Raw genomic sequence first — 223,511 nt, forward strand, 5'->3', positions numbered from 1 at the left:
CGCTCAGCCTGGACGAGTCCGCTCCGGGCGGGCGGCTGCCCCGCGAAGCGCTCGAGGCGGCCGCCTCGGAGGCGACCAAGGTGCTTCTCCTCAACTCTCCCCACAACCCGACCGGCACGGTGCTCACCCGCGAGGAGCTCGAGACGGTCGCCGCCTTCGCGCGAGACCACGATCTGACGGTGGTCTCGGACGAGGTCTACGAGCACCTGACCTTCGACGGCACCCCGCACATCCCGATCGCCACGCTCCCCGGCATGCGCGAGCGCACCCTGACCCTGTCGAGCATCGGCAAGTCCTACTCCTTCACCGGCTGGAAGGTCGGCTGGGCGACCGGCCCCGAGCACCTGGTCCAGGCGCTGCTGGGCGCCAAGCAGTGGCTGACGTTCACCTCCGGTGCCCCGCTGCAGCCGGCGGCTGCGTACGCGCTGGAGCATCTCGACCACTGGCCCAAGGAGCTCGCCCTCGATCTGCAGGGGCGGCGCGACCTGCTCTGTGACGGGCTGAAGGGGATCGGCCTGGACGTGACGATCCCGGAGGGCACCTACTTCGCCGTCTCCGACATCACCGACCTCGGGTGGAACGACGGTCTGGAGTTCTGCCGGGCGCTGCCGGAGCGGGCCGGCGTCGTGGCCATCCCGCTGCTGGGGTTCTACGACACCGATGCCGGGAAGCACCTGGTCAGGTGGACCTTCACCAAGCAGCGCGAGGTGATCGAGGAGGCCCTGGAGCGCCTCGCCCGGGGCGATCTGCGTCGCTAGTGGTCGGCCCGGCGGTCCGCGTCCTCGTCCTCGGAGGTGCGCGGCCGGACCGTCATCCCGAGGATGTCCCGGTCGGGGTGACCGTCGTGGTCGAGGTCCGCCGCCAGCCGCGACGCCGTACGCCGCCGGCGCCACCACTCCACCATCGCGGGCGCGAACGCGAGCGCGAAGAGCAGCAGGATCAGGTAGTCGACGTTGTCGGCCAGCCAGGGCCAGCGCGCGCCGACGAAGAACCCGAACAACGTCACCGCGAGCACCCACAGCACGCCACCGACGAAGCTCCAGAAATAGAACCGCCGCCGGTCCATGTGGGTGACCCCGGCGACGACGGTGACATAGGTGCGTACGAAGGCGATGAAACGCCCGATCACCAATGCCTTGTTGCCGTGCTTGTCGAAGAACTCCCGGGTCTGTTCGAGATGTCGCTTCTTGATGAAGCGGCCGTCGCGTTCATAGAGCCGCGGCCCGAGCTTGCGCCCGATCTCATATCCGGTCACGTTGCCCGCGAAAGCGGCGGCGAGGAAGAAGAGCATCGCGATCACGATCTCGAGGCCGGGAGGCCCGGGAAAGATGTCGATCTTGCCGGTCGCGATGAAGATCCCGAGTGCGATCAGCAGGCTGTCGCCGGGTAGGAACGGGAAGAAAAGACCGCATTCGACGAAGATGATGATGAGGCTGATCCAGAAGAGCGGCTCGCCGAAAGTGGCCAGCAGAAAGTCCGGACTCATCCATTCCAAACCGGCCACCATCGGCGCAAAATTCCCCGCACCTGTCACGCGCCCTACGGTACCCATAGGTAACAACTCTTGTTGTCGAATATTCTGACTCGCCGATGAACGAGACACGACCGTCCGAGGACGATTCCCGAGCGCCGTACGACCCGATGCCCCACGGGCAGCCCGAGGTCGGCGTGGGCCCGTGGCAGGGGGAGTGGCCCGAGGGGGACCACTGGGACCCCGAGCTGCTGGCCAACGGCGACCGCCGCAACGTGGTCGACCGTTACCGCTACTGGAGCCTCGAGGCGATCGTCGCCGACCTCGACCAGCGCCGCCACGGCTTCCACGTCGCGATCGAGAACTGGCAGCACGACTTCAACATCGGCACCATCGTCCGCACCGCCAACGCCTTCCTCGCCGCCGAGGTGCACATCGTCGGCAACCGACGCTGGAACCGCCGCGGCGCGATGGTCACCGACCGCTACCAGCACGTCCATCACCACCCCGACGTGCCCGCGCTCGCGGCGTACCTCCACGAACGGGACGTACGCCTCCTCGGCATCGACAACCTGCCCGGCTCGCTCCACCTGGAGACGATGGAGCTGCCCAGGTCGGTCTGCTTCCTCTTCGGGCAGGAGGGGCCGGGCCTCTCCGAACAGGCTCGCGCGAGCGTCGACGGCACCTTCTCGATCGCCCAGTTCGGGTCGACGCGGTCGATCAACGCCTCCGCCGCCGCGGCGATCGCGATGCACTCCTGGGTCGTCCAGCACGCCGACCTGTCCTCCGAGGACGCCTGGCGCGGTTGACCGGAGCCGATCACGTGAAAACGCAGCGATCCCCCGGGGAAGCACCCCGGGGGATCGAGCGTCGTGAACGATCAGCGGATCAGTTGGTGTTCCGCTCGTAGCAGACGACCCAGTGGTCGCCGGTCTGCCACTCGTACTTGCTCGGCTTGCTGTAAGCCCTGGTGCGGCTCGGGCAGTTGTTGCCGACGGCCCGCTCGAACGAGGCCGTGGTCGGGTAGGTCGTGCCGGCCTTCTTGAAGGCGGAGATCGACTTGTAGGTGTGCGAGCTCAGGCAGGAGTACGGCCCGGCGTACGTCGAGCTCAGGCAGCCCCGGGTGCGCTGGGTCAGCGCGACGCCCTCGAGGAACTTCGCGCGGTTGGTCGGCAGGTTCTTGAGGGTTTCCTTGCCCGGGAGCGCGACGTCGCAGCGGAACCAGCGCTGGCCGGCCCTGAACTGCTCGGCGTTGGGCACGAAGAACGCCCACACGTACGCCGACTGGTTCCGCTTCGAGTAGGTGCTGCCCAGCTTGTCCCTGAGCGCACGGATGCACGTCTTGGAGATGTGAGCGGCGCTGGCCGATCGGGTGATGGACTCCTGGGTGCGGGTCGTCCCGGACAGAAGCGTTCCCAGCGCGATGGTCTTCGCGGTGTGGGCGTCGCTGCAGGAGACCTTCTTGCCGGTCTGGGACAGCGCGTTGAAGGCGGTCCAGCCGTAGTTGTAGCAGGTGCCGACCGTGGGCTTGGGCGGCACCGCCGCGTCGGCCTTGGTGGCGGTGAGACCGATGAGGGAGAAGACGCCGACGACGAGCCCAAGGATGAGGGCCGCCATCACGGGCGTCTGCGCAGGCGCGAGCGCGCCGGCACGAAGACGAGACATGATCGTGCTTTCGGATCAAGGGATGGGGCGGGCTGAATCATCGCAGCGCGATGCCGGGCGGGGCATAGTCAATTCGGGTGGTTGTAAAGCGGTTACGCCCCGGTGTCCTCGATGAAAACCTGATCCGCTAAAGTTAACTCCGGGTCGCCCGGATGTGCCCCTTCTTCTAGGGTGCGTGGCCTCGGGGCCGGGCGGCAGCGGGGGACTCCACGACCGCTGCCCGCAATGCGCGGATCGGTCCGCAGGGCGTCACGCCCCATTCATCCGTACGCGGCATGCTGACCGGCATGTGCCAGACGAACCTGTCGCGCCGGACCCTGCTCAGATACTCCGCTCTGGTCGCGGCGACCTTCCCGGCGGCTGCTGCCACGGACGGCTGGGGCCTGGCGGCCCAGGCGGCGGAGTCGGGGCTGGCGGTGCCGATGCACGCCGAGCTGGTGACGGTCACCGACACCAGTGCGGTGATCACCTGGTTCACCGGCGACCCGTTGCGGCGCGACGGCTTCGGCCGCCCAGCGGCGGTGCAGGCGCCCGGCCGGGTCCTGATCGGCACCTCGCTGCTTCCCTCGACCTGGCGCGAGGCCGGCTCGCACGGCCCGACGGCCTACCACCACGTCGAGATCACCGGGCTGCAGCCGGACACCACCTATCACTGGCGCGCGGAGAGCAACGGGATCGTCGCCGTTCCGAGCCCCGTGACACCGTGGGCGGCCCCGTCGACCTTCACCACGCTGAAGCGCCCCGCCGGCCGCGAGCTGGGCCGGGTCGCCTGGCTCAACGACCTGCACTTCGGCGAGCAGATCGCCGGGCTCGCGGTCGGCATCGACGGCTTCCCGGGCGGCGGGCTGCCGCCGGGCATCCCGGTCGACCCGGAGCATCCCTACTGGCGCACCATGGGTGCCGCAGCGGTGGCCGAGTCGCGGGCCCGCGGCTGCAACCTCCTGCTGGCCAACGGCGACCTCTCCAACGAGGCCGAGGCCGAGGCGCTGGCCGAGACCAGGACCGCCCTGGACGGCTTCGGCAGCCTCGGTGGCGTCACCCGTCTCGGCAAGGGCGACGCACCCCGCTACTTCGTCACGCGTGGCAACCACGATCGCGCCCGCACCGGGGCCGTCGAGGGTGAGCTGGTCGACCGGTTCGGTGGGGAGTTCGACGCCGGCTTCGAGCCCGGCACGCAGCACTTCTCGGTCGGCTACGGCACCGGCAGTCAGACGTACCGGTTCGTCGGCCTGGACTCCAACGACGGCGAGACCACGGGTGTCCTCCGCACGAGCGAGCTGGAGTTCCTCGAGGCCGAGCTGGGCCGCGGCGACCTGACGATCCCGCTGTTCCACCACCCCGCCAGCCAGCAGGACAACAAGGTCGACGCCGACGGCGCGCGCCGGTTCCGGACCCTGCTCGCCGGCTACGACAACGCGGTCGGCGTCTATGCCGGCCACACCCACCGCAACCACCTCTCGACCAGCTCCGAGACCGCGACACTTCCCTACTTCGAGGGCGGTGCCGTCAAGGAGTACCCGGGCGGCTACACCGTCGTACGCCTCTTCGAGGGTGGCTTCACGGTCAACTTCTACAAGTCCAGCCATCCGGACGCCCTGGCCTGGTCGGAGGCCTCCCGCGCCGAGTGGTTCGGTCTCGCGCCCGCCTACATGCTCGGTGGCCTCGGCGACCGCAACTGGGCCCACCACCTCGACACCCGGCGTACGCAGACCGCCGGCGTCCTCCGCGACGGCGGCGACGCCCTCACCGCCGAGATCGGTGAGGGCGTGCTCGACGCCATCTGCTGACCGCCTCAGGCCGGCTCGGCGGCCTCCAGCCGCTTCCGCAGCGCCTCCAGTCCCCGCGAGGAGTGGCTCTTGACGGTGCCCTCGCTGATCCGCAGCTCGCGGGCGGTCTCGGCCACCGACAGCTGCAGCCAGTGGCGCAGGACGACCACCTTGCGCTGCATCTCCGGCAGCTCCTGGAGCGCGTCGAAGAGCTCGGACCGCTCCTCGACCTGCTCCGCGGGACCGGACCGCTCGGGCAGGTCTCCCGACCGCTCCCGCTTCCACCACGGCCTCCGGGTCTGGTCGATGTGGGCGCGGACGAGGATCGTCCGGACGTACGCCTCCTCCGCGCCGGACTCGACCCGCCGCCACGCGGCGTACAGCTTGATCAGGGACGTCTGCACCAGGTCGTCCGCCCGGTGCCAGTCGCCGCACAGTGCGTACGCCACGCGCAGCAGGTGCGACCGCCGGGCAGCGACGAACGTGGTGAATGCCTCGTCGTGCGCGCTCATGCCCACGGCCCTCCCTTGGGACCGTTGTTCCGCCTGACGATCGCGGCGAAATCCTCGAGCGAGACCGGGCCCCGGTCCTCGGCGTACGGGGCCGGACGCAGGTGGTAGGCGAAGGCCCACGAGACGTTCTTCGTCCGGGTGGCGCTCTCCTTCTCCTGGACCAAGACGTACTGCTCCTCGCCCTCGACCGTGATCCGGGCGGCAGCGGTCTGCGACGTGTCGGCCGTAAAGGAATCGTTGATGTCCGGGTCGGCGACCTGTTCGAGGATCTTCACTCCGTCCTCGGTGGGGACGAGAGTCGAGCCGCTGAACTCGACCGCATGGGTGATGGCTGGTTCCCCGAGGTTGCGGTCGTTCGGACGGTAGGCCGTGCGATCCGACTTCTCGATACTTGTCAGCCAGTCGTCGATGGTCTGGCCGGGAATGGCATACGTCGAGCCGCCGTCGGGTGCCAGCGACAGGGCTGTCTGGCTCTGTCGGAAGAAGAGCCACTCCTCGAGGCCTTCTCGCTCGATGACCGCTCCGACCGAGTCCCAGGGAGCGTCGTATCCGAACGGGTTGGAGATCTCGCGGACGATCTTCCAGCCGCTCCCGCCGACGGAGAGCCGGCCGCCAGCTTCCCATGTGGTGTCCGGCAGGTGGTCGGGAAGCTCACGTGCCCACGTCCGGAAGTCCTTCGCGGTGCGGGATGCGTCGGTGAAAGAGACGTCGTCCGGTTGCGGGAAGTAGGCATAGATCGTCTTCTCTCCGTCGGTTACCGCGACCGCCAGCGAGTCACTGGTGGTGAGGGCTCCGAGCCGGTCCACCTCGGTCCAGCCCTTCTGGAACCTGGTCTCGCCGGTGTCGAAGTCGTAGGCCACCGGAGCGAGGTCGCTCAGGGGGATGTCGACCTCGGGCGCCTCCTCCTCAGCTGTCGACCGCGTCGCGATCGGGGGCTCGGGGTCGGCGTGGTCGCGCGAGGGGTCGACGACCGCGCCGATCCCGACCACCGCGGCGACCGCAGCGACCGAGCCGGCGACCACGGCGAGCCGCCGGCGACGTACGAGTCTCTTCCCGTCCGCCACGAGCGCGGCGGGGTCGAGTTGTGCGGGCGGGGGGTGGGGGATCGCCCGTTCCAGGGTTTCCTGCCAGTCCATGATGCCTCCAAGGTCAGTCTCACCCGTGGATACGGATCTCGTGGCAGATCGGTTGTCCTGGTTGATCGATCCAACTGCGGGCGTTGGGCGGGCTGGCCCGGGAGCGCATTACGCTGGCCACCAGCGCACCGGTCGACAACGGATCTTCAAGGAGACCCCCAGATGCCCATCGCCACCCCCGAGAAGTACGCCGAGATGCTCGCGACCGCGAAGGAGAAGGGGTTCGCCTTCCCGGCGATCAACGTCTCCTCGTCGCAGACGCTCAACGCGGCACTGGCCGGCTTCGCGGAGGCCGGCTCGGACGGCATCATCCAGATCTCCACGGGTGGCGCGGAGTACCTCTCCGGCCCCACGGTCAAGAACATGGTGACCGGCTCGGTGGCCTTCGCGGCGTACGCGACCGAGGTCGCCAAGTCCTACGACGTCAACATCGCGCTGCACACCGACCACTGCCCCAAGGACAAGCTCGACGGCTTCGTACGTCCCCTGCTCGAGCTCTCCGCCGAGCGCGTCCAGCGCGGTGAGGCGCCGCTGTTCCAGAGCCACATGTGGGACGGCTCCGCGGTGCCGCTGGCCGAGAACCTGCAGATCGCCCAGGAGCTGCTGGCGCTGGCCAAGACCGCTCACATCGTGCTCGAGATCGAGGTCGGCGTGGTCGGTGGCGAGGAGGACGGCATCGTCGGGGCGATCGACGACAAGCTCTACTCGACCCCCGAGGACGCCATCGCGACCGCCGACGCGCTCGGGGTCGAGGGCTACCTGACCGCGCTCACCTTCGGCAACGTGCACGGCGTCTACAAGCCGGGCAACGTGAAGCTCCGTCCCTCCATCCTGCGTGACGCCCAGGACGCGGTCGTCGCCAAGCTCGGCCTGCCCTCCGGGTCGAAGCCGTTCGACCTCGTCTTCCACGGCGGCTCGGGCTCGAGCGCCGAGGAGATCGCCGAGGCCGTCTCCTACGGCGTGGTCAAGATGAACATCGACACCGACACCCAGTACGCCTACACCCGTGCCGTCGCCGGCCACATGCTCGCCAACTACGACGGCGTTCTCAAGGTCGACGGCGAGGTCGGAAACAAGAAGCAGTACGATCCTCGCGTCTGGGGCAAGCTCGCGGAGGCAGGTATGGCCGCTCGGGTCGTCGAGGGTGCCCAGCATCTCGGTTCTGCGGGCAACTCCATCGGCTGAGCGACACGCCGGGGACGGCCAATGGTCCCGATTCGGAAAACGTTTGTGGCACACGGCATAGCAAACACGGGCTTATGTCGTTGTGCCGGTCATTGGTAAAGCGATTCAATGCCCTGGCTGGACGGCGACTCACGGGTAAGACAGTCGAACCGTCCCCTCGGCGTTGATCTTGGGAGGGACATCCTCGGAATGGAAACCACTGCGCGAAACCGCACAATCGGCGGAATCGTCATAGGCGCGATCATCCTGATCCTGCTTCTCGTCTTGTTCTCTTGCACCGTAAACAGCGACCCGGAGAGCTCGCCGAAGAAGGATCCGACAACCGGGGAGTCATCGCTCCCCAGCGATCCTGACACGATTGAGCCCGACGACAAGCCGTCGGAGAAGGACTCCGACGACCCGGAGATCGTCGACGACGACATCGTCCCGGCCGCCAACACCGGCGTGACCTTCATCCCCGCGGGCAACGTCCCCTCGGGCAGCACGCCGACCTGTGAGCTCGACCCGAGCGCCTGTGAGGACACCCGTCCGCCGGGTGCCGGTGTGGACATCTGTGAGATCCGCCCGGATCTGACCCAGTGCCAGGAGCCGGAGCCGCCGACCACCCCGCCGGGTGACGGCGAGCCGACCACGCCGCCGGACGACTGCCTGCTCCCCTTCGACCTGCTCTGCCCGGAGGACCCCGGCCCCGAGGACCCCGGTCCGGAGGACCCCGGCCCCGGCGACCCGGAGGACGACGAGACGGCTCCTGACGCGGTCACGGTCAACCCCTGTGTCGTGAACAGCAACACCTCCGCGACCATCGACTGGTCCGAGGCCAAGGACAAGAGCGGGATCGACCACTACACGGTGACGTCGCGTCCCAACGCCGGCGACCCGGGTGAGACCGACCGGACCTCGGCGACCTTCCCCGATCTTCGGGCAGGGGTGACCTACACGTTCTCGGTCACCGCGACCGACAAGGCCGGAAACGAGTCCGCGGACAGCAACGACGTCGACTGCGTCATGGACGTCACGGCGCCGCAGATTCCTCAGGACCTCACGGTTGAGGAGGGTGACCCGAGCGACAGCACGCTGAACGTGAGCTGGTCCGAGGCCGAGGACAACACCGACGGCGTCGGCGACGTGTCCTACAACCTCTACCGCGACGGTGAGCTCCTCACGGCTCTCAACGACACCTCCTTCGAGGACACCGGCCTGAAGGCCGGCACGGAGTACACCTACTCCGTGCAGGCTGTCGACGGTGCCGGCAACGAGTCCCGTCGCTCCGAGGGCGTCTCGGGCACGACCACGAAGATCGCGCCGACGGTCCCGACCGGTCTCGACGCGACCAACGAGGGCCCGCTCGGCTTCGACCTCGCGTGGAACCCGTCGACGGACGAGGACGGTGTCACGCCTGCTGCGGAGATCGACTACCGGGTCAGCGTCACCGGCGGAATCTGCGTCGGTGGCACGACCACGGGCCAGACCACCTACAGCGTGACCTGCATCCTCCTGTGGGACTCGGTCCGGGTCACGGTGACGGCGATCGACGGTGACGGCAACGAGTCGGCTCCGAGCCGCGCGCTGACGGTGAACTCCGACGGCAGCGAGGCCCAGCCGCTCAAGGGCAACACCGCGCTCCGCTCGAACACCCCGGGCGAGGACAAGTCCGACGCTCCGGGCGACAGCCCGGTTCCGTCCGACGCCCCGGACGTGAAGGCTCCGGACGAGGTGGCTCCGATCGAGAAGCCGACCGAGGAGGACGCGCCGCTGCTGCCGGGTCTGGACGACATCCTGCCGGGCGGCGACGACACCGCCGAGGAGCCTGCTGCCGAGGAGCCGGCCGAGCCGGAGGCGACGCCGAGCGAGTCGGAGAGCCCGGCCGCGCGGCCGACCACCGAGGAGCCTGCTGACGAGGCGACCGAGGAGGCTCCGGCCGAGGAGGACGAGGGTGGCCTGCTGGGCGACATCGTCGACTCGGTGACGAGCGCCGTGGCTGCGGTGTTCTAGCACATACGCACAGAAACAGGGCGGGGAGAGCCGAAAGGTTCTCCCCGCCCTGTCGTATTCAGAGGCAGGTCGTCCCAAAATCAAGGAGTCGGATGCCCAGCGCCCCCCACAAGCCCTGGACATCCGACGATCTTGGGTGACCGACACCAAGTCTGCGTCAGTCGTGGCCACAGAGTAGGCATAGAAACGCCCATGGATCCAGATAGTTAAGACGAAATTCATGAACTTCCTGTGCCCATTCGAACAAAATCGAACAGATCTGAGCGGCCCAATCATCTGGAGCCATACATTAGAATTTGGGTGTGCGTGTGATGACCTCCCGTGCCCGCGCGGCCATCTTCGCCCCCATCGGCGACGAGGGCAGGGCAGCGCGTGTCGAGAACCGTCTCGCCGAGGCGATCCGCTCCGGCGTGCTCGCGCACGGGGAGCGGCTCCCGAGCGAGCCGGAGCTCGCCCAGATGCTCGGCGTCGCCACGGTCACCGCGCGAGAGGCGCTGGTCGCGCTGCGCGCCAAGGGCCTGGTGGTGACGACCAGGGGGCGTGGCGGCGGCTCGTTCGTACGTGCCCCGAAGAGCGCCGACCTCGTCGAGGACCGGCTCGCCGCGATGTCTCGCATCGAGCTGCGTGACCGGGCCACCGTCTATCAGGTGGTGCTCACCGGGTGCGCGGAGATCGCGGCGGAGCGTACGGATCCTGACGAGGTCGAGGACCTGCGTGACCTGCTGATCCCGCTCAACGTCAGCGACGTGGCCCGCTGGCGCAGTGCGGACAGCGAGCTCTACCTGTCGGTGGCCGCCCTGACCCAGTCGGCCAGGATGACGCGCGAGGTGGTGCGCCAGGAGGCCGACTTCGGCGCGCTGCTCCGGATCCCGCTCGAGGAGCCGGGCTTCCGGGAGGCGACGGCGAGCCGCCATCAGGAGCTTGTCGAAGCCCTGGCATCGGGAGATGCTGTCAGGGCCCGGGAGAGCGTACGTGAGCACGTGGCTCACTCCCTTGAACGCTTGGCTGAGATCCATGAGGCGGTGCGACGATGAGCAACACGATGACTCCTCTCGACTGTGTGGCCCAGGTCGAGGATCACTTCGGGCCGATCGTGACCGAGCTCGAGCGCGTACGCAGCGAGGTGGCTGCCCTCTTCGAGGCCGGTCCGGTCAGCAGCGCCTCCCTGCGGGAGCGGCTCGAGCCCGGGTCCCTGGAGTTCCTGCGCAACCCCAACCTCGTCGGTGGCGGCTTCGTGGTGGCCCCGGGAGTCCTCAGCGACCGCCGGCTCTACCTCGTCTGGTGGCAGGGCGAGGAGCGTGACTTCCTCGGCGACGCCGACGCCCCGGCCACGGGCGAGGCGATCGACTACACCCGCCAGCCCTGGTACCGCACCCCGGAGCGCACGGGCGAGCTCACGCTCGTCGGGCCGTACGTCGACTTCGTCTGCACCGACGAGTACGTCATGACCACGACGATGCCGGTCTACGCCGGCGGCCGCATGGTCGGCGTCGCGGGGGCCGACACCCTGGTCGAGACGCTCGAGACGATGCTCCTGCCCGGGCTGCGTGAGGCCGGAGCGACGCTCGTCAACGGCCACGGAAAGGCGATCGTCTCGGCCGACCCGCAGCTGGCCACCGGCGACCCGCTCACCACCGCCCGCGACATGATCCCGTGCCGGGGTCTGCCGCTCTCCGTCGCCCTTTCCTAGTCGCTCTGTCCTAGGCGGGCGGCTTCACCATGTGGCGCGGCGTGGTGAAGAAGAGCACCGCCACGAAGCCGACCGCCAGCGCGACCGCCGGCAGCAGGGTCGCCTCGGCCATCGCCTGGGAGAACCTCTCGGCGACCTCTGCAGGCAGTTGGGCACCGGCGCCACCCGCGGTCTCCGCGCTCGCGTCGAGGCCGTTGGCCCTGATCCGGGCGTCCATGAGCACGGCGATGGCGGCCGAGCCGACCACCGAGCCGACCGTGCGGGTCGCGTTGTAGACACCTGACCCCGCCCCGGCCTGGTGCGGCGGCAGATTGCGCGTGGCGGCCGCTGCCAGCGGCGCCCACACGAACGCCATCCCGAGCCCGAGCAGGCCCATCGGGACGAGGAGCTCCCAGACCGCCGAGCCCGGCGTCATCGGCCCGGCGAGCCAGAAGATGGCCGCGGCGCAGCAGAAGAAGCCGAAGCTGGTGAGCCAGCGGGGGTGGACCTTGTCGTTGATCCGGCCGACCACCGGCGCGAGCACCAGCGAGACCGCGGCCATCGGCACCATCAGCAGCGACGCCTCGAGTGCGTCGTAGCCACGGACGATCTGGGCGTAGAGCATCAGCGGGAAGCCCATCGTCGTGGCCGCCATCCCCATACAGGTGATCGCGATGTTGGCGACGGAGAAGTTGCGGTCGCCGAAGAGACCCAACGGCAGCAGCGGCTCCTGCTTGTTGCGCGCCTCCCACAGCACGAACAGACCCAGCACGGCGACGCCGCCGATCACCAGCGCCCAGATCAGCCCGTCCCAGCCGCGCTGCTCGCCGTCCTGGAGGCCGAAGACCAGGCCGAACATGCCGATCCCGCTCAGCGCGACGCCGAGCCAGTCGAACACGTGCGGGTGGGTCGGCAGCAGCGGGACCAGCCGCCAGTTGAGGACGAGCGCGACCACGCCGACGGGGATGTTGATGAAGAAGATCCACTCCCAGCCACCGAGGTCGACGAGCACGCCGCCGAGGATCGGGCCGACCAGCGTCGCGATGCCCGCGGTCGCGCCCCACAGCGCCATCGCCGCACCGCGCCGGTCGGCCGGGAAGATCCGGGTGATCACCGCCATCGTCTGCGGCGTCATCATCGACGCACCGACGCCCTGCACCGCACGGGCGATGATCAGCATCGTGATGTCGTCGGCGAGCCCGCACCACAGCGACGCGAGGGTGAAGATCGCCAGGCCGCCGAGATAGAGCCACTTCGGCCCGAACCGGTCGCCGAGACGCCCCATGATCAGCACCGGGACGGCGTAGGTGAGCAGGTAGGCGCTGGTCACCCACAGCACGTCGTTGGTGCTCGCCTCGAGGTCCCTCATGATGTCCGGCGTCGCGACGGTCACGATCGTCATGTCGACGAGGATCATGAAGAAGCCGATGCACAGCGCGGCCAGGCTGCGCCAGGGATGTTCCACGGTGGTGCCGGGCGCCTGCGACGCGGTCGTCTCGGTCATGGACACAGTCAACACCCGACCACCGACGGTTTCGGGGGTCGCGGGCACAATGGTTCGCATGACGCACCAGGACCTGATGGCCGGACCGCCGCCGACCCACCTCCCCGCCGACCCCGCGACCGACGAGCTGGCCGCCGGGACGGAGCCCGCCGAGGTCGTACGCCGCCACCCCGCCTCGCCCGCGGCCTGGGCCGCGCTCGCCACGGCCGCCAAGGAGACCGGCGCCGAGGATGTGACCATCTACGCCTACGCCCGCGTCGGCTACCACCGCTCGCTCGACATGCTCCGCCGCAACGGCTGGAAGGGCCACGGGCCGGTGCCGTGGGAGCACGAGCCCAACCGCGGCTTCCTGACCAGCCTCGCCCTCCTCGCCGAGCAGGCCAAGGCGATCGGCGAGACCGACGAGTGGGAGCGTTGCAGCGAGTTCCTCCGCGACAGCAGCCCGACGGCGTACGACACCCTTCTCGGCTGAATTACCGAATCGCGTCGGACCAGCGATTTCGCCTAGCCTTGCCCTGTGACTGAGCAGCCCTCCAACGCACCCGACGCCCCCGAGGTTCAGCAGAGCCTCAACGAGCAGATGCTGGTCCGGCGCGAGAAGCGCGAGCGCCTGCTGGCCGAGGGCAAGAAGGCGTACGCCATCGAGGTCGGCCGCACGCACACGCTCGCCGAGGTGCGCGAGGCCTACGAGGACAAGCTCGAGGCCGGCGAGGAGACCCAGGACGTGGTCACCGTCGCCGGTCGGGTCATGTTCGTCCGCAACACCGGCAAGCTGGCCTTCGCGACCCTCCAGGAGGGTGTCGGCACCCGGCTCCAGGTGATGCTCTCGCTCGCCGAGGTGGGCGAGGAGGCGCTCGCGGAGTGGAAGAGCCTGGTCGACCTCGGCGACCACGTCGCCGTCACCGGCCGGGTGATCTCCTCGCGGCGCGGCGAGCTCTCCATCATGGCCTCGAGCTGGCAGATGGCGGCCAAAGCGCTGCGTCCGCTGCCGGTGCTCCACAAGGAGCTCTCCGAGGAGTCCCGGGTCCGGCAGCGCTACGCCGACCTGATCGTGCGCCAGGAGGCGCGCGACATGGTGCGTACGCGGGCGAAGATCACCCAGGCGATCCGCCGCTGCCTGGAGGACGACGGCTACCTCGAGGTCGAGACCCCGGTCCTGCAGCTCATCCACGGTGGTGCGCACGCGCGGCCGTTCAACACCCACATGAACGCGTTCGACCAGCCGATGACGCTGCGCATCGCGCTCGAGCTCAACCTCAAGAAGGCCGTCGTCGGCGGCATCGACAAGGTCTACGAGATCGGCCGGATCTTCCGCAACGAGGGCGTCGACTCCACCCACAGCCCCGAGTTCACGATGATCGAGGCCTACCAGGCCTACGGCGACCAGTTCACCATCGCCGAGCAGATCCGCCGGATGTACCTCGCCGCGGCCGACGCCGTCGGCTCGCGTCAGATCGAGACCGAGGCCGGTGTCATCGACCTCGACGGCGAGTGGAAGTGGCTGCCGGTCTACGAGGGCGTCTCCGAGGCCGTCGGCGTCGAGGTCACCCCCGACACCGACGTCGAGACGCTCAAGGCGCTGGCCGACAAGCACGACGTCGAGCTCGACCCGGCCTGGAACGCCGACAAGATCGTCATGGAGCTGTGCGGCGAGCTGGTGGAGCCCCACCTGATCCAGCCGACCTTCCTGTGCGACTTTCCGGCGATCGCCCAGCCGCTGGCGCGGATCAACGACGAGGAGCCGGGCAAGGTCCTCGCCTGGGACCTGATCATCGGCGGTGTCGAGCGCGGCACCGGCTTCACCGAGCTGATCGACCCGGTCGTCCAGCGCGAGGTGCTCACCGCCCAGTCCCTGCTGGCCGCCGGCGGTGACCCCGAGGCGATGCAGCTCGACGAGGACTTCCTGCGGGCGCTGGAGTACGGCGCCCCGCCGATGGGCGGCCTCGGGCTCGGCCTGGACCGGGCGATCATGCTCTTCACCGGCGCCGGGATCCGCGAAACGATCCTCTTCCCGCTGCTCAAGCCGGAGGCCTGACACCTATCTGGCATTACAGTGCCAGGTATGGAGAACGGCCGGTCGGAGACGCTGATGACCGCGCTCGGGTTCGACCCGGCCGCGGCGCAGCTCTACAGTCGCCTCCTCCCGCTCACCGGATGGCCCTGCATGGTGGTGGCGGCGACGCTGTCCACCTCCGAGGGCGAGCTGAAGGAGGAGGCCGCGCCCCTGATCGAGAGCGGAGTCATCAGCTGCGGTGAGACGCTGACCGTGCTGAGTCCTCCCGCGGTGGTCGCCCACATGCTGGAGCGGGCCGCGACCAGGGCCCAGGACGCCCACGACCACCTGCTCAAGATCTCCCAGTCGGTGCCGTACGTCGCCGGCACCGCCGCACGGCTCCCGGCCACGATCGGCGAGGAGCACCCGATCGACGGCGAGGTGATCGCGACCGAGTTCACCCCGGAGACCTTCGAGCGGCTGGTCTCGGCCACCTCGGGCGACATGATGTGGCTGCGCCCGGCGGTGACCGTGCATCCCTCGGAGATGCGGTTCATCTCGGTCATCGAGTCCACGATCAAGTCGGGTCGCCGGTGCCGCGGCATCTACCCGGTGGCGGCCCTGAAACACTCGCCCGACGTGCTGCGGATGCGGGTCGAGATCGGGGAGGAGATCCGGATCCTGCCGCGCGTGGCCACCCATCTGATGGTCGTCGGCAGCACCCACGCGATGTTCCCGGACCCGCTCGGCCCGGTGGAGCAGCCGATGATCAACGTACGCCAGCGGGGCATCGTCGAGGTGGTCACCTGCTACTTCGAGGAGCTGTGGCGCCGGGCCCTCCCGGCGGCCGAGCTCGAGGACCTGCCGAACGCCGAACGCCGTCTGCTGCTCGCCGAGCTGGCCAGCGGAGCCCAGGACGAGCAGATCGCCCGGAGGCTCGGGGTCTCGCTGCGTACGGTCCGGCGGCGGGTCGCCGAACTGCTCGAGGACCTCGGCGCGACCTCACGGTTCGAGGCGGGTGTCGAGGCCGCACGGCGAGCCTGGCTGTGACGTACGGGCCGGTATTTGCTAGCGTGTGGTCGCAAGAGCCCTGGTCTTGCCAGGGTTTTTTGCTTTCTGTAGATGGATCGAGCACACACTAGATATTGGTGCGTTGAGCAGCCGGGCACGCCCGGAGGGACTCCGTCCGGAGCGAAGGAGCAACACATGCCCGCGATCACGATCATCGGCGCCCAGTGGGGCGACGAAGGCAAGGGCAAGGCGACCGACCTTCTCGGTGAGCACGTCGACTACGTCGTGAAGTTCAACGGCGGCAACAACGCCGGCCACACGGTGGTCATCGGCAAGGAGAAGTACGCCCTCCACCTGCTGCCCAGCGGCATCCTGACCGCCGGCGTGACGCCGGTGATCGGCAACGGCGTCGTCGTCGACCTCGCGGTCCTCTTCGAGGAGCTGAGCGGCCTGGAGGAGCGCGGCGTCGACATCTCCAAGCTGAAGCTGTCGGCCAGCGCCCACGTCATCGCCGACTACAACCGCCAGCTCGACAAGGTCACCGAGCGGTTCCTCGGCTCGCGCAAGATCGGCACCACCGGCCGCGGGATCGGGCCGACCTACGCCGACAAGGTCAACCGCATCGGCATCCGCGTCCAGGACCTCTTCGACGAGTCGATCCTGCGCGGCAAGGTCGAGGGTGCGCTGGAGCTGAAGAACCAGCTGCTCTCGAAGGTCTACAACCGGCGCGGCTTCACCGTCGAGGCGGTCGTCGAGGACCTGCTGTCCTACGCCGACCCGATCGCGCCGATGGTCTGCGACACCGGCCTGCTGCTCAACCAGGCGCTCGACAAGGGCGAGACCGTGCTGCTCGAGGGCGGCCAGGCGACGCTGCTCGACGTCGACCACGGCACCTACCCGTTCGTGACCTCCTCCAACGCCACCTCCGGCGGCGCCTGCACCGGGTCCGGCATCCCGCCGACCCGGATCGACCGGGTCGTCGCGATCGTGAAGGCCTACACCACGCGGGTGGGCGAGGGGCCGTTCCCGACCGAGCTCTTCGACTCCTCCGGCGACTACCTGCGCGACAACGGCCATGAGTTCGGCACCACCACCGGCCGCCCGCGCCGCTGCGGCTGGTACGACGCCGTCATCGCCCGCTACGCCGCCCGCGTCAACGGCGTCACCGACTTCGTCCTCACCAAGCTCGACGTGCTCGGCGGTCTCGACGAGATCCCGGTGTGCGTGGCCTACGACGTCGACGGCGTCCGCCACGACGAGATGCCCGTCAACCAGTCCGACTTCCACCACGCCAAGCCCATCTTCGAGATGCTGCCCGGCTGGAAGGAGGACATCTCCGGGGCGCGGTCGTTCAGCGACCTCCCGGCCAACGCCCAGGCGTACGTGAAGTACGTCGAGGAGATCTCCGGCGCTCCGATGTCGGTCATCGGCGTCGGCCCGGCGCGCGACGAGACGGTCATCATCAACTCCCTCACCTGAGGTCGTGAAGCTTGGGAGTGGCCTCGTGGCCACTCCCAAGCTTCACAGGTGCGCGCTCGGACGACGGATGATGACCCGCCCGGCCTTCAGATCGACCCCGTGAGGCGGGTCGTCACCGTCGGGCGAAGGGATCACGTGACCGACGTTGTCCTGCTCCTTGAGCTCGCGCGCGGCGCGCGCGTTGCCGGGGTCGAAGACGTCGATGAAGCTGCCGAGGCCGTCGCCGAGGCCGGAGGAGACGCCGCGCCGCGAGGAGCGCAGGGCTTTGTTGCAGGCCGCGATCATCAGGCCGAGCACGACAACGACGGCGACGCCGAACACGACCCAGGTCATGTCCGGCAGGCTACGCCGATGCTCAAAGCAGCGAGGCACCCTCGACGACGCCGAGCGGCTCGGCCGCGATGTCGGAGCGTCGCTGGAGACCGTCGAAGGTGATCAGGTCGGCGGCGGCGTACGCCCGCGAGCGCGCGTCGTCGATGTCGTAGCCCTTCGCACGCACCGCCAGCACACGGCCGCCGGCGGTGACCAGGTGGCGGTGGTCGGGCTCCTCCGGCGTGGAGGCGTCGACGATCGCGGTGCCGGCGTGGATCACGTCCACGTCGTTGATCGAGTTGGCGTTGCCGACGCCGGTGATGACGTCGCCCTTCGAGGAGGACTCCGGGTAGCCGGCCGAGGCCAGCACGACGGTTACCGAGGCACCGTCGGAGAAGGCCGGCGCCTCGACGGTGTCCAGCGCGCCGGTGGCAGCCGCGAGCAACAGGTCGCCGAGCGAGGACTCCAGGAGCGCGAGCACGGGCTGCGAGTCGGGGTCGCCGAAGCGGCAGTTGAACTCGATCACCTTCGGGCCCTTGGCGGTCAGCGAGAGCCCGACGTAGAGGCACCCGACGAACGGGGCGCCACGCTTCTCCATCTCGGCCAGCGTCGGCTCCACGACGGTCGCCAGCACCACGTCGGCCAGGTCGGGCTGCGCCCACGGCAGCGGCGAGTAGGCACCCATGCCGCCGGTGTTGCCGCCCTTGCCGCCGTCGAAGATCCGCTTGAAGTCCTGAGCCGGCTGCAGCGCGTAGGCCCGGGTGCCGTCGCAGATCGCGAACAGCGAGACCTCGGGGCCGTCGAGGAACTCCTCGATGACGACCCGCTCGCAGGCGGCGGCGTGAGCCAGCGCCTCCGCGCGGTCGCGGGTCACGACGACGCCCTTGCCCGCGGCGAGCGCGTCGTCCTTAACAACGTATGGAGCGCCGAACTCGTCGAGCGCGGCGGCCGCCTCCTCGGGCGTGGTCGCCACGCGCGAGCCCGCGGTCGGGACGCCGGCCGCGGACATCACGTCCTTGGAGAACGCCTTCGACCCCTCGAGCTGCGCGGCGGCCTGCGACGGCCCGAAGACCGCGATCCCGGCCTCGCGGACCGCGTCGGCGACGCCGGCCACCAGCGGGGCCTCGGGGCCGACGACGACCAGGTCGACGCTCAGCTCGACGGCCAGGGCCGCGATCGCGGGACCGGACATGATGTCCACGTCCCGGAGCGTGGCGAACTCCGCGATCCCGGGGTTGCCGGGTGCGGCGTACACCTCGTTCCCCTCCTGGGAGAGCTTCAGAGCGAGCGCGTGCTCACGACCACCGGTGCCAACGACAAGGATCCTCACGGGCCCACCTTATGCTGCGACGAGGTGGTGAACCCGAGCGTGGTCCCTGGTCACTCTCGGCTTCGCAGCCAGCGGTCAGTCCTCCGGCGGTGGGGTGACCGCCTCGTCGGGGCGGTGCTGGATGACGTCCTCGTAGTAGGACTCGGCCGCGTTGATGAGCTTGACCCACTCGCCGGCGAACTGGGAGAGCACCCAACGGTGCTCGAGGATCTCGTGGAACATCTGCGCCGGGGTGAGCTTGGCGGCGGCGCCGGGCGGGCGCATGGCGACGATGGGCTCGTAGATCTCGCGCAACCAGCGATTGGCCGCGACCTCGATCGGCAGGTCGCCGAGCTCGCGAGTGGCGCGGTAGGCGGAGATGTCGTTCAGGATCCGCCGGGCCTGGGCGTCCTGGACGTCGAGTCCGGTCAGCGTACGCAGCTCGCGGCGGTGGTGGCCCAGCTCGACCACCCGCGGCCGCAACGCCACCGTGTCGCCGTCCTCGCTGGTGGTGATGTCGAGCTCCTCGACGTCGAAGCCGAGGTCGTGGAGGCGCTCGATGCGCTGCTCGATGTGCCACATCTCCGCGGCGGAGAAGACCTGCTCCTCGGTGAGCTCGCGCCACAGCGCGTCGTAGCGGCTCTGCAGCCGCTCGACGATCGCGTCGATCGGGAAGGCCTCCGGCAGCGACTCGCTCGCCTGCAGGTCGAGCAGCTCCCCGTAGATGTTCTGGTAGGCGACGTCGAGGTCGTACTCCCGGAGCCGGTCGGAGAGCTCGGCCTTCAGCTCCCCGGTCTCGGCGTCGACCAGGTAGGCGGCGAACCCGTTCGCGTCGCGGACGAAGAGGACGTTCGACAAGGAGACGTCGCCCCAGTAGAAGCCGGCCAGGTGGAGTCGTACGAGCAGGACGACGAGGGCGTCGATCAGGCTGGGGAGTCGGTCGGCTGCCAGACCCCGCTCGAACAGCGCGCGGTAGGGGAGCGAGTAGGTGAGGTGGTCGGTCATCAGCGCGGCGTTCAGATCGTTGCCGTCGCGGTCCTTGCGGCCGGTCACGACGCTCTTCGCGACCACCGTCGGCAGGCCGAGGCGCTGCAGCTCGCGGAGCATGTTGTACTCGCGGCGGGCGATGTCGGCCTGGGTCTCCTTGACGGCGTAGACGTTGCCGCGCACGCGCACGATCCGGACGACATGGCGGCTCAGGCCGCGCGCCAACGGCACCACGACGTCGTCGGGCCACTCCTCCAGAGGGAGCGACCAGGGCAGGGTGTAGAGGGCCGGATCGGGCCGGCTGGCGAGCATCCGCAGGGCCATACCGCCACGTTAGTGGGGTGGGGCACCGGACATGGGAGAATGTCCACCGTGACTGTGGTGCCCAACGTCCTTGCCAACCGCTATGCCGCTGCCGACCTCGCCGGGATCTGGAGTCCCGAGCACAAGATCGTCCTCGAGCGCCAGCTCTGGATCGCGGTGCTCAAGGCCCAGAAGGATCTCGGCATCGACGTCCCCGACGGGGTCGTGGAGGCGTACGAGAAGGTCGTGGACGACGTCGCCCTCGACTCGATCGCGGCCCGTGAGCGGGTGACCCGCCACGACGTGAAGGCGCGGATCGAGGAGTTCGCCGCGCTGGCCGGCCACGAGCACATCCACAAGGGCATGACCTCGCGGGACCTGACCGAGAACGTCGAGCAGCTCCAGGTGCTCTCCTCGCTGAAGGTGATCCGCGACCGTGCCGTCGCGACGCTGGCGCGCCTCGCCCGGCTCGCGACCGAGCACGAGACCACCGTCATGGCCGGCCGTTCGCACAACGTGGCGGCTCAGGCGACCACCCTCGGCAAGCGGTTCGCGACCGTCGCCGACGAGATGCTCGTCGGGCTCCAGCGGGTCGAGGAGCTCATCGCCCGCTACCCGCTGCGCGGGATCAAGGGCCCGATGGGCACCGCTCAGGACATGCTCGACCTGCTCGACGGTGACGCGAGCAAGCTCGCCGCCCTCGAGGAGCGGGTCGCGGCCCACCTCGGCTTCGAGAACGTCTTCACCAGTGTCGGCCAGGTCTACCCGCGCTCGCTCGACTTCGACGCGGTCTCGGCGCTGGTCCAGCTGGTCTCCGGCCCCTCCAACCTGTCGACCACGATCCGGCTGATGGCCGGCAACGAGCTGGTCACCGAGGGCTTCAAGGAGGGCCAGGTCGGCTCCAGTGCGATGCCCCACAAGATGAACTCGCGCTCCACCGAGCGGGTCAACGGCCTCTCGGTCGTGCTGCGCGGCTACCTCTCGATGATCTCCGAGCTGGCCGGCGACCAGTGGAACGAGGGTGACGTCTCCGACTCGGTCGTGCGTCGCGTCGCGCTCCCGGACGCGTTCTTCGCCGCCGACGGCCTCTTCCAGACCTTCCTGACCGTGCTCGACGAGTTCGGGGCCTTCCCCGCGGTGATCCAGCGCGAGCTCGACCGCTACCTGCCGTTCCTGGCCACCACCAAGGTCCTGATGGCCGCCGTCCGCAACGGCGTCGGTCGCGAGGAGGCCCACGAGGCGATCAAGGAGGCCGCCGTCGGCACCGCGCTCTCGATGCGCAAGGGCCAGGCCGAGAACGACGTCTTCGCCAAGCTCGGCGCCGACTCCCGCCTCGGCCTGACCGAGGACCAGATCCAGTCGCTCGTCGCCGAGCCGATCGAGTTCACCGGAGCCGCCGTCGCGCAGGTCCAGGAGGTCGTACGCCGCGTGGAGGCCGTCACCGCCGCGCACCCCGAGGCCGCCGCCTACGTGCCGGGCGAGATCCTCTGAGCTCGTTCGCCGGCCCCGTCATCACCGTCGCGGCAGTCGTCTTCCGGGACGACAAAGGCCGGATGCTGACCGTCCGCAAGAACGGCACCGCGAGCTTCATGCTGCCCGGCGGGAAGCTGGAGCCGGGGGAGTCGGCCGTCGAAGCCGCCGTGCGCGAGGTCGCGGAGGAGCTCGGCGTACGTCTCCGGGTCGAGGAGCTCACGCTGCTCGGTGAGTTCGAGGCGGATGCGGCCAACGAGCCGGGCCACCTGGTGCGCTCGACGGTCTTCACCTGGGCCGGCGCGGTGACGCCGGACGCGGCCGCCGAGATCGCGGAGCTGCGCTGGGCGACGCTCGCCGAGATCACCGACGGAGCGGACTTCGCCCCGCTGACCCGGGAGTACGTCGTCCCGGCCCTCCAGCCCGCCTGAACCCCGACGGCGGGCAACCGCGCGGTGGCAGACTGTCGACATGTCCGGGTACTTCGCCGCCGACTCGATGGTCGTGCGTGCGATGCGTCAGCGGGTGGTCGGCCTCACCTGGGGACAGCGGGCGCTGATCATCGGCGGTCTGCACCCGCGGCTCTTCGTCGGCACCGCCCAGCACACGGCTCATCGGGCGACGCCGTACACCCGGCTCGCGCTGACCGCCCGGCTGATGGAGACGGTCTTCCTCGGGACGAAGGACCAGGCCGACAGGGCGCTCGCGTTCACGGCGAAGAGACACGTGCCCGTCGACGGGACGATGGAGGTCGACGGAGGCCCCGCCCACCCCGCCGGATCGCACTACTCGGCCACCGACCCCGGGCTGATGTGGTGGACGGCGGCGTTCGCGCTCGACTCGGTCGAGTTCATGTACGACGCTCTGGTCCGCCCCCTCCGTCCGCACGAGCGCGAGGAGCTCTTCGACGGCTTCGTGACCTGGGCCGTTCTCTTCGGCATGCCGCCCGAAGCCGCGCCGGCGTCCTATCCCGACTTCCGGCGCCGCTTCGACGCCTGGCTCTCCTCGGACGACCCCTACCTCGTCGACGAGGCCCGCCTGGTCGGGCGCCACATCGCCGGGAGCGCCGGCTACCACCTCCCCGGTGGAGCTCCGACCTCCGAGACGCTCCGGACCGTCGTCCAGGGCAGCCTCCCGCCGGTCGTCCGGGAGCACTACGGCATCCCGTGGTCGGCCGCGGCCGAGACGAGATGGTGGGCCGTACGCACCGCCAGCCGCCTCGCCCACGGCCGCCTCTCGCTCCTCGGGCCCACGCCGTTGCTGCGGGGGAGGAGCGAGCACTTCTACAAGGTCGTGCAGCGCGGTGAGCAGTCCTTGGTGCGCCGGGGCGGGGTCAGCATCCCCGGCGTCTCCGACGTCACGCCGGCTTGACGTCCAGCACGACCTCGAACTCCAGCAGGTCGGCGCCGGTCGAGACCGGCTTGCGCGGTGCCTCGCCCGGCGGGGTCGCGTGGGCGGCTCGGGCGTCCCCGTCGCGCCAGGCCGCGAAGGACTCCTCGGAGTCCCAGTGGGTGACGACGAAGTAGCGGTCGTCGCCGGCCACCGGGCGCAGCAGCTGGAAGCCGAGGAAGCCCGGCGACTTCTCGACGGCGCCCGCGCGGGCCGCGAACCGCTTCTCGAGCTCGGCGCCCGCACCCTCCGGCACCTGGATTGCATTGATCTTCACCACAGACATGCCGCAAACCTATGCGAGGGCTGGGGACGCGGCGTACGTGCCTGCGACGATGGACGGCATGTCCGAGCCGGTAACCGTGACCATCGCCCGTCGAGTCTCCGTGGAGCGCCGCGACGAGATGGTCGCCTGGATGCAGGCGGGGATCCGGCTGGCCAGCGAGTTCCCCGGCTTCCTCGGCGCGGGCTGGGTGCGGCCGTCTCCGGACTCCGACCAGTGGCATCTGCTCTATCGGTTCGACTCCCACGAGACCCTGGGGCGCTGGGACAACAGCCGCCAGCGCGGCTGGTGGCTGGGCGCGGGCGAGCCGTTCGTGGAGGAGACCCGGATCGAGCGGCGCACCGGGATCGAGGGCTGGTTCGACCCGCCCAGCACCTACGACGTCGAGCAGGTCTCCGGTGTCGCGTCGCCTCCGCCGCGGTGGAAGCAGACGATCACGATCTTCCTGATGTTCTACCCGGTCAGCCTGCTCGCCAACTGGCTGATCGGACCACTCGTGGCCGAGTGGACGCTGCCGCTGAAGGTGCTCGGCGTGATGGTCGTGACGCTGCCGTTCATGACCTACTTCGGGCTGCCATGGATCACCCGCAACATGGAGTGGTTCCTGCACGGGCGCCCGGCGCCCTGGCGCCGCTAGGCCTTCGGCTTGCTGTCCTCCGCGGAGAGGACGGCGTCGAGGAGCCCCGGGAACCGCGCGTCGAGGTCCTCACGACGCAGCGAGAGGCGCCGCGCGCGGCCGTTGGCCTCGTTGCGGACGACCCCGGCCGTACGCAGCACCTTCATCAGGTGCGACTTGGTCGACTTCGGCACGTCCGGGTTGCTCAGGTGACATTCGGCCATGTCGAGGGGGCCGTCGACCAGCTGACGGGCGATCGCCAGGCGCTCTGGGTCGCTGAGCGCGAAGAGCACGGTCGTCAGGGAGAGCTCCGACCGCTCGGGATGCGGAAGGTCCGGGGAAGAACTCATGGTTCGATAATAGTTGCACAGTCGTCGGAAGGCACGTACTCTCCTAAAAGGTTCGAAAAAATTCGAACGATGGATGGAGTGGTGATGTCGGCAGAGGTAATGAGCGCGACGACGACGGACGTCGTCGCAGGGCGGCGGCTCGGCGCCGGGATGGCCCTCGGGGCCGTGGTGCTGATGATGGCCGGGGCCAGCGCGCCCTCGCCCTTCTATCCCGACCTCCAGGTCGGGCTCGGCCTGCAGCCCTGGGTGATGACGGCGGTCTTCGCCGTCTACGCCGTGGCGCTGCTGGGCACGCTGCTCGTGTTCGGCTCGGTCTCCGACCATGTCGGCCGGCGGCCCGTGGTGACGGTCGGGTTCCTCCTGCTGGCGGGCAGCTTCGCGCTCTTCCGGGGAGCCGATACGGCGGCCTTCCTCTTCGAGGCGCGGATCCTGCAGGGGGTCGCGAGCGGCCTGCTGCTCTCGACGCTGTCGGCCACGGTGGCCGACTTCGAACGACCGTCGCGACCCGGTTCGGCCGCGGTGGTCAACGCCGTCGCGCCGATGGTCGGGCTGGCGCTCGGCGCCGTCGTCGCCGGCGTGGTCCTCCAGGTGAGCGGTGACGCGCGGCTCCTCGTCTTCGACGCCCTCGTCGTCCTGTCCCTCGTCCTGGCGGCAGCTGTCTGGCTCGCGCCCGAGACCGCGCCCCGCCACGAGGGTCTGCTCGCCTCGCTGCGGCCGCGGGTCGCCGTGCCGCCGGGGATCAGGGGCCTGCTCGCCCGCAGCGCCCCGGCGATCTTCGCCGGCTGGGCCACCGGTGGGCTCTTCCTCTCCCTCGGGGCCGCGATCGTACGCAGCGAGCTGGGCGCCACCAGCCACATCCTCCAGGGGCTGGCGATCGGAGCCCTCGCCGGAGCGGGGGCGGTGGCGGCGTACGTCTTCCGCAACCGGTCGGCCCGCGCGACCACGCTCTACGGCACGGCCGCGCTGGCCGGCGGCACCGTGCTCAGCCTGCTCGCCCTGCTGACCGGCTCGACGGCGGCGTACCTCGTCGCCGTGGTCGTCGCCGGCACCGGCTTCGGCACCGCCTTCTTCGGCATCCTGCGCACGATCATGCCGCTCCTGCCCGCCCACGAGCGGGCCGAGGTCTTCGCGGTGATCTTCATCGTGTCCTACCTGGCCTTCGGCATCCCTGCCGTCGTCGCCGGGCTGCTGACGCCGGAGATCGGGCTCGCCACCACCACCTACGGCTACGGCGCCGTCGTCGTGGTGCTCTCCTCCGTGGCCGGGCTGCTGCGCTGGCGCAGCAACGACTGACCGTCCCGGCGGCCGGTCAGCGCCGTCAGGGGTGGGCGATCGCCCCGCTGCCCTTCCGCTCCTGGTACGTCGCTGAGAGCTCGTCGTAGGTCCGGCTGATCCGGGCGAGCTGCTCGGGATCGGCGAGCGGGGCGAGGGCGGTGCTGGTGAAGTAGTCGTTGGTGCGGTTGTAGAGGTCGCGTCCCGGGTCGACCTCGTCGCGGTCGGGGTCGGGGACGGCGTAGACGCCCTTCAGGATCGCCAGGTCGTAGGGGATCGCGAAGGAGTCGGCCGAGTCCTGGTGGCTGAAGAGATAGGCGAACTCGGGGATCCCGGACCAGGCCACGCCCGAGAGGCACAGCGAGCACGGCTCGTGGGTCGCCAGCAGCAGGGAGTCGCCCGGCGCCGGCCGGTCATCGGCCGGCAGCTCGAAGAAGCGCTTGATGGCATGGATCTCCCCGTGCCACAGCGGGTTCTCGGTCTCGTTGTTGGTCTCGGCGACCACCACCGACAGGTCCGTCCGCCGCAGGATCGCGGCACCGAAGATCTTGTTGCCCTCGGCCACACCGGCACGGGTCAGCGGGACGATCTCCTGCTCGATGACGTCCAGCAGGCGGCGTACGTCTGCCTCGTCGAACCGGACCTCCGGCGACATCAGATCAGGGCCTCGCCGCCGTGGGTGGCGAGCTTGCGGGCGACCTCGGCGAGGTCGGCGCGCCAGATCTCGGCGGGGCCGGGCGGGAGGATGTCGTCCCAGTCGGGCGAGAAGCTGCCGCGTACGGAGAGCAGGTCCTGCGGACGGGCCAGGAACCACATGTGCAGGTGCTCGGCGCCGTCCCCGATGCGCATCGCATGGCAGCGGGCGATGTTGGGCAGGCTCTCGATGATCCGGACGAGCCGCACGGTGAGGACGCCGAACTCGGCCGCCTGGTGCTCGTCGAGATCGGGCAGGTCGTAGTGCTCGAGCGGCTCGAGGATCAGCACCAGCGGGAGGCCGGACTGCTTCAGGTGCTTCACCCGCCAGCTCTCGTCCTGCCAGATCACGCCGGGCAGATCGGTGCCGCACAGGTTGCAGTCGACGCCGTCCTCGCCCGAGCGCGGCTCCTCGGGAGCCGGGGGAGCGAGCGGCTTCGGGGCGATCTCGCCGTCGCGGACGACCCACGGGAAGACGTCCCACTCGGTGACGCTCGGGGCGGGCAGGTCGCCGCCGGCCTGGACGCGGGCGTAGATCTGATCTGCTGTCTCGGCCATGGCTCGAAACCATGCCATATCCGGCGCCACCACGCGGCGTGGTTTCTTAGTCGAGTGAGTGACTTGACTAAGATGCCTCCATGACCACCGGTTTGCTTCCGTCCCTCCCGTCCTACGACGGTGCCGAGCTCGTCATCCCGGCGCCGGGCGAGGGCCCGGGCAACTGGGCCGGCGCCGCGAGCGCCGTCCTGGTCGACGGCGTCTTCTGGCTGACCTGGCGCAACCGGCGCCCGCTCTCCGACGGTCGTGGCGTGACGGTCAGCGTCGCCCGGTCGACCGACGGGGTGCGGTTCGAGACGGTGACCGAGGTCCACCGCGACCAGTTCGGCTGCGAGTCGCTGGAGCGGCCGGTGCTGGTCGCGCTGCCCGAGGGCGGCTGGCGGCTCTACCTCTCCTGCGCCACCTGGGACTCCAAGCACTGGTGGGTCGACAGCCTCACCGCCGACACCGTCGAGGGTCTCCCCGGCGGCGACCGCCGGGTCGTCCACCCCGGCAGCGACACGGTCGCGGTCAAGGACCCCGTGATCGCGATCGACCCGGTGACCCAGACCTGGCAGATGTGGCTGTGCTGCCACCCGCTCACCGAGCCGGGCCACGAGGATCGGATGACGACCCGCTACCTGACGAGCACCGACGGCCTGGAGTGGCACGACGACGGCGAGGTCCTCGCCGGCCGTCCGGGCCGGTGGGACGCCCGCGGTGCGCGGGTGACCACGGTCGTCTCGCACGACCCGCTCGTCGTCCTCTACGACGGCCGTGCCGACGCCGCGTCCAACTGGTACGAGACCACCGGCATCGCCCGCTGGGACGGCACCCGTCTGGTCGCCGACCCCGAGACGGCCCCCATCGCCAGCCCGCACTCCGACGGCGCGTTCCGCTACGCCAGCGCCGTGCCGCTGCCCGACGGCCGGATCCGCTACTACGTGGAGGCCGCCCGCGAGGACGGCGCCCACGACCTGATCACGCTGGTTCGCTGAGCGGCCGAGCCCGCTCCTGGAACGACCCGCGGCTCGCGGTGGAGAGCCAGTCGGAGAAGTCCTGGCCGCTCACCTTGGTGAGCAGCTCGATGTCCTCGGCGAAGGCGGGCAGGAGCTGCTCGCGCTGCTCCGGCGTCAGCCGGGGACGGTGGTGGTCGCCCGGTCCGGCGAGCTGACGCAGCAGCGGCGGGTAGGTCCTGCGCCAGACCTCCGGCGGCGCGAACTGGGCGAGCCAGGCACCGCCCCTGACCACCGGACCGAGCACCTTCGGGCGCCAGCCGGGTTCGACGTACGTCCTGCTGTTGTCCCTCGGGATGTGGTCGACGTGACCCTGCTCGATGCCGAGGAAGCGGCAGGCGCGGTCGACGGTCGCGGCCGGCTCGTCGACGATGTCGCGATAGCGCACGACCAGGACCCGGTCCTCGCCGACCAGGTCGTAGAGGTGGTCGAGCTGCCGGCCGTAGAGCCCGAGCTCGCGGTAGCGCCAGAACGGCGCCCAGCCGTCGTGGGCCCGCTTGTCCTGGAGCCGGAACGCCGTGGGGAAGTCGGCGACGGGCTCCAGGCCGTCGCACCACAGGTGCATCCAGTTGGAGTAGGCGCGGTCGATCGGGTCCCGCACGACCGCGATCAGCTTCACCCCCGGAAGCTCCCTCGCGATCCGTCGCTGCGCGCTGGTGGACCAGAGGTAGAACGGCGTGCTCTCGCCCCGCACCGCGTGCTCGGGGGCGGCGGCGAAGAGGCGGTCGTAGTCCTGCCGCCGCCAGACCCACTCCTGCTGGGAGTGCTTGTCGCCCGGGCCGCGCCAGTGCGGCGGGGGAGCGTCGTCGCAGAGCCAGTACTTCGGCTCCTTCGGCGTCGTCGCGAACACCTGCGGGTGCGTCGCGAGCGCCGAGTGCAGCGCCGTGGTCCCGGCCTTCGGCGCCCCGATGATCAAGAAGTCTGGCTGTGGTCGTCGTTCCATGGGCGGCCCTCCCGCTTAAATTGCTCGAAACAGTCTACTTAAGCGAGAAACGGTTCTGGAAGTCCATCTCTTAGGCTGATCCCGTGGCTGAACTCAACATCCCTCCGGCGCCGGCGATCCCGGGCGCGAAGCACCTCCACTCCGGAAAGGTGCGCGACCTCTACGAGCTGGAGGAGGGTCCGTACGCGGGCCAGCTCCTGATGGTCGCCAGCGACCGCATCTCGGCCTTCGACCACGTCTTCGACACGGTCATCCCTGACAAGGGCGAGATCCTCACCAAGCTGTCGCTGTGGTGGTTCGAGCAGTTCGAGGACCTGGTGCCGACCCATGTCCTCTCGACCGACGTGCCCGCGGCCGTCGAAGGCCGGGCGGTGGTCGCTCAAAAGCTCCACATGCTGCCGGTCGAGTGCGTCGCGCGTGGCTACCTGACCGGCTCGGGTCTGCGTGAGTACGAGGTCACCGGAGAGGTCTGCGGCATCCGTCTCCCCGCGGGCCTGGTCGACGGCTCCCGGCTGACCCCGCCGATCTTCACCCCGGCGACGAAGGCCGAGCTCGGCGACCACGACGAGAACGTCACCTACGAGTACATCTCCCGGCTGATCGGCGAGGACGACGCCGCCGCGGTGCGCCGGCTGACCCTGGCCGTCTACCAGCGCGCCGACGAGATCGCCCGCGGCTGCGGCCTGATCCTGGCGGACACCAAGTTCGAGTTCGGCGTACGCCAGGACGACCTCGGCATCCGCACCATCGTGCTCGCCGACGAGGTGCTCACCCCGGACTCCTCCCGCTACTGGGACGCGAGCCAGTGGCACCCCGGCAGCGCGATCCCCAGCTTCGACAAGGACGTCATCCGGCGCTGGCTGCTCTCGCCAGAGTCCGGCTGGGACCGGGCCGCCGGTGGTCCGCCGCCCGAGCTGCCCGAGGAGATCGTCGCGCGCACGCGGGCGAAGTACGTCGAGGCGTACGAGAAGCTCACCGGCCACCGCTTCTGACGAACGCCAGGCAAAGTTTCAGGGACACGTGTCGCACTAAAGTTGAGACCATGTTCCCTGAGAACCTACGCACGGGTAGGTTGTGACGCGTAACACGCACACCACTGGAGGCCATGTGTCCACGTACAACCTCGCTTCGCTGCTCGAAGACTCCGCGGCGAACTACCCCGAGCGCACCGCGATCGTGCTGGGTGACATCCGTCTGAACTACGCCCAGGTCAACGGAGCCGCCAACCAGGTCGCGAACCTGCTGGCGAGCAAGGGCATCGGCGCGGGCGACCGGGTCGCCCTGATGAGCCCGAACCTGCCCTACTTCACGATGGTCTACTTCGGCATCCTCAAGGCCGGGGCCACGGTCGTGCCGCTCAACGTGCTGCTCAAGGGGCGCGAGGTGGCCTACCACCTCCAGGACTCCGACGCGAAGGCCCTCTTCGCCTTCGAGGGCACGCCGGAGCTGGCCATCGGCGCCGAGGCGCACGCGGGCGCGCAGGAGGCCGGTGTCGAGAACTTCTTCCTGATCACCGCCGACCCGACGGCCGCCTCGCCGATCGAGGGCGTCACCACCCTCGGCCAGGGCATCGGCACCCACCCGCCGACCTTCGACACCGTGGCCACCGACGAGGACGACACCGCGGTCATCCTCTACACCTCCGGCACCACCGGGCAGCCCAAGGGCGCCGAGCTGCGTCACCGCAACATGCGCGACAACGCCCTGGCCGGCACCGAGCTCTTCGGTGCCTCCGCCGACCGGCCCGACACCTACCTGGCCGTGCTGCCGCTCTTCCACGCCTTCGGCCAGACGGTCGTGCAGAACGGCGCGATCGCCTTCGGTGGCACCGTCGTGTTGCTGCCCCGCTTCGACGCGGCGGCCGCACTGGCGACGATGCTCAAGGAGAGCGTGAGCTTCTTCGCCGGTGTCCCGACGATGTACTGGGGCCTCCTCGGCGCCCTGTCGGAGGACACCGACGTGGCCACCCTCGCCAAGAACCTGCGCGTCGCCGCCGCCGGTGGCTCGGCCCTCCCGGTCGAGATCCACAAGGAGTTCGAGAAGCGCTTCGGCGTGACCATTCTCGAGGGCTACGGCCTCTCCGAGACCTCCCCGGTGGCCTCGTTCTCGCTCTACGGCCAGCCGGTGCGCCCGGGCTCGATCGGTGTGCCGATCCCCGGCGTCGAGATGCGCCTGATCGACCCGGCGTCGTGGGACGACATCGAGTGGACCCCCGACGCGATCGGCGAGATCGCGATCAAGGGTCACAACATCTTCAAGGGCTACTTCAACCGCCCCGAGGCGACCGCCGAGGTGCTCACCGAGGACGGTTGGTTCCGCTCCGGCGACCTCGCCAAGCGCGACGAGGACGGGTGGTACTACATCGTCGACCGTGCCAAGGAGCTCATCATCCGCGGTGGCTTCAACGTCTACCCGCGCGAGATCGAAGAGGTCCTGCTCACCCACCCGGCGGTCTCGCTGGCCGCCGTCATCGGCGTCCCGCACGACTCCCACGGTGAGGAGATCAAGGCCGTCCTCGTCCTCAAGCCCGGTGCCTCCGCGACCCCCGAGGAGATCGTGGCCTGGTCGAAGGAGCAGATGGCGGCCTACAAGTACCCGCGCATCGTCGAGATCGTCGACGCCCTGCCGATGACCGCCACCGGCAAGATCCTCAAGCGCGAGCTCAAGTAGCACAGCTCGTACGCCGGCAGCAGCCGTAGCTCGAAGGTCGCAGTCACTCGGTGGCTGCGACCTTCGGCATGTATCACCGATGAGCCTCGGGGACACCGTCAGCTGGCTCGACTGCACGCTGAGGCCCACGGGCAAGGACATAGACGAACAGGATGGCCATCACTGCGGCTCCGGCCCACATCGCGTTCTGCCACCCCGCGACGAATGACTCCTGTGCGGCACGGACCACGGCTGGGGCTTGGTCGCCGGCGCCACCGGCGGCGGCGATGGCGTTCGCGACGCCCTCGCGGGCGGTGTCCGCGACGTCGTTCGGAATCCCGTCGAGGTGATCGTCGATCGCGCCCTTGTAGCCGGCGGACAGGACGGCTCCGAGGAGGGCGATGCCCAGCGCGGTGCCGAGCTCGCGAGTCACGTCGTTGAGGGCGGACGCGACGCCTTGACGTTCGCGGGGCAGTGATCCGGTGATCGCCTCGGTGGACGGCGTCATGGACAGGCCCATGCCGAGGCCCATGGCGAGCATGCCGGGCAGGACCGCGAGGTAGCCACCTTCGACGGAGACCAGGCTGGCCATGAGGGCGAGCCCGGTGCCGACAAGGAGGATGCCGGTAGCCATGGTGGCCCGTGCTCCGATGCGGGCGGCGACCTGCGGGGCGAGGCCGGAGGCGAGCATCATCAGCAACGCCATCGGCATCATCGCCAACGTGGCGAGCAGTGCTGACCACCCGAGCACTGCCTGGAGGAACGGGAACAGCACCACGAAGATCCCGGCCTGCACGCCGAAAACCACCAGCAGCGCGACCGACCCGCTGGCCAGACTCCGCTCGCCGAAGAGCCGGACGTCGAGCAGGGGTGCCATCTGGCGCAGTTCCCAGGCGACGAATGCGACGGCGGCGATGATGCCACCGATGAGGCCGATCATGGTCGCAGGTTCGGTCCAGCCGTGCACCGGACCCTCGTGGAGGGCGAAGATCAGCCCGAGTACGGCGAGGGCGGAGGTGGCCGACCCCACGGTGTCGAACGCGTGCTCGGTGCGCTCGCGCGAGTTGGGCACCGACCGCACGATCATCGCGACCGCAACCAGAACAAGCGCGACCGGCAGGGCGAAGAGCCAGCGCCAGGTGGCGACGTCGACGAGCAGCGTGGAGAGGTACATGCCGAGGATTCCGCCACCGCCGGCGACGCCGGTCCACACGCCGATTCCCTTGGCGCGCTCCTCCTCGGGGAAGGTCGAGGTGATCACTGCGAGCGTGACCGGCATGATCATGGCTGCGCCCACCCCGGAGAGGAATCGTGAGGCGAGCATCATCTCCGAGGAGGTGGCCAACCCGGCTGCCAGGTTTGCGGTACCGAAGACCAGGAGACCGACGAGCAACACCGGTTTGCGGCCGACCCGGTCCCCGAGGGCACCCAGCGGCAGCAGCAGCGCGGCGAGGCTGATCGTGTAGAGGTTGATGAACCACAGCACGGTGCTCTGCGAGGCGTCGAACTCGACGGCCAGATCGGGCTGTGCCACGTTGAGGCCCGTCACCGAGGCGATGACTGCCATCAGCGCGATGCAGACCGCGATCAGGATCGCGCGGCGCTGCCGCGCGTCATGAATGGTCGGGTCACCTTCCGCGACTGGGTCGCCTGGACTGGTGCTGACGATCGGTGGATTGGTGCTCAATGGACTTCCTTTCAGATCCTGCTTGTCGCTGGATTCGATGGTCGGGAGTCCGGTGCGGATTAGCAAACGTTGTTGCCGAATGGCAATCTGGGAGCATGGACGACTCGACCGATCGCACTCTCGACGCGGTGGGGCCGCGATTGAAGCAGCTGCGCCAACGTCGCGACATCACCCTCAGCCACTTGGCTGAAGAGACCGGAATCTCGACCAGCACGCTGTCCCGGCTCGAGGCTGGCCTGCGCCGACCCACCCTGGAACAGCTGCTCCCTCTGGCGCGGGCCTATGGCGTCACCCTCGACGACCTTGTCGATGCACCACCAACCGGCAACCCGCGCATCAACCTGCGACCCATCCCCTGCGCGGACGGCTCCATGATCCTGCCTCTGACCCGGAGACCGGGAGGCATTCAGGCCTACAAGTTCGTCCTTCCCACCGGTCGCGACGATGCCCACCCGGACCTGCGTACCCACGAGGGATACGACTGGGTGTACGTCCTCAACGGCAGGCTCCGGCTTGTCCTGGGCGAGCACGACCTGATCCTCGAGCCCGGCGAGGCAGCGGAGTTCGACACCCGCACGCCGCACTGGTTCGCAGCCACCAGTTCGGGGCCGGTGGAGTACCTCAGCTTGATCGGCAAACAAGGAGAACGCGCTCACGTCCGGGCCGCGCCCAAAGCTCGTCAAGGCGCGGCGGGCGTCGACAATCAGCCGGCCCGCGACGCCTAGCTCGTCCGGAAGGCGAGCATCGGCCGGGAGGTGGCGCCGACGGCGGCCAGGGCGAGCAGGCAGGTGAGGCCACCGCTGACCAGGGCGAACGGGCCCGAGGTGAGCTGGGCGACGGCGCCGCCGCGGAGGTTGCCGACCTCCGGCCCGCCGGCCCCGACGATCATCTCGATCGCGGCGGTCCGGCCGCGCAGGTCGTCGGGCACCGCGAGCTGGATCAGGGTGCCGCGGGTGACCACGCTGACCGAGTCGGCCGCGCCCGCGACGGCGAGCAGGGCGAGGCACAGCCACGGTGAGGTGACCAGTCCGACGGCGCCGAGGCTGAGGCCCCACACGGCGGCGGCGCCGATGGTGATCACGCCCGGCCGGCTGCGCCGTGTGAACGAGCCGGAGACGAGGGACGCCGCGACCCCGCCGACCGCGATCGCGGTCAGGAACAGCCCGAGCGTACGTGGGTCGCCGCCGAACCGGGCCTCGTTGACCAGCGGGAACAGGCTCACCGGCATGGCCAGGACGGTGGCCGCCAGGTCGACGAGCAGCACGCCGCGTACGACCGGCTGGGTCGCCGCGAAGCGCAGTCCTTCGATGACTCCGCCACCACTCGTCCTGGCGGGGGGAGCGAGGGCCGGGAGGCCGAGGACCCCGAGGAAGCCGGCGGCGAAGGAGGCGGCGTCGACGGCGTACGCGATCTCGAGACCCGCGTAGCCGATGATCAGGCCGCCCAGTGCCGGGCCCAGGAGCATCGATCCCTGGAAGCTCAGCCGGTTGAGGGCGAGACCGGCGGCGACCTGATCGGCCGGGAGCAGACGCGGGATCACGCCCATGCCCGCGGGGGCGGCGACCGCGCCGGTGGCGGCGATCAGCGCGACCAGCGCGAGGACGGGCCCGAGCGATGCGGGGGAGGTGCCGAGCCAGCTGGCCTGGGCGACCAGGAGCAGGCCCAGCATCAGCTGGACGACGGTCGTGACCATCAGGATCGAACGCCGGTCGGCACGGTCCGCGACGGAGCCGCCCCAGAGCCCGACGGTCAGCATCGGGACCAGCTGGACGAGGGCGACGATGCCGGACCAGAACGGGCTGTGGGTCGACTCCCAGACCTGGTACATGACCGCGACGACCGAGATCTGACCACCGAGCCCCGAGACCGCCCGCCCGATGAAGAAACGGCGGAAAGCGGGTGACGTACGCAACGGCGTGATGTCGATCAGCAGATGGCGCACGAGGACCGACGGTAAAGCCCGTGATGGCCGGAGGCCAACGGTTTAGGTGAGCGGCGTATGGCCCACCTAGACTGCAGCCATGCCTCGCGTTGTCGTCGACGTCATGCCCAAGCCCGAGATTCTCGACCCGCAGGGGAAGGCCGTACTCGGCGCCCTGCCGCGGCTCGGGTTCACCGGGGTCACCGAGGTCCGTCAGGGCAAGCGGTTCGAGCTGGAGATCCCCGAGGTCACCGACGAGGCTCTCGCCCAGATCGAGAAGCTGGCCGAGACCTTCCTCGCCAACACGGTGATCGAGAACTACGTCGTCCGCGTGGAAGAGCCGGCCAAGTGAAGATCGGCGTCATCACCTTCCCGGGCACGCTCGACGACGTCGACGCGCAGCGCGCCGTCCGCATCGGTGGCAACGAGGCTGTCGCGCTCTGGCACGGCGACCACGACCTCCAGGGCGTCGACGCGGTGATCCTGCCGGGCGGCTTCTCCTACGGTGACTACCTGCGCTGCGGTGCCATCTCCCGCTTCGCCCCGATCATGACCGAGGTCATCGAGGGTGCCCAGAAGGGCCTCCCGGTCCTCGGCATCTGCAACGGCTTCCAGATGCTGGTGGAGTCCCACCTGCTCCCCGGCGTCCTGCTGCGCAACGACCACCTCAAGTTCATCTGCCGCGACCAGAAGCTGCGCATCGAGAACACCTCGACCGCCTGGACCTCCGCGTTCACCCAGGACCAGGAGATCGTGGTCCCGCTGAAGAACGGCGAGGGGCAGTACGTCGCCGACGCCGACACCGTCAAGCGGCTCGAGGACGAGGGCCGCGTCGTCGCGCGCTACCTCGACGTCAACCCCAACGGCTCGGTCAACGACATCGCCGGCATCACCAACGAGGCCGGCAACGTCGTCGGCCTGATGCCCCACCCCGAGCACGCGGTCGAGACCCTCACCGGCTCCGGCGTCGACGGGCTCGGTTTCTTCACCTCGCTGGTCGAGAAGACCTTCGCCTGACCTCTCGCCTCAGCGACCCCGAGACAGGTCGTACCAGGTGATGTCGGTCGCCATGCCGTTGGTCGTGCGCCCGAGGCGCCGCTGGTAGGCGACCAGGCCGACGTGGGTGCTCCAGTCGAGGACGCCCGTGACCTTGACCCGCTCCTCGGTGCGGGTGGTCGAGTTGAGCGCGCGCTGGAGGTCGCGGACCTGGTCCCCGGCGGAGCCGCGCTTGAGGATCGGATGCCGGTTGGCGGCCCACAGCGTCTTCCAGGCACCTCGGGTCCACAGGTCGCGAACGGCGAGGCCGTGGCTGCGCTGCCAGTCGTGAACCGCGGCGCGCAGCGCCGAGCCGTAGTAGCCGCTCATCACGCCGTCGAAGGTGCCGCGGGTGCCGAGCATGCACTTGAGCGCCTTCACGTACGCCGCGGGCGGGGTGTAGGTCGACGTCGCCGGCGCGAGGTCGGGGTAGTAGTCGAAGTCGACGCGTACGCCGCCGCACCGGACCACGGGCGGGGCGTAGGAGCCGCGGCCGACGTCGAGATAGTCGGAGTCGATGTTGATCGTGACGCCGCCGTGGGTCTCGTCGTGGCCACCGCGATACTGCTTGACCCGGTCGTGGTCGCTCCACACGGTGTCGGGGATGTAGGTCGTCGAGGTGTTCGCCTTGCCGTCCCAGTCGGCGATCCACAGGTCCGAGGGGAAGGTGAACCCGCTCGGCTGGGCGCGCCAGACGTCATAGATCGCCTTGATCCCCGACGCCGCGCTGGAGTACATCGCCGAGCGGTAGCCCAGCACCTTGATCCGGTAGCTCCACGCCGAGATGAACCACATCGCCGACTCGCGACAGGTCCGGTTGGCGATGTCGAAGGCCTCGAGGTCGTAGAACATGGTGCTGCCGGCAGCGATCCCGTACGCCTGGGCCGCGGCCACGGCCGCGTTGGCCTCGGCGATCGCCTGACGCCTCGCCGCCGCGTAGCCGTCGGCCGGGTCGGGGTTGATCTTCGGGTCGTCGCCGTAGCGGGGATAGCGCGGGTTGCACGAGGCCTGCGGGCCGAGCGTGATCGGCAGCAGCCGCCAGCCGCGGGCCTGCTGGGTGCGCACCCAGGTCGCCGAGAGGTACGTCTGGACCCGGCAGGCGCGTGACCTGCCGGCGATGTAGATGCCCACGCCGGTGAAGTTCGAGTGCTTCCACCACTGGTCCATCGCGGTCTGCGACGGGGCCTGGCACTGGTCGAACCCGAAGCCGGTGAAGTTGCCCGGGGTGACCGGGTTCGCGGCCGTCGCGGGACCGGCAGAAGCCAGTCCCGCGACGACCATCATGCCTGCGATGACGCCGGCGCCGAGTGCGCGCCGGGCGCGCCTGATACTGATACCCCCCATGGTTCACGGGATAGCACCAGGCGGCACCCTGCGCCATAGCCCGGGCTAGTCATACCGCGGGCCCACCTGAGCGCGACGGCTCAGTCGACCTCGACCGCCGCCCGCCCGGCGACGTACGAGTGCGCTCCGGAGGGGCGCCGGAGCACGACGCTCAGCGAGGCGATGATCCCGAGCGCGCCGAGAGCGGCGGCGGCGTAGAAGGCCTCGCGCATCCCCGGCACGACCTCGCCGGGAGTGCCGTTGGCGACGTAGACCGAGGCGATCACGGCCAGGCCGATCGACCCGCCGAGCTGCTGCATGGTCTGCACCAGGCCCGAGGCCGAGCCGGCGTGGGCGGCGTCGACACCCTCCAGGCCCAGAGCCGTGGTGGAGGTGAAGACGAGCGAGGCGAAGGCACCGTTGAGGAGGAACGGAGCCAGGACGGCGCCGGCGTATGTGCTCGTCTCCGACAGCGTGCTCAGCCACAGGAACGACACCGTGAGACCGGTGGCGCCCAGGACCAGCACCCGCGGCATCCCGATCCGGGCCGCGATGCGAGGCGCGATCCGGGACATGCCGAAGATCATCAGGGTGAGCGGCAGGAACGCCAGCCCGGAGGCGAGCGGCCCCATGCCGAGCACGCCCTGCAGGTAGATCACGGTCAGGTAGAACGTCGCGAACTGTGCGCCGACCAGCCCGACCGCGGCGATGAACGCGGCGACACGACGGTGGCTGTTGAAGAGGTGGAGCTGCAGCAGCGGGTGCGCCACCCGGCGCTCGGTGAGCACGAGGGCGACCAGCAGGAGCAGGCCGACGGCGATGCCGCCGATGGTGCGTACGGAGGTCCAGCCGTGCTCGGGGGCGCCGATCAGCGACCAGACGATCGCGGCCGCACCACCGGTGGCGGTCACGGCCCCCACCATGTCGAAGCGTCCCGGTCGCCGGGCGGTCTCGGAGACGAGGCGGCCGACGAGGGCGAGCACGACGAGCCCGATGGGTACGTTGATGAACAGCGTCCAGCGCCACGACGCGATGTCGGTGAGGATGCCGCCGAGGATCAGGCCGATCGAGGCGCCGCTGGAGGAGACCGCCGCGAAGAGCGCGATCGCCCGGGCCCGGCCGGCCTCGTCCTTGGCCGAGGTGGTCAGCAGCGCGAGCACCTGAGGTGCGGCGATCGCGGCGCCGAAGCCCTGAAGCGCCCGGGCGATGACGAGCAGATCGTCGGTCGGGGCGAGCCCGCCGGCCAGGGAGAAGAGGGTGAAGACGGACAGGCCGGCGACGAACATGCGCCGCCTGCCGAAGACGTCGCCCAGGCGACCGCCGAGCAGCAGCAGGCCGCCGAAGGCGAGGGTGTAGCCGTTGAGGACCCAGGTGAGGGCCGCAGGGGTGAACGCGAGGTCGTCGGCGATCCGGGGGAGCGCGACGTTCACGACCGCCGAGTCGAGCACGATCATCAGCTGGGCGACCAGGACCAGGGCGATCCCGGCGCCGGCGGCCTTGGTGGCCGCGGGTGGCGTGGGTGGTGCCACGGTGGTTGTCATTCGAGAGCTCCTGTTGGAGACGGAAAAGGAGTACAGTGAAGCGGAGGAAGTCTCCGCTTGCATGGAACACTACCGGAGGGTGTCTCCGTTTAGCAACGCGTTTATCCGTGCCGGTGGTGACTGCTGTTAACGTGAGGCCCCGCAGAGCGGCGGGAGCCACTGAGGAGGTCCGGATGAGAGCCGACGCGCAGCGCAACCGCGAGCGGCTGATCGAGGTCGCCCATGCGGTCTTCAAGGAGCGCGGTCTCGACGCGCCTCTCGACGAGGTCGCCCGGCGCGCGGGCGTCGGTCCCGGCACCCTCTACCGGCACTTCCCCACGCGTGAGGCGCTCCACGAGGCGATCATGGCGACCTGGATCGAGGAGGTCTCCGCCCACGTCGAGAAGGCGATGGCGACCGAGGGCGGGTGCCGCGAGAAGCTGCTCGCCTGGTTCGAGGAGTACGTCGCGCTGCTGACCCGCCACCAGGGCGCCGCTGCCAAGATCACGGCCTCCCTGGGCTGCCAGGACTCCCCGCTGCGCACCAAGTGCCAGACCTACGCCGACGCCAACCAGAGCGTCCTGGCGGAGATGGCCGAGCACGGCGTGCTGCGGGAGGGCGTCGACAACCTCGACGTGTGCCGTCTCCTCGGCGGTGTCGCGACCATGGCCGACCAGTCGTCGCTCGACCCCCAGGACGTACGTCCCATGCTCGACGTCATTGCGAACGGCGTCCTCAAATCCTGACCTGCCCTGGGGCAGACTGGGGGTATGTCCTTCACCTCGCCGGTCGGCGGCCCGCAGAGCCCGCTGAAGCTGGAGTTTCCTCAGTCGCTCGCGACCTATGACGACTACGCGGCCGCGCAGAAGTCGGTCGACTTCCTCTCCGACAAGGAGTTCCCGGTCGAGAACTGCATGATCGTCGGCACCGAGCTGAAGCAGATCGAGCGGATCACCGGACGCCTCACCTGGAGCAAGGTCGCGCTCGCCGGCGTCCTCTCCGGCGCCTGGCTCGGTGTCTTCGTCGGCCTGATCATGTCGCTCTTCGGCGGTGAGAACTTCCTGTTCATCCTGCTCTCGACGGTGCTGCTCGGCGTCGTCTTCGGCCTGATCTGGTCGCTGATCGGCTACGCCGCGACCAAGGGCACCCGCGACTTCTCGAGCGTCAAGATGATCGTCCCGACCAAGTACGAGGTCCTGGTCGAGCACAAGGTCGCCGCCCGTGCCCGCGAGCTCCTCGCCGACCTGCCCGGCGCCCTTCCCAACCCCTTCTCCTGAGCGCCTACCGCCGCACACGTCTCGGATGATGAGACGTGTGCGGCGTTCGTGTGTAGCCACGCGTGTTCCGGGGAAGAACTCCGTTGAAGAGGGAGGCCCCGATGTCATCTCAGATCAACGTACGTCCCGGCGAGCTGGTCAAGCTCGCCGACCGCTGCATCGACTGGGCGATGGACCTGACCGCTGCGACCACGGACAACGCCGGCGCGCTCCACGTCGCCCAGCGCGATGCCGGTAACACCCAGGGCGGCTACGACACGACGGCTGCCCATGGGCCGTTGGTCGAGGCCGCGTCGAGCGCACTCGAGTCGTTCGCGGCGGTCTTCGAGGCCGACGCCGACGCCCTGATGCTGTGTGCGTTCGACCTCTCCGCGACCGATGAGGAGACGGCACGAGCCGCCCAGTCGAGCAACTCGCTGCCTCCGGGGCCGTTGCCGCGACCGCCGGAGCCGACCCCGGGTCCGAAGCCGCCGTCGCCCACGCCGAGCCCGTCGCCGGGCCCCACCCCGACCCCGCGCTGAGGAGCACGAGATGTCCGAAGGCACCTGGAAGCTGTGGGACGACGCGGCCTCGATCGACGAGGCGTCGCGAGGCTGGGCCTCGGTCGCGAAGGCGCTCGACGGCGTCACCGAGTCGTTCATCAGCGGCTCCAAGGACGTGGTCGCCGACTGGGAGGGCCGGACGGCCGAGTCCTACGAGGCGCACCGCAAGACGCTGCTGACCGACCTCGACAAGGCGCGCGAGCTCGCCGACAAGGGGTCCGCGGCGATGGCCCGGATCGCCGGCACCGTACGCATCGCCCAAGGTCACCTCGACCAGTCCTGGGCGACCGTCGCCCACATTCCGCACCAGGGCAGCCCGTCGGGCGACATCCGGTTCCAGCCCGAGACCCCCGAGGACAGCAAGCTCGTCACCGACGCCATCGCGCGCGCCTACGAGATCCGCACCGGCCTCGATCGCGACCTCGACGCCGACCGGCAGGTGCTCGTCGACACCACCGCCGCCTGGCAGGCTCTGTCGACGAGCATGGCGGCCATCGCCGAGTCCGGACAGGACCCGTTCCACGTCCCGGCCGACGTCGACTCGGTCGGCATGATCAACGTCGACGGCAAGACCTACATCAACACCGGCAGCGGCGACGACGTGGTCACGGTCGGGATCAATCCGCTGACCGGGAAACAGGTCGTCACCGTCAACGGCCAGATGTACGAGGTGCCGCCCGGCAACGAGATCGTCATCCGCGCCGGCGAGGGCAACGACGAGATCAACGTCCCGCAGGGCACCAACGTCAACCTCTCCCTGCTCGGTGGCAGGGGTGACGACCGGCTCAACGGCGGCAGCGGGAGCGACCGCATCCTCGGTGGCCAGGGCCGCGACCACGTCTTCGCCGGCGACGGTGACGACCGGGTCTCGGGAGGCACGGATCGCGACTACATCGACGCCCAGGGCGGCAACGACCTCGCCACCGGAGCGGGCGGGGACGACACCGTCTACGGCATGGCCGGAAACGACCGGATCAGCGGTGGTCGCGGCCAGGACTACCTCGAAGGTGCCGACGGCGACGACGTGCTCGTCGGTGGCGACGGCAACGACATCGCCTCCGGCGGCGACGACAACGACCGGATCCACGGTGGCGCCGGAGACGACGTGAGCTACGCCGGGCGGGGGACCGACACCACCTATGGCGGCTCGGGTGACGACAAGGCCCACAGCGAGTCCGGTGACACCGATGAGGACGTCGAGAAGCACGTGACGGTCCAGATCACCGAGGTCCCGGAGTGGATCAAGATCGAGGGGTCACCGGAGTTCGTCGCCCGGACCCGTGCCGACCTCGAGATGCTGGCCGCGTCGCCGACCGGGCAGCAGATGCTCGCCGCGCTGGACCGCAGACACGACGACTCGGGTGTGTTCGGGATCGGGCAGGAGAACCTGACCATCCGGGAGTACGTCGGTGACACGCCGAACAGCTCGGCGTCCGACGGGCCGATGGGCGGCAACGAGATCAAGTACATGCCGGACATCGACACCATGAACACCGGCAACCGTGCTCCCCAGACGCCTGTCGACGGCCCGCCGGTCGCGGTGCTCTACCACGAGATGGCGCACGTCTACGACTACATGCACGACACGCTCGAGCCCGGCGAGTATCACGGTGACGACCCCGAGAACCAAGGGACCAACAACCGTGAGCGCGAGGCTGCCGGTCTGCCCGTCGACCAAGACAACGACCCGAGCACGCCGGAGCAGATCGACCCGGACCATCCCTACGTCTACACCGAGAACGGGCTCCGCGACGAGATGGGGGCACCGCACCGTGACCACTACTAGGTTGATGATGCTCGCATCGCTGCTGACGGCGGGAGGTCTGGTGATGAGCGGCTGCGCGAAGGCTCCCGAGGGGGAGCGGGAGATCGAAGGCGTCCGGTTCGAGTCGGAGATCGCCACGGCCGGCGATTCGCTCGAGGTCAGCTATCGCGTGGTCAACGACGCGGAGATCGACGTCTACGTCGTCGACTCGGTGCCGACGTACGCCAACGGAGCGCTGCAGCCGGCTTCGGCGGACACCGTCTACGTCCTGGGCAGCGGCGGGAGCCGGGCGGAGGTGAGCAAGCGCGTCTTCCCCGTGCCGGACGACACGTCGTTCGCCCAGATGCCGGCGGTCGGCTGGGTCAGGCTCGCGGCGGGCGAGGAGATGGAGCGAGACGTACGTGTGTCGTTGCCGCTCGAGGCCTATCGCCCGTTCGACGACGACTCGGCACCGGACCTCCCGGACCCGGTCGACGAGGTCATCTTCTGTGTCGGTGTCCTCGACCTCCGTGATCTCTATCCCGACGGCGTGCCGGCCGAGGTCACCGGCCTCGCCCATTCCGACTCGGCCGCGGCGTCCCAGCAGATCTTCTGCTCCGATCCGGCATCCGTGGACTGATGAAGCGGGTCGGCGTGCTCGTGGTGGCGCTGCTGATGCCGCTCAGCGGGTGCGCCGAGGATTCGCCCTACGGCGAGTTCGGCCCGTCGGGATCGGCGCCGGCGCCAGTGGCTACCTTCGATGCCGAGGTGACGGTCGCCGACGCCGAGGTCCAGGTGAGCTACCGGTTCGCCAACGAGGGTGATGAGCCCCTGCTGCTCATCAACCGGCCCGCGGTTCCTGCCGGTGCCGGCGTCCGTTACCGGACGGACGCGGCGTACGTCACCGAGGACGCCGACGGTGGGGCGCTGTTGTCGCAGGCGCTCTTCGGCTTCCCTGACACCGACCAGACCTGGGCGTCGATCCCGAGGGTAGGGGTCACGGAGGTGGCGCCGGGCGAGGCCGTCGAGGTCGAGGTGACGTCGGCATTGCCGTTGACCTGGTTCCACCCGTTCGGGACCGACCTCGGAACGGGATCGATGTCGCTGCCGAGCGATGTCGCCCGGGTCAGGTTTTGCCTCGGCGTGGTCGGCCCGCGGCGCCCCGAGTCGATGACGCCTCGGACCGAGGAGGACGGGACGCGGACCGTCGGCCACGCGAGTGCCGCGCAGCACCTGTTCTGCTCAGAGCCCGAGGAGCTGTGAAGCCGAGCATGGTCCGTGGGCCACGCTCGGCTTCACGACCTCGGACTCAGCGGCCGTGGGCCAGGTCGTACCAGGTCACCTCGGTGGCCATCCCGTTCGCGGTGCGGCCGAGACGCTTCTGGTAGGCGACGAGGGCGACCTGGGTGTTCCAGTCCAGGACGCCGGTGATCTTCGGACGCTCGGGTGCGGAGGTGGCGCTGAGGGCGCGCTGGAGGTCGCGGACGCTCTCGCCGGCGGAGCCGCGCTTGAGGAGCGGGCGGCTGTTGGCCGCCCACAGCGTCTTCCAGGCCGCCTGGGTCCAGGTCGTGCCCACCGCCAGACCGTGCGAGCGCTGCCAGGCGTTGATCGAGCTCACCAGCCCCCGGTCGTACGTCCCGTCGATGGCGCCGCCGAAGTTCCCGCGCTCGCGGAGCATGCACTCGAGCGCCTTGGTGTAGATCGGCGAGGGGGTGTAGGAGCTGGTGCGCGGCTTCAGGGCGGGGTAGCTGGTGAAGCTGACCGGCACGCCGCCGCAATGGGTCACCGGACGCGCGTAGGAGCCTCGGCCGAGGTCGACGAAGTTGGAGTCGATCTCGATGGTGGTGCCGCCGTGGGTCTCCTTGTGCGGCCCGCGGTACTGCTTGACGCGCTTGTGGGGGTTCCAGGGGGTGTCGGGGATGTAGCGGGTCGAGGTGTTGGCGCGGCCGTCCCAGTCGGCGATCCACAGATCGGCGGGGTAGACGAAGCCGCGCGGCTGGGCGTGCCAGACGGCGTACATCGCCTTGATGCCGGACGACGCGCTCGAGTACATGCCCGGTCGGTAGCCGAGCGCCTTGACGCGGTGGCTCCAGGCCGAGACGAACCACATCGCCGACTCGCGGCAGCGCTCGTTGCCGACGTCGAAGCCCTCGAGGTCGTAGAACATCGTGCTTCCGGCGGCGATGCCGTAGCGCTTGGCGGCCTCGACGGTGGCGTTGGCCTGGCTGATGCCCTGGCGCTTGGCCTTGGCGTACTGGTCGGCCGGGTTGGCGCTGATCCGCGGGTCGTCGCGGTAGCGCGGGAAGTGCGGGTTGCAGGATGCCTGCGGCCCGAGCGTGATCGGGAGCAGCCGCCACCCGCGCGCGAGCTGGTTGCTCACCCACGTCGCGCTGAGGTTGGTCTGGTTACGGCAGCCGCGGGAGTTGCCGGCGATGTAGATGCCGACGGCGCCGAAGTTGGAGTGCCTCCACCACCGGTCCATGGCCGTCTGCGACGGCGCCTGGCACTGGTCGAAGCCGTAGCCGGTGAAGTTGCCCGGTGTGACCCGGTTCGCGGCCGCCGCGGGGCTGGGTGCTGCCAGCCCCGCGACGCCGACGACGCCCGAGATCAAGCTCGCGCCGAGCGCCCGTCTGACGTGCCTGAGCCTGGTGAAGTCCCCCATATTTCGTCACGGTAGTCACAACCGTCACTCAGTTACCAGGAGACGCGCGCAGGCGACGCCGTTTGGTTGACCTGACATCAGGACGGGACGGGCGTACGTCAGGAGTACGGCAGCAGCGTCTCGTCGATCTTCTCCCAGGCCGCCCGCAGCTCCGCCAGGTCCTCAGGTCGCTTCCGGGCGAGATCGGCCTGCTCGCGTACGTCCTCGCTCAGGTCGTAGAGGTGGTCGGTGCCGTCGAGCTGCAGGTACTTGAGGGGGCCGCGGCGCAGCGCCCGCTGCCCGCGCATGCGCCAGAAGAGGTCCTGGGTCTCGCGCGGCCGGCCGCCGAAGAGGAGCGGGACCAGGCTGGCGCCGTCCAGCGGGTAGTCCTCGGCCGGCGTCGCCCCGGCGAGCTCCAGGAACGTCGCGGTCCAGTCGGTCGTGACCACCGGCTCGTCGCTGACCTGGCGACCGCGCAGGGTGCCGGGCCAGCTCAGGATCGTGGGCACCCGGATGCCGCCCTCGTTGAGCCCCGACTTGGCGCCGGTGAACGGCCACACGTTGGAGAACCGCTCGCCGCCGTTGTCGCTGGCGAAGAAGACGACGGTGTCGCGGAGCTGCCCGGTGCGCTCGAGGGCCTTGATGACCTGGCCGATCGACTGGTCGAGGTCTTCGACCATGGTCTTGTACGTCGCCAGCGAGCCGCCGTCGGTGTGGAAGAGCACGCCCTTCTCGCCACCCTCGATCCGGGCGGTCAGCTCATCGCTCACCGCCTTGTCCTCGGGTCCCTCCCAGGGCCAGTGCGGCGTGGTGAAGTTGAGGTTCAGGAGCCATGGGGTGTCGTGGTCGCGCTCGATGAAGCTGACGGCCCGCTCGGTGACGATCTCGGTGTAGTAGCGAAGGTCCTCGACCTCCACCTCGTCCTCGTAGAGGTCGTGGGCGCCGTTGTGGTTGATCTTCGAGAAGTAGTCGAGGCCGCCGGAGAAGTTGCCGAAGAACTCGTCCCACCCGACCCGGGTCGGGCTGTACCAGGGCAGGTAGCCGCAGTGCCACTTGCCGAACAGGGCCGTCGCGTAGCCCTGCTCCTTGAGCAACGAGGCCAGTGTCGGGTGGTCGAGCGGGATGCCGTGCAGCTTGTTCGGCGCCGAGATGGGTTCCGGCAGGCCGCCTGCGAGGCGGCCGGGGTAGCGCCCGGTGTAGAGCCCGAAGCGGGTCGGGGAGCAGACCGAGGAGGCGGAGTACGCATCGGTGAACCGCACGCCCGAGGCCGCCAGCCTGTCCAGGTGGGGCGTCTTGATGTCGGGGGAGCCGTAGGCGGACAGGTCGGCCCAGCCGAGGTCGTCGCCCAGGATGACCAGGAGGTTGGGCTTGCGCCGGGGCCGGTTGACCTTGCGGGCCTGGAACGGCTCTTCGTCGGCGGCGTTGGCGGGGGCGGCGAGGCCGGTGGCGGCGATCGCGCCGGCCCCGGTGGCCAGGAGGCTGCGTCGGCTGAGCGTGCTGGGGGAGGACACCGTATGGCCTTTCTTTAGTGAATAACTACGAATAGAAGACTAGGCGGCGCCCCCTCCGGCGGGCCGGGGTCTCGGTCGGCGGACGTGGTCAGGACGTTCGTCCTGGCTGATTTGCCCTAACCAAAGCCGCTCCGCGGCGTTAACTTGGTAAAGAAACGGACCGCAAAGGGGGTTGGGGCCGGTGCAGAGACGACGTGATCGGGTGACACCGGTCCTCTTCGCGATCACTGTTCTGCTCGCGCTGGCGGTCGCCGGGATCATCCACGTCGCGCACGGCGGCGAGGTGGCCGGACCGTTCGTGGCCGCCGACCAGGTGAGCTCGACCACGAAGCGGGTCAACACGCCCTACGTCTGCTGGGACGGCAACGGCTCCGGCTCGCTGACCCGGTGCCCGGACCCGCGTGGCGAGGACGGCATGCGGTGGGTCTTCCCCGGCTATGCCGACGTCGCTCGCAGCGGCGAGTGCACCCGGGGCGCGACCGGCCCGCGAGATCTCTTCGTGGAGTGCTCGCTCTCCTGGCGCGGCAGCCCGATCCATCTCCACTACGCCTACCGGAGCGACTGGCAGGACGGCCGGCAGAAGTTCGACGCCACCGGCTCGACACCGATGATCGAGCAGCGCCCCGACGGCGCGATGTCGCTCTCCTGGCGTCCGCGCCGGCTGGCCACCCCGCACGGCGAGGCCTCCTGGATCACCGCCGAGATGGTGGAGGGTCACGGCTGGAGCGTCGCCGCCTACGCCGGGGACGGCGAGGTCGCCCGGCAGGCGCTCGAGGAGTTCGGTGAGATCCGCGACCTGCGGGAGTGGCGCGGGCTGCCCAGATGATCGGCGCCCGGTGACGACTCGGGGGATTGGGCACTTCTGACGTAGATTTCTGCCCGTGACCGAGACTTCGTCCGCTGCCGTTGCGTCCGATCTTCCGCTCCTGGACACCGTGCACCACGCTGCCGGTGATCCCGACCGCGAGCAGCCCTGGGCCGAGCTCGGCCTGAAGGAGGACGAGTACGCCGAGATCAAGCGCATCCTCGGCCGCCGGCCGACCGGCGCGGAGCTGGCGATGTACTCGGTGATGTGGTCGGAGCACTGCTCCTACAAGTCCTCCAAGGTTCACCTGAAGCAGTTCGGCGAGATCCCGCAGGAGACCCCGGCCGGCAAGATGCTCGCCGGTATCGGTGAGAACGCCGGCGTGCTCGACGTCGGTCAGGGCTACGCGGTCACCTTCAAGGTCGAGTCCCACAACCACCCCTCCTACGTGGAGCCCCACCAGGGCGCCGCGACCGGCGTCGGCGGCATCGTCCGCGACATCCTCGCGATGGGTGCCCGGCCGGTCGCCGTGATGGACCCGCTCCGGTTCGGCCCGCTGTCCGAGGAGGACACCCACCGGGTGCTTCCCGGGATCGTGTCCGGCATCGGCCACTACGGCAACTGCCTGGGCCTGCCCAACATCGGTGGCGAGGCGGTCTTCGACGCCTCCTACCTCGGCAACCCCCTGGTCAACGCGCTCTGCGTCGGCGTGCTCCGCCACGAGGACCTCCACCTGGCCAAGGCCTCCGGCGCCGGCAACCTGGTGATCATGTACGGCGCGCGCACCGGTGGCGACGGCATCGGCGGCGCCTCCATCCTGGCGAGCGTCGAGTTCGACGAGGACGGTCCCGCCAAGCGGCCGAGCGTCCAGGTCGGCGACCCCTTCATGGAGAAGCTGCTGATCGAGTGCACCCTCGAGCTCTTCTCGGCCGGCATCGTCCGCGGCATCCAGGACTTCGGCGCGGCCGGCATCTCGTGTGCCACCTCCGAGCTCGCCGCAGCCGGCGACGGCGGCATGCACGTACACCTCGAGCGGGTGCCGCTGCGCGACTCGACGCTCGCTCCGGAGGAGATCCTGATGAGCGAGTCGCAGGAGCGGATGATGGCGGTCATCGCGCCCGAGGACGAGGCGACCTTCATGGACATCTGCGCCAAGTGGGACGTCGAGGCGGCCGTGATCGGCACCGTCACCGGCGAGGGCCGGCTGCGCGTCGACTGGCACGGCGAGACCATCGTCGACGTCGACCCGACCACCGTGGCCCACGACGGCCCGGTCTACGAGCGCCCCTACGCCCGCCCGTCCTGGCAGGACGCGCTGCAGGCCGACGTGGCCGAGAAGCTGCCGCGCGCGGCCTCCGCCGAGGAGCTGCGTGAGACCATCCTGACGCTGGTCGCCTCGGAGAACCTGTGCGACAAGTCCTGGATCACCGAGCAGTACGACCGCTACGTCCGCGGCAACACGGTCCTCTCCCAGCCCTCCGACGGCGGCATGATCCGCGTCGACGAGTCGACCAACCTCGGTGTCGCGCTCGCGACCGATGCCAACGGCCGCTTCGCCAAGCTGGACCCCTACGCCGGTGCCCAGCTGGCGCTGTCGGAGTCCTACCGCAACGTCGCCTCCGTCGGCGCCAAGCCGCTGGCCATCTCCGACTGCCTCAACTTCGGCTCCCCCGAGGACCCTGACGTGATGTGGCAGTTCGCCGAGGCCACCCGCGGTCTGAAGGACGCCTGCCTCGAGCTCGGCATCCCGGTCACCGGTGGCAACGTCTCCCTCTACAACCAGACCGGTGAGGTCGCCATCCACCCCACGCCGGTGGTCGCGACGCTCGGTGTGATCGAGGACGTCACCACGCGTACGCCGTCGGACTTCCAGGCCGCCGACGAGGTCGTCGTGCTCCTCGGTGAGACCCACGAGGAGCTCTCCGGCTCGGAGTGGGCCCACGTCGTGCACGGTCACCTCGGCGGGCTGCCCCCGAAGGTGAACCTGGGGGCCGAGAAGGCGCTGGCCGAGCTGCTCGGCGAGGCCCGCTTCATCACCTCCGCCCACGACCTCTCCGACGGTGGCCTGATGCAGGCGCTGGCCGAGCCGGCGATGTCCTCCGGCATCGGCGTCTCGGTCACCCTCGCCGGCGACCCGTTCGTGGCGCTCTTCTCCGAGTCGGTCGCCCGTGCGGTCGTCACCGTCAAGGCCGACGACGTCGAGCGGCTCACCTCGCTGGCCGAGCGTCACGGGGTCGCGGCGACGAAGCTCGGTGTGACCGGCGGCGCCACCTACGCGATCTCCTACGACGGCGGCGCCGTCGAGATCCCGCTGGAGGAGCTCACCGGCGTCTGGCGCTCGACGCTGCGCGACGCGCTGGCCTGACGGTTCGGCCGCCGCCGCGGCCTGCGGTGGATGATCCACTCGGCGATCAGCAGGTTCACGACCCAGCTGACCCACGCCGAGGCCGCGGCGGCTCCGGCGAGCGTGGGGTCCTCGGTGCCGATGTCGGCGCCGGTCATGACCTCGGGCACGAAGATCATGATCAGCACCATGCCCCAGAAGCGGTTGGCGACGATCGAGAACGCCATCGCGTAGCTGCGGTACATCCACTCGCGGTGGTCCTTGAACCGCCGCTGCCGGGCGGCGCGGTAGCCGAGCACGGTGAACAGCAGGAACAGCAGCGCCAGGAGCGTGTTGCCGACCTGCTGGGAGGGGCCGGCCACGGGGAACTGGCTGGTGACCAGCGCCGCCACACCCGTCGGGATCGCGGTGACGACGTAGGTGCGGCCGGTCCAGCGGTGCACCGTCGGATGGTTGGTGCGCAGCCACGGCCACAGCTGGAGCACTCCGCAGCAGAGCATCACCGAGCCGAAGAAGATGTGCGTCACCAGCGCCGGGTAGAAGGCCGGCCCGCGGTCGGTCTCGACGAGCGACTGCGACGGGTCCAGCCCGACATACCGCGGCAGTGCCGTCATCAGGAAGATCACCGTCACCGCGGCCAGCGGGAAGACCCACCATTGGCGCGCCAGAGGTCGTGGAGGTGTGCTCATGGGCCGTCCGATCTAATAGCGTATGGCATTAACTGTTTATAGAGTACGCAGATCCGATGGGCGGTCAACCGGTTTCGGGAAGGAGCAGGGCATGATGGACGCGATGAGCTCTGACCTGATCCCTCGTCTGTGGGGCAAGCCTCCGGCCGGCCGACGCGGCCCCAAGCCGGCGCTGAGTGTCGCCCAGATCGTCGAGGCCGCCTACGTCATCGCTGATGAGCAGGGCCTTGCGGCCGTCTCGATGGCCCGGGTGGCCGAGGCGGTGGGCTGCTCGCCGATGGCGCTCTACCGGCACGTGAAGAACAAGGATGAGCTGCTCATCCTGCTCGCCGACCGCCTCAGCGCGGAGCTCCCCGCGCCGTCGCGTGACCTGGGGTGGCGAGAGGGCCTGGCGGCCTGGATGCGCGCGCAGGTCGACCTGGCGCTCAGTAAGCCGTGGTTCCTCGATCTGCCGCTCGGCGCGTCGCTGCCCGGGCCCAACCGGCTCGCCTGGCTCGACCTGGGGTTCTACTACCTGCGCGAGGTGGCGCTGCCCGCCGAGGAGAAGCTGGCGATCCTGGGGATCATCGCGCAGTACGGCCTGGGTGAGGCGAGGATCGAGGTCGAGGCCGCTCGGCTCGCGGAGAACCCCTATGCCTCGTTCGAGCAGATGCTCGTGACGTACGCGGATCCGGAGCGCTTCCCGAACCTGATGGAGTCGATGGCCACCTGGCGGCCTGCCGGGCCTGGTGAGGGATCCGATTCCGACGACCCGTCCGCGTTCGGGCAGAGCCTGCTCATGGCCGGGATCGCCGCCCACATCGAGCGCCACATCGAGCGCAGCGCCCCAGAGTAAAGGCCGATACCCTGGCGGGGATGTCCCCCCACCTGCATCGCCCCGTGTCCTCTGTCCTCGTCCTGCTGCTGGCGGCCGCCGCGCTGCTCGTCGGCGCTGGTCCGGCTTCCGCGGGGGAGGGTGGCACGATCAAGCGCCTGGCCAACGCCGCGCGGGCCGACGCCGGTCTCGACCCCCTCATCCGCGACTCCGCTCTCGACGGGCTGGCGCGGAAGTGGGCCTACAAGATCGCCGCCGACGGGGAGCTCTCGCACAACCCCGACCTCGCCGAGCAGGTGCCGGAGGGGTGGCAGGGCGTCGGGGAGAACGTCGCGATGGGCTACCCGACCGGCGCCGAGATGCACCGGGGCTGGATGGGCTCCGACGGGCACCGCGCCAACATCCTGGGCGACTACACCCACATCGGGATCGCGTTCGTGGAGGTCGACAACACCACCTGGGGCGTCCAGGTCTTCGCGAAGTACCCGCCGGGGGTGCGGCCGACCGAGAAGCCGAAGACCGCCGCACCGGCACCGACCGCGCCGGCGACGACCGAGGCGCCGAACCCTCGCCAGGCCGCGAAGCCCAAGAAGTCGGCGACCTCGTCGCCGACCCCGTCGCGTACGCCGTCGGTCTCCGCATCGCCGTCGGAGTCGCCCTCGGCCTCGCCGTCGGAGTCGGAGTCGCCTTCGGCCCTGGCCGGGAGCGACTCGGAGACGGCGGGCCCGGTGACCTTCACCGACGCCTCGGACGGACCGAATCCTTCCTCGAGCGGGCTGTTCGGGATCGGCTACGTCGAGATCGCCGTCGCGGTGCTCGGGCTCTCCGCGCTGGGGCTGCTCATCGCGTTCCTGCTGGCGTGGCGCCGGGGCCGCGAACGGCGCCGGCGCGACCTCGAGGCCACGCGGTCGATGCGGCCGGCCGGACCCTACCCCGGCGGACCGGTCCATCGGGGTCCGGTCCCTCCCGCCCGCCCCGGCTTCCCCGCCGGCCCCGGCTACCCCGGCCGCCCCGTCCCGGGTCCTCCCGTCCCGGGTCACCCCAACCCGTACCCGGGCGGCCACCGCCGGTGGTAGGCGCCTAGTCGGTGACCGCCGCGGTCACCGGCTGAAGGCTGTCGGCCGGAGCCGGCCGAGCCGAAGGCGTACGCCGGAAGACGACGAACGCGATGACCGCCGAGACCGCCATCATCGTGACCGGCAGCCAGAACGCGACCTGAAGAGCCTCGGCGGCCAGGGGAGCGACGGCCACGCGCTCGGCGGGTGACACGGTGCTGAGCGCGCCGACACCGTCGCCGCCCAGCCCCGGCAGGCGCGCGGAGAGCGCGGCGGCCAGGAGCACCGAGACGCCGGCGGTGCACAGGGCGGTGGCGACCTGGTTCATCACGTTGATCATCGTCGATCCGGCCGGGATAGCGCTGTCCTCGAGGTAGCGGGTGGCGATGGTCATCGTCGGCAGCATCACGAACCCGGCACCCGCGGTGGCGATCGCGTGGGTGGTGGCCAGGAGCGGCATCGGCGCGTCGGCGCTCAGCTGGAGCGCCAGGGCGCCGAAGCCCAGGGTGGCGACCACGATGCCGGAGCCGATCACCGGCAGCGGCGGGAAGCGGTCGATGAGGCGGCCGGAGATCTGGATCATGATCCCGGCCGCGATCCCGGCAGGAGCCATCAGCAGCCCTGCGGTGGTAGCGGACTCGCCACGTACGACCTGCCAGTAGAGGGGCACCAGGATCATCGAGCCGAAGTAGCCGCCGGCGAAGCAGACCAGCAGCGCGGCGCTGCCGCCGGTCAGGCGACGGCCGAGGAGCCGGATGTCCAGGAGCGGGGCCGCGGCGCGGAGCGCGTGCCGGACGAAGAGCGCCACCAGGACGATCCCGGCCCCGATCGGCACCAGCACCTGAGCGTCGAGGAGCGTGCCCTCGGCGAAGGAGGTGCCCAGGACGAGGAGCGCCATCGCGGGAGGGAGCAGAAGCAGGCCGCGTACGTCCAGGCGGGCGCTCGGCCCGCGGTCCAGGCGCGGGAGGTTGCGCAGGCCGAGGATCACGCCGAGCACACCGAGCGGCAGGTTGATCAGGAACATCCACCGCCACGACATGGTGTCGAGCAGCCAGCCGCCGAGCACCGGTCCGAAGACGGGGCCGACCAGCACCGGCAGGCCCATCAGCGCCATCAGCCGGCCGCGCTCCTCGGGCGGCGCCGAGCGCAGCGTCAGGGTCATCGCGGCCGGCATCACGAAGCCGCCGCCGAGCCCCTGCAGCACCCGGAACGCGATCAGCGACTCGACGTTCCAGGAGGCCGCGACCAGGCCGGAGCCGACGGTGAAGACACCGATCGCGGTCAGGAAGACCTGACGGGCGCCGAACCGGCTGATCGCCCACGCGGCGGCCGGGATGACCGTCGCCAGGGCGAGCGTGTAGCCGGTGGCGACCCATTGGATCACGGGTAGCGAAGCGCCCGTCTCCTGGGAGAGACGGGCGATCGCTACCGCGACGATCGTGATGTCGATCGGGATCATCACCGTGCCGGCGATGACGGTGAGCACGATCGTTGTCGGGCTCGGAGCGGTTCGGGGTCGGGGTGTCATGCGTCCAGTCTGGAAGCTAAAGTGAACTTGAGGTCAAGGGGTTTCGGCCCGACCGTTCAGCTCGACCGCTCCATGGTCCGTACGCCGACCAGCACTCCCACCACCGCGACGGCCGCGCCCGCGACGAAACCGCTGGCGACGACGTCGAGGGGGAACTCACCGGCGAAGAGCGCCCGCTCCGCCTCCACGACGTACGTCATCGGGTTGATGTCGCTGAGGAACGTCAGCCAGCCGGGTGCGCCGTCGAGCGGGAGCAGGACACCGGAGAGGAGCAGCAGTGGGAAGATCAGCATCTGCTGCACCGTCCAGAAGATCCAGTCCTGCTCCTTGGCGGCGGTGGCCAGGGCGAAGCTGAACGCGCCCAGCCCGATCGCGAAGAGCGAGACGATGACGGCACCGACCAGGACCCCGCCGAGATGGAGGTCGAAGCTGAACGGGGTCACCACGGCGAGGATGACCGCGGCCTGGAACAGGACCGGCACGACCTCCTTCAGGGCCCGCCCGACCAGGAGAGACGGCCGGGAGAGGGGCGAGACCAGGAGCCGCTCGTGGGAGCCGGAGCGGATCTCCGCGGTCAGGTCGGCGCCGGTCATCGAGGCGCCCATCAGCGCGGTCATCACGACGATGCCCGGCACGAACCACTGCAGCGCGCTGCCGTTCTCGACGGCGGGCAGGAGCGGTGCGAAGAGGCCGAGGAAGACCAGCGGCTGCACCATCGCGAAGAGCATGGAGGCGGGCTGGCGCAGCTTGGGCGTGAGCTCGCGGACCAGCACGGTCCAGGTGTCGGTGAGGAACCCGGTCGGCCTGCTCAGCGGCTGGGTCGTACGTCGGATCTGGGTGGCGGGGACGGTGAGGGTGGTCATGCTGCTGCTCCTTCGGTCTGGGTGGTGGTGGAGTCGGCCGACTCGCGCAGGCTGCGGCCGGTGAGGTCGAGGAAGACGTCGTCGAGGGTGGGGGCGTGGACCTCCATCCGGATCGCCGGCGTGCCGTGCGCGGCCAGGTCGATGGCCATTGCCGGGGCGCTGTCGGCACCGCGCGGGGTACGGATCGAGACCTGCGTACCGGCGCGCTCGATGAGCGTCGGACCGGTCAGCACCGACTCGGCGCGGGTGGCGGCGGCGGTGGCGTCGGCCTCGTTGCCGAAGCCGAGGAGCACGAGGTCGCCGAGCCGCTCCTTGAGCCGGGTGGCGGTGTCGTCGGCGATCACCACGCCGTGGTCGACGACGATGACCCGCCCGGCGAGCGCGTCCGCCTCCTCCAGGTAGTGGGTGGTGAGCACGATCGTGGTGCCGTCCTCGTGGAGCCGGCGGATCTGCTCCTGCAGGTTGGCGCGGTTCTGCGGATCGAGCCCGGTCGAGGGCTCGTCGAGGAACAGCACCTCGGGGTGGTTGAGCAGCCCGATCGCGATGTCGAGACGCCGCCGCTGGCCTCCGCTGAGCGTCTGGACCGGACGGTCGGCGTGCTCCTGGAGGTCGAAGGCGGCGAGCAGCTCGTCGATGCGCGCCTTCGCGGCGGCCCGCGGGATGCCGTGGGCGCGGGCCTGGGACATCAGCTCGTCGCGGCCGCGCTGGACGAAGGCCGCGGCGTTGCCCTGGCCGACGTAGCCGATCGAGCGGCGGACCGCCGCGCGGGAGCGTACGACGTCGTGGCCGGCGACCTCGGCGGTGCCGGAGGTGGGCGGGATGAGCGTGGTCAGCATCCGCAGGGTGGTCGACTTGCCGGCTCCGTTGGGGCCGAGGAAGGCGACGAGCTCGCCCTGGTGGATCTCGAGGTCGAGCCCGCGTACGGCCTCGACGGTCTTCTTTCCGCGGGTGAAGTGCCGGGTCAGAGCCTCGGTGCGGATCACCGGCCGCTGGTTGGTGTGGTTCGTCATGTCTCCAGCCTCGGAGGTCATCCGGCCAGTTTCTGTCCGCTTTTGAAAATTTTTTGCGAGATCCGGTTTAGAAGTCCGGTGAGTGGGTAAGAGGGAGATAGCGCGACGACGGTCGGCTCGAGGAGGGGGCGAGCCGACCGTCGCGCGATCTCGGGCTGGTCTTCGCGAATCAGGTCACGACCTGGCCGCAATGGCGCTTAAGGTCGTGGCATGAGTACGAGCGCCCGGATGCTGCAGCTCCTCTCCCTGCTGCAGACCCACCGTTTCTGGCCCGGCACGGAGCTGTCCGTACGCCTCGAGGTCAGCGAGCGCACGCTGCGCCGTGACATCGAGCGGCTGCGCGATCTCGGCTACGACGTCGATGCCACCCGCGGGGTGGCCGGCGGCTACCAGCTTCGCGCCGGCAACGCGCTGCCGCCGTTGCTGCTCGACGACGAGGAGGCGGTGGCGATCGCGGTCGGGCTGCGCACGGCCGCGGCCGGCCTGGTCGCCGGGATGGGCGACACCTCCGCCCAGGCGCTGGGGAAGGTCGTCGCGCTGATGCCGCCCCGGCTGCGCCGGCGGATGGACGCGGTGACCTCGCAGACCGACTCCCTCCCGTGGGGCGGCCGGGTGCCGCTGGACGCCGGTGTGCTCGGCGTCCTGGCGCAGGCCTGTCGCGACGACGAGGCGCTCACGTTCACCTATCAGGCGCCCGAGGCCGAGCCGACCCAGCGCCGCGTCGAGCCGCACCGGCTGGTCACGCTCGGCAACCGCTGGTATCTCCTCGCCTACGACCGGGTCCGCCACGACTGGCGCTCCTTCCGGGTCGACCGGATCAGCGACCCGACGACCACCGGCCAGACCTTCCGTCCGCGGGAGATCCCCGGAGGCGACGCGGCCTCCTACGTGCAGGCGGGGATCCGCTCCCGGGCCGCGACCTACGACATCTGTGTCCTGATCCACGTCGAGCCCGACGTGGTCGCGCGGCGGGTGGGGCGCTGGGGCGAGGTCGAGGCAGCCGAGGGCGGCTGCCGGCTGCGGATGCAGGCCGACGACCTGGGCTGGCCGATGATGATCCTCGCCGGGGTCGAGGCCGAGTTCACGGTCGAGCAGCCGGCCGAGCTGGCCGAGCTGGTCAGGCAGGCGGGAGAGCGGTTCGTCCGTTCAGGCGTTTCGGGTTAGCCACTCCTCGCGCAGGAGCCCGTAGACCACCAGGTCCCGGCGTTCGCCCGGGTAGGCCTGCGCGCCGCGCATGGTGCCCTCGTGGGTGAACCCGAGCCGCTCGGCGACCGCACGGCTGCGCTTGTTGTGGACCGAGGTGTCGATGATCGCCCGGGCGATGTCGTACTCGTTGAAGAGCGTGTCGAGCAGCGCCGAGACGGCCCGGGTGACCAGGCCGCGGCCCTCGTAGGCCTCGCCCAGCCAGTAGCCGATCGTGGCCGACTTCTCGTAGAGGTTGATCCGCGCGGTCGTGGCGCCGGCCACCTGACCGTCCTGGCGGATGACGCACGGGATCGCCTCGCCCTTGACCCACTGGGTCAGCAGGTAGGTGCCGAAGCTGGAGATGCTGATCATCGACTGGTCGGCGTGCGCCCACGGCTCCCACTCGCGCAGGTGGTCGAGGTTGGCGTTGATGAGCTTGTGGACGGCGAAGTCGGTCGATCGGTCGCGCAGGACCATCTCCGCGCCGTTCCCGAGGTCGATGCTGAACAAGGTGTTCTCCTACTGAGCCGGACCGGAATCTGGATGGTAGCCGTCCTGCAACGCATCCAGGAGCAGCGTGCCGTAGGCGCGCATCTGACCAAGCACCGGGACGACCTCGCCCTCGAAACGGCAGATGACCGCGTACGCCGCCCGCCGGCCGGCCACGTCGAGCAGCCCGACCTCGGCGCGGACGCCGTCGTCGGTGCCGGTCTTGCTCCACACCTGGAGGCCGTTGTCGGGGTTGGTGTGGGCCAGCGGGTCCAGGCCGAAGGCGGAGGAGACCATCGACAGGTCGGCGGACGGCGCCAGCCAGGACAGGACGGTGGGGTGCGGCGTACGGAAGTAGGAGACCCAGTCGGCGGCGCAGCCGACCGAGAGCGTCGGCGGGTCGTCCGGCGTCCGTACGTCCCGGACCGAGTCGTTCAGCATCGACCCGCCCGGGGCGAGCCGCGAGGCGACCGCCTGGACCGGGGCGAGACCGACGTGGCCGAGGAGCACGTTGGTGGCCAGGTTGTCCGAGACCGCGCCGACCAGCCGGGCGCAGTCGGTCAGGGTCAGCGCGGGCGCGTCGAGGTGCTGCCACAGCCCGCTGTCGGCCACCGGGTCGACGCTGTCCTTGCGCAGCATCAGCTGACCGAGGGACGGGTCCGCGTCGAGCAGCTCCGCGAGGTGGTGCAGCAGGAAGAGCTTGCCGACGCTGGCGGTCGGCAGCAGCAGATCCGGGTCGGACTCGATGAGCACCTCCCCGGAGCCCGCCTCGACCGCGAGGATCGACCAGTCCGTCCGTGAGCTCATGGACCCGAGACTAGGCAGAGGTCGACGACTGCTCCTCGCGCAGCTCGCCCACGACCTGGATCTTCTGCCAGATCTTGCGGGAGAGGTCGACGGTGAGGCCCTCGACGGTGCTGACGGTGTCGAGCACGACGTTGTCCTGGGAGTCCTCGGCGCACAGCGCGGCGGTCTTGCCGACGAGGCTGAGCAGCTCGGAGCAGTACTCCAGGTAGTGGATCAGCTCGTCGGCGTCGAGGGTGAGCTTGACGCTGGCCGAGGTCTCCTTGAACCCCGTACGCAGCCGCTCGGGGTCCTTGGTGAGCTGGTGCATGTCGATGATGTGGGCCAGCGAGCGCAGCCGGTGGAGCAGCTTCAGCGCTCGCGACCGCAGCAGCCGCTCCGGGATCGTGTAGAGGAAGAAGATCGCGACCGCGGCGAAGATGAGGTCGTTGACCGTGCTCTCCATCAGCGGCAGCCACTGGACGCCGGTGAGCGTCTCGTCGGCGAACGCCGTCGCGAGGGCCCAGACGATGGCGACCAGGGTCAGCGCGAGGACGGCCACGATCAGCGTACGAGAGACAACGCGGGTCCAGCCGAGCCGCCGCCGGAGCCGGTCCCCGACGCCGGAGGACTCCCGGATCAGGCCGGCCAGCTCCTCGGCGACCTTCACCAGACCACGGTCGGGGAAGCGCGCCGCGATCCGCCCGCGCAGGGTCTCGACGGTCGTCAACACCATCGCCGACTCGAGTCTCTCCAGTCCCACGTCACGGAGCGTAGTGGTCACGCGCCGCCGCCGCGGGCAACCGCCACAGAAAGGGGAACCTCTAGGCTGTCGGCGTGCCAGCCCGACTCAAGCCCGCGGCCGCCGCCGACGTGGCCGATGCTCTCGGTCGCGTACGCGCCGGGGAGTCCGCCAAGGCCGATCTACGGCTCCTCACCAAGCACTTCCTCGCCGTGCTCGAGCAGCGTGCTCCGGGCAGGAGCGTCGAGGTGCGCGTCCCGCCGTACGCCGCGGTGCAGTGCGTCGAAGGCGTCCGCCACACCCGGGGCACCCCGCCGGCGGTGATCGAGACCGATGCGCTCACCTGGATCGCCCTCGCCACCGGGCAGATGACCTGGTCCGAGGCCGTCGACCAGGCCCATGTCAGGGCCTCGGGCGAACGCACCGACCTGTCGCCCTACCTGCCCCTGTAGGCCGTCGCCACTGAGGTTCGGCCCCGGCGACGCCCCGGCACGCACCCGGCGGCGTTGTCGTCGGTAGACGGCCAACACCGGGCCGCCTCCCTCCTCCGCCTTGCCGGCTACGCACCGGAACGCCACCGGACCGCGAACCTGAGCGGCGACGGCCTACTTGTAATCTCACCCTATGACCCTCTCCACCGAAGACATCAAGACCCGTGTAGACGAGCTCTTCCCCGGGATCCGCAAGGACCTCGAGGACCTGGTGCGGATCGAGTCCGTGAGCGCCGATCCGGAGCGCCTGAGCGAGGTCGAGAAGAGCGCGGAGAAGACGCGGGACCTCTTCGCGGCCGAGGGCTTCGAGGTGGAGATCGTGCGCGCCTTCGACGGCGCCCCGCCGGCGATCGTCGGTGAGAAGAAGGGTCCCGAGGGCGCCCCGACGGTGCTGCTCTACGCCCACCACGACGTCCAGCCCGAGAACGACCACGCCGACTGGGACACCCCGCCGTTCGAGCCGACCGAGGTCGGCGACCGCCTCTACGGGCGCGGTGCGGCCGACGACAAGGCGGGCATCGCTGCCCACATCGGCGCGATCCGCGCCCTCGGCGACGAACTGCCCGTCACCGTCCGCCTCTTCATCGAGGGCGAGGAGGAGGTCGCCTCCGCGACCCTGCCCGAGCTGCTCGGGAAGTACCAGGACAAGCTGAAGGCCGACGTCATCGTCATCGCCGACTCCGGCAACTGGGACATCGGCGTCCCGGCGCTGACCACGTCGCTGCGCGGTCTCATCCGCGTCGACGTCGAGCTCCGCACCCTGGGCCACGCGGTCCACTCCGGCATGTGGGGCGGTCTGGCTCCCGACGCGATCATGGCTCTCGTACGCCTCCTCAACACCCTCTGGGACGAGGATGGCGCTCCCGCGGTCGAGGGGCTCGTCTCCGGCCCGGCGGCCGACGTCGACTACCCCGAGGAGCGGCTCCGTGCCGAGTCCGGGGCCATCGCCGGCCTGCAGTGGGTCGGCAAGGGCAGCGCCGTCGAGCGGATGTGGACGCAGCCGGCGATCACCATCACCGGCCTGGACGCCCCCAAGGTCGACGGCGCCTCCAACACGCTGTCCCCGAGCGCGCGCGCCAAGGTCACCATCCGGATCGCCCCCGGCGACTCCGGCGAGAACGCCGTCGCCGCGCTCACCCAGCACCTGGAGAAGCACGTCCCGTGGGGCGCCGAGCTGACCACCAAGGTCGTCGACACCGGCGAGCCGATCGCCCTGGACGCCACCGGTCCGGCCTACGACGCGGCCCGCGCCGCCTTCACCGAGGCCTGGGACGGCACCGCTCCGATCGACATGGGTGTGGGCGGCTCGATCCCGTTCATCGCCGAGTTCCTCGAGGCGTTCCCGCAGGCCAGCGTGCTGGTCACGGGCGTCGAGGACCCGGACACCCGGGCCCACGGTGCCAACGAGGGTCTGCACCTCGCCGAGTTCAAGAAGGTCGTCGTCGCCGAGGCGCTGCTGCTCCAGAAGCTGGGCGTCTAGACGCCGAACAGCGTCACTGCCACCTGGGTGCCCGCACCTGGGGGTGAGGCGATCTCGAGCGCCCCGTGGTGGCGGGTGACGATCTGGTCGACCAGGGTCAGTCCGAGCCCAGCTCCGCGCGAACCACCGAGCGCCGAGTTGGTGCCTCGGAAGAACGGCTTGTAGACCTCGGACAGCTCCTCGGCGGCGATGCCGACTCCGGTGTCGGCGACGATGATCGTGACCTCGTTGCCGGCGCTGTAGAGCATCACCTGCACCCGTGAGCCCCGGTAGCTGTAGGTCAGGGCGTTCTTCACCAGGTGGAGGAAGGCTGCCCGCAGCTCGCGCGGGTCACCGACGACGTACGCAGGACCGGTCGGTGTCGTCAGGACACACTCGATGTCCTTCTGCGCGGCCTCGGGATCGAGCTCGTCGAGCACGTCGTCGAGCATCTCGGAGACCTCGATCGTGGTCTCGCCGGGCGCGTTCGCTGGGTCGCGGATCCGGGAGAGCAGCAGGAGGTCGCTGACGATGCCCTCGATCTGGGCGCTGCGTACGGTGAGCGTCTCGACCTGGACGATCCACGGCAGCGTGTTCGGCTGCTCGGCGCTCAGCGCGTTGAGCGACGTGCCCAGCGCGTTGACCGGGATCCGGAGCTCACGGGCGACGGCCTCGATCAGCTGGTTGCGCTCGCGGTCGGCGTCGGCGAGCTGGCGGGCGAGGTCTCGCTCCTGGGTGTAGGCGTTGGCGGTGAGCACGATGCGCCCGAAGTCACGGCCCAGCTCCATCGCCAGCCGGCCCTCGGCGTCGGTCCAGATGGGCCGCCCGGGCGAGCGGAGCAGGACGATGTGGCCCAGCCATTCGTGGTCGGCGCCGACCGGCACCACCAGAGCGCTCTCCGCCCCCAGGGTCTCGAAGAACTTGTCGGCCACCGCGGCCTGCTCGTTCCACTCCGCGGAGTTGTTGATCCGATCGCGGCACATGATCGAGTAGGTGCCCTCCGCCCAGTAGCGGGAGGTGTTGCGCGAGGTGAGCGCGGCCAGGCCGGGATCCGGGTCCCAGTTGAGGCCCGGGGTGGCGTGCACGATCATCTCCCGGTGGGGGCCCTTGGTCGCCATCCAGATGCCGTCGGCACCCAGGCCGCGGATCAGCGCGTCGTGGCTGGTGTCGAGCACGTCGGCGAGGCTGAGCTTGGAGCTGGCGTCGCGCAGGAACTCCTTCGCGGTCTCCAGGTTCGCGGCGCGCTCGTAGAGCCGCTCGCGCTCGAGGTAGCCGAGCACCACCCGCCGGGCGCGCTTCGCGAACCGGTTGAGCACCCGGCGCTGCGTGAAGTCGGGCCGGCGACCACTGACCGGCATGTCGATCGAGAGGCAACCCTGGAGGGAGCCGTCGTCGCCGTAGATCGGTGCGAGCAGCATGTCGTGGGGGTGCCAGGCGTCGGGGGCGTCGATCATGTTGGTGGTGGAGACCCAGCTGCCCTCGTGAAGGTTCACCCGGTCATGGGGAATGAACCGCCAGGCGCCCCAGTTCTCGCCGCGGGAGAGGTTGACCTCCACCTCCGAGAGCGGCCATCGGGCACCGAGGACCTCCTCAGCGGTCTCCCGCCGCCCGTGTGCTGCGTTGAGGCCGCTGGTGAAGCCGTGGATGGCGACCATCTCGACCTGGTCGCCGCGGACCACGTTGATCGCGGCGATGCCGAAGCCGAGCAGCTCGCAGATGCCCTCGGCGATCATCTGGAGAGCAGGGTCGACCACCGGCAGCGACGTCTTGCCCGGCGTGCTCGATGGCACGTCGAGGGCATCGACTGACTGTGGTGGGGGCATCCTTGCTCTCAGGTAGGTCGGTCAGGGCGGATGTTGCAACGGCGTGGCAGTCCTGAGGACCTGGGCACCACGGAGTGTTGCACGAAACGCACGCCTTGTGCAGGCGTAGACGGCCGTCTCGACCCAAATTGTGACGTTCGGTTAACCGAACGAGGTCGCGCCGTTGGCCAACGGAAGGACCAGCGACACGCGGGTGCCGGTGCCGGGCTCCGAGCGCAGCGTGACCCGGCCGTCGTGGCGGCGCGCGACCCGGTCGACGATGCTGAGCCCGAGCCCGACGCCCTTCCGGCCGCCGATCGCCTGGCTGGTCCCGCGGTAGAACTCGGTGAAGACCTGCAGCTGCTCGGCCGCGGGGATGCCGACGCCGTTGTCGGTCACCGAGATCGCCGCCTCGCTCGCGCTCTCCACGATGTAGAGGCGTACGTGGCCGCCACGGTGCGTGTAGACCAGGGCGTTGTCGACCAGGCGCAGGACCGCCGCCTTGATCTCGCTGCGGTCGCACAGCACCTCGACGCTGTGGGAGGGCACATCGAGGCTCACCTCGATGCCACGCTTCTCCGACTCGTACGTCCTCTGCTCGAAGATCTCGCGCAGCAGAGGTGCCAGATCGACGTAGGTCAGGGTCGGCCGCGAGGCGGGGTCGGAGAAGCGGGAGAACAGGAGCAGGTCGTCGACCATCGCGACCAGCTGGTCGGACCGGCTGATCAGGTTGCCGACCTGCTGGAACCAGGTGGTCGAGCCGCGGTCCTCGTGGCGCAGGGCGTCGATGCCCGTGGTGAGGGCGGTGAGCGGGTTGTGCAGCTCCTGCGCGACGGACTCGATGAGCCGGCTGTGCACCTTGTCGGCCGTGGCGAGCCGCTGGGCGAGGTCGCGCTCCTGGGTGTAGGCGTTGGAGGTCAGCACGATGCGACCGAAGTCGCGTCCGAACTCCATCGCGAGGCGTCCCTCGGCGTCGGTCCAGAGGGGGCGGCCGGCGCCGCGCACCAGCACGAGGTGACCCAGCGCCGTCGTCTCCACGCCGATCGGCACGACCAGGAGCGAGTCGGCCCCGACCGCGTCGAGGAACTCGATGCCGATCCGGGCGAACTTCCTCCGCTCGGCATCACCGTGGTGCTGAGCATGGAGAAGCAGGTCGCGGTTGACGATGGCGTGCTGGCCCTCGTTCCACAGCCGGGTGGCCTGGTGGGCCTGGTAGGCCTGCCCGGCGGCGACGTTGTTGCTGTCGCCGGCGTTCCAGCCGAGCCCGGGGGAGGAGTAGACCACGGACCCGCCCTCCCCGTCCTGGGCCTGCACGTAGAGACCGTCGGCGTCGAGACCTCGGCTCATCGCCTCCTGGGTGGCCTCGAGCACCCCGGTGAGACCGAGCTGGGAGTTGGCCTCGCGCAGGAAGCTCTGGGCCTCGAGCAGGTTGTTGGCCCGCTCCTCGAGGTATTCGCGCTGCAGCGTCAGCAGCACCGCCCGCCGGGCCTGGCGGGCGAACCGGTTGAGGATCCGCTGCTGCCGCCGGCCGGGCCTGCGGCCGTTGGTCGGGCGGTCGATCGAGAGTACGCCGACGAGCTCGCCGTTCTCGTCGTAGAACGGAGCCAGGAGCTCGTCGAGCTGGTGCCAGTCCTGCGGGTCCTTCAGGATGTCCTCGTCGGTGTCGGGGACCCAGTAGCCCTCCGCCTCGCCGATGGTGTTCTTCTCATGCGGGACGAACTTGATGTCGCCCCAGTCCTCGGACATGTCCAGCAGGTCGGTGACGACCGAGACCGGAAACCTGGTGCCGAGCATCTCGGCGACGGTCATCTCGCCCTCGACCGTGTGGCCGGTCTCGTCACCGTACGCGGCGACTATCTCGAACTCGTCACCTCGCCGGATGTTGATGACCGCGGCGCCGAAGCCGACGAGCTCGGTGACGCCCTCCGCGATCAGCTGCAGACCGGGGTCCGGGGTCGGGTACGCCTCGGAGGCGCCGTCTGGCACGTCCGGACCCTCTGAGGGCGTACTGGTCATGAGTTCTCCGCCGAGATGAAAATGCAACCCGTTCCCGGGGCGTAAGGTTAAACAATGGGCAGCGTCACACGGAATGTGCTTCCCACGCCAGGGGTGGAGTCGACCGATATCAGTCCGCCACGACGGCTGACGATCCGCGACACGATGGTCAGACCGAGGCCGGTGCCGGGCTGTTTGAGCGCTGTCGGGTTCGTCGAACGGAAGAACTCGGTGAAGAGGCGGTCCTGGTCCTCCGGGGAGATCCCGAGGCCGTGGTCGGTCACCCGGAGCTCGAACCAGCCGGGGCTGGTGCGCGTGCTCACGATGACCTGACCGCCCTCGGGGCTGTATTTGATCGCGTTGGTCACCAGGTTGATCACCACCCGGTCCAGATCGCCCGGAGCCAGGCTCACATGGACGTCGTCGGGGGGCATCTCGAAGACGAGCTCGTGGGCGTCGCTGGTGGGCATCTCGGCGCTGAGCTGGCTGTAGATCTCCTCGAGCACGCGCGCGACCTGGATCGGCACCGTCGCCGGAAGGTGGTCGGGGTCGGAGACCTTCGACAGCATCGCAAGGTCGGCCACGATCTTCTCGGTGCGGTCGCGGTTGCGCGTGAGCGCGGTCAGCACCTCGGCGTACTCCTCCTCGGACTCCGCGTAGGGCAGCGACTCGATGTTCCACCGGAACGCGGACAGAGGGTTCTTCAGCTCGTGGGCGACCGTCGCGATCAGCCGGCTCTTGTGGGCCTCGAGCTCACGCAGGGAGTCGACCGCCGCCTTCTGACGCAGGTAGGCCCGGGAGTTGTGGACCACACGGCCGAAGTCGCGGCCTAGGTCGGCAGCGGTGATCAGCTCGAGCTCGCTCCAGTGCGGCTTGTCGGGACCACGGCCGAGGAGCATCGCGCCGTACCACGTCTGGCCGGAGCCGATCGGGACCCCGACGATCGAGCCGACCTTGTAGTGACGTATCCACTCGGTGATCCGCTGCTGCGCCTCCGGGTCGGGGTGGGGCAGTCGCTCGGCGCCATCAGGGGTCTGGACGGTGATGCTGCGCTGGTCCCACAGGTATTGCCCGTAGTCGACCATGAACGGGCTGGTCAGGTCGCCGATCGGGAGCTTGAAGTCCTCGCGGTAGACCTTGGTGCGGATGCCCCGGCCACCTGGCTTGGACATGTGGAGCCAGAAGTCGGTCAGGTCGAGGACGTCGACCAGCCCGGTGCTCAGCGAGTTGAGGATCTCGTCGGGGTCGAGCTCGCGCCCGGCGCGGCGGATCACGTCGCGGGCGGCCTCCGCGAGGCGTACCTGCTCGGAGAGCTCCTCGCGCTCCAGGGCGAGCAGGATCGCGCGCTGCGCCTGCACCGCGTGGCGACCGAGCACGGCGCGCTTCTCCCGGTTGGGGCGCAGCCCGTCGGTCGGTACGTCGACGATCAGGGTCCCGCGGAGCTTGCCGGCGTCATCGCGCAGCGGTGCGACCAGCAGGTCGAGCGGGTTCCAGGCGCCGGCAGCGTTGATCGGCTTCATCGACGGGATCCAGCCGTAGACGTCCGCGGTCGGGTCTAGCCGCTCCGCGGGCACGAACTTGAAGATGCCCCAGTCGTCGGCGCGGGCGAGCTCGGCCTCGAGCCGCTCGATCGGGGTGACGGTGCCCAGCAGGTCGGCGCGCGCGGACTCCTGTCCGGAGACCACCACCATGTGGAGGTGGCCATCGGCACGGGCGACGCTGATGGTGGCCATCTCGAAGCCCGCCAGCGCGGTCAGGCTGTCGGCGATCAGCTGAAGGTCGGAGAGATCCTCACCAGGGGTGAGCAGCCCCCCGAGCTCGGCGAGATCGGTGGTGATCGTCGTCATCGTCGTGGTGAGGTCGCTCCTGGCGCGTTTCCCGCCCAACGGTGGTGGGGCGAAGCCCGGTGGCACCGTCAGTCGGTGACCACCGGCGGGCGGGGGCGCTGAAGAAGTCATCGGGGCGATTATCCGGGAAGACCGTCCCGGGCGGTAGGGCAGACGTGGAGAGTTCTTTGCAATCATGATCCCGAGACGTTCATGTGACCACTCTTACAGGACGGTCAAGGGTTCGTTGATCCCCAGAGTGCGGCCTTACACTCGATGCCGTGGTCAACCTCACCAGCTCAGGTAGGCACGTGTCCCGACGCAAGGGTGGCGACGGCCGGCTCACCGCCGCCCTCGACCCCCACGACCAGGGTCCTCAGGACCACTGCGGGGTCTTCGGTGTGTGGGCGCCGGGCGAGGACGTCGCGAAGCTGACGTACTTCGGCCTGTACGCGCTGCAGCACCGTGGCCAGGAGTCGGCGGGCATCGCGGTCAGCAACGGACGCCAGATCCTCGTCTACAAGGACATGGGCCTGGTCTCGCAGGTCTTCGACGAGCCGACCCTCGAGTCGCTCAAGGGCCACGTCGCCATCGGCCACGCCCGCTACTCCACCACCGGTGCCTCGGTGTGGGAGAACGCGCAGCCGATCTTCAAGCCCACGCCGGACGGCTCCGTCGCGCTGGGCCACAACGGCAACCTGATCAACGTCGCCGAGATGCGTACGGCCGTCGAGGCGCTGCCCGAGCACTCCGAGGGCCGCCACGCCCCGGTCTCGACCAACGACACCTCGCTGCTGACCGAGCTGCTCGCCTACCACCCCGACTCCTCGCTGGAGGCGCGCGCGCTGGAGGTGCTGCCGACGATCCGCGGCGCCTTCTCGCTGGTGTGGATGAACGAGGACACCCTCTTCGCCGCGCGTGACCCGCAGGGGATCCGCCCGCTGGTGCTGGGCCGTCTCGACCGCGGCTGGGTGATCGCGTCCGAGGACGCCGCCCTGGCCACCGTCGGCGCGAGCGTGGTCCGTGAGGTCGAGCCCGGCGAGATGATCATCATCGACGAGTCCGGTCTCCGCTCGGTGCGGTTCGCCGAGACCGACCGCAAGGGCTGCGTCTTCGAGTACGTCTACCTGGCCCGCCCCGACGCCAACATCGCCGGCCGCAACGTCCACGAGTCCCGCGTCGAGATGGGCCGTGAGCTGGCCCGGGAGTTCCCGGTCGACGCCGACCTGGTCATCCCGGTGCCCGAGTCCGGCATCCCGGCCGCGACCGGCTACGCCCTGGAGAGCGGCCTGCCGTTCGGGCAGGCGTTCGTGAAGAACGGCTACGTGGGGCGCACCTTCATCCAGCCCTCCCAGACCCTGCGCCAGCTCGGCATCCGGCTCAAGCTGAACGTCCTTGAGCACATGGTGCGCGGCAAGAAGGTCGTCGTGGTCGACGACTCGATCGTCCGCGGCAACACCCAGCGTGCCCAGGTGCGGATGCTGCGCGAGGCCGGCGCCCTGGAGGTCCACGTGCGGATCTCGAGCCCGCCCGTGAAGTGGCCGTGCTTCTACGGCATCGACTTCGCCACCCGCGCCGAGCTGATCGCCAACGGCCTCTCCGTCGACGAGATCGCCGCCTCGGTCGGCGCGGACTCGCTCGGATACATCTCCCTCGACGGGATGATCTCGGCGACCCGGCAGGAGCGCAGCGCGCTCTGCACGGCCTGTTTCACCGGCGAATACCCCGTAGAGCTGCCCGACGAGAGCATGCTCGGCAAGCACCTCCTCGAGGTCTCGCTGCAGTCCCCGACCGAGGGCAAGGCCCTGCCGGTCCTGAACAACCCGTGATCGGAGATCTTGACGTGACCCAGAGCCAGAACGCGTACGCCGCAGCAGGTGTCGACATCCATGCCGGTGACCGCGCCGTGGATCTGATGAAGGTCTGGATCGAGAAGTCCCGTCGGCCCGAGGTGCTCGGCGGGGTCGGCGGCTTCGCCGGTCTCTTCGACGCCTCCGCCCTCAAGGGTTACGAGCGCCCGCTGCTGGCCACCTCCACCGACGGCGTCGGCACCAAGGTCGCGATCGCGCAGGCGCTGGACAAGCACGACACGATCGGCTTCGACCTGGTCGGCATGGTCGTCGACGACCTCGTCGTCTGCGGCGCCGAGCCGCTGTTCATGACCGACTACATCGCCACCGGGAAGGTCATCCCGGAGCGGGTCGCCGCGATCGTCAAGGGCATCGCGGAGGCCTGTGTCGAGGCCGGCTGCGCGCTGGTCGGCGGCGAGACCGCCGAGCACCCGGGGCTGCTGGCCGCCGACGAGTACGACGTGGCCGGCGCGGCCACGGGCGTCGTCGAGGCCGACAACCTGCTCGGTGCGAACCGGGTGAAGGCGGGCGACGTCGTCCTCGCGATGGAGGCCTCCGGCCTGCACTCCAACGGCTACTCCCTCGTACGCCACGTGCTGCTCAACTCCGGCGCCTACACGCTCGACGCGCAGGTCTCCGAGTTCGGCCGCACGCTCGGTGAGGAGCTCCTCACCCCGACCCGCGTCTACGCCAAGGCCTGCCTCGAGCTGGCCCGTGGCACCCGGACCCACGCCATGTCCCACGTCACCGGCGGCGGCCTCGCCGCCAACCTGGAGCGGGTCATGCCCGCGGAGCTCTCCGCGCGCATCGACCGCACCACCTGGACCCCGGCACCGGTCTTCGACCTCGTCCGCCGCACCGGCGACGTCGCCCTGGAGGACCTGGAGATGACCCTCAACTGCGGCGTCGGCATGGTCGCGCTGATCGATCCCGAGGACGTCGACGAGGCCGTCCGCATCCTCGCCGGCTACGACATCCGCGCCTGGGCCGCCGGTGAGGTCACCGCGAGTCCCGGCGGCAAGGTCCAGCTCACCGGGGCGTACGCGGGCTGGTGACCAGCCTCGCTGGTCGAGCCCGGCGAGCGCCAGCGAGCCGGTGTCGAGACCAACGCAGTTCGTATGCGACTGTGTTGGTCTCGACACGCCTTCGCCTAACGGCTCCGGCGGCTCGACCGGCGGACTACTTCTTGCGCACCTGCACCACGGACGGCCGCGGGCCGGCGAACTCGCCCTCACCGGCAGTGCCCTCGACGTAGTCGGGGAAGCGGGAGTTCGGAGCCTCCCAGGTCCCCTCCTCGCCCGGGTGCTGGACGGCGACGAACACCGAGCCGTCGCGGTCGTGGATGACCGGGCCGCAGGTCTCGGCGTCGCGGGGGACGGCGAGGAACTGCTGGACGTGGCCGCGCTCGGGGCCCTCGAGCGGGACCTTGAACAGCCCGTCGTTCTTCTGGATCGAGCTCGGCTGGCCGTCGGTGGAGATCCACAGGTTGCCCTGGGAGTCGAAGGCCAGGTTGTCCGGGCAGGAGATCGGCGAGACCTTGTCCTTCGGGTAGCCCGCGAAGTACGTGGACGCGTTGGTCGCCGGGTCACCGGCGACGATCACGAGGTTCCACCGGAAGACGCGCGAGGTGTGGTCGCCGTCGTCCTCGGTGATCTCGATGACGTGACCGTCGCGGTTGGTGTTGCGCGGGTTGGGCTCGTCGGCCGGGGCCTTGCCCGTGGTGCCGCGCTGGGAGTTGTTGGTGCAGGCGACGTACACCTTGCCGGTCTTCGGCGAGGGCTGGACGTCCTCGCAGCGGTCCATCTTGGTGGCGCCGGCCTTGTCGGCGGCCAGACGCGTGTAGACGAGGACCTCCTCGACGCTCATCCCGGAGACCTTGCTGCGGCCGTTGACCACGAGCGGGATCCACTGGCCGTAGCCGTCGAACTTCCCGTCGCTCGGCAGCGTCCCGGTGCCGTCGATCTCGGCCGCGGGGGAGTCGCCGTGGAAGCGGGCGACGTAGAGGCTTCCCTCGGTCAGCAGCTGGAGGTTCTTGGCCCGGTTGCTGGGGCTGTACGTCCCCTTGGAGACGAACTTGTAGAGGTAGTCGAAGCGCTCGTCGTCGCCGGTGTAGGCCACGACCTTGCCGTTCTTGGCGATGACGACGTTCGCGCCCTCGTGCTTGAGGCGGCCGAGCATGGTGTGCTTGCGCGGCGTCGAGGTCGGGTCGGTCGGGTCGATCTCGACGATGTAGCCGAACCGGTTCGGCTCGTTGGCGTAGTCGGCCGAGCGCGCGTCGAAGCGCGGCTCGATGGCCTCCCAGCCGTAGGTCGAGGCCTTGTCGGCCAGGCCGTAGCGCTTCTCCTGGTCCGAGGTGCCGGTGGCGCGGAAGTAGCCGTTGAAGTTCTCCTCGCCCGACAGGATCGTGCCCCACGGCGTGGTGCCACCAGAGCAGTTTCCGATGGTGCCGAGCGCCACCGTGCCGGTCGGGTCAGCAGCGGTCTTGAGCAGGTCGCTGCCGGCTGCGGGCCCGGTGATCTTGAACGGCGTGGAGGCGGTGATGCGCCGGTTCTTCGGAGCGGAGGGGACGTACGTCCACTTCTCGCCCGGCGCGGAGCGCTCGAGCTCGACGATCCCGAAGCCGTGGGCGGCCATCGCGATCTTGAGCTGCTCGGTGGCGTCGAGGCCCGGCGGGAACATGATGTTGGCGTTGACGTACTCGTTGTTGCAGCACAGCAGGGCCTTGGTGCCGGCCTTGTTGGTCACGATGACGTCGGTGTAGTCGTTGTTGTAGCCCCAGGCGAGCGCCTGCTTCTCGGCGGTCTGGTTGTTGACGTCGAACGGGACGCCGCCGGGCAGGATCGGGTCGCCCCAGCGGATGATCGGCTCCCAGGTGTAGCCCTGCGGCACCACGAAGGTGTCCTCGGTGGCCGCGACCGGGGTGATCGGCTTGAACGGGAGGTTCGTACGCCCGCCGTGGCCTCGTCCCGCGAGAGCCGCCTCGAGGGGGCTGGCAGCGGCGGCCAGGCCGCTGCTGCCGACCGCGAGGGCGACGGCGCCCGCGCCGGCGAGACCGAGCGCGTGACGGCGGCTGAGGGCCTTGCCGGCGATGTCACGGAAGTAGCCGTTGTCGGAGGTGTTCGGCGCCGGCTTGGCACAAGCGCTGTCGCACTTGAGGGCACAGGTCACGGCGCTGCGCTTGCCGCGCGTGTGGCCGGCCATAGGAAGCAGGGACAGCATGGTGCGGCGGCCGTTCGTGACGGCGGGCGCACCGTGGTCGCTGCACGAAGGACAGGCGGTGTCGGTCTGGATGTCGCTCAGTTCGGTCACTGCATTTCCGTTCAAGACGCGTTTTTGTCAGGTCTCCCAAGAATCGGAAGGGAGGCTATGTGCGGCGGGACAACCGTCCGGCCCCTCAATCTGTCCCCGAGGTGAACGCGGGATGACGAGTCACCAGGCCCGGAATCGTGTGACCTCGGTAACATTCGCTCCCAGCGAACGGATTTTCGACACCCCGGCGTGCGGATTCTTGGGATGAACCGGTAGCGTTGTCTCTACGAGAAACCTGTGAACAGCCCGGGACTATCCCGGCCAAGTGCGACGAGGGGGCTGGACCCTATGGGGCGCGGCCGAGCGAAAGCCAAGCAGACGAAGGTCGCACGCGACCTGAAGTACCGGACCTATGAGACGGACTTCGGGGCCCTTGCGCGCGAACTTCACGGTGATGACGACACCAGTCAGAAGTCCGATCAGCAGCCGGACGACTACGACGACTGGTCGGACTACGACGCGGGATCCTCGCGCGACTAGGGTCGGTCGGCCAAAGCGGTGACGCCTTGGCCGACGCCACCCTCAGACCGATCGACCCGGTGTCGATCGGCTCAGGACAACCTCCCCGTGAGTGCCGTAGCCGGTTAGCCGGCCGCCGTGAGGCGTGCCGTCGAAGGCGACGTGCAACCACTCCTCCCCGAGCGGGATCAGGGTGGGCCACGGAAGGTTGGAGACGTACGCCGAGCGGAGCTCTGCGACCTCGTTGAGGTCCAGGTCGAAGATCGGGTAGCGAGCACGGACGCGACGCGGGTTGTCGCGTCCGTCGCTGGCGCCGACGACGACTGTGCCGCCCAGCGGGACAAGCGTGGTGCCTTCGGTGGCCGTGCGGTCGGTCCGTGCTGCCCGCAGGCTGAGCGCGTCCAGGCTCGGCCCGCTGGCGAGCATGGGATGGAAGTCGAAGTACTTCTTCGCGCTCACGTAGCCGACCAGCCACTCGCCGTCACGGCGGACGAGGTGCGGGTCCCAGACCCCGACCCCGTCGGTGGGCAGCGCGAGCGGCGTGGCGTCGAGGACGTGCTCGCCACGGGTCAGGTCCTCGCGGGAGCGTGCGACGGTGACCCCGACCGGGCTCCACGGCTTGCTCGGGTCCGTCTTGTCAGGTGCCTTGAAGCCTGCCCAGGTGCTCGTCGCGACCAGCCATTCGTCCCCCTCGCGCACGAGGTGGGTCGCATGGTCGCCGTAGACCAGCCCGTCCCGGCGGAAGTAGAGCGCGCCCCGATGGACGAGGTCGTACGTCACCGGGTCCAGCGCCCACACCGAGGTGTGCGCCGTGGGGAAGAAGCCCGGTCCGGCACTCGTGGCGGTGAGCAGGACGCTGCCGTCGACCTCGTGGAACGGCGAGCCGTCGGCGTACGTCACGACCCGGATGTCGCGCAGGCCGAGCTGCCCGAAGGCGCCGGTGCGCACGTCCTCGGCAGCACCCTCGTGACCGGCGGTCAGGCCGGCGAGCCAGGACTCGTCCCGTGGCTCGATCCCGACCTCGGAGAGGTCGACCCGTGCCCTCGCCACCCAGGTGCCGTCCGCACAGGTCAGCGCGGTCAGCATCGTCCCGGTCAGGGTCAGTGCGAACCGGTCGACCCCGCGGCCGGCCCGGCCGTGGCGCCGGCTCGCGTGGGACGTACGCCGCGACCCGGTCGTCACCTCCAAGGAGACCCGCCGCCCGTCGTAGCTCCCGGTGAGCACGTCCCCACCCGAGGTGAAGCTCAGCGAGACCGGGCCGTCACAGGCCGCCTCGATCGCGGCGTTGGCCGCGGGCCGGGATGAGCTGGTGGACGCGACCGCGATCGTGACGGGGCGCTGGCGACGTACGATCTTGAATTCGGGGAACATCGGCTCCAGTCTTCCGGGCGCGCGAGCACCGGCCAAGGGCGGGGGCCGCCCTAACGCAGCCCCCGGACGTAGGCGGTGGCCCGCCGCAGGTCGTGGAGTCGCGCCTCCCAGGTGATGCCGAGGAAGAGCAGCAGGAGCCCGGCCGCGCCGAGCACCCACCACTGCTGCAGCGACTCCGCCGACGGCATCTGCGCCAGGGCCAGGACGGAGGCGACCAGGGCACCACCGATCAGTGGTGCGGCCCAGCGCAGCCACGCGCCACCGATGATGAAGGCCAGGCACGCGATGCCGAGCACCGCGGTCCGCATCGAGACCGGGTCCTGGAGAGCCGCCGGGACGGACGGGACCAGCGCCAGGAAGACACCGGGTCCGAGGACCGGCAGCGAGGCGACCTCCCGGTCGAGGCGCAGCCTGACGACCCCGAAGACGATCAGCGCGATCGCGGGCGGCAGGGTGTAGGACTCCCAGGTCCCGACCGAGGTGTCGACCAGCCGGATCCACAGCGCGATGGTGGCCAGCGAGAGGCCGACCCAGCCGAGCCAACGGCGCTCGGCACGGGCGATCGCGTGCGCCGAGACGCCGGCAGCGGCCAGGACGAGCAGGATGCTCAGCCAGGGGAGGTCGACACCACGCGACCCGACCGCGACCGGCCCGTCCGGGGTCAGCACGATCGTCGGACCGAGGCTGACCGTGCCGACGACGATCGTGACGACCGCGGCCACCGCGGCGGCGATCTCGACCGAGGGCAGCACCCGGAAGATCGTGACGACGGTCAGGATGACGATGATCCCCGCGGCGGCGTGCGGCTTCGCGATGTCGTTGAGGTCGGCGAACATCCAGCAGAACGCGGTCAGCGTGATGACCCAGTAGGGAGCGGTGACCGCCTTGGTCTGGTGCTCCGGGGAGAGACGGTCGACCGCGATCGCCGCGGCGGTGAGCACCCCGGCCACGATCAGCGCGAGCAGCTCGTTGCCGAAGGCGGCGCCGAGCGAGCCCAGGCCGAGCAGGCCGGCGATCGTCAGCCGCGGTCCGGACTGCTGCGGGTCGTGACGCAGGATGGTCGCGATGCACATGACCCCGGCGATCAGCAGCAGGATCGCCAGCCAGTCGGTGTCCACCCTCCAGCCGTCGGCGACGGCACCCAGGCCGATCGACACGGCGGCCCCGGCGGCGGCCGCGGCCTCGATGGCCGGGCTGCGGCGGATCAGCACGATGACGCCCATCGCGACGACGACCACCACCGCGGTGTAGGGGCGGTCGACGTCGGCCAGCCGGGCCGCCTGCCAGACGGCTGCGGTCAGGGCGAGGATCCAGTAGGCGGTCGCGACCTCCCTGGTCGTGCCGGACTGCATCCGGTCGACGAGCACGGCGAGGGCGGTGAGGATGACGGTCACGACCAGAGCCGGCACGTCTCCGGAGAGGACCGCGGCCGTGGCCGCCCCGATGCCGACGGTGCCCGCGACGGCCAGCGCGGGAGGCTGGCAGTGGTGCAGGCCGATCGCCGCGGCGAGGATGGTGGCGAGGGTCAGCATGACCGCTGCCCAGGTGACGTCGACGGCGCCGATCCCGATCGAGATCGCGGCACCCGCCACGGCCGCCCACCAGCCCGAGCCGCGGAAGCGGAAGAGCGTGATCAGCCCGAGGACCGTGACGATCGCGCAGGCGGCCCACTGCCGCTCCACGTCGATCAGCGGCGCGAGCGACCACAGGCCGAGGGTGAGCGTCGCGACCGAGTAGCTGGCGGTGACCTCGCGGTCGGGGCCGACCAGACCCTGACCCGCGTACGCAGCCACCCCTGCCAGAGCGAGCGCGACGACCACGGTCAGCAGGTCGCTGGGCAGCGCGGTGGCCAGCGCGACCAGGCCGAAGATGCCGGCGGCGAGGAGCCGTGGCCAGCGCTCCGCCCACCAGGCCAGCGCGACCGCGACACCGAGCAGCAGCAGGGCCGGGACGAGCAGCGGCGCCGCGTAGCAGGCGGCCGTGATCGCGAACCCGGTGACGCCGCCGGAGAAGATGAACCAGCCGACCGTGTCCCGGTAGCTCCGGAAGGCAGGCGGGTTGGACCGGTAGAACCAGGCGGTGCCGAGGGCGAGGATCGCGAGCATCGCCGGCAGCGTCAGCCAACCGGGCAGCAACGGCTTCGGACCGGTGACCGGCGAGAACGCCGACTCGGTCCAGGGCACCGCCGCGAGCCGGACGGCGGCGGAGGTCGCCAGGACGAGGACGGTGAGGCCCAGGCCGACGGCGTACGGCGTCAACGCGGCGGCCGACCAGCGCCACGGGCGGGGGAGCGTCATGAGCGCCCCGGCGGCGATCAGCGTGACCACCACGGCCACGACGGTCAGGGTCACCGCGCCGTCGTCGAGCGCGGGCTGGGTGAAGGTGTAGGCCGCGATCAGGAGCGATACCCCGACCATCGCGACCTTGGCGTCCTTGGGCAGCGGGAACAGCAGCGCCACGATCGTCAGCACCGCGGCCGCGCCGAGCAGCAGCGGCAGGGTGCCGCCGCGCAGCAGCTCGGATCCGGTCAGCGCCGGGTCGGCCAGACCGCGGACCATCAGCATCAGCCAGAAGCCCGCCATCACGACCATCGCACCGATCGTCAGCGCCTGCAGGTCGGTCTTGCTCGCCACGATCACCACGACGAGGGCGATCACGGCTGCGACCAGCGGGAACCAGATGAGGTCGGAGATGAGCTCGAGACCGATGAGGGCGGTGAGTACGCCGGCGGCGGCCGCCACCTGTGGTCCGATCACCGAGTCGAGCTTCTCGGTGCGCGCGCCGACCAGGGACATCGCGGTGCCCGCGAGGAAGACGGCTATCCCGACGATGACCAGGAAGCCACGGTCCCAGTCGACTCCACCGAGCCAGCCGGCGTACTTCATCCCGGCTATGTCGAGGGCGATCAGTCCCAGTGCCAGCGTCCAGACGCCTTCGGTGCCGGCTCTCAGCTCGAGATGCAGCAGCAGTGCGCCCCCGATCGTGAACAGCGCGGTGAAGACGAGCAGCATCGTGGTGCGCCCGCCGACGCCCATCGCGGCCCACGCGACGGCGAGGAAGACGACCCCCGCGACCAGCAGGAACAGCACGCCGACACCGACCAGGATCAGCGGCACCGTGATCGGCGCACGCCGTGCGACCGGAGCACCGGGGAACGCCGCCGCCCCGGCGACGGCGCTCGCGGCCGGGTCGGCGAGCGGCACGGCGACGGGCTCGGGCTGGATCTGCGGAGGTGCCGAGGGCGGCGGCGCGAGCGGCATCGGGGCGGGTGTGGGCGGAACGGTCTGCCGCGCGGCCCGGCTCGCCTCCTCGCGGATGGAGCGCAGCCGGGTCATGAGTACGTCGGCTCGCAGCAGCGTCCCGTAGAGCTCTTGGGCGACGGCGTTCTCCAGCGGCAGCCCGCAGTGCGGGCAGGGGCTGGTGCCGGGCTCGAAGGCCTCCCGGCAGTCGGGGCAGCGACCAGGATCGGCGTACTTCACAGCCAACCATCCTTGCGTAGTTCCGCCGATGAGCGTGCGGGAAACGCAGAGCAACGAGACAGCGCGGCGAAATGACAACCGGCTCCGACCGATAACTGCTGGTCGGAGCCGGTTGTTGCTTGTGGGCAGGGGCGGGGTCGAACCGCCGACCTATCACTTTTCAGGCGATCGCTCGTACCAACTGAGCTACCTGCCCAAGCGAGGTGAAACATTACCGGAAACGACCGCGACGTTCCGAATCGGGACCCGCGGACGGACGTACGGCCTCGCTTTGGCGGCCCCGGACGCAGGCCTCTAGGATGTCCCGGCAGGCCCCCTTCGTCTAGCGGCCCAGGACCCCGCCCTTTCACGGCGGTAGCGCCGGTTCGAATCCGGTAGGGGGTACACAGTCTTTCCACGGTTCGAGTCTGGATCTCGCGCCGCACCGCCGGCATCCGCACGGATACTCATATCGAAGGCGTACGCCGCGAGGTTGGTGCCACACTTCGGACTGTGAGTGCGTGGACGTCGCCGGCGGCGATCGAGGTCGAGAGCAGGCTCTTCCGGGCTCTCGCGGTGCTGCGCGTGGTCGTGCTCGTCAACGCCGTCGGGCTGACGATCTACCGGGCCGGCAACTTCGTCTCGCCCGTGGCCGCGCTGGTCTGCGCGCTCGTGATGATCGGCTGGACCGCCTTCGTCGTCTGGGCGTACGCAGCACCGAGCCGCCGCACGGCGGTGCTCGTCGGCGCCGACCTGGCGATCGCGCTCGGGCTCCTGCTCGTGACCCCGCTGGTGAAGAGCCCGGGGTTCCAGGCGAGCGTGCCGGGGTTCTGGGTGAGCGGCGCGCTGCTCGCGTGCGCGATCCACTATCGCTGGATCGGCGGTCTGCTGGCCGGCGTCGCGCTGGCGGCCGTCGACCTCGGCCTCCGTCAGGAGATCGACCAGTCGATCTACGGCAACGCGTTCCTGCTGGTCATCGGCGGCCCGGTGGTCGGCTACATGTGCGAGTCGGTGCAGCGGATGGCGCGCGAGCGCGACGAGGCGCAGCGCGCGGCGGCGCGGGCGGAGGAGCGGGCGCGGCTCGCCCGGGCGGTCCACGACGGGGTGCTCCAGGTCCTCGCCCTCGTCCAGCGTCGCGGTGGCGAGCTGGGCGGTGATGCCGCCGAGCTGGGCAGGCTGGCGGGGGAGCAGGAGCGAGAGCTCCGAACGCTGATCCGCGGTGAGCAGCCCGGCCGCGGGCCGGCGGTCGGGATGACCGATCTGGCAGCTGCTCTGGCGGAGCTCGAGACCGGCACCGTGACCGTGTCCGGACCCGCGACCGCCGTCGAGATGCCCGCCCATCCTGCCGAGGAGATCGTCGCCGCGACCCGTGCGGCCCTGGACAACGTACGCCGTCATGTCGGGGAGGACGCCCGTGCCTGGGTGCTCCTGCAGGCCTTTCCCGACCATGTCGAGGTCTCGGTGCGCGACGAGGGGCCGGGAATCCCCGACGGTCGTGTCGCGGAGGCGGAGCAGGACGGAAGGCTCGGCATCGTCGGTTCGATCCGTGGCCGGATCCTCGATCTCGGGGGCACGGCCGAACTCATCACTGGAAGGACGGGAACGGAATGGGAACTGACAGTGCCGCGAGGGTGATGGTCGTCGACGACCACCCGATGTGGCGTGACGCGGTCGAGCGCGACCTGGCCACCGCCGGGTTCGAGGTCGTCGCCACCGCCAGCACCGGCCGTGAGGCGATCACCCGGTTCGCCGCGACCCGGCCGGAGGTCGTGGTGCTCGACCTGCAGATCCCCGAGCCCGACGGCGTCCAGGTCACCACCGAGGTGATCGCGCTCCATCCGGCGACCAAGGTCCTCATCCTCTCCGCCTCGGGCGAGCAGAACGACGTCCTCGCCGCGGTCAAGGCCGGCGCGACGGGCTATCTGGTCAAGTCGGCCTCGCGCGAGGAGCTCCTGGATGCGGTGGAGCGCGTCGCCGCCGGCGACCCGGTCTTCACCCCCGGCCTCGCCGGGCTGGTCCTGGGCGAGTTCCAGCACAGCGCCGCCACCGAGGTGCGCGGCGACAAGCCGACCCTCACCGACCGCGAGACCGAGATCCTCAAGCTCGTCGCCAAGGGCCTGAGCTATCGCCAGATCGCCGACCGGCTCGTCCTCTCCCACCGCACGGTCCAGAACCACGTACAGAACACCCTGCGCAAGCTGCAGATGCACAACCGGGTCGAGCTCACCCGCTACGCGATCGAGCAGGGCCTCGACGGCGACGACTGACGTGTCCGCCGCCCGGCATGGGGGAGAATCCAGGAGTGGTCTCGCTTCTCTATCTTCACGGTGTCGGCAACGGTGACCCGCGCGACGCCTGGCGCCGGGCGCTGGACAAGGCGCTCCAGGACGTCGGCTACCCCGGGCTCGACGGGGTCGAGGTCATCGCGCCGAAGTATCCCGACGTGCTCCGCACCGACGACGGCGACCGGACCATCAAGCTCCCGCCCATCACGGCCCCGAGGCTGAGCGCCGAGGAGCAGCGGATCGTACGCCGCCGGGTCGAGCGCGCGACCGCCGAGCTCGAGACGATCCTCGGCGAGCCGGTGCCCGCCTCGCCGGTCGGGGTCACCGACTCGTTCGCGCCGATCGTGCTGCGGGTGCTCCGCCAGGCCCACAACTACGTGACCAAGCCCGGGATCCGGGCCCGTACACTGCGGATGGTCCTCGACGAGCTTCCCGAGCAGGGGGAGATCGTCATCGTCGGGCACAGCCTCGGCTCGATCATCGCCATCGACCTGCTCCGCCGGCTCCCGCCGAAGCTGACGGTCACCGGCCTGGTGACGATCGGCAGCCCGGCCGCCCACCCCAACCTCCACGAGGACTCCGACCGGCTGGAGATGAAGGCGCCGGTCGACCACGTCGGCTGGTGGGTCAACGTGTGGAGCAACGGCGACGCGGTCACCGGCCTGCGCGGCATCTGGCGCCACTTTCCGTGGGCGCTCGACCTCCAGGTCGGCCTCGGCCTCGACCACCGCACCACGACCTACCTCCGCTCCAAGCCGGTCGCCACCGCGATCGGCCGCGGCCTGTTCGGCTCCCTGGGCAAGGAGATCGCCGTCGTCGAGGGCACCCCCGACGTCGCCCTGAACTCCCTCGAGGTGCGCCTGGCGCTGTGGCTCGCCTACGCCCAGTTCGTCCGCGACCACCTCAAGGGCGCCACCCAGGAGCGCTTCGGCGCTGCCCTCCGCGTCGTCCAGCACGAGGTGCTCGAGCGCCTCATCGAGAACTACCGGACCGATGACGTACGCATCCCGCAGCAGCTCCTCGACCTGCGCGTCTCGCCGGACGCTCCCAGTGACCAGAGTCTGCCCCGGCCCAAGCCGCTGACCCAGCTCTCCAAGGAGGAGGCCGTCCTCGCCCTGGTGGCGCTGGCGACCGCCAACCCGGTGCGGCCCTACGAGATCGACGTCCCCGACGACGTACGTCGCCAGGCGTTCCACGACCTGACGGTCTGGATGGGGCTCGGCGGCGGGCTCGGCGAGAACCTGCACATCGCCATGCAGTCGGCGTCCAAGGCCGTCTACCCGGTCGATCAGTGGAAGCTGTGGGTCGGCATCGGGATCGGTGCGGCCGTGCTGGTCGCCGGACCGATCGGGCTCGCCCTGGCCGCACCCGCCGGGCTGGCCGGGGGAGCGGCGATCGTCGGTGCGCTCTCCGCCTTCGGGCCCGGCGGGATGGTCGGCGGGCTCGTCACCGCCGGTGCGATCACCACCACCGGTGCCGGCACCATCGCCGCGACCCTCGTCTCCAGCTCGTCCACCGCCGAGGACGTCGAGGTCACCGTCATCCAGCTCCTCACCGCGGCGATCCTGCGTTCCCGCGAAGGCCTCGAGCAGGACCTCGGCGTGTGGCTCGCCATGTCGGAGATCCAGCGCCAGACCGGGCGCGAGGTCGCCCGGCTCGCGGCCTACAGCGACGAGAAGGCCCCCGGGGTCGAGGCCCTCCGACGCAAGGCCCGCGCGGCCGAACGGGCGATGGCGTACATGGTCAAGAACCGTCTCGTGGAGGGCCTCACCGACGAGGAACCGAAGGGCGAGGAGCCCTTCGAGGAGTAGGACGCGTCCCCGATTGTGAATCCCCCGCACCCATGGGCTATGTTTTTCCCGTTGCCGCAGAGAGCGGAAACAACAAGGCCCTGTAGCGCAGTTGGTTAGCGCGCCGCCCTGTCACGGCGGAGGTCGCGAGTTCAAGTCTCGTCAGGGTCGCAAGAGTCGAAGGCGGCGTGTGACTTCCAAAGGGAAGTCCACGTCGCCTCTTGCATTTCATGGCGGCCTCCGGCCGCGGCGGGGGATATCCCCCGCACCCCCTTAGTTGCTCGGGGTCGGTCGTTCGCCAGCTGGTCGAGCCGCCGGAGCCGCTAGGCGGAGGCGTGTCGAGACCAACACGGTTGCCGGGAGCTCGATCGGCTGTGGGTGTTTTGTTCCTCTGGGTGTGGCTGGAGGGTCTTGTTTCGGTTGCTGTGACTTGTGAGTCGGGTGTTGTTCCCGGACGGCATGACACGCCGGGCTGTGGCGAGCGCGAGGGGCCTCGAGCGTGGGAGGGTGGTCGTCCTGCTTCGGTAGGAGTCTCGGGCCAGAGATCCCCCGATCTCACCCCCCCGGCTCGGGCCGTTCGACCCTGTGGGATATAAGCCGATTTAGCGGTAACGTGCGGGCTGCTGTCCTCTCGTGAGAGGATTCTGCCGCTTGTGTCGACGTCGCAGCTCGGCATGGCACGGGGGAACGACTAAGACGTTCGGTATTCAGGAGGCAACACCACCATGTCGTCGTACTACCCGCATCGGCCGCCCCATGCGGCGAGTGCGGACGAGCTTGCGTCACGGATGCAGACGAACGGTGCCTACCGCACCCCCGCCGCGCCGCAGCAGCAGCCCTCCGCCCTCGGGTGGGACCAGCGTCCGCAGCAGTCTCAGGCCCAGCCCCAGTACCAGGAGCCGGCGATCCAGCAGCCGGCCGTGATGGCGCAGACCACCGGTACCCACTGGCCGCAGTTCGTCAACAACAACCGCCTCGTCGGTGCCCTCGTCGCCGGCTTCGGCGCCACCCAGCTGGCCACGATGTTCGGCTACTGGATCTACGGCCTCGGCATCATGGAGGGCCCGCTGGACTTCGCGTTCTTCAACGGCGTCATCCTGACCCCGAACGCGACCGCCAACGAGGCCGGCTTCGCCGTCTCGCAGTGGTTCGCCGGTATGGGCTTCCACTACTTCAACGGCATGGTCTTCGCGCTCGCCTACGCGCTGGTGATCTTCCCGTGGCTCGGCAAGACCCACACCACCTCGAGCAACCTCGCGCGTTCGCTCGGCATGGGCATGTTCCTCGCCACCGCGTCCTGCGGCTGGTGGATCCCCGCCCTGCACCCGGAGGACGTCATCGGCATCGACCCGGGCTTCTTCTCGATCAACCTCGGATGGGGCACCGTCCTGGGTGTCTACCTGTGGCACGTCGTCTGGGCCGTCGCCCTCGGCCTGTTCTTCAACCCGCAGGACTGATCCACGACCAACAAGAGAGCCCCAGCCGAAAGGCTGGGGCTCTCGCCATGTGCGACCGCTACATCCAACCAGCGCTGGAGCGCCCCTCGTCTGGACGCAGCGCAGTGAGGAGCGAAGCGACGAACGGAGCGGAGGAAGACGAGGGTCAAGCGGAAGCGCTGCGCGAATTGCGAAGCAATCGCAGACTATTCAGGCCAGGCGTCGAAGACTTGGCCACCGTTGGTGGTGAGGTGGTTGTGCAGCTGCTCGCCGGCGGCGGCGTCACGGAGCGTACGCAGCACGAGGCGGCGCCGGTCGGACGGGTTCGCCGTCGGCGGTCCGGGAGTCAGCGCCATGGTCTCGGTGACCCGCTCGGCGAGCAGGCGCAGGTGGCTGCGCTCACCGCCGGCGTAGATGACGTGGGTGTGCTCGAGCGGGGAGGCCCAGAGGATGTTGCCCTCGACGACGATCAGGCGCGACTCGGTGGCCATCACCTTCATCTCGACGTCGGTCATGTTCTGGATCATGTCGGCCCCGGCGAGGATCGACTCGCCCTCGTGCAGGAAGGCGGGGAGCGCGTGGGCGAGGTTGGCCTCGACCAGCGCGGCCTCCTCGCGGGCACGCTGCTGGGCTCCCTGCTGACCGCCGTAGGCACTGCCGACGGCGCGTTGGGCGCCCGTGTTCGGTGCCTGGCCGTAGGCACCGGTGTTGGTGCCGTACGGGCCCTGGTTGGGGTAGTAGGAGCCGGTGTTCGGGTAGGCAGAGCCCGGGGGCGGGTAGGACCCCGGAGCCGGAGCCACGCCGTAGCTGTTGGGGGCGGGCTGGCCGTAGGCGTTGGGGGTGCCGTACTCGCCACCCCAGCTGGCGTCGACGTTCAGCTGCGCGCCGGCGGCCCGGGCGGCGTAGTCGAGGGTCGGGAAGAAGTCGTGGAAGGCGTCCTTGTCCCGGATCTTCATCGTCGTGGAGTAGGACGAGCCGGGCACGAGAGCCTCGATGATGAAGTCGCCCAAGCTGGGCGGCGGCGGGACACCGATGAAGGTGACCACGGCCAGGTTGACCGAGAAGACGCGCTCGTGGAACTCGAACATCACCCGGCGGTCGGTCAGGAACGCGTGACCCGAGGCATTTCCCTCATGAGGGAACTTGACCGCGACCCGCACCCACTGGACCTCGCCCGGCTGGAGAAGGGACTTCACCAGCAGCCAGTCGCGGGTCTCCGAGGCGATGGCTCGGCTGTTGGGATCATGCGCCATCCGTCGGTGGAAGTCCTCCACGGGTCGGTGGCCCACGGTGATGGACGCCGAGGCCCTTCTCATTGAGCGCATGGTCGCAAACCCTAGCCCTTCCTCCCTCTAGTGTGGACAGTTTGTACCAGCAGGGTCGCGATGTTGTGGAATCCCCTGATGTAGATGACACCTCAACTCTGCGTGACCGACCCAAGCACCTACCTATTGACAGAAAACTGACAGGCCATCCGACCACCCTCTTTGGTGGGCATCCCTGACGACGGGGATCAGCGAGGGGATGGGACTGAGATGACTGTTTCGCCTGTGGCAACGGCAAGAGAGACGACCGGTGTGCACTGGAGCGAGCTGCCGTGTGCGATCGAGGACGGCGACCTGTGGTTCGCCGCGACCAGCGCCGACGCCGACCGGGCCAAGGAGCTGTGTCGTACGTGTCCGCTGCAGCGTTCCTGCCTGCAGGGTGCGATCGCCCGGCAGGAGCCGCACGGGGTGTGGGGCGGCGAGGTCTTCTACGAGGGGATCGTGGTCGCCCGCAAGCGCACCCGTGGCCGTCCGCGCAACGGAGAGCTCCACCAGCGGGACCTGGAGCGCCAGGCTCGTGCAAACCTTCGGAAAAATACTCCGGAAGCAGTTGCGTAGCCGTATCTGTCACCCGGCAGAATAGCTTCTGTGGGGATTGAGATAAGCCCAGAGCGCTTCGACGCACTCGTGGACCAGGCGCTCGACGCCATCCCGGACGAGCTGGCCGCCCAGGTGCACAACCTCGTCGTGCTCGTCGAGGAGTGGCCGCCCGAGAGCGAGCCGCAGGACACCCTCGGGCTCTACGATGGAGTGGCACTGACCGATCGCAACGACCTCTACGGTCTCACCCTGCCCGACCGCATCTTCATCTTCCGTCAGCCGCTCCAGCAGATGTGCGTCGACGAGGCCGACCTGGCCGCCGAGATCCGCATCACCGTGATCCACGAGATCGCCCACCACTTCGGCATCGACGACGAGAAGCTCCACCAATTGGGCTGGGCTTAGATCGCCGACCCGGCCACCCAGCCGAGGCTGACAGCAGCGGTCCCGACCGCGAGGGAGACCAGGACGTTCAGGGCGGCTGATCGCCACTGTCCGTTCTCGGCCAGGCGGACGGTCTCGTAGGAGAAGGTCGAGAACGTGGTCAGCGCCCCGCAGAACCCGGTGCCGGCCAGGGTGAGCACCCACGCAGGGAGTACGCCGCCCGCGGCTGCCCCGGCCAGCAGGCCGAGCACGAAGGAGCCGACAGCGTTGACCGCCATCGTCCCCCACGGGAAGTCCGACCCGGTCCACCGGCGGACGTAGAGGTCGGTCAGATAGCGGGCCGGTGCCCCGATCGCGCCCCCGAGCAGGACGAGCACCGCGCTCATCGGCCCTCCCTGCGCGCGGGGTCGGGGTCGAGGTCGGGGTCGACGCCTCCGGCCACGACCTCGCCACCGCTGTCGAGCACGACGACCCGGCCGAGCGTCAGCCCGAGCCAGGCGGCGCCGATCCCGGCGACCACCGAGACGAGCAGGTAGAGCATCGCGAGCGCGGGCGCATGCCCGCCCAGGACGTACGTCTCCAGCTCGTAGGTCGAGAACGTGGTGTAGCCGCCGAGGACGCCGACGCCGAGGAACGGGCGCAGGTGGCGGGTGTGAGACCACGGGCCCAGGACGAACGCCATCAGCGCGCCCAGCAGCAGACAGCCGGACACGTTCGCGAGGAGGGTCGCCCACGGCCAGCCGTGGTCACCGTGGGGGAGGGCGGTCGCGAGCCCCCAGCGGGCCAGCGAGCCGAGCGCTCCGCCGGCGGCGATGGGGGCGAGCAGGTCGCCATGCTCACGCAGCACGCGGACAGCGTACGGGTTCTAGAACCGGGGACCGGCCATCTGAGCCGCGCTCCACCGGGTGGGGCGGCCGCCGGCGGCCTGGGTGAGGTATTCGCCGAGGAACCAGCGCTGGAAGGCGACCTGCTCGGGGGAGCGGGCCAGGACGAGCAGCCGCTCCTGGCGGCAGAACTCGTCGATGAGGTCGAGCATGTCGAGGAAGCGGCGCATCGTCTCGGCGGCGGACCGCGGCATGCGTACGTGCAGGTCGGCCGTCTCCCGATGGCTGCCCGACTCCTGTCCGATCACCCCGGAGAGCTGGCCGTGGCCGAGGCCGTCGAGGAGCTGGCGCTCCAGCGAGCCGAACAGGGCCGAGAGGCTGGCGGCGAGCGGGTAGTCGTTGGCGTGGGCGAGCGAGAGGAGGCGTACCTCGCGGCGCAGCTCGCGGAAGTGGTGCTGGAAGCCCCGGTAGAGGGCGAGAGGTACGCCGAGGATGCTGACCTGGACGGTCTCGGAGCCGAGGCGCTCGGGCTTCGGCGGTGCGCCGGCGGGGCCGGTGATCACGCCTTCGACCCCGTCGCCCTCGCTGATCTCGGTCGCCGGGGTGAACCAGACGGTCTTGCCGGCGGCATCGATGTCGGCGCCCCAGGCGTCGGAGACGCTGGCCACGATGGAGAGGCCGCGGCCGACCGTCAGCAGCACCTCGTCCTCGTCGTCGAGGGCGAGCGGGACCGGGAGCAGCGGTGGCTCGGTGGAGGCGTCGCGGATCTCCACCCGGGGGTGGTCGACCGTGCCGCGCATCCGGATCGTGACCGGCGCGGTGCCGTGGAAGAGCGCGTTGGAGACCAGCTCGGAGACACCGAACTCGGCGCAGTCGACGAGGTCGGTGCGCTCGATCTCCTCACAGGCCGCCCGGACCCAGGCGCGGGCGTCCTGAACGGCACGGGAACCGGGGCGGAGCAGGAGAGCTGGCCGGCTCAACGGCATGTTCTCCTCCTCCGATCTCGCGGGTCGGCATACCACGATGGCGTTGTGTGCGGTTCGTTGCAAGAATTTTCCGCACTTGAAGGTGTCTGATCCGGGCCATGGACGACTAGGGCACAAGGTCCCGGTCATCCTCACAGATTAAAGTCGGCGGGTTTCGAGTCGGTAACGGACACGCGGCGGGAATGCATGCTCATCGGCCGTCTGGCAACTGTGACGAAGTAGTCGTGCCCGGGAATGAACAGATCCGCCGCGATGGTTCAGAATATGGGTGGAACGTTCAAAAGGTCTCGTTTGAGGTAGGGGATTAGGCAATGTCAGCGGACCAGGCAAAGCACCGGGTCGTCATCATCGGTTCAGGCTTCGGGGGACTCTTCTCCGCGAAGGCGTTCAAGGGCCGCGACGACGTCGAGGTGACCTTGATCGCGAAGACGACCCATCACCTGTTCCAGCCGCTGCTCTACCAGGTGGCGACCGGGATCCTGTCGCAGGGCGAGATCGCTCCGCCGACCCGCGACATCCTGCACCGGCAGAAGAACGCCCGTGTGCTGCTGGGTGAGGTCAGCGAGATCGACACCGAGGGCAAGACGGTCAAGGCGAGCATCCTCAACCAGGAGATCGACGTTCCCTACGACTCGCTGATCGTCGCCGCCGGCGCCGGCCAGTCCTACTTCGGCAACGACCACTTCGCCGAGTTCGCGCCCGGCATGAAGTCGATCGACGACGCGCTCGAGCTGCGTGGCCGCATCTTCGGTGCCTTCGAGATCGCCGAGCTGACCGCCTCGCGCGGCGAGCCGATCGGCGACCTGCTCACCTTCGTCGTCGTGGGCGCCGGTCCGACCGGTGTGGAGATGGCCGGCCAGATCGCCGAGCTGTCCCGCCGGGTGCTGAAGAAGGACTTCACCCACATCCAGTCCGAGAAGGCCCGGGTGGTCCTGGTCGACGCCGCGCCGCAGGTGCTCCCGCCGTTCGGCGAGAAGCTGGGTGCCAAGGCCGAGAAGGCCCTGGAGAAGGCCGGTGTCGAGGTCGTCCTCGGCGCGATGGTCACCCACGTCGACGAGTTCGGCATCGAGATGAAGTTCAAGGACGGCCGCACCGAGCGGATCGGGTCGATCGCGAAGATCTGGGCCGCCGGCGTGCAGGCCTCCCCGCTGGGCAAGACGCTCTCCGAGCAGACCGGTGCTGAGCTCGACCGTGCCGGCCGGATCGCGGTCAACCCCGACCTGACCCTGCCGGGCCACCCCGAGATCTTCGTGGTCGGCGACATGATCAGCCTCGACCACCTGCCCGGTGTCGCGCAGGTTGCGATCCAGGGTGGCAAGCACTCCGCCAAGACCATCAAGGCCCGCCTGAAGAACAAGCCGGAGCCCGGCAACTTCAAGTACTTCGACAAGGGCTCGATGGCCACCATCTCCCGCTTCAACGCGGTCCTGATGATGGGCAGCTTCAAGCTCTCCGGCGTCCTGGCCTGGTTCGGCTGGCTGCTGGTCCACCTGGCCTACATGACCGGGTTCCGCAACCGGCTCACCGCGACCCTGCACTGGATGATGTCGTTCATCGGCAAGGACCGCTCCGAGCGCACCACCACCATGCAGCAGATCTTCGCCCGCGAGGCGCTCGAACGCGTCCCGGGCGGCATGGCCGCGCTCATCGACGACCCGGCCGAGGTCGCTCTGCAGGTCGAGCGTCGCCGCAAGGAGCTCGAGGACCACGCTGCCGAGGAGTCGCGTCTCGCCGACTCCCACAGCGCCTCGTAGGTTCACCTGCTTCCTGACCGGCCCGCCGCAGACGATGTCTGCGGCGGGCCGGTGTCATTTCCGCGATCCAAGATCCCTGCTTGCTATTGTTTGCGGACACGGTGTCTCATTAATCTGTTGATGACACCCAACGGAGGAGGACGACGTGGCCGAGACGACCAAACGGCTGGTGGAGACCACCGACGGGCTGACGCTCGCGGTCTACGAGCGGGGGCCGGCCGATGCCGAGACCGTGGTGCTCGTCCACGGCTACCCCGACAACCACTCCGTCTGGGACGGGGTCGCGGAGGTGCTCGCCGAGCGCTTCCACGTCGTCGCCTATGACGTACGCGGCACGGGGGAGTCGGGGGTTCCCGACTCGACCGCCGGCTACCGCCTGGCGCAGCTCTCCGCCGACTTCAAGGCGGTCATCGACGCCGTCTCGCCCGATCGGCCGGTGCACGTCGCCGCGCATGACTGGGGCTCGATCCAGACCTGGGAGTCGGTGACCGACCCGGCCCTGAGCAGCCGGATCGCGACGTACGTCTCGATCTCGGGGCCCGACCTCGGGATGGCGACGACGTGGTTGCGCGAGCGGACCCATCTGGGGAGCTCGGTGCGGCAGCTCGCCCACTCCTGGTACGTCTTCGTCTTCCAGCTGCCGCTGCTCCCCGAGGCGATGGTGCGCTCGGGGCTGCTCGCCCGGTTCGTCGGTGGCGGGTCGCGACCGACCAAGGACCAGATCAACGGGGTCGAGCTCTACCGGGCCAACTTCGTGCGCAAGCTGCTCCGCCCGGAGCCGCGGCCGACCGACGTGCCGGTGCTGGTGATCGCCCCGCGCGGCGACGACTACGTGACGGTGCCGCTGCAGACCGAGGCGCCCCGGGCGTACGTGTCGTCCCTGGTCACACAGGTCATCGAGGGCGGACACTGGGTGGTGGCGACAGAACCCGAGCTGGTCGCGGGCGAGATCGTGGCCTTCATCGAGAAGGAGGACCGATGAGCAAGCAGACGAAGGAAGCCAAGCGCGGGCACGAGCCTGCCAAGGTGGCCCTCCACCCGCGGAACGTGAAGTTCGACTGGAGCCGGCTGCCCCTGGTCTGGATCCCGGGCGAGGCCTTCGCCTCCCACTACATCAGCGTGCTGCACCTGCTCCTGCCCGAGGGCGAGCGGTGGTTCGTGAAGGTGTTCTCCGAGATCCTGCCGCTGATCGAGGACGACCAGTTGCGCGAGGACGTGATCGGCTTCATCGGCCAGGAGGGCGTGCACGCCGCCGCCCACCAGGAGGTGCAGGACTACTTCAACGACAACGGGCTCGACGTACGTCCGTTCGCGGCCGAGATCGAGGCGCTGTTCCGCAAGATCCTGGGCGACCGCGACCTGACCGGCCGGGCCAAGGAGGAGTGGCTGATCGAGCGCGCCGCGATCATCGCCGGCCTCGAGCACCTCACCGCCGTGCTCGGCAACTGGGTGCTCAACTCGCCCGCCCTCGACGAGGCCGGTGCCGACGAGACGATGCTCGATCTGCTGCGCTGGCACGGCGCCGAGGAGGTCGAGCACCGCAATGTGGCGTACGACGTCTTCCAGCATGTCGACGGGCGCTACCTGCGTCGCGTCCGCTCCTACCTGCTCGGCGGCACCGCGCTGCTCCTGCTGTGGTGGCGCGGCGCGGGATACCTGATGAGGAACGACCCGACCGAGCCCGATCCGGCCGAGCGGCCGAAGGCGAGTCTGCTCAAGCTGATCGACGCCGAGCGTCGCGGGCTGGCGCCCGGGATCGTGCGTATCGGGTGGGCGACCTGGAAGTTCTTCCTGCCCGCCTACGACCCGTCCAAGGAGGGTTCGACCGCTCAGGCGGTGAGCTACCTGGCCAAGTCGCCGGCGGCCCTGCGCGCCGACGCCATCGCGGAGCAGCACAGCGCGGAGGGCAAGTGACCAACCCTGCTCACTACAGCGTCCCGGACATCCCGGACTCGAAGCTCTACCGGGGCTTCGAGGCGATCGTCGGCGGCTACTGGACCAAGGCCGCCTACCGCTCCTGGCGGCGACGTCGGCCGCTCGGGCGGATCGACCGGGATCTGCGTGTACGCATCAGCCGGATCGACGAGGAGGGCCTCGACGTCAAGGCGATCTGGTTCGAGCGGGAGGGCGGCGGCGACCTGCCGGCCTGGGACCCGGGCGCCCACGTCGACGTGGTGCTGCCCAGCGGGCGGCTGCGGCAGTACTCGCTCAACTCCGACCCCGACGACCTCTCCGCCTACCGGATCAGCGTGCGCCGGATCGAGCCGACCGCGGGCGGTGGCGGTGGGTCGGTCGAGGCCCACTTCCTCTCCGTCGGTGACCGGCTCGTCCTGAAGGGGCCGCGCAACGCCTTCCCGTTCGTCGACTCGCCCGCTGGCTACCTCTTCGTCGCCGGCGGTATCGGGATCACCCCGATCCTGCCGATGCTGCGCGACGTGGTCCGGCGGGGCGTGCCGTACGAGTTCGTCTACACCGGGCGCTCGCGCGAGACCATGCCGTTCCTGGAGGAGATCCGGGAGATCGTCGGCGACCACGAGATCCAGCTGTGGCCCGACGACGAGATGGGAGTCCCCGACGCGGCCAAGATCATCTCGATGGCGCCCGAGGGCGCGGCGCTCTACTGCTGCGGGCCGATGCCGATGATCGACGCGATCCGCGCCCAGATCCCCGACCCGCTGATCGACACGCTCCACTACGAGCGGTTCTCGCCGCCGCCGGTGCTCGGCGGCCGCCCGTTCCGGGTACGCCTCGGCGACTCCGACGTCGAGGTGGAGGTGGGCGCCGAGGAGTCGGCGTTGACCGCCGTCCGCCGGGTGCGGCCGGCCCAGGCGTACTCGTGCCAGCAGGGCTTCTGCGGCACCTGCCGGGTCCGGGTCCTGGAGGGCGAGGTCGAGCACCGGGATCATGTGCTGACCGACTACGAGCGTGACGGCCACATGATGCTGTGCGTCTCGCGGGCCAAGGGGACCGTCGTGATCGACGGCTGATCTCCGGCTGCTCGATAACGGTTTGCCCGGCGGGCCGTGGCCCTGATGTCCTGTGCCTCATGACTGCCCTCGCCGTTCCGTCCATCGATCTCTACGACTCGTGGGCGGCGTGCGTCGCCGAGTTCGGCGGGGCTCACATCGACGGCGCCGGCATCCCCGACGAGGAGGCCGCCGACGTGAGCCGGGAGGCGTGCGAGCGGCTGGTCGCGAAGGCCGCGCGGGAGCGCGACCTCACGGTCCCGCCGCTCGCCGGGCGGGTGCACGCCTCGTCGTTCTGGATCACCGAGGGCGCCGAGGTGGTCGGGTTCGTCCAGCTGCGGCACGCGCTCAACGAGTTCCTCGAGAACGTCGGTGGCCACATCGGCTACTCGGTGCGCTCCTCGGCCCGCCGCCGGGGTCACGCCGCGCGGGCCCTCGGGCTGGTCCTCGACGAGGCTCGCCGGCTCGGCCTGGAGCGGGTCCTGCTCACCTGCGACGACGACAACACGGCCTCCGCGCGGACCATCGAGTCCCAGGGCGGGGAGCTCCAGGACGTCATCGACGCGGCTGCATACGGCTACGGGCTCACCCGGCGTTACTGGATCAAGCTGTGAATGAGGAAGGCGTTGCCACCGAGGTCGAGCTCGAGTGGGCGCTGGCCGGTGACTCCGCTGCGCCCGCCGAGCTGGTCGAGGAGGTGCTGAGCGGTCTGCGCACCACGGGGCGTACGCCCGAGGTGGGTGTCGACGTGCTGCGGGCGGCGGCCTTCCGCTTGGTCTCAGAGGACCGGCTCGACGAGGTCGGCCGGGGCTGGCTGGAACTCCTCGACGCGGTCCGGGCGCACCCGGACGCCCGGCTGGCCGACCTGCCTCCGGCGCGCACCGACTGACGTCTCAGCCGGAGCCCGTCAGCTGGACAGGGAGCGGCGGCGGCTGGCCAGGCTGGAGAGTCCCTGGGCGGCGGCGCGGACCAGAGTCACATGGGCCTCGGGCCGGAAGCGGCCCACGGGTCCGGTGATGCTGATCGCCGCCAGGGCCTTGTCGCCACCGTCGGTGAGGACCGGGGCGGCGACACACTGCAGTCCGACGGCCGACTCCTCGCGCTCGAAGGCCACGCCGTTCTCGAGCGCGGCGGTGAGCTGCCGCTCGAGCAGACCGGGGGCGACGATCGTGTGCGGCGTACGCCGCTCGAGGGGGCTGCTGAGGACCTCCTGCTGCACCTCCGGGTCCGAGAAGGCCAGCAGGATCTTGCCGATCGCGGTGCAGTGGACGGGCATCCGCCCGCCCGGCCGGGAGGGGGTCTTGGCCTGGCGGTGGCCGCCGATCTTGGCGACGTAGACGACGTCGTGGCCCTCGCGTACACCCAGGTGGACGGTCTCGTGGGTGCGCTCGTAGAGGTCCTGGAGGAAGGGCATCGCCAGCTCCAGGAGCGAGCGCTCGACCGAGGCACGCATGCCGAGCTCGAAGAGGCCACCGGAGAGGCGGTAGCCGAGGTTGGTGCGGTCCAGAAGCCGGTTGGTGACCAGGTCGCCGGCGACGCGATGGACGGTCGCCTTCGGGAGTCCGGTGCGGCGGACGAGCTCGGCCAGGGAGAGCACCTGGTCGTCGACGGTGAAGGCGCGCAGGATGGTCACCGCCTTGCCGAGCACGGTGTCGAGATCGGCAGGCTCGTGTGGCATGGGATCACCGTACCGGTCAGCGGGACGCCGGGACCGCTGGTTCGGCCCATCTGCTGAGACCGTGGTCGCATGAACGAAGTGACCTCCCCGGCCGATCTTTCCGGTGGCGTCGTCGGCGATGCTGCCGTCGCGGCCGCCGCCGACCGGCTGCTGACCGCGGCCGCCACCGGCACCCCCGTGCCGCCGATGCGGGACCTGCTCGAACCGACCGATCTGGCGGCTGCGTACGCGATCCAGGAGCGGCTCACCGCCGCCCGCGTCGCCGGCGGTGCCACCATCGTGGGCCGCAAGATCGGGCTCACCTCGAAGGCGGTGCAGGAGCAGATCGGCGTGGACACCCCGGACTTCGGTGTGCTCTTCGACGACATGGCGTACGCCGACGGGGACACGCTCCCCGCCGACGCGATCCTGCAGCCGCGGGCCGAGGCCGAGATCGCGTTCGTCCTCGCGGGCGACCTGGCCGACGGCGATCTCTCCTACGACCAGGTCCGGGAGGCCATCGACTACGCCGTCGCGGCCATCGAGATCTGCGGCAGCCGGATCGCGGACTGGAAGATCGCCTTCGGCGACACCGTCGCGGACAACGCCTCCGCCGGCGCCTATGTCCTCGGGAGCGAGCGCCGGCGGCTCGACGAGTTCGAGCCCCGCGAGGTCACCATGTCGATGTCGATCGACGACGAGGAGGTCTCGACCGGCACCGGTGCGGCCTGCCTGGGCGACCCCGTCAACGCGGTCCAGTGGCTGGCCCGCTACGCCCGCGACTTCGGCGAGCCGCTGCGTGCCGGCCAGCTGATCCTCTCCGGCGCGCTCGGCCCGATGCGGCCGATCGCCGCCGGCAACACCGTTCGTTCCACCGTGTCGGGCCTCGGCTCGGTGGCCTTCAGCGTAGGGAAGTGACTCCATGGACAAGGTGGAAGTGGCGATCATCGGGTCGGGCAACATCGGCACCGACCTGATGATCAAGGTGATGCGTACGTCGCAGCACCTGGAGATGGGCGCGATGGTCGGGATCGACCCGGCCTCCGACGGTCTGGCTCGTGCGGCCAAGTTCGGCTTCGCGACGACGTCGGACGGCGTCGAGGGGCTGATCGGGCTGCCGGAGTTCGGCGACATCGACATCGTCTTCGACGCGACCTCGGCCAAGGCGCACGTCGCCAACGCGGCCGCTCTGGAGCCCTACGGCAAGCGGCTGATCGACCTCACGCCCGCGGCGATCGGGCCGTACGTCATCCCGGCCGTCAACATCGACGAGCACATCGACGCCCCGAACGTGAACATGGTGACCTGCGGTGGCCAGGCCACGATCCCGATCGTCGCCGCGGTCGCGCGGGTCGTCCCGGTCGCCTACGGCGAGATCGTCGCCTCGATCTCGTCGCGCTCCGCCGGTCCCGGCACCCGGGCCAACATCGACGAGTTCACCGAGACCACCTCGGGCGCGATCGTGCAGGTCGGCGGTGCCAAGCGCGGCAAGGCGATCATCATCCTCAACCCCGCCGAGCCGCCGCTGATCATGCGCGACACGGTCTATGCGCTGGTCGAGGGCGGGTCCCGGTCGCTGGAGGAGCTCACCGCGGAGATCACCGAGTCGGTGGAGAAGATGGTCGGCGACGTCGCTGCGTACGTCCCCGGCTACCGCCTCAAGCAGAAGGTGCAGGTCCATCCGATTCCTGAGGACCAGCCGGTGGAGACGCTGCTCGCCTCGCCCGACGAGGCCCGGCCCACGCATCAGGTCTCGGTGTTTCTCGAGGTCGAGGGCGCCGCGCACTACCTCCCGGCGTACGCGGGGAACCTCGACATCATGACCTCGGCCGCGCTGCAGATGGCCGACCGGATCGCTTCGTCCAAGGAGGCCGCGCGATGAGCACGCCCATCTATGTCCAAGAGGTCTCGCTGCGCGACGGCATGCACGCCGTACGCCACCGGATCACGCCCGAGGACGTCAAGCGGATCGTCATCGCCGCCGACGAGGCCGGCGTCGACGCCATCGAGGTCGCCCATGGCGACGGCCTGACCGGTGGGTCGGTCAACTACGGTCCCGGCTCCAACTCCGACTGGGAGTGGATCGAGGCGGCCGCCTCGGTCATCAAGAACGCCCGGCTGACCACCCTCTTGCTCCCCGGCGTCGGCACGATCCACGACCTGAAGCGGGCCTATGAGCTGGGCGTGCGGTCGGTGCGGGTCGCGACCCACTGCACCGAGGCCGACGTCTCGGCCCAGCACATCGCCGCCGCCCGCGAGATGGGGATGGACGTCTCCGGCTTCCTGATGCTCTCGCACATGGCCCCGCCCGAGCAGCTCGCCGAGCAGGCCAAGCTGATGGAGTCCTACGGCGCCCACTGCGTCTACATCACCGACTCCGGCGGCCGGCTGACGATGAACGACGTCCGTGACCGCGCCCGTGCCTACCGCGACGTGCTGAACGACGAGACCGAGATCGGCATCCACGCCCACGAGAACCTGTCGCTGTCGGTGGCCAACTCCGTCGTCGCGGTCGAGAACGGCGTCTACCGGGTGGATGCGTCCTTGGCCGGTCACGGTGCCGGCGCCGGCAACTGCCCGATCGAGGCGTTCATCGCGGTCGCCAACCTGTCGGACTTCAAGCACAACTGCGACCTGTTCAAGCTCCAGGACGCCGCCGACGACATCGTCCGCCCGCTCCAGGACCGCCCCGTCCGCGTCGACCGGGAGACCCTCACCATGGGCTACGCCGGCGTCTACTCGTCCTTCCTCCGCCACGCCGAGAACGCCTCCGCCCGCTACGGCGTCGACACCCGCGACATCCTCATGGAGTGCGGCCGTCGCGGTCTCGTGGGTGGCCAGGAGGACATGATCGTCGACATCTGCCTCACCAAGCTCGCCGAGCGCGAGGCCGCCGGCGCCTGACCTGGCTGTTCAACTCGAAGGTCGCAGTCACATGATGGCTGCGACCTTCGGGCTTGTCTTCGGGTCAGGCGGCGGGCACGGCGAGCGCGGAGGCAAGCGCTTCTGTCAGAGACTTGGCGCAATTGGGCGCATACGTTGCTGCCCAACCACCTGCGCGCTCGATGAATTCGGAGAGCCGAACGTCCGCCGCGTCGAGTGCGGCCTTGAGCTCGCGCTCGCTGGTCTGTATCTGAGCGGTGATGTCATCGCCTTCATCACCATCGTCCTGCACAACCGTCGCAACGCCGTGTTCGAGAGTAACCCCAATGCTTGGATCATGACCGAGCCATACCCCGCTATTGGCGGTGAGAGAGTCGCGCAGTTCGTGGCGCTCATCGATGCTCAAGCAACAACCGGGCACGATGGTCGTTGCGCCGTATGTAAATCGCGGACCGCCCCATCCTAGGGGCCGCGTTGGGTCCTGGGGCGAAGGATCGAGAGCACGCTCAAGATAGTCCGTGATGGTCTGCGCAGGTTTGAGGTTCTCGTCGAGGTAGAACCAGTGGAGTACCGCGTGGACTGCCGAGCCGATCTCGCGATCGCTGCACTCGCGGCTGAGGGCGACATGCGTGAACTTGTTGCTTCCAAGGACTGGCCAGAGTGAAAAGCCGATCTCGTCGGCTGTTTCGATCACGATGTCGACTCGCAGGCGTTGTGGAGTCACGACAAGGAGGTTATGACCGCATCGGGGCACGGTCATGCGGTTATCGGGAAATCGCGATACCGTTGCATTATCGGGTTTTCCCGATACGCTCCTCCTATCGGAAAATAGCGATAGGAGGAGCGAGCGAGATGAGTAGTGCGCGACTGCGGGCGCCCGCCGACTTCGGCCTGGCGATTCAGCAGGCAAGGCTGGCCGGCGGCATGACGCAGACGGATCTGGCGGCTGCGGTGGGCGTGCCACAGAGCACGGTCAGCGACGTCGAATCAGGCAAGTCGACGATCTACATGCGCCGTCTCCTCGACATGATGCGCGCAACCGGAGTCGAGCTCACTGCCACGTGGGAGGACGAGCGCGATGCGGCTCGCGGTTGAGCTCTACGGCACGATCGTCGGCGAGCTGATCGGCCAGCCTGCGACGTACGACTTCGTCCCGAGCAATGACGGAGTCGAGCGCTTCGGGGCGAACAGCTCCGTGCTCTCGGTGGCCGTTCCCCTCGTCGCCGTGTCGCGCAAGCATCAGGCCTCGCGGCGCCGCAACTGGTTCGCCGAGCTGCTACCCGAGGGGGACCAGTACGACTACATGCTGCGGCAGGCGGGGCTGCGGCGTGGGGACACCCTGGGGTTCCTCGCTCGCTACGGTCGTGATGTCGCAGGAGCGCTCCAGATCTGGGATCTCGATGACCCGACAGAGCCGAAGACGCCGTCGCTCCGACCTGTCGACGATGCCGGAGTCCGGCAACTGCTCGAGGATCCGGTCGGTGCGCCGCTGGCCAACGAGTCGTTGCTCGGGAAGTCGTCTCTCGCGGGTGTTCAGCCGAAGGTCGTTCTCGTTCGTCAGGACGGCGGGTGGGCGCGGGCACTGGGCGGTCATCCGACGAGCCACATTCTCAAGCCGCAGTTGGAACGGCGTCCGAGTGTGATCTTCGACGAGGAGTACGGCGCCCGGATCTCGCGAGCGCTCGGGCTGGCCAGTCACGACACCTGGATCGACGACTTCGATGGTCTGCCCACACTGGTCATCGAGCGCTTCGATCGCTCGGCCGCCGGACGGATTCACCAGGAGGATTTCAGTCAGGTTCTGGGAGCCTCGGGAGATCAGAAGTATCAGGAGTACGGCGGTCTGGTGAGCCTGCGTCGCATCGCCGATACGCTCCAGCGGACTACGCGCACGGCTGACATTGTGACCCTTGCGCGGATGGTCGTGCTCGCGGTCGCCGTCGGCAACCTCGACATGCACGCGAAGAACCTTGGCATCCTCCATCCGTTCGATGACGAACCCCGCCTCGCGCCCGCATACGACGTCGTACCTCAAGCCCACATCCCCGATATCGACGGGAAGATGGCTCTCGCCGTCAATGGGACATACCGCCACGCCGGTCTCACCACGGCTGATCTGGTCGCCGAGATCACGAAGTGGGGCGTACGTCGTGCCGACTCGATCGTGGCCGACTGCCTTGCGGACATCGCGGAGGTGGTGAGCAAAGAGGATCCGCTGGAGGGCGCCCACCCGAGGCTCCAGCAAGACATCTCGACCTTCGTACGGAATCTCCGCAACGACGACCCCGTTGGTCGACCCGGGAGTTCTGGGGTCTCTGGGTGACTCCACCGCTCCCGCGTTGGGCGAGCGTGACAGAGTCGTCCTGTGCGAACTAACTCTTCTCTCGACCTCCCGCTCGTCGGGCTGGCCGCGCTGTTCCTGGGGTCGGGGACCCTGCATCTGGTGAGACCCCAGGTCTTCGAGCCGATCGTGCCGCCGGCGCTGCCGGAGCCGCGCAAGGTGGTCGAGGTCTCCGGGGTGGCCGAGATCGCGTGCGGGCTGGGGCTGCTGCATCCGAAGACCCGCCGGATCGCGGGGCTGGCCAGCGCCGCGCTGCTGGTCGGGGTGTTCCCTGCCAACGTGCAGATGAGCGTCGATGCGGGGAAGCGGGCCAACCGGAAGCGGACCGCCAAGTCGGCCGGGTTCTTCGCCGGTACGCTGGCACGGCTGCCGCTGCAGTGGCCGATGATCAAGGTGGCGCTGCGCGCCGGAAAGGGGACCGGCGCATGACCTACGTTCCTGCGGAGTCCCGCTACGACGCGATGGAGTACCGGCGGACCGGGCACAGCGGCCTGGACCTGCCCGCGGTCAGCCTCGGGCTGTGGCACAACTTCGGTGACGACCTGCCGTTCGAGCGGCAGCGGGCGATCCTGCGTACGGCCTTCGACGCGGGCATCACCCACTTCGACCTCGCCAACAACTACGGTCCGCCCTACGGCTCGGCCGAGGAGAACTTCGGCCGCCACCTGCGTGGCGACTTCGCCGGGCTGCGGGACGAGCTGGTGATCTCGACCAAGGCGGGCTGGGACATGTGGCCGGGGCCGTACGGGAAGATCGGCGGCTCGCGGAAGTACCTGATCTCCAGCCTCGACCAGTCGCTGAAGCGGATGGGCCTCGACTACGTCGACATCTTCTACCACCACCGCCCCGACCCCAGCACGCCGCTGGAGGAGACGATGGGCGCGCTCGACCAGATCGTCCGGTCCGGGAAGGCGCTCTACGTCGGGCTGAGCTCCTACTCCTCCGCGCTGACCCGCGAGGCGGCGGCGATCCTGCGCGACCTCGGCACCCCGCTGCTGATCCACCAGCCGTCCTACTCGATCCTCAACCGCTGGCTCGAGACCGACGGGCTGCTGGACACGCTCGACGAGGTCGGTGCCGGTGCCATCTCGTTCTCGCCGCTGGCGCAGGGACTGCTGACCGACAAGTATCTCGGTGGCAGCGTCCCCGAGGACTCGCGCGCGGCCAAGGCTCGGTTCCTGACCCCGGAGGCGCTCACCTCCGAGACGCTCGCCGGCATCGAGTCGCTCAACTCCCTCGCCACCGACCGCGGCCAGACTCTGGCCCAGATGGCGCTCGCCTGGGCGCTGCGTGACCCGCGGATGACCTCGGTGGTCATCGGCGCCTCCCGGCCCGAGCAGGTCACCGACTGCCTCGGCGCGCTCTCCGGTCCCGAGCTCACCACCGAGGAGCTGGCCCGGATCGACGAGTACGCCACCGCCACCGGCATCGACCTGTGGAAGCGCGACCGGGTCGAGGGCGACTACCGGGAGATCTTCAACTGAGGGCGGTCAACCGAGGCGTACGCCGTCGCGCTCGTCGTCCCAGGCGGCGGAGCTGATCCGCCAGCCGTCGCCGGTGCGTACGAACGACATCGTCTTCATGCCTCGGCCGGAGTGGAGCTCGCCTCCGGCGCGCCAGCGTTTGCCGTAGGCGCCCCACCAGTGGGCGATGTCGCCGAAGACGTCGATCCGGCCGGGCTCGGGCCACTCCTCGAAGTCGGCGATCTCGCCGCTGGTCAGCAGCGCGAGGCGCGGGGCGATGAAGGACTCGAGGTCGTATACCTCGGCCGGCAGTCCGCAGGTGCGCACCACGGTTGCGCCGGGAAGCATGATCCGCCGCAGATCGTCCAGGCGTGCGGCCGTGTCCGGTCCGGAGGTGAAGGCGGAGAAGAACGCATCCACCAGCGCCTCGATCGCGATCTCGTCCGACGTCGCTGCGGCCTCGCCGCGGGTGGTGACCATGCCCGGAACATAGCCACGCGCTCCGGATGTGGCACGTCATTTCGAGGCGGGGAGGTCGACCCGGGCGCTAGCCTGCGCTCATGCGGGTCGATGAGTATCTGACGTACGACGCCACCGGGCTGGCGCAGCTGGTCGCTGCCAAGGAGGTGACCGCCGCCGAGGCGCTGGCCGCGGCGCGGGAGCGGGCCGAGGCGGTGAACCCGCGGATCAACGCGATCGTCGCGGACATCCCGGAGGCCGACGACCAGGTCGCCGGCGACGGCCCCAGCGGGCCGTTCGCCGGGGTGCCGTTCCTGGTGAAGGACCTGGCCCAGGAGTACCAGGGCCATCCGACGACCTACGGCTCCCGCGCGCTCGTCGACGACGTCGCCGAGGAGCACTCCTACTTCACCCGGAGCGCCCTGGACGCCGGTCTGGTGATCTTCGGCAAGACGAACACCCCGGAGTTCGGGTCGAAGGGGATCACCGAGCCGGAGCTGTTCGGGCCCTCGCGCAACCCGTGGAACACCGACCACACGCCGGGCGGATCCTCCGGCGGGTCCGGGGCCGCGGTGGCGGCCGGGATCGTGCCGGCCGCCGGCGCCAACGACGGCGGCGGGTCGATCCGGATCCCGGCGGCCTGCAACGGCCTGGTCGGGCTGAAGACCACCCGCGGGCTGCTGCCGCTGGGCCCGCAGAGCCTCGACGCCTCCAACGGCTTCGTCGTCCAGGGCGTGGTGACGCGTACGGTGCGCGACGCCGCCGGTCTCTACGACGCGCTCCTCGGCGACCGGTCGCTGGCGATGCTCCACGCCCCGCACCCCGACGGGCCGTTCTCCGAGGCGATCGCGGCCGCCCCGCGCCCGCTTCGGATCGGGTTCACCTCGACGTCGTCGATCACCGAGCCCGACCCGGAGGCGATCGCTGCCGTCGAGGACGCGGCGAAGGCCCTCGAGGCGCTCGGTCACCAGGTCGAGGAGGTCGAGGCGCCCTACGACGCCGCCGAGCTCGGCCGGGACTTCCTCACCATCTGGTTCGCCTCGGCCGCTGCCGAGGTCGCCGAGGCCAAGCTCCGCGTCGGCGCCAAGAACGCAGACTTCGAGGCCGACACCCTCGCCGTGGCCGAGCTCGGCCGGGCCGGGGGAGTGGTCGCCGTCGAGCTCGCGCACATCAACCGCCGCAGCCACGTACGCCGGCTGAGCGAGTTCCACGAGACGTACGACCTGCTGCTCACCCCGACGCTGGCGAAGCCGCCGCTGAAGGTCGGACAGCTCACCACGCCCAAGGCGCTGCAGACCGCGGCGCGGGTGCTCCACAAGGTGCACGGCGGCCGGGTGATGCGCGCGACCGGGATGATCGACCAGCTGGTCGACGAGAACCTCGGCTGGGTGCCCTACACCCAGCTCGCCAACATCACCGGGCGTCCCGCGATCTCGGTGCCGACCTACCGGACCGCGGCCGGGCTGCCGCTGGGCATCCAGCTCTCCGGGCAGCTCGGTGACGACGGACTGCTGCTGCAGGTCGCCGCCCAGCTGGAGGAGTCGAAGCCGTGGGCGGAGCACTGGCCGAAGCTCTGACGGTGTCATGAGGACGTGCCCATGAAAGAAAATTTCCTTTCCCGCACGAAGCCGGTGCTGGAACGGCACTATCGAGGTATGACTCCGTCTCGGGACATGCTCATGACCTCTCGGCGCGCCCTTCTCGGTGGCACTCTCGGTGGAGTCGCGATGACTCTCCTCGGCGGTGCCGCGGTGGCCGCGACGCCGGAGGACCCGACCAGGGCGGTCCGGACGCTCGCGTCGCCGGCGGGCCAACCGCCGACGATCACTCCCGACGAGCTCGCCTTCACCCCGCGCACCGTCCTGCGTCCCGGTCACCCTCGCCAGGTCGGCCTCGACCCGGCACAGATCGCGAAGATCCGCACCGAGCTGACCCGGTTCCTCGAGCCGACCACCGAGAACCCCGCCCACCCCCTGTACGCAGGAGCCACCGCGATCGCGGTCAAGGACGGCGTCGTCGTGGCGCACGAGAGCGTGGGCAAGGCGCTCAGGTACGGGCTCGACGGCACCACCGTCGTGGAGCTCCCGGCCGACCAGCAGGTCGCGGCGACCACGGAGACGATGTGGGACATCGCCTCGATGTCGAAGCTCTTCACCACGACCGCGATCCTCCAGCTGATGGAACAGGGCCGACTCGACCTCGAGGCTCCGGTGGTCACCTACCTGCCCGAGTTCGCGCCGCACGGCAAGGACGCGATCCTCGTGCGCCACCTGCTCACCCACGTCTCCGGACTGCTCGCCGGCCCGTCACCGTCGCTGTGGGCGGGCTACGACACCTACGAGGAGCGGGTCGCGGCGATCATGGACACGACGCCGACGCACGCGCCCGAGCAGATCTACCGCTACTCCGACATCAACCTGATCACCCTCGGGCTGCTGGTCGAGCGGCTGTCGGGGAAGACGCTGGACACCTACGTACACGACCACATCACCGAGCCGCTGGGCATGCGGGACACGATGTACAACCCGCCCGCCGACCGCCTCGACCGGGTCGCCGCCACCGAGTATCAGCCGTGGGCGGGGCGGCCGATGATCCGTGGCGAGGTGCACGACGAGAACGCTTGGGCGCTCGGCGGCGTCGCCGGCCACGCGGGCGTCTTCTCGACCGCCGCCGACATGGCGAGGTTCGGGCAGATGTTCCTCAACGGCGGTGTCTACGACGGCACCAGGATCCTGGAGGAGGACACCGTCAGGCTCTCGCTGCGCGACTACACCGGCGCCAGGTTCACCAGCTCGCGCGGCCTCGGCTGGGAGCTCGCCACGACCTGGTACCACGGCCCGATCTGGTCCCCGGTCTCCTTCGGTCACACCGGCTACACCGGCACCAGCATCGTGATGGACCCGATCGGCCACCAGCTCGTCGTGCTCATGACCAACCGCGTCCACCCGAGCCGCGACTGGGGCAGCAACAACCCCTCCCGCCGTGCCGTCTCCGACGCGCTGGGCATGGCCTCGGCGGTCCGGCCCGCGAGCGGGCGTACGTCGTGGTTCTCGGGGCGCGCGAACGCGAAGAAGGCGACGCTCGACGTGCCGCTCGCCGCAACGGAGAACGCGAAGCTCCGCTTCGACTACTTCTTCGACACCGAGCCGCGCTTCGACTTCGGCCGGCTGCAGTACTCCACCGACGGCACCACCTTCAGCCCGCTGCCGTGGACGCTCGAGGGCGGTGGCTGGAGCTGGGAGACCAGCGAGGCGGTCAACGGCTACGGCGGTCGCCGGTGGCTGCGCGGCCGGGCCGCCCTCCCCGCGGGCACCACCACGGTCAGGTGGACCTACGAGACCGACTCCTCCTCGCAGGGCCGCGGGATCTACGTCGACGGCATCGTGGTCAGCCAGGGGTGGCGTACGTTGTTCGACTCCTCGCGGCCCGCCGACGAGGCACGCATCGTCGCCGACGGCTGGGGTCTCAGCGACAGGTGACACGTCACCGATAGCCTCTGGCGGCATGACGCAGCCGCAGCAGCCGAATCCGTTCCTGGTCAACCAGCTTCGCGACGAGGCGGACGCCAGGGCGCTCGTCACGAAGGCCGTCGAGTCGAGCTCGCCGGGGGCGCCGCGGGGGATCCTGGACGCGATCCGCGACCGGCTCGTGGACCTCGGGCCGGAGCTGGTCGCGGTCTCCCACGACCTCGCCGAGCACCCCGAGACCGGCTTCGAGGAGCACCGCAGCTCGGCCGGGCTGGCGGAGTTCGTCGAGGCTCACGGCATCGAGGTCGCCCGGGGTGCCTACGGCCTCCCGACCGCTCTGTACGCCTCGGCGGGCGGCGCCAAGGACGGTCCGACGATCGCGGTGCTCTCCGAGTACGACGCACTTCCCGGCATCGGCCACGGCTGCGGCCACAACCTGATCGCGACCGTCGGCGTGGGTGCATTCCTGGCCATCGCGAGCGTGATCGACAAGCTCGGCGGCCGGGCGATCTGGCTCGGCACGCCGGCCGAGGAGGGCGGTGGCGGCAAGGAGCTGATGGCGCAGAAGGGCGCCTTCGACGGCGTCGACGCGGCGATCATGATCCACCCGTTCACCTATGACACCTCCGAGCCGGTCTTCCTCGGCCGCAGGCAGCTGAAGGTGACGTACGTCGGGGTGCCGGCGCACGCTTCGATCCAGCCGTTCATGGGGCGCAACGCCCTGGACGCGGCCAACCTGCTCTACACCGGCGTCGCGCTCAACCGGCAGCAGATGCCGCCGACCGACCGGGTGCACGCGATCATCACCGACGGCGGCCTGCGCCCCAACGTGATCCCGGAGCACGCCTCGATCGAGTTCTACGTACGCTCCGCCTATCCCGAGACGCTCAAGGTCCTCTCCCAGCGGCTCGAGGAGATGGCGATGGGAGCGGCCCTGATGACCGGCTGCGGGGTCGAGTTCAGCTGGGACGAGTCGCCGGTCTACCTGCCGATCCGCAACAACAGCGGCCTCGCACAGGCCTGGAACCGCCGCTACCAGGAGCGCAACCACACCGTCCTCGCGCCCGGTGTCGTCCCAGACCTGTTGGCCGGCTCCACCGACTTCGGCAACGTCTCCTTCCGGATCCCCGGACTGCACGCGATGGTCAAGATCGCCGAGCCCGACGTCTCCCTGCACAGCCGTGAGTTCGCCGCTGCCGCGGTCACGCCGTACGCCGACGAGGTGCTCGTCGATGCCGCCTACGGTCTGGCCGCGGTGGCCGCCGACTACCTCTCCGACGCGAAGCTGCGAGAGACGGTCCGCGAGGAGTTCGAGGAGGCCGGTGGAGCGGTGGACGTTACCGAATTTTTCGGCTGATTAACGGTTGATGACGATTCGGCGGCGGTAATCCTGTTACCTCTTCACAATCGGAACCCGAAGGGGCATTGTTCCCTTCGTCGATCACTGAGATGGGGAGCCCCGCAATGCCTCGTAACACCCGAAAGCTTCGCCCCGCCGTGGCCGTTGCCGCCGTCGCTCTCGCGGCCGCCGCAGTCGCCACTCCGGTCGCGACCTCTGCCTCGGCGCAGACCAGCGCCGAGAGTGCTGGGAAGCACCTGGTCGATGTCCAGCTGCTCTCGTTCAACGACTTCCACGGCAACCTCGAGGCGCCGTCGGGTTCGAGCGGGCGGCTGATCACCGGCCACCACATCGACCCCGCCACCGGCAAGCCGGTCGATGACACCGTCAACGTCGGTGGCGTCGAATACCTCGCCTCCCACCTGGCCGAGGCCCGCAAGGGTCACGCCCGCTCCCTGACCGTGGCCGCGGGCGACCTGATCGGCGCCTCGCCGCTGCTCTCCGCCGCGTTCCACGACGAGCCGTCGATCGAGGCGCTCAACAAGCTCGGGCTGGACGTCACCGCGGTCGGCAACCACGAGTTCGACGAGGGCTACAAGGAGCTGCAGCGCATCGACGCCGGTGGCTGCATCGACGACGGCGACGGCAAGGACAACCAGAACTCCTGCGCCGCCCACGAGTACCAGGGCGCCGACTTCGACATCCTCGCCTCCAACGTGATCGAGGACGCCAGCGGCAAGACGATCCTGCCGGCCTACTCCATCAAGGAGGTCGACGGCGTCAAGATCGGCTTCATCGGCATGACCCTCGAGGCCACCCCCGACATCGTCACCGCCGAGGGCGTCAAGGGCCTCACCTTCAAGGACGAGGTCGAGACCGCCAACGCGCTCGTACCCGTGCTGAAGAAGAAGGGCGTCAAGGCGATCGTGACCCTCATCCACGAGGGTGCCAACCTGCCGAAGGAGAAGTGGACCGACCCTGCCACCGGCACGGTCTACGACGTCAACGCCCGCTACGACTACACCTGCGAGGGTGGCGGCGAGCTCGTCGCCGGCTCGCCGATCGTGCCGATCGCGCAGAACCTCGACCCCGAGATCGACATGCTGGTCACCGGCCACACCCACAACCCCTACGTCTGCGACGTACCCGACCCCGAGGGCAAGTCCCGCCTGGTCACCTCGGCCTCGTCCTTCGGACGGCTCTACACCGAGACCAACCTGAAGTACAACCTCAAGTCGCGCGACATCGTCCGCTCCTCGGTCAAGGGCTCGAACCTGCTCGTCACCCGTGACGTCGCCAAGGCTCCGGAGCAGACCACGCTGATCAACACCTACAAGGAGCTGGTCAGGCCGATCGCCTCCCGAGTGCTCGGCTCGATCACGACCGACGTCAAGCGCGACCAGAGCCCTGCCGGTGAGTCGGCGCTCGGTGACCTTATCGCCGACGCCCAGCTCGCCGACCAGTCGACGGTGGTCAACGGGCAGGTGCCGGTGATCGCGTTCATGAACCCGGGTGGCATCCGTGCCGACCTGACCGCGGCCAGCTCGCCCTACGGCGAGGCCGTCGGTGACGTCACCTACGACGAGGCGTTCACGGTCCAGCCGTTCAACAACTACCTGGTCTCGCTGACCATGACCGGCCAGGACATCTACGACCTGCTCACCCAGCAGGTCACCGGCGCCAACGCGGCCTCGCACAAGATCCTGCAGGTCTCGAAGGGCTTCTCCTACCAGATCAGCCCCACGGGTCCGGTCGACGGCTCGGTGATGCTGAACGGTCAGCCCATCGACAAGGCCGCGTCCTACCGGGTCGTGACCAACAACTTCCTGCAGGGCGGCGGCGACGCCTTCGCCGCCTTCACGAAGGGCACCGACCCCTACTACGGCGGCCTCGACATCGACGCCTTCGCCGCCTACCTCGAGGCGAACTCGCCCTACACCCCGGCTGCGCTCGACCGCATCACCGGAACCCACTGAGAAGGGCACTTCCTTCGTACGCAGCGGGCCCGTCCAGCTCTGAGCTGGTCGGGCCCGCTGTGCGTAGTCAGCCATGGGGGCTCGCCGGCAGCCCGGCGACGAGAGCCGCCGCGGTCGAAGCCGCCGAGAGGATGCGGCTCTCGGGGACCCCGCAGGCGCGAAGGCAGGTCGAGGCGATGGCGTCGGCCGTCTCCTCGTCGATCGTCAGGCCGATGCTGCGGAGGCTGGTGGTGACCTCGACGAGGTGGATGAGCATCTCGCCGAGATGACGAGGCTCGGCGGTGTGCGCGGCGCCGGGCTCCGCGAGCTGCGCCGCGATCCGCCCGTAGGCGCCGGCGAGCTCCGCGCGGGCGCTGCGGAAGGCGTCGAACGCCTCGCTGCTGGTCACGTCGGGATGGGTGGCCAGCACGCCGATGTTGTCCGGCGCCTCGGCGAGGGTGTGCAGGTCGACGAGCACCAGCGCGTAGAGCGCGGTCTCGGGACTCTCGGCCGCGGCCTGCTCGATCTGCTCGACCCGGTCGACGGTGGGCCGGACGGATCGCTCCAGGAGCTCGGCGAGGATCTCGTCCTTGCCGGTGAAGTGGTAGTAGAGCGAGGCCTGCCTGATCCCGACCTTCTCCGCGATCTCACGGGTGGAGGTGGCGGCGAAGCCCTGGGTCACGAACAGCTGCGCCGCGGCATGGAGGACCTGCTCACGTGGTGGGCTGGCCGTGGTGGCGGGAATGAGGCGTGGTCGGCCGGGTTGGGTTCGTCGGATGCTCATCGAGGCACTGCCTTCCTGTCGACGTCGACCCCGGGATCAGTAGAGCATAATATTTCGATCCCGCCAACCATGATGTGCATCTGGACGCCGACTATGCACATCAGGCAGGATGGGGTCCATCCGATCCGCCGAAGGAGGCTGCCGTCCGTGCCCCGCTCCAGCCGTCGAGCCCGCGAAGCGCTCACCGAGGCGCTCCGTGACACCCGCCGAGCCGCAGGCCTGACCGGAGCCGGCCTCGCGGACGCCCTGGGGGCGGGCTGGTCGCAGCCGAAGGTGTCGAAGATCGAGTCCGGTCGACAGGCGGTCTCCGAGGCCGAGGTCCGGGCCTGGGCGGCCGCGGTGGGTGCCGACAAGGAGATGCTGCTCGCGCTGCGTACCCGCGCGGACCAGGAGCACGCGGCCTTCCGTGACGCTCGTCCGGCGAGCGGAGGCGCCGAGCGGCGCCAGGACGCCTACGCCGCGACCGAGGTGGCCGCGACGGTCCTGACGAGCTTCCAGCCCCACAGCGTCCCCGAGCTGCTGCAGACCCCCGACTATGCGCGCGCCCTGCTGGCCCTGGCCGGTGGCTCCCGCGACGAGGCTGCGGATCGCGAGGACGTCTCCACCGTGATCGCGGCCCGGCTCAGGCGCTCGGCGATCCTCTACGAGGCCGGCCGGTCGATCACGATCCTGGTCGGCGAGGCGGCCCTCCATCATCTGGTCGGATCTCCCGACGTCATGCGCGCCCAGATCGATCACATCGCCAAGCTGGCGACCACGACCCGGGCGACCATCGGGATCGTCCCCTTCGAGAGCTTCCCCGTTCTGGTCCAGCACGGCTGGGACCAGCGCGACCGGATCGTCACCCTCGAGACCAGCGCCGGCGACCTCGAGATCGCCGACCCGGTCGAGGTCGCTCGCTACGAGCACTGGACCCAGCTCCTACTCGACCATGCGCTGACGGGTGCGGCCGCTGCCGAGCGATGCGCCCGGATCATCAGCGAGCGGGGGAGGGCGCCGGCGGCGCGCGGCGACCACGAATAGGAGACGGCGGCTGCTCCGGTAGACTCCCGGCGGGCCGTTAGCTCAGTTGGTAGAGCAGTGGACTTTTAATCCATGGGTCGTCGGTTCGAGACCGACACGGCCTACAGCGGGCTCGAGCCCCGAGCCGCATCTGCGACTCGGGGCTCGGCCGTGTGACGGGGGTCAGCTGGACTCTTCCTGCGGCAGCGGATGGCTGTTGATCGAGTCGGTGATCGCGCCGGCGGTCTCGACGAACGCCGCCGCCTGCTCCTCGGTCAGGGCGCCTGCCGAGGCTCCCTCCAGGCTCTGCCACAGGGCGGCGATGGGTTCCCGCATCGCCCGGCCCTTGTCCGTGAGATGGACGACCATCACCCGCCGGTCGTGCTCTGCCGGCTCACGGACCAGCAGTCCCGCTTCTTGCATGCGGCGCAGGGACTTGGAGACGGTGGAGTGGTCGAGGCCGACGCTCTCGAGAAGCTCGGACTGGGTCTGGCCCTCGCGGTCCAGCAGCTGCATCAGGAGCAGCTCCTGGCCCGGGTGCAGGTCCATCTTGCGCAGCAGGGCGCCGGCGTAGGCACGGTGGGCCCGGGCGAGCTGGAAGATCGCGTAGCTCATCGGCCCGCCTGCGGCAGTGGTGGGGATCTCGGGCATGGTCTCCGCTTCTTCAGCCTGTGTGGGTGGGGTAGTCGGTGTATCCGACCGCTCCGCCACCGTAGAAGGTCGCCGGGTCGGGAGTGTTCAACTCTGCCCCGACGCGCAGCCGCTCGACCAGGTCGGGGTTGGCAAGCGCCAGTGCGCCAACGGAGATCAGGTCGGCCGTGCCGTTGTCGACGTCCTTGGCTCGAGTGGGGATGTCGGCGCCTGGCCGGTTGAGGATCAGGGTGCCGGGCCACTGTGCGCGGAGCGTGTCGAGCAGCTGCTCGTCGCCCATGTGCATCAGGTGCAGGTAGGCCAGACCCGTCGGGCGCAGTGCTTCCACCAGCGCCGGGTACAGCTCGTGGGTGTCGGACTCGACGATGTCGTTGTAGGGGTTTCCCGGCGAGATACGGATGCCGGTGCGCTCGGGGCCGATCTCCCCGGCCACCGCGGCGACGACCTCCACGGCGAAGCGGATACGGGCCTCGATCGAGCCGCCGTAGCGGTCCGTGCGCTGGTTGGCGTTGCCGGAGAGGAACTGGTGGATCAGGTAGCCGTTGGCGCCGTGGATCTCCACGCCGTCCGCGCCCGCCGCAACCGCCGCAGCAGCCGCGCGCCGGAAGTCGTCGACGGTCTCGGCGACCTCCTGCGTCGAGAGCGCACGGGGCTCCGGCATCTCCTGCGGGCCGGAGGCGGTGAACATCACGCCGGCCGGGCGGATCGCCGAGGGGGCGACGGGCTGGCGGTGGTGGGGAGTGTTGTCGGGGTGGGAGACCCGACCGACGTGCATCAGCTGGATGAACACCCGGCTGCCTGCCGCGTGCACCGCATCGGTGACCGTGCGCCACCCGGCGATCTGCGCCTCGTTGTAGATACCAGGAGTGAGCAGGTAGCCCTGGCCGTCGGCGGAGGGCTGGGTGCCCTCGGTGATGATCAGCGCCTTCGAGGCGCGCTGTGCGTAGTACTCGGCATTCAGCTCCGTCGGCACGCCCTCCGGGGTGGAGCGGTCACGAGTCATGGGGGCCATGACCAGACGGTGTGGCAGAGAGGTGCCGCCGAGGGTGATCGGGGCCCACAGGGATTCCAGCATGACAGTCTCTTTCGGTGAACGCGGTGGCCCGGTCGGCCACCGCAACAGGTGGGTTGGGGCGCTCAGTCGACGGTGAGGACGAGCTTGCCGCGTACGTGTCCCGCGTCGCTGGCCTGCTGGGCGTCGGCCGCCTTGGCCAGCGGGTACGCCGTGACGGTGGTGGTCAGCGTTCCGGCCGCGGCGTCCTGAGCCACGGCGGCCAGGCGCTCGACGGGGTGGTCCCCGCCGCCGGAGGAGAAGGCGACGCCCAGTTCGCCCGCACCGAAGTCGGCGATGGTGACGATGCGCTCGGTACCGCCGCGCAGGGTGATGGAGTCGGGCAGGGCGCCCTTGCCTGCCAGGTCGAGACCGCGTCGACGCCGTCGGGAGCCAGGGCGCGCACCCGCTCGACCAGACCCTCGCCGTAGGTGGTCGGGGTCGCGCCCAGCGAGGTGAGGTAGTCCTGGTTCGAGGTGCCGGCAGTGGCGATCACGCGGGCGCCGCGGGCGATCGCGAGCTGGACGGCCACGGTGCCGACCGCTCCGGAGGCGCCGTGCATCAGCACGGTCTCCCCGGCGGTCACCCCCAGTTCGTCCAGGACCCGTTCGGCGGTCTCGCTGGCGACCGGCAGCGCGGCCGCGACCTCCCAGGAGAGGTTTGCGGGCTTGCGGGCCACGGCGGTGGCCAGCGCGTACTCGGCGTACGAGCCGGTGTCCGCCCAGCCGAGGACCTCGTCCCCGACCTGTACGTCGCTCACGCCCTCGCCGAGCGCGTCGACCACACCTGCGACCTCGGCGCCGGGAATGGCGGGGAACGTCGTCGGGAACACGGCCTCGACCATGCCCGCGCGCTTCTTGCCGTCCAGCGCGTTCAGCCCGGCGGCCTTGACGCGTACTCGGACCTGGCCGGGGCCGGGGTGCGGAATCTCGACGTCCGCCTCGTGCAGGACATCCGGACCGCCGAACTCATCGAAAATGATCGCTTTCATGACACTCCACTTCAGGTCGCGTTGCTCTGGAGAATAAGGTGGCTAGCCACATATTCACCATAACAGCAATCATGTGGCTAGCCAAGTATTTCGCCGGTCGGAAGGGTCGGCGGGACTCCGGTGCCCCGGAAACTGCCTCGGAACCCGTGGTCGTACGTCCCGCTGAGCGGCCGTTTCACGGCTCTGTTGCGCAACCTTCACCGCTTCGCACGTAAAACGATCGGCGAAGGGGGGTTCGCAGCGGCCCACGAGTTGCTAGTGTCACTCCCGCAACAGGAGCAAGTTCCAGAAGGTCTGACGCCTGCGGAGTTTGTGATCCAACGGCGTTTCTGCTCTGTGCTCGCCCGGGCCCCGGTTCGGGAACACAGGTCGGAGCGACGTGTCACCCGCCCCTGATGCGGGGCTACCGAACCTGGTGGCCTCTCGCCCCGACTAAGGAGTAACGAGCAGATGGCTCAGGGCACCGTTAAGTGGTTCAACGCCGAGAAGGGTTTCGGTTTCATTGCGCAGGAGGACGGCGGCGACGACGTCTTCGTGCACTACTCGGCGATCCAGACGCAGGGCTACAAGACCCTCGACGAGAACCAGAAGGTCGAGTTCGACGTCACGCAGGGCCCGAAGGGTCCGCAGGCGGAGAACGTTCGCCCTCTCTGATGAGTAAGACGATCTCGGGTTCGGCGTGAGCCGACACTGATCATCTGCAACGAGGCCCCAGCCGTTCGGCTGGGGCCTCGTGGTCTGATTGGGGCCCTCTCAGGCCCATGTGTCACGCTTGATGTGACAACTTTTGATGGTTCTTGGTGGATCAGCGCGCAGATCCACCGAGACTGGGCGATGATGTGACGACGAGCTTTTCCAAGGTGACGTGAGGAGGCGGCGGGCGTGGCTGATCAGTTCGATGTGACGCTGGAAGATCCTGAGCTGCTCCTCGAGGTGGAGCTCACCACCAACCTCATCGTCGCCGCCAGTGAGTCCGAGGACCACCTCTCCCAGGACGAGATCGACCGCATCCTGGGGATCATCCCCTAGGGCCGCGCGGGCCCTCAGCAGGTCGCGAAGAGCAGCGGCCCGTTCGCCAGGTCGGACAGCACCGCCGTACCGTCCTTGGGCCGCAGCTGCATCGTGACCACCGCGTCGTCGGCCGCGACCTTCCCGAGCTCGAACCGCTCGTCGAACGTGCCGCCCTGGCCCGGTGCCGGTCCGACGGCGAGCTTGGCCCGGGTGTCGGCGTTCGTACGCGCCTGGTCCTCGTCCTCGAACGACATCGCCACACGTACGTCGCCATTGCGTTCGGCCGCCATGGCGAAGCCCGCGATCGGGTTGAGGTCGCCGGCGGCGTCGATGAGGCCGTCGGCCTGGTCCTGGTCAGCGGCCGAGGCACCGGCCAGCCCGATCTCGCTGCACGTGAAGTCGCCGTCGTAGATGAACGCCGAGAGCGGGTCGCCGAGCCGGTCGGCGGCATCCGTCATCGGCTCGTGCAGGTCGCCGTCGCCGAGGCTCTCGATCTGGTCGCTCAGATAGCGGCGGCCGTCCGAGGCCAGGATCAGATCGTGTTCGGGCAGGAAGGCGATGTAGGTGACCTGCGGGGTGATCGTCGAGTCGATGCCGGAGTCGGTGAAGGAGGAGAACGGGACCAGGGTGCCGTCCCAGACGCCGCCGTCGGCCGGATCGTCCTCGGGAGCGGCGAACCCCATCGAGGTGAGCTGGTCGACGAGGTGGTCGACGTCCATGTCCGCGAGGTGCCCGACCATCAGCGCGCCCTCGGTCGACTGCGTGTAGAGCTCCCAGTCGAGGGTCGCCGGCGACCACCCGAAGTGCTGCTGCAGCAGGCCCGAGGCGTCGGGCAGCACCGAGGTCGAGGTCAGGTCCTTCGTATAGGCCTCGTCGATCATCTCGTGGACCTCCTGCGGCGTGGAGTCGGCGTCGAGGTCGGCGCCGACGCTCTCGCGGATGGCCGCCCAGTCGGTGAACGAGACCCGCGTCGCCTCGGCCGGGGCCAGCCGCAGCGCCTCGTCGAGATCGCCCCCGCGGGTCGCCCACGCCCGGGCCAGAAAGATCACGAGCGCGACGACGACAACGCCCACCACGATGGTCAACAGGGGGTGGGCGCGTACGACTCGGGATGACCGACCGGCCCACATCCGGGGACGGTCGAGAAGCTGTGGGGTGCGGAGCATCCCGACGAACCTTAGACGAACCGGTCGCCCATCCGACATACCCTGTGCCCATGCCCGAGATCCCGGCCGCCGGCGTAGTGGTTTTTCGCGAGCACCAAGACCTGCCCGAGGTAGTGCTGGTCCACAGACCCAAGTACGACGACTGGTCCTTCCCCAAGGGCAAGGTCGATCCCGGCGAGACGGTGCCGGTGACCGCGATCCGTGAGGTGCGCGAGGAGACCGGCCTGCAGGTCGCCCTCGGCCGCCCGCTCCGGACGCAGCGCTATCCCGTCGAGGCGGGGCAGAAGGTGGTCCACTACTGGGTGGGCCGCACCGCTGCCGGAGCCGACGACGACGTCGACAGCTACCAGATCAACGACGAGATCGACGAGGTCGAGTGGATGCCGGTGGAGAAGGCCCGCAAGCGGCTCACCTACCCGCACGACCGGGAGACGCTGCAGCAGGCCGAGGACGTACGCCACCCCACCACGCCGCTCGTGATCCTCCGCCACGCCTCGTCCCTCGGTCGTTCGGCCTGGTCCGGCGAGGACTCGGAGCGGCCGCTCGACGACACCGGGCGGGCCCAGGCGGTCACGCTGGCCGGCCTGCTGATGGCCTACGACATCCGCCGGGTGATCACCTCGACGAGCGTCCGCTGCACGCAGTCCGTGGCGCCGTACGCCGGGCTCGCCGGCATCGCGTCCGAACAGATGAGACTGCTCAGTGAGGAGGGCGCCAAGGGAGGTAGCGTGTCGGCCTTGGCTGCGGACATCCTGCGTGACCTGGCCGTTCCGACGGTGATCTGCACGCACCGGCCGGTGCTGCCGTGGGTCTTCGAAGGGCTGGGCGTGCGCGACCCGAAGCTGGCGAAGGGCGAGCTGATGGTCCTGCACGTGCAAGAAGGTGAAGTGCGGGCTGTTGAGGCATTTCAGGCCTAACAGAGGCTTGAGGCCTGCCTGTTCATCTCCTGTGCCCGGAACTGACACTGATTTGCCACCGACTTTGTGTCCCTCGTTAAGCCTGCGTTCACCTTCACCGAGTTTCCCGTCCACCTCGGCTACCTACGGTCATCGCGACAACTCCGAATCGACTGCTTCATCAATCAGGAGACTTGCGTGAACACCACCTCGCTGCGCCGGGCACTCGTCCCGGGCATCACGGCTGCGGCCCTTGCTCTTGCGATCAGCGCCTGTGGCGCCGGCAACGAGCCCACGGGCGGCGGTAGCGAAGAAGGCTCCCTCTCGGGCACCATCAAGGGTGGCGGCGCTACCTCGCAGGAGAAGGGCCAGGCGGCATGGGTCGCCGGCATCCAGGACGCGAACCCGGACCTCAGCGTCGTCTACGAGCCGGTCGGTTCCGGCTCCGGCCGTGAGGGCTTCATCTCCGGCGGTTACCTCTTCGCGGGCACCGACTCCGCCCTCAACGACGAAGAGGGCGAGCTGACCAAGGCCAAGGAGAAGTGCGGCGGCGACCCGATCCAGGTCCCGGCGTACGTCTCGCCGATCGCCGTTGCGTTCAACCTCGAGGGTGTCGACGAGCTGAACCTCGACGCCACGACCCTCGCCGCGATCTTCTCGGGCAAGATCACCAAGTGGAACGACAAGGCGATCACCGCGCTCAACCCGGACGCCGAGCTTCCGGACACCGCGATCACCCCGGTTCACCGCTCCGACGACTCGGGCACCCAGGAGAACTTCACCGACTACCTCTCGCAGGCCGGTGGCTGGGCCGAGGAGCCCGACGGTGAGTGGCCGGCCAGCATCAAGGTCGGCGAGGGCGCGGACGGCACCTCCGGTGTCGTGACCGCCATGCAGGGTGCCGGCTACATCGGCTTCCTCGACGAGTCCGCCGCGCGTGAGAACGACCTCGCCGTCGTCAACGTCAAGGTCGGCGAGGACTTCGTCGAGCCGACCGCCGAGGCCGCCGCCAAGATCCTGGCCGCCTCGAAGTCGGCCGGTCTGAGCGACAACGACATGGCCGTCGAGGTCGCCCGCACCACCACCGAGGCCGGCGTCTACCCGGTCGTGCTGGTCTCCTACCTGCTGGCCTGCCCGACCTACGAGAACGCCGAGGACGCGGCCAACGTCAAGGGCTACCTGGAGTACATCCTCTCCGAGGAGGGCCAGAAGGTCTCCGCCGACGAGGCCGGCTCCGCGCCGCTCGACCGCGAGACCGCCGACAAGGCTCTCGACCTCGTCGGTGCGATCAAGTAAGTGCCGACTAGTCTGACGTGATCGCCGTTCGGGCGGTGGCTGCGGCCGCCGCCCGTACGGCTGTCTTGAGAACCGAAACAAGAAAGTCGAGGAATGCCTTGTGACTGTCGCCGCTGACCCCGGCGCCGACCCTGGCGTTGATCCGAAGTCGGAGCTGTCCGGCCGTGGCTCGGTGGGTGATGTCGTCTTCCGAGGCCTTGCCGTAACCGCCGCCTCCCTGATCCTGGTGGCGCTGGCAGCCGTCTTCATCTTCCTGGGCATCGAGGGCATCCCGGGCTTCAACGTGGACGAGCAGCACTACGCCGGCCAGGGCTCGTTCCTGGGCCTGGTGGTCCCGCTGCTCTTCGCCACCATGTACGCGGCTGTCCTGGCCCTGATCATCGCGGTGCCGTTCTCCGTGGCGATCGCCCTGTTCATCAGCCACTACGCGCCGCGCCGGATCGCTGTCCCCGTGGCGTACGTGATCGACCTGCTCGCCGCCGTCCCGTCGGTCGTCTTCGGCCTGTGGGGTGCGGTGGCGCTCGGCCCCTACCTGGTGCCGGCCCACGCCTGGCTCGCGAACAACCTTGCCTGGCTGCCGTTCTTCGACGGCCAGCCCTCCGGAAACGGTCGTACGCTGTTCACCGCCTCGATCGTGCTGGCCGTGATGATCCTGCCGATCATCACCTCGATCTGCCGCGAGGTCTTCGCGCAGACGCCGCGACTGCACGAGGAGGCGGCCCTGGCGCTCGGCGCCACCCGCTGGGAGATGGTCCGCTACGCGGTCTTCCCCTACGCCCGCTCCGGCATGGTCTCCGCCGTCATGCTCGGCCTCGGCCGGGCACTGGGCGAGACCATGGCGATCGCGATGATCGCGTCGCCGAAGGTCGTCATCTCGCTGTTCATCGTCGGCACCCAGAACCCGCAGACCATCGCGGCGCACATCGCCCAGGGCTACAAGGAGAGCACGCCCGACCGGCTGTCGGTGCTGATCGCGACCGGCCTCGTGCTGTTCGCGTTCACCTTCCTGGTCAACGCCTTCGCCCGCTGGATCGTCGCCCGAGGGAGGGCCAAGTGAGCAACGTCGAGATCTCGAACGAAGAGACGAAGCTGTCCCACGCCACGCTCCCGCGCGGCGCCCAGTGGCTGGTCGGCATCGCCGCGATCGCCCTCGGCGGCCTGGCCCTGGTGCTCGGCGTGAGCATCGTCGGTGCCGTGGTCATCGGCCTGCTCGGGTTCCTCATCGGCTACCCGCTCTGGGCGCTGCTGGTCGAGAACAAGCGCTCGGCGACCGACAAGCTCATCACCGGGCTGGTGTGGACCGCTTTCGGGGTCGCGGTCATCCCGCTGATCTGGCTGGTCTACATGGTCGTCGCCCGCGGCGCCGCCACCATCAACCCGGAGTTCCTCACCTACTCGATGCGCTCGGTCACCGGCGACGAGCAGGGCGGTCTCTACCACGCGCTGACGGGCACCCTGATCGTCACCGGCATCGCCGCGCTGATCTCGATCCCGATCGGCATCATGACCGCGATCTACCTGATCGAGTACGGCAAGGGCAACCGCCTCGCCAAGGCGATCACCTTCCTGGTCGACGTCATGACCGGCATCCCGTCGATCGTCGCGGGTCTGTTCGCGTTCGCGCTCTTCACCCTGATCGTCGGGCCGGGCACGCGCTTCGGCTTCGGCGGCGGTGTCGCGCTCTCGCTGCTGATGATCCCGACGGTCGTCCGTTCCACCGAGGAGATGCTCAAGCTGGTCCCCGACGACCTGCGGGAGGCTGCGTACGCGCTCGGGGTGCCGAAGTGGCGCACCATCACCCGGATGGTGCTCCCCACCGCCATCGGCGGCATCGTCACCGGTGTCGTGCTCGCGATCTCGCGCGTGATCGGCGAGACCGCTCCTCTGCTGGTCGCCTCGGGCTTCAACCCGAACATGAACACCAGCGCTTTCGACGACAGCCCGATGATGACCGTGCCAGTCTTCATCTACACCCAGCTGTCCGAGGCCACGCACAAGGGCGTCGAGTACGCCTGGGGTGGAGCACTGGTGCTCTTCATCCTCGTCATGGTCCTCAACCTCATCGCCCGTATCGTCGGCACGATCTTCGCCCCCAAGACCGGGCGCTAGGAGAAACACATGTCCATTCAAGTCAAGGACGCCAGCATCTTCTACGGCGACTTCAAGGCCGTCGAGGACGTCTCCATGTCCATCAAGCCGAAGTCGGTGACGGCCTTCATCGGGCCGTCCGGCTGCGGCAAGTCGACCTTCCTGCGCACCCTCAACCGGATGCACGAGGTCATCCCCGGTGCGTACGTCGAGGGCAAGATCCAGATCGCCGGCCAGGACATCTACGGTCCGAACGTCGACCCGGTGGCGGTTCGTCGCAAGGTCGGCATGGTCTTCCAGCGGCCGAACCCGTTCCCGACGATGTCGATCTACGACAACGTGCTCGCCGGCAACAAGCTGAACTCCAAGCGGATCAAGAAGGCCGAGGCCGACTCGATCGTGGAGAAGGCGCTGCGCGGCGCCAACCTGTGGAACGAGGTCAAGGATCGTCTCGGTAAGCCCGGCATGGGCCTCTCCGGTGGTCAGCAGCAGCGGCTCTGCATCGCCCGCGCGATCGCGGTCCAGCCCGAGGTGCTGCTCATGGACGAGCCGTGCTCGGCCCTCGACCCGATCTCGACCGCGGCGATCGAGGACCTCATCCACGAGCTGAAGTCCGACTACACGATCGTGATCGTCACCCACAACATGCAGCAGGCCGCCCGTGTCTCCGACGACACCGGCTTCTTCAACCTGAAGGCCGCCGGCCAGCCGGGTCACCTGGTGGAGTTCAACCCCACCAAGCAGATGTTCACCAACCCGGACAACCCGGACACCGAGGCGTACATCTCGGGTCGGTTCGGCTGATCTGGGGCTGAGCACAGAACTGCCGAGTCGGCGCATCCGACCCCTCTCGCTCGCTTCGCTTCGCGAGGCACGGGGTCAGATGCGCCGACTCGGCGTGATTTTGGGTCGGATGCGCCGACTCGGCGCGTTGTCGTCTACGGCAGCTGGAAGACGAAGTGGCAGATCAGGTAGGTCAGCGCCGCGACACCGCCGGCGGCCGGGAAGGTGAAGATCCAGGCAGCGACGATGGACTTCGCGATACCCCAGCGGACCGCGGAGAACCGCTTGGTCGCGCCGACACCCATGATCGCCGAGGTGATCGTGTGGGTGGTCGAGATCGGGGCCTCCCAGACGTACGCCGTCGTGTAGAGCACCGAGGCGGCGACCGACTCGGCGGCGAAGCCGCGGGAGGGGTCGAGGTGGATGATGCGACGGCCGAGGGTGCGCATGATGCGCCAGCCGCCGGACATGGTGCCGAGCGAGATGGCGGTGGCGGCCGCGGCGATCACCCAGAACGGGAGGTCGTCGCCCTCGGAGAGGAAGCCGCCGGTGACCAGGGCGAGGAAGATGACGCCCATCGTCTTCTGGGCGTCCTGGAGACCGTGACCGAGCGCCATCGCGGCGGCCGAGATGGTCTGGGCGATCCGGAAGCCCTTCTGCGCCTTGTGCTGGTTGGCACGGCGGAAGATCCACATGATCGCGAGCATCACGCCGAAGCCGAGGCCGAAGGCGACGAACGGCGAGACGAACATCGGGATGACGACCTTCTCCAGGACCGTCCACCAGTTGACGAACGCGCCGGCGGCGATCGCCGAGCCGGCCAGACCGCCGATGAGCGCGTGCGACGAGGACGAGGGCAGCCCGAAGTACCAGGTGATCATGTTCCAGGCGATGGCGCCGAGCAGGCCGGCCATCACGACTGTCAGACCATGGGCACCCGATGGTGGCGTGATGGTGTCGGAGACGGTGTGGGCGACCTTCTGGCCCAGGAAGGCGCCGACGAAGTTCATCACCGCCGCGAGCAGGAGGGCGATGCGCGGTGTGAGCGCTCGCGTGGACACGGAGGTCGCGATGGCGTTGGCGGCGTCGTGGAAGCCGTTGGTGTAGTCGAAGACCAGGGCGACGACGACCACCGCGATGACAATGGCGAGTTCCATCTGAGCAGGCTCAGGATTCCTTGACGGCGATCTGCTCGACGGTGTTCGCGACCTTCTCGAAACCGTCGATCGCGTCCTCGAGGGACTCCACGATGTCCTTCAGCTTGAGGACCTCGAGTGCCTCGTACTCACCGGAGAAGAGCTTGGCGAGGATGCGGCGGTGGTTCTTGTCGCCCTGGTTCTCGAGACGGTTGATCTCGATCCAGTACTCCGAGAGCTCCTTCATGGAGCGGAGGTTGGGCATCGCCGACGCGGTCAGCTCCGCGCAGCGCTGGAGCACGGTCACCTGGTCGGAGAGCTCCGGGGGCAGGATGTTGACGCCGTAGACGAAGATCTGGTCGACGACCTCGTCCATCGAGTCCATCACGTCGTCGAGACCGGAGCCGAGGGCGTAGATGTCCTCGCGGTCGAACGGCGTGACGAAGGTGGAGTTGACCTTCTTGATCAGCTCGTGGGTGGTCTCGTCGGCGGCATGCTCCGCGTCGCGCATGCGACGCGCGACGTCCTCACGGTCGGCATTGTCGCTGAGCATCTCGGCGAGCAGCGAGACGCCGCCGACGAGGTGGTTGGCGGACTCGGTGAACAGGTCGTAGAACGACGTGTCGACCGGGCGGATTCGGAAACGCACGGGGGGCTCCTGGCTGGATGAGGCAGACCTGCGGGCTCATGTTAGGCGAGTCCGCTTGACACGACGAAAGCCAGGGGCGTGTTCAGCCCGCCGAGGCGCGCCTGCGCTGCCGCTGGCGTGCGATCAACATCGCCTGGAGATGGTCGGGAGCGTGGTTGCGGGTCCACGTTCCGTCCGAGCCGAGGATCCAGGCGTCGGTCGACGGTTCGAATGCCAGGTCGAACAGTGCGCCTACCTCCGCCACGAGCTCCGGGGTGGGGAGACGTACGAGGGCCTCGACCCGGCGGTCGAGGTTGCGGTGCATCATGTCGGCCGAGCCGATCCAGGCGCTCGGGCCGTCCCCGTCGTCGGCGGAGCCGTTCTCGAACCAGAAGATCCGGGAGTGCTCCAGGAACCTGCCCAGGATCGAGCGCACCTCGATGGTCTCGCTGAGCCCCTCCACGCCCGGGCGCAGCGCGCAGATGCCGCGCACCAGCAGCTGGACGGGCACGCCTGCCTGGGAGGCCAGGTAGAGCGCGTCGATGACGGCCTCGTCCACGACGGAGTTGGCCTTGAGGCGGATCCGTGCCGGCCGCCCCGCCAGATGGTGGGCGATCTCGGCGTGGATCTGCTCGATCAGGCCGCTGCGTACGTTTCCGGGCGCGACGAGAAGCTGCTCGTACGTCGCCTCCCGGCTCCAACCGGAGAGGTTGTTGAACAGGTGGGCGACGTCCTCGCCGATGTTCTCGTCGGTGGTGATCAGGCCCATGTCCTCGTAGAGCCGGGAGGTCTTGGGGTTGTAGTTGCCGGTGCCGATGTGGGTGTAGCGGCGGATGGTGCCGTCGGGCTCCTCGCGCACCACCATCGCCAGCTTGCAGTGGGTCTTCAGGCCGACCAGGCCGTAGACCACGTGGCAGCCGGCCTGCTCGAGCTTGCGCGCCCAGCGGATGTTGGCCACCTCGTCGAAGCGCGCCTTGATCTCGACGAGCACCAGGACCTGCTTGCCGGCCTCGGCGGCATCGATCAGGGCGTCGATGATGGGGGAGTCGCCGGAGGTGCGGTAGAGGGTCTGCTTGATCGCGAGCACCCGCGGGTCGGCCGCCGCCTGCTCGATGAAGCGCTGCACGCTGGTCGCGAACGAGTCGTAGGGGTGCTGGAGGAGGATGTCGCCGCGGCGGGCCGCCTTGAAGACGTCGACCGGCGCGGCGCTCTCGACCGGGGCCAGAGCCGGGTGGGTCGTCGGCACGAAGGCCGGATACTTCAGCTGCTCACGGTCGATGTCGGCGATGCCGTGCAGCCCGCGCAGGTCGAGCGGACCGGGCAGCCGGAAGACCTCCTTGTCGGAGATGCCGAGCTCGGAGACCAGCAGGTCGAGGGTCGAGTCGGTCATCGACTCCTGCACCTCGAGGCGTACGGGAGGGCCGAAGCGCCGCCTGAGCAGCTCCTTCTCCAGCGCGGTGAGGAGGTTCTCGGCGTCGTCCTCCTCGACCTCGAGGTCCTCGTTGCGGGTCACCCGGAAGGTGTGCACCTCGAGGATCTCCATGCCCGGGAAGAGCTTGTGGAGCCGCTCCCGCATGATCTCCTCGAGCGGCACGAACCGGTCGTCGCCCAGCGGCACGAAGCGGGTGAAGATCGGCGGCACCTTCACGCGGGCGAAGTGCTTCTTCTTCGTCTTCGGGTCTCGCAGCCGGACCGCGAGGTTGAGCGAGAGGCCGGAGATGTAGGGGAACGGGTGGGCCGGGTCGACCGCCAGCGGCGTCAGCACCGGGTAGACCCGCTCCTTGAACAGCTTCTTGCAGGCCTTGACCTCCTCGGGGGTGAGGTCCTCCCAGTGCAGCAGCTGGATGCCCTCCCCGAGCAGCGCCGGCTTCACCTTGTCGCGGAACACCTCGGCATGCCGCTCGGAGAGCTCCCGGGTCTTCCTCCAGATCAGCTCGAGGACCTCGCGCGGCATCAGCCCCGAGGCTGCCCGCACCGCCACCCCTGCCGCGATCCGCCGCTTCAGCCCGGCGACGCGGACCATGAAGAACTCGTCGAGGTTGGAGGTGAAGATCGCCAGGAAACGTACGCGCTCCAGCAGCGGCAGCGTGTCGTCCTCCGCCAGCTCCAGCACCCGCTCGTTGAACCGCAGCCAGGACAGCTCGCGGTCGAGGAACCGGTCCTCGTACTTCTCGACCTCGGCCAGCGCCTCATGGTCGGGGATGTATTCGGGCTCGACGTCGAACGGCTGGTCGGGAACCGCGGTCAGACTCACGGTGTCCTCGGCCGAGCGGGTGGGGGCCTGCGGGTCGAGACTCATGGGGTCAGTCTTTCATCCGAGGGTGGGTTTGAGACCGGCGATTCCACCGTACGTGCAGACGATCGTCTGGTGAACTACCTGCTACACGATGTCCCTGGTAACCGGTAGTTTGGGCTCATGTCGATTCTTGAGCGTGCGTCGTCCGTGATCGATCCGCTGGTGGCGCCTGTGGTGACCCCGATCAAGGGGCTCGCATTCGCGGCGGCGCTGAACCTGCCGGCCGCGGTGCAGCGGCGAATTGCGGGCAAGCCGGTGACGTACGACGGGCAGACGCTCGCCGTGGACACGCAGATCATGCTCGCGCTGATGAAGGTGTCGGGCGAGCCGGACCCGTCGACGCTGCCGATCCCTAAGGGGCGGGTGGCTCTGCTGCGACAGTCGCAGCTCGGTGGTGGTCGCCAGGAGATCGGGTCGGTGCGCGAGCTGTGGGTCGCAGGCCTGAAGGCGCGGCTCTACGTCCCCGAGGGTGTCTCGGGCAACGCTCCGCTGCTGGTCTTCCTGCACGGCGGCGGCTTCATCTTCGGCGACCTCGACAGCCACGACGCTCCCTGCCGGCTGCTGGCCAGCGAGTCGGGGGTCAAGATCCTCTCGGTCGACTACCGGCTGGCGCCGGAGTCGCCGTTCCCGGCGGCGTACGACGACTCGGTCGCGGCGTTCCGCTGGGCCGTCGAGCACGCGGCCGAGCTCGGCGCGGACCCGGCCCGGATCGGGGTGGGCGGCGACTCCGCCGGCGGCAACCTGGCGGCAGGCGTCGCGCTCGCGGTCGGCGAGGCGTGCGCGTTCCAGTTGCTCATCTACCCGGTGACGCAGTCGGAGGCAGCCACCCGCAGCCGCGAGGATCTCCGCGAGGGCTTCTACCTGACCGCCGACTTCATCGCGGCCGCCACCGACAACTACCTGCCCCAGGGCATCGACCGCCGCGACCCGCGCCATGCTCCGCTGCACGCCGAGATCCCGACGAGCGGGGTCGCCCCGGCCTACGTCGCGACAGCGGGTTTCGACCCGCTGCGCGACGAGGGCGAGGCGTACGCCGTCAAGCTCGAGGAGGCCGGGGTCAAGGTCGCGCACAAGCGCTTCGCCGACCAGATCCACGGGTTCCTGAACGTGGTCGGCGCCGGACGTACCTCACGCGCTGCTGTGCTCGAGATCGCTCGGGTTCTGAAGGACAACTTGTAACGAACTGACGGCGCTCAGCCGGCCATGTCGGGGCGCCAGCGGAGAACCTCGCGCTGGAACGCCTCGGGGTCGACCATCGACTTGTCGACCTGGACCGCACCGGCCTCGTCGGTGTTGAACTCGACGACCCACTCGTCGGTGGCCGGCTCACCCTTGATGGTGATGTCGGTGTGGGTGTCGTAGAGGTCGTAGGTGTGGGTCTGCTCGTCCTTGCGTACGTCGAGCACGCCCTCCTCGGTGACCGTAACGGTGCTCTCGGTCATGAGCGAGCCGTCCTCGGGCTTGAAGGTGCGGACGGTGAGCTTCTTGGTGCCGGACGGCTCGCCCTCCAGGTCGGCGTCGGACGCGTCGTCGGCGGCCTTGGTGGGCTCGGGCACGGTGTCGGCGCCGGGGATCTTGGCGCCGGGGAACCTGCCGGACTCGGCGAGCTTCACCGCTGCCAGCCAACCGCTCGAGCGCTGGGGGAGCGAGTCGCTCGGGGTGTCGGGCAGGTCGGCCTGACCCGCGGCCGCGTCGTTGGACGGCGCCGCCTTCTTGTTGCCCTGCTTCTTGCCGGTCGGGCGCTCGGGCAGGTTCACGGGCGCGGTCGGGGGCCCGGCCGTGGGCGTGGCCGATGAGCCGACCGGCGCGGGAGCGGTGGTCGTGTCGGACGGGACCGGCTCGAGAGGCTCGACCACGAGCGGCTCGGCGGGAGCGTCCGGGATGGGCTGGCTGGCCTCGGGCGGGTTCGGGGTCGCGGCGAGGGTGAGCTCGAGGGCCTGCATCGCCCGCTTGTTGGTGCTGCCGCCCTTGACCGCGAGCATGACGGCCTCGCGCAGGTCGGCGAGCTGCTTGGCGAGCTGGGCGCTGCGGCGCTCGGCGATCTGCCGGTCCACGATGGCCTGCTCGACCAGCTGGGTGTTGTGCAGGATCGAAGCCTCGACGGCCTGACGGTCGATCGCCTTCTGGCCGGCGACCTCCTCGGCCTCGGCACGCAGGCGTACGGCCTCGGCGGCCTGCTCCTGGACCTCGGCGAGACGGTTCATCATCTCCGTCATCCGGCGCTCGGCCTCTTCGCGCTCACGGGCCTGTCCGGTGATGACCTCGGTCATCGACTCGTGGGCGGTACGCAGCGCGGTCTCCGCCGCGCGACGACCCTCGTTGGCCTCGGTGGCAGCGCGCTCGGCGGCACGCCGGCCCTCCAGCGCCTGGACGGCGAGATCGGCGTGCTCGGAGGCGCGCTGGTCGGCCGCCATCCGGGCGATGTTGGCGGCCTCGGCCGCCTGCTCGGCCTGCGAGGCGAGCTCGGTGAGCTGCCGGTAGCGCTCCTCGTTCTCGTTGGCCTCGTGCGCGGCGGCAGCAGCGAACTCGGCGTACTGCTTCGCGCTCTTCTCGGCCTCGAGGCGGGCGTCGTTGGCGGCGTCGGCGGCCTTGAAGGCGCGCAGCGCCGCCTCCTCCGCCTCGGTGCGGGCGGCGAGCGCCTCGGCAGCCACGGCGTACTGGTCGGCAGCGGCGGCCTCGGCCGCGGCCCGGGTCATCGCGTGGTCCTCGGCGTTGGCGTCGGCGGCCTTGCGCTCCTCGAAGGCCTCCCTCGCCGCTTCCTCGGCCTTGGCGCGGGCGGTCGCCGCCTCCTCGGCGGCGGCGTAGGCGGCCTCGGCGGCGGCCTCGGCCTCCTTGCGGGCCTGCTCGGCCCTCTCCGCCTGGGTCGCCATCGCGACCGCGGACTCCTCGGCCGTGATGCGAGCGGCTGCCGCCTTCTCGGCCTCGGTCGCACGGTCGTTCGCGGCCTGCTCGGCGGCCTGGCGCGCGGTGAACGCAGCCAGCGCCTCGTCGGCCCGGCCGGCCGCGGCTGCGTCGGCCTCCTCGCGCATCCGCGCGAGCTCCTCGGAGCGGGCGTCGGCCGCGGTGCGGGCGGTGTAGGCGGCCTCGGCCGCTGCCTCTGCCTCGCTGCGGGCCTCGTAGGCGGCGCGGGCCTCGTCGGCGGCCTTGCGGGCAGCCTTCTCGGCTGCCGCCAGCGCGTCGCGAAGCTCGTCCATCTCCTCGAGGCGGTCCTCGGCGGCCGCCTCGGCGACGCTGCGCGCGGCGTAGGCGGCCTTGGCCAGCTCGGCGTGCTCGGCGGCCTTCGTGTGGGCCTCGGCCGCGGCGGCGGCCGCGGCGGCGGCCTCCTCGGCCTTGGCGCGGGCGGCCTCCTCGGCCTCGCTGCGTGCGCGGGTCTGCTCCTCGGCGGTGCGGGCGGCCTCGAGGAGGCGACGCTCGGCGGCCTCCAGCTCCTTGCCCCTCGCGACCGCGGCCTCCTCGGCCTCGGCGCGCTCCTTGGCACGGGTGTCGGCGAGCTTCTCGGCCTCGACCCGGGCGCGGGCGTACTCCTCGGCAGCCTTCTCCGCGACCTCACGCGCCTGGTGGGCGTCGGCGGCCAGCTCGGCGTGGAGCTTGGCGGTCTCGTCGGCCTTCGCGCGGGCGGTCGCGTGCTGGGCGGCGGACTCCTCGGCCACCAGCCGCTCGGCCGCCTGCTCGGCTGCCGCCTGCTCGGCTGCGATGCGAAGTGACTCGGCCGCGGCGGCCGCGCGGGCCAGCTCCGCAGCGCGCGCCGTCAGGTCCTCGTCGTCACCCGGCTGGGCGGCCGAATCCCGGCTCCACCACTTGCCACTGGGGGTCTGCGTGCTCACGAGGGTGAATGCTAACGGCGAAGTAGGCAGCGTGTGGAGTCTCCGAGAGGATTAACACGCGTGCTACCTGGAACTACATGGGTGTAATTCCGGACGGTGTCGAAATCAGTAGACGAGAGCCTGCACGCCGTCGCGGAGGATCTCCTCGGCGAACACGACCGCACCCTTGATGGTGACGCCCTTGATCAGGTCGTCCTCGGTGAGGTCTCGACGGGAGGCGCACTGGCTGCACACGGTGACCTCGCCGGCCTCGATGACCAGTGCGATGAGCTCCTGCAGCGGCGCCGCGTTCTCCAGCGTGAATTCCTCGGCGCGCCCGGGCACCGCGAACCACGTCGCCTCACCGGTGAGCCACAGCGACACCTTCGCACCGGCGGTCGCGGCCGCCGAGGCGACCGTGAAGGCCTGGTTCGTACGCTCGGGCGCCTCGGCGCCCACGGTCACCTTCACCACGAGTTCTTGCATGCCGAGCACATTAGCGCTTGCGTTTCGGGTCGTAGGCGACGTACGGCCTAAACTCGGGGTGTGGCTTTCGAACTTCCGGAGAACCTTCACCCCGACGCGGGTCCCTGCGCATGGATGCTCGGCACCTGGCAGGGCAACGGGCACGGTGACTATCCGACGATCGACAAGTTCGAGTTCGGTCAGGAGCTGATCTTCACCCACGACGGCCGGCCGTTCTTCCACTACTTCTCGCGCTCGTGGATCATCGACCCCGAGACCGGCGAGAAGGTGCGCGACGCCGCGCTCGAGACCGGCTTCCTGCGCTTCCGCCCCGAGGGCGAGGTCGAGTGGGTGATGACGCACAGCAGCGGCATCGTCGAGATCTGGTACGGCAAGGCCGAGGGCGGCAAGCTCGACATCGTCACCGACGCGGTCGCCCGCACGGAGACGGCCAAGGAGTACACCGCCGGCAAGCGGCTCTACGGCAACGTCGAGGGCGACCTGCTCTATGCGTACGACATGGCCGCGATGGGTCAGGCGCTGCAGCCGCACCTGTGGGCGCGGCTCAAGCGGGTTCCTAAGTAGTCGCGATGACCGAGGCGGCTGAGGACTGGCGCGAGGCCCTTCGGGCGAAGGGCTATCGACTCACGCCCCAGCGCGAGCTGGTCCTCGGAGCCGTCGAGCGACTGCGGCACGCCACCCCCGAGGAGGTGCTCGCGGTCGTGCGCGAGTCCTCCTCCGCGATCAACCTCTCCACCGTCTACCGCAACCTCGAGGTGCTCGAGGAGCTGGGTCTGGTGCGCCACGCCCACCTGGGCGAGCGCGCCTCGACCTACCACTCCGTCTCCGGGCGCCCGCATTTTCATGCCGTGTGCAGGAAGTGTCAGAAGGTCACGAGCGTTGACCCCTCTGTGGCCGACGGAATCTGCGAGCGGCTGCGCGAGGAGTACGCCTTCGAGGCAGATGTCGCTCATCTGACCGTCTTCGGGGCGTGCGTCGACTGTTCTTCAGAGCCCACGTAGGAGCACAGCATGATGACTGCCAGCCCGCTTCTGTCCCTGCCCGGCGCCGTCGCCGGCGACGGTGCCGACGCACCTGTCGCCGCGCACTACGGATCGTTCAACCTGGAGCAGCGGACGTTGGCCTCCGGCGAGGGCTTCGTCGACCTGTCCCACCGTGACGTCGTGCGGATCGCGGGGCCCGACCGGCTGACCTGGCTGCACTCGCTGACCTCGCAGGCGTTCGAGGGTCTGGCCCCAGGCGCCTGGACCTCGGCCCTGATCCTGTCGCCGCAGGGACATGTCGAGCACTTCTTCTCCGGCGTCGACGACGGCACCGCCTTCCTGGCGTGGACCGAGCCGGGCGCCGGTTCGGCGCTGGTCGACTACCTGGAGCGGATGAAGTTCTGGTCCGATGTGACCGTGACGGCGGAGCCGTCGCAGGCCTCCGTCTGGCGTCCCTCGCAGGGCTACTCGTTCGTCCCGCGCGAGTCCTTGGAGAAGTACGCCGCTGCCGCAGGCCCCGCCTGCGGGTTCTGGGCGTTCGAAGCTCTCCGGATCGAGCGTGGTGAGCCGCGGTTCGGCGTGGACACCGATGCGCGCACGATCCCCAACGAGGTCGGCTGGGTGCCGGGTTCGGAGGAGACCGTCGGCCCGGAGTACGCGGTCCACCTCGACAAGGGCTGCTACCGCGGCCAGGAGACCGTCGCTCGCGTGCACACGCTGGGCCGTCCGCCGCGGCGCCTGGTGCTTCTCCACCTCGACGGCTCGGAGAACCGGCTGCCCGCCGCCGGCTCCGAGCTGGTCTTCGGTGAGAAGACGGTCGGCTTCGTCGGCTCGTCCGCTCGCCACCACGAGCTCGGCCCGATCGCGTTGGGGCTGGTCAAGCGCAACGTACCTGTGGATGCGCAGCTCGTCGTGGACGGGATGCCCGTCGCTCAGGAGGTCCTCGTCGACCCCGAGATCGGCCTCCACATCCGCCCGCTCCGGTGATCGGCCGGGTGGAGCCTGTCGGCGGCGAATGAACGTTCGTTCGCCCGACTCAGTCGCTCCGCCGGCACTTGTGAAGGGTTCGGGGAAGCCCAGATAGGGCGTAGGCCGATCTGGGATGCTCCCGCCATGTCTGAGACTGAACTCGGCGCCGCCATGAATCCCGGCGCGGTGCCGAGTCGCTCGGGAGACCCCGGATGGGGCCTCCGAGTGATGGCTGGGATACCGCTCGTGATCGCATGGATCGTTCTCGTACGCGGCCTGTATTTCCTGACACCATCGAGCGACCCCGATGCTGGATCTCGAGGCTGGTCACGGGTTCGCGATGACCGTGGAGGTCTATCTTCCGTCCATGTTTCTCGGGTGTCTCGTGCTTGTCGGGATACCGCTGATGTTCCTCAAAGGCATCGGGACCGTCATGGGCATCATCTCCGCCGTCGGCACGGGCTTGTTCACAGTCTGGGTCGCTCGTTCCGAGCAGCTGCTGGACTACCTGCCCGGGCTGGGTACGGCGCTGCTGATCACCGGAGCTCTCAGCGTGATGGCGTTGTTACTGGTCCTCGGCGCGGCCGGGCTGAGCGCTCAGGAGCCAGCGCGCCCGGCGGCCACGGCGTCGAGGGCGAGGGTGGCGAGGAAGTCGCCGGGGATGCCGGGGTAGCCGTGGCTGAGCTTGCGCCACTCGGCCGGGATGGCGGAGGCGCCCCAGCGGGCGCCGAGGAGGCCACCGGCGATGGCGGCGATGGTGTCGGTGTCGTTGCCGATCCGGATGGCGGTGTTGAGGGCCTCGACATAGTGCTCGGGTCCGGTGGACGGGGTCTGGGCGATCGAGGACCAGGCAGCTTGCAGCGCGGTGACGACCCAGCCGTTGGGGTTGAAGGTCGCAGGCGGCGCAGTCTCCGCCTCGTCGAGCTTCTCGGTCCAGAAGGACGCCTCGGCGGGGGAGAGGAGGGACAGGCCGGAGCGTACGTCGAACTCGCCGTGCGTCACCGCGTGCTCGATCGCCAGGGACCAGAGGACGCAGCCGGACTGGGCGTGCTCGTCCCAGTGCGTCAGCGCGCTCACTGCCGCGGCCGCCTCGGCGACGGCGGGGCGGTCACCGAGATAGGGAAGGGGGACCGGAGCCGTACGCATCAGGGAGCCGTTGCCGCCGGTGTGACCGGTCATCTCGTGCAACTTCTCCGAGACCTGCCGCAGGTCAGCCGCGGTCGGCGCGGGGCCGGCTGTGGTGAGCACGCGTGCGGTCTGGTTGCCGATGTCCTTCGGGTCCGACTCGGCCCAGGTCCGGAAGTTACGGGCGACCGCGGTCAGACCGTCCTCGCTGCGCAGGTCGAGCCCGCCGGCGGCAGCGTCGAGGATGCACCAGGCCATCGTGGTGTCGTCGGTCCACTCCCCGGGCGCGAACGGGCCGAGCCCGCCGCCGAGCATCTGCGCCTTCTCGTCCGCCCCGAGCGGGGGCCGGTCGAACTCGTAGTGAGCCCCGAGCGCATCCGCCACCGCGGTCCCGACGATGGCCCCGGCGGCCCGGTCACTCTGAGACTCGTTCAGCTCCACGCGACCAGACACTAGCTGCGCGTGTACTGGACGTGCGTGTCCGCCGCGGCCCGGGTGAAGCCGAGCCCTTCGTAGAGACGTACGGCCGGGGTGTTGTCGCCCTCGACGTAGAGATGGATCGCATCCACCCCGGCATCTGCCAGGTGACGCAGCCCGAGGAGGGTGACCAGCTTGCCGAGGCCGCGACCCTGGGCGGCGGGGTCGACGCCGACGACATAGACCTCGCCCTCGGTCTCGCTGTGGCGCTTGGTCCAGTGGAACGCGAGGAGCTTCTCGCCCTCCCACGCGGTGACCAGCCCCGATGCGTCGAACCACGGCTCCGACATCCGCTCCCGCAGCCCGGCCTCGTCGAGCGAGCCCTGCTCGGGATGGTGCGCGAAGGCGGCGGCGTTGACCCGGAGCAGCTCGGCCTCGTCACCGGGCTCGAAGCTGCGTACGACGATCCCCTCGGCGGGCTCGGGAGCGGCCGGCAGCCCGGCAGCGGGGCGCCGCATCACCCACAGCTCACGCGTACGCTCCCAGCCCTGCTTCGCGGCCAGCGCAGCTGCGGCCGGGTTGTCACCGTGCGACCACGCCGTCGTCCCGGCTGGAACCGAAGGCGCGCGGAGCAGCAGCTGACGCCCCAGCCCCACGCCGCGATGCTGGGTCAGCACCACCAGCGACAGCTCGGTGCCGATCAACAGCCCGAAGCCACGTACGTCCCCCCAGATCGTGGCGTCCTCCGGACGGTTGCGCAGCGTGAGCAGGGTCGCCTCGTCGAGCGGTGCCACCCCGTCGTACGCCTCGGTCGCCTTCGCGATGTCCAGGACCTGCTCGACGCTGAGTGCCATAGGAGCAGCCTAGGCGTCGGCCCCCAGGCGAGGAGACGGGGCCAGCCGGGCGCCGTCGGCGGCGGCCTCGTTGTTCTTCGAAGGCAGCACGAAGCGGTAGCCGACGTTGCGGACGGTGCCGATGAGGGTCTCGTTCTCGGGGCCGAGCTTGGCGCGGAGGCGACGTACGTGGACGTCGACGGTGCGGGTGCCACCGAAGTAGTCGTAGCCCCACACCTCCTGCAGCAGCTGCTGGCGGGAGAAGACGCGGCCGGGGTGCTGGGCGAGGAACTTCAGGAGCTCGAACTCCTTGAAGGTCAGGTCGAGCGGGCGGCCGCCGATCTTGGCGGTGTAGGTGGCGTCGTCGACCACGACCTCGCCGGACCGGATGACGTGGGCCTCGGGGTCGGAGGCCTCACGGGCAGCCGAGTTGCGGCCGATCGCGAGCTTGATCCGGGCCTCGAGCTCAGCCGGGCCACAGGTGTGCAGCACGACGTCGTCCATGCCCCAGTCGTGCGAGACGACCGCGAGGCCACCCTCGGTGGCGATCAGCAGAACGGGGATGTCGGTGCCGGTCGTGCGGATTAGACGACACAGGTCGCGGGCCTGGGCGAGGTCCTGTCGGCCGTCCACCAGCAGCAGGTCGGAGTCCGGCGCCTCGAGGAGCGCGCTACCTTCAGCAGGAAGGATCTTCACCTGGTGGCCGAGGAGCGAGAGCCCCGGAAGGACGTCTGCCGAAGGCTGGAGCGAACTGGTCAGCAAAAGGAGCGAGCTCATTGGGGGTGCCTCTCGGTCAGAGAAAGAGGAGCACCGAAACGCAACATTGAGCCTCGGTGAGGTGATCGTTGGACCATATTAACGAAACCTCGCGGTGACATAGGAAGGTTGTCCACGAGAAAGTGATGAACGTTATAGAGGTCCGCTACTGGGCGGCAGCCAAGTCGGCGGCCGGAACCGCCTCCGACCAGATCGAGGTCGACGGTCCGTTGACCCTGGCCGAGGTCGTACGCCGTGCCGCGGAGCTGCACGCCGGCACCCGCCTGCCCGAGGTGCTGAAGGTCTGCTCGGCTCTCATCGGTGACCGTCCCGCAGGAACGGCCGACCCCGGTGGGATCGAGGTCCCACCGGGGTCGACGGTCGAATTCCTCCCTCCGTTCGCGGGCGGCTAGGTCACAGGCTGGGGAGCCCGCGCCCGGCGACTCACCTGCGTAAGGGCCTGCCGGGGCGGGCAGGTCCTCAGCGCTCGATCGCGGCGGGCTCCGGCTTGCCGCTCGTGGCGATCTGGATCTTGCGGGGCTTGGCCTTCTCGGCGACCGGGACGACCAGGCGCAGCACGCCGGCGTCGTACGCAGCCTCGATGTGGTCGAGGTCGAGGTTGTCGCCGAGCACGAGCTGACGGCTGAAGGTGCCGCGCACGCGCTCGTTGGCCAGCATCTGCCAGTCGCCGTTCTTGGCGACCCGCTCGGCCTTCACGGTCAGTACGTTGCGCTCGACGTCGAGGTCGATGGTGTCCGGGCTGACGCCGGGAAGGTCGAACTCGATGACGAACCGGTCGCCCTCGCGCCAGGCGTCCATCGGCATCACGGCCGGGCGGTTGGTGGTGCCGCCGCCACCCAGGAGCTGCTGGGTGATGCGATCGAACTCGCGGAACGGATCGGTGCTTCGGATCAGCATGATTCCCCTCCTCACGGGATCTATATCAGCGGATACACCTTTTATATATTCCAACCGCTAGGGAATTTCAAGTCCACATGTCAGAATCGATCCTGTGAAGGAGCGAACCAGGGCCGTCTACGCCATCTCGGTGGCCGCCGAGATGGCCGACATGCAGATCCAGAACCTCCGCGTCTACGAGCGCCGGGGGCTGGTCGACCCCGCGCGCACCGCGGGCGGCACCCGGCTCTACTCCGTCGCCGACGTCGAGCGCCTCATCCGCATCCGTGACCTTCTCGCCGACGGTCTCAACCTCGCCGGGATCGCCCGCGTGCTCGCTCTGGAGGAGGACGTACGCCGCCTGGAAGTCGCCAACGAGAGGCTTCGGCGCGCCTCGGGGGAATGAGCGGCGCGGGTTACCGGTTCAATAGACACATGAGCACCGGATCCTGGATCGCCGTCATCGCGATAGCCGTCGCGCTCGCCTTCGGCGTGTTCCGGCTGCTCACCGACGGCCGCTTCCGAGGCACGAAGGAGCTCCACGTGGCCCACGAGGATCATGCGCCCGAGCCGCACGCCTGGGATGCGGTCACCGACGCGCTGGGTGAGGCCGAGCTCGGTGGCCGGGCGACCCTCGTGCAGTTCTCCAGCGCCTTCTGCGCACCCTGCCGGGCGACCCGGAGGATCCTGGGCGAGGTCGCCGAGATCGTTCCGGGCGTCGTCCACATCGAGATCGACGCCGAGCACCACCTCGACCTGGTCCGCCGCCTCGACATCATGCGGACTCCCACGACGCTGGTGCTGGACGGCGCCGGCAACGAGGTCGCCCGGGCGACCGGCGCGCCTCGCAAGGAGCAGGTGCTGAGCGCGATCCCGGCCTACGATCTCGAATCCTGACACGCTGGTCCGTATACCGAGACATTCGTTTCGTGCCCGTCGAGCATCGCGCTACTGTCATCGCATGTTCTCGACCATGCTGACCAAGCGCCGCGCAGTGGATCACTGCCGCGTGCGCTCGGCGCTGTGTCGTTCCTGCCGCTGATTCCCTGAGATTTGTCGACGCAGTCGACCCCGGGGATCGCTCTCGCCTGTCAGGCTCGTCCTGACGACCTCCCCTTCACTCTCGCAGGAGCACACCCATGTCTGAGACTTCGAGCAAGACGGCGGCACAGACCGGAATCGACCCTCGCGGCCCGCAGTTCACCGCGGCGCTGACCGTTGTCGTGATCCTCCTGGCTCTGCTGCTTCCGCAGCCGTGGGCTCTGGTGGTCACGGCCATCCAGACCGTGCTCTTCGCGATCGGGGCAGGTCTCGGCGTTCAGCGGACCCCTCATGCCTGGCTCTTCAAGAAGTTCGTACGTCCCCGCCTCGGTGCGCCGGACGAGCTCGAGGACCCGGCCCCGCCCCGGTTCGCCCAGGGGGTCGGCCTCGCCTTCCTCGTGGTCGCGCTCGTGGGCTACCTCCTCGGCGCCACCCTCGTGGCGCAGATCGCCCTCGGCCTCGCGCTGGTGGCGGCCGTGCTCAATGCCGTCTTCCGGTTCTGCCTCGGCTGCGAGCTCTACCTGCTGATCAGGCGACTGGGTCCTTCCCCGTCGGCCTGAGCCCTGAACGCAAGAAACACCAACGAAAGGTACCTAGATGACCCGCGAGAACTCCCTCGTCTCCGCCCAGTGGGTGGAGGAGCACCTCGATGACCCGAAGGTGGTGCTGATCGAGGTCGACGAAGACACCACCGCCTACGACAAGGGCCACATCAAGGGTGCCATCAAGCTCGACTGGACCACCGACCTGCAGGACCAGGTCCGTCGCGACTTCGTCAACAAGGACCAGTTCTCCGCTCTGCTCTCCGAGCGCGGCGTCTCCAACGACGACACCGTTGTGCTCTACGGCGGCAACAACAACTGGTTCGCCGCGTACGCGTTCTGGTACTTCAAGCTCTACGGCCACCAGGACGTCAAGCTGCTCGACGGCGGTCGCAAGAAGTGGGAGCTCGACTCCCGCGAGCTGACCGACGAGGCCGTCACCCGCGAGGCGACCACCTACACCGCGCAGGAGCAGGACCACTCGATCCGCGCCTTCCGTGACGAGGTCGTCGAGGCCATCGGCACCCAGAACCTGGTCGACGTGCGGTCGCCCGACGAGTTCGCCGGCCGCCTCCTCGCCCCGGCCCACCTCCCGCAGGAGCAGGCCCAGCGCGCCGGTCACATCCCGACCGCGGCCAACGTCCCGTGGTCCAAGGCGGCCAACGACGACGGCACCTTCCGCTCCGACGAGGAGCTCAAGGAGATCTACACCGAGGCCGGCGTCGACTGGAGCAAGGACACCATCGCCTACTGCCGCATCGGCGAGCGCTCCTCGCACACCTGGTTCGTGCTCAAGGAGCTCCTCGGCCAGGAGAACGTGAAGAACTACGACGGCTCGTGGACCGAGTACGGCTCCCTCGTCGGCGTCCCGGTCGTCACCGGCGACGAGCCCGGGGAGGCCTGAGCATGTGCGGAGCAACTGAGGGCGGGCTCTCGCTCGCCGGCGTCGACGTCGCCAAGGAAGCAGTCATCCAGGGTCAGGTGACCCGTGACGGCGAGCCGGTCCACGGAGCGTACGTCCGGCTGCTCGACCGCACCGGCGAGTTCACCGCCGAGGTGCCGACCTCGGCCACCGGCCACTTTCGGTTCTTCGCCGGCGACGGCGAGTGGACCCTGCGTACGCTCGCGCCGAAGGCGGAGCCCGTGGACAAGAAGGTCCACGCCGCGGTCGGCAACGTCGCCGAGGTGACGATTCCGATCGACTGACGATCCCTGGCGTGGGAGCCCCGGTTTCACTGGCTGACACCGGGGCTCCCGCGTCGTTTTGCCATCATTCGATGGAGATATTGCGGCGGATCGCATGAATGGCGCTAGATTGTCCGGGTGACTGGACTGCTTGTGACCGTGGCGCCGACCGGGGCGGAGACCGCGAAGGAAGACTGCCCGCAGCTGCCGACGACGCTGGAGGAGCTGGTGGTGACGGCCGTCGAGTGTGAGGAGGCGGGGGCGCGGATGATCCACGTCCACATCCGCGACGACGACCACGCGCCGACGCTCGATCTCGGACGGCTCACCGATACGGTCGACGCGCTCCACGAGAAGACCGAGCTGATCGTGCAGCTCTCGACCGGCGGCTCGGTCCACGACCCGCTCGACAAGCGCCTGAAGGTGCTCGACGCCGGGCCGGACTCTTGCTCGCTGACGATGGGCACCACCAACTTCGGCGACGACGTCTTCTCCAACCCGTGGCCGTTCATCACCGAGCTCTACCAGCTCACCCAGGAGCGCGGCGTGGTGCCGGAGTTCGAGCTCTTCGACCTCGGACACGTCGCCGCGCTGCAGCGGCTGCTGGGGAAGTACGGGCTGCCGGCCGGCGGCAAGGTCCACGTCGACTTCGTCATGGGTGTGCCCGGCGGTATGCCCGGCACGTCCGCGGCGCTGGTCGCGGCCGTCGCCGCGCTGCCGGCCGAGGTCACCTCGTGGTCGGCGACCGGCATCGGCCGCTCGACCCTCCCGGTCATGCTCACCTCGCTGGCCATGGGCGGCCACCTGCGGGTCGGGATGGAGGACGTCCTCACCCTCGCGAAGGGTGTCCCCGTCGACGCCAACCGCCAGCTCGTCGAGCGGGCCGTCGAGGCCGCCGCCGTCGCTCAGCGTGAGCCGATGAGCACCGACGAGGCCTGGTCCCTTCTCGGCCTCAAGCGCTGACCACCCGCCGAGCCGGCGCGTCTGTCCCGTTTCAAGTCGCCGAGTCGGCGCATCTGTCCCGCTTCAAGCCGCTGAGTCGGCGCATCTGTCCCGGGCTCCGCTGCGGACGCTCTCCCGGGTGGGACACATGCGCCGACTCGGCGTGCTCCTGCGGGACATTCGCGCCGACTCGGCGGGAGTTTGTGGGGCAGATGCGCCGAGTCGGCTTGTTCTGAGCGGGGTCCGGGCCGAGCCGGCGCGTCATGACGAGCCGGCTCGGCCCGGATCTTGGTCAGTTCGTGCTGACTCGGCGGTGAGGTAGCGGTCGATCGTCGGCGCGACCCACTCGACGATCTCGTCGGTGTCCATGTCGACGATGGGCGGAAGCACGAGTACGTAGCGGCCCAGTGCGATGCCCAGGAGCTGCGAGGCGGCGAGCGCGGCGCGGTGCGGCACCTGGGACGGGTCGGGGCACACGGGGGCCACGGCACGGGCGACCTGTGCGGCGAAGATGCTCCGCATCTGCTCCGCGGCGGCTGGGTCCGAGGCGGCGCGGCGCAGGAGCGCCATCAGGGTGCCGTCGGAGTCCCACGTGCGTACGAAATGGGCGACCAGCGTCCGGCCGACCTCCTCGACGGGGATCTTGGTGAGGTCGGGCAGCGCCAGATCGATCGCTGCGGCGGCGGTGAAGAGCTCCTCCTTGCTGCCGAAGTAGCGCATCACCATCGAGGGGTCGATCCGTGCCTCTGATGCGATCGCGCGGATGGTGGTGCGGTCGTAACCCTGTCGCGCGAAGTGCTCGCGCGCGACGGCGAGGATGCGTTCTCGGCTCTCGGCCCCGGAGCGGCGCGTATCGGTCATGCCAACAATTGTAGGCCAACGCCTGTTGACGTCAATCGCGACGCCGCGCTACCTTGGTCAACATCGGTTGGCCAACACGTGTTGACCATCAACCAGACCAAGGAGAGCATCATGTCCACCATCACCACTGATGTCCTCGTCGCCGGCGCCGGCCCCACCGGGCTGGCGGTGGCGGCCACGCTGGCCGCGGCCGGTATCGACGTCACCGTCATCGACAACCAGGCCGCGGGCGACAACACCTCCCGGGCCGCGGTGGTCCATGCCCGCACGCTGGAGGTCCTCGCCGACCTCGGCGTCTCCGCGCGCCTGGTCGAGGAAGGCATCGAGGCGCCGCGCTTCACCATCCGCGACCGCGACAAGGTCCTGGTCCCGATCCGCTTCGACGACCTGCCCAGCGAGTTCCCCTACGCCCTGATGGTCTCCCAGGCCGTCACCGAGCGCGTCCTGCTGGAGCGCCTCACCGAGCTCGGCGGTCACGTACGCCGGCCGCTCACCCTGGTCGACCTCGTCCAGGACGACACCGGCGTCACCGCCACCACCGAGGACGGCACGGAGATCCGTGCCCTCTACCTCGTCGGCGCCGACGGCATGCACTCCACCGTGCGCGACAGGGCCGGGATCGGCTTCCCGGGAGGGAAGTACGCCGAGTCGTTCAGTCTCGCCGACGTCCGCGTCGAGGGCGACCTGCCGCACGACGAGGTCATCCTCTACTTCTCGCCCGAGGGCACCCTGGTCTCCGCGCCCCTGCCCGACGGCTCGTTCCGGTTCGTCGCTCCGGTCGCCGAGGCCCCGGAGGAGCCCGACGTCGACTACGTCCAGGGCCTCCTCGACCGACGCGGCGGGATCACGAGCCCGGCCACGGTCACCGAGGTGGTGTGGGGCTCTCGGTTCCGGGTCCACCACCGCGTCGCCGACACCTACCGTGCCGGACGGGTGCTGATCGCCGGCGACGCCGCCCACGTGCACAGCCCGGCCGGCGGCCAGGGCATGAACACCGGCCTCCAGGACGCGGTCGTGCTCGGCGACGCTCTCGTCGCCGCGATCACCAAGGGAGACGAGGCCGCGCTCGACGACTACGCGTCCCGTTGCCGGCCGGTCGCCCAGGAGGTCATCGAGCTCTCCGACCGCCTGACCCGGTTCGGCATCGCGCAGGGAGTTCGGCGGAGCGTACGGAACCTGGTGCTGTCCACGCTCGCGCGGCTCCCGCGCTTCCGCCGGATGCTCGCCTGGCGCCTGTCCGGGCTGGTCTACCGCGACCGCTGAGCGAAGGACTCAGGCGAGGTCGAGGTAGCCGGCCTCGCGCAGGCCGGCGATGACGTCCTCCAGGGCCTCGTCGATCGAGCGGCCGGTGGTGTCGACACGTACGTCGGCGTCGGCCGGCTCCTCGTAGGGAGAAGAGATCCCGGTGAACTCCGGGATCTCGCCGCGTCGGGCCTTGGCGTAGAGGCCCTTGCGGTCGCGCCGCTCGCACTCCTCCAGCGGCGTGGCCACGTGCACCAGGAAGAAGGCGCCGCCGGCGTCGGCGACGAAGCCGCGTACGTCCTGGCGGGTCGAGTCGAAGGGCGCGATCGGGGAGCAGACCGCGAGCCCGCCGTGGCGGGAGATCTCGGCGGCCACCCAGCCGATCCGGCGGATGTTGGTCTCCCGGTCCTCCTTGGAGAAGGTCAGCCCGGCGGAGAGGTTGCGGCGCACGACGTCGCCGTCGAGGGAGGTGACCGTGCGGGCGCCCTGCTCGAGGATCCGATCCATCAGCGCACGGGCGAGGGTGGACTTGCCGGAGCCGGACAGGCCGGTGAAGAAGATGACCAGGCCCTGGTCCTCGGGAGCGGGCTGGTCGGCGTCGATGACCGCGGCGATGGCGTCGGGGTAGTCGTCGGACGCCGGAGAAGCGAGCGCGTGCACCCCGTCCCCACCCGCGTACGCAGCCACGACCGCCACGCCGAGGGCATGGTCGGCCTCGGGGTCGTCGTGAGCAGCCAGCGGCACCGCGACGACGGCAGCGTCGGGCAGGGTCTCCGCGGCCAGCAGCGACGCGCGCAGCAGCGCGACGGGGGAGAGCGCGGGGGTGCCGTGCCCGACGAGGGCGAGCAGCAGCACCGGCCCGAGCTCCGCGAGCTCGGCGATCTCGGCGGTGGTCAGTGCGTCGGTGACCGGGACGACCGTCCGCCCGGCGTACGCCTCCCGGGTCTGCTCAGGGGTGAGGTAGAGCCGCCGGAACGGGCCGTAGGCGGGGGAGGAGAGGCCGGTGACCTCGCCGGCGGGCCAGGTCACGCGTGCCAGCGGGAGACCCTCGGGGTCGACGATCTCGACGGAGCCGTCCTCGGCAGCGGCCGACGCGACCGCGGACGGCAGGGCGAGGGTCAGCGGGGACCCGGGGGCGTTCAGCGGACCCGGGAGGGCGCCGGAGACGATCAGCTCGATGTCGTCGAGCTCGCGCGGGGACGGGGAGAACTGCGGCACTGGCACGGGGCAACCTTATGGGGCTCACCACGAGTCGGCGCGTTCGCACCTTGCTTTCTCGCTTCGCTCGAAAGACGGCGATGCAAACGCGCCGACTCGTGTCTCGCTGAACGCTCGCTAGTCGTTGATCATGCCCGCGCCGACGGTGACGCCGGTCGCCTCGTCGATGAGGATGAAGGAGCCGGTGGTGCGGTTCTTCGAGTAGGGGTCGCACAGCAGCGGCTTGGTGGTGCGCAGCTGGACGCGGCCGATCTCGTTGAGGCCGAGCTCCTTGGTCTCCAGGTCACGGTGCAGCGAGTTGACGTCGAGGCGGTACTGGATGTCCTTGACCAGCGCACGCGCCGAGTTGGAGGTGTGCTTGATGGCCAGCTTCTGCCGCGGACGCAGCGGAGCGGTGGTCATCCAGCAGATCATCGCGTCGATGTCCTGGCTCGGCTCCGGGGCGTTCTTGACCCGCGAGATCATGTCGCCACGGCTCACGTCGACGTCGTCCTCGAGGCGGACCGTCACCGACATCGGCGGGAACGCCTCGGGGATCTCCTGGTCGAACAGGTCGATCCCGGCGATCTTCGACGTCATGCCCGAGGGAAGCACCATGACCTCGTCGCCCGGCTTGAGCACGCCACCGGCGACCTGGCCCGCGTAGCCGCGGTAGTCGTGGTGGTCGTCGGACTTCGGCCGGATGACGTACTGCACCGGGAGGCGTACGTCGACCAGGTCGCGGTCGGAGGCGACGTGGACGTGCTCGAGGTGGTGCATGAGCGTGGGCCCGGAGTACCACGACATGTTCTCGGAGCGCTGCACCACGTTGTCACCCTGGAGCGCCGAGATCGGGATGACCTCGAGGTCGGGGATGTTGAGCTTGGTCGCGAACGCGGTGAACTCGGCGGAGATCTTCTTGTAGACCTCCTCGGAGTAGTCCACGAGGTCCATCTTGTTGATGCACAGGACCAGGTGGGGCACGCGCAGCAGCGAGAGCAGCACCGCGTGGCGGCGCGACTGCTCGGTGAGGCCGTGACGGGCGTCGACCAGCACCAGGCCGAGGTCGGCGGTGGAGGCACCGGTGACCATGTTGCGCGTGTACTGCACGTGGCCGGGGGTGTCGGCGATGATGAACTTGCGGTTGGGCGTCGCGAAGTAGCGGTAGGCCACGTCGATGGTGATGCCCTGCTCGCGCTCGGAGCGCAGCCCGTCGGTCAGCAGCGAGAGGTCCACGTAGCCGTGGCCCTTGTCCTGCGAGGTCTTCTCGACCGATTCCAGCTGGTCGGTGAAGATCGACTTCGAGTCGAACAGCAGCCGCCCGATGAGGGTGGACTTGCCGTCGTCGACCGAGCCGGCGGTGGCGAACCGCAGGAGGTCCATGGCCATCAGAAGTAACCTTCCTTCTTGCGGTCCTCCATGGCGGCCTCGGAGAACCGGTCGTCACCGCGGGTCGCACCACGCTCGGTGACCCGGGCGGCGGCGACCTCCTCGATGATCTCGGGGATGGTGGAGGCGGTCGACTCGACGCAGCCGGTCAGGGTCATGTCGCCGCAGGTGCGGTAGCGGACGGTGCGCTCGGTGACGACCTCGCCCTCCCGGAGCGGGTTGAGCGGGGTCTCGGTGAGCAGCATGCCGTCGCGCTCGAAGACCCGGCGCTGGTGGGCGAAGTAGACCGACGGGATCTCGATGCCCTCGCGGCCGATGTAGTCCCAGATGTCCAGCTCGGTCCAGTTGGAGATCGGGAAGACCCGCATGTGCTCGCCCTCGTGGAGGCGGCCGTTGTAGAGCGACCAGAGCTCGGGGCGCTGGTTCTTCGGGTCCCACTGGCCGAACTCGTCGCGGTGGGAGTAGACGCGCTCCTTGGCGCGGGCCTTCTCCTCGTCGCGGCGACCGCCACCGAAGGCGGCGGTGAAGCCGTTCTCCTCGATCGCGTTCAGCAGCGTGGGGGTCTGCAGGCGGTTGCGCGAGGTCTTGCCGTCGTCGACGACGATGCCGCGCGCGATGGCGTCATCGATGCTCGCTATCACCAGGCGTACGCCCAGGCGGCTGACCCAGCGGTCACGGGTCTCGGCGACCTCGGGGAAGTCGAGGCCGTTGTCGATCTGGAGGACCGGGAACGGGATCTTGGCAGGGAAGAAAGCCTTCTCCGCAAGTCGCAGCATCACGATGCTGTCCTTGCCGCCCGAGAACATCAGGACAGGCTTCTCGAACTCTGCCGCGGCCTCGCGGAAGATGTGGATCGACTCGGCTTCCAGCTGGTCGAGCTGGCTGAGCCGGTAGTCGGCGTGTGTTGCAGTCATTACGGAACCAGAGGACCTCTCCGTCAGGTTGAGGCGCCCATGCTAGTGGCGGCTTCCACGGCACGGCGAAATGTCCCATCCCCGCGTGGGCTGGAATCCGAGTGTACGCAGCAGCGGGTGTCCACCAGGGGACACCACCCGCACGGTGAGATGCGTCAGCGCCGCGGCGCCACCGCGACCCGGTCCCCGGCCAGCAGGAAGGCGACCCGGTCGATGTCGTCGACCGGCTCCTGGCTCAGCCCGAGACGGAGGAACAGCTCGCGTACGCCGCCGGGGTCCGGGTCCTCGTCCGGTCGGAGCCCCAGCGCCTGCCGGAGCGTCTCGGCATGGATGCGCCGGCCGCCGAGGCGGTCCCAGCGCTCCGCGACGAGCGCGGGCTGTGCGCCGAAGCTGACCAGCTCGGTGCGGGTGGCGGGGATCCCGGCCGAGCGGGCCCGGGCCAGGTTCTCGATCAGCCCCGTGGCCTCCTCGGGCGTCGTCGGGCGCAGGATGTGCGTCGAGGGATGCTCGTACGTCGGCCAGAACCACTTCCCCGAGGCCCGTCGCAGCGCGAACTTCCCCTGGTGACCACCGAGGGAGAACCGTGGCCGGGCCCGCTGGTCGAGCCACGAGGTGGGCTGGTTGCGCAGCGCCGCGAGCCGGGTCGCGATCTCGGGCAGCGGCGCCTCGACGGGATGCGGCGCCCGGCGCCAGGGCAGGTCCGGGTCGGCCGAGAGGGAGACCGCGCCCGCGAGGTCGTCGCCGTAGGAGGCGAGCAGCGTCATCGGCTCGGTGTCCGGCAGCCCTCGCTCGCGCGCCCATCGGCGGCGTACGTCCTCGTGGGCCGGGAGCAGGTTGTCGAGCCAGGCGCGGGCGGCTCCCGGCGACAGGGCCGGGCCGGTGCGCGGGAGGGAGAGCGAGATGGGCGTCGGGCCGGCGGACTCGGCGTAGGTGAAGTCGATCTGCTCGCCGGTCTGGCGGAAGGTGCCGATCCGGCGGCGGCCGGCGAAGGCGTACAGCTCTCGCATCAGGGGTTCACGAGGCAGTGGGCGAGGACGGCGTCGAGGTCCACGTCCTCCAGCGGCGGGGCGATCGGGGAGAGCTGCGTGGGGGCGAGGTAGACGTCGAGGACCTCCAGCAGCGCGAGGGCCTTGCCGAGCTCGGCGCGCGGGTGGCCGGACTCGACGTCGACCACGAACCGCCGGCCGACGCCGGCGCGGTGGGCCAGGTCTCCCTGGGTGAGGCCCGCGCGGCGCCGGGCTGCGCGCACGGCCGACCCGAAGGCGGCCGGTGAGGTCAGGTACGGCGACGGCACGGTGAACACTTTAGACGATGTTCCCGTACGGGAACATGGATGGCGAAACCAGCTGTGGCCCGCCTCGAACCGATGCTTACAGTCCGAACATGAAGATCACCGTTGTCGGCGTGGGCTACGTCGGGATGTCGCTCGCCGTTCTGCTCGCGCAGAAGCACGAGGTCGTCGTCCTGGACATCTCCCAGGAGCGGGTCGACCTGGTCAACGCGGCCAGGACGCCGATCGAGGACGCCGAGATCACCAGCTTCCTGGCCACCAAGGAGCTCAGCCTGCGCGCGACCCTCGACAAGGAGGACGCCTACGCGGACGCCGCCTACGTCATCGTCGCCACCCCGACGAACTACGACGAGGCCACGAACTACTTCGACACCTCCAGCGTCGACGGCGTGATCGCCGACGCGGTGACCTACGCGCCCGAGGCGGCGATCGTGGTGAAGTCGACCATCCCGGTCGGCTACATCGCGGCCAAGCGCGAGCAGCACCCCGAGGCGACCCTCTTCTTCAGTCCCGAGTTCCTCCGCGAGGGCAAGGCGCTCCACGACAACCTGCACCCCTCCCGCATCGTCGTCGGCGACGACTCCGCGGCCGCGAAGGGCTTCGCCGAGCTGCTGCTCGAGGGCTCGCTCGAGCCCGACGTACCGGTGCTGATGACCGGCGCCACCGAGGCCGAGGCGATCAAGCTCTTCGCCAACACCTACCTGGCGCTGCGGGTCGCCTACTTCAACGAGCTCGACACCTACGCCGCCACCCACGGCCTCAACACGACCCAGATCATCGAGGGCGTCGGCCTGGACCCGCGGATCGGCTCGCACTACAACAACCCGAGCTTCGGCTACGGCGGCTACTGCCTGCCGAAGGACACCAAGCAGCTGCAGGCCAACTACCAGGACGTCCCGCAGAACCTCATCTCGGCGATCGTCGAGGCCAACACCACCCGCAAGGACTTCGTCGCGACCGACATCCTGCGCCGTGAGCCCCAGGTCGTCGGCGTCTACCGGCTGATCATGAAGTCCGGCTCGGACAACTTCCGCGAGTCCTCGATCCAGGGTGTGATGAAGCGGATCAAGGCCAAGGGCGTCGAGGTGGTCATCTACGAGCCCGAGCTCGACGAGCCGGAGTTCTTCCACTCCGAGATCATCAAGGACCTCGACGAGTTCAAGCAGCGCGCCGACGTGATCATCGCCAACCGGCGCACCGACGTGCTCGCCGACGTCGCCGACAAGGTCTACACGCGCGACATCTACGGGCGCGACTGAGCCGCTCCGGCGGCGGAGAACTGCTCCCGTGGGCGACCTGCGGGTAACGGACCGGTGAACATCGGCTCGCAATGAACCGTGCGCGAATGCGTACAGTTATGGTCGCGTCTTCTGCTCAGTGTCTAGGAATGAGGCAACATCATGGCTGGTGACTCCGAGACCCGCCCCTGGGGTTCGTGGCATGTCATCGACATCGGTCCGGGTTACAAGGTGAAGCGGATCGAGGTGCTGCCCAACAGCCGCCTCTCCTACCAGACCCACACCCACCGCTCCGAGCACTGGGTGGTCATCTACGGCAAGGCGACCTGCATCATCGACGGCGTGACCACCATCGCCGGCCCCGGTGAGTCCGTCGACGTCGGCGTCGGCCAGGCCCACCGCATCTGCAACGAGACCGACGAGCCCCTCTCGATCATCGAGGTCCAGCGCGGTGGCTACACCGGCGAGGACGACATCGTCCGGCTCGAGGACGACTTCGGCCGGGCCGAGGCGGAGAAGACCGCGACGGCCTGAGACCACGAAAGACGTACGCGGCGGGGCAGTGCCCCGCCGCGTACGTCTTTTATCTGAGGCGGAGGTCAGGCCAGCAGACCGAGCAGGTACTTCCCGTAGCCGCTCTTCAGCAGCGGCTGGGCGAGCTCGGAGAGCTCCTCGTCGGAGAGCCAGCCCTGGCGCCAGGCGACCTCTTCGGGAGCGCCGATCTTGGTGCCCTGGCGGTGCTCGATGGCGCGGATGAAGTTGGCGGCCTCGTTGAGGTCCTCGAGGGTGCCGGTGTCGAGCCAGGCGGTGCCGCGGGGCAGCACCTCGACCGAGAGGGTGCCGGCCTCCAGGTAGATCCGGTTGAGGTCGGTGATCTCGAGCTCGCCGCGCGCGGACGGCCGCAGGTTGCGGGCGTGCTCGACGACCGAGTTGTCGTAGAAGTAGAGGCCGGGGACGGCGTACGGGCTCTTCGGCTTCTCGGGCTTCTCCTCGAGCGAGACCGCCTTGAAGGACTCGTCGAACTCGACGACGCCGTAGGCCCGCGGGTCGGCGACGCGGTAGCCGAAGACGGCGCCGCCGTGGATGGTCTTGAAGCGGGCCAGCTGGGTGCCGAGGCCGGGGCCGTAGAAGATGTTGTCGCCCAGGACGAGGCCGACGCCGTCCTCGGACTCGTCGAGGAAGCCGACGTCGGCGCCGATCGTGAACGCCTGGGCGAGGCCGTCGGGGGAGGGCTGCTCGGCGTAGCTGATGTTGACGCCGAGGTGGCTGCCGTCACCCAGGAGCCGGTGGAAGCCGGAGGCCTCGTGAGGCGTCGTGATCACCAGGATGTCCCGGATCCCGGCCAGCATCAGCGTGGTCAGCGGGTAGTAGATCATCGGCTTGTCATAGATCGGCATCAGCTGCTTGCTGATCGCAAGAGTGATCGGGTGCAGACGTGAGCCGGTGCCTCCGGCAAGGATGATGCCCTTCATGGTCACTTGATCCTACGGATGTTCACCCCACGTTCTAGGGAACCCACCGGGGCGAGGCGACCACCGGGTGGTTAATTCTGCCTACGATGAACCGGTGAGACGGATTCTTGTGACAGGCGGTGCCGGGTTCATCGGCTCCAACTTCGTGCACCACCTCGTGGCCAACACCGATGCGTACGTGACGGTGCTCGACAAGCTGACCTATGCCTCTTCTGAGGCGTCGCTCGCCGGGCTCCCGGAGGACCGGGTGAAGCTGGTGGTCGGCGACATCGCCGACGCCGCGGTGGTCGAGCCGCTGGTCGCGGAGTCGGACGCGGTGGTGCATTACGCGGCCGAGTCGCACAACGACAACTCGCTCTCCGACCCGGCTCCGTTCGTCCAGACCAACATCGTCGGCACCTTCGTGCTCCTCGAGGCCGTCCGTCGCCACGATGTGCGGTTCCACCACGTCTCCACCGACGAGGTCTACGGCGACCTCGACCTCGACGACCCCAAGCGGTTCACCGAGGACACGCCCTACCAGCCGTCCTCGCCCTACTCGGCCACCAAGGCCGGCTCCGACCACCTCGTCCGCGCCTGGGTGCGCTCCTTCGGCGTGCGCGCGACGATCTCCAACTGCTCCAACAACTACGGCCCCTGGCAGCACGTCGAGAAGTTCATCCCGCGTCAGATCACCGAGGTGATCGAGGGCCGCCGGCCGCGCGTCTACGGCGACGGGCTCAACGTCCGCGACTGGATCCACACCGACGACCACTCCTCGGCCGTCTGGACGATCCTGGAGAAGGGCCGGATCGGGCAGACCTACCTGATCGGCGCCGACGGCGAGAAGTCCAACGTCGACGTCGTCCGCGCCATCTTGCGCCACTTCGGCAAGCCCGAGGACGACATCGAGTGGGTCACCGACCGCGCCGGCCACGACCGTCGCTACGCCATCGAGTCCGGCAAGCTGCGCAGCGAGCTCGGCTGGGAGCCGAAGTACCAGGACTTCGACAAGGGTCTGGCTGCGACGATCGCCTGGTACCAGGAGAACGAGGCCTGGTGGTCGCCGCTCAAGCACGAGACCGAAGCCAAGTACGCCGCGAAGGGGCAGTGAATGTCCGACCTCGCCGTTGAGCAGACGCCGATCCCGGGTCTGCTGGTCGTCCATCTGCCCGTGCACGGAGACGCCCGCGGCTGGTTCAAGGAGAACTGGCAGCGCGAGAAGATGATCGCGCTCGGGCTGCCCGACTTCGGGCCGGTGCAGAACAACATGTCGTTCAACGCCTCCCGCGGTGCGACCCGTGGCATCCACACCGAGCCGTGGGACAAGTTCGTCTCGGTGGCGTGCGGTCGGGTCTTCGCGGCGTGGGTCGACATGCGCGAGGGTTCGTCGTTCGGGACGACCTTCTCGGTCGAGATCGGTCCGGAGACCGCGGTCTTCGTGCCGCGTGGGGTCGGCAACTCCTATCAGGCGCTGGAGGACCGCACCGTCTACTCCTACCTGGTCAACGACCACTGGCGTCCGGGGCACGCCTACCCGGCGCTCCATCTGGGGGACGAGACGGCGGCGATCCGGTGGCCGATCCCGCTGGACTCCGACGAAGCCGAGATCTCCGAGAAGGACCGGGCCAACCCGCGTCTGGCCGAGATCACCCCGATGAAGCCGAAGAAGACACTCGTCATCGGGGCCAACGGCCAGCTCGGCCGCGCGTTGACCGCGGTCTTCCCGGAGGCCGACGCGGTCGACCTCGACGAGCTGGACATCTCCGACGAAAAGGCGGTCGCGGCCTGGCCGTGGGCCGACTACCAGCTCATCCTCAACGCCGCCGCCTACACCGCCGTCGACGTCGCCGAGACCCCCGACGGCCGGCGCACCGCCTGGGCGGCCAACGCGACCGCTCCGGCGCTGCTCGCCCGGGTCGCGACCGAGCACCGGCTGACCCTGGTCCACTACTCGACCGAGTACGTCTTCGACGGCACCGCCACCGAGCACACCGAGGACGAGCCCGTCTCGCCGCTCGGCGTCTACGCCCAGTCCAAGGCGGCCGGCGACATCGCCGTCGCCGGCACCCCGCGCCACTACATCCTGCGTACCTCCTGGGTCGTCGGCGACGGCAAGAACTTCGTACGCACCATGGCGGCTCTCGCCGAGAAGGGCGTCTCGCCCACCGTGGTCGACGACCAGATCGGCCGGCTCACCTTCACCGACACGCTCGCCGCGGCCACCGCTCACCTGCTGCGGTCCGGGGCTGCGTACGGGGTCTACAACTGCACCAACGCCGGCGAGCCGTGCTCGTGGCGCGACATCGCCGCCGAGGTGTTCTCGCTGTCCGGGCGTGACGCGGCCGACGTGGGTGCGACCTCGACCGAGGCCTACTTCGCCGGCAAGGACGGCGTCGCCCCGCGGCCGCTCAACTCGGTGATGTCCCTCGACAAGCTCACCGCCACCGGCTTCGAGCCCGAGGACCACCTCGACGCCCTGCGCCGCTACCTGAAGGCCTGACCGCCGACTCGGCGCATCTGTCCCGTCACAACACGCCGACTCGGCGCATCTGTCCCGACGTGCGAGGCAGACGCGCCGACTCGATGACGTGTGGTGAGACAGACGCGCCGACTCGGCGGGGCTACTTCTCGACGCGCTCCGGGAGCCGCCAGGCGGCGGCGTTGTTGTCGAAGGGCGCCAGGCCGCGCGACTGCCGGATGAAGCCCCACAGGAGCGGGCCGAGGAGCAGCATCGCGCCACCGAGGAGCAGCAGGAAGGTGGCGTCGGCGCCGAGCATCTTGGCGCCGGAGAGCGTCAGCATGATGACGATGCCGCGCCGGATGACCGACTGGGAGACCCAGCGCGCCATCCGGGAGCCGAGGAAGGTGCCGGGGGTGCCGCCGAGGATGAGCGGGATCAGCACCGCCCAGTCGACGCCGTGGTTGATCACCTGGCCGATCGCGGCGGCGAGCACGAGCGGCACCGCCTGGAGCAGGTCGGTGCCGACGAGCTTGACCGCCGAGAGCGTCGGGTAGACCAGCAGCAGCGCGATCATGATGACCGAGCCGGAGCCGACCGAGGTGATGCCGACCAGGAGGCCGCCGAGCGCGCCGATGACGACGGTGAGAAGGGGCTTCAGGCGGGGATCTTCCTCGGGAGCCTCGTTGCCGCCGGTGACCAGACGCAGCTGCAGGTACATCCGGAACATGTAGGACGCCGCCGCGAACAGCAGGGCCCCGCCGAGGACGAGCTTGAGGAAGTGGTCGGTGTCGCCGGGCGCCAGCTTGTGGACGAAGGTGCCCAGGAACGCGCACGGCACCGAGCCGATGATCAGGTAGGTCGCCAGCCGGATGTTGGGCGAGCCGTGGCGCCAGTGCACCGCGGCGCCGACCGACTTGTTGACCGAGGCGGCGACAAGGTCGTTGGCGACCGCGGTCGTCGGGGGCACCCCGAGGAAGATCAGCGCCGGCGTCATCAGGGCGCCACCGCCCATGCCGGTCAGCCCGACGACGATGCCGATGCCGAAGCTGACCACGAGCACGCTGAACGCGTCTTGGGTGAGGAGGTCGGCAAACACGGGGCAACTCTCACATAGTCTCGCCCCCATGCCAGCACCCGTGCCGTTCGCCGAGATCGTCCGCTCCGACTTCGTCGAGGGACACCACTACGGATCCGCCGTCTCCCTGGCGGCCGACGGCAGCGTGGGGTGGTCGATCGGCGACGTCGACTCCCCGATACTCCCGCGCTCCTCGAACAAACCGGTGCAGGCCCTCGCGATGGTGATCCTCGGCCTCGACCTGCCGCCCGACCTGCTCGCCCTCGCCTGCGCCTCCCACTCGGGTGAGGCGTTCCACCAGGAAGGCGTACGCCGCATTCTCGCCACCGTCGGCCTCGACGAGTCCGCGCTCGGCAACATCGAGGACTACCCGTTCGGCGTGGAGGCGCGGGAGGAGGCGCTCCGTCGCGGCGAGGCGAAGAGCCGCCTGGCGATGAACTGCTCCGGCAAGCACGCCGCGATGCTCGCCACCTGCGTCGCCGCCGGCTGGCCGATCGAGGACTACCTGGACCCCAAGCACCCCCTCCAGGAGGGGATCCAGGAGGTGCTCGAGGCGTGCACCGGCGAGGCTGCGTACGTCACGGTCGACGGTTGCGGCGCACCGGCGCTGACGACGTCGCTGACCGGGCTCGCGCGGGCGTTCTCGACCATCGCCTCGGCGGTCGACGGGCCGGGCGCGCGGGTCGCCGAGGCGATGCGGTCCCACCCGGAGTACGTCTCGGGCACCACCCGCGACGAGGTGGCGCTGCACAGGGCCGTACCGGGGCTGATCGGCAAGCTGGGTGCCGAGGCGGTCTATGCGGTCGCGCTGCCCGACGGTCGTGCCTGGGCGCTGAAGGCCGACGACGGTGGCGACCGGGCGCGTGCGGTCGTGATGGCCGCCGCCCTGCTGCGCGACGGGGTCGGTGACCTGGACGGGGTCGACGCCGACGCCCTGCGCGCGACGGGGGTCGCGCCGGTCCTCGGCGGCGGCCGCCCGGTGGGGGAGATCCGGGCGCTGCTGTGAGTTGCTAGCGGCCTGCTAGCGAGGCCGCGGCACATGTTTCCAGCGCGTTTCCGCCGGTTGACGCAGCAACTAGTGGGTGATGTGTGTCACTTCGGTTGCTCAGGGCTTGTGTTTGCTAGCAATTGTTAGCACACTGGAGCCATGGTCAAGAGCAAGGTCACGAGTGCGGTCGGCACGCTCGGCGAGTATCTGAAGGAACAGAGGATCTCTGCCGAGATGTCTCTGCGTCAGCTCGCCGACCAAGCAGGCGTGTCCAACCCCTACCTCAGCCAGATCGAGCGTGGTCTGCGCAAGCCATCGGCTGAGGTCCTCCAGCAGATCGCCAAGGCGCTGCGGATCTCGGCGGAGCAGGTCTACGTCCGTGCCGGGATCCTCAGCCCTGACTCCAACGTCGGAGGGTCCGTGGAGCTCGCGGTCCTCGCCGACCCGAGTCTGACCGAGCGGCAGAAGCACTCGCTGCTCGACGTCTACCACTCGTTCCTTGCTCTCAACAGTCGTGTCACCGACGATGCGCCGGCCGCCGATGAAACCGACGAAGCACCCCATCACGAGGAGAACCCAGATGCCCACGCTGCCCAAGATTGAGACCACCAAGCCGCTCAACGCCGTCGCCGGTGTTGCCGACCTCGCCTACGAGACCGTCAAGGACTTCGCCACCGACCTGCAGAAGAAGGTCGACGGCTACCGCTCCGAGGCGACCACCAAGCTGACCGACGCCCGCGCCAAGGCGACCGAGAAGGCCACCGCCTACCGCACCCAGGCGACCGAGAAGGCGACCGCCGCCAAGTCGACCGTGACCGGCTTCGACCCGAAGACCCTCCCGGCCCTGGCCAAGGAGCAGTACACCGTCCTTCCCGAGAAGCTGAAGACCACCGTCAAGGCCAAGCTCGACGAGACCACCGGCTCCGCCACCGGCACCTACGACAAGCTCGCCACCCGCGGTGAGACCTTCGTCGCGAAGTTCAAGAAGTCCGAGGCCGTCGAGGCCCCGGTGGAGGCCCCCAAGGCCGAGGCACCCGAGGCCGAGGCCCCGAAGGCCGAGGCCGCTCCGGCCGAGAAGCCGGCTCCCGCCAAGAAGGCTCCGGCCAAGAAGACGGCTGCCAAGAAGGCCTGATCCTGGCTCTGAAAGCCCGACGGCTCACCGAGGTGACTCGGTGAGCCGTCGCTGATTTCGTGGAGTTCCGCGAAGGGAGTGGGTGCTGACCGAGTTATCTCGGTGAGCATCCGGCCCGAGGTCAGCTCGGGTAGTCGGCCCCAGCCGCCTGACGGGCCTCCCAGGCCGTGGCGACCATGGAGCGCAGGTCGTGGCGCATCTCCCACTCGAGGTCGCGCCGGGCGAGCTCGCCGGTGGCGACGATGCGGGCGGGGTCGCCGGCACGGCGCGGCTTGATCACCGGCTCGAAGTCGATGCCGGTCACCTCGCGGATGGCGTCCATGATCTGTCGCACCGAGGAGCCGTCGCCGGAGCCCAGGTTGTAGACGGCCTCCAGATCCGCACCCGAGGCGAGCCGCTTGGCGGCCACGACGTGGGAGTGGGCGAGGTCGGCGACGTGCACGTAGTCGCGTACGCAGGTGCCGTCGGGGGTCGGGTAGTCGTCACCGTTGATCTGCGGCGTCTTGCCCTTGGCCAGCGCGTCGAAGACGAGCGGGAAGAGGTTGTGGGGGCTGGTGTCGTAGAGGTCCTTGCTGCCGGAGCCGACGACGTTGAAGTAGCGCAGCGACGTGTGCGCGAGCCCCTCGGCACGCGCCACGTCGGCGATCAACCACTCGCCGATCAGCTTCGACTCGCCGTAGGGGCTCTCCGGGTTGGTCGGCGTGGTCTCGGTGACCAGGTCGACGTCGGGGGTGCCGAAGGTCGCGGCGGAGGAGGAGAAGACCAGCTTGTCGACACCGGTCGCCACCATCGCCTCGAGGAGGTTGGCGGTGCCGGTCACGTTCTGGGCGTACGTGTGCAGCGGCCGCTGCACCGAGACCCCTGCGTACTTGTAGCCGGCGAGGTGGATGACGCCCTCGACCCCGTTGTCGGTGATCGCCTGCTCGATCGCCGCCTTGTCCAGCAGCGTCGCCTCGACGAACGTGACGTTGTCGGGCACGAACTTCGCGAACCCGGAGGACAGGTCGTCGAGGACGACCGGCTCCATGCCTGCGTCGAGCAGCGCCTGCACGACATGCGATCCGATGTAGCCCGCGCCTCCGGTAACCAACCAACTCATGCGAAGAAGATAGCGGCAGGTCCCAGCGCCTAACGTTGGCAGGGTGATCCTGCTGCACGGTGACGGTGACCCGACGACCCCCGAAGGCCTGCGGGCCATCTACACGCCTCCCCGCCTGCCGTGGCTGCGGGTCAACATGGTCAGCTCCCTGGACGGCGCGGCGACCGGCTCCGACGGCCGGTCCGGCACGGTCAACAACGCCGTCGACGTCGACGTCTTCCACGTGCTGCGCGAGCTCGCCGACGTGGTCCTGGTCGGGGCGGGGACAGCCGTCGCCGAGACCTACACGGCCAAGGGCACGCCGATCGTCGTCGTCTCCCGTCGTGGCCGGGTGCCCGACGCCCTCCGCGCATGCGATCCCGGCGCGGTTCGGCTCGCTACGGTCGCGGAGGCACCCGGCCTGGACGCCGCGCGCGACGAGATCGGCGAGGAGAACGTCTACGTCGTCGGCACCTCCGAGGTCGACCTGTCCGCCCTCCGCACCCGCCTGCACGAGGAGGGTCTGAGTCACGTGCTCTGCGAGGGCGGGCCGAGCCTCCTCGGCTCGCTGCTCGAGGCGGGGCTGGTCGACGAGCTCTGCCACACGATCACGCCCAAGCTGCTCGGCGGCGACGGCAGGCGGATCGTGACCGGGCCGCCCACGGACGTACCGGTGTCCCTCGCGTCCCTCATCGAGCAGGACGGCACACTGCTCGGACGCTGGCTGCTCTGACTGCTGAGGTGCCCTACGCTCGGTTCCCGTGAGCGAGGACTTGGTAGTGGAGCGACGCCCCGGCGTCGTGCAGGTGACCTTCAACCGGCCGCAGAAGCACAACGCCTTCACCGCGGAGATGTACGGTGCGCTGCACGAGCTGTGCGACGAGCTCGCGCGGGACGAGTCGGTGAAGGTGCTGGTGCTGACCGGCACGGGTGGGCGGGCGTTCGCCGCCGGCAACGAGATCTCCGACTTCCTCTCCCGCGACGCCGTGGACTACGAGGACTGGATCCGCTCGCTGCTCGAGAAGCTCTTCGCCCTCCCGCAGGTCACCATCGCCGCGGTCGACGGGGTCTGCGTCGGTGGCGGGCTCGCGGTCGCGACCCACTGCGACCTGCGGGTCGCGACGCCACACTCGCGCTTCGGCTACCCGATCGCGAAGACGCTCGGCAACGCGCTCGCGGCCTCCATCGTCTACCGCGCGGCAGCGGTCTTCGGCGAGCCGATCGTGCGGGAGATGCTCCTCGCCGCCCGGCTGATCAACGCCGACCGTGCCTACGCCACCGGGGCGCTCACCGCCGTCACGGACTCGCTGGCCGAGGAGGTCGACGCGATGGTCGAGGGCATCCTGGCGCTCTCCGGCGTCACCGTCCGGGCCACCAAGAGCCAGCTCGCTGCGTACGCCGCCCGCACCGAGGCCTCGCCGGAAGGCGACGAGGACCTGCTGCGCGAGGTCTACACCGGCGCGGACTTCAAGGAGGGCGTGCGCGCGTTCCTGGCCAAGGAGAAGCCAGCTTTCCGCTAGGCCTAACTCCGTTGACGGCTGGGTCGGGGCGGCCGACGATGGCGTATGCCCTCCGAGCAGACGTACGCCGAGACCGACCAGTTCCGCCGAGCGCTGATCACGCAGAGCGATCTCAGTGGTCTGGAGATCCGGGACTGCTGGTTCGAGGAGCGGCTGAAGATCGTCGACTGCTGGGGTCGCGACGTCTATCTCGGCGGCGACTTCGGGCGGGTCGTGGTCAACGACGTCGACGTGACGGCGTACGTCCAGTCCGAGCTCGACCGCGTCCACCCGTCACGCCGGCTCGCGCGCGAGGCGGAGACGGCCGACGAGATCCGCTCGGTCTGGAATCTGCTCGAGACGGAGTGGGCAGCGACGATCGAGCGGGTCCGGGCGATGCCCGAGGACAAGCGGCGCGAGCGCGTCGACGACGAGTGGTCGTTCGTGGAGACGCTGCGACACCTGCTCTTCGCCAGTGACAAGTGGTTCGGCAACTGTGTGCTCGAGGAGGACTCGCCCTACCATCCGCTCGGCTACGGTCCGGCGGGGTCTGACGAAGGCACCGGGATCGACACCAGCGTCGAGGCGGGCTTCGACGAGGTGCTGGCGGCCCGGGCCGCGCGGATGGCGACGATCCGTGGCTACGTCGCGGGTGTCACCGACGAGGATCTCGACCGGCTCTGCCGACGGCGCCCGGTCGGCGGCTACACCGACGCGGAGTTCTCCGTACGTCGCTGCCTCAAGGTCGTCCTGAACGAGGAGGCCGAGCACCACCGCTATGCCGTACGTGACCTGGCGGTTCTCACCTCGCGCGACTGAGGCCGTCGCCCCCGCCGTTGGTGACCGTTTGGTTCGGTGTGCTTAGGCTCGGACCGTGATCGCCGAAGCGCTTGCGCTTGCTGCCGAGGAGCCCGCCGGGCTCCTACCGGCGCGACAGCAGATGGCCTTCTCGCTCGGGTGGCACATCATCCTGGCCTGCTTCGGCGTCGCCTTCCCGAGCATGATCTTCGTCGTCCACCTCCTCGGCCTCCGTGGCAACGAGGTGGCGCTCACCCTGGCGAAACGGTGGGCGAAGGTCTCCGCGGTGCTCTTCGCGATCGGCGCGGTCTCCGGCACCGTGCTCAGCTTCGAGATGGGGCTGCTCTGGCCGGGGCTGATGGAGAAGTTCGGCGACGTCCTCGGGTTGCCGTTCGCGTTCGAGGGGCTCTCGTTCTTCACCGAGGCGATCTTCCTCGGCCTCTACCTCTACGGCTGGGGACGGATGTCGCCGCGCCTGCACCTGCTCTGCCTGCTTCCGATGGCCGCCGCCGGGATCTTCGGCACCTTCTGCGTGATCTCGGTCAACGCCTGGATGAACATGCCCACCGGCTTCCGGATCGACGCCGCGGGCAACGTTGTCGACGTCGAACCGTGGAAGGCGATGTTCAACCAGGGCGCGCTGCTGCAGTTCCTGCACATGTGGCTGGCCGCGTTCATGGTGGCGGGCTTCGTGGTCGCGGCGGTCTACGCCGCCGGTGCCCTGCGCGGACGGCGCGACCGCCATCACCGGCTCGGCTTCACGGTGCCGTTCGTCTTCGCCTCGGTGGCGGCCGTGCTCCAGCCCGTCGTCGGCCACGTCCTCGGCATCCGCCTCGGCGAGACGCAGCCGGCGAAGCTGGCCGCCTTCGAGCTCGCCGAGACCACCGAGCAGCCGGCGCCGCTGCGCCTGGGCGGGCTGATGATCGACGGCGAACCGCGCTACTTCATCGAGATCCCCAACTGGGGCTCCTTCATCGCCCGCGGCAGCTTCGACCTGCCCGTGCGCGGGCTCGACACCTTCCCGGCCTCCGACGTCCCGCCGGTCAACATCACCCATCTCGCGTTCCAGACGATGATCGGCATCGGATCGCTGCTGATGCTGGCCGTCATCGGCTACTGGCTGCTGCGCTGGCGTGGTCGCGACCTGCTCGAGACCCGATGGTTCTGCTGGTTCGCCGTCGCCGCCGGGCCGCTGGCCGTGGTCGCGCTCGAGTCCGGCTGGGTCGCCACCGAGGTCGGGCGCCAGCCGTGGGTCGTCTACGACATCATGCGCACCATCGACGCCGCCGGTGACAACCCGGGTCTGTGGTGGGTCTTCGGCACGATGCTGGTGGTCTACACGTTGTTGACGATCGGTGCCGTCCTGGTGCTGCGCTCGATGGCGCGGCGGTGGCGTGAGGCCGGCGAGGACCTGCCGAGCCCGTACGGCCCGGCGATCTCGGAGGACGGCCGCCGATGAGTCTGGAGGTGGCCGTCGCGGCGGCGCTGTTCGTCGGGGTCCTGGCGTACGCGCTGTTCGGCGGAGCCGACTTCGGGTCCGGCTTCTTCGACCTCACGGCCGGTGGGGCGCGGCGGGGTGCGGAGCTCCGCACGCTGATCGACCACAGCATCGGGCCGGTGTGGGAGGTGAACCACGTGTGGCTGATCTACTGCCTGGTGGTGTGGTGGACCGGGTTCCCGGAGTCGTTCGCCGCAGTGATGACGACCTTGATCGTGCCGTTGCTGCTGGCGCTGCTCGGCATCGTGCTCCGTGGTGCCTCGTTCGCGTTCCGGAAGTACTCCGCGACGCTGTCCCAGGCCCGCACCTTCGGTGTCGTCTTCGCGACCTCCTCGATCATCACGCCGTTCTTCCTGGGGACCGTCGCCGGGGCGATCGCCTCCGGCCGGGTGCCTGCCGACGGCTACGGCGACCGCTGGTCGTCCTGGCTGAACCCGACCTCGGTCTTCGGCGGGATCATCGCGGTCGGCACCTGCGCCTTCCTGGCCGGCGTGTTCCTCTGCGCCGACGCCGTACGTGGCGGAAAGCCCGCCCTGGCCTCGGCTCTCCGGGTGCGGACGCTGGGGGTCGGGCTGGCCACCGGACTGGTCGTCTTCATCGCGCTGATCCCGATCGAGATCGATGCGCCCACGCTGGCCGACGGGCTGGAGCGACAGGCCGCGCCGCTGATCATCTGCTCGTTCCTGGCCGGGGTGGCCACCTTGTGGCTGCTCTGGAAGAGTCGCTTCGCCCTCGCCCGGCTGCCGGCCCTGATCGCGGTCGCCACCGTGATCTCCGGCTGGGGAGTCGGGCAGTATCCGTGGCTCCTGGTCGACGAGGTCCGTCTCGCCGATGCGGGCGGGGCCGAGGCGACCCTGCAGGCGCTGCTGGTCGCCGTCGCGATCGCCGGGATCGTGGTGGTTCCTCCGCTGGCTCTGCTGTTCCGGCTCACTCAGACCGAGCGGTGGAGCAGGTGATCCCCGACGACAATATTCAGGCGCCGTACGCCTGGGCCGACCCTACGATGTCGCCGTGGCGGTCTTCGGTTGGTTCGTTCTGACTCTGGTGTTCATCGACGAGCTGCTGGCGATGGCCGCCTTCGGGGTGTGGGGCTGGCAGCACGAACCGAGGTGGCTGCTGGTCTGGCTGCTGCCGGTGGCGGCCATGGTCGCCTGGGGCCTGTTCGCCTCGCCCAAGGCGACGCGGAGCGGGCCGGTGATCCGGCCGGTGGTGAAGGTGATCGTCTTCGGGCTCGCCTCGCTGGCGCTCCTCGACGCCGGTCATCCGGGATGGGCGCTCGCCCTGCTGGTCTTCTCGGTCGTCGTCAACGGCCTGGCCCAGCTGCCGGCGATCAGCCGGCTGCCCACCGATGGGCCTCGACGAGACTCGGTCCGTACCAGGTGATCAGCCGGCCGCTGACCAGCTCGGTCGGCGTCCGCGTGAAGGCCTCCGGGCCGTCCTCGGCGGTGAAGACGTACGGCTCGTCGGGGAGCAGCACCGCATCGGCTCCGGCGGCGTCGATCTCGGCCAGGTCGAGATGGGGGTAGCGGTCATCGTGCTGACCGAAGACGTTCTCCCACCCCAGCCGCCGCAGCAGGTCGCCGGTGAACGTCCGTGACCCGACGACCATCCACGGGTCGCGCCAGATCGGCACCGCGACCCGGCGGCTGACCCGGGGGAGCGGCCCGCACCACAGCCGGCGGGCCTCCGTGAGCCAGTCCGGGCGGTCCCAGCCGAGCGCGTCGTCGAAGAGCCGCTCGTAGGTCGTCACCGCCGCCGGGACGGTCTCGATCTCGGTGACCTCGACCCGGATGCCGGCCTCGCGGAGGCGGCGGACGTCGAGCTCGCGGTTCTCCTCCTTGTTGGCGATCACCAGGTCCGGCTCGAGGTCACGGATCACGGCGAGGTTCGGGTTCTTGGTGCCGCGGACGCGGGTCACCTCGAGCTCGGCCGGATGGGTGCACCAGTCCGTGGCGCCGACGACCGCGTCGGGGCGTACCGACGCCAGCGCCTCGGTGATCGAAGGGACGAGACTGACGATCCGCACAGGTTCCGACGACTCCCTTCGCATGCCGAGATGCCGAGCGTACGTCATCGCCTGCGGCGGGCTCCGCGCGTCGGGTCCAGGAATGGACGGCCCCCTCCCGTAGTTTCGAATATCAGAGGGATATTCGGATTGTCCGACCCTGAGGAGGAGATCATGTCGACCGTGGCAGAGCAGATCGTGGCCACACTTGCGGCTAGCGGCGTACGCCGCGTCTATGGCGTCCCCGGTGACTCGCTCAACGGGATCACCGACGCCCTGCGCAAGGACGGGCGCATCGCCTGGGTGCACGTCAGGCACGAGGAGGCGGGAGCGTTCGCCGCGGCCGCCGATGCCGCGACGACCGGAGAGCTCGCCGTCGTGGTCGGCAGCGCCGGCCCCGGCAACCTCCACCTGATCAACGGTCTCTACGACGCCAACCGCTCACGCGTGCCCGTGCTCGCGATCGCCGCCCACATCCCCACCGCCGAGATCGGCACCGGCTACTTCCAGGAGACCCACCCGCAGGAGCTCTACCGGGAGTCCTCGGTCTACTCCGAGTATGTCGCGCACCCGAGCCAGATGCCGCACGTCCTCGAGGTCGCCATGCGTACGGCCATCGAGAAGCAGGGCGTCGCGGTGGTCGCGATCCCGGGCGATGTCGCCCTGGCGAAGTCGCCCGTCGAGCGCGCCTCGGTCATCCGCCCGACGACCTCGCACGTGCTTCCCGCGGAGTCCGAGATCAGCCGGGCGGCCGACCTGCTCAACGCCGGGCGGCGAGTCACCATCCTCGCCGGCGCCGGCACCGCCGGCGCGCACGACGAGGTGGTGGCCCTGGCCGACAGGCTGGGCGCCCCGATCGTGCACGCGCTGCGCGGCAAGGAGTTCATCGAGTACGACAACCCGTTCGACGTCGGGATGACCGGGCTGCTCGGCTTCGCCTCGGGCTACCGGGCCATGGAGCGCGCCGACACCCTGCTCATGCTGGGCACCGACTTCCCCTACCGGCAGTTCTATCCCAAGCACGCCACCACCATCCAGGTCGACGTACGCGGCGAGCAGCTCGGGCGCCGCCACCCGGTCGACCTCGGTCTGGTGGGAACGGTGAAGGACACCGCCGAGGCCCTCCTCCCGCTGCTCACGCGCAAGAGCGACCGCCACCACCTAGAGGAGTCGACCGAGCACTACCGCGAGACGCGGACCAAGCTCGACGAGCTCGCGACGCCTTCCAAGCGCAACGCCCCGATCCATCCGCAGTACCTGGCCCGCCTGATCAACGAGGCCGCCGACGACGATGCCATCTTCATCCCCGACGTCGGCTCGCCCGTGGTGTGGGCGGCCCGCTACCTCTCGATGAACGGTCGCCGCCGGCTGATCGGGTCGTTCACCCACGGCTCGATGGCCAACGCGCTCCCGCACGCGATCGGTGCGCAGGCGGCCCACCCGGATCGCCAGGTCGTCGCCCTCGCGGGCGACGGCGGGCTCACCATGCTGATGGGTGAGCTGATCACCCTCACCCAGAACAAGCTGCCGGTGAAGCTGGTGGTGTTCAACAACTCCTCGCTCAACTTCGTGGAGCTGGAGATGAAGGCGGCCGGGTTCGTGAACTACGGCACCGACCTGGTCAACCCCGATTTCGCGCAGGTCGCCCAGGCCATGGGCATCTATGCCCGCCGCGTCGAGCGCTCGGAGGACCTCCCCGAGGCGATCGCGGACATCTTGGCCCACGACGGTCCGGCGCTCCTCGACGTCGTCACCGAGCGGCAGGAGCTGTCGATGCCGCCGACCGTCACCGCGGAGCAGGTCAAGGGCTTCACCCTGTACGCCCTGCGGACCGTCCTGTCCGGACGCGGCGACGAGCTGATCGACCTCGCCAGGGCGAACGCGCGTCAGCTGTTCTGAGCGACGTCCCGCTCGGCGAGGGCCCGCTCGAGGATGTCGGCCGTGTGCCGGTAGTGCTGCGCGAGCGCGCGCACGGCCCGGTCCGCATCCCGGGCGAGGGTCGCCTCCAGGATCTCGCGGTGCTCCCCGGCGACGTCTCGGTCGGGCTCGTGGACCTGTGACCAGCGCCGGTAGAACTCGCCGGCGTCGCGCAGCGTCGTGGCCATGCCCAGCAGCCAGGGATTGCCGGCGCCGTCGAGCAGAGCGCCGTGGAAGCCGCTGTGGGCCACCTCCCACTCGTCGGAGACGCGCGGGGGAGCGTCGGCGGTGAGCATCGGCGTACGTTCCATCCGGTGGTGGGCCGCCACCACCTCGGACTCCCAGTTCATGTCACCGCGCTCGATGGCATAGCGGAGCGCGAGCGACTCGATGTCGATGCGAGCACTGGTCAGGTGGCGCAGGTCCTCGACGCTCACCTGCCGCACCCGGAAGCCGATCCGGGGCTCGGACTCCACCAGTCCCTGCTCGGTGAGCCGGGAGAGGGTCTCGCGGATGACGCTCACGCTGGCGCCGTACGTCTCGCACAGCGGCGTCGACTTCAGCCGCTCCCCAGGCGCATAGACGCCGCCGAGCAGGTCGGCGCGAACGCGGGCGTAGACCTCCTCGGTGCTGGCCCGTGGTCGAGTCGTCATGCGAGCACCCTAGCACAATGCGAATATCCAGAGATTTTCGAATATCTCTTGTTTCCTCGAACATCTGTGGTCAGACTGTGATGACAGTCACCTGTGGCCGAAAGGGGTTTGGACATGGCCGAGGCAATGACGGACGAGGCACGCAGAGCCCTCGCCCTGGAGTACCTGAAGCGGCTCGACCGCGGCGAGGACTTCTTCGAGCTCTTCGATGAGCACATCCAGCTGTACTTCCCGAAGATCGGGATCGTCGACGGGATCGACGCGGTCCGGGAGGCGTTCGCCAAGGTCGGATCGCTGCTCGGTGGGATCAAGCACGACTACGCGTACTTCAACTACGTGGTCGTCGGCGACACCGTCGTCGTCGAGGGCACCTCGGCGGGGACCACCGCCGACGGCACCGCGTTCCGTGCGGGCGTGACGCATGCGGGTCGCTGGTGCGACGTGATGGAGATCCGCGACGGCCGGATCCACCGGCTGTTCGTCTACCTCGATCCGGACTACGCCGGCGCCGATACGGAGCGCTATCCCTGGCTGGTCGAAGCGGAGCCCGAGACGATGGGATCGGTGGCGTCATGACGTACGACATCACCACCGACGTCCTGGTCGTCGGTGCCGGACCTGCGGGCCTGAGCATGGCGGCCCTGCTGGCGGCGTACGGCGTCGATGCGGTCACCGTGACGAAGTACGCCGGCACCGCGCACTCGCCGCGCGCCCACATCACCAACCAGCGCACCATGGAGGTCTTCCGCGACCTCGGCCTGGAGGAGGCGGTCCGCGAGGTCGCCACCCCCAACTCGCTGATGGGCAACAACGTCTGGGCGACCAGCTTCGCCGACCCGGAGATCGCCCGCCTGCTCACCTGGGGCAGCGGGCCCGAGCGCCGCACCGACTACGACCTGGCCAGTCCCAGTGCGATGTGCAACGTTCCCCAGCACATCCTCGAGCCGGTGCTGCGGACCGGTGCCGAGCGGCTCGGCGCCGACCTGCGCTTCTCGACCGAGCTGGTCGAGGTGAGCCAGGACGAGGAGGGCGTGACCGCCGTGGTCCGCCACCGCGAGAGCGGCCGGACGGAGACCATCCGGGCGAAGTACGTGGTCGGTGCCGACGGCGGGCGCTCGACCGTCGCCGAGCAGCTCGGTTTCGTGATGGAGGGCGAGGCCGGGCTGGGTGCGGCCGCCAACGTGTGGCTCGAGGCCGACCTCACCGACTACACCGCCTACCGTCCCGGCACCCTCTACTGGATGTGCCAGCCCGGCAACGACTACTGGGTCGGCTCGGGCACCTGGATCTGCGTGAAGCCGTGGACGGAGTGGGTCCTGCTCTTCATGTACGACCCCGCCGAGGGCGAGCCCGACCTCTCCGAGGAAGCCGTCGTCGCCCGCGCCCGGACCACGATCGGCGACCCCGACGTCGACATCAGGATCAAGGCGACCAGCCTGTGGCAGATCAACCACCTGGTCGCCGAGCGCTACCGGATCGGTCGCGCCTTCCTCGCCGGCGACGCCGCGCACCGTCACCCGCCCGCCAACGGGCTGGGCACCAACACCTCGGTGCAGGACGCGTACAACCTGGCCTGGAAGCTGGCCATGGTGCTCCGCGGCGACGCCGGCGAGGAGCTGCTCACCAGCTATCACGACGAGCGGCAGCCGGTGGGCCGGCAGGTCGTCGACCGCGCGCTCAAGAGCGTGCAGGACATGCTGCCGATCTCGCAGGCGCTCGGCTTCGAGCCGGGCCAGAGCGCCGAGGAGGGCCAGCGGGCGCTGGACGGACTGCGCGCCCCCGGCCCGGTGGGGGAGCAGCGGCGCCGGCAGCTCGCCGATGCCGTACGCCTGCAGAACTATCAGTTCAACGCCCACGGCGTGGAGCTCGACCAGCGGTACGCCTCCGGTGCCGTCCTCGATGACGGCACGCCGTGGCCGGCCCCTGATCGCGACCCCGAGCTCTACCACCACCCGACCACCCACCCGGGGGCTCGGCTGCCGCACGCCTGGGTCGAGAAGGACCGCGTCCTGCTCTCGACCCTCGACCTCGCCGGCCACGGCGAGTTCACGCTGCTCACCGGGGTCGGTGGCGAGCCCTGGGCCGACGCCGCCGGCAAGGTCGCTGCCGACCTCGGCCTCCGGATCAGCGTCAAGCCCATCGGCACCGGCTGCGAGTACGCCGACCCCACCGGGGACTGGGCGGCTCGGCGCGAGGTCGGCGACGCCGGCGCCATCCTGGTCCGCCCCGACCAGCACATCGCCTGGCGGGCCCACGACCTCACCGACGACCCCGCCGCCGATCTCGAACGCGCCCTCCGCACCGTCCTCGACCGCCACTGACCCTCTCCACGAAGGAATCATCATGAAGCTCGCCAACCTGGACGGCCGCGCCGTCCTGATCACCACCGCCGGTCCCGACGATGCCGAGCCGCGAGCCGTCGACGTCCACAAGGCCAGCGACGGCCGGTTCGGCCCGGACCCGGCCGGCCTCTACGCCGACTGGTCGGCCTTCTTCGACTGGGCCCTGAGCGCTCAGACGGACGACGCGGACGACGCCATCGGGTTCGATGTCGCCGAGCTCGGTGCGCCGTCACCGGCGCCGCGCCAGATCTTCGCGGTCGGCCTCAACTACACCGCGCACGCCGCCGAGTCCGGCTTCGAGGCCCCCACCGGGCTTCCGCCGGTCTTCCCGAAGTTCGTCAGCAGCCTGACCGGGCCGGTCACCGAGGTGGTGCTTCCCGAGGGCGGCAACACCGACTGGGAGGTCGAGCTGGTGGCGGTCATCGGGCGCACCGCCACCAACGTGTCCGAGGCCGACGCCTGGGACCACGTCGCCGGCGTCACCGTCGGCCAGGACATCTCCGAGCGGGTCACCCAGCTCCGCGGTCCGGCGCCGCAGTTCGGCCTCGGCAAGTCCTTCCCCGGCTTCTCGCCGACCGGGCCATGGCTCGTCACCGCCGACGAGCTGCCCGACCGGGACGACCTCGAGCTGCGCTGCGACCTGGACGGCGAGAACGTCCAGATCGGCCGCACCGGCAACCTGATCGTGTCGGTCCCACGGCTGATCGCGGAGCTGTCGAAGGTCGTCACGCTCTACCCCGGCGACCTGATCTTCACCGGCACGCCCGACGGCGTCGGCCTCGGGCGTGACCCGCAGCGCTTCATCGAGGCGGGGCAGACCCTGGTGAGTACGATCGAAGGCATCGGCGAGCTGCGTCAGACCTTCGTGGCGGCGCCGAACGGGGGTGAACCGCGATGAGTCTGCACCGCCTCAGCCATGTCACCATAGGCGTCCCCGACGTCGCCGCGACCACGTCCTACTACACCGACTTCGGGCTCCGGGTCAGCGGCGAGGCGACGCTGGCCACCCGGGACGGCGGCGACCAGCTCCAGCTCGTGCGGGCACCGTTCCGCCGGCTCGTCGAGCTGGGGGTCGCCGCCGACGACCCCGACGACCTCGCCCGGATCGCCGCGTCCCTGCAGCGACTCGGCCACCCGGCGTCCCTGGAGGGCGACGCGCTGGTGACCACCGAGCCGGTCAGCGGCTTCGCCGTCCGGGTACGCGTCCTGCCCCGGTTGCGGCAGGAGCCGCAACCGGCCACTCCCTACAACGGGCCCGGCCGGGTCGAGCGGCGCGGGCGGGCGCCCGGGGTGCTGCGTACCGAACCGGTGCGGCCGCGGCGCCTGGGCCACGCGGTGGCCGGCACGACCGACCTCGCCACGACGATGCGGTTCTTCGTCGACGGGCTGGGTTTCAAGGTCTCCGACCACATCGGGGACAAGGGCGCGTTCATGCGCTGCTCGACCGACCATCACAACTTCCTGGCACTGCAGTCGCCGGTCAACTACCTGCACCACACCAGCTGGCAGGTCGACGACATCGACGACGTCGGCCGCGGGGCGCACGCCATGCTCGAGGGCGCTCCCGAGCGCCACGTGTGGGGGCTCGGCCGCCACCACGCCGGCTCGAACTTCTTCTGGTACCTCAAGGACCCGGCCGGCAACTTCTCCGAGTACTTCTCCGACATGGACTGCATCCCCGAGGACGAGATCTGGGCGCCCGAGGTCCTCGAGGGAGCCAAGGGCCTGTTCAGCTGGGGACCACCGCCCCCGCCGTCGTTCCTCGAGCCCGAGGACCTCGCGGCCTTGATGACCGGAGCCCACAGCAAGGGATGACGTACGACGGGGGTGGTTGCCTCAGACGTTGCGCCGGTACTGACCCCCGACCTCGAAGAACGCCTCGGTGACCTGACCGAGCGAGCAGACCCGGGCGGCGTCCATGAGGGCGGCGAAGATGTTCTCGTCGGAGGTCGCGGCCTGCTTGAGCCGGGCGATGGCGGCTTGGGCCTCGGTCGCGTGGGCCGCCTGGAAGGCGTGGACGCGGTCGAGCTGGGACTTCTTCTCGGTCTCGGTGGCGCGGGCGAGCTCGACGGGGCCGGCGGGGGTGCCGTTGGTGTCGCGGACGAAGGTGTTGACCCCGACGATGGGCAGGGTGCCGTCGTGCTTGCGGTGCTCGTAGAGCATGGACTCGTCTTGGATCTTGCCGCGCTGGTAGCCGGTCTCCATGGCGCCGAGGACGCCGCCGCGTTCGGAGATCCGGTCGAACTCCTTCAGGACGGCTTCTTCGACGAGGTCGGTGAGCTCGTCGATGATGAAGGAGCCTTGGAGTGGGTTCTCGTTGAACGCGAGGCCCCATTCGCGGTTGATGATCAGCTGGATCGCCAGTGCGCGGCGGACGGATTCTTCGGAGGGGGTGGTGACGGCTTCGTCGAAGGCGTTGGTGTGTAGTGACTGGGCGTTGTCGTAGATCGCGATCAACGCTTGCAGGGTGGTGCGGATGTCGTTGAAGTCCATCTCCTGGGCGTGCAGGGACCGGCCGCTGGTTTGGATGTGGTACTTCAGCTTCTGGGAGCGCTCGGAGGCGCCGTAGCGTTCCCGCATGGCGATGGCCCAGATCCGGCGGGCGACGCGGCCGATGACGGAGTATTCGGGGTCCATGCCGTTGGAGAAGAAGAAGGACAGGTTGGGGGCGAAGTCGTCGATCGACATGCCGCGGGCGAGGTAGGACTCGACGTAGGTGAACCCGTTGGCGAGGGTGAAGGCGAGCTGGGAGATGGGGTTGGCTCCGGCTTCGGCGATGTGGTAGCCGGAGATCGAGACGGAGTAGAAGTTGCGGACGCTGTTCTGGATGAACCATTCCTGGATGTCGGCCATGCAGCGCAGGGAGAACTCGGTGGAGAACAGGCAGGTGTTCTGGCCCTGGTCCTCCTTGAGGATGTCGGCCTGCACCGTGCCACGCACCGTCTGCAGTGCCTTCGCCGGGTCGACGCCGCGCTCGCGGGCCTGATCGATCACGGTGTTGAGGAAGAACGCCAGGATCGTCGGCGCCGGCCCGTTGATCGTCATCGACACCGAGGTCGTCGGGGCGAGCAGGTCGAAGCCGTCGTAGAGCGCCTTCATGTCGTCGAGCGTCGCGACCGAGACGCCCGAGGTGCCGACCTTGCCGTAGATGTCGGGGCGGAGGTCGGGGTCGCGGCCGTAGAGGGTGACCGAGTCGAACGCGGTGGAGAGCCGGGTGGCGGGCTGGCCCTCGGAGAGCAGCTTGAAGCGACGGTTGGTGCGGAACGGGTCGCCCTCGCCGGCGAACATCCGGGCGGGGTCCTCGTTGGCGCGCTTGTAGGGGAAGACGCCCGCCGTGAACGGGAAGAACCCGGGCAGGTTCTCGTTGCGAAGGAACCGGGTCAGCTCACCGCGGTCGGTGTAGCCCGGGGTGGCCACGCGCGGGATGTAGTTGCCGGCCAGCGAGGTCCGGCCGCTGTCATCGGCGGCGTACGTCTCCTTGGTCTTCTGCCACGAGTCCAGCTGCGTGCGGAGGTCCTCGGGGAGCTCGGAGGCCGGGAGCTCGAGCTCGGGGTGGTCCGCGGAGATGATCTCGTACGCCTGCTCCTTGCGCGCCGCGGCGATGAGCTCGACGGTGCGCGCGTGGTAGTCGCGTACGTCGCCGGCGATCTCGGCCAGGTAGCGGACGCGCTTCTCGGGGATGATCGGGTGCAGGCCCGTCGAGTGGCGGGTCGAGACGCGGGGCAGCGTGCCCTCGCTCAGCGCGAGGCCGGCCTCGCCGAGAAGACCCTTGATGTGCTGGTAGAGCGCGGTGACGCCGTCGTCGTCGAAGGCTGCGGCGGAGGTGCCGAAGACCGGCATGTCCTCGGGCGAGGAGGTGAAGGCCTCCCGGTTGCGGACGAGCTGGCGGGAGACGTCGCGCAGCGCGTCCTCGGCCCCACGCCGCTCGAACTTGTTGATCGCCACGACGTCGGCGAAGTCGAGCATGTCGATCTTCTCGAGCTGCGAGGCGGCACCGAACTCGGGCGTCATCACGTAGAGCGAGACGTCGACGAAGTCGCTGATCCCGGTGTCGCCCTGGCCGATGCCGGGCGTCTCGACGATGACCAGGTCGACGGCGGACTTCATCACCGCGAGCACCTCGGCGAAGCGTTCGGGCACCTCGTGACCGCCGCGCGTGGCGAGGGAGCGGTAGAACGTGGTCGAGCCGCCGTCGTGCATCGCGGCCAGCGAGTTCATCCGGATCCGGTCGCCCAGCAGCGCGCCGCCACCGCGCCGCCGGGTCGGGTCGATGGCGAGGACGCCGATGCGGATCTTGTCCTCCTGGTCGTTGCGCAGCCGCCGGACCAGCTCGTCGGTGAGGGAGGACTTGCCGGACCCGCCGGTGCCGGTGATGCCGAGCACGACCGCCTGGTCGGCCTCCCGCAGTCGGGCGAGGAAGTCCTCGGGCAGCCGGCCCTGCTCGGCACCGGTGATCGCGCGCCCGATGGCGAGGCCGTAGCCGGCGACCACGCCGTCGGGCGTGATCGGGAAGGTGGGCCACAGGTCGCGGTCGATGTCGCGTACGACCGAGTTGATCATCCCGGGGAGGCCCAGTCGCTGGCCGTCCTCGGGGGAGAAGATCTTGACGCCGGAGTTGGCCAGCCGCTCGATCTCGTAGGGGACGATGACGCCGCCGCCCCCGCCCACGACCTTGACGTGGCCGGCGCCGCGTTCCTTGAGCGCGCTGACCAGATACTCGAAGAACTCCACGTGGCCGCCCTGGTAGGAGGAGACCGCGACGCAGTGGGCGTCCTCCTGGACGGCGGCGTCGGCGATCTCGGTCACCGAGCGGTTGTGGCCGAGGTGGATCACCTCGCATCCCTGGGCCTGGAAGATTCGGCGCATGATGTTGATCGCCGCGTCGTGGCCGTCGAAGAGGCTGCTCGCGGTCACGATCCGCACGTGGTTCTGGGGGATGTGGAGGTCGGACATGGGCGGTGCTCCCAGGGGAATAGTTGGACGTCCAAGTATTTCCAGGATAGGTCGTGGATCACATACTCGCCAGTACGCGCGTACGTCTGGGCCCACGGCCTCACGTCGCGGCGTGCTCGGCCACCAGTTCCAGCGCGCGGGAGATGGCCTCCGGAGTCGTGCTGTGGATGCGGTCGTCGCGGCGCAGGTGGTCGGCGACCCCGAGGCGGGCCAGGATCTCGGCGTGCTCGGGAGAGATGCCCGAGATCATGACGACCTTGCCCCGTCGCTCGAGACGGGAGATGACCTCGTCCAAGACCTTCGCGCCGGTCGCGTCGATCGTGGTCACGCGGGACATCCTCAGCACCACGACTCGCACATCGGCGACCTCGGAGAGCTCGAGCAGGAAGCGGTGGGCGGCGGCGAAGAAGAGCGGTCCGTCGAAGCGGTAGACGACGATGTGCTTCTTCAGCAGCTCGTGCTCCTCCTCCGAGTGCATCCCACGGGCCGGCCCGAACGGCTCGACCCGCTCGATGACCGCACTCCGGGCGACCTGCCGCAGGGCGTACAGGATGGAGACCAGCAGCCCCGCGATCACCGCGTCGACGAGATCGAAGACGACCGTGACGACGAAGGTGAGCACCAGGACGACCGCGTCGCCGCGGGTCGAGCGCAGCAGGGCGAGGACCGAGGCGACCTCGATCATGCGTACGCAGGTGGCCAGCAGCACGCCGGCGAGCGCCGCGAGCGGGATGTGCGAGACCAGACCGGCCAGCGCGCTCACGATCACCAGCAGGACCACCGCATGAGTGACAGCGGCCAGCTTGGAGCGCGCCCCGGCACGCACGTTGACGGCGGTGCGCGCGATCGCCGCCGTCGCGGGTACGCCGCCGAAGAACGGCACCGCGAGGTTGGCCAGCCCCTGGCCGATGAGCTCGCGGTCGGGATCGTGGGACTCGTCCACGGTCATCGAGTCGGCCACGGTCGCGCACAGCAGACTCTCCAGGGCAGACAGCGCGGCAACCGCCGCGGCCGCGGGGACCAGGGCGGTCAGCCCGGAGAGCGACACGAATCCAGCGCTCGGCGCGGGCAGGCCCGGCGGCAACTCGCCGATCCCTTCGACGGGTGACCACAGCCCGGCCACGGTGGCCAGCACGATCGCGACCAGAGACCACGGCACCGCCGGACGCCACCGCTGCGCGGCGAGGATGAACGCCGCCACCAGCACCGCCATCACCACGGGTGCCCACTGTGGCTGTCCGAGCCAGCGACGGACCACGTCGAGAGCGACCTGCCAGGTGTGCTCGAACTCGCCGCCGTCGATCCCGAACATCGCCGGCACCTGCTGCAGCCCGATCACCACGGCGATCCCCACCGTGAATCCCTCGATCACCGGTATCGGCAGGTAGCGCACCAGCTTCCCGAGACCGAGCCCGGCGGCGATCAGCAGCATGATCCCCGCCAGCAGTCCGACCATCAGCACCCCGTCGCGGCCGAAGTCGTGGATGATCGGCACCAGCACGACCGTCATCGCCCCGGTCGGCCCGGAGACCTGCAGGTTCGAGCCGCCGAACACGGCCGCGACGATGCCTGCGACCACGGCCGTCACGATCCCGGCCGACGCTCCCATCCCGGAGGACACCCCGAACGCGAGCGCCAGCGGCAGTGCCACCACGGCGACCGTGACCCCGGCGACCAGGTCTCTCCTCGGATCCCGTCTGACCGCCTGCCAGTCCTCCCGGCCCGGCAGCAGGGCGACGCCGCGATCTCTCAGCCCCGCGAGCGACACCGACGACACGTCGACCACCTAGCCGTCCTCCGGGATCTGATCGGGATCGAACGGTGTGGTGTGGTGGCGCAGGATGCTCTGGTCCAGCGGGAGCGCGACGTGACGACGGATCCGCTTCCCGGTCGAGTCGGTCAGATAGAGCCACACGACGCCCGGAACGGCGGATCGGATCAGGCGCACCCGGCACCGACGCAGCGGTGTTCCCGGGATGGTGATGACATCGCCGATCTCGATCCGACCGGCGCTCACGTTGGCCACTAGGTGCTCCTGAAGGTCGAGTGGCGAAATGAATCCAAGACATGAAGATATCTTCAAGTCATGTATCATAGTCCCATGCCGGACTTCCCGCTCCATCCCGTTCGACGGAGGACTCGATGAGCGTCCCGCTCTACCAGGCCAAGGCCCAGTTCTTCCGCACCCTCGGCCACCCCGCGCGGATCCGCATCCTGGAGCTCCTCGCCGAGCGCGACCACGCCGTCCACGAGCTCCTGGAACGGATCGCGATCGAGCCCAGCAACCTGTCGCAGCAGCTCTCGGTGCTCCGGCGCACCTCGCTCGTGGCCTCCTACCGGCAAGGAAGCGAGGTCGTGTACTCCATCAGCATCCCCGAGGTCCGCGACCTCCTGTTCTCCGCACGCACCATCCTGTTCAACCTCGCCGAGACCCGCAGTGAGTTCGAGGACGAACTGACGGTCGCCGACGACTGACGCCGACCCACCCGCCCGTGAGCAACATCGAAGAGAGTCTGATGACCGACGCACTGCCCCCATGCCCGGAATGTTCCGAGGCCTACTCCTACGAGCAGGGCGCCCTGCTCGTCTGCCCGATGTGCGGACACGAGTGGAATCCCGAGGACACCGAGACCGTCGATGCCGGGCAGATCACCGACGCCCACGGGACCCCGCTCGCCGATGGTGACTCGGTCACGGTGATCAAGGACCTGAAGGTCAAAGGGTCCTCCCTCGTCGTCAAGGTCGGCACCAAGGTCAAGAACATCCGCCTCGGCGACGGCTTCGGCGGCCACGACATCGACTGCAGGATCGACGGCATCGGGCCGATGCAGCTCAAGTCGGACTACGTCAAGAAGAGCTGATCCTCGTGCACATCGAGCAGGTCAAGAAGTACGTCGCGTCCTCGTTGCTCTGCGCCGTCGTGCTCCTGCACTCCCTGGCGATGGCCGCGCTCGGCGCGACCGGTGCCGACAAGGGCGGCGCGCGCGAGGGTCTCTTCGTGATCTCGTTGCTTCTCGGCGTGATGGCCGTCGCCGGCGTACGCCTGATCAACAGGCTCTCGCTGGCCACGCCCTGGTTTCTGCTGACGCCCGTGATCCCGCTGCTCGTCTACTACTTCGTGCTCTGGAGGTAGCCCGACCCGGCGGCCACGCCACGTCCTAGTCGACCGTGTCCCCGGAGGCTGCGCGGAGCTGGCTGAGCAGCGCGGTCACGCCGGGTACGTCCTCGATCCCGGGCTTCTCGAAGACCTCGGTGTTGAGGGAGACCGTGGCCGCCTCGACCACCTCGCGTCCCGCGTCGGTGATGGCGGCGAGGACCACACGGCCGTCGGCGTCGGAGCGGCTGCGGCGTACGAAGCCCTGCTTCTCCAGCCGGGCGACCGCGCTGGTCACCGAGGCCGGGTGGACCTGGAGCCGGGAGCCCAGCTTGGCCATCGGGAGCTGGCCCTCCTGGGTGAAGGAGAGGAGGCGGAGCACCTCGTAGCGGGCGAAGGAGAGGTCGTGGGGGCGCAGCGCGGCATCGACGCGCTCCATGACGAGCTGGTGTACGCGCACGAGCGAGGTCACCAGCGCCATCCCGTCGGCAGCGTCGGCCCAGCCGTGCGCGATCCACTGCCGTTTCGCCTCGCGGATCGGATCCATGCGGGTCAGCATCACACAGATTGTCCCGACGACATGGTCAAGACGGCGAGCCGAAGGTGCCCATCAGGTTGAGGATCACGGCCACGCCGATGACCGTCGCGATCACCGAGAGGGTCACGACGAGGCCCACGGCGACGGAGAAGCCCGCCCCCTCGTGCCGCGCGCCGCGCTGCTGCAGCGCGTAGAGCCGGGCGACGCTGGTGATCAGCGTGCGGCCCTCCTCGGCGTCGAAGCGGAACTGGTCCAGGTCGGGGACCGCCGCGGGGTCGTGCACGGTCCACACGCCCTGATCGGTCTGGTCGTCGTCGGCCTCGATGCGGCGTACGCCGGTCTTCTGGGTGTGCGGCACGTCGCCGAACCAGACGAGGCTGCGGGTGTCCTCGATGATCGCGTAGGAGCTCCGGGTCGGCATCGACACGTGGTAGGTGAAGACCCAGTTCAGCTTGGCGGCCAGCAACGTGGGGTGCCAGCGCTCGTCGGCCAGGTCGAGCTCGACGTCGAACCCGCGCGCCGTCTCGGTCGCCTTGTAGGGCGTGCCGTCGCACACGCGCGCGACATGGTCGAAGAAAGGCCTCGCATGAGGGGACACGACTCAAGAGGTTATCGGTTCCGGGGACTCCGTGGGCTCACTCCGTGGCGTTGGGCGGCACGTCGATCTTGAAGTGGACACGGCCACCGTCGACGTCGTCGACGGTGATGATCGCGTCGTACTTCTCGCCCTCGGAGGTGAGGACGCAGGTCATCTCGGTGCCGACCTTGCCCTCGAGGTCGCCGGGGCAGTCGAGGCCCTCGGGGGTCACGCCGATGGCGTTGGTGAGCTGCTCGGTCGCGATCCGCTCGACCGTCTTCTCCTGCACGTAGTCCTTGCCCGAACCGCAGGCCGTCAGGGCGAGCGACAGCGCCAGCAGAGCCGCGCCGGTCATGGCGCCCGAGAAGGCGCGGGTGCGTGTCATGGGCTCAGCCTAGGGGTAGGCAAAGACCGGACAGACGTACGCCGCACCACCTCGGGCGCCGCAGGGCCGTCAGCCCACCGGCGTGAAGTCGCGCGCCCCGATGAACGAGGGCCGCGGCCTCGGGGCCGAGAACGGCTCGACCGCCGTGTTCTCCACGCTGTTGAACACCAGGAAGACGTTCGAGCGCGGGTACGGCGTGATGTTGCCGTTGGAGCCGTGCATGCAGTTGCAGTCGAACATGACCGCGCTGCCGGCAGCACCGGCCAGCACGTCGATCCCGTAGACGTTCGCCATCTTCGTGATCGTCTCCTGGTCCGGGGTGCCCGCGCCCTGCATCACCAGCGAGGACTTGTAGTTGTCCTCGGGAGTGGCGCCGCCGCACGAGACGTACGTCCGGTGCGTCCCGGGCATGATCATCAGCGGCCCGTTGAAGGAGTGGTTGTCGGTCAGCGAGATGGAGATGCTGACCGTCCGCATCCGGGGCAGGCCGTCCTCGGCGTGCCAGGTCTCGAAGTCGGAGTGCCAGTAGAAGTCGCCGCCGCCGAAGCCGGGCTTGAGGTTGATCCGGCTCTGGTGGATGTAGACGTCCGAGCCGAGGATCTGCCGGGCGCGGCCGACCACGCGTGGGTCGGCCGCCAGCCGGGCGACGACGTCGCTGGTGCGGTGCACCTCGAAGATCGAGCGCACCTCCTGGGAGGAGGACTCGATGATCGTGCGTTCGTCGGCCCGGGTCTCCGGGTCGTTGCTGAGCCGACGCAGCTCGGCGCGGAGCTCCTCGACCTCCTCGGGGGTGATGAGGTCGGGCACGGTCAGGTAGCCGCGCTCGTCGTAGGAGTCGAGCGTCTGCTGGTCGATCGGCCCGTCGGCGGCCGTACCCCAGACGACCTGGTCCTGCCGGGGGAGCACGGAGAAGCCGTCCTCGAGGCGGGTGGGGTACACGTCCTCGGCGTGTTCGGTGGTAGCGGTCATGCAGTTACCTCCTTGGTCTCGGTGAGGAGCGGGTAGACGCCGTCGGCGTCGTGCACCTCACGACCGGTGACAGGCGGGTTGAAGGTGCAGATCAGACGCAGGTCCGTCGTGGCGGTGACGGTGTGCTTGTCGTGCTTGTCGAGCAGGTAGCACATCCCGTCGCGGATCTCGTACGTCTCTCCCGTCTCGCGGTCGAGGAGCTCGCCCTCACCGCCGACGCAGTAGACGCACTCGATGTGGTTGGCGTACCAGAACTCATTCGTCGTCCCGGCCGGGATGTTGGTCTCGTGGAAGGAGAAGCCGACGCCCTCGCGGGCCAGCACGATCCGGCGGCTGCGCCAGGCCCCGTGCTCGGACTCGACGCGTACGTCTCGGTCGGTGTCGTCGAGGTCTTCCAGATAGGTGACGCGCATGTTCTCTCCGTTTCGGGTCTCGGGGCGGTCAGGCCGGGGTGCCGTCGCCGAGGACGGACGCGGTGGCCTCGTCGAGGACGTCCAGACCGCGCGCGAGCTCCTCGGAGGTGATGGTCAGCGGCGGCATCGTCTTGAGCACCTCGTCCTCGGGACCGGAGGTCTCGACCAGCAGGCCGTGCTCGTACGCCGCGGCCGCGATCTTCCCGGCCGAGCTGGCGTCCGGGAAGGCGATGCCGGTCAGGAGACCGCGACCGCGGACGGCCGCACCCTCGTACCGATCGGCGATCTTCGTCAGCCCCGTGCGCAGCTCGGCGGCCTTCGCCTGGACGTCCTTCTGGAAGGACTGGTCGGCCCAGTAGGTCTCCAGCGCCACCCGGGCGGTGACGAAGGCGAGGTTGTGGCCGCGGAAGGTGCCGTTGTGCTCGCCGGGCTCGAACTGGTCCAGATCGGGCCGGATCAGGGTCAGCGCCATCGGCAGGCCGAAGCCGGAGATCGACTTCGACAGGCAGACGATGTCGGGGGTGAATCCGGCCTCCTCGAAGCTGAAGAAGGTGCCGGTCCGGCCGCAGCCGGCCTGCACGTCGTCGAGGATCAGGATGATGTCGTGCTCGCGGCACAGGTCCGAGAGCGCCTTGAGCCACTCCAGCCGGGCGGCGCTGAGGCCGCCCTCGCCCTGGACGGACTCCACGATGATCGCGGCCGGCTTGTCGACGCCGGAGCCGCTGTCCTGGAGCACCCGCTCCAGCCACATGAAGTCGTCGACGGCACCGTTGAAGTAGTCGTCGTACGGGATCTTCGAGCTGTTGGTCAGCGGGATGCCCGCGCCCCTGCGCTTCATCGAGTTGCCGGTCACCGACAGCGAGCCGAGGGTCATCCCGTGGAACGCGTTGGTGAAGGACAGCACGTGCTGGCGTCCCGTCGCCTTGCGGGCCAGCTTGAGAGCGGCCTCGACGGAGTTGGTCCCGGTCGGACCCGGGAACATCACCTTGTAGTCGAGGTTGCGCGGCTCGAGGATCAGGTCCGAGAAGGCCTGCAGGAAGTCCCGCTTGGCGCTGGTGTGCATGTCCAGCGAGTGCACGATGCGGCCCTCGCGAAGATAGTCGAGCAGGGGATCGAGCAGCGCGGGGTTGTTGTGCCCGTAGTTGAGCGCGCCCGCTCCGGCGAAGAAGTCCAGGAACTCCCTCCCGTCCTCGCTGGTGACGGTGGAGCCCTGGGAGTGGGTCATCACCGCCGGCCAGCTGCGGCAGTAGCTGCGGACCTGTGACTCGAGGGAGTCGAAGATCGCGGTGGCGGGTTCGGCGGTCGTCGTCATGGACATGACACCTCCGTGTGTCGTCGATCCCGAGCCGGTGTTCCGGTCGGGTCGTGCGGTCGAGAACGGGCCGATGCGGAACAGCAGCTCCGGGTCGTGCCCGTCGGGGAACATCGCGGCCTCGAAGAGCGGCGTGCGCTCGATCGGGGCGCTGCGTGCGTTCGCGAACGAGGTGAACAGCGCGATGGAGGCGCTGTTGTCCGCGGTGATGGTCGTCTCCAGGCGGCGTACGCCCTCGCCGGAGAGGCTGTCGACGAGCGTGTCGAGCATGCGGCGGGCCAGACCCTGGCCGCGGTGCCGCTCGTCGACGGCGACCTGCCAGATCATCAGGGTCTCCGGCTCGTCCGGCCGCCGGTAGCCGATGACGAATCCTCCTGGATCGTCATCGACGGTCGCGACGATCGAGGTTGCCGCGAAGTCGCGCGCCCACAGCAGGTAGGCGTACGAGGTGTTGACGTCGAGTACCCGAGAGTCCCGTGCCATCCGCCACAGATGCTGACCGTCCTGGAGGTCCGGTGAGCGGAAGTCGACTCGGGTAGCCGACTTCGGGCGGGGCACGCTGCCAGTCGAATTGCGATGTGGCATCGCCAAGCGACGCTAACAGGATGCCGGGAAGGAGGCCCGGGGCGAGTCCGCACTGCGATATGCGGGCCGACGCGTGGTGCCTCGCCCCGGCGAGGTCGGATCAGGCAGACGTACGCCGCACCAGCTCGGGCGCGAAGACGACCCGGCGAGGGATCGTGGTGCCGCCGTCGAGCTGGGCGAGGAGGAGCCGGACGGCCTCCCTCGCCATGTCTCCTATCGGGTTCTTGACCGTGGTGAGCGGGGGAGTGGTGCGCTCGGCGATGCCGAGGTCGTCGTAGCCGACGACCGCGATGTCGTCGGGTACGCGGCGGCCCGCCCGGCCGAGCACGCGGAGGGCGCCCGCGGCCATCAGGTCGGAGGCGACCATCAGGCCGTCGATGTCCGGATGGTCACGGAGCAGGATCTCGCAGGCGGCCTCGCCGCCGTCCTCGGTGAAGTCGCCCTCGACGACCGCATCGGTGGCGAGCCCGGCGGCCTCGAGGGCGGCCCGCCATCCCGCGGCCCGGTCGGTGCCGGCGCTCATGTCGATGGGACCGGTGATGGTGCCGATGCGACGACAGCCGCGCTCGATCAGGATGTTGGTGACCTGGCGGGCGCCGGCGATGTTGTCGGGGTCGGTGTAGAAGACCTTCTCCGCGCCGGTCAACGGCCGGCCGATGAACGCGGCCGGCAGCCCGATGGCCGCGAGGTGGTCGGCGAGGGCGTCGTTGCGGTGGTGGGAGACTACGATCGCACCGTCGACGTGGCCGCCGCGCAGGTAGCGCAGCGTCCGCTGCATCTCGTCGCCCGGCTGCGCGATCAGCAGCACGACCTGCAGGTCGCGCTGGGCGAGAACCTGGGTCACGACGTGCAGGGTGCGGGCGAAGAACGGGTCGGCGAAGACGCGCTCGTCCGACTCCGGCACGACCATCGCGACGGTGTCGGTCCGGCGCGTCACCAGGGAGCGAGCAGCCGGGTTGGGGACGTAGCCCAGCGTCCGTACGGCCTCGGCGACGGCCTCTGCCGCCTTCGCCGAGACCCGCGAGCCGCCGTTGATGGCGCGCGACGCGGTCGCCCGGCTGACACCAGCCAGCCGGGCGACCTCGTCGAGCGTGGGCATGTTCACGGGCGGGCCGGCACCCGGTTGTTGGCGGCGACGTCGGCGAACCAGAGGCCGCTGTCCTTCAGGGTGCGTACCTGGGTCTCGAAGTCCACGTGCACGATCCCGAAGCGGTGCGCGTAGCCGTAGCTCCACTCGAAGTTGTCGAGCAGGGACCAGGCGAAGTAGCCGCGTACGTCCGCACCCTGCTCCATCGCGTCGAGGGTCGCGCGCAGGTGCTGGTCGATGTAGTCGAGACGGGCGGTGTCGTGCACTGCCCCGTCCTCGACCACGTCGTCATAGTAGGCGCCGTTCTCGGTGATGTAGATCGGCGGGGCACCGTATTCGTCGTTGAGCCGGGTCAGCAGCCGGGTCAGCCAGACCGGGTCGATCTCCCAGTCACGGGCGGTCGTGGCACGACCTGTGCGCGGGGTGACGAACTCGGCACCGGGGTACGGGTTCCCCCGCGGCAAGTCGGAGTGGACGAGCCGGCTGCCCAGCACCTCGTCGGGGTCGATCTCGAACGGCTTCGCCGCGATGGCGTTGCCGAAGTAGAAGTTGATCCCGAGCACGTCGAGAGGCGCGGAGATGACCTCGAGGTCGCCCTCGAGCACCCAGTCCTGCCACGGCCGGCCCTGGAAGGTCAGCCCCTCGGTGTCGGCGGCGAGGTCGTCGGCGTACTTGCCCCGGAACAGCGGCTCGAAGAACACCCGGTTGTGCAGGCCGTCGATCCGCCGGGTCATGTCGACGTCCTCGGGCCGGTCGGCGTCGTAGGGGTCGACGACCGTCGGGTTGAGGGTGATGCCGAGGGACTTCCCGTTCTCCGGCGTCGCGCCGCGACTGCGCAGCTCGTTGACCACCAGGCCGTGGCCGAGCATGAGGTGGTGGGCCGCGACGATGCCGGCCACGCCCTCCTGCCGCCCCGGAGCGTGCTGGCCGCCGGAGTAGCCGAGGAACGCCGAGCACCACGGCTCGTTCAGCGTCGTCCAGTTGTCGACGCGGTCGGAGAGCTCGTCGTAGACGGTGGTCGCGTACTCCACGAACCGGTAGGCGGTGTCCCGGCTGGTCCAGCCGCCCTGGTCCTCCAGCGCCTGCGGCAGGTCCCAGTGGTAGAGCGTGATCCACGGGGCGATGTCGGCCTCGAGCAGCTCGTCGACGAGCCGGTTGTAGAAGTCGAGCCCTGCCTGGTTGACCTTGCCGCCGTCGGGACGGATCCGCGGCCACGCCGTCGAGAACCGGTACGAGGCCAGGTTGAGGCGCTTCATCAGCGCGACGTCCTCGGGCATCCGGTGGTAGTGGTCGCACGCCACATCCCCGGTGTCGCCGTTGAGGATCGCCCCGGGCACCCGGGAGAAGGTGTCCCAGTTGCTCGGCGTACGTCCGTCCTCGTCGACCGCTCCCTCGATCTGGTAGGACGCCGTGGCAGCGCCCCAGAGGAAGTTCTCGGGGAAGGTGCGACCCTGGTGAGTCGAGGTGGTCATCCTTTGACGGCTCCTTGCATGATGCCGGACACCAGGTGGCGTCCGGTGGCGATGAACAACAGAAGTAGGGGTACGGTCGCGAGGATCGTTCCGGCCTGGACCAGGGCCATGTCGGCATGTCCCTGACCGGGCGCGACCTTGAGCGCGTCGAGCGCGGTCTGCAGGGTCTGCACGTCGGACCCCTGCAGCACGATCAGCGGCCACATGAAGTCGGTCCACACCTGCATGAAGGTGAACAGACCGAGGATCGCCATCGCGGGACGCGCCGCCGGGATGGCGACGGTCCAGAACGTACGGATCATGGACGCGCCGTCGACGCGGGCCGCGTCGATGAGCTCGTCGGGGATCGCGTCGACGAGGTACTGCCTCATGAAGAAGACACCGAACGCGGTCACCACCCAGGGCAGGATCACGGCGGCGTGCGTGCCGGTCAGACCGAGGTTGGAGAACTGCTTGAGCATCGGCACCAGGGCCAGCTGGGTCGGCACCGCCAGGGTGGCGACGACGAAGACCATCCCCGCGTTGGAGCCGCGGAAGCGGAGCTTGGCGAAGGAGTAGCCGGCCAGCGTCGAGAACAGCACGACCGAGGCCGCCGAGATCCCCGAGACGATGATCGAGTTGAGCAGCGCCGACCAGAAGTCGATCCGGTCGAAGACCCGGCCGGCGTTCTCGAAGAAGTGTCCTCCCGGGACCAGCGGCGGGGGCGACTGGATCGCCCGTTGCCGGGTGACCGAACCGATGACGAAGGACCAGTAGAGGGGGAAGGCCGAGCCCAGCAGGAATGCCGTGAGCAGGCCGTACACAAGGAATCCAGGTCGTCTGCTCATGACGCCGCCCCCGTAGCGCAAGCGCCAGTGTACGGGCGCGGCGTCATGGGATTGAACGCCGCTCGCTTTCGCTCGCTCATCGCAGGCTCCTTCGCTGGACGGCCCGGGTGACCAGGAAGTTGACCAGTGCGATCCCCACGATGATGAGGAAGAGCACCCAGGCGGCGGCGGCCGCACGTGGATACGGGTTGGTCGTGGTCTGGGCGGTGTTGAAGACGTACATCGTCAGGGTCGTGTACTGGAAGTCGGAGCCGCCCTGGAAGCGGAGGTTGGTGTCGAAGATCCGGGGCTCGGTGAAGATCTGCAGGCCGCCGATGGTCGAGGTGACGATGACGAAGATCATCGTCGGCCGGATCGAGGGCAGCGTGACGTTGAAGAACTGCTTCACCTTGGAGGCTCCGTCGATCTCCGCCGCCTCGTAGAGGTCCCGCGGGATCGCCTGCATGGCGGCGAGGATGATCAGCGCGTTGTAGCCGGTCCAGCGCCAGTTGACCATGGTCGCGATCGCGGTCCAGCTCGCGAACCGGTCGGCGTGCCACGGCACCTTCGGGAGGCCGAAGCCGTCGAGCGTCTGGTTGATCAGGCCCGTGCCGTCGGCGAAGATCGCGCCGAAGATCATCGCGGACGCCGCGGGAGCGACCACGAAGGGCAGCAGGATGCTCATCCGCCACAGGGTGCGGCCCCGGAGCCGGGTGTCGAGCAGCGCGGCGAGGATCGTCGCCACGATGATCTGTGGAACCGAGGAGAGCAGGAACATCCCGATGGTGTTCCAGAAGGCCTTGCGGAAGACCGAGTCACCGAGGACGTGGGCGTAGTTGTCCCAGCCGACCCACGAACCGATCTCGGAACCGTAGGCGGGCCAGGAGAAGAAGGACAGGTAGCCGGTGTAGAGCATCGGGTAGAGCCCGATGAGGATGAACACCAGGAAGAACGGCGCGACGTACAGGTAGGGCGAGAGCTTGAAGTCCCACCGGGAGAGCCGGTTACGCCACGCCTGGCGGCGGGGTGCTGCCCCGGTCGAGGGCGCCGGGGTGGCGTTCTCGACCGGGGCAGAGGTGGTGGTCGGCATGGATCAGGACATTCCTTCGACGCCCTCGACGAAGGTCGCCCACGACTTGTCGGGGTCGGTGCCCTCGTCCACACGTCGGATCGCCTGCTGGAAGAGGCCCAGGATGTCGGAGTACTTGTCACCCTTGAACGGCACACCCGCCGGCACGGCCTTCGCCCGGTTGGCGAGGATCTGCGAGGTGGGGGCGTCGTTGAAGTAGGGGTCCGTGGCGTTCTCGGCGGCCAGGGTCTCCTGCGCCTCCAGGTTCGCCGGGAAGTTGCCGGCCACCTTGGAAGCGGCGACCTCGGACTCGGCGTTGGTCAGGTAGTTGGCGAACTCCTTGGCCTCCTCCTGGTGCTGCGACTGCGCCGGGACGGCGAGGTAGGAGCCGCCCCAGTTGCCGCCGCCGCCCGGGAAGGCGTCGACGATGTCCCAGCCCTTCACGTCAGGCGCGGAGTCCTTGATGTTGGCGAACATCCAGCCCGGGCACGGGATGGTGGCGAAACCGTCGTTGGTGAAGTTGGCCATCCAGTCCTCGCCCCACTGCTCGACCTTCGTCGAGAGGGTGGGGGCGTACTGCGAGACCGTGTCGTAGACGTTCCGGAGCTCCGGGTTGTCGACGTCGATCTTCTGGTCCTTGGTCTGGAAGGGGTACTCCACCTGGTTGAGCATCGCCTGGGCGATCGCGCCGCTGGAGTCGTACCAAGCCGTGTTCGGCACCTTCTTCTTGAACTGCTCGCCGGTGGCGAAGTAGGTGTCCCAGTCCTTGAAGAGGGCCTTCACGGACTCGCGGTCGGACGGGAGGCCGGCCTTCTCGAAGAGGTCGGCGCGGTAGCAGAACGCCTCGGGGCCGGCGTCGGTCGGGTAACCGATCTGCTTGCCGTCGGCGGTCTGGCCCTCGAGGTACTTCGACTCCATCCAGCGGCTGTCGAGCTCCTTGTCGGTGAGGTCGACGAACTGCTCGGAGGCGCCCTCGGCGACGAGCGCGGGCATCATGTCGCCCTCGACGGCGACGATGTCGGTGAGACCTTCACCCGACTGCAGGCCGGTGGTGAGGCTCTGCTTCCAGGTGTCCCACTCGGCGACCACGGTCTGCTTGACCTTGAAGGGACGGTCAGGGTCGGCGTTCCACTGCTCGATGAGGTCGCCGTAGCCGAACTCGCTGAACGTCGTGATGGTCAGGGTGTCGTCCTTGCCGAGCGCAGCCTGCTCGTCGTCGCCACCGTCACCGCCGCAGGCGGCCAGGCCGGCGACGAGGGAGGCGACCGCGCACGCGGCGAGGGCGGTCCGTGGCGCACGGCGCCATGACTTGGAGATCTTGGACACGGGGGTGCTCCTGCACGTCTGTGTGGGGAGTGAGAGCGCTTCCACTCTCGGGACTAGGGAGAGTGTGAGTGTGCTCACAACTCCCTGTCAAGAGGCGCGTGAGTAACGATTTTGTTGTGGTGGGAGCGCTTCCACTTTATTGGTGAGAAATCACCCTCAGCAGGCGAGCTGTCTCGGCGGCCATGGCGTCCCGGCCCGCGCCGAGGTAGCGCCGCTGGTCGACCAGGGCGGGGTCGGCTCCGAGGGTCTCCCGCACCGCGGCCGTGAAGGCCTTGTTGAGCTGGGTCGCGACGTTGATCTTCGTCATCCCGGCCGCGATCGCGGCCCGGAGCCCGTCGTCGCTGACCCCGGAGGAGCCGTGCAGGACCAGCGGTACGTCGACCGCCCGCCGGATCGCCGAGATCAGTGCCTCGTCCAGGGCCGCGTCGCGGGTGGTCATCTTGTGGCTCGAGCCGACCGCGACGGCGAGGGCGTCCACGCCCGTGGCGGCGACGAAGGCTGCGGCCTGGGCCGGGTCGGTGCGTGCGCCGGGCGCGTGGACGCCGTTCTTGCCGCCGACCTCGCCCAGCTCGGCCTCGACGTGGGCGCCGCGGTCGTGGCAGCGGCGGACGACGGCGGCGGTGCGGGTCAGGTTCTCCTCGTAGGCGAGCTGGGAGGCGTCGTACATCACCGACGAGAAGCCGAGGTCGATCGCGATCCCGACCAGGCGCTCGTCGGTCGCGTGGTCCAGGTGGAGCGAGATCGGCATCGCGGCGTTCGACGCGACCGCGATCGCGGCGTGGGCCAGTGGCGCCAGGCCGCCGTGGTAGCGGACCGCGTTCTCGCTGATCTGCACGATGACCGGGTGGTTCGCCGACTCGGCTCCCGCCGCGATCGCCTCGACGGTTTCCAGATTGACCGCGTTGAAGGCGGCGACGCCGCGGCCTGTCTCGTAGGCAGCGCTGACGAGCGCGGCCGTGGTCGTGAGGGTCACTCGGCTCTCCTCATGGTGGAAGTGTCGCAGGCTGAAGACAACGAAACGGCCGCCGACTCGAGGAGTCGGCGGCCGTCGTAGAGCGGAGGTCAGGCCTACTTGTTGGCCTTACGAGCCCGCGACGCGATCTTGGCCCGCTCGTTCTGGTCGAGGATGACCTTGCGGATGCGGATCTGGTCCGGGGTGATCTCGACGCACTCGTCCTCGCGGCAGAACTCCAGGCACTGCTCGAGGGAGAGCTTCTTCGGCGGGATCAGCTTCTCGAAGTTGTCGGAGGTGGCGGACCGGATGTTGGTCTGCTGCTTCTCCTTGGTGATGTTGACGTCCATGTCGTCCTGGCGGGAGTTCTCGCCGACGATCATGCCCTCGTAGACCTCGGTGGTGGGCTCGACGAAGAGGACGCCACGCTCCTGGAGCGAGGTCATCGCGTAGGCCGAGGCAGCGCCGGCGCGGTCGGCGACCAGCGAGCCGTTGTTGCGCGAGCGGATCTCGCCGGCCCACGGGAAGTAGCCCTCGGAGATGTGGTGGGCGATGCCGGTGCCGCGGGTCTCGGTGAGGAAGTCGGTGCGGAAGCCGATCAGGCCGCGGGAGGGGACGATGAACTCCATCCGGACCCAGCCGGTGCCGTGGTTGGTCATGCCCTCCATGCGGCCCTTGCGGTTGGCGAGCAGCTCGGTGATGGTGCCGAGGAACTCCTCCGGGGCGTCGATGGTGAGGCGCTCGAACGGCTCGTGGAGCTTGCCGTCGATCTCGCGGGTGACCACCTGCGGCTTGCCGACGGTCAGCTCGTAGCCCTCGCGACGCATCTGCTCGACCAGGATCGCCAGCGCCAGCTCACCGCGGCCCTGGACCTCCCAGGCGTCGGGACGGTCGGTGGGCAGCACCCGCAGCGACACGTTGCCGATCAGCTCCTGGTCGAGGCGGTCCTTGACCATGCGAGCGGTCACCTTGGCGCCCTTGACCTTGCCGACCAGCGGCGAGGTGTTGGTGCCGATGGTCATCGAGATGGCCGGGTCGTCGACGTGGATCAGCGGCAGCGCGACCGGGTTCTCCGGGTCGGCCAGCGTCTCGCCGATCATGATCTCGGGGATGCCCGCGACGGCGACGATGTCACCGGGGCCGGCCTCCTCGCCGGGCTTGCGCTCGAGGCCGTCGGTGATGAGCAGCTCGGTGATGCGTACGTTCTTGGTCTCGCCGTCACGCTTCATCCAGGCGACGTTCTGGCCCTTCTTCAGGGTGCCCTGGTGGATGCGGACCAGCGCGAGGCGGCCGAGGAACGGGGAGGCGTCGAGGTTGGTGACGTGGGCTTGCAGCGGCGCGCCGGCCTCGTAGGTCGGGGCCGGGATGGTCTCCAGGATCGTGGAGAAGAGCGGTTCGAGGTCCTTGGAGTCGGGCAGGGTGCCGTTCTCCGGCTGCTCGAGGCTCGCCACGCCGGCCTTGCCGGAGGCGTAGATCACCGGGAAGTCGAGCGCGTCCTGGCTGTGGGAGTCGTCGAGCAGGTCCATGAAGAGCTCGTACGTCTCGTCGACGACCTCCTCGATGCGGGCGTCGGGGCGGTCGACCTTGTTGACCACCAGCACGACCGGCATGTCGGCGTTGAGCGCCTTGCGCAGCACGAACCGGGTCTGCGGCAGCGGGCCCTCGGAGGCGTCCACCAGCAGCACGATGCCGTCGACCATCGAGAGGCCGCGCTCGACCTCACCACCGAAGTCGGCGTGGCCGGGGGTGTCGATGATGTTGATCGTCATCCCCTCGGGCGCGGACGGCCCGGTGTAGTGGATGGCGGTGTTCTTCGCGAGGATGGTGATGCCCTTCTCGCGCTCCAGGTCACCGGAGTCCATGACGCGGTCCTCGACCGACTCCATGGCGTGCTCGGAGAAAGCACCGGCCTGCTTCAGCATGGCGTCGACCAGCGTGGTCTTGCCGTGGTCGACGTGCGCAACGATGGCGACGTTGCGAAGATTGGCCTTGAGGATCTCGGACATGTGCGAAGCGGCTCGATTTCTGGCGCGGGACGGGACGTCTGATCTTATCCGCCGCGACGTCCTTGACCCGCATCCGGAGATGACGGTTGGCTGAACCCATGACCTCTCGGAATCACGTCTGCCACATCGTGCCTCCCTACCTGATGCAGCGGCTCGATCCCGGTCGTCTCGACCAGGACAACGGTTTCCGAGCCGCTCGGGCCGAGCACCTGACGAGGGTCCTCGCCGAGCTCCCTGCCCCGGAGGCGGGCAGCACCGCCGCCGAGGCCGGCGACTGGACCGTCTACTCCGCCGGCAACGGCACCGACCTTCCCGGCGACAAGGTCCGGGCCGCGGGCGAGCCGGAGTCGGGCGACGAGAGCGTCGACGAGGCCGCGGCCGGCATCACCGGCTCGTTGGCGCTCTTCGAGGAGGTCTACGGCCGCGACTCCTACGACGGGCGGGGCATCGAGGTCGTGATGACCGTCCACTACGACCGGGACTACGCCAACGCCTTCTGGGACGGCACCCAGCTGGTCTTCGGCGACGGCGACGGCAGGGTCTTCCAGCGCTTCACCAAGGCCGTCGACGTGATCGGCCACGAGCTCTCCCACGCGGTCACCGAGCACACCGCGGGTCTCGTCTACCAGGGCCAGCCCGGTGCGCTCAACGAGTCGATGTCGGACGTGTTCGGCTCCTGCCTGAAGCAGCGCCTCCTCGGTCAGAGCGCCGACGAGGCCGACTGGATCATCGGCGAGGGCCTCTTCACCGAGTCGGTCCAGGGCGTCGGGCTGCGGAACATGCTCGAGCCGGGGACGGCCTATGACGACCCCGAGCTCGGCAAGGACCCGCAGCCGGCCCACATGGACGACATCTACGACGGCACCGACGACAACGGCGGCGTCCACATCAACTCCGGCATCCCCAACCGCGCCTTCGCCCTCGCCGCCAAGGCGATCGGCGGCAACTCGTGGGACGGGGCCGGCAAGATCTGGTACGCCGCGCTCACCAACGGCGCCGTCACCACCGACACCGACTTCGCCGGGTTCGCGGCGGCCACCGTCGCCGAGGCCGGGGAGCACGCCGAGGCGGTCACGACGGCATGGTCCGAGGTCGGGGTCACCCCGGCGTCCGGCACGTCCGGGCCCGACGGTGAGGCGCCGACCGTGGTGAGGCTACGTCGCAGCGGCGGTTTCATCGGACGTACGCAGGAGGGGGTCGCCGAGCTCGCACCCGACGACGCCCAGGCGGCCACGGTGCGTGACCTGCTGGCCAACGCGACCCCGTCCAAGCCGAAGGGCGCCGACCGCTACATCTACGAGTTCGAGGTGGACGGCCGGAGAACCGTCGTGCACGAGGGAGACATGACTCCCGAGCTGCGCGCGCTCGCCAACCGGATGCTCGAGCAGTAGACCGGAGGAGCTACTCGCCGAGGGCCTGGTTGAGGGCCGCCTCGACGTGCACGGTGATGGCGTCGAGGATGGGTACGTCGACGTCGCTGGGCCGCACCAGGAGGCTGAGTTCGGAGGCACCGAGGATGACGCCGTCGGACCCGGCGTCCCACAACTCGTGGACGACCTCGAGGACCCGCTTGCGCGACCCGGACACCACGTTCCGGTGGACGAGCTCCTCGTAGATGATCGAGTCGAGCAGCTCCACGTGGAGGGTGTCGGGCAGGTTCACGTCGACGCCGTGGTCGGAGATCCGCTGCGCGAAGAAGTCGTTCTCCACGGTGTAGCGGGTGGCGAGGAAGCCGGCCTTCGTGATGCCCAGCTCCTTGGCCTTGGCGGCGAGCACGTCGGCCAGGTGCAGCACGGGTACGTCGACGGCTGCCGCGACCTCGTCGTAGACCTTGTGGAAGGTGGTGGTGCACAGCAGGATGAAGTCGGCGCCACCGGCCACGACGCTGCGGGCGGAGGCGACGAGGATCTCGGCGACCTGGTCCCAGGCCTCCTTCTCCTGCAGCGCCGTCAGCTCAGCCAGGTCGACGGAGGCCAGCACGATCTTGGCGGAGTGAAGACCGCCGAGCCGCTCCTGGACACCCTTGTTGAGTCCCTCGTAGTAAGCGGCTGTGCTTTCCCAGCTCATGCCGCCGATGAGTCCGATCGTCTGCACGCATCGAGTGTGACACCGTCGGCTGCCGCGTACTGAATCCTCGGCGCCCCTCTGGCCTGGTCCAGACCAGGTCAGAGGCCGGATCCGTGGCTGGATCGGGGATCGGATCGGGGGTCGGGTTCAGCTCTCGCGGTGCACCTTGTGCGGGGCGGCCTGGGCACGCGGCTTGATGACCAGCTCGTCGATGTTGACGTGAGCCGGGCGGGTGGCCATCCAGACGATCGCGTCGGCGATGTCCTCGGCCACCAGCGGGTCCGCGACGCCCCGGTAGACGGCGTCGGCGGCGGCCTGGTCGCCCCCGAGGCGTACGAGCGAGAACTCCTCGGTCTGCACCATGCCCGGCGCGATCTCCATGATCCGGACCGGCTTGTCGACGATCTCCAGGCGCAGCGCCTCGGTGACCGCACGGGTGCCGAACTTCGCCGCGTTGTAGCCCGCCCCGCCCTCGTAGGCACGCCGGCCCGCGATCGAGCCGACGTTGATGACCGCGCCCGCTCCGGAGGCGATCAGTGCCGGGAGCAGCGCCTTGGTCACCCGGGTCAGGCCGATCACGTTGACCTCGAACATCGCCTGCCACTTGGCCAGATCGGCCTCGGCCACCTGGTCCACGCCGAAGGCGCCGCCGGCGTTGTTGACCAGCAGGTCGAGACGGTCACCGACCGCTTCGGCCAGCGCGGCGACGGACTCGTCGGAGGTGACGTCGGTCGCCACCGCGGTGCCGCCGATCTCCGCGGCCAGGGCCTCGATCCGGTCGGTCCGGCGAGCGGCGAGGAAGACGTGGTAGCCCTCCTTGGCGAGCTGGCGGGCGGTGGCGGCGCCGATCCCGCTCGAGGCACCGGTGACGACAGCGTTCTTGGAGGACATGCAGCCATTCTCTCGTGGGTCGCTCGACATTGGGTACCGGGTCCCACGATCGAAGATGATTCCCGCCGCGGGGAATGATGTCCCATATTCGCGTGTTGGAAGATGCGACCGAGGGCGTTCACAAGAAGGGGCAGGCATGATCCACCGCGTGGCGATGGTCAGTCTGCACACCTCTCCGCTGGATCAGCCCGGCACCGGCGACGCCGGCGGCATGAACGTCTACGTCCTCGAGCTCTCCCGGCGGCTGGCCACGCAGGGCATCGCGGTCGACATCTTCACGCGCGCGACCTCCTCGCGTCTGCCGCAGGTCGTGGAGGCGTACGACGGGGTGGCGGTCCACCACGTCCACGCCGGTCCCTTCGAGGGGCTCGCCAAGGGCGATCTTCCCGGTCAGCTGTGCACGTTCGCGCGCGAGGTGCTCCGCGCCGAGGCGTCCAACCCGCCGGGCTACTTCGACGCCGTGCACTCCCACTACTGGCTCTCCGGCCAGGTCGGGGCGCTCTCCCGTGACCGCTGGGGTGTGCCGCTGGTCCACTCCATGCACACGATGGCCAAGGTCAAGAACGAGGCGCTCGCCGAGGGTGACAGCCCCGAGCCCGAGGCCCGGGTGATCGGCGAGGAGCAGGTCGTCGAGGCCGCCGACATGCTGATCGCCAACACCGATCTCGAGGCCAAGCAGCTGATCAACATGTACGACGCCGAGCCCGGTCGCGTCGCCGTCGTGCATCCCGGGGTCGACCTGCGAGTCTTCCGTCCGCGCGGGCGGGCCGCCGCGCGTGCCGCGCTCGGGCTCCCTGCCCGGGCCCACGTGCTCCTCTTCGCCGGTCGGATCCAGCCGCTCAAGGCCCCCGACGTACTCCTGCGGGCGGCCGCGGTCATGCTCGCCCGCGACCCGTCGCTGCGTCGCAACCTCGTCGTCCCGATCGTCGGCGGCCCTTCCGGCTCCGGTCTGGAGCACCCGACCGGGCTGGCCGATCTCGCCGCTGAGCTGGGGATATCCGACGTGGTCCGGTTCGTCCCGCCGGTGCGCCAGGACGAGCTCGCGCTGTGGTACTCCGCCGCCTCCGTCGTCGCCGTCCCCTCCTACAACGAGTCCTTCGGTCTGGTCGCCGTCGAGGCCCAGGCCTGCGGCACCCCCGTCGTCGCGGCCGCAGTCGGCGGTCTGACCACCGCGGTGCACCACGGCCGCAGCGGGCTCCTGGTCGACGGGCACGACCCGGCCCAGTGGGCCGACGCCCTCACCAACGCCGTCATCTCCCACTCGCGCTGGTCCGCGCTCGCCGACGGCGCCCGCGAACACGCCCAGGACTTCTCCTGGGATCTCACCGCACGCAATACGCTCGAGGTCTACGAAGAGGCCAAGATGCTGATGCGTGAGGAGCTGACTGCATGACTGCGGATACGCGGACGGACCTGGACGAGGTCGTACGCGGCTGGCTGAAGTCCAACGACCTGACCTGGGACGAGACGGCCCTGCCGAGCGGGGACCTGGTGTTCTCGTTCTCGCTCCCGGGCGAGCGCAAGCTGCAGACGCCGGTCCGGCTCGACCTGGGGCAGCACGCGTTGGGTGTGCATGCCTTCGTCTGTCGCCGTCCCGACGAGAACTTCGAGACCGTCTACCGCTGGCTGCTCGAGCGCAACCTGCGGCTCTACGGGGTCGCCTTCGGGCTCGACCGGCTCGGCGACATCTACCTCGACGGCCGGCTGCCGCTGGCGATGGTCGAGGCCGGTGAGCTCGACCGGTTGCTCGGCTCGGTCCTGACGTACGCGGACGAGTCCTTCAACACCATCCTCGAGCTCGGCTTCGCCTCCTCGATCCGCAAGGAGTGGGAGTGGCGCAAGCTGCGCGGTGAGTCCACCGCCAACCTCGAGGCGTTCCGGGGCTGGCTCGAGGCTGGCGAGGACGAGGCGAAGGACTAGCGCGGCTGGCGGCGGGTGATCAGCACACCCGCGATGCACATCGCGCCACCGACGAAGGCGAGCGCCGGCGGCACCTCGCCGAGCACCAGCCACGCCATCAGCGCGGTGATGAACGGCACCAGGAACGTCGACTGTGCGAACTTGCCGGCGTCGGAGTGCGAGAGCGCATAGGCCCAGGTCACGAATGCCAGTGCGCTCGGGAACAGGCCGAGGTAGACGATCCAGCCGATGTTGCCGAGGCTGATGTCGGGGATCGTGGTGGCCAGCTCGAGCGACCAGGGCAGGCAGATGACGAGGCCGGCCACGGCGTACCAGAACGTCAGGAGCAGCGCGCTCATCGTCGGCAGCAGCTTCTTCTGCGTCAGCACCCCGACCGCGAAGGTCAGTGCCGCGACCAGGGAGAGGATGACGCCGATCCAGTCGCCGGTGTCGCCGTTGGCCGAGGCGCGCCCGATCAGGACGACGCCTGCGAACCCGACGCCGGTCCCGATCAGGATCCAGCGATGGATGCGCTCCTTGAGGACGAGCCCGACCAGGAGCGCGACCACGATCGGTCCGACCTGGATGATCAGCGCGGCGGTGGCGGCGTCGATGCGCCGCTCCGACTCGTTGAGCGCGAGGTTGTAGATGCCCAGCCACGACGCGCCGCCGAGCGCGATCAGCGGCCACTCCTTCTTGGTCGGCAGCCGGAACCCACCTTTCAGGGCGAGGTAGGCACCGAGCGCCGCGACCATCACGATCAGCCGGCCCAGCGACAGGCTCCCCGGAGGGACGGTGTCACCCAGGTGCCGGATCCCGACGAACGCCGACGCCCACAGCACCAGCGTGACCCCGCAGGCCACCAGCGGCTTCCAGAGCGGTGTCGTCGTGGCGGGGGCCGGTTCGATCGTCGTCGTCACGGTAAAAGGCTAGAGACACCTACGCATTCGAGCGAGCGGATATCAGCCAACGATGTCCGACATCCCGCCATCTCGTCGCCGCCGAATCGGTAGTTCTGTCGCGCGAGTCCGTAGTTGTGGGCGACGAAGGTCTACTTTCGTCGCCCACAACTACCGACTCGGCCTCCAAAAGTGCGGACTCGCCCGGGGTGTCAGCCGCGGAAGGTTCGTCTGTACGCCGTGGGGGTGATGCCGAGGGCGGCGTGGAAGTGGAGGCGGAGGGACTGGGCGGTGTTGAGTCCGCAGCGGGCGGCGACCTGCTCCATGCTCAGGTCGGTGGTCTCCAGCAGCGTGCGGGCGAGCTCGATGCGCTGGCGCTGGAGCCAGCGGCCGGGGGAGTCGCCGGTCTCGTCGCGGAACCGCCTGGTGAAGGTACGCACCGACATCGACACCTGGGACGCCATCGCCTCCAGGGTGAGCGGCTGGTCGAGGTGAGCGAGCGCCCAGGCGGTCGCCGCCGAGATGCCGGCGTCGCCCGGGGCAGGTGCGGGGTGGCGGATGAACTGGGCCTGGCCGCCGTCGCGGTGGGGAGGTACGACCGTTACCCGGGCGACGCGGTTGGCGACCGCGGCGCCGTGGTCGCTGCGTACGACATGCAGGCAGAGGTCCACGCCGGAGGCCACGCCGGCGGAGGTGAGGATGTCGCCGTCGTCGACGAAGAGTACGTCAGGGTCCAGCCTGACCTGCGGAAACAGAGCTCGGAAGTCGTCGGTGTGTGCCCAGTGGGTGGTCGCGGGACGGCCGTCGAGGAGACCTGCGGCGGCGAGTGCGAAGGCGCCGGTGCAGATCGACATGATCCGGGTGCCGGGCCGGATCATGTCGAGCGCCTCCTTCAGCGGCGCCGTCAGCACGCCGTCCGACACCGTCGGGTAGTCACGGCCGAACTTCGGGATCACCACGGTGTCGGCCTCGGCGAGGGCCTCCGGCCCGTGCGGAGCGAGGACGACCATGTCGGAGTCCGACTGCACGGGCCCTGGGCCGTCGGTGGTGCAGGTGACGACCTCGTAGAGCAGCCGGTCCCGGCTGTCGCGAGCCTTGCCGAAGATCCGGTGCGGGATGCCGACCTCGAACGGGATGAACCCGTCCTGGATCAGCACCGCGACCCGGTGCGGAGATGGAACCCATTCGTCGCCCATGGCTGGATCTTATCGATAGATGTCAATCAGGCCACTGTCAGTCCGGGCGCGCACTCGGGAAAATCATCTCCATGACCCAGACGACGACCCCGCCGCCTGTCGGCCGTACCTCCGCGCGCCGTCCGCGCATCCACCCCGCCTGGTGGGTGGCCGGCATCGCCTTCGTGACCATCGTCGGCGCCGCCGCCTTCACCGCGGCACCTGGCCTCCTGGTCGGTCCGCTGCACGAGGAGTTCGGCTGGTCGCGCGGCACGATCGGGGCCGGGATCACGCTGCAGCTCGCGCTCTACGGCCTGACCGCCCCGTTCGCCGCAGCGCTGATGGACCGCTTCGGGATCCGCCCGGTGGTGGCCGTCGCGCTCACCATGATCACCCTCGGCTCGCTCGGGACCGTCTGGATGAGCGAGTCGTGGCAGTTCGTCCTCGGCTGGGGCGTCCTCGTCGGTGGTGGCAGCGGCTGCATGGCGCTCGCCTTCGGTGCCACGATCACCACCCGCTGGTTCGACAAGCGGCAGGGCCTGGTCAGCGGCCTGCTGACGGCTGGTGGCGCCTCGGGACAGCTGATCTTCCTGCCGGTGCTGGCGGTGCTGATCGGGGAGTTCGGCTGGCGGGCCGCCTCGGTCACGATCGCTCTCGTCGCCGCCGTCATCCCGTTCGTGCTCCTGCTGCTCCGCGACTACCCGGCCGACGTCGGCCTGGCGCCCTACGGAGCCTCGCAGATCGTGCCGCGGCCCGCGCCCGCGACCGGCGCCGCGCTACGGACCGTGCGCGTGCTCGGGATGGCGATGCGTACGAAGGCCTTCTGGCTCCTCGCCGGCGCCTTCGCGATCTGCGGAATCACCACGAACGGGCTGATCAGGACCCACTTCGTGCCCGCCGCCCACGACCACGGGATGGCCACGGTCGCGGCCGCCTCGCTGCTCGCCGTGATCGGCATCTTCGACGTTGCCGGGACGATCTTCTCCGGCTGGCTCACCGACCGCTTCAACCCGGTGGTGCTGCTCGGCGTCTACTACTCGCTGCGCGGCATCTCGCTGATCTTCCTGCCGATGCTGCTGGCGCCCGAGGTGCACATCCCGATGGTGTTCTTCATCGTCTTCTACGGCCTCGACTGGGTCGCCACCGTGCCGCCCACGCTCGCACTGTGCCGCGAGGTCTGGCCCGAGGACGCCCCGATCGTCTTCGGCTGGGTCCTCGCCTCCCACCAGGTCGGCGCCGGCCTGGTCGCCTGGGTCGGCGGCGTCGTCCGCGATGTCACGGGCTCCTACGACCTGGTCTGGTACGCCGCCGGCGCGCTGTGCGCCGCCGCCGCGCTGATGTCGCTGGTGGTGCCGCGCGAGCCGATGGGCCAGGCGTAGCGGACTCACCCGCCAGCGCACTCGTCGCTGTCGCCGCCGGAGTAGCAGACATGCGCGCCGGGGGACGGCTCAGGATCGACCCGCTCGGAGGTGGGCCGCTCGGGGGAGGGCCGCTGCCAGTCGATCGCGGGCACGGCGAACAGAACTGCGCTCACCGCGACGATCAATGCGACGACCAGGTGTGAGATCACTCCGGCCACCGAGCGTCGAAGGACTGCCATCCCGAGCGCTCCCAGCGACGCCAGCGCCATCAGGACGAGGACGACCCGGTAGGCAACCACGTTCTCGGCCGAAGGTGGCCCGCAGTATCCGTCGCCCGCGAAGCAGAAGTAGGACATGAAGACGTTCGCCAGGGCAATGAGGACGAGGACCACCGAGAATCCGACGAGCAGGATCTCGACCCAGGGGAGTGGGCTGCTGGGCACCGGCTCGTCCTCCGCTTGCACATCCGCCTTCTCGACCTCGTCCACCGAGGCCGCGCTCGAGCCTGCCCGGCGGTCGAAGGCGAGGCGTACGACGACGACCACGAGTGCGATCACGACCGACCACGCGAGGAGAGGGACCTGGTGGACACCGGGTGTCGTGAAGATCTGGGACGCGTACGCGAGGAACTCCCCGACCAACACGTCCGGATGCGCCTCGATGCCGTATCCAGGCCGGATCATCGGCCCGATCGCGGTGAGGGCGATGATGACCGTCTGGACCATCCACACCCCGGCCAGCACGAATGGCCAGGTCAGGAGGGCGAGCAGTCCGCGTGGTCCGCGTCCGACGCTCAGCACGAGCACGCCGGCCAGGACTGGAACCGTCAGCCAGGCCCACCAGTACGTCGACGACGTGGGCGGCACGACCTGGCCGAACCAGCTGTACGCGGCGCCGCCCAGCGGAGCGAGAGCGAGACCGCGCAGCCACGACGGGCCGAGCGCGGCAACCAGTCCGAGAGCGACTGCCACGACCGTGACGAGCACGGTGATCAGCTGCAGCGCCCAGAGCACGAGCTCGAGGTAGACGCCTCGCTCGCCCAGCACACGGATGGTCGCGAGAGCGATCAGAGCGACCCCACCGATCGCGGCAGCGATTGCCGCCGCCGGCCGGTCGCGCCGGACCGCGGCCGCAGCGCCGCCGAGCGTACCGGCGACGATGGCGACAGCGACCAGCTCGCCCATGGCCGCGGCATCGAACGGTGATGCGTCTGGAAGGACGCCGGGCAGGAAGCCGACGAGCCAGGCGAGCGCCGAGAGCAGGACGATCGCGATCACCGGGATCGTGGGCGTTCGGGGGTTGGAGGGGGTCACATGCGAATCCTGCAGGTAAAACCACGCGCGGCACATGAGTTCGGACGCTCAACCGGGTACGCGTAAATAGATCGTGGGAGTCGTGAGGTCAGCCTGTGACCTCACGACTCCCACGTCGGAACGACTTCCTACAGGTCGAGCTTGTAGCCCAGCCCACGCACGGTGACCAGGAACTTCGGCTCGGACGGGTCCGGCTCGAGCTTGGCGCGCAGGCGCTTGACGTGTACGTCCAGGGTCTTGGTGTCGCCGACGTAGTCGGAGCCCCAGACGCGGTCGATGAGCTGGCCGCGGGTGAGGACCCGGCCGGGGTTGCGCAGGAACATCTCGAGGAGCTCGAACTCCTTGAGCGGCAGGCGCTGCTCGTTGCCGTCGACGGTCACGACGTGGCGCTCCACGTCCATCCGGACCGGTCCGGCCTCGAGCGTGGCGGGGGCGGCGTCGGGCTCGGTGCCGCGCCGCAGGACGGCGCGGATGCGGGCGACGAGCTCGCGCGGGGAGTAGGGCTTGGTGACGTAGTCGTCGGCGCCGAGCTCGAGCCCGACGACCTTGTCGACCTCGTCGTCCTTGGCGGTCACCATGATGACCGGGACGGACGAGGTGGCCCGGATCTGCCGGCACACCTCGGTGCCGGAGAGGCCGGGAAGCATCAGGTCGAGCAGCACGATGTCTGCCCCGTTGCGGTCGAACTCCTTCAGAGCGTCGGTGCCGTCCTCGGCGACGGCGACCTCGAAGCCCTCCTTGCGGAGCATGTAGGACAGCGCCTCGCTGTAGCTGGCTTCATCTTCGACGACGAGTACCCGGGTCACGGGCGTTCCTCCTTGCTTGTGCCGGACTGCCCGGCAGTTGGTAGGTGCTGGGGCAGGGTGAGGGTGAAGGTGGAACCCTGACCCTCCTGCGACCACACCTTGACCTCGCCACCATGCGTGGCGGCGACGTGTTTGACGATCGAGAGGCCGAGACCGGTGCCGCCGGTGGAGCGGTGGCGGGCCGGGTCGACGCGGTAGAACCGCTCGAAGATCCGGTCGATCTCCGTGGACGGGATGCCGATGCCCTGGTCGACCACGGAGATCTCGACCGAGCCGTCGGTGGCGCGGGTCGAGACGGTCACGGTCGAGCCGGGGTCGGAGTAGGCGACGGCGTTGGAGACCAGGTTGGTGACCGCGGTCGAGACCTGCTCCTCGTTGCCGAAGACGTGCAGCCCGGCGGTGCCGGCGCCGACCACGTTGATGTTCTTGGCGTCGGCATCGACGGTCGAGCTGTCGATCGCGGACACGATGACCTTGTCGACGTCGACCGCGACGGGGGCCTCCAGCGGCTCGTCGCCCTGGAGCCGGGACAGCTCGATGATCTGCTGGACCAGCTCGGTCAGGCGCTCGGACTCGTGGATCATCCGGTTGGAGAAGCGGCGTACGGCCTCGGGGTCGTCGGAGGCCTCGGTGACCGCGTCGGCGAGCACCCTGATCGCCCCGACCGGGGTCTTGAGCTCGTGGCTGACGTTGGCGACGAAGTCGCGGCGCACGGCCTCCACCCGGCGCTCCCGGGTGCGGTCCTCGACGAGGGCGAGGGCGAGGCGCGTGCCGAGCGGGGCGACCCGGGCGGTGACGTGCCGCGACGCCCCGTTGGAGCGGGAGATCACCAGCTCGGTCTCGCGGATCTGGCCGTCACGGCGCACACCGTGGACGAGCTCGGAGAGCTCGGGCGAGACCAGCGAGGTGCCGCGCACCAGGCCCAGGGCGTACGCCGGGGCGCTGGCCTTCAGGACGGTGTCGTCCTCGTCCACGACGACTGCACTGCTACGCAGCACCGAGAGGACGGCGGCCACCTCGGAGGGAACCTTGGGCGGCTCCACCTCCGGGATCCGTTGCCGGGAACGTTCGCTCATCGCCCACGCAAGCACCGCCGCTCCGGCGACGACAGCGCCGAGGAGCGCAGCAAGAAAGGCCTGCGTCGTCGAGTCCACACGATCAGGGTAATCCCATCAAACACCCATTCTTCACCTCCGGACGCTTCCGCGCCGAACGTTCACCATCGGTTCACTCGCGATGAAGATCCGTACATGTCGGGTGTCTAGGATCAGGTTCATGCGTGCTGCTTTCCATGACGACCTCGATGCCATCTTCACCGATCTGACCAGTGTCTGTGAGCTGGTGTCGGTGGCCGTGCGCGACGCCACCATCGCTCTTCTCGAGGCCCGCAACGACCTCGCCGAGCAGGTGATCGACAAGGATGTCGAGATCGACGACGCCCGCGAGCGCATCGAGGAGAACGCACTCGAGCTGCTCGGCCTGCAGTCCCCGGTCGCCGGCGACCTCCGCGTCGTCGTCGCCGCGCTGCGGATGATCTCCGACCTCGAGCGGATGGGCGACCTCTCCGTCCACGTCGCCAAGATCGCCAGGCTGCGTACGCCGAACAAGGCCGTCCCCGAGCTGGCCCAGCCGACCATCGCCAAGATGGCCGAGATCGCCCAGCAGATGGTCGAGCGCACCTGCGAGATCCTCCGCACCCGCGATGTCTCCGCAGCTCAGGACCTGGTCGCCGACGACGACGAGATGGACCAGCTGCGACGCAAGTCCTTCGCCGAGCTGCTGGGCCAGGACTGGACCCACGGCGTCGAGCCCGCCGTCGACGTGGCTCTCCTGGGCCGCTACTACGAGCGCATCGCCGACCACGCCGTCACGGTGGCCAACCGGGTCGTCTTCGTGGTCACCGGCGAGGTCCCGGCCGACTCCTGACCCGCCGAGACGGCGGGTTTGTTGCTACTGCTTGCCCTGGTTGGCGACAGCCTCGGCCGCGGCGGCCGCAGCCTCGGGGTCGAGGTAGGTGCCGCCGGTGACGACCGGCTTCAGCGACTCGTCGAGCTCGTAGACCAGCGGCTGGGCCGTGGGGATGTTGAGCTTGGCGATGTCGGTGTCGGAGATGTTGTCGAGGTGCTTGACCAGCGCGCGCAGGCTGTTGCCGTGGGCGGTGACCAGGACGGTCTTGCCGGCCTGGAGGTCGGGCACGATCGCCGACTCCCAGTAGGGGATCATCCGGGCGACGACGTCCTTGAGGCACTCGGTGGCGGGCACCTCGATGTCGGCGTAGCGCGGGTCACCGGCCTGGGAGAACTCGGAGTCGGCCTCGATCGGCGGGGGCGGGACGTCGTAGGAACGACGCCACAGCTGGAACTGCTCCTCGCCGAACTTCTTCAGCGTCTCGGACTTGTTCTTGCCCTGCAGCGCGCCGTAGTGGCGCTCGTTGAGGCGCCAGTCGCGGCGCACCGGGATCCAGTGGCGCTCGGCGGTGTCGAGAGCGATGTTGGCGGTGTTGATCGCGCGGCGCAGCAGGCTGGTGTGGACCAGGTCGGGAAGGATCCCGGCCTCGGCGAGCAGCTTGCCGCCGTTGACGGCCTCGGCGCGACCCTTGTCGGTGAGGTCGACGTCGACCCAGCCGGTGGACAGGTTGAGCGCGTTCCACTCGCTCTCGCCGTGACGCAGCAGGACGAGCTTGTAGGTCATCAGTGGGCTTCCTCGGCGCCGGGGAGGGCAGCCGGGGGGAACTCGCAGGAGTAGGGGTCCTCGGAGATCGTGCCCGCGGACTCGCCGTGCTCCTCGGTCTCGGCCTCGGCACCGGCCTCGGTCTCCGTGGCGTGCTCGCCCTCGGTGGCCTCACCCTCGGTGGCGTGCTCGTCCTCGGTGGCGGTCTCGGCCGGCAGGGTCGAGGCCTCCTCGCCGGTGGCCGCACCCTCGGACGCCTCGGCCTCGGCGTTCTTGCCCTTCTTCGCGGGCTTGGTGGTGGTCTCGTCGACGGCGGCGACGACCTCGGCGTAGGGACCGCACTGGGTGACCACGGGGACCGAGATGGTCCGCTCCTCACCGTCGGAGAAGGTGAAGGTCATCGGGATGCTGTCGCCGGGCTTGAAGTCACCGGTGACCGCGATCCCGCCGTTGGCCGGGTCGGCCAGGTTGATGATGCCGGCGGTGGGCAGCTCGATCGGGGTGAACGACTCGGGCGTGACCGTCTTGCTGGCCTCGGAGCCGGTCGCGATCGAGGTGACCGACGGCAGCGCCTCGCCGGCGACCGCCGGGTTGATCGCCGGGTCGAGCGAGAAGGTGCCGACCAGGATGCCGGAGCCTTCCTGCGCGGTCACGATGCGGGCCGCGTTGATCCGGATGGCACCGTCGAGCGTCGAGCCGCCGTGGGCGATCTCGTTGGGCCGGTCGGTTGCGTAGTCGAAGCTGCTGCAGGCGGTGAGCGCCGGCAGGGCGAGAGCCACGAGGGCGCCCGTCACCGCGAGCCGCTTCCGCATAACCTTGGTCGTCACGCGCGACACTCTATCCGCCCGATCCGGTGATCTCGGAAAAGGGTCAGGCACGCAGGTCAGGCGCCGGTCACGCACGCAGTCCGACGGCGCTCGCGGCGTACAGCATCGCGCCGACCACGGCGGCGATGTAGACCAGCGTGACGCCGAGCAGCTTCCCGGCCCCGAGCTGGAGCCCGGCCTTGAGCGGCAGGTACGTCCAGCCGTCCTCGTTGTCGGCGACCAGGCCCCACAGGGCGGTGAGGAAGTGGACCCCGACACCCAGCGCGGCGGCGAGCACCACCATCGCCCAGTGGGGCGGGCCGCCGGTGGTCTCGCCGGCCCAGCCCGCGTACGAGATGTATCCGGGGTAGCAGGCGAAGGCGGCCGCCCACAGGACCCAGGAGAAGAGGCCCTTGCGCAGCAGTACGTTGGCGAGCATCCCGATCACGAGCGAGCCCAGGTAGAACAGCCCCGCGACGGTGCCCGAGGTGACCGAGAGCGGGATCACGAGGAGCACGCCGCAGCACAGCGCGAACCAGACGCCTCCGGCTTCGAGGCGGCCGTCCGAGATCGGCTTGCCCTCGCGCTCGTGACGGCGGTCGACGGCCTGGTCGACGAGGTCGTTGTGCCAGCCGAGGACGGCCTGGCCGACGAGCACGGTGACCGCGATGAGGGCGACCTCGCGGGTGCTCAGCCCGGCGAGGACCGCGGCGACCGAGAGGCCGATCGCCGTCAGCACGGCCTGACGGGGGTGAGTGGTGCGGATGAGGAGGAACGGGGCCCAGTTGCCGATCCTGTCCATGACGCTCTGACTGCTCGCCGGGGCATCAGGAACGGCCGACGCGCTGGGCTGCGTCTCTTCCGGGTCCTGATCCTGGGCGTGCGACGACACGGTGAAGATGGTCTTGGGGGCGCTCTGCGATGCATTCGCCATGGCGGCAGTATCGGGCACTCTGCCGACACGCGCAGGACAACAGGCTGGCTACGACGAGATTTCGGCCCCGTTTCGAAATCAGCCATGCTGCCACTCTTCACCGGCCTGCGCGCGCGGAACCACACAAGTTGTCATTCTGTCAACCCCAGATTGAGCCCCTGACCTGCAGAAACGCGGAATCCGAATTCTAAGATCCGTGGTAGACTTATGGTCCTAGGAAGGGGTACCTAAAAATATGACTTTCACCGTCGGCGAGACCGTCGTATACCCGAACCATGGCGCGGCCGTCATCGAAGACATCGAGATGCGCACCATCAAGGGCGAGGAGCGGCAGTATCTGGTCCTCCGCATCATCGCTCAGCAGGACCTCGTGGTGCGTGTTCCGGCCAACAATCTCGAGCTCGTCGGAGTTCGAGACGTCGTAGACAAGGACGGGCTTGATCGAGTCTTCGAGGTGCTTCGTGCGGAGCACGTCGAAGAGCCGACCAACTGGTCGCGTCGTTACAAGGCAAACCTGGAGAAGCTGCACAGCGGCGATGTCATGAAGGTCGCCGAGGTCGTGCGTGACCTGTGGCGTCGTGAGCGTGACCGTGGCCTCTCCGCCGGGGAGAAGCGCATGCTCGCCAAGGCACGCCAGATCCTCGTCTCGGAGCTCGCGCTGTGCGAGCACACCAACGAAGACAAGGCTGAAGTCCTCCTCGATGAGGTGCTGGCCAGCTGACGCTGGTATCGGTCTGCGTTACAGGCTCCGGGTCATCCCGGGGCCTGTTTCGCGTTTTCAGAGCGATCAGCCCGGCCGATACGGTGACCCCATGGAGGACCCCTACGCCGACTACGACGAGATCGACGAGACCGCCGAGCTGCCGCCGGCCCTCGGGATCGTCGCCGACGACGGCCGGGGCTCGCTGCCGTTCGCGCTGATCCACGGTGAGGCGCTGGTCGCCGCGGCGACCTGGTCCCTCGGCGAGTCCGGCGTGACCCCCGTGGACTTCACCACGTCGTGGGAGGGGATCGTCGCGGCCGAGGAGCCGCTGGTCCTGCACGACTCGCTGTGCCCGATGACGCCGCCGGCCTTCATCGCCCACTGCGTCTCGACCGCGCTCGCCCGCGAGGCGGTCGTGGTCGGCGTACGCCCGGTCACCGACACGGTCAAGAAGCTCACCGCCGAGGACGGGGTGCCGGTGCTCGGTGAGACCGTCGACCGGTCCGCGCTCGTCTCGGTCGCGGCGCCGATCGTGCTGCCTCCGGCCGTGGTCGCCGCGCTCGACGCCTGGCCCTCCGGCGACTTCGCCGAGATCGCGGGTGCCTTGGCCCGCCGGTTCCCGGTCGTCTCGGTCGAGGCGCCGCCGGTCGGTCGCCGGGTGACGTCGCCGGACGACGTACGCCTGCTGGAGGCGCTCTCGCGCAGCCGGATCAGCTGAGCTGTCTGTTTCGGGCTTCGCTTCAGCCGAGCAGCGCCGCGGCCGCCTGGAGGTCGTCGGCGAAGGTCACCTTGAGGTTCAGTGGCGAGCTGGGCACGGCGACGATGCGTACGTCGGAGGCGTAGCGCTCCAGCGTCGCACCGGTGTCGGTGCCGTCGAAGCCGTCGGCCGCGGCCTGGGCATAGGCGGCCAGGAGGTCGGCCGCCCGGAACGCCTGCGGTGTCTGTACGCCGACGAGAGCACCACCCACCGGCTGGAGATCGCGCGCCGAGAGATGGGTGAGCGGGGCGGCGGGGATGGCGCCCCCGTGCTCGCGGGCGACACCGATGACCGCGGCGTAGAGCTCGGGCGCCGCCAGTGGCCGGGCGGTGTCGTGGATCGCGACCACGTCGACCCGGCCGGCCTCGATGTCGGCACGGAGCACGCCGAGCGCGGCCTGCTCGGAGGCGTGGCGGGTGGCGCCGCCGGTGACCATCGCGACCTCGCGCTCGCCCAGCAGGGGTTGCGCGACAGCGGCGACCGCCTCCTCGTCGCCGCTGCGTACGACCAGGACCAGGCGGTGCACGTCGGGCACCTCGAGGGCGGTACGGAGCGAGAGACCGAGGGCTGAGGAGGCCGGATCGTCGGACCCGTCGAGCGGGAGCAGCACCTTGTTGGTGGCGGCTCCGACGCGGGTGCCGGATCCGGCGGCCAGGAGTACGAGAGCGGCGGGCACCCCTGGAGGCTATCCGTTCGGTGGCGGAGACGGCCGAGGGGCTGGGCGCTGGTGTTTACGCACCCGTAACAGAGCGAAACAGGAGGTGTCCCTCACGCGTCCTACGGTTCAAATCCACCGAAGGGAGGACCCGACGAATGTCGACGAAGCGGCTCGGGCCGGCGACGTCATGAGTGCTCACGCGCAGCGGGACGACCACGCAGAGTGGCAGTCCGTCTGTCCCGTCGAAGCGCTCGAGGTGAAGCGCGGCGCCACGGCACTGGTCCACGGGCAGGCCATCGCCATCTTCCGGATGCCCGACGACGCCGTCTATGCGCTGGGCAACCACGACCCGTTCGCCAAGGCATCGGTGATCGCCAAGGGCATCGTCGGGGTCCGCGACGGCGTGCCGTTCGTGGCCTCGCCCGCCCACCGGCACGGGTTCGACCTGCGTACCGGGCAGTGCCTGGAGGACCCGCACGTGTCCATCCCGGCCTACGAGGTCCGGGTCGTCGACGGGCTCATCCACGTCGGGCACCGGAAGGTCGCCTGACTGCACCCGATCGGCAGGCCGTCTGGGAGACTGCGGTCGTGCAGCTTCCTCTGGTCGGCATCGGGACCGACGTACACAGCCTTGCCGACGGTGTCCCGATGCACGTGGCCGGCCTCGCCTTCCCCGACGAGAAGCAGGGTCTGGCCGGGCACTCCGACGGCGACGTGGCCGCCCACGCCTGCTGCGACGCGCTCTTCTCCGCGGCGGGTCTCGGTGACCTGGGGTCGAACTTCGGCACCTCCGAGCCCGAGTGGGCCGGCGCCGCCGGCGTCGTCCTGCTGGCGGAGGCCGCGCGCCGGGTCCGGGAGGCCGGTTTCGAGATCGGCAACGTCGCGGTCCAGGTGATCGGCAACCGGCCCAAGATCGGTCCGCGGCGCGACGAGGCCAACCAGGCGCTCTCCGCGGCGGCCGGCGCGCCGGTCACGGTGACGGCGACGACCTCCGACGGCCTCGGGCTCACCGGCCGAGGCGAAGGTGTCGCTGCCATCGCAACCGCGCTCATCGTGCGTCGCGATAGGTAGGGAACACGCGTCCGTCCCTAGACTTGGGGCATGGCACTCAGGCTCTACGACTCGGCGACCCGTGAAGTACGTGACTTCACCCCCTTGCAGCCCGGCAAGGCGTCGCTCTATGTCTGTGGCCTGACCGTGCAGAGCGAGCCGCATGTCGGGCACGTCCGCAGCGGGGTGAACTTCGACGTGCTGCAGCGCTGGCTGCGGGCGTCGGGGTACGAGACCACCTTCATCCGCAACGTGACCGACATCGACGACAAGATCCTGGCGAAGTCCGCCGACCAGGGGCGCCCCTGGTACAACCTCGCCTACGACATGCACCGCGAGCTCGACGCCGCCTACGCCTCGCTCAACGTCGCCCGGCCGACCTACGAGCCGCTGGCCACCGGTCACATCCCCGAGATCATCGCGCTCATCGAGGAGCTGATCGCGAAGGGTCACGCCTACGCCGCCGAGGATGGTTCGGCCGACGTCTACTTCGACGTGCGCTCCTGGCCCGCCTACGGTGAGCTGTCGGGGCAGAAGGTCGACGACATGGAGGCCGCCGCCGACGCCGACCCGCGCGGCAAGCGCGACCCGCGTGACTTCGCGCTGTGGAAGGGCCGGAAGGTCTCCGAGCCGGAGACCGCCTCGTGGCCCTCGCCCTGGGGGCTGGGACGTCCCGGCTGGCACATCGAGTGCTCGGCGATGGCCGGGAAATACCTCGGTCCCGCCTTCGACTTCCACGGCGGAGGCCTCGACCTGCGCTTCCCGCACCACGAGAACGAGCAGGCCCAGTCGCGCGCTGCCGGCCGGCCGTTCGCGAGCTACTGGCTGCACAACGCCTGGATCACCACCTCCGGCGAGAAGATGTCGAAGTCGCTGGGCAACTCGCTGGTCATCCCCGAGGTCCTGAAGAAGGTACGCGGCATCGAGCTGCGCTACTACCTGGTCGCGGCCCACTACCGGTCGCACGTCGAGTTCTCCTTCGAGGCGCTCGACGAGGCGGCTGCCGGGTTCCAGCGGATCGAGGGCTTCCTCGACCGGGCGGCTTCGGTGATCGGTGAGATCCCGGCCGACGGCGTCCCGTCCACCGACTTCGTCGCCGCGATGGACGACGACCTCGGCACTCCCGCCGCCGTCGCCGCCCTGCACGAGGTCGTCCGGGAGGGCAACAAGCTGCTCGCCGACGGCGACAGCCCGGCGCTGCGCGGGGTCGCCACGAGCGTCCGCGCGATGCTGGACATCCTCGGTCTGGACCCCGCCGACCCCTCGTGGGGTCCGGAGAGCGGTGCCGACGAGAAGCTGACCGGTGCGCTGGACGTACTCGTCCGCGGGGTCCTGGACGAGCGCGCGGAGGCGCGCGCCGCCAAGGACTGGGCCCGCGCAGATGCCATGCGAGACCGGCTCAAGGACGCCGGGATCGAGATCGAGGACACCCCTGAGGGTCCGAAATGGAGCGTTAACTGATGGCAGGCAACTCCCAGCGTCGCGGAGCGATCGCGAAGGGACGCAAGAAGGGTGCCCAGGTCGGGTCCGGCGGCAACCGCCGTCGCGGGCTCGAAGGCAAGGGTCCGACGCCGAAGGCGAAGGACCGGCCCTACCACAAGGCCCACAAGGCGGCCCAGGCCGCCGAGCAGCGGGCCGGCAAGGGTCCGCGCAAGCGGGCCGCGGGCGACGCCGAGTGGATCATCGGACGCAACTCCGTGGTCGAGGCACTGCGCGAGGACGTACCGGTCAACGGGATCTACGTCGCCGAGGGCGCCGAGCGTGACGGGCGGCTGCGCGAGGCGTTCCTGCTCGCCTCCGAGAAGGGCATCTCGCTGCTCGAGGTGACCAAGGTCGAGCTCGACCGGCTCACCGGCTTCAACGGCCACCAGGGCCTGGCGGCACGCATCCCCGCCTATGAGTACGCCCACGCCGACGACCTGATCGACCGTGCCGCCGAGATCGGGGAGAAGCCGCTGATCGTGGCCCTCGACCAGGTCACCGACCCGCGCAACCTGGGCGCCATCGTGCGTTCGGCTGCCGCGTTCGGCGCCCACGGCGTGGTGATCCCGGAGCGTCGTGCGGCCGGGATGACCGCCGCCGCCTGGAAGACGAGCGCCGGTGCGGCGTCGCGGATCCCGGTCGCCCAGACGGTCAACCTGACCCGGCAGCTCAAGGCCTACCAGGACGCCGGCTGCATGGTCGTCGGGCTCGACATGGAGGGCGACATCACGCTGCCGGAGCTGGGCGCACCCGACGGTCTCGCCGACGGTCCGCTGGTGATCGTCGTCGGTGCCGAGGGCGGCGGGCTCTCGCGTCTGGTCCAGGAGACCTGCGACCAGATAGTCTCGATCCCGATGGCCAACTCGGTGGAGTCCCTCAATGCCGGCGTCGCTGCGTCGGTCGTGCTCTACGCCGTCGCGGAGGCGCGCCGCTGATCTCCCGCCGCAGCCTGCTTCATGGCCTCGCCGTCTGGGCGGGGCTAGGAGTGCTGTGGCTCGTGCTCGCCGTGGCGCTGAGCGCGTGGCTGTTCCTGTCCAGCGAGCGCCAGGTGGTCCTGGCCGGGCACGACTCGGTCCTGCGACCGACGCTGTCGGGGAAGGCGATCATCCACACCGGACCGGTGCTTCCCGACGTACGTCTGGACGTGGCCGGTCCGGTCGGTGTCGACGTCACCCTCGGGAAGACCGAGCTGAGGTCGATGGACGAGCTCTTCGAGCGCTACGCGGTGCTCGGCTCAGCGCCGGACGGTCAGCGCGCCGTCGTGGTGGAGCAGGTCGAGTCGATGCTCACCGCCGCCGTGCTCCGCGGCGCCGCGGTCTCCCTGGCGATCGTCGCCGGGGGAGTCCTGCTGTGGTGGCTGCCTGGCTCCGAACGCCGCGCCGAGCTGCGTCGGCGCACGGCGGATGCGGTCCGTACGCGGCACGGTCTCACTACCGTGGGCGTCGGTGTGGTGACGGTGGCGGTGCTCGCCGTCGCGGTCTGGCAGCCGTGGGCCGAGTCCGCGGCGCCCACCGCGGACAGCAAGGCCGAACCGGTCGCCGGTGACTGGACCCCGCTGGCCGACTTCCTCGGCCCGGGGATCCCCGTGCCCGACGAGCTCACCGGGGTGGAGGTGCGCGGCGACGCCTACGCGAACCAGACCCGGAGGCTGGTGGCCAGCGCCGTGGACACCTACAACTCCAGCCACACCTTCTACGAGAAGGTGGTCGAGAAGGTGCCGGACCTGGCTCTGCGAGAGCCGGCCGAGGACGAGACCGTGGTGGCTCTGGTCTCCGACCGCCACGACAACGTCGGCATGGACTCGGTGGTGCGCGCGGTCGCCGACGAGGGTGGCGCGACCGGCATCCTGGACGCGGGCGACGACACCTCGACCGGTTCCGACTGGGAGACCTTCTCCCTCGACTCCCTCACCGACGCCAGCGACGGCCTGGACAAGTGGGCGGTCACCGGCAACCACGACCACGGCCCGACCGTCGGCACCTACCTGGCCGACAAGGGCTGGACGATGCTCGACGGGGAGGTCGTCGACGGCCCCGGTGGCTCCACGCTCCTCGGCGTCCCCGACCCGCGCACCAGCGGCCTCGGCAACTGGATCGACGAGAAGGGCGTCACCCTCGAGGAGGCCGGCGAGAAGCTGGCCGACATCGCCTGCGACTCCATGGACGACGGCAAGCCGGTCGCGACGCTCCTCGTCCACGACCCGTCGCTGGGTCGCGAGACCCTGCGCCGAGGCTGCGCGACCCTCGTCGTCGGAGGCCACCGCCACGTGCACCAGGGTCCGAGCGAGGTGGCCGGCGAGAACGGCCAGGTCGGCTGGACCTACACCAACGGCACCACCGGCGGTGCTGCGTACGCCTTCGCGATGGGGAAGATCCGCCGCACCGCCGAGGTCTCCCTGATCACCTACGCCGACGGGCAGCCCGTCGGTCTCCAGTCGGTCGAGCTGGAGACCAACGGCGCCCTCACCGCCCACGAGTACGTCCCGTTGGAGGGTGCCGACCGGTGAGCCGGGCCGGGTGGTGCTCAGCGTGTCACTGGTTCTCCAGCGGCAGGCCGGGCGGGTTGATCTCGGACTTCTCCACGGCCTCGTTCGACAGGCCGTAGGTCTTCAGCCAGGTGGCGTACTGACCGTTCTCGATCAAGTAGTTGATCGCGTCGGCCAGCGCCTCGACCAGCCCGCTGTCCTTCTTGGTGGTCGCGGCGATCAGACCCTGCAGCGACTCGCCCGCACCGGAGAACGTGCCAGCGTTGCGGAAGGTGTCGCCGGTCCCGGCGATCTGGTAGGCGATGCCCGGGTTGGGTCCGAAGTACGCGTCGATCTGACCGGACTCGAGGGCGGTCCAGGTGGCCGGGTTGTCGGGGAAGTACTTGACGTCCAGCTTCTTGCCCTCGGCCTTCAGCTTCGCCTGCCACTCCAGCAGGATCTTCTCCTGGTTCGTGCCCGAGCCGACGGCGACCTTCAGGCCGTCGAGCGTGCGGTAGTCGCCGCCGAACTCCCACGTCGAGGTGCCGACCGTGGCGAAGCCCAGGTTGTCCTGGCGGTAGGACGCGAAGTCGTACTTCTGCTTGCGCTCCTCGGTGTCGGTCACGTTGGAGATCGCGACGTCGCTGGTGCCGGCGTCGAGGCCCACGAAGAGGTTCTGCCAGGTCGCGTTGATGAGCTCCGGCTTCAGGCCGAAGACGGCCGCGATGAGGCGGGAGAGGTCGGGCTCGGCTCCGGTGAGCGTCTTGTTGTCGGTGCCGACGAAGGCGAGCGGCGGGAACCCGGCCGGCAGTGCGCCCTGGCCGATCTCGAGGGTGCCGCGGTCGAGGATCTCCTGCGGCACCTTCTCCCGGATCTCGTCGACGACCGGCACCTCGATGGTGGTCGGCTTCGCCGCCGCGCCGGCCACCTCGCCGATCTTGACCTCGGTCACGTCTCCGGACTCTGTCGCGGTCTCCTCGTCGGCCCCGCCGCCGAGCACGACGGCGGCGATGACGGCGATCACGGCGATGATCGCGACGGCCGCGATGATCAACGGGGTCCGGCGGCGTGGCGGGATCCCGGGGGTCTCGGGCTTCTCCGAGGTGGGGTCGGGGTCGGTCTTGTCGGGTGCGGTCTTGTTGTCGGGATCGGTCTTGGTGTCGTCGGACATGGCTGTTCTCCTAGGTGGTGGGTTGGCGGACCTTGCCGAGAAACTCGCGGGTGCGAGCGTGCTGGGGGTGGTCGAGCACCTGGGCCGGCGGGCCCTGCTCGACCACGACGCCGCCGTCGATGAACACGACGTGGTCGGCGACGTCACGTGCGAAGCCGATCTCGTGGGAGACGACGACCAGCGTCCTTCCGCTCCGGGCGAGCTCCTTGATGACGGCGAGCACCTCGCCGACCAGCTCGGGGTCGAGGGCGGAGGTGGGCTCGTCGAAGAGCAGCAGCTCGGGCTCGAGGGCCAGGGCGCGGGCGATCGCCACCCGCTGCTGCTGACCTCCGGAGAGCTGGCGCGGATAGTCGGTGCAGCGGTGCTTCAGCCCGACCCGGTCCAGCAGCTCGTACGCCTTCGTGTAGGCCGCATCCCAGCCGGCGACCTTGTGCGCGAGCAGCGGTTCGGCGACGTTGGCGGCGACGGTGAGGTGGGGGAAGAGGTTGAAGCTCTGAGCGACGAACCCGATCCGGGCGCGCTGCCTACGCACCTGCCGTGGGCTGAGCTCGTGGAGGCGGCCGTTGTGCTCGCGTACGCCGATCAGCTCACCGGCCACCGAGACGTAGCCCAGGTCGAGCGTCTCGAGGTGGTTGAGCGTACGCAGCAGCGTGGACTTGCCCGATCCGGACGGACCGATGACGACCGTCACCGTCCCCGGAGCCAGGTCGAGGTCGATGCCTTTCAGGACGGGGTGGGGGCCGAAGGACTTGTGCGCGTTGCGGACGCGTACGCCCTCGGTGGTCTTCTCGGTGGTCTCCTTGGTGGCGGTCACGAGCGGACCTCCCAGCCGCGGGAGTAGTGGCGCTCGACGTAGTGCTGGAGGACGGAGAGGAGGGCGGCGATGAGGAGGTACCAGGCGGTGCCGACCAGCAGGACGGCCACCTTGTCGCTGACGTGGGTGCTCTCGAGCTGGTAGACGATGCCGAAGAGGTCGACGAGGGAGACGTAGTAGACCAGCGAGGAGGCCTTGACGAGGCCGATCAGCTGGTTGACGTAGCCGGGGACGATGCTGCGCAGGGCTTGGGGGAGGACCACCTGGCGCAGGCGTCGCCACGGGGAGAGGCCGAGCGCGTTGGCCGCCTCGATCTGACCGTGGTCGACGGAGAGCAGACCGCCGCGGATGATCTCGGCGGCGAAGGCGGCCTCGTTGAGGCTGAGCCCGACGACCGCCGCCACGAACGGCACCAGCAGACCCTCGACGTCATAGGAGACCAGGCTCGGCCCGAACGGGACGTTGATCCCGATCTGCGGGAAGAAGAGGGAGGCGTTGAAGATGATGATGAGCAGTACGACCAGGGGCAGTGACCGGAAGAACCATATGTAGAACCAGCTCAGGGCGTTGACCAGCGGGTTGCCCGACATCCGGCCGAGGGCCAGGACCACGCCGCCGACGAAGCCCACGACCGCGCTGACCGCGGTCACCTCGAGGGTGACCAGCAGCGCGTCGAGGACCACGTCGAGGGTGAAGTAGTAGGAGATCCGGTCCCACTGGTAGGCCGGGTTGGCCGCGAGCGCGCGCACCGCCTCGACGGTGAGGGCGAGGACGATCGCGGTGACGAGCCAGCGGCCGTAGCGGCGGCGTGGCGCGACCCTTCTCGTGGCCAACGGATCTTCTGGTGGCGCCGGCGGATCGGCCGCGGCCGTGGCCGGAGTGGCGGTGGTGGTCATGGCATCCTCGGGTCTCTGGGGGACCGCCAGACAAAACACATAATGTCTAGCGAGTTGCTAGAGAATAGGATGCCGCGCGTGACCACTGACGCGCGACCGATTGCTGAGACAGGCTCCGGCCATGTGCTGGACAACATCGTCTGGGAGTCCCTCGTCGGGCCCAACCGGCATCTCGGGGAGGTCTCCGGACTGGCGGCGCGCTACGACCCGCAGGTCGCCGCGTTCGCCGGCATCGCCGAGGACTCGCCGCAGGCCTGGGCCGACCTCGCCGGGCTCCTCGGGCCGGCCGGGACCTGCTTCTTCACCTCGCCGCGGCCGGTGCGCCCGCCCGTCGGGTGGGAGATCCTCGGCGGTGGCGAAGGTGTGCAGATGGTCGATGCCGGAGTCGTCGCCGTGCCCGATGCCGACGTCGCCGTCCTGGGCCCCGACGACATCCCGGAGATCCTCGACCTGATCGCGCGCACCCAGCCCGGTCCGTTCGAGCCGCGCACGATCGAGATGGGCACCTATCTCGGCATCCGCGCCGGTGATCGCCTCGTCGCGATGGCCGGAGAGCGCAACCACCCCCTCGGCTGGACCGAGATCAGCGCGGTCTGCACCGACGCCGACTTCCGTGGGCAGGGGCTCGCCGGAAGGCTCGTGCGGGCGGTGACGTACGGCATCGACCAGCGCGGCGAGCGCGCCCTCCTGCACGCCAGCGGCACCAACGAGAACGCCATCCGGCTCTACCGCTCCCTCGGCTTCGCCCTCCGGCGCACCACCAACTTCGCCCACCTTCGTGCGCCGGGGTAGGGGCGTCGGATGCGCACAACGGGAGGTGACTGGCTACGATTGTCCCGCCGTCGCGGAGACGTACGGCATGCCGGTGTAGCTCAGTTGGTAGAGCGTTCGCCTTGTAAGCGAAATGTCGCGGGTTCGACTCCTGTCACCGGCTCCCAGAAATGTCGGTGGTCGGCCATACAGTCATTGCCATGAGCCGATGCTTGGGGTGCGGTCGGGAGCTGACCCAGCGCCACCAGAAGATCTACTGCAGCAATGCCTGCCAGATGCAGGTCAAGCAGAAGCGCATGGTCGAGGAGTGGCTGGCGACAGGTATCGGCAAGGCCCAGAGCAAGCGTCGTCACTACATTCGCGACTATGTGCTCCAGCAGCAGGAAGGCCTTTGCGCGATCTGCGCCATCCCCGCCGAGTGGAACGGTCTGGAGCTCGCCTTCGTGCTCGACCACATCGACGGCGATGCGTCGAACAACCGGCGGGAGAACCTCCGGCTCCTCTGCCCGAACTGCGACAGCCAGCTCCCGACGTACAAGGCCAAGAACCGCGGCAGCGGTAGAGCCTGGCGTCGGCAGCGATATGCCGACGGCAAGTCCTACTGATCAGCGGAGCTGAGTGACCTCGTACGTCGTCGGCGGGTTGGCGATGTCGTCCTGGGAGGCGACGAGCTCGAGCTCGCGGCGGCCCGACTTCAGCGTCCGGTCGAGGATGGCGAAGAGGGTGTTCGCGGTGCGGCCGAGGGCGGCCGGGGTGGAGCCGGTCGAGAGCAGGTGGGAGAGGTAGACCGCCGCGGTGACGTCGCCACCACCGTTGGGGGAGATCGGGAGCAGGGGAGTGGTGACCGACCAGGCGCCCTCGTCGGAGACCGCGACCAGGTCGAGGTGGGTCGGGTCCTTGGTGATCACCGAGGTCACCAGCACGTTCGACGGGCCGGACTCGCGGACGATGTCGACGGCGGCGAGCACCTCCTGGAGCGTGTCGGTCGTCTCCAGGCCGGCCAGGAAGTTCAGCTCGAAGTGGTTGGGTGTGATGACGTCGGCGGCGGGCACGACCTCGTCGCGCATGAACTCCGGGATGCCCTCACGGACGAACATCCCGCGCCCGACGTCGCCCATCACCGGGTCGCAGCAGTAGAGGGCCCGCGGGTTGAGCGCCTTCACCCGGCGTACGGAGTCCAGGACGATCGCGCCGACGGCCGGGTCGCCCTGGTAGCCGGACAGCACGGCGGAGACGGTGGAGAGACCGTCGCGCTCGGAGATCCCCTCGATGACCTCGGCCACCTGGTCGGCGGCGACGACCGGCCCGCGCCACTCGCCGTAGCCGGTGTGGTTGGAGAAGTTGACCGTGAGCACCGGCCAGACCTCGTGACCGAGGCGCTGGATCGGGAAGACGGCCGCCGAGTTGCCGACGTAGCCGAAGGCCACGTGCGACTGGATGGAGAGGATCTGCATGGGCCCAGTCTCCACCAGTCGGCTCAGGCGACCTTCTTCTGGGCCTTGCTCTGCGCCTGCTTCTTGGGCGGGTCGTTGAGCAGCCAGGCCGCCAGCGCGCCGCCGATCGCGCCGAAGAGGTGACCCTGCCAGGAGACGCCGGTCTGTCCGGGGAGCACACCGAGGAGCAGGCTGCCGTAGGCCAGGAAGATGAGTACGCCGATGATGATCTGGCCGATGCGGTGGCTGAACAGGCCTCGCATGATCAGGTAGACCAGCCAGCCGAAGATCAGCATCGAGGTGCCGGCGGTGATGCTGCCCGGGGGCGACATCAGCCAGACGCCGACACCGCCGACCACCCAGATGATGAGCGTCGCCACGATCCCGCGACCGACGCCCGAGGCGAGCACCAGGAACCCGAGGATGAGCGCGGGCAGGGTGTTGCCGTAGAGGTGGGCCCAGCCGAAGTGGAGCACCGGGGCGAACACGATGCCGAGCAGGCCGGCGTCGGTGCGCGGCTGGATGCCGAGGGTGTCGAGCTGGTGGCCGCTGACGTAGTCGGTGGCTTCGAGCACCCACAGCAGAGCGACGAATCCGAGCGACCAAATGCCGGCCCGAAGCCAGTTGGCGCGTTGGGGCCGCGTGGGGGAATCCTGGCTCACGCCTGAAATCTTACCTACCGGTCAACAGCGGCGAGTCTCTGCTCGAGGCTCTCGTAGAGGTGGGGGACCGCGGCCGGGTAGGGCCCGGTCTCGTAGAGCTCGGTGGCCAGCCGGCGGGGCGACTCCCCGGTGTGCTCGTCGGCCCAGGTCTCACCGCCGTCGGTGATCCGGCCGCCGTCGAGGGGCAGGACCGCATCGGGCGCCAGCGCGACCCAGCGCCCGTCGCTGCCGCCGTCGTCGAGCCAGGCCACCGGCACGGCGTACGCCTCGCCCTCGGTCATCTCGGCCTCGACGGTGATCCGGCGACCGATCGGGTGGGCTCCCTGCCGGCTCCACAGGACGGTCGTCACGTCGAGCCGCCCTGCGTCGTCAGGGTCGGCGGTGCCCAGGACGAGGTGGTCGGCGAAGGTCGCCCAGTCGCGCACCTCGGTGGCGGGGTACTCCGGGGGACCTTCTCCGTCGAGCACCGCCCGGACGCCCAGCACGGCGGCCCAGGCCGCCGACAGGACGACGACGATGGTGCCGGCGATCTTGAGCCGGCGTGGCACCGACAGCGTCGGCTCGTTCGTGTTCTCGCCCACGTGACCCCCGTTCACCGCGCCGATGGGTCGATGCGCCTGACCCTGATCCGACAGAGCCTAGTCCGGAAGGGACCAGTCGACCGGGGATCCGCCCTGTTCGACCAGGAGGGCGTTGGCGCGGGAGAACGGCCGGGAGCCGAAGAACCCGCGACGGGCGGAGAGCGGCGAGGGGTGGACGGACTTGATCGCGGGCACCCCGTTGAGCCGCGGCTCGAGGTTCTGCGCGTGCCGGCCCCACAGGATGGCGACCAGCGGTCCGCCGCGGCGGCCCAGGACGTCGATCGCCCGCCCGGTGACCTCCTCCCAGCCCTTCTTCGAGTGGGAGGCGGGCGCGCCGGGCCGCACCGTCAGCGAGGTGTTGAGCAGCATCACCCCGCGGTCGGCCCAGGTCGAGAGGTCGCCGTGCTCGGGCATCTTCAGGTCGAGGTCGGTGGCGAGCTCGGCGTAGATGTTCCGCAGCGACGCCGGCAGGGGACGTACGTCCTTCTCGACGGCGAAGCTGAGCCCGATCGGGTGCCCGATGGTCGGGTAGGGGTCCTGGCCGACGATCAGGACGCGTACGTCCCGCAGCGGGCGCCGGAAGGCGTTGAAGATGCGGTCGCCGTCGGGAAGGTAGGGACGCCTGGCCGCCAGCTCCTCGCGCAGGAAACGGCCCATCTGCTCGATCTGCGGCTCGGCCGGCGCCAGCGCCTCGGCCCAGTCGGCAGCCATCAGGCCCTTGTCCACGAGTCCGGCGAGTGCGCTCATTCCCTCAACATATCGTTCGCCACGCCCAGGGACCCTGGATAGGTTGTGGTGTATGAAGTTCGGACTCTTCATCCCGCAGGGATGGCGCTTTGACCTCGTCGGTATCGACCCGGCAGACCAGTGGACCACGATGAAGGACCTGGCACTCCACGCCGATGGCGGGAGCTGGGAGTCGATCTGGGTCTACGACCACTTCCACACCACCCCGGAGCCCTCGGACCAGGCGACGCACGAGGCCTGGACCCTGATGGCCGGCCTCGGCGCGGTCACCTCACGGGTGCGGCTCGGCCAGATGTGCTCCTGCATGTCCTACCGCAACCCCGCCTACCTGGCGAAGGTCGCCGCGACCGCCGACCACGTCAGCGGCGGCCGGATCGAGATGGGCATCGGCGCGGGCTGGTACGAGCACGAGTGGCGGGCCTACGGCTACGGCTTCCCGGAGGCGCGCGACCGGCTCGGGATGCTCCGCGAGGGCGTCCAGATCTTCCAGCAGGCCTGGACCAAGGGCGTCTCGTCCCTCGACGGGAAGTACTACCAGGTCGACGGCGCCATCTGTCAGCCGCTGCCGATCCAGAAGGGCCGTTCCGGGATCCCGCTGTGGATCGCCGGCGGTGGCGAGAAGGTGACCTTGAAGATCGCCGCTCAGTACGCCGACTACACCAACTTCGCCGGCGACCCGGAGACCTTCAAGGCCAAGTCGGACATCCTCGCGGCGCACTGCGAGAAGCTCGGCCGCGACTTCTCCGAGATCACCCGCTCCGCCAACTACAACGTCTTCATCGGTGAGACCGAGAAGGACGCCCAGGACAAGATCGACTGGTACGCCGACCACCTCACCACGTCGCTCGGGGAGGCCGCCGGCGCGGAGCACGCCCGCCGCAGCGGCAGCCAGGGGCTCGTCGGCACGCCCGAGCAGATCGTGGAGAAGCTGAAGTCGATGGAGGAGCTGGGGATGACGTACGCCATCACCTACTTCGGCGACGCCGCCTACGACCGCTCCTCGATCGAGCTCTTCGAGTCCCAGGTCCTTCCCGAGTTCGCCTGAGCGACGCCTGCCGACACCGCCACGGACGTTTACAACGCCGTGGCGGGCCGGTAGGAAGACGTACATGAAGATGTCGACCCTCCTCGGGGGCGCGGCGGTCGCCGCGGCCGTGGTCGCCGCGCGCGACCTGACCCAGCGCAAGCACGCGATCCTGCGGAACTTCCCGGTGATCGGGCACGCGCGCTACCTGATGGAGAAGATCGGGCCGGAGCTGCGGCAGTACATCGTCGCCGACAACGACGAGGAGCGACCCTTCAGCCGCGACCAGCGCCGCTGGGTGTACGCCTCGTCCAAGGAGCAGAACAACTACTTCGGCTTCGGCACCGACAACGACATCGAGCACACGCAGGGCCACATCCACATCAAGCACCGTACGTTCGCCGACAGCCTTCCCGACGACCACGACCGGGCCGCCAGGCTCCCGTCCGCGAAGGTGCTCGGAGGCCCGCGCGGGCGCGCGAAGGCGTTCCGACCGGAGTCGGTGGTCAACATCTCGGCGATGTCGTTCGGGTCGTTGTCCGGGCCGGCGATCACGGCGCTCAACCAGGGTGCGTTCAAGGCCGGCGCGATGCACAACACCGGCGAGGGCGGCATCTCGCCCTACCACCTCGCGGGTGGCGCCGACCTGGTGATGCAGATCGGCACGGCCTACTTCGGGTGCCGCGACGCCGACGGCAGCTTCTCGATCGACCGGCTCAAGGAGCGGGTCGCCACGGCGCCGGTCAAGGCCATCGAGATCAAGCTCTCCCAGGGCGCGAAGCCGGGGCTCGGCGGGCTGCTGCCCGCGGCCAAGGTGACCCCGGAGATCGCCGCGATCCGCGGCATCGAGGCCGGCAAGGACTGCGCCTCGCCGTCTCGGCACTCGGCCTTCCACGACGTCGACTCGATGCTCGACTTCGTCGAGATGCTCGCTGCCGAGACCGGGCTGCCGGTCGGCATCAAGTCCGCGGTCGGCGAGATGGACTTCTGGCGGGAGCTCGCCGCCAGGATGCGGACGGGGGAGCGGGGCGTCGACTTCGTCACCGTCGACGGCGGTGAGGGCGGCACCGGCGCCGCGCCGCTGATCTTCTCCGACGCGGTCGCGATGCCCTACCGGATCGGCTTCTCCCGGGTCTACGGCACCTTCGCCGAGCTCGGCCTGACCGACTCGGTCACCTTCATCGGGTCGGCCAAGCTCGGCCTGCCGGAGAACGCCGCCGTCGCCTTCGCGCTCGGCGCCGACATGATCAACGTCGGCCGCGAGGCGATGATGTCGATCGGCTGCATCCAGGCCCAGAAGTGCCACGAGGACACCTGCCCGACCGGCGTCGCGACCCAGAGCAAATGGCTCTCCGGCGGACTGGACCCGTATGACAAGGGGGAGCGCTGCGCCAGCTACCTGCGTACCCTGCGCAGGGAGCTGACGAAGGTCTCCGCCGCCGTCGGTGTCGCCCACCCCGGCCTGATCACGCCCCACGACATCGAGGTCATGAACGGCGACTACGAGTCACGCACCCTCGCCGGCGTCTACGGCTACAAGGACCCCTGGGGTGCCCTCGGCCCCGAGCTGGTCGGCGAGCTGCTCGACATCGTGCACCCGCACCGCACCTTCAACGAGAAGCCGACGACCGCCTGAGCCTCAGGACTCGTCGGCGAAGCGGGCGCCGATGGACTCGCGGATCATGTCCATCTGGCGCATCAGGCTGAGCGTCTGGCTGTGCGGCACCAGCGGGGACTCCAGCAGACCCTCGCGCAGGCAGCGCTGCACCTCGACGATCTCGTTGCCGTACGCAGCGCCGATCACGGGCTCGTCACCGACGATCTCGACGGGCTCGTCACCGTTGGCGGGCTTGAAGACCGCCGAGGACGGGTGGTGGAAGTCGGTCAGCTCGATCCGGCCCTGGTCGGTGGCGATGGCGGCCGCCCGGGACGAGTAGGAGGTGACCGAGGAGACCATGGTGGAGAGCTCGTTGCCGGCGTACTTCCCGGTCATCACCAGGTCGAGGTCGAAGGTGCCGCCGTCGGCGCCCTTGCCGAGGTTGGCCTGGGCGGTCAGCGAGCGGGCCTCGCCGAAGAGCAGGTGGGCGAAGGTGAGCGGGTAGATGCCCATGTCGAGCAGCGCGCTGGCGCCGAGGGCCGGGTCGAGGAGGCGCTGGTGCCGCTCGGGGTCGGCGACGAAGCCGAGCTCGGCGTGCACGTGACGAGGGACCCCGAAGCGGCCCGACTTCACGTCGGCCACGAGGCGCCGGATGATCGGGTTGGTCGCCATCCACATGGCTTCCATGAGGAACAGCTTCTTGGAGGTGGCCAGGTCGACCATCGTCTGCGAGTCGGCGGCGTTGAGCGTCAGCGCCTTCTCGCACAGCACGTGCTTGCCCGCGTTGAGCACGAGGCTGGCGTGCTCGAGGTGGTGGGAGTGGGGGGAGGCGACGTAGACGACATCGACGTCCTCGTCGGCGGCCAGCTCCTCGTAGGAGCCGTGCGCGCGGACCGGGCCGTCGGCGGCGGCGTACTCCTTCGCGAACGTCTCCGCGGACTCCTTGCTCCGTGAGCCCACGGCGACGAGTCGGCCGTCGGGGACGAGCATCAGGTCGGTGGCGAGGGAGTGGGCGATCCGGCCGGTGCCGAGAATTCCCCACCTGATCGGGTCAGAGTTGGTGGTCACGCGTCGACTCTAGCCACCTGAGCGGGGTCAGTGCGTCGCGGTCAGTGGCTGCTGGGCGGAAGGACGCTCTTGTTGTGGTTGCCCGGCACCGCGGCGAGCTCCTCGAGGAAGGTGTCGGCCCAGTGGCGTACGTCCCGGGCGGCGACCTGCTTGCGCATCGCCCTCATCCGGCGGGTGAGCTCCTTCGGCTCGGCCTCGTAGGCCTCGAGCAGGGCGGCCTTCATCCCGTTGATGTCGTAGGGGTTCACCAGCCAGGCCTGGCGCAGCTCCTCGGCCGCACCGGCGAACTCGGAGAGCACGAGGGCGCCGTCGTCCTCGTAGCGGCAGGCGACGTACTCCTTCGCGACCAAGTTCATGCCGTCGCGGTAAGGGGTGACGACCATGATGTCGGCGGCGCGGTAGAGGGCGGCCATCTCGGCACGGGGGAGGCTCGTGTGGAGGTAGGAGATGGCCGGGCGGCCGATGCGCCCCAGGTCGCCGTTGAGGCGGCCGACGAGGCGGTCGATGTCGTCGCGGAGCTTGCGGTACTGCTCGACGCGCTCGCGGGAGGGCACCGCGACCTGGACGAAGATGACGTCCTCGACGTCGAGCTTGGTGTCGCGCAGCAGCTCGCCGAAGGCGCGCAGCCTGGCGTAGATGCCCTTGGTGTAGTCGAGCCGGTCGACGCCGAGCATGATCTTCTTCGGGTCGCCCAGCTGCTGGCGGATCTCCTTGGCGCGCTGGTTGACGCCCTCGTCGTGGGCCATCTCGTCGAAGCCGATGAAGTCGATCGAGATCGGGAAGGCGGCGGCGTGCACGGTGCGCCCGTCGGGGAGGTAGACCAGGTCACGGTGGGTCTTGTGGCCGACGCGCTGGCGCACCAGGCGGACGAAGTTCTGGGCCGCCTGCGGAAGCTGGAAGCCGACCAGGTCGGCACCGAGCAGGCCCTCGAGCAGCTGTCTTCGCCAGGGGACCTGCTGGAAGAGCTCGGCCGGCGGGAACGGGATGTGCAGGTAGAAGCCGATGCGCAGGTCGGGGCGGAGCTCGCGGAGCATCTGCGGGACCAGCTGGAGCTGGTAGTCCTGGACCCAGACGGTGGCGCCCTTGGCGGCCACCTCGGCGCACTTCTCGGCGAAGCGCTTGTTGACGCGCTGGTAGCCGTCCCACCACTCCCTGTGGAACTCCGGCTTGGCCACGACGTCGTGGTAGAGCGGCCACAGGGTGCCGTTGGAGAAGCCCTCGTAGTGCTCCTCGATGTCCTGCGCACTCATCGTCATCGGCAGCAGGTGGAGCCCGTCGTCCTCGAACGGCTCGAGGTCCTCGTCGGTGCCGCCGGGCCAGCCGATCCAGACGCCGTCGTTGGCCCGGAGGACCGGCTCGAGAGCGCTGACCAGACCTCCTGGCGAGCGGCGCCACGCCTTCGTGCCGTCCGGCATCTCCACTCGATCGACGGGGAGCCGATTGGCCACGATTACCAGGTCAGCCTGCACATCTCCGACTGTAATGGACCGGGGCCAGGTTCGGTGCGGTGCCGTTCCACTGGGTACTCTGCGGCCCCTCACAGGAATACCTGTCGAGTAACACGCCGGAGGGTGAACCACAGCGGTGTAGTTCGGCGCGTTAGTCTGTGGTCAGATGCAGACGACACCGGGGGACGAGGAATGAGCGCTGTAAACGTGCAGGTCACAGGCCCAGGCGAGGACCCCTCGAGCCTCAGCGAGCGCGACAAGCAGATCCTTGACTTCGAGCGTCAGTGGTGGAAGTACGCCGGCGCCAAGGAAGCTGCCGTGCGCGAGGCGTTCAACATGTCCGCCACCCGCTACTACCAGGTGCTCAACGCCCTGATCGACAAGCCGGAGGCCCTCGAGGCCGACCCGCTGCTGGTACGCCGGCTGCGGCGGCTCCGCGCGGCCCGGCAGCGCCAGCGCTCGGCGAGACGGCTGGGCTTCGAGGTCTGAATGACCGGCAGCGTACGTCCTTCGAAGGGGGAGCGTGGCGTCGCGCTCCCGACACCCGTCATCGCGCTGAGCGTGGTGGCCGTCGTCGTCGCGGTGATCATCTTCTGGGTCACCGGCGGCGACGGGTACGACCGGGACGAGAAGATCGCCCAGGCGGGTGGCAGCCCTACGGCCTCGGCATCCGCATCGCCGAAGCCGGCCAAGACCGAGGCGAAGAAGCCGGCGAAGGCCGAGCCTTCGCCCGTCGACCGTGCCAAGGTCAGCGTCGAGGTCTACAACCAGTCCAACATCGGCGGCCTGGCCAGTGACGTCGCGGCGAAGGCGACCACGGTCGGCTGGAACGTCGTCGGTGAGGACAACTGGGTGGGCTCCGTCCCGGAGAACACCGTCTACTTCCCGCAGAAGATGAAGCGCGAGGGTGAGCAGCTCGCCGACGACCTCGGCATCAAACGCACCCATCTGTCGGTGGAGGGCTCGATGAAGGGCGACCGGCTGACGGTCGTCCTGACCGGTCCCCTCTGACGGTTCCCGGCCGTTCTCGACGGTGTGTGATCTGCCGCACGGCCCCGCATTCCCGGTCGGCCCGAAGGTCGTTGCCGTGTCACAGTTGAGGCATGGCCGAACTCCAGCCTGATGCCACTTCAGGAGAGCAGAAGTACGCCGCGGTGGCGGCTGCCGCCGCCGAGACCCTCATCGGTCTCGACTTCGACGGCACGCTCTCGCCGATCGTCGAGGATCCCGCCTCGGCCCGGATCCATCCGGACGCGGCCTCGGCCCTGATCGCGCTCGCGTCCCGGGTGAAGGCGATCGCCATCGTCACCGGCCGCCCGGCCGGACAGGTCGTCGAGCTCGGCGGGCTGGCCGCGATCGCCGACGGGCTCGCGGAGCTGGGCAAGGAGCTCTATGTCTTCGGGCAGTACGGCAACGAGCGCTGGAGCGGCTCGGACCGGGTCGTCGTCGGACCGCCGCCGCCCGAGGGGCTGGGTGCCTTCGAGGAGGCGCTGCCGGCGGTGCTCGCCGCGCACGGGGCGCAGGACGCCTACATCGAGGAGAAGGGCCTGGCCGTCGGGGTCCACACCCGTCGGTTCCCCGACCCGGACGGTGTCGCCGCGCGCCTGCTTCCGCCGTTGACCGAGCTGGCTGCCGAGCACGGGCTGATGATCGAGCCCGGCAAGCAGGTCATCGAGGTGCGCGCCCCCGGCATGCACAAGGGCCACGCCATCGAGACGCTGATCTCGGTGGTCGAGCCGGGCGCGATCCTGTTCGGCGGTGACGACCTGGGTGACATCGAGGCGTTCGAGGCCGTCAAGGCCTGGGGAAAGACCACCGGGTCGCCGACGCTGCTCGTCTACTCCCACGCCGGGCCCGACCGTGGCCCGCTCGCCGGGCTGGCCGACCTCGAGGTCGCCGGGCCGGAGGGTGTGCTGGGGCTGCTGCGCCGGTTGGCTGACGACAGCGTCCGCTGACAGCGAACACGCTAACCGGAGGGAACATCCGGTTGCCCTCAGAAGTTGAGCCAGTATCACTCAACTTTCTAGGAGGGTCCGCATGGACAAGCTTCCTGTGCTGTTCGTCTCGGATGCCGTGGTCCTGCCGGGGATGGTCGTGCCCATCGAGCTCGACGAGGCCGCGCAGGCTGCCGTCGATGCCGCCCGAGCCGGCTCGGAGAGCCGGCTGCTGGTGGCGCCGCGGCTGGGGGACCGGTACGCGACGTACGGCGCTGTCGCCACGATCGAGCGCGTCGGCCGTTTCCGCGGCGGTGAGCCCGCGGCGGTGCTGAGGGCCGTCGGCCGCGCGAAGATCGGCTCCGGCGTGACCGGACCCGGTGCCGCGCTGTGGGTCGAGGTCGAGCCCGCCACCGAGACCACCACGGAGCACGCGAAGGAGCTGGCCGAGGAGTACAAGCGGCTGGTCGTCGCGGTGCTGCAGCGCCGTGAGGCCTGGCCGGTCATCGACCAGGTCAACCGGCTCACCGAGCCGTCCGAGATCGCCGACACCGCCGGCTACGCGCCCTACCTCGACGACGAGGCCAAGCGCGAGCTGCTGGAGACGCCGGACGTCGAGGAGCGGCTCGAGAAGGTGATCGCCTGGGCCAAGGACCACATCGCCGAGTCCGAGGTCAGCGACAAGATCGCCGAGGACGTCCGCGAGGGCATGGAGAAGACGCAGCGGGAGTTCCTGCTGCGTCAGCAGCTCGCCGCGATCCGCAAGGAGCTCGGCGAGGGCGAGCCCGAGGGCTCCGAGGACTACCGGGCCCGCGTCGAGGCCGCCGACCTCCCCGAGGCCGTACGCGAGGCCGCGCTGCGCGAGGTCGACAAGCTCGAGCGTGGCTCCGAGCAGAACCCGGAGACCGCGTGGATCCGCACCTGGCTCGACACCGTGCTGGAGCTGCCCTGGGGCGTGGTCACCGAGGACTCCACCGACGTGACCGCCGCCCGCGAGGTGCTCGACGCCGACCACCACGGCCTCGAGGAGGTCAAGGACCGGATCGTCGAGTACCTGGCGGTCAGGGCCCGGCGGGCCGAGCGTGGCCTGCAGGTCATCGGCGGACGCGGCTCGGGTGCCGTGGTGCTGCTGGCCGGTCCTCCGGGAGTCGGCAAGACCTCGCTCGGTGAGTCGGTGGCGCGCTCGCTCGGACGGAAGTTCGTCCGGGTCGCGCTGGGTGGTGTCCGCGACGAGGCCGAGATCCGCGGTCACCGGCGCACCTACGTCGGTGCGCTGCCCGGCCGGATCGTGCGGGCCATCAAGGAGGCCGGCTCGATGAACCCGGTCGTGCTCCTCGACGAGGTCGACAAGGTCGGCTCCGACTACCGGGGTGACCCCGCGGCCGCGCTGCTCGAGGTGCTCGACCCGGCGCAGAACCACACCTTCCGCGACCACTACCTCGAGCTCGACCTGGACCTCTCCGACGTGCTCTTCATCGCGACGGCCAACGTCGTGGAGCAGATCCCGAGCGCGCTGCTGGACCGGATGGAGCTGGTCACGATCGACGGCTACACCGAGGACGACAAGGTTGCCATCGCCCGCGACTTCCTGCTGCCCCGGCAGCTCGAGCGTGCCGCGGTGACCGCCGAGGAGGTCACGGTCGCCGACGAGGCGCTGCGTGAGCTGGCCGCGAACTACACCCGCGAGGCGGGCGTACGCCAGCTCGAGCGGCTCATCGCCAAGGCGCTGCGCAAGGCGGCGACGAAGCTGGCCACCGGCACGGAGCACGTCGAGGTCGACCTGGACAACCTCAAGGACCTCGTCGGACGGCCCCGGTTCACGCCGGAGTCGGCGGAGCGTACGTCGGTCCCGGGGGTCGCCACGGGACTCGCCGTCACCGGGCTCGGTGGGGATGTGCTCTTCATCGAGGCGTCGGCGTCCGACGGGCAGACCGGGCTGAACATCACCGGTCAGCTCGGCGACGTGATGAAGGAGTCCGCGCAGATCGCGCTCTCCTTCGTCCGCTCGCACGCCGCGGAGCTGGGCGTCGACCCGGCCGTGCTCGACCGTACGCTGCACGTCCACGTTCCCGCGGGTGCGGTTCCGAAGGACGGCCCGAGCGCCGGCATCACGATGGTCACCGCGCTCACCTCGCTGGCGACCGGTCGCCCGGTGCGCAGCGAGGTCGGCATGACCGGTGAGGTCTCCCTCTCCGGCCGGGT

224 protein-coding genes and 5 tRNA genes (2 of these 229 running past the window's edge) are annotated in these 223,511 nt (G+C 69.5%); 127 read left to right on the forward strand and 102 right to left on the reverse strand.

Features of this window, described 5'->3' with window-relative positions; translation table 11 throughout:
- Positions 1–758 carry the 3' portion of an aminotransferase class I/II-fold pyridoxal phosphate-dependent enzyme gene (locus tag HD557_RS01840; protein WP_196872636.1) on the forward strand. The gene continues 409 nt to the left of window position 1, outside the view, so only the last 758 of its 1,167 coding nucleotides appear in the window; its start codon lies off the left edge, out of view; its stop codon occupies positions 756–758.
- On the opposite strand, the gene HD557_RS01845 is transcribed toward HD557_RS01840, so the two are convergent.
- Positions 755–1,486 carry a DedA family protein gene (locus HD557_RS01845; protein ID WP_231380141.1) on the reverse strand — a complete coding sequence of 244 codons (732 nt, stop codon included), beginning with the start codon at positions 1,484–1,486 and terminating at the stop codon, positions 755–757. The genes HD557_RS01840 and HD557_RS01845 overlap by 4 nt on opposite strands.
- Before the next feature lie 104 nt (positions 1,487–1,590).
- On the opposite strand from HD557_RS01845, the gene HD557_RS01850 reads away from it, so the two are divergent.
- Positions 1,591–2,280 (forward strand): TrmH family RNA methyltransferase, encoded by a 690-nt coding sequence (locus HD557_RS01850; protein WP_008360455.1) that lies wholly within the window; start codon positions 1,591–1,593, stop codon positions 2,278–2,280.
- A 79-nt stretch (positions 2,281–2,359) separates the two neighbouring features.
- On the opposite strand, the gene HD557_RS01855 is transcribed toward HD557_RS01850, so the two are convergent.
- Positions 2,360–3,136 carry a septum formation family protein gene (locus tag HD557_RS01855; RefSeq protein ID WP_008360457.1) on the reverse strand — a complete coding sequence of 259 codons (777 nt, stop codon included), beginning with the start codon at positions 3,134–3,136 and terminating at the stop codon, positions 2,360–2,362.
- Positions 3,137–3,423: 287 nt separating this feature from the next.
- Here HD557_RS01855 and HD557_RS01860 point away from each other — a divergent pair, with 287 nt between their 5' ends.
- A complete protein-coding gene (locus tag HD557_RS01860) occupies positions 3,424–4,923 on the forward strand; it encodes a purple acid phosphatase family protein (protein WP_196872637.1) in 1,500 nt (499 codons plus the stop codon).
- A gap of 5 nt (positions 4,924–4,928) precedes the next feature.
- Here HD557_RS01860 and HD557_RS01865 read toward each other — a convergent pair whose 3' ends face one another.
- Together HD557_RS01865 and HD557_RS01870 are read right to left on the reverse strand one after the other, a co-directional pair.
- Positions 4,929–5,414 carry a SigE family RNA polymerase sigma factor gene (locus HD557_RS01865; protein ID WP_040756042.1) on the reverse strand — a complete coding sequence of 162 codons (486 nt, stop codon included), beginning with the start codon at positions 5,412–5,414 and terminating at the stop codon, positions 4,929–4,931.
- Positions 5,411–6,550, reverse strand: a complete 1,140-nt coding sequence (locus HD557_RS01870) for a hypothetical protein (RefSeq protein WP_196872638.1) — start codon at positions 6,548–6,550, stop codon at positions 5,411–5,413. The genes HD557_RS01865 and HD557_RS01870 overlap by 4 nt, the downstream gene beginning before the upstream one ends.
- A 162-nt stretch (positions 6,551–6,712) precedes the next feature.
- Between HD557_RS01870 and fbaA the strand changes: the two genes are divergently transcribed.
- The 4 genes from fbaA (at position 6,713) to HD557_RS01890 (ending at position 11,417) form a co-directional block, all read left to right on the forward strand.
- Positions 6,713–7,735, forward strand: a complete 1,023-nt coding sequence (fbaA, locus tag HD557_RS01875) for a class II fructose-bisphosphate aldolase (RefSeq protein WP_008360465.1) — start codon at positions 6,713–6,715, stop codon at positions 7,733–7,735.
- 264 nt (positions 7,736–7,999) lie between these two features.
- Entirely contained in the window at positions 8,000–9,727 is a 1,728-nt protein-coding gene (locus HD557_RS01880) for a fibronectin type III domain-containing protein (protein ID WP_196872639.1), read from the forward strand.
- Between the two features lie 311 nt (positions 9,728–10,038).
- A complete protein-coding gene (locus HD557_RS01885; RefSeq protein ID WP_050800884.1) occupies positions 10,039–10,761 on the forward strand; it encodes a FadR/GntR family transcriptional regulator in 723 nt (240 codons plus the stop codon).
- On the forward strand, positions 10,758–11,417 hold the full coding sequence (locus HD557_RS01890; protein WP_008360471.1) for a cache domain-containing protein: 660 nt from the start codon (positions 10,758–10,760) through the stop codon (positions 11,415–11,417). Before HD557_RS01885 ends, HD557_RS01890 begins: the two co-directional genes overlap by 4 nt.
- Before the next feature lie 10 nt (positions 11,418–11,427).
- Here HD557_RS01890 and HD557_RS01895 read toward each other — a convergent pair whose 3' ends face one another.
- Complete coding sequence (locus HD557_RS01895; protein WP_196872640.1) at positions 11,428–12,900, reverse strand: DHA2 family efflux MFS transporter permease subunit; 1,473 nt, start codon at positions 12,898–12,900, stop codon at positions 11,428–11,430.
- A 58-nt stretch (positions 12,901–12,958) separates the two neighbouring features.
- On the opposite strand from HD557_RS01895, the gene HD557_RS01900 reads away from it, so the two are divergent.
- From HD557_RS01900 to HD557_RS01915, 4 genes are all read left to right on the forward strand, one after another.
- On the forward strand, positions 12,959–13,372 hold the full coding sequence (locus HD557_RS01900) for a DUF3151 domain-containing protein (RefSeq protein WP_196872641.1): 414 nt from the start codon (positions 12,959–12,961) through the stop codon (positions 13,370–13,372).
- A 108-nt stretch (positions 13,373–13,480) separates the two neighbouring features.
- The gene (gene lysS / locus HD557_RS01905) at positions 13,481–14,935 is read left to right on the forward strand and encodes a lysine--tRNA ligase (RefSeq protein ID WP_196876271.1); all 1,455 of its coding nucleotides are present in this window, start codon (positions 13,481–13,483) and stop codon (positions 14,933–14,935) included.
- Between the two features lie 27 nt (positions 14,936–14,962).
- Complete coding sequence (locus HD557_RS01910; protein ID WP_196872642.1) at positions 14,963–15,943, forward strand: helix-turn-helix transcriptional regulator; 981 nt, start codon at positions 14,963–14,965, stop codon at positions 15,941–15,943.
- 156 nt (positions 15,944–16,099) lie between these two features.
- Positions 16,100–17,383 carry an adenylosuccinate synthase gene (locus tag HD557_RS01915; RefSeq protein ID WP_196872643.1) on the forward strand — a complete coding sequence of 428 codons (1,284 nt, stop codon included), beginning with the start codon at positions 16,100–16,102 and terminating at the stop codon, positions 17,381–17,383.
- Positions 17,384–17,425: 42 nt separating this feature from the next.
- On the opposite strand, the gene HD557_RS01920 is transcribed toward HD557_RS01915, so the two are convergent.
- From HD557_RS01920 to HD557_RS01930, 3 genes are all read right to left on the reverse strand, one after another.
- The gene (locus HD557_RS01920; protein WP_196872644.1) at positions 17,426–17,716 is read right to left on the reverse strand and encodes a hypothetical protein; all 291 of its coding nucleotides are present in this window, start codon (positions 17,714–17,716) and stop codon (positions 17,426–17,428) included.
- 22 nt (positions 17,717–17,738) lie between these two features.
- Positions 17,739–19,025 (reverse strand): phosphoribosylamine--glycine ligase, encoded by a 1,287-nt coding sequence (purD, locus tag HD557_RS01925; protein WP_196872645.1) that lies wholly within the window; start codon positions 19,023–19,025, stop codon positions 17,739–17,741.
- Between the two features lie 75 nt (positions 19,026–19,100).
- Positions 19,101–20,315, reverse strand: coding sequence for a DUF4032 domain-containing protein (locus HD557_RS01930; RefSeq protein WP_196872646.1), 1,215 nt, complete (start codon positions 20,313–20,315; stop codon positions 19,101–19,103).
- Between the two features lie 54 nt (positions 20,316–20,369).
- Here HD557_RS01930 and purB point away from each other — a divergent pair, with 54 nt between their 5' ends.
- The 3 genes from purB to HD557_RS01945 are packed head-to-tail and all read left to right on the forward strand — an operon-like array spanning position 20,370 to position 23,135.
- Positions 20,370–21,785 (forward strand): adenylosuccinate lyase, encoded by a 1,416-nt coding sequence (gene purB, locus HD557_RS01935; RefSeq protein ID WP_307785731.1) that lies wholly within the window; start codon positions 20,370–20,372, stop codon positions 21,783–21,785.
- Positions 21,786–21,805: 20 nt separating this feature from the next.
- Positions 21,806–22,195 carry an NUDIX hydrolase gene (locus HD557_RS01940; RefSeq protein ID WP_307785732.1) on the forward strand — a complete coding sequence of 130 codons (390 nt, stop codon included), beginning with the start codon at positions 21,806–21,808 and terminating at the stop codon, positions 22,193–22,195.
- Between the two features lie 40 nt (positions 22,196–22,235).
- Positions 22,236–23,135: an oxygenase MpaB family protein gene (locus HD557_RS01945; protein WP_196872649.1), complete on the forward strand. Its 900-nt coding sequence runs from the start codon at positions 22,236–22,238 to the stop codon at positions 23,133–23,135.
- Here the strand turns inward: HD557_RS01945 and HD557_RS01950 are convergent.
- Positions 23,122–23,439, reverse strand: coding sequence for an antibiotic biosynthesis monooxygenase family protein (locus HD557_RS01950; protein WP_165111380.1), 318 nt, complete (start codon positions 23,437–23,439; stop codon positions 23,122–23,124). The genes HD557_RS01945 and HD557_RS01950 overlap by 14 nt on opposite strands.
- 58 nt (positions 23,440–23,497) lie before the next feature.
- Between HD557_RS01950 and HD557_RS01955 the strand changes: the two genes are divergently transcribed.
- Positions 23,498–24,073: an antibiotic biosynthesis monooxygenase gene (locus HD557_RS01955; RefSeq protein WP_196872650.1), complete on the forward strand. Its 576-nt coding sequence runs from the start codon at positions 23,498–23,500 to the stop codon at positions 24,071–24,073.
- On the opposite strand, the gene HD557_RS01960 is transcribed toward HD557_RS01955, so the two are convergent.
- On the reverse strand, positions 24,070–24,402 hold the full coding sequence (locus tag HD557_RS01960) for an ArsR/SmtB family transcription factor (RefSeq protein ID WP_008360492.1): 333 nt from the start codon (positions 24,400–24,402) through the stop codon (positions 24,070–24,072). The genes HD557_RS01955 and HD557_RS01960 overlap by 4 nt on opposite strands.
- An 84-nt stretch (positions 24,403–24,486) precedes the next feature.
- On the opposite strand from HD557_RS01960, the gene HD557_RS01965 reads away from it, so the two are divergent.
- Complete coding sequence (locus tag HD557_RS01965) at positions 24,487–25,695, forward strand: MFS transporter (RefSeq protein WP_231380142.1); 1,209 nt, start codon at positions 24,487–24,489, stop codon at positions 25,693–25,695.
- A gap of 25 nt (positions 25,696–25,720) precedes the next feature.
- On the opposite strand, the gene HD557_RS01970 is transcribed toward HD557_RS01965, so the two are convergent.
- Both HD557_RS01970 and HD557_RS01975 read right to left on the reverse strand, forming a co-directional pair.
- Positions 25,721–26,329, reverse strand: coding sequence for a nucleoside deaminase (locus HD557_RS01970; RefSeq protein ID WP_196872651.1), 609 nt, complete (start codon positions 26,327–26,329; stop codon positions 25,721–25,723).
- Entirely contained in the window at positions 26,329–26,925 is a 597-nt protein-coding gene (locus tag HD557_RS01975; protein WP_196872652.1) for a hypothetical protein, read from the reverse strand. Before HD557_RS01975 ends, HD557_RS01970 begins: the two co-directional genes overlap by 1 nt.
- A gap of 80 nt (positions 26,926–27,005) precedes the next feature.
- On the opposite strand from HD557_RS01975, the gene HD557_RS01980 reads away from it, so the two are divergent.
- On the forward strand, positions 27,006–27,902 hold the full coding sequence (locus HD557_RS01980; protein ID WP_196872653.1) for a hypothetical protein: 897 nt from the start codon (positions 27,006–27,008) through the stop codon (positions 27,900–27,902).
- Here HD557_RS01980 and HD557_RS01985 read toward each other — a convergent pair.
- Positions 27,886–28,863 (reverse strand): sulfotransferase family protein, encoded by a 978-nt coding sequence (locus HD557_RS01985; RefSeq protein WP_231380143.1) that lies wholly within the window; start codon positions 28,861–28,863, stop codon positions 27,886–27,888. The genes HD557_RS01980 and HD557_RS01985 overlap by 17 nt on opposite strands.
- An 83-nt stretch (positions 28,864–28,946) precedes the next feature.
- Between HD557_RS01985 and HD557_RS01990 the strand changes: the two genes are divergently transcribed.
- Positions 28,947–29,855 carry a phosphoribosylaminoimidazolesuccinocarboxamide synthase gene (locus tag HD557_RS01990; RefSeq protein WP_008360505.1) on the forward strand — a complete coding sequence of 303 codons (909 nt, stop codon included), beginning with the start codon at positions 28,947–28,949 and terminating at the stop codon, positions 29,853–29,855.
- A 115-nt stretch (positions 29,856–29,970) separates the two neighbouring features.
- Complete coding sequence (locus tag HD557_RS01995; RefSeq protein WP_008360507.1) at positions 29,971–31,533, forward strand: long-chain-fatty-acid--CoA ligase; 1,563 nt, start codon at positions 29,971–29,973, stop codon at positions 31,531–31,533.
- Positions 31,534–31,606: 73 nt separating this feature from the next.
- Here HD557_RS01995 and HD557_RS02000 read toward each other — a convergent pair whose 3' ends face one another.
- A complete protein-coding gene (locus tag HD557_RS02000; protein ID WP_196872654.1) occupies positions 31,607–33,199 on the reverse strand; it encodes an MFS transporter in 1,593 nt (530 codons plus the stop codon).
- Between the two features lie 95 nt (positions 33,200–33,294).
- Here HD557_RS02000 and HD557_RS02005 point away from each other — a divergent pair, with 95 nt between their 5' ends.
- Positions 33,295–33,924: a helix-turn-helix domain-containing protein gene (locus tag HD557_RS02005; RefSeq protein WP_008360510.1), complete on the forward strand. Its 630-nt coding sequence runs from the start codon at positions 33,295–33,297 to the stop codon at positions 33,922–33,924.
- Here the strand turns inward: HD557_RS02005 and HD557_RS02010 are convergent.
- On the reverse strand, positions 33,921–35,141 hold the full coding sequence (locus HD557_RS02010; protein WP_196872655.1) for an MFS transporter: 1,221 nt from the start codon (positions 35,139–35,141) through the stop codon (positions 33,921–33,923). The two genes, HD557_RS02005 and HD557_RS02010, sit on opposite strands and share 4 nt — an antisense overlap.
- Positions 35,142–35,220: 79 nt before the next feature.
- Here HD557_RS02010 and purS point away from each other — a divergent pair, with 79 nt between their 5' ends.
- Together purS and purQ are read left to right on the forward strand one after the other, a co-directional pair.
- Positions 35,221–35,472, forward strand: a complete 252-nt coding sequence (gene purS, locus HD557_RS02015) for a phosphoribosylformylglycinamidine synthase subunit PurS (protein ID WP_196872656.1) — start codon at positions 35,221–35,223, stop codon at positions 35,470–35,472.
- Positions 35,469–36,137 carry a phosphoribosylformylglycinamidine synthase subunit PurQ gene (gene purQ, locus HD557_RS02020; protein WP_196872657.1) on the forward strand — a complete coding sequence of 223 codons (669 nt, stop codon included), beginning with the start codon at positions 35,469–35,471 and terminating at the stop codon, positions 36,135–36,137. The genes purS and purQ overlap by 4 nt, the downstream gene beginning before the upstream one ends.
- Before the next feature lie 9 nt (positions 36,138–36,146).
- On the opposite strand, the gene HD557_RS02025 is transcribed toward purQ, so the two are convergent.
- A complete protein-coding gene (locus HD557_RS02025; protein WP_196872658.1) occupies positions 36,147–37,499 on the reverse strand; it encodes a glycoside hydrolase domain-containing protein in 1,353 nt (450 codons plus the stop codon).
- Positions 37,500–37,579: 80 nt separating this feature from the next.
- A complete protein-coding gene (locus tag HD557_RS02030) occupies positions 37,580–39,019 on the reverse strand; it encodes an MFS transporter (RefSeq protein WP_196872659.1) in 1,440 nt (479 codons plus the stop codon).
- A gap of 173 nt (positions 39,020–39,192) precedes the next feature.
- Between HD557_RS02030 and HD557_RS02035 the strand changes: the two genes are divergently transcribed.
- The 6 genes from HD557_RS02035 to HD557_RS02060 all read left to right on the forward strand — a co-directional run bounded on the left by HD557_RS02035 (position 39,193) and on the right by HD557_RS02060 (position 43,824).
- Positions 39,193–39,744 (forward strand): TetR/AcrR family transcriptional regulator, encoded by a 552-nt coding sequence (locus HD557_RS02035; protein WP_008360520.1) that lies wholly within the window; start codon positions 39,193–39,195, stop codon positions 39,742–39,744.
- A 24-nt stretch (positions 39,745–39,768) separates the two neighbouring features.
- The gene (locus HD557_RS02040) at positions 39,769–40,275 is read left to right on the forward strand and encodes a general stress protein (protein ID WP_008360523.1); all 507 of its coding nucleotides are present in this window, start codon (positions 39,769–39,771) and stop codon (positions 40,273–40,275) included.
- Between the two features lie 101 nt (positions 40,276–40,376).
- Complete coding sequence (locus HD557_RS02045) at positions 40,377–40,796, forward strand: hypothetical protein (protein ID WP_231380144.1); 420 nt, start codon at positions 40,377–40,379, stop codon at positions 40,794–40,796.
- Between the two features lie 10 nt (positions 40,797–40,806).
- Positions 40,807–42,603: a M91 family zinc metallopeptidase gene (locus HD557_RS02050; protein ID WP_196872661.1), complete on the forward strand. Its 1,797-nt coding sequence runs from the start codon at positions 40,807–40,809 to the stop codon at positions 42,601–42,603.
- Positions 42,604–42,610: 7 nt separating this feature from the next.
- Positions 42,611–43,201, forward strand: a complete 591-nt coding sequence (locus HD557_RS02055; RefSeq protein ID WP_196872662.1) for a hypothetical protein — start codon at positions 42,611–42,613, stop codon at positions 43,199–43,201.
- Entirely contained in the window at positions 43,201–43,824 is a 624-nt protein-coding gene (locus tag HD557_RS02060) for a hypothetical protein (RefSeq protein WP_196872663.1), read from the forward strand. Before HD557_RS02055 ends, HD557_RS02060 begins: the two co-directional genes overlap by 1 nt.
- A 46-nt stretch (positions 43,825–43,870) precedes the next feature.
- On the opposite strand, the gene HD557_RS02065 is transcribed toward HD557_RS02060, so the two are convergent.
- Positions 43,871–45,223 carry a glycoside hydrolase domain-containing protein gene (locus HD557_RS02065; RefSeq protein WP_196872664.1) on the reverse strand — a complete coding sequence of 451 codons (1,353 nt, stop codon included), beginning with the start codon at positions 45,221–45,223 and terminating at the stop codon, positions 43,871–43,873.
- A 98-nt stretch (positions 45,224–45,321) separates the two neighbouring features.
- The gene (locus HD557_RS02070; RefSeq protein ID WP_196872665.1) at positions 45,322–46,713 is read right to left on the reverse strand and encodes a sulfatase-like hydrolase/transferase; all 1,392 of its coding nucleotides are present in this window, start codon (positions 46,711–46,713) and stop codon (positions 45,322–45,324) included.
- 202 nt (positions 46,714–46,915) lie between these two features.
- On the opposite strand from HD557_RS02070, the gene HD557_RS02075 reads away from it, so the two are divergent.
- Together HD557_RS02075 and purL are read left to right on the forward strand one after the other, a co-directional pair.
- Positions 46,916–47,539 carry a hypothetical protein gene (locus HD557_RS02075; RefSeq protein WP_196872666.1) on the forward strand — a complete coding sequence of 208 codons (624 nt, stop codon included), beginning with the start codon at positions 46,916–46,918 and terminating at the stop codon, positions 47,537–47,539.
- A 55-nt stretch (positions 47,540–47,594) separates the two neighbouring features.
- On the forward strand, positions 47,595–49,883 hold the full coding sequence (gene purL, locus HD557_RS02080) for a phosphoribosylformylglycinamidine synthase subunit PurL (RefSeq protein ID WP_008360539.1): 2,289 nt from the start codon (positions 47,595–47,597) through the stop codon (positions 49,881–49,883).
- Here the strand turns inward: purL and HD557_RS02085 are convergent.
- Positions 49,802–50,551, reverse strand: coding sequence for a DUF2306 domain-containing protein (locus tag HD557_RS02085; RefSeq protein ID WP_196872667.1), 750 nt, complete (start codon positions 50,549–50,551; stop codon positions 49,802–49,804). The genes purL and HD557_RS02085 overlap by 82 nt on opposite strands.
- 103 nt (positions 50,552–50,654) lie before the next feature.
- Between HD557_RS02085 and HD557_RS02090 the strand changes: the two genes are divergently transcribed.
- Positions 50,655–51,386, forward strand: a complete 732-nt coding sequence (locus HD557_RS02090) for a TetR/AcrR family transcriptional regulator (protein WP_231380145.1) — start codon at positions 50,655–50,657, stop codon at positions 51,384–51,386.
- A 44-nt stretch (positions 51,387–51,430) separates the two neighbouring features.
- Complete coding sequence (locus tag HD557_RS02095; protein ID WP_196872669.1) at positions 51,431–52,441, forward strand: CAP domain-containing protein; 1,011 nt, start codon at positions 51,431–51,433, stop codon at positions 52,439–52,441.
- A 4-nt stretch (positions 52,442–52,445) separates the two neighbouring features.
- On the opposite strand, the gene HD557_RS02100 is transcribed toward HD557_RS02095, so the two are convergent.
- Genes HD557_RS02100 through HD557_RS02110 form a run of 3 tightly spaced genes read right to left on the reverse strand, consistent with a single transcriptional unit; the run spans position 52,446 to position 55,821 of the window.
- Complete coding sequence (locus HD557_RS02100) at positions 52,446–53,948, reverse strand: DHA2 family efflux MFS transporter permease subunit (RefSeq protein ID WP_196872670.1); 1,503 nt, start codon at positions 53,946–53,948, stop codon at positions 52,446–52,448.
- 56 nt (positions 53,949–54,004) lie between these two features.
- Positions 54,005–54,811: an ABC transporter permease gene (locus tag HD557_RS02105; protein WP_196872671.1), complete on the reverse strand. Its 807-nt coding sequence runs from the start codon at positions 54,809–54,811 to the stop codon at positions 54,005–54,007.
- The gene (locus HD557_RS02110) at positions 54,808–55,821 is read right to left on the reverse strand and encodes an ATP-binding cassette domain-containing protein (protein ID WP_231380147.1); all 1,014 of its coding nucleotides are present in this window, start codon (positions 55,819–55,821) and stop codon (positions 54,808–54,810) included. Before HD557_RS02110 ends, HD557_RS02105 begins: the two co-directional genes overlap by 4 nt.
- 210 nt (positions 55,822–56,031) lie before the next feature.
- On the opposite strand from HD557_RS02110, the gene HD557_RS02115 reads away from it, so the two are divergent.
- Positions 56,032–56,985 (forward strand): helix-turn-helix transcriptional regulator, encoded by a 954-nt coding sequence (locus HD557_RS02115; protein ID WP_008360545.1) that lies wholly within the window; start codon positions 56,032–56,034, stop codon positions 56,983–56,985.
- Here the strand turns inward: HD557_RS02115 and HD557_RS02120 are convergent.
- From HD557_RS02120 to HD557_RS02130, 3 genes are read right to left on the reverse strand one after another with little or no spacing between them, the layout of a single operon-like run.
- Complete coding sequence (locus tag HD557_RS02120) at positions 56,968–57,516, reverse strand: GNAT family N-acetyltransferase (protein WP_196872672.1); 549 nt, start codon at positions 57,514–57,516, stop codon at positions 56,968–56,970. The genes HD557_RS02115 and HD557_RS02120 overlap by 18 nt on opposite strands.
- Positions 57,517–57,525: 9 nt before the next feature.
- Positions 57,526–58,302 carry a serine hydrolase gene (locus tag HD557_RS02125; RefSeq protein WP_196872673.1) on the reverse strand — a complete coding sequence of 259 codons (777 nt, stop codon included), beginning with the start codon at positions 58,300–58,302 and terminating at the stop codon, positions 57,526–57,528.
- A gap of 10 nt (positions 58,303–58,312) precedes the next feature.
- Positions 58,313–59,041, reverse strand: coding sequence for a hypothetical protein (locus tag HD557_RS02130; protein WP_196872674.1), 729 nt, complete (start codon positions 59,039–59,041; stop codon positions 58,313–58,315).
- A gap of 74 nt (positions 59,042–59,115) precedes the next feature.
- Between HD557_RS02130 and HD557_RS02135 the strand changes: the two genes are divergently transcribed.
- Together HD557_RS02135 and HD557_RS02140 are read left to right on the forward strand one after the other, a co-directional pair.
- Positions 59,116–59,472 carry a sterol carrier family protein gene (locus tag HD557_RS02135; protein ID WP_008360550.1) on the forward strand — a complete coding sequence of 119 codons (357 nt, stop codon included), beginning with the start codon at positions 59,116–59,118 and terminating at the stop codon, positions 59,470–59,472.
- Positions 59,473–59,644: 172 nt separating this feature from the next.
- A complete protein-coding gene (locus tag HD557_RS02140) occupies positions 59,645–60,991 on the forward strand; it encodes a dipeptidase (protein ID WP_008360552.1) in 1,347 nt (448 codons plus the stop codon).
- Here HD557_RS02140 and HD557_RS28875 read toward each other — a convergent pair.
- The 3 genes from HD557_RS28875 to HD557_RS02155 form a co-directional block, all read right to left on the reverse strand.
- Entirely contained in the window at positions 60,988–62,760 is a 1,773-nt protein-coding gene (locus HD557_RS28875) for a sensor histidine kinase (protein WP_196872675.1), read from the reverse strand. The two genes, HD557_RS02140 and HD557_RS28875, sit on opposite strands and share 4 nt — an antisense overlap.
- Before the next feature lie 174 nt (positions 62,761–62,934).
- Positions 62,935–64,788 (reverse strand): sensor histidine kinase, encoded by a 1,854-nt coding sequence (locus HD557_RS02150; protein ID WP_231380148.1) that lies wholly within the window; start codon positions 64,786–64,788, stop codon positions 62,935–62,937.
- 47 nt (positions 64,789–64,835) lie between these two features.
- On the reverse strand, positions 64,836–66,725 hold the full coding sequence (locus HD557_RS02155) for a sensor histidine kinase (RefSeq protein WP_196872677.1): 1,890 nt from the start codon (positions 66,723–66,725) through the stop codon (positions 64,836–64,838).
- A 179-nt stretch (positions 66,726–66,904) separates the two neighbouring features.
- On the opposite strand from HD557_RS02155, the gene purF reads away from it, so the two are divergent.
- Together purF and purM are read left to right on the forward strand one after the other, a co-directional pair.
- Positions 66,905–68,422: an amidophosphoribosyltransferase gene (purF, locus tag HD557_RS02160; RefSeq protein WP_307785522.1), complete on the forward strand. Its 1,518-nt coding sequence runs from the start codon at positions 66,905–66,907 to the stop codon at positions 68,420–68,422.
- 14 nt (positions 68,423–68,436) lie between these two features.
- Complete coding sequence (purM, locus tag HD557_RS02165; protein ID WP_196872679.1) at positions 68,437–69,498, forward strand: phosphoribosylformylglycinamidine cyclo-ligase; 1,062 nt, start codon at positions 68,437–68,439, stop codon at positions 69,496–69,498.
- A gap of 124 nt (positions 69,499–69,622) precedes the next feature.
- Here the strand turns inward: purM and HD557_RS02170 are convergent, their stop codons facing one another.
- On the reverse strand, positions 69,623–71,752 hold the full coding sequence (locus tag HD557_RS02170) for a PhoX family protein (RefSeq protein WP_196872680.1): 2,130 nt from the start codon (positions 71,750–71,752) through the stop codon (positions 69,623–69,625).
- A 288-nt stretch (positions 71,753–72,040) separates the two neighbouring features.
- Here HD557_RS02170 and HD557_RS02175 point away from each other — a divergent pair, with 288 nt between their 5' ends.
- Positions 72,041–72,232 (forward strand): DUF3073 family protein, encoded by a 192-nt coding sequence (locus HD557_RS02175; protein WP_008360564.1) that lies wholly within the window; start codon positions 72,041–72,043, stop codon positions 72,230–72,232.
- 42 nt (positions 72,233–72,274) lie between these two features.
- Here the strand turns inward: HD557_RS02175 and HD557_RS02180 are convergent, their stop codons facing one another.
- From HD557_RS02180 to HD557_RS02190, 3 genes are all read right to left on the reverse strand, one after another.
- Positions 72,275–73,582: a hypothetical protein gene (locus HD557_RS02180; protein ID WP_196872681.1), complete on the reverse strand. Its 1,308-nt coding sequence runs from the start codon at positions 73,580–73,582 to the stop codon at positions 72,275–72,277.
- Between the two features lie 50 nt (positions 73,583–73,632).
- The gene (locus HD557_RS02185) at positions 73,633–77,061 is read right to left on the reverse strand and encodes an SCO7613 C-terminal domain-containing membrane protein (RefSeq protein ID WP_196872682.1); all 3,429 of its coding nucleotides are present in this window, start codon (positions 77,059–77,061) and stop codon (positions 73,633–73,635) included.
- A gap of 122 nt (positions 77,062–77,183) precedes the next feature.
- Positions 77,184–77,257, reverse strand: a tRNA-Phe gene (locus tag HD557_RS02190).
- Between the two features lie 115 nt (positions 77,258–77,372).
- On the opposite strand from HD557_RS02190, the gene HD557_RS02195 reads away from it, so the two are divergent.
- The 6 genes from HD557_RS02195 (at position 77,373) to HD557_RS02220 (ending at position 82,572) form a co-directional block, all read left to right on the forward strand.
- Positions 77,373–77,445: transfer RNA gene (locus HD557_RS02195), tRNA-Glu, on the forward strand.
- 108 nt (positions 77,446–77,553) lie between these two features.
- A complete protein-coding gene (gene macS, locus HD557_RS02200; RefSeq protein ID WP_307785523.1) occupies positions 77,554–78,675 on the forward strand; it encodes a MacS family sensor histidine kinase in 1,122 nt (373 codons plus the stop codon).
- Entirely contained in the window at positions 78,648–79,307 is a 660-nt protein-coding gene (locus HD557_RS02205) for a response regulator (RefSeq protein WP_008360571.1), read from the forward strand. The genes macS and HD557_RS02205 overlap by 28 nt, the downstream gene beginning before the upstream one ends.
- 35 nt (positions 79,308–79,342) lie before the next feature.
- Positions 79,343–81,136, forward strand: coding sequence for a PGAP1-like alpha/beta domain-containing protein (locus HD557_RS02210; protein WP_050800888.1), 1,794 nt, complete (start codon positions 79,343–79,345; stop codon positions 81,134–81,136).
- 76 nt (positions 81,137–81,212) lie between these two features.
- Positions 81,213–81,286, forward strand: a tRNA-Asp gene (locus HD557_RS02215).
- A gap of 617 nt (positions 81,287–81,903) precedes the next feature.
- Complete coding sequence (locus HD557_RS02220; RefSeq protein ID WP_040755889.1) at positions 81,904–82,572, forward strand: hypothetical protein; 669 nt, start codon at positions 81,904–81,906, stop codon at positions 82,570–82,572.
- 185 nt (positions 82,573–82,757) lie between these two features.
- Here the strand turns inward: HD557_RS02220 and HD557_RS02225 are convergent, their stop codons facing one another.
- Positions 82,758–83,804, reverse strand: a complete 1,047-nt coding sequence (locus HD557_RS02225) for a hypothetical protein (protein ID WP_196872683.1) — start codon at positions 83,802–83,804, stop codon at positions 82,758–82,760.
- Between the two features lie 297 nt (positions 83,805–84,101).
- On the opposite strand from HD557_RS02225, the gene HD557_RS02230 reads away from it, so the two are divergent.
- Together HD557_RS02230 and HD557_RS02235 are read left to right on the forward strand one after the other, a co-directional pair.
- Complete coding sequence (locus HD557_RS02230) at positions 84,102–84,434, forward strand: WhiB family transcriptional regulator (RefSeq protein WP_307785524.1); 333 nt, start codon at positions 84,102–84,104, stop codon at positions 84,432–84,434.
- Positions 84,435–84,464: 30 nt separating this feature from the next.
- Positions 84,465–84,821: a metallopeptidase family protein gene (locus tag HD557_RS02235; protein ID WP_008360579.1), complete on the forward strand. Its 357-nt coding sequence runs from the start codon at positions 84,465–84,467 to the stop codon at positions 84,819–84,821.
- Here the strand turns inward: HD557_RS02235 and crcB are convergent.
- The 3 genes from crcB to HD557_RS02250 are packed head-to-tail and all read right to left on the reverse strand — an operon-like array spanning position 84,818 to position 86,610.
- Positions 84,818–85,186: a fluoride efflux transporter CrcB gene (crcB, locus tag HD557_RS02240; RefSeq protein ID WP_196872685.1), complete on the reverse strand. Its 369-nt coding sequence runs from the start codon at positions 85,184–85,186 to the stop codon at positions 84,818–84,820. The genes HD557_RS02235 and crcB overlap by 4 nt on opposite strands.
- Positions 85,183–85,647 carry a fluoride efflux transporter FluC gene (locus tag HD557_RS02245; protein WP_008360583.1) on the reverse strand — a complete coding sequence of 155 codons (465 nt, stop codon included), beginning with the start codon at positions 85,645–85,647 and terminating at the stop codon, positions 85,183–85,185. Before HD557_RS02245 ends, crcB begins: the two co-directional genes overlap by 4 nt.
- 18 nt (positions 85,648–85,665) lie before the next feature.
- Entirely contained in the window at positions 85,666–86,610 is a 945-nt protein-coding gene (locus HD557_RS02250; protein ID WP_008360586.1) for an ATP-binding protein, read from the reverse strand.
- A 311-nt stretch (positions 86,611–86,921) separates the two neighbouring features.
- Between HD557_RS02250 and HD557_RS02255 the strand changes: the two genes are divergently transcribed.
- The 6 genes from HD557_RS02255 (at position 86,922) to HD557_RS02280 (ending at position 92,219) form a co-directional block, all read left to right on the forward strand.
- Positions 86,922–88,364: an NAD(P)/FAD-dependent oxidoreductase gene (locus HD557_RS02255; RefSeq protein ID WP_008360588.1), complete on the forward strand. Its 1,443-nt coding sequence runs from the start codon at positions 86,922–86,924 to the stop codon at positions 88,362–88,364.
- A 145-nt stretch (positions 88,365–88,509) separates the two neighbouring features.
- The gene (locus HD557_RS02260) at positions 88,510–89,346 is read left to right on the forward strand and encodes an alpha/beta fold hydrolase (RefSeq protein WP_196872686.1); all 837 of its coding nucleotides are present in this window, start codon (positions 88,510–88,512) and stop codon (positions 89,344–89,346) included.
- Complete coding sequence (locus HD557_RS02265; RefSeq protein WP_196872687.1) at positions 89,343–90,278, forward strand: metal-dependent hydrolase; 936 nt, start codon at positions 89,343–89,345, stop codon at positions 90,276–90,278. The genes HD557_RS02260 and HD557_RS02265 overlap by 4 nt, the downstream gene beginning before the upstream one ends.
- On the forward strand, positions 90,275–91,351 hold the full coding sequence (locus tag HD557_RS28880) for a PDR/VanB family oxidoreductase (RefSeq protein WP_196872688.1): 1,077 nt from the start codon (positions 90,275–90,277) through the stop codon (positions 91,349–91,351). The genes HD557_RS02265 and HD557_RS28880 overlap by 4 nt, the downstream gene beginning before the upstream one ends.
- A 59-nt stretch (positions 91,352–91,410) precedes the next feature.
- A complete protein-coding gene (locus HD557_RS02275; RefSeq protein WP_196872689.1) occupies positions 91,411–91,944 on the forward strand; it encodes a GNAT family N-acetyltransferase in 534 nt (177 codons plus the stop codon).
- Positions 91,941–92,219 (forward strand): hypothetical protein, encoded by a 279-nt coding sequence (locus tag HD557_RS02280; protein WP_196872690.1) that lies wholly within the window; start codon positions 91,941–91,943, stop codon positions 92,217–92,219. The genes HD557_RS02275 and HD557_RS02280 overlap by 4 nt, the downstream gene beginning before the upstream one ends.
- Positions 92,220–92,237: 18 nt before the next feature.
- Here HD557_RS02280 and HD557_RS02285 read toward each other — a convergent pair whose 3' ends face one another.
- Complete coding sequence (locus tag HD557_RS02285; RefSeq protein WP_196872691.1) at positions 92,238–93,008, reverse strand: IclR family transcriptional regulator; 771 nt, start codon at positions 93,006–93,008, stop codon at positions 92,238–92,240.
- Between the two features lie 69 nt (positions 93,009–93,077).
- Here HD557_RS02285 and HD557_RS02290 point away from each other — a divergent pair, with 69 nt between their 5' ends.
- The 3 genes from HD557_RS02290 to dmpG are packed head-to-tail and all read left to right on the forward strand — an operon-like array spanning position 93,078 to position 95,891.
- Positions 93,078–93,905, forward strand: coding sequence for a 2-keto-4-pentenoate hydratase (locus tag HD557_RS02290; protein ID WP_008360597.1), 828 nt, complete (start codon positions 93,078–93,080; stop codon positions 93,903–93,905).
- 4 nt (positions 93,906–93,909) lie between these two features.
- Positions 93,910–94,869, forward strand: a complete 960-nt coding sequence (locus HD557_RS02295) for an acetaldehyde dehydrogenase (acetylating) (protein WP_196872692.1) — start codon at positions 93,910–93,912, stop codon at positions 94,867–94,869.
- Positions 94,866–95,891: a 4-hydroxy-2-oxovalerate aldolase gene (gene dmpG / locus HD557_RS02300; RefSeq protein WP_008360599.1), complete on the forward strand. Its 1,026-nt coding sequence runs from the start codon at positions 94,866–94,868 to the stop codon at positions 95,889–95,891. The genes HD557_RS02295 and dmpG overlap by 4 nt, the downstream gene beginning before the upstream one ends.
- A 64-nt stretch (positions 95,892–95,955) precedes the next feature.
- Here dmpG and HD557_RS02305 read toward each other — a convergent pair whose 3' ends face one another.
- Positions 95,956–96,594 carry a hypothetical protein gene (locus tag HD557_RS02305; protein ID WP_196872693.1) on the reverse strand — a complete coding sequence of 213 codons (639 nt, stop codon included), beginning with the start codon at positions 96,592–96,594 and terminating at the stop codon, positions 95,956–95,958.
- Between the two features lie 128 nt (positions 96,595–96,722).
- Here HD557_RS02305 and HD557_RS02310 point away from each other — a divergent pair, with 128 nt between their 5' ends.
- The 4 genes from HD557_RS02310 to mgrA are packed head-to-tail and all read left to right on the forward strand — an operon-like array spanning position 96,723 to position 99,695.
- Positions 96,723–96,965, forward strand: a complete 243-nt coding sequence (locus HD557_RS02310; RefSeq protein WP_008360601.1) for a helix-turn-helix domain-containing protein — start codon at positions 96,723–96,725, stop codon at positions 96,963–96,965.
- A complete protein-coding gene (locus HD557_RS02315; protein WP_196872694.1) occupies positions 96,949–98,193 on the forward strand; it encodes a type II toxin-antitoxin system HipA family toxin in 1,245 nt (414 codons plus the stop codon). Before HD557_RS02310 ends, HD557_RS02315 begins: the two co-directional genes overlap by 17 nt.
- A gap of 42 nt (positions 98,194–98,235) precedes the next feature.
- The gene (locus tag HD557_RS02320; protein WP_196872695.1) at positions 98,236–98,640 is read left to right on the forward strand and encodes a DoxX family protein; all 405 of its coding nucleotides are present in this window, start codon (positions 98,236–98,238) and stop codon (positions 98,638–98,640) included.
- On the forward strand, positions 98,637–99,695 hold the full coding sequence (mgrA, locus tag HD557_RS02325) for an L-glyceraldehyde 3-phosphate reductase (protein ID WP_008360606.1): 1,059 nt from the start codon (positions 98,637–98,639) through the stop codon (positions 99,693–99,695). The genes HD557_RS02320 and mgrA overlap by 4 nt, the downstream gene beginning before the upstream one ends.
- A gap of 6 nt (positions 99,696–99,701) precedes the next feature.
- Here mgrA and HD557_RS02330 read toward each other — a convergent pair whose 3' ends face one another.
- Positions 99,702–100,154: a DUF4440 domain-containing protein gene (locus tag HD557_RS02330; RefSeq protein ID WP_196872696.1), complete on the reverse strand. Its 453-nt coding sequence runs from the start codon at positions 100,152–100,154 to the stop codon at positions 99,702–99,704.
- Between the two features lie 80 nt (positions 100,155–100,234).
- On the opposite strand from HD557_RS02330, the gene HD557_RS02335 reads away from it, so the two are divergent.
- From HD557_RS02335 to HD557_RS02350, 4 genes are all read left to right on the forward strand, one after another.
- Positions 100,235–101,710: an amidase gene (locus tag HD557_RS02335; protein WP_196872697.1), complete on the forward strand. Its 1,476-nt coding sequence runs from the start codon at positions 100,235–100,237 to the stop codon at positions 101,708–101,710.
- A gap of 150 nt (positions 101,711–101,860) precedes the next feature.
- On the forward strand, positions 101,861–103,612 hold the full coding sequence (locus tag HD557_RS02340) for a serine hydrolase domain-containing protein (protein WP_196872698.1): 1,752 nt from the start codon (positions 101,861–101,863) through the stop codon (positions 103,610–103,612).
- Positions 103,613–103,637: 25 nt separating this feature from the next.
- Positions 103,638–104,957, forward strand: a complete 1,320-nt coding sequence (locus tag HD557_RS02345; RefSeq protein WP_196872699.1) for a M20 family metallopeptidase — start codon at positions 103,638–103,640, stop codon at positions 104,955–104,957.
- A gap of 107 nt (positions 104,958–105,064) precedes the next feature.
- Positions 105,065–106,915: a bifunctional metallophosphatase/5'-nucleotidase gene (locus HD557_RS02350; RefSeq protein WP_040755907.1), complete on the forward strand. Its 1,851-nt coding sequence runs from the start codon at positions 105,065–105,067 to the stop codon at positions 106,913–106,915.
- Between the two features lie 67 nt (positions 106,916–106,982).
- Here the strand turns inward: HD557_RS02350 and HD557_RS02355 are convergent, their stop codons facing one another.
- The gene (locus tag HD557_RS02355; protein ID WP_196872700.1) at positions 106,983–107,678 is read right to left on the reverse strand and encodes a TetR/AcrR family transcriptional regulator; all 696 of its coding nucleotides are present in this window, start codon (positions 107,676–107,678) and stop codon (positions 106,983–106,985) included.
- A gap of 147 nt (positions 107,679–107,825) precedes the next feature.
- On the opposite strand from HD557_RS02355, the gene HD557_RS02360 reads away from it, so the two are divergent.
- Both HD557_RS02360 and HD557_RS02365 read left to right on the forward strand, forming a co-directional pair.
- Complete coding sequence (locus HD557_RS02360; protein ID WP_196872701.1) at positions 107,826–108,701, forward strand: helix-turn-helix domain-containing protein; 876 nt, start codon at positions 107,826–107,828, stop codon at positions 108,699–108,701.
- Between the two features lie 31 nt (positions 108,702–108,732).
- Positions 108,733–108,805: transfer RNA gene (locus HD557_RS02365), tRNA-Lys, on the forward strand.
- Between the two features lie 58 nt (positions 108,806–108,863).
- On the opposite strand, the gene HD557_RS02370 is transcribed toward HD557_RS02365, so the two are convergent.
- The 4 genes from HD557_RS02370 to HD557_RS02380 all read right to left on the reverse strand — a co-directional run bounded on the left by HD557_RS02370 (position 108,864) and on the right by HD557_RS02380 (position 111,373).
- A complete protein-coding gene (locus HD557_RS02370; RefSeq protein ID WP_196872702.1) occupies positions 108,864–109,331 on the reverse strand; it encodes a MarR family winged helix-turn-helix transcriptional regulator in 468 nt (155 codons plus the stop codon).
- Positions 109,332–109,344: 13 nt separating this feature from the next.
- The gene (locus HD557_RS02375; RefSeq protein ID WP_196872703.1) at positions 109,345–110,406 is read right to left on the reverse strand and encodes an alkene reductase; all 1,062 of its coding nucleotides are present in this window, start codon (positions 110,404–110,406) and stop codon (positions 109,345–109,347) included.
- A gap of 62 nt (positions 110,407–110,468) precedes the next feature.
- Positions 110,469–110,600, reverse strand: coding sequence for a zinc-binding dehydrogenase (locus HD557_RS29190; protein ID WP_307785526.1), 132 nt, complete (start codon positions 110,598–110,600; stop codon positions 110,469–110,471).
- Positions 110,570–111,373: an NADP-dependent oxidoreductase gene (locus HD557_RS02380; RefSeq protein WP_231380150.1), complete on the reverse strand. Its 804-nt coding sequence runs from the start codon at positions 111,371–111,373 to the stop codon at positions 110,570–110,572. The genes HD557_RS29190 and HD557_RS02380 overlap by 31 nt, the downstream gene beginning before the upstream one ends.
- 450 nt (positions 111,374–111,823) lie before the next feature.
- On the opposite strand from HD557_RS02380, the gene HD557_RS02385 reads away from it, so the two are divergent.
- Both HD557_RS02385 and HD557_RS02390 read left to right on the forward strand, forming a co-directional pair.
- Positions 111,824–112,027: a cold-shock protein gene (locus HD557_RS02385; RefSeq protein WP_008360626.1), complete on the forward strand. Its 204-nt coding sequence runs from the start codon at positions 111,824–111,826 to the stop codon at positions 112,025–112,027.
- A 228-nt stretch (positions 112,028–112,255) separates the two neighbouring features.
- Entirely contained in the window at positions 112,256–112,402 is a 147-nt protein-coding gene (locus HD557_RS02390) for a hypothetical protein (protein WP_008360628.1), read from the forward strand.
- 14 nt (positions 112,403–112,416) lie between these two features.
- On the opposite strand, the gene HD557_RS02395 is transcribed toward HD557_RS02390, so the two are convergent.
- Positions 112,417–113,550 carry a hypothetical protein gene (locus HD557_RS02395; RefSeq protein WP_008360630.1) on the reverse strand — a complete coding sequence of 378 codons (1,134 nt, stop codon included), beginning with the start codon at positions 113,548–113,550 and terminating at the stop codon, positions 112,417–112,419.
- 50 nt (positions 113,551–113,600) lie between these two features.
- On the opposite strand from HD557_RS02395, the gene HD557_RS02400 reads away from it, so the two are divergent.
- The 5 genes from HD557_RS02400 to pstB all read left to right on the forward strand — a co-directional run bounded on the left by HD557_RS02400 (position 113,601) and on the right by pstB (position 118,634).
- Positions 113,601–114,467 (forward strand): NUDIX hydrolase, encoded by an 867-nt coding sequence (locus tag HD557_RS02400; protein WP_008360632.1) that lies wholly within the window; start codon positions 113,601–113,603, stop codon positions 114,465–114,467.
- Between the two features lie 177 nt (positions 114,468–114,644).
- Complete coding sequence (pstS, locus tag HD557_RS02405; protein ID WP_196872704.1) at positions 114,645–115,742, forward strand: phosphate ABC transporter substrate-binding protein PstS; 1,098 nt, start codon at positions 114,645–114,647, stop codon at positions 115,740–115,742.
- Positions 115,743–115,842: 100 nt separating this feature from the next.
- Positions 115,843–116,799: a phosphate ABC transporter permease subunit PstC gene (gene pstC, locus HD557_RS02410; RefSeq protein ID WP_196872705.1), complete on the forward strand. Its 957-nt coding sequence runs from the start codon at positions 115,843–115,845 to the stop codon at positions 116,797–116,799.
- Entirely contained in the window at positions 116,796–117,851 is a 1,056-nt protein-coding gene (gene pstA, locus HD557_RS02415; protein WP_008360639.1) for a phosphate ABC transporter permease PstA, read from the forward strand. Before pstC ends, pstA begins: the two co-directional genes overlap by 4 nt.
- A 9-nt stretch (positions 117,852–117,860) precedes the next feature.
- Entirely contained in the window at positions 117,861–118,634 is a 774-nt protein-coding gene (gene pstB, locus HD557_RS02420) for a phosphate ABC transporter ATP-binding protein PstB (RefSeq protein ID WP_008360641.1), read from the forward strand.
- A gap of 134 nt (positions 118,635–118,768) precedes the next feature.
- On the opposite strand, the gene HD557_RS02425 is transcribed toward pstB, so the two are convergent.
- The 3 genes from HD557_RS02425 to HD557_RS02435 all read right to left on the reverse strand — a co-directional run bounded on the left by HD557_RS02425 (position 118,769) and on the right by HD557_RS02435 (position 122,676).
- Positions 118,769–119,770 (reverse strand): inorganic phosphate transporter, encoded by a 1,002-nt coding sequence (locus HD557_RS02425; RefSeq protein WP_008360643.1) that lies wholly within the window; start codon positions 119,768–119,770, stop codon positions 118,769–118,771.
- Positions 119,771–119,780: 10 nt separating this feature from the next.
- Positions 119,781–120,398, reverse strand: coding sequence for a DUF47 domain-containing protein (locus HD557_RS02430; RefSeq protein WP_008360644.1), 618 nt, complete (start codon positions 120,396–120,398; stop codon positions 119,781–119,783).
- Positions 120,399–120,480: 82 nt separating this feature from the next.
- Complete coding sequence (locus HD557_RS02435; protein WP_008360645.1) at positions 120,481–122,676, reverse strand: RNA degradosome polyphosphate kinase; 2,196 nt, start codon at positions 122,674–122,676, stop codon at positions 120,481–120,483.
- 117 nt (positions 122,677–122,793) lie between these two features.
- Between HD557_RS02435 and HD557_RS02440 the strand changes: the two genes are divergently transcribed.
- Complete coding sequence (locus HD557_RS02440) at positions 122,794–123,852, forward strand: alpha/beta hydrolase (RefSeq protein ID WP_231380151.1); 1,059 nt, start codon at positions 122,794–122,796, stop codon at positions 123,850–123,852.
- Positions 123,853–123,866: 14 nt separating this feature from the next.
- On the opposite strand, the gene HD557_RS02445 is transcribed toward HD557_RS02440, so the two are convergent.
- Together HD557_RS02445 and HD557_RS02450 are read right to left on the reverse strand one after the other, a co-directional pair.
- Positions 123,867–126,497: a hypothetical protein gene (locus tag HD557_RS02445; RefSeq protein ID WP_196872706.1), complete on the reverse strand. Its 2,631-nt coding sequence runs from the start codon at positions 126,495–126,497 to the stop codon at positions 123,867–123,869.
- Between the two features lie 105 nt (positions 126,498–126,602).
- Positions 126,603–126,962 carry a DsrE family protein gene (locus tag HD557_RS02450; RefSeq protein ID WP_008360650.1) on the reverse strand — a complete coding sequence of 120 codons (360 nt, stop codon included), beginning with the start codon at positions 126,960–126,962 and terminating at the stop codon, positions 126,603–126,605.
- 60 nt (positions 126,963–127,022) lie between these two features.
- Between HD557_RS02450 and HD557_RS02455 the strand changes: the two genes are divergently transcribed.
- The 4 genes from HD557_RS02455 (at position 127,023) to HD557_RS02470 (ending at position 129,587) form a co-directional block, all read left to right on the forward strand.
- Positions 127,023–127,526: an FABP family protein gene (locus HD557_RS02455; RefSeq protein ID WP_008360651.1), complete on the forward strand. Its 504-nt coding sequence runs from the start codon at positions 127,023–127,025 to the stop codon at positions 127,524–127,526.
- 5 nt (positions 127,527–127,531) lie between these two features.
- Positions 127,532–127,963: a Fur family transcriptional regulator gene (locus tag HD557_RS02460; protein WP_008360653.1), complete on the forward strand. Its 432-nt coding sequence runs from the start codon at positions 127,532–127,534 to the stop codon at positions 127,961–127,963.
- Between the two features lie 9 nt (positions 127,964–127,972).
- Positions 127,973–128,932: a CAF17-like 4Fe-4S cluster assembly/insertion protein YgfZ gene (gene ygfZ / locus HD557_RS02465; protein ID WP_196872707.1), complete on the forward strand. Its 960-nt coding sequence runs from the start codon at positions 127,973–127,975 to the stop codon at positions 128,930–128,932.
- 289 nt (positions 128,933–129,221) lie between these two features.
- Positions 129,222–129,587: a hypothetical protein gene (locus HD557_RS02470; RefSeq protein WP_040755910.1), complete on the forward strand. Its 366-nt coding sequence runs from the start codon at positions 129,222–129,224 to the stop codon at positions 129,585–129,587.
- On the opposite strand, the gene HD557_RS02475 is transcribed toward HD557_RS02470, so the two are convergent.
- The 3 genes from HD557_RS02475 to HD557_RS02485 are packed head-to-tail and all read right to left on the reverse strand — an operon-like array spanning position 129,512 to position 132,066.
- Positions 129,512–130,480 carry an ADP-ribosylglycohydrolase family protein gene (locus HD557_RS02475; protein ID WP_196872708.1) on the reverse strand — a complete coding sequence of 323 codons (969 nt, stop codon included), beginning with the start codon at positions 130,478–130,480 and terminating at the stop codon, positions 129,512–129,514. The genes HD557_RS02470 and HD557_RS02475 overlap by 76 nt on opposite strands.
- A gap of 11 nt (positions 130,481–130,491) precedes the next feature.
- Positions 130,492–131,310, reverse strand: coding sequence for a mycothiol synthase (gene mshD, locus HD557_RS02480; RefSeq protein ID WP_196872709.1), 819 nt, complete (start codon positions 131,308–131,310; stop codon positions 130,492–130,494).
- Positions 131,311–131,319: 9 nt separating this feature from the next.
- Positions 131,320–132,066, reverse strand: coding sequence for a response regulator transcription factor (locus HD557_RS02485; protein ID WP_008360662.1), 747 nt, complete (start codon positions 132,064–132,066; stop codon positions 131,320–131,322).
- 125 nt (positions 132,067–132,191) lie between these two features.
- On the opposite strand from HD557_RS02485, the gene HD557_RS02490 reads away from it, so the two are divergent.
- Positions 132,192–132,458 carry a MoaD/ThiS family protein gene (locus HD557_RS02490; protein WP_008360663.1) on the forward strand — a complete coding sequence of 89 codons (267 nt, stop codon included), beginning with the start codon at positions 132,192–132,194 and terminating at the stop codon, positions 132,456–132,458.
- 67 nt (positions 132,459–132,525) lie between these two features.
- On the opposite strand, the gene HD557_RS02495 is transcribed toward HD557_RS02490, so the two are convergent.
- Positions 132,526–132,963, reverse strand: a complete 438-nt coding sequence (locus HD557_RS02495; protein WP_008360666.1) for an Hsp20/alpha crystallin family protein — start codon at positions 132,961–132,963, stop codon at positions 132,526–132,528.
- Between the two features lie 94 nt (positions 132,964–133,057).
- Between HD557_RS02495 and HD557_RS02500 the strand changes: the two genes are divergently transcribed.
- From HD557_RS02500 to HD557_RS02525, 6 genes are all read left to right on the forward strand, one after another.
- Entirely contained in the window at positions 133,058–133,348 is a 291-nt protein-coding gene (locus HD557_RS02500) for a MerR family transcriptional regulator (RefSeq protein ID WP_040755911.1), read from the forward strand.
- A gap of 29 nt (positions 133,349–133,377) precedes the next feature.
- Entirely contained in the window at positions 133,378–133,839 is a 462-nt protein-coding gene (locus HD557_RS02505) for a thioredoxin family protein (protein ID WP_196872710.1), read from the forward strand.
- A gap of 242 nt (positions 133,840–134,081) precedes the next feature.
- Positions 134,082–134,543 carry a DUF4395 domain-containing protein gene (locus HD557_RS02510; RefSeq protein WP_008360670.1) on the forward strand — a complete coding sequence of 154 codons (462 nt, stop codon included), beginning with the start codon at positions 134,082–134,084 and terminating at the stop codon, positions 134,541–134,543.
- A 37-nt stretch (positions 134,544–134,580) separates the two neighbouring features.
- Positions 134,581–135,429, forward strand: coding sequence for a sulfurtransferase (locus tag HD557_RS02515; RefSeq protein WP_008360671.1), 849 nt, complete (start codon positions 134,581–134,583; stop codon positions 135,427–135,429).
- 2 nt (positions 135,430–135,431) lie between these two features.
- Positions 135,432–135,731 (forward strand): DUF1416 domain-containing protein, encoded by a 300-nt coding sequence (locus HD557_RS02520; RefSeq protein WP_196872711.1) that lies wholly within the window; start codon positions 135,432–135,434, stop codon positions 135,729–135,731.
- Between the two features lie 117 nt (positions 135,732–135,848).
- Positions 135,849–136,673: a BKACE family enzyme gene (locus HD557_RS02525; protein ID WP_196872712.1), complete on the forward strand. Its 825-nt coding sequence runs from the start codon at positions 135,849–135,851 to the stop codon at positions 136,671–136,673.
- Positions 136,674–136,913: 240 nt separating this feature from the next.
- On the opposite strand, the gene HD557_RS02530 is transcribed toward HD557_RS02525, so the two are convergent.
- The gene (locus HD557_RS02530) at positions 136,914–137,513 is read right to left on the reverse strand and encodes a TetR/AcrR family transcriptional regulator (RefSeq protein ID WP_196872713.1); all 600 of its coding nucleotides are present in this window, start codon (positions 137,511–137,513) and stop codon (positions 136,914–136,916) included.
- A 111-nt stretch (positions 137,514–137,624) separates the two neighbouring features.
- On the opposite strand from HD557_RS02530, the gene HD557_RS02535 reads away from it, so the two are divergent.
- Positions 137,625–138,776: an FAD-dependent oxidoreductase gene (locus HD557_RS02535; RefSeq protein WP_231380152.1), complete on the forward strand. Its 1,152-nt coding sequence runs from the start codon at positions 137,625–137,627 to the stop codon at positions 138,774–138,776.
- A 9-nt stretch (positions 138,777–138,785) separates the two neighbouring features.
- On the opposite strand, the gene cysC is transcribed toward HD557_RS02535, so the two are convergent.
- The 5 genes from cysC to HD557_RS02560 all read right to left on the reverse strand — a co-directional run bounded on the left by cysC (position 138,786) and on the right by HD557_RS02560 (position 143,549).
- Complete coding sequence (gene cysC / locus HD557_RS28885) at positions 138,786–139,979, reverse strand: adenylyl-sulfate kinase (protein ID WP_196872715.1); 1,194 nt, start codon at positions 139,977–139,979, stop codon at positions 138,786–138,788.
- A 111-nt stretch (positions 139,980–140,090) separates the two neighbouring features.
- On the reverse strand, positions 140,091–141,341 hold the full coding sequence (locus HD557_RS02545) for a sulfate adenylyltransferase subunit 1 (RefSeq protein ID WP_008360683.1): 1,251 nt from the start codon (positions 141,339–141,341) through the stop codon (positions 140,091–140,093).
- Complete coding sequence (gene cysD, locus HD557_RS02550) at positions 141,341–142,255, reverse strand: sulfate adenylyltransferase subunit CysD (protein WP_008360685.1); 915 nt, start codon at positions 142,253–142,255, stop codon at positions 141,341–141,343. The genes HD557_RS02545 and cysD overlap by 1 nt, the downstream gene beginning before the upstream one ends.
- Before the next feature lie 155 nt (positions 142,256–142,410).
- A complete protein-coding gene (locus tag HD557_RS02555) occupies positions 142,411–143,262 on the reverse strand; it encodes a HipA N-terminal domain-containing protein (RefSeq protein ID WP_196872716.1) in 852 nt (283 codons plus the stop codon).
- Complete coding sequence (locus tag HD557_RS02560) at positions 143,262–143,549, reverse strand: type II toxin-antitoxin system Y4mF family antitoxin (protein WP_196872717.1); 288 nt, start codon at positions 143,547–143,549, stop codon at positions 143,262–143,264. Before HD557_RS02560 ends, HD557_RS02555 begins: the two co-directional genes overlap by 1 nt.
- An 89-nt stretch (positions 143,550–143,638) precedes the next feature.
- On the opposite strand from HD557_RS02560, the gene HD557_RS02565 reads away from it, so the two are divergent.
- Together HD557_RS02565 and HD557_RS02570 are read left to right on the forward strand one after the other, a co-directional pair.
- Entirely contained in the window at positions 143,639–144,805 is a 1,167-nt protein-coding gene (locus HD557_RS02565; protein WP_196872718.1) for a nucleotide sugar dehydrogenase, read from the forward strand.
- Positions 144,806–144,946: 141 nt separating this feature from the next.
- A complete protein-coding gene (locus tag HD557_RS02570) occupies positions 144,947–145,318 on the forward strand; it encodes a phosphomannose isomerase type II C-terminal cupin domain (RefSeq protein ID WP_008360694.1) in 372 nt (123 codons plus the stop codon).
- 65 nt (positions 145,319–145,383) lie between these two features.
- On the opposite strand, the gene rfbA is transcribed toward HD557_RS02570, so the two are convergent.
- Positions 145,384–146,256: a glucose-1-phosphate thymidylyltransferase RfbA gene (rfbA, locus tag HD557_RS02575; protein WP_008360697.1), complete on the reverse strand. Its 873-nt coding sequence runs from the start codon at positions 146,254–146,256 to the stop codon at positions 145,384–145,386.
- Positions 146,257–146,350: 94 nt separating this feature from the next.
- Between rfbA and rfbB the strand changes: the two genes are divergently transcribed.
- Positions 146,351–147,349 (forward strand): dTDP-glucose 4,6-dehydratase, encoded by a 999-nt coding sequence (rfbB, locus tag HD557_RS02580; RefSeq protein WP_196872719.1) that lies wholly within the window; start codon positions 146,351–146,353, stop codon positions 147,347–147,349.
- Positions 147,350–148,738: a sugar nucleotide-binding protein gene (locus tag HD557_RS02585; RefSeq protein ID WP_196872720.1), complete on the forward strand. Its 1,389-nt coding sequence runs from the start codon at positions 147,350–147,352 to the stop codon at positions 148,736–148,738.
- Between the two features lie 121 nt (positions 148,739–148,859).
- Here HD557_RS02585 and HD557_RS02590 read toward each other — a convergent pair whose 3' ends face one another.
- Entirely contained in the window at positions 148,860–149,795 is a 936-nt protein-coding gene (locus HD557_RS02590) for a sulfite exporter TauE/SafE family protein (RefSeq protein ID WP_008360702.1), read from the reverse strand.
- A gap of 28 nt (positions 149,796–149,823) precedes the next feature.
- On the opposite strand from HD557_RS02590, the gene HD557_RS02595 reads away from it, so the two are divergent.
- From HD557_RS02595 to HD557_RS02605, 3 genes are all read left to right on the forward strand, one after another.
- A complete protein-coding gene (locus HD557_RS02595; protein ID WP_040755936.1) occupies positions 149,824–150,780 on the forward strand; it encodes an asparaginase in 957 nt (318 codons plus the stop codon).
- A gap of 141 nt (positions 150,781–150,921) precedes the next feature.
- A complete protein-coding gene (locus HD557_RS02600; protein WP_008360704.1) occupies positions 150,922–151,365 on the forward strand; it encodes a helix-turn-helix domain-containing protein in 444 nt (147 codons plus the stop codon).
- The gene (locus HD557_RS02605) at positions 151,343–151,894 is read left to right on the forward strand and encodes a hypothetical protein (protein WP_008360705.1); all 552 of its coding nucleotides are present in this window, start codon (positions 151,343–151,345) and stop codon (positions 151,892–151,894) included. Before HD557_RS02600 ends, HD557_RS02605 begins: the two co-directional genes overlap by 23 nt.
- A 121-nt stretch (positions 151,895–152,015) precedes the next feature.
- Here HD557_RS02605 and galE read toward each other — a convergent pair whose 3' ends face one another.
- Complete coding sequence (galE, locus tag HD557_RS02610; RefSeq protein ID WP_008360706.1) at positions 152,016–152,993, reverse strand: UDP-glucose 4-epimerase GalE; 978 nt, start codon at positions 152,991–152,993, stop codon at positions 152,016–152,018.
- A gap of 43 nt (positions 152,994–153,036) precedes the next feature.
- On the opposite strand from galE, the gene HD557_RS02615 reads away from it, so the two are divergent.
- From HD557_RS02615 to HD557_RS02640, 6 genes are read left to right on the forward strand one after another with little or no spacing between them, the layout of a single operon-like run.
- Complete coding sequence (locus tag HD557_RS02615; RefSeq protein WP_196872722.1) at positions 153,037–153,705, forward strand: dihydrofolate reductase family protein; 669 nt, start codon at positions 153,037–153,039, stop codon at positions 153,703–153,705.
- A gap of 28 nt (positions 153,706–153,733) precedes the next feature.
- On the forward strand, positions 153,734–154,492 hold the full coding sequence (locus HD557_RS02620; RefSeq protein WP_196872723.1) for an enoyl-CoA hydratase-related protein: 759 nt from the start codon (positions 153,734–153,736) through the stop codon (positions 154,490–154,492).
- Between the two features lie 45 nt (positions 154,493–154,537).
- Positions 154,538–155,290, forward strand: a complete 753-nt coding sequence (locus HD557_RS02625) for a DinB family protein (RefSeq protein WP_196872724.1) — start codon at positions 154,538–154,540, stop codon at positions 155,288–155,290.
- Between the two features lie 55 nt (positions 155,291–155,345).
- Positions 155,346–156,728 carry a cytochrome ubiquinol oxidase subunit I gene (locus HD557_RS02630; RefSeq protein WP_196872725.1) on the forward strand — a complete coding sequence of 461 codons (1,383 nt, stop codon included), beginning with the start codon at positions 155,346–155,348 and terminating at the stop codon, positions 156,726–156,728.
- Positions 156,725–157,723 carry a cytochrome d ubiquinol oxidase subunit II gene (locus HD557_RS02635; RefSeq protein ID WP_196872726.1) on the forward strand — a complete coding sequence of 333 codons (999 nt, stop codon included), beginning with the start codon at positions 156,725–156,727 and terminating at the stop codon, positions 157,721–157,723. Before HD557_RS02630 ends, HD557_RS02635 begins: the two co-directional genes overlap by 4 nt.
- Positions 157,724–157,778: 55 nt before the next feature.
- Complete coding sequence (locus HD557_RS02640) at positions 157,779–158,150, forward strand: YrdB family protein (protein ID WP_196872727.1); 372 nt, start codon at positions 157,779–157,781, stop codon at positions 158,148–158,150.
- On the opposite strand, the gene HD557_RS02645 is transcribed toward HD557_RS02640, so the two are convergent.
- Positions 158,098–158,817 carry a helical backbone metal receptor gene (locus HD557_RS02645; protein ID WP_196872728.1) on the reverse strand — a complete coding sequence of 240 codons (720 nt, stop codon included), beginning with the start codon at positions 158,815–158,817 and terminating at the stop codon, positions 158,098–158,100. The genes HD557_RS02640 and HD557_RS02645 overlap by 53 nt on opposite strands.
- Before the next feature lie 129 nt (positions 158,818–158,946).
- On the opposite strand from HD557_RS02645, the gene poxB reads away from it, so the two are divergent.
- Positions 158,947–160,671, forward strand: coding sequence for a ubiquinone-dependent pyruvate dehydrogenase (gene poxB / locus HD557_RS02650; protein ID WP_196872729.1), 1,725 nt, complete (start codon positions 158,947–158,949; stop codon positions 160,669–160,671).
- Here poxB and HD557_RS02655 read toward each other — a convergent pair.
- Positions 160,659–161,342, reverse strand: coding sequence for a GntR family transcriptional regulator (locus HD557_RS02655; protein ID WP_008360719.1), 684 nt, complete (start codon positions 161,340–161,342; stop codon positions 160,659–160,661). The two genes, poxB and HD557_RS02655, sit on opposite strands and share 13 nt — an antisense overlap.
- 114 nt (positions 161,343–161,456) lie before the next feature.
- On the opposite strand from HD557_RS02655, the gene HD557_RS02660 reads away from it, so the two are divergent.
- From HD557_RS02660 to HD557_RS02675, 4 genes are read left to right on the forward strand one after another with little or no spacing between them, the layout of a single operon-like run.
- On the forward strand, positions 161,457–161,918 hold the full coding sequence (locus HD557_RS02660; RefSeq protein WP_231380153.1) for a nuclear transport factor 2 family protein: 462 nt from the start codon (positions 161,457–161,459) through the stop codon (positions 161,916–161,918).
- Positions 161,915–163,663, forward strand: a complete 1,749-nt coding sequence (locus HD557_RS02665) for an FAD-dependent oxidoreductase (RefSeq protein ID WP_196872730.1) — start codon at positions 161,915–161,917, stop codon at positions 163,661–163,663. Before HD557_RS02660 ends, HD557_RS02665 begins: the two co-directional genes overlap by 4 nt.
- 22 nt (positions 163,664–163,685) lie before the next feature.
- Complete coding sequence (locus tag HD557_RS02670; protein WP_196872731.1) at positions 163,686–164,582, forward strand: fumarylacetoacetate hydrolase family protein; 897 nt, start codon at positions 163,686–163,688, stop codon at positions 164,580–164,582.
- Complete coding sequence (locus HD557_RS02675; protein ID WP_196872732.1) at positions 164,579–165,499, forward strand: VOC family protein; 921 nt, start codon at positions 164,579–164,581, stop codon at positions 165,497–165,499. Before HD557_RS02670 ends, HD557_RS02675 begins: the two co-directional genes overlap by 4 nt.
- Before the next feature lie 21 nt (positions 165,500–165,520).
- Here HD557_RS02675 and icmF read toward each other — a convergent pair whose 3' ends face one another.
- From icmF to HD557_RS02690, 3 genes are all read right to left on the reverse strand, one after another.
- Positions 165,521–168,637: a fused isobutyryl-CoA mutase/GTPase IcmF gene (gene icmF / locus HD557_RS02680; protein WP_196872733.1), complete on the reverse strand. Its 3,117-nt coding sequence runs from the start codon at positions 168,635–168,637 to the stop codon at positions 165,521–165,523.
- A 100-nt stretch (positions 168,638–168,737) separates the two neighbouring features.
- Positions 168,738–170,423, reverse strand: coding sequence for a SulP family inorganic anion transporter (locus HD557_RS02685; protein ID WP_008360730.1), 1,686 nt, complete (start codon positions 170,421–170,423; stop codon positions 168,738–168,740).
- Positions 170,424–170,663, reverse strand: coding sequence for a hypothetical protein (locus tag HD557_RS02690; protein ID WP_040755950.1), 240 nt, complete (start codon positions 170,661–170,663; stop codon positions 170,424–170,426).
- 116 nt (positions 170,664–170,779) lie between these two features.
- Here HD557_RS02690 and HD557_RS02695 point away from each other — a divergent pair, with 116 nt between their 5' ends.
- Genes HD557_RS02695 through HD557_RS02705 form a run of 3 tightly spaced genes read left to right on the forward strand, consistent with a single transcriptional unit; the run spans position 170,780 to position 171,770 of the window.
- On the forward strand, positions 170,780–171,112 hold the full coding sequence (locus tag HD557_RS02695; RefSeq protein ID WP_008360734.1) for an ArsR/SmtB family transcription factor: 333 nt from the start codon (positions 170,780–170,782) through the stop codon (positions 171,110–171,112).
- A 41-nt stretch (positions 171,113–171,153) separates the two neighbouring features.
- A complete protein-coding gene (locus tag HD557_RS02700; RefSeq protein WP_196872734.1) occupies positions 171,154–171,498 on the forward strand; it encodes a zinc ribbon domain-containing protein YjdM in 345 nt (114 codons plus the stop codon).
- A 5-nt stretch (positions 171,499–171,503) separates the two neighbouring features.
- Positions 171,504–171,770 carry a transcriptional regulator gene (locus tag HD557_RS02705; protein ID WP_196872735.1) on the forward strand — a complete coding sequence of 89 codons (267 nt, stop codon included), beginning with the start codon at positions 171,504–171,506 and terminating at the stop codon, positions 171,768–171,770.
- A gap of 25 nt (positions 171,771–171,795) precedes the next feature.
- On the opposite strand, the gene HD557_RS02710 is transcribed toward HD557_RS02705, so the two are convergent.
- The 13 genes from HD557_RS02710 to typA form a co-directional block, all read right to left on the reverse strand.
- The gene (locus HD557_RS02710) at positions 171,796–172,290 is read right to left on the reverse strand and encodes a MarR family winged helix-turn-helix transcriptional regulator (RefSeq protein WP_040755956.1); all 495 of its coding nucleotides are present in this window, start codon (positions 172,288–172,290) and stop codon (positions 171,796–171,798) included.
- Between the two features lie 25 nt (positions 172,291–172,315).
- The gene (locus HD557_RS02715; RefSeq protein WP_196872736.1) at positions 172,316–172,867 is read right to left on the reverse strand and encodes a hypothetical protein; all 552 of its coding nucleotides are present in this window, start codon (positions 172,865–172,867) and stop codon (positions 172,316–172,318) included.
- Between the two features lie 37 nt (positions 172,868–172,904).
- Complete coding sequence (locus tag HD557_RS02720; RefSeq protein ID WP_196872737.1) at positions 172,905–173,231, reverse strand: DUF4333 domain-containing protein; 327 nt, start codon at positions 173,229–173,231, stop codon at positions 172,905–172,907.
- A 69-nt stretch (positions 173,232–173,300) separates the two neighbouring features.
- Positions 173,301–174,200 (reverse strand): ectoine hydroxylase, encoded by a 900-nt coding sequence (gene thpD, locus HD557_RS02725; RefSeq protein WP_196872738.1) that lies wholly within the window; start codon positions 174,198–174,200, stop codon positions 173,301–173,303.
- Positions 174,197–174,613 (reverse strand): ectoine synthase, encoded by a 417-nt coding sequence (locus tag HD557_RS02730; protein WP_196872739.1) that lies wholly within the window; start codon positions 174,611–174,613, stop codon positions 174,197–174,199. Before HD557_RS02730 ends, thpD begins: the two co-directional genes overlap by 4 nt.
- A gap of 28 nt (positions 174,614–174,641) precedes the next feature.
- Positions 174,642–176,510: a diaminobutyrate--2-oxoglutarate transaminase gene (ectB, locus tag HD557_RS02735; RefSeq protein ID WP_269210628.1), complete on the reverse strand. Its 1,869-nt coding sequence runs from the start codon at positions 176,508–176,510 to the stop codon at positions 174,642–174,644.
- A gap of 100 nt (positions 176,511–176,610) precedes the next feature.
- Positions 176,611–177,609: a LacI family DNA-binding transcriptional regulator gene (locus tag HD557_RS02740; protein ID WP_231380623.1), complete on the reverse strand. Its 999-nt coding sequence runs from the start codon at positions 177,607–177,609 to the stop codon at positions 176,611–176,613.
- A gap of 2 nt (positions 177,610–177,611) precedes the next feature.
- Positions 177,612–179,069 (reverse strand): GH1 family beta-glucosidase, encoded by a 1,458-nt coding sequence (locus HD557_RS02745; RefSeq protein ID WP_008360750.1) that lies wholly within the window; start codon positions 179,067–179,069, stop codon positions 177,612–177,614.
- A complete protein-coding gene (locus HD557_RS02750; RefSeq protein ID WP_231380154.1) occupies positions 179,066–179,896 on the reverse strand; it encodes a carbohydrate ABC transporter permease in 831 nt (276 codons plus the stop codon). The genes HD557_RS02745 and HD557_RS02750 overlap by 4 nt, the downstream gene beginning before the upstream one ends.
- Before the next feature lie 76 nt (positions 179,897–179,972).
- Complete coding sequence (locus tag HD557_RS02755) at positions 179,973–180,965, reverse strand: carbohydrate ABC transporter permease (RefSeq protein ID WP_008360752.1); 993 nt, start codon at positions 180,963–180,965, stop codon at positions 179,973–179,975.
- Positions 180,966–180,968: 3 nt separating this feature from the next.
- Complete coding sequence (locus HD557_RS02760) at positions 180,969–182,270, reverse strand: ABC transporter substrate-binding protein (protein ID WP_008360753.1); 1,302 nt, start codon at positions 182,268–182,270, stop codon at positions 180,969–180,971.
- A 136-nt stretch (positions 182,271–182,406) separates the two neighbouring features.
- Positions 182,407–183,243, reverse strand: coding sequence for a class II fructose-bisphosphate aldolase (locus HD557_RS02765; RefSeq protein ID WP_196872743.1), 837 nt, complete (start codon positions 183,241–183,243; stop codon positions 182,407–182,409).
- Positions 183,244–183,338: 95 nt separating this feature from the next.
- On the reverse strand, positions 183,339–185,228 hold the full coding sequence (gene typA, locus HD557_RS02770) for a translational GTPase TypA (RefSeq protein WP_008360757.1): 1,890 nt from the start codon (positions 185,226–185,228) through the stop codon (positions 183,339–183,341).
- Positions 185,229–185,326: 98 nt separating this feature from the next.
- On the opposite strand from typA, the gene HD557_RS02775 reads away from it, so the two are divergent.
- Entirely contained in the window at positions 185,327–186,619 is a 1,293-nt protein-coding gene (locus tag HD557_RS02775; protein ID WP_196872744.1) for a protealysin inhibitor emfourin, read from the forward strand.
- 10 nt (positions 186,620–186,629) lie between these two features.
- Here HD557_RS02775 and HD557_RS02780 read toward each other — a convergent pair whose 3' ends face one another.
- Both HD557_RS02780 and HD557_RS02785 read right to left on the reverse strand, forming a co-directional pair.
- On the reverse strand, positions 186,630–187,322 hold the full coding sequence (locus tag HD557_RS02780; RefSeq protein WP_008360761.1) for an aspartate/glutamate racemase family protein: 693 nt from the start codon (positions 187,320–187,322) through the stop codon (positions 186,630–186,632).
- 120 nt (positions 187,323–187,442) lie between these two features.
- Positions 187,443–188,186, reverse strand: coding sequence for an SDR family NAD(P)-dependent oxidoreductase (locus tag HD557_RS02785; RefSeq protein WP_196872745.1), 744 nt, complete (start codon positions 188,184–188,186; stop codon positions 187,443–187,445).
- Between the two features lie 136 nt (positions 188,187–188,322).
- On the opposite strand from HD557_RS02785, the gene mshA reads away from it, so the two are divergent.
- Entirely contained in the window at positions 188,323–189,579 is a 1,257-nt protein-coding gene (mshA, locus tag HD557_RS02790) for a D-inositol-3-phosphate glycosyltransferase (protein WP_008360765.1), read from the forward strand.
- Complete coding sequence (locus tag HD557_RS02795) at positions 189,576–190,106, forward strand: type III secretion system chaperone family protein (protein ID WP_008360766.1); 531 nt, start codon at positions 189,576–189,578, stop codon at positions 190,104–190,106. The genes mshA and HD557_RS02795 overlap by 4 nt, the downstream gene beginning before the upstream one ends.
- On the opposite strand, the gene HD557_RS02800 is transcribed toward HD557_RS02795, so the two are convergent.
- Entirely contained in the window at positions 190,103–191,005 is a 903-nt protein-coding gene (locus tag HD557_RS02800; RefSeq protein ID WP_008360768.1) for a DMT family transporter, read from the reverse strand. The two genes, HD557_RS02795 and HD557_RS02800, sit on opposite strands and share 4 nt — an antisense overlap.
- A gap of 191 nt (positions 191,006–191,196) precedes the next feature.
- Positions 191,197–192,180 (reverse strand): GlxA family transcriptional regulator, encoded by a 984-nt coding sequence (locus HD557_RS02805; protein ID WP_196872746.1) that lies wholly within the window; start codon positions 192,178–192,180, stop codon positions 191,197–191,199.
- 71 nt (positions 192,181–192,251) lie between these two features.
- On the opposite strand from HD557_RS02805, the gene HD557_RS02810 reads away from it, so the two are divergent.
- A complete protein-coding gene (locus HD557_RS02810) occupies positions 192,252–193,538 on the forward strand; it encodes an MFS transporter (RefSeq protein ID WP_196872747.1) in 1,287 nt (428 codons plus the stop codon).
- A gap of 5 nt (positions 193,539–193,543) precedes the next feature.
- Here the strand turns inward: HD557_RS02810 and HD557_RS02815 are convergent, their stop codons facing one another.
- From HD557_RS02815 to HD557_RS02825, 3 genes are all read right to left on the reverse strand, one after another.
- Positions 193,544–194,833: a hypothetical protein gene (locus HD557_RS02815; RefSeq protein ID WP_196872748.1), complete on the reverse strand. Its 1,290-nt coding sequence runs from the start codon at positions 194,831–194,833 to the stop codon at positions 193,544–193,546.
- A 128-nt stretch (positions 194,834–194,961) separates the two neighbouring features.
- On the reverse strand, positions 194,962–195,639 hold the full coding sequence (locus tag HD557_RS02820) for a response regulator transcription factor (protein ID WP_008360778.1): 678 nt from the start codon (positions 195,637–195,639) through the stop codon (positions 194,962–194,964).
- A complete protein-coding gene (locus HD557_RS02825; RefSeq protein WP_008360780.1) occupies positions 195,636–196,793 on the reverse strand; it encodes a sensor histidine kinase in 1,158 nt (385 codons plus the stop codon). The genes HD557_RS02820 and HD557_RS02825 overlap by 4 nt, the downstream gene beginning before the upstream one ends.
- Positions 196,794–196,914: 121 nt before the next feature.
- On the opposite strand from HD557_RS02825, the gene phoU reads away from it, so the two are divergent.
- Positions 196,915–197,565 (forward strand): phosphate signaling complex protein PhoU, encoded by a 651-nt coding sequence (gene phoU / locus HD557_RS02830; protein ID WP_008360782.1) that lies wholly within the window; start codon positions 196,915–196,917, stop codon positions 197,563–197,565.
- Between the two features lie 24 nt (positions 197,566–197,589).
- On the opposite strand, the gene HD557_RS02835 is transcribed toward phoU, so the two are convergent.
- The 3 genes from HD557_RS02835 to HD557_RS02845 all read right to left on the reverse strand — a co-directional run bounded on the left by HD557_RS02835 (position 197,590) and on the right by HD557_RS02845 (position 200,049).
- The gene (locus tag HD557_RS02835; RefSeq protein ID WP_008360784.1) at positions 197,590–198,330 is read right to left on the reverse strand and encodes a phosphoglyceromutase; all 741 of its coding nucleotides are present in this window, start codon (positions 198,328–198,330) and stop codon (positions 197,590–197,592) included.
- On the reverse strand, positions 198,330–199,136 hold the full coding sequence (locus tag HD557_RS02840; protein ID WP_196872749.1) for a hypothetical protein: 807 nt from the start codon (positions 199,134–199,136) through the stop codon (positions 198,330–198,332). The genes HD557_RS02835 and HD557_RS02840 overlap by 1 nt, the downstream gene beginning before the upstream one ends.
- Positions 199,137–199,203: 67 nt before the next feature.
- A complete protein-coding gene (locus HD557_RS02845) occupies positions 199,204–200,049 on the reverse strand; it encodes a UbiA family prenyltransferase (RefSeq protein ID WP_196872750.1) in 846 nt (281 codons plus the stop codon).
- Positions 200,050–200,284: 235 nt separating this feature from the next.
- Between HD557_RS02845 and HD557_RS02850 the strand changes: the two genes are divergently transcribed.
- Together HD557_RS02850 and HD557_RS02855 are read left to right on the forward strand one after the other, a co-directional pair.
- Positions 200,285–200,770 carry a CarD family transcriptional regulator gene (locus HD557_RS02850; protein ID WP_008360791.1) on the forward strand — a complete coding sequence of 162 codons (486 nt, stop codon included), beginning with the start codon at positions 200,285–200,287 and terminating at the stop codon, positions 200,768–200,770.
- A gap of 91 nt (positions 200,771–200,861) precedes the next feature.
- Complete coding sequence (locus tag HD557_RS02855; RefSeq protein ID WP_196872751.1) at positions 200,862–201,470, forward strand: 2-C-methyl-D-erythritol 4-phosphate cytidylyltransferase; 609 nt, start codon at positions 200,862–200,864, stop codon at positions 201,468–201,470.
- A gap of 22 nt (positions 201,471–201,492) precedes the next feature.
- Here HD557_RS02855 and HD557_RS02860 read toward each other — a convergent pair whose 3' ends face one another.
- A complete protein-coding gene (locus tag HD557_RS02860) occupies positions 201,493–202,185 on the reverse strand; it encodes an IspD/TarI family cytidylyltransferase (protein ID WP_196872752.1) in 693 nt (230 codons plus the stop codon).
- Positions 202,186–202,354: 169 nt separating this feature from the next.
- On the opposite strand from HD557_RS02860, the gene nirD reads away from it, so the two are divergent.
- From nirD to HD557_RS02885, 5 genes are read left to right on the forward strand one after another with little or no spacing between them, the layout of a single operon-like run.
- On the forward strand, positions 202,355–202,717 hold the full coding sequence (gene nirD, locus HD557_RS02865) for a nitrite reductase small subunit NirD (RefSeq protein ID WP_008360796.1): 363 nt from the start codon (positions 202,355–202,357) through the stop codon (positions 202,715–202,717).
- Between the two features lie 38 nt (positions 202,718–202,755).
- A complete protein-coding gene (ispF, locus tag HD557_RS02870; protein WP_196872753.1) occupies positions 202,756–203,238 on the forward strand; it encodes a 2-C-methyl-D-erythritol 2,4-cyclodiphosphate synthase in 483 nt (160 codons plus the stop codon).
- Positions 203,239–203,268: 30 nt separating this feature from the next.
- Positions 203,269–204,678 (forward strand): cysteine--tRNA ligase, encoded by a 1,410-nt coding sequence (cysS, locus tag HD557_RS02875; RefSeq protein WP_008360799.1) that lies wholly within the window; start codon positions 203,269–203,271, stop codon positions 204,676–204,678.
- Positions 204,678–205,634 carry a 23S rRNA (guanosine(2251)-2'-O)-methyltransferase RlmB gene (gene rlmB / locus HD557_RS02880; RefSeq protein ID WP_008360801.1) on the forward strand — a complete coding sequence of 319 codons (957 nt, stop codon included), beginning with the start codon at positions 204,678–204,680 and terminating at the stop codon, positions 205,632–205,634. Before cysS ends, rlmB begins: the two co-directional genes overlap by 1 nt.
- 50 nt (positions 205,635–205,684) lie before the next feature.
- On the forward strand, positions 205,685–207,205 hold the full coding sequence (locus tag HD557_RS02885) for a metallophosphoesterase (protein ID WP_196872754.1): 1,521 nt from the start codon (positions 205,685–205,687) through the stop codon (positions 207,203–207,205).
- 25 nt (positions 207,206–207,230) lie between these two features.
- On the opposite strand, the gene HD557_RS02890 is transcribed toward HD557_RS02885, so the two are convergent.
- From HD557_RS02890 to HD557_RS02900, 3 genes are read right to left on the reverse strand one after another with little or no spacing between them, the layout of a single operon-like run.
- Entirely contained in the window at positions 207,231–208,334 is a 1,104-nt protein-coding gene (locus HD557_RS02890) for an ABC transporter substrate-binding protein (protein ID WP_196872755.1), read from the reverse strand.
- A 10-nt stretch (positions 208,335–208,344) separates the two neighbouring features.
- Entirely contained in the window at positions 208,345–209,148 is an 804-nt protein-coding gene (locus tag HD557_RS02895) for an amino acid ABC transporter ATP-binding protein (RefSeq protein WP_196872756.1), read from the reverse strand.
- The gene (locus HD557_RS02900; RefSeq protein ID WP_196872757.1) at positions 209,145–210,044 is read right to left on the reverse strand and encodes an amino acid ABC transporter permease; all 900 of its coding nucleotides are present in this window, start codon (positions 210,042–210,044) and stop codon (positions 209,145–209,147) included. Before HD557_RS02900 ends, HD557_RS02895 begins: the two co-directional genes overlap by 4 nt.
- A gap of 69 nt (positions 210,045–210,113) precedes the next feature.
- On the opposite strand from HD557_RS02900, the gene HD557_RS02905 reads away from it, so the two are divergent.
- The 3 genes from HD557_RS02905 to HD557_RS02915 all read left to right on the forward strand — a co-directional run bounded on the left by HD557_RS02905 (position 210,114) and on the right by HD557_RS02915 (position 211,420).
- Positions 210,114–210,836 (forward strand): GNAT family N-acetyltransferase, encoded by a 723-nt coding sequence (locus tag HD557_RS02905; RefSeq protein ID WP_040755967.1) that lies wholly within the window; start codon positions 210,114–210,116, stop codon positions 210,834–210,836.
- Positions 210,837–210,905: 69 nt separating this feature from the next.
- Positions 210,906–210,978 (forward strand) — tRNA-Thr (locus HD557_RS02910).
- Positions 210,979–211,015: 37 nt separating this feature from the next.
- On the forward strand, positions 211,016–211,420 hold the full coding sequence (locus HD557_RS02915; protein ID WP_231380155.1) for an HNH endonuclease: 405 nt from the start codon (positions 211,016–211,018) through the stop codon (positions 211,418–211,420).
- Here HD557_RS02915 and pdxY read toward each other — a convergent pair whose 3' ends face one another.
- Genes pdxY through HD557_RS02935 form a run of 4 tightly spaced genes read right to left on the reverse strand, consistent with a single transcriptional unit; the run spans position 211,421 to position 214,238 of the window.
- Positions 211,421–212,269 (reverse strand): pyridoxal kinase PdxY, encoded by an 849-nt coding sequence (gene pdxY, locus HD557_RS02920; RefSeq protein ID WP_196872759.1) that lies wholly within the window; start codon positions 212,267–212,269, stop codon positions 211,421–211,423. It abuts the gene before it with no gap.
- 23 nt (positions 212,270–212,292) lie between these two features.
- Complete coding sequence (locus HD557_RS02925) at positions 212,293–212,910, reverse strand: rhomboid family intramembrane serine protease (RefSeq protein ID WP_196872760.1); 618 nt, start codon at positions 212,908–212,910, stop codon at positions 212,293–212,295.
- 14 nt (positions 212,911–212,924) lie between these two features.
- The gene (locus tag HD557_RS02930; RefSeq protein WP_196872761.1) at positions 212,925–213,491 is read right to left on the reverse strand and encodes a hypothetical protein; all 567 of its coding nucleotides are present in this window, start codon (positions 213,489–213,491) and stop codon (positions 212,925–212,927) included.
- Positions 213,492–213,548: 57 nt separating this feature from the next.
- Positions 213,549–214,238 carry a uracil-DNA glycosylase gene (locus HD557_RS02935; RefSeq protein ID WP_196872762.1) on the reverse strand — a complete coding sequence of 230 codons (690 nt, stop codon included), beginning with the start codon at positions 214,236–214,238 and terminating at the stop codon, positions 213,549–213,551.
- Positions 214,239–214,290: 52 nt separating this feature from the next.
- Here HD557_RS02935 and HD557_RS02940 point away from each other — a divergent pair, with 52 nt between their 5' ends.
- Positions 214,291–215,283, forward strand: a complete 993-nt coding sequence (locus tag HD557_RS02940; protein WP_196872763.1) for an LLM class F420-dependent oxidoreductase — start codon at positions 214,291–214,293, stop codon at positions 215,281–215,283.
- Positions 215,284–215,347: 64 nt separating this feature from the next.
- Positions 215,348–216,898: an FMN-binding glutamate synthase family protein gene (locus HD557_RS02945; protein ID WP_196872764.1), complete on the forward strand. Its 1,551-nt coding sequence runs from the start codon at positions 215,348–215,350 to the stop codon at positions 216,896–216,898.
- 3 nt (positions 216,899–216,901) lie between these two features.
- Here HD557_RS02945 and HD557_RS02950 read toward each other — a convergent pair whose 3' ends face one another.
- Positions 216,902–217,927, reverse strand: a complete 1,026-nt coding sequence (locus tag HD557_RS02950) for a Gfo/Idh/MocA family protein (protein ID WP_196872765.1) — start codon at positions 217,925–217,927, stop codon at positions 216,902–216,904.
- Positions 217,928–217,968: 41 nt separating this feature from the next.
- Positions 217,969–219,411: an alpha,alpha-trehalose-phosphate synthase (UDP-forming) gene (locus tag HD557_RS02955; RefSeq protein ID WP_307785733.1), complete on the reverse strand. Its 1,443-nt coding sequence runs from the start codon at positions 219,409–219,411 to the stop codon at positions 217,969–217,971.
- A gap of 156 nt (positions 219,412–219,567) precedes the next feature.
- Here HD557_RS02955 and HD557_RS02960 point away from each other — a divergent pair, with 156 nt between their 5' ends.
- From HD557_RS02960 to lon, 4 genes are all read left to right on the forward strand, one after another.
- Positions 219,568–219,864, forward strand: coding sequence for a DUF3263 domain-containing protein (locus HD557_RS02960; protein ID WP_008360832.1), 297 nt, complete (start codon positions 219,568–219,570; stop codon positions 219,862–219,864).
- A complete protein-coding gene (locus tag HD557_RS02965; protein WP_196872767.1) occupies positions 219,865–220,386 on the forward strand; it encodes a LytR C-terminal domain-containing protein in 522 nt (173 codons plus the stop codon). It abuts the gene before it with no gap.
- A 92-nt stretch (positions 220,387–220,478) separates the two neighbouring features.
- Positions 220,479–221,330: a trehalose-phosphatase gene (locus HD557_RS02970; protein ID WP_008360836.1), complete on the forward strand. Its 852-nt coding sequence runs from the start codon at positions 220,479–220,481 to the stop codon at positions 221,328–221,330.
- A gap of 82 nt (positions 221,331–221,412) precedes the next feature.
- Positions 221,413–223,511: the 5' portion of an endopeptidase La gene (lon, locus tag HD557_RS02975; protein ID WP_196872768.1), read on the forward strand. 226 nt of this gene lie beyond the right edge of the window; the window shows 2,099 of its 2,325 coding nt (coding positions 1–2,099); the start codon lies at positions 221,413–221,415; its stop codon lies beyond the right edge, outside the window.

It is taken from the genome of Nocardioides luteus (assembly GCF_015752315.1).
Lineage (GTDB): Bacteria > Actinomycetota > Actinomycetes > Propionibacteriales > Nocardioidaceae > Nocardioides.

What these genes read in the sequence shown, in the direction of transcription:
- purS (WP_196872656.1), top strand. Translation starts at nt 35,221, where the DNA reads ATGCCTCGCGTTGTCGTCGACGTCATGCCCAAGCCCGAGATTCTCGAC.
- HD557_RS02100 (WP_196872670.1), bottom strand. Translation starts at nt 53,948, where the DNA reads ATGACACCCCGACCCCGAACCGCTCCGAGCCCGACAACGATCGTGCTC.
- HD557_RS02450 (WP_008360650.1), bottom strand. Translation starts at nt 126,962, where the DNA reads ATGCAAGAACTCGTGGTGAAGGTGACCGTGGGCGCCGAGGCGCCCGAG.
- HD557_RS01945 (WP_196872649.1), top strand. Translation starts at nt 22,236, where the DNA reads ATGTCCGGGTACTTCGCCGCCGACTCGATGGTCGTGCGTGCGATGCGT.
- HD557_RS02585 (WP_196872720.1), top strand. Translation starts at nt 147,350, where the DNA reads ATGTCCGACCTCGCCGTTGAGCAGACGCCGATCCCGGGTCTGCTGGTC.
- HD557_RS02900 (WP_196872757.1), bottom strand. Translation starts at nt 210,044, where the DNA reads ATGACCACCACCGCCACTCCGGCCACGGCCGCGGCCGATCCGCCGGCG.
- HD557_RS02635 (WP_196872726.1), top strand. Translation starts at nt 156,725, where the DNA reads ATGAGTCTGGAGGTGGCCGTCGCGGCGGCGCTGTTCGTCGGGGTCCTG.
- HD557_RS02055 (WP_196872662.1), top strand. Translation starts at nt 42,611, where the DNA reads ATGCTCGCATCGCTGCTGACGGCGGGAGGTCTGGTGATGAGCGGCTGC.
- HD557_RS02655 (WP_008360719.1), bottom strand. Translation starts at nt 161,342, where the DNA reads ATGACGACTCGACCACGGGCCAGCACCGAGGAGGTCTACGCCCGCGTT.
- phoU (WP_008360782.1), top strand. Translation starts at nt 196,915, where the DNA reads ATGCGTGCTGCTTTCCATGACGACCTCGATGCCATCTTCACCGATCTG.
- HD557_RS02155 (WP_196872677.1), bottom strand. Translation starts at nt 66,725, where the DNA reads ATGACTTCTTCAGCGCCCCCGCCCGCCGGTGGTCACCGACTGACGGTG.
- HD557_RS02085 (WP_196872667.1), bottom strand. Translation starts at nt 50,551, where the DNA reads ATGAGCACACCTCCACGACCTCTGGCGCGCCAATGGTGGGTCTTCCCG.
- HD557_RS02845 (WP_196872750.1), bottom strand. Translation starts at nt 200,049, where the DNA reads ATGGCGAATGCATCGCAGAGCGCCCCCAAGACCATCTTCACCGTGTCG.
- HD557_RS01985 (WP_231380143.1), bottom strand. Translation starts at nt 28,863, where the DNA reads ATGGAACGACGACCACAGCCAGACTTCTTGATCATCGGGGCGCCGAAG.
- pstB (WP_008360641.1), top strand. Translation starts at nt 117,861, where the DNA reads ATGTCCATTCAAGTCAAGGACGCCAGCATCTTCTACGGCGACTTCAAG.
- HD557_RS02315 (WP_196872694.1), top strand. Translation starts at nt 96,949, where the DNA reads ATGCGGCTCGCGGTTGAGCTCTACGGCACGATCGTCGGCGAGCTGATC.
- HD557_RS02485 (WP_008360662.1), bottom strand. Translation starts at nt 132,066, where the DNA reads ATGAGCTCGCTCCTTTTGCTGACCAGTTCGCTCCAGCCTTCGGCAGAC.
- HD557_RS02520 (WP_196872711.1), top strand. Translation starts at nt 135,432, where the DNA reads ATGTGCGGAGCAACTGAGGGCGGGCTCTCGCTCGCCGGCGTCGACGTC.
- HD557_RS02915 (WP_231380155.1), top strand. Translation starts at nt 211,016, where the DNA reads ATGAGCCGATGCTTGGGGTGCGGTCGGGAGCTGACCCAGCGCCACCAG.
- HD557_RS01870 (WP_196872638.1), bottom strand. Translation starts at nt 6,550, where the DNA reads ATGGACTGGCAGGAAACCCTGGAACGGGCGATCCCCCACCCCCCGCCC.
- HD557_RS01975 (WP_196872652.1), bottom strand. Translation starts at nt 26,925, where the DNA reads ATGGCCGAGACAGCAGATCAGATCTACGCCCGCGTCCAGGCCGGCGGC.
- HD557_RS02515 (WP_008360671.1), top strand. Translation starts at nt 134,581, where the DNA reads ATGACCCGCGAGAACTCCCTCGTCTCCGCCCAGTGGGTGGAGGAGCAC.
- HD557_RS02850 (WP_008360791.1), top strand. Translation starts at nt 200,285, where the DNA reads ATGACTTTCACCGTCGGCGAGACCGTCGTATACCCGAACCATGGCGCG.
- HD557_RS02795 (WP_008360766.1), top strand. Translation starts at nt 189,576, where the DNA reads ATGACTGCGGATACGCGGACGGACCTGGACGAGGTCGTACGCGGCTGG.
- HD557_RS02730 (WP_196872739.1), bottom strand. Translation starts at nt 174,613, where the DNA reads ATGCGCGTCACCTATCTGGAAGACCTCGACGACACCGACCGAGACGTA.
- dmpG (WP_008360599.1), top strand. Translation starts at nt 94,866, where the DNA reads ATGAGCACGCCCATCTATGTCCAAGAGGTCTCGCTGCGCGACGGCATG.
- HD557_RS02775 (WP_196872744.1), top strand. Translation starts at nt 185,327, where the DNA reads ATGACCTCTCGGAATCACGTCTGCCACATCGTGCCTCCCTACCTGATG.
- HD557_RS02700 (WP_196872734.1), top strand. Translation starts at nt 171,154, where the DNA reads ATGACCGACGCACTGCCCCCATGCCCGGAATGTTCCGAGGCCTACTCC.
- HD557_RS02665 (WP_196872730.1), top strand. Translation starts at nt 161,915, where the DNA reads ATGACGTACGACATCACCACCGACGTCCTGGTCGTCGGTGCCGGACCT.
- HD557_RS02140 (WP_008360552.1), top strand. Translation starts at nt 59,645, where the DNA reads ATGACCCTCTCCACCGAAGACATCAAGACCCGTGTAGACGAGCTCTTC.
- HD557_RS02205 (WP_008360571.1), top strand. Translation starts at nt 78,648, where the DNA reads ATGGGAACTGACAGTGCCGCGAGGGTGATGGTCGTCGACGACCACCCG.
- HD557_RS01915 (WP_196872643.1), top strand. Translation starts at nt 16,100, where the DNA reads ATGCCCGCGATCACGATCATCGGCGCCCAGTGGGGCGACGAAGGCAAG.
- HD557_RS01930 (WP_196872646.1), bottom strand. Translation starts at nt 20,315, where the DNA reads ATGGCCCTGCGGATGCTCGCCAGCCGGCCCGATCCGGCCCTCTACACC.
- HD557_RS02600 (WP_008360704.1), top strand. Translation starts at nt 150,922, where the DNA reads ATGGTCAAGAGCAAGGTCACGAGTGCGGTCGGCACGCTCGGCGAGTAT.
- HD557_RS02050 (WP_196872661.1), top strand. Translation starts at nt 40,807, where the DNA reads ATGTCCGAAGGCACCTGGAAGCTGTGGGACGACGCGGCCTCGATCGAC.
- HD557_RS02855 (WP_196872751.1), top strand. Translation starts at nt 200,862, where the DNA reads ATGGAGGACCCCTACGCCGACTACGACGAGATCGACGAGACCGCCGAG.
- HD557_RS01920 (WP_196872644.1), bottom strand. Translation starts at nt 17,716, where the DNA reads ATGACCTGGGTCGTGTTCGGCGTCGCCGTCGTTGTCGTGCTCGGCCTG.
- HD557_RS02660 (WP_231380153.1), top strand. Translation starts at nt 161,457, where the DNA reads ATGGCCGAGGCAATGACGGACGAGGCACGCAGAGCCCTCGCCCTGGAG.
- mshA (WP_008360765.1), top strand. Translation starts at nt 188,323, where the DNA reads ATGATCCACCGCGTGGCGATGGTCAGTCTGCACACCTCTCCGCTGGAT.
- nirD (WP_008360796.1), top strand. Translation starts at nt 202,355, where the DNA reads ATGAGTGCTCACGCGCAGCGGGACGACCACGCAGAGTGGCAGTCCGTC.
- HD557_RS02385 (WP_008360626.1), top strand. Translation starts at nt 111,824, where the DNA reads ATGGCTCAGGGCACCGTTAAGTGGTTCAACGCCGAGAAGGGTTTCGGT.
- HD557_RS01900 (WP_196872641.1), top strand. Translation starts at nt 12,959, where the DNA reads ATGACGCACCAGGACCTGATGGCCGGACCGCCGCCGACCCACCTCCCC.
- HD557_RS02060 (WP_196872663.1), top strand. Translation starts at nt 43,201, where the DNA reads ATGAAGCGGGTCGGCGTGCTCGTGGTGGCGCTGCTGATGCCGCTCAGC.
- HD557_RS02355 (WP_196872700.1), bottom strand. Translation starts at nt 107,678, where the DNA reads ATGAGCATCCGACGAACCCAACCCGGCCGACCACGCCTCATTCCCGCC.
- HD557_RS02750 (WP_231380154.1), bottom strand. Translation starts at nt 179,896, where the DNA reads ATGAGCAGACGACCTGGATTCCTTGTGTACGGCCTGCTCACGGCATTC.
- cysS (WP_008360799.1), top strand. Translation starts at nt 203,269, where the DNA reads ATGGCACTCAGGCTCTACGACTCGGCGACCCGTGAAGTACGTGACTTC.
- mshD (WP_196872709.1), bottom strand. Translation starts at nt 131,310, where the DNA reads ATGGCACTCAGCGTCGAGCAGGTCCTGGACATCGCGAAGGCGACCGAG.
- HD557_RS02255 (WP_008360588.1), top strand. Translation starts at nt 86,922, where the DNA reads ATGTCAGCGGACCAGGCAAAGCACCGGGTCGTCATCATCGGTTCAGGC.
- HD557_RS02740 (WP_231380623.1), bottom strand. Translation starts at nt 177,609, where the DNA reads ATGCCCACGCTCGACGAGGTCGCCCGGCTGGCTGGTGTCAGCCGGGCG.
- HD557_RS01890 (WP_008360471.1), top strand. Translation starts at nt 10,758, where the DNA reads ATGAGCAACACGATGACTCCTCTCGACTGTGTGGCCCAGGTCGAGGAT.
- fbaA (WP_008360465.1), top strand. Translation starts at nt 6,713, where the DNA reads ATGCCCATCGCCACCCCCGAGAAGTACGCCGAGATGCTCGCGACCGCG.
- HD557_RS01865 (WP_040756042.1), bottom strand. Translation starts at nt 5,414, where the DNA reads ATGAGCGCGCACGACGAGGCATTCACCACGTTCGTCGCTGCCCGGCGG.
- HD557_RS02510 (WP_008360670.1), top strand. Translation starts at nt 134,082, where the DNA reads ATGTCTGAGACTTCGAGCAAGACGGCGGCACAGACCGGAATCGACCCT.
- rlmB (WP_008360801.1), top strand. Translation starts at nt 204,678, where the DNA reads ATGGCAGGCAACTCCCAGCGTCGCGGAGCGATCGCGAAGGGACGCAAG.
- HD557_RS02440 (WP_231380151.1), top strand. Translation starts at nt 122,794, where the DNA reads ATGTCGATTCTTGAGCGTGCGTCGTCCGTGATCGATCCGCTGGTGGCG.
- HD557_RS02400 (WP_008360632.1), top strand. Translation starts at nt 113,601, where the DNA reads ATGCCCGAGATCCCGGCCGCCGGCGTAGTGGTTTTTCGCGAGCACCAA.
- HD557_RS02965 (WP_196872767.1), top strand. Translation starts at nt 219,865, where the DNA reads ATGACCGGCAGCGTACGTCCTTCGAAGGGGGAGCGTGGCGTCGCGCTC.
- HD557_RS02110 (WP_231380147.1), bottom strand. Translation starts at nt 55,821, where the DNA reads ATGACGAACCACACCAACCAGCGGCCGGTGATCCGCACCGAGGCTCTG.
- HD557_RS02310 (WP_008360601.1), top strand. Translation starts at nt 96,723, where the DNA reads ATGAGTAGTGCGCGACTGCGGGCGCCCGCCGACTTCGGCCTGGCGATT.
- HD557_RS01845 (WP_231380141.1), bottom strand. Translation starts at nt 1,486, where the DNA reads ATGAGTCCGGACTTTCTGCTGGCCACTTTCGGCGAGCCGCTCTTCTGG.
- HD557_RS02970 (WP_008360836.1), top strand. Translation starts at nt 220,479, where the DNA reads ATGGCCGAACTCCAGCCTGATGCCACTTCAGGAGAGCAGAAGTACGCC.
- galE (WP_008360706.1), bottom strand. Translation starts at nt 152,993, where the DNA reads ATGAGTTGGTTGGTTACCGGAGGCGCGGGCTACATCGGATCGCATGTC.
- HD557_RS01970 (WP_196872651.1), bottom strand. Translation starts at nt 26,329, where the DNA reads ATGTCGCCGGAGGTCCGGTTCGACGAGGCAGACGTACGCCGCCTGCTG.
- HD557_RS02805 (WP_196872746.1), bottom strand. Translation starts at nt 192,180, where the DNA reads ATGGGCGACGAATGGGTTCCATCTCCGCACCGGGTCGCGGTGCTGATC.
- HD557_RS02175 (WP_008360564.1), top strand. Translation starts at nt 72,041, where the DNA reads ATGGGGCGCGGCCGAGCGAAAGCCAAGCAGACGAAGGTCGCACGCGAC.
- HD557_RS02290 (WP_008360597.1), top strand. Translation starts at nt 93,078, where the DNA reads ATGAACGAAGTGACCTCCCCGGCCGATCTTTCCGGTGGCGTCGTCGGC.
- HD557_RS02470 (WP_040755910.1), top strand. Translation starts at nt 129,222, where the DNA reads ATGCTGGATCTCGAGGCTGGTCACGGGTTCGCGATGACCGTGGAGGTC.
- HD557_RS02345 (WP_196872699.1), top strand. Translation starts at nt 103,638, where the DNA reads ATGACGCAGCCGCAGCAGCCGAATCCGTTCCTGGTCAACCAGCTTCGC.
- HD557_RS02030 (WP_196872659.1), bottom strand. Translation starts at nt 39,019, where the DNA reads ATGACAACCACCGTGGCACCACCCACGCCACCCGCGGCCACCAAGGCC.
- HD557_RS02425 (WP_008360643.1), bottom strand. Translation starts at nt 119,770, where the DNA reads ATGGAACTCGCCATTGTCATCGCGGTGGTCGTCGTCGCCCTGGTCTTC.
- HD557_RS02645 (WP_196872728.1), bottom strand. Translation starts at nt 158,817, where the DNA reads ATGCGAAGGGAGTCGTCGGAACCTGTGCGGATCGTCAGTCTCGTCCCT.
- HD557_RS02460 (WP_008360653.1), top strand. Translation starts at nt 127,532, where the DNA reads ATGACCGAGGCGGCTGAGGACTGGCGCGAGGCCCTTCGGGCGAAGGGC.
- HD557_RS01910 (WP_196872642.1), top strand. Translation starts at nt 14,963, where the DNA reads ATGGAGAACGGCCGGTCGGAGACGCTGATGACCGCGCTCGGGTTCGAC.
- typA (WP_008360757.1), bottom strand. Translation starts at nt 185,228, where the DNA reads ATGTCCGAGATCCTCAAGGCCAATCTTCGCAACGTCGCCATCGTTGCG.
- HD557_RS02710 (WP_040755956.1), bottom strand. Translation starts at nt 172,290, where the DNA reads ATGCTGACCCGCATGGATCCGATCCGCGAGGCGAAACGGCAGTGGATC.
- crcB (WP_196872685.1), bottom strand. Translation starts at nt 85,186, where the DNA reads ATGAGCGCGGTGCTCGTCCTGCTCGGGGGCGCGATCGGGGCACCGGCC.
- HD557_RS02490 (WP_008360663.1), top strand. Translation starts at nt 132,192, where the DNA reads ATGAACGTTATAGAGGTCCGCTACTGGGCGGCAGCCAAGTCGGCGGCC.
- HD557_RS02105 (WP_196872671.1), bottom strand. Translation starts at nt 54,811, where the DNA reads ATGACCACCCTCACCGTCCCCGCCACCCAGATCCGACGTACGACCCAG.
- HD557_RS02275 (WP_196872689.1), top strand. Translation starts at nt 91,411, where the DNA reads ATGACTGCCCTCGCCGTTCCGTCCATCGATCTCTACGACTCGTGGGCG.
- HD557_RS02570 (WP_008360694.1), top strand. Translation starts at nt 144,947, where the DNA reads ATGGCTGGTGACTCCGAGACCCGCCCCTGGGGTTCGTGGCATGTCATC.
- HD557_RS02115 (WP_008360545.1), top strand. Translation starts at nt 56,032, where the DNA reads ATGAGTACGAGCGCCCGGATGCTGCAGCTCCTCTCCCTGCTGCAGACC.
- HD557_RS02040 (WP_008360523.1), top strand. Translation starts at nt 39,769, where the DNA reads ATGTCCTTCACCTCGCCGGTCGGCGGCCCGCAGAGCCCGCTGAAGCTG.
- HD557_RS02530 (WP_196872713.1), bottom strand. Translation starts at nt 137,513, where the DNA reads ATGACCGATACGCGCCGCTCCGGGGCCGAGAGCCGAGAACGCATCCTC.
- HD557_RS02090 (WP_231380145.1), top strand. Translation starts at nt 50,655, where the DNA reads ATGAGCTCTGACCTGATCCCTCGTCTGTGGGGCAAGCCTCCGGCCGGC.
- HD557_RS02025 (WP_196872658.1), bottom strand. Translation starts at nt 37,499, where the DNA reads ATGGGGGGTATCAGTATCAGGCGCGCCCGGCGCGCACTCGGCGCCGGC.
- HD557_RS01950 (WP_165111380.1), bottom strand. Translation starts at nt 23,439, where the DNA reads ATGTCTGTGGTGAAGATCAATGCAATCCAGGTGCCGGAGGGTGCGGGC.
- HD557_RS02595 (WP_040755936.1), top strand. Translation starts at nt 149,824, where the DNA reads ATGCCAGCACCCGTGCCGTTCGCCGAGATCGTCCGCTCCGACTTCGTC.
- lysS (WP_196876271.1), top strand. Translation starts at nt 13,481, where the DNA reads ATGCTGGTCCGGCGCGAGAAGCGCGAGCGCCTGCTGGCCGAGGGCAAG.
- HD557_RS01860 (WP_196872637.1), top strand. Translation starts at nt 3,424, where the DNA reads ATGTGCCAGACGAACCTGTCGCGCCGGACCCTGCTCAGATACTCCGCT.
- HD557_RS02605 (WP_008360705.1), top strand. Translation starts at nt 151,343, where the DNA reads ATGCCCACGCTGCCCAAGATTGAGACCACCAAGCCGCTCAACGCCGTC.
- HD557_RS02265 (WP_196872687.1), top strand. Translation starts at nt 89,343, where the DNA reads ATGAGCAAGCAGACGAAGGAAGCCAAGCGCGGGCACGAGCCTGCCAAG.
- HD557_RS02670 (WP_196872731.1), top strand. Translation starts at nt 163,686, where the DNA reads ATGAAGCTCGCCAACCTGGACGGCCGCGCCGTCCTGATCACCACCGCC.
- HD557_RS02905 (WP_040755967.1), top strand. Translation starts at nt 210,114, where the DNA reads ATGCCGCGCGTGACCACTGACGCGCGACCGATTGCTGAGACAGGCTCC.
- HD557_RS02220 (WP_040755889.1), top strand. Translation starts at nt 81,904, where the DNA reads ATGCAGACGAACGGTGCCTACCGCACCCCCGCCGCGCCGCAGCAGCAG.
- HD557_RS02835 (WP_008360784.1), bottom strand. Translation starts at nt 198,330, where the DNA reads ATGACCTACAAGCTCGTCCTGCTGCGTCACGGCGAGAGCGAGTGGAAC.
- cysD (WP_008360685.1), bottom strand. Translation starts at nt 142,255, where the DNA reads ATGACTGCAACACACGCCGACTACCGGCTCAGCCAGCTCGACCAGCTG.
- thpD (WP_196872738.1), bottom strand. Translation starts at nt 174,200, where the DNA reads ATGACCGCTACCACCGAACACGCCGAGGACGTGTACCCCACCCGCCTC.
- HD557_RS02065 (WP_196872664.1), bottom strand. Translation starts at nt 45,223, where the DNA reads ATGGGGGACTTCACCAGGCTCAGGCACGTCAGACGGGCGCTCGGCGCG.
- HD557_RS02565 (WP_196872718.1), top strand. Translation starts at nt 143,639, where the DNA reads ATGAAGATCACCGTTGTCGGCGTGGGCTACGTCGGGATGTCGCTCGCC.
- HD557_RS01895 (WP_196872640.1), bottom strand. Translation starts at nt 12,900, where the DNA reads ATGACCGAGACGACCGCGTCGCAGGCGCCCGGCACCACCGTGGAACAT.
- HD557_RS02785 (WP_196872745.1), bottom strand. Translation starts at nt 188,186, where the DNA reads ATGTCCTCCAAGAACGCTGTCGTCACCGGTGCCTCGAGCGGGATCGGC.
- HD557_RS02535 (WP_231380152.1), top strand. Translation starts at nt 137,625, where the DNA reads ATGTCCACCATCACCACTGATGTCCTCGTCGCCGGCGCCGGCCCCACC.
- HD557_RS01980 (WP_196872653.1), top strand. Translation starts at nt 27,006, where the DNA reads ATGACCACCGGTTTGCTTCCGTCCCTCCCGTCCTACGACGGTGCCGAG.
- HD557_RS02545 (WP_008360683.1), bottom strand. Translation starts at nt 141,341, where the DNA reads ATGGCCATGGACCTCCTGCGGTTCGCCACCGCCGGCTCGGTCGACGAC.
- poxB (WP_196872729.1), top strand. Translation starts at nt 158,947, where the DNA reads ATGTCGACCGTGGCAGAGCAGATCGTGGCCACACTTGCGGCTAGCGGC.
- HD557_RS02695 (WP_008360734.1), top strand. Translation starts at nt 170,780, where the DNA reads ATGAGCGTCCCGCTCTACCAGGCCAAGGCCCAGTTCTTCCGCACCCTC.
- mgrA (WP_008360606.1), top strand. Translation starts at nt 98,637, where the DNA reads ATGACCTACGTTCCTGCGGAGTCCCGCTACGACGCGATGGAGTACCGG.
- HD557_RS02045 (WP_231380144.1), top strand. Translation starts at nt 40,377, where the DNA reads ATGTCATCTCAGATCAACGTACGTCCCGGCGAGCTGGTCAAGCTCGCC.
- HD557_RS02335 (WP_196872697.1), top strand. Translation starts at nt 100,235, where the DNA reads ATGCGGGTCGATGAGTATCTGACGTACGACGCCACCGGGCTGGCGCAG.
- HD557_RS02625 (WP_196872724.1), top strand. Translation starts at nt 154,538, where the DNA reads ATGCCCTCCGAGCAGACGTACGCCGAGACCGACCAGTTCCGCCGAGCG.
- HD557_RS01855 (WP_008360457.1), bottom strand. Translation starts at nt 3,136, where the DNA reads ATGTCTCGTCTTCGTGCCGGCGCGCTCGCGCCTGCGCAGACGCCCGTG.
- HD557_RS02370 (WP_196872702.1), bottom strand. Translation starts at nt 109,331, where the DNA reads ATGCCCGAGATCCCCACCACTGCCGCAGGCGGGCCGATGAGCTACGCG.
- HD557_RS02555 (WP_196872716.1), bottom strand. Translation starts at nt 143,262, where the DNA reads ATGCGAGAGCTGTACGCCTTCGCCGGCCGCCGCCGGATCGGCACCTTC.
- HD557_RS01960 (WP_008360492.1), bottom strand. Translation starts at nt 24,402, where the DNA reads ATGAGTTCTTCCCCGGACCTTCCGCATCCCGAGCGGTCGGAGCTCTCC.
- HD557_RS02720 (WP_196872737.1), bottom strand. Translation starts at nt 173,231, where the DNA reads ATGACACGCACCCGCGCCTTCTCGGGCGCCATGACCGGCGCGGCTCTG.
- HD557_RS02340 (WP_196872698.1), top strand. Translation starts at nt 101,861, where the DNA reads ATGACTCTCCTCGGCGGTGCCGCGGTGGCCGCGACGCCGGAGGACCCG.
- HD557_RS02505 (WP_196872710.1), top strand. Translation starts at nt 133,378, where the DNA reads ATGAGCACCGGATCCTGGATCGCCGTCATCGCGATAGCCGTCGCGCTC.
- HD557_RS02250 (WP_008360586.1), bottom strand. Translation starts at nt 86,610, where the DNA reads ATGCCGTTGAGCCGGCCAGCTCTCCTGCTCCGCCCCGGTTCCCGTGCC.
- HD557_RS02295 (WP_196872692.1), top strand. Translation starts at nt 93,910, where the DNA reads ATGGACAAGGTGGAAGTGGCGATCATCGGGTCGGGCAACATCGGCACC.
- HD557_RS02035 (WP_008360520.1), top strand. Translation starts at nt 39,193, where the DNA reads ATGAGAGCCGACGCGCAGCGCAACCGCGAGCGGCTGATCGAGGTCGCC.
- HD557_RS01955 (WP_196872650.1), top strand. Translation starts at nt 23,498, where the DNA reads ATGTCCGAGCCGGTAACCGTGACCATCGCCCGTCGAGTCTCCGTGGAG.
- HD557_RS02960 (WP_008360832.1), top strand. Translation starts at nt 219,568, where the DNA reads ATGAGCGCTGTAAACGTGCAGGTCACAGGCCCAGGCGAGGACCCCTCG.
- HD557_RS02940 (WP_196872763.1), top strand. Translation starts at nt 214,291, where the DNA reads ATGAAGTTCGGACTCTTCATCCCGCAGGGATGGCGCTTTGACCTCGTC.
- HD557_RS02150 (WP_231380148.1), bottom strand. Translation starts at nt 64,788, where the DNA reads ATGACCAGTACGCCCTCAGAGGGTCCGGACGTGCCAGACGGCGCCTCC.
- HD557_RS02005 (WP_008360510.1), top strand. Translation starts at nt 33,295, where the DNA reads ATGGACGACTCGACCGATCGCACTCTCGACGCGGTGGGGCCGCGATTG.
- HD557_RS02675 (WP_196872732.1), top strand. Translation starts at nt 164,579, where the DNA reads ATGAGTCTGCACCGCCTCAGCCATGTCACCATAGGCGTCCCCGACGTC.
- pdxY (WP_196872759.1), bottom strand. Translation starts at nt 212,269, where the DNA reads ATGCAGATCCTCTCCATCCAGTCGCACGTGGCCTTCGGCTACGTCGGC.
- HD557_RS02495 (WP_008360666.1), bottom strand. Translation starts at nt 132,963, where the DNA reads ATGCTGATCCGAAGCACCGATCCGTTCCGCGAGTTCGATCGCATCACC.
- HD557_RS02890 (WP_196872755.1), bottom strand. Translation starts at nt 208,334, where the DNA reads ATGTCCGACGACACCAAGACCGATCCCGACAACAAGACCGCACCCGAC.
- ectB (WP_269210628.1), bottom strand. Translation starts at nt 176,510, where the DNA reads ATGCCACATCGCAATTCGACTGGCAGCGTGCCCCGCCCGAAGTCGGCT.
- HD557_RS02745 (WP_008360750.1), bottom strand. Translation starts at nt 179,069, where the DNA reads ATGACCACCTCGACTCACCAGGGTCGCACCTTCCCCGAGAACTTCCTC.
- HD557_RS02285 (WP_196872691.1), bottom strand. Translation starts at nt 93,008, where the DNA reads ATGCCACACGAGCCTGCCGATCTCGACACCGTGCTCGGCAAGGCGGTG.
- HD557_RS01850 (WP_008360455.1), top strand. Translation starts at nt 1,591, where the DNA reads ATGAACGAGACACGACCGTCCGAGGACGATTCCCGAGCGCCGTACGAC.
- HD557_RS02810 (WP_196872747.1), top strand. Translation starts at nt 192,252, where the DNA reads ATGACCCAGACGACGACCCCGCCGCCTGTCGGCCGTACCTCCGCGCGC.
- HD557_RS02330 (WP_196872696.1), bottom strand. Translation starts at nt 100,154, where the DNA reads ATGGTCACCACCCGCGGCGAGGCCGCAGCGACGTCGGACGAGATCGCG.
- HD557_RS02350 (WP_040755907.1), top strand. Translation starts at nt 105,065, where the DNA reads ATGCCTCGTAACACCCGAAAGCTTCGCCCCGCCGTGGCCGTTGCCGCC.
- HD557_RS02225 (WP_196872683.1), bottom strand. Translation starts at nt 83,804, where the DNA reads ATGGCGCATGATCCCAACAGCCGAGCCATCGCCTCGGAGACCCGCGAC.
- HD557_RS02945 (WP_196872764.1), top strand. Translation starts at nt 215,348, where the DNA reads ATGAAGATGTCGACCCTCCTCGGGGGCGCGGCGGTCGCCGCGGCCGTG.
- HD557_RS02435 (WP_008360645.1), bottom strand. Translation starts at nt 122,676, where the DNA reads ATGAGTCTCGACCCGCAGGCCCCCACCCGCTCGGCCGAGGACACCGTG.
- HD557_RS02380 (WP_231380150.1), bottom strand. Translation starts at nt 111,373, where the DNA reads ATGAAAGCGATCATTTTCGATGAGTTCGGCGGTCCGGATGTCCTGCAC.
- rfbA (WP_008360697.1), bottom strand. Translation starts at nt 146,256, where the DNA reads ATGAAGGGCATCATCCTTGCCGGAGGCACCGGCTCACGTCTGCACCCG.
- HD557_RS02375 (WP_196872703.1), bottom strand. Translation starts at nt 110,406, where the DNA reads ATGCTGGAATCCCTGTGGGCCCCGATCACCCTCGGCGGCACCTCTCTG.
- HD557_RS02395 (WP_008360630.1), bottom strand. Translation starts at nt 113,550, where the DNA reads ATGCTCCGCACCCCACAGCTTCTCGACCGTCCCCGGATGTGGGCCGGT.
- HD557_RS01885 (WP_050800884.1), top strand. Translation starts at nt 10,039, where the DNA reads ATGACCTCCCGTGCCCGCGCGGCCATCTTCGCCCCCATCGGCGACGAG.
- icmF (WP_196872733.1), bottom strand. Translation starts at nt 168,637, where the DNA reads ATGTCCGACCTCCACATCCCCCAGAACCACGTGCGGATCGTGACCGCG.
- HD557_RS01965 (WP_231380142.1), top strand. Translation starts at nt 24,487, where the DNA reads ATGTCGGCAGAGGTAATGAGCGCGACGACGACGGACGTCGTCGCAGGG.
- HD557_RS02125 (WP_196872673.1), bottom strand. Translation starts at nt 58,302, where the DNA reads ATGAGCTCACGGACGGACTGGTCGATCCTCGCGGTCGAGGCGGGCTCC.
- HD557_RS02180 (WP_196872681.1), bottom strand. Translation starts at nt 73,582, where the DNA reads ATGTTCCCCGAATTCAAGATCGTACGTCGCCAGCGCCCCGTCACGATC.
- HD557_RS02755 (WP_008360752.1), bottom strand. Translation starts at nt 180,965, where the DNA reads ATGCCGACCACCACCTCTGCCCCGGTCGAGAACGCCACCCCGGCGCCC.
- ygfZ (WP_196872707.1), top strand. Translation starts at nt 127,973, where the DNA reads ATGATGACTGCCAGCCCGCTTCTGTCCCTGCCCGGCGCCGTCGCCGGC.
- HD557_RS02935 (WP_196872762.1), bottom strand. Translation starts at nt 214,238, where the DNA reads ATGAGCGCACTCGCCGGACTCGTGGACAAGGGCCTGATGGCTGCCGAC.